Genomic DNA, 220,405 nt, shown 5'->3' with positions numbered 1-220,405 from the left:
ACCCCTGGCCCCTCTCCCAGTGGGAGAGGGGAGGCGAGCGGTTAGCTCTTCGGGGGATCCCTAGAAATTGGAAAAGAAATTGGAAACAAACAGAAGCCGCCTCACTTCTTCGTTAAGCTGGCTTTCGTTGAAGGGTTTGGTCAGGTAGCCAGTTGCTCCCGACCATTTGCCGCGGATGCGAGCTAGCAGGCCATCGCGCGAGGTAACCATTAGGATGGGGAGGGACTTAAACTCTTCCAAGCTGCGCACAATGCGGCAGAGCTCCAGGCCATCGATCCCCGGCATGGCGATGTCCATCAACAGCAGATGAGGCCGATGCTGAAACAACAGAGGGAGCACCTCGGCGGGGTTGCCTGTTGTAATCACTCGATAGTTGGACAAATATTGCCGCAGGATCTCTTGCATGACCACGCTGTCGTCCACCGCCAAGATGGTTATCGGGTTGTGGGGCTTGGTCTGCAGCAGCTCTTGGGGTGTTTGCAGGCTGACCAGCCCTTTTTTGACCCAGGCCGCAAAGAGATTGGCCACCTCCAGACGATCCCGACACAGCTTCTTGGCGATCACCTCTAGCGACTGGCCGTCTTTGGTGAGGGCGTGGAGCTTCTGTCGCTGCTCATCGGTGATGCGATAGCGGTTGACCCGCTCCCAGTTGACCACCGGTATCGCCAGCATCGTGGGAATGGCCACCTTCAAATCTGCCCATCGATCGTGGCGGCGGGCTGCTTCTTGCAACAGAGGCTCCAACTCAAACCCGCCGATGGGGGCCTCTTGGGCGACCCGTTCCTGCACTTCGAAGTAGCAGGCGCCTGACCGCTCAAACAGGTAGCGGTCGAAATCGGTGAGCAGGTTGAGCCACAGGGCATCTTCCAACTCTCCTGGCTTGAGCAAGCCCAACTGCGTGATGGCCTCCAGCAGCTCGGGCAGGGAACGGTTCTTCAGCAAGCGCTCTTGCACCACCGAGATGGCCCGCTGCGACCATTCCAAGTTGAGGCGGGCGATGAAGCGAGATAGGCGTTTCAGCAGGATTTGCGTGTTGAGGGGTTGATCGGCAGAAAAGAGGAGCCTGCCGTAGTAATAAGTCAGTACCCAGGGTTCTGCGACCTCGGCAGGATCCAGCCCTCTGAGGTGAAGGTGCAGGTAGCCAGTAGTAAACCGCCGGCCTTGCTGCCTGAGCAGGGGCGCAAGTTCCTCCGAACCGAATACGAAAGGGGACATGCGGCATTCTCCAGGCCAACTTCTTCAGGCCAATTGCCGGCCTTGTTCTAAGCTGTACCAACGCCTTGAAGGGTCGCCGTTGCAAAGCTGGCTACGGTTCCCAATTGAGAGCTTGCTGTTGCGCCTGCAGCAATTCTCGGATCCCGGCTTGGGCCATCTCCACCATTTGCAACAATTGCGGTCGGCTGAAGCAGCCGGCTTCGGCAGTGCCCTGAATCTCGATAAAGGATCCCTGCTCGTTCATGACAATGTTCATGTCTACCTCGGCTTGGCTGTCTTCCTCATAGCACAAATCTACGAGGACTTCCCCCTGCACAATTCCCACCGAAAGGGCCGCCACTTGCTGCCGCAGCGGCGATCCCTGAGCCGGATCCAGCAACCCCTGTTTGCATAGCCAAGTGACGGCGTCGTGCAGGGCCACATAGCCCCCCGTGATCGCGGCGGTGCGAGTTCCGCCATCGGCCTGCAACACATCGGCATCGAGGGTAATGGTGCGGGATCCCAGCTTCTGGAGATCCAGAGCGGCGCGCAGGCTGCGTCCGATGAGGCGTTGGATCTCGGCAGTACGGCCCGATGGTTTCAACATCTCCCGTGGCTGTCGTTGTGGGGTGGCTCCGGGCAACATGCGGTACTCCGCCGTCAGCCAGCCTTGACCGGTATTCTGCAAAAAAGGGGGAACTTCTTCCGCCACACTGGCGGTGCAGAGGACATGGGTATCGCCAAACTTCACCAACACCGATCCGGGCGCATAGCGGGTGAAGCGGCGCTGGAAGGAAACCGGGCGCAATTGAGCAGCCGTGCGGCCATCGGGGCGTTGCCAGCTCATGGGCAGTTCAAAAAGGGATCCCTCGCATTGTCAACCATGTCTGGGCTCAGGGATTGGAAACTATACAGAGCATGACTCGGCTGCCGGCGAGAAACGGATGCGGACGGAAGCGATAAAAAAATGCACCAGCACAAGCTGGCGCCAGCAGTTTAACTCTCACCGGTCAGGCATCAACCTAGACAAAGGCAGGGATCCGAGAGTCTCCCAGGGCCTCTACCAGCGCCCGCACTTGGGCCACCATGGCCACTTCATCCTGGAGCCGGCTGACAGCTTTGCCCACCCCCACACCTGAGGCACCGGCAGCGATGGCCAGGCGCACCGTTACCGTTGAGAGGCCGGAAGCGCAGATAACAGGCACCGAGACCACACGGCTGATCTCATAGGCGGCGGCCAAGGTGGGGGCAGCCTTCTCGATCAAGCCCAGGGATCCCCCGTGAACCGGCTCGGCACTGGTGCTGCCCTCGGTTTGGATGAGATCGGCCCCCAGATCTTCCAGTTTCTCGGCCAATTCCGCCTGCTGATCCAAAGGCAGCGTGTGGGGAACGGTAACCGACAAAAGCGTGCGCGGCAGCAGAGAGCGGGTTTGGCGAGTGAGCTCCAGGACTTCCGCAGCGGAGAAGATGCGGCCCGAAGGGTAGAAGCTGTCGTAATTGCCGATTTCGGCCATGTCGGCCCCCGCTTGGACGGCGGCAGCCAATCGCTGCGGCTCCACCGCCGACACGCAGATGGGCAGCTCGATCTGGGCGCGCACCTGCTGCACCAATTCGGGACTGGCGGCGATGTCCACCCAAGTGGCTCCTCCCTCCTGGGCGGCACGGGTGACTTTCAGCACCGACTGCAGGTCGAAGTTTTGCAGGCCGCTGATGATCTTGAGGGCACGGCGCCGGGCAAGGGCGTCGAAAAGGGCAGCTTGAGAGGCTGTGGTCATAGGCTCGTTAGCTTGTTGAAACGGGACACAAGAGGAGTGAAAGCAAATCGGCTGGGGCAACCTTTGCTCAGTCTAGAGGGTTTGCTGCCATCCTACAAGGGATCCGCCCTTGGCCGGTCACCCCAATCTTTGCGGGCTATCCCAAGATCTTTCAATACAATAGGGATCCCCTCTTCTGCTCTTGCCATGTACCGCTCTCCTTTCCCCTTCTTGGGCCTGGCTGAGCCGGATCCGGAGCTGGCCCAAGCCATTGTGTTGCCTATCCCCTACGAGGCCACCACCTCCTACGGCAAAGGCACGGCCAAAGGCCCTCAGGCGCTGTTGCAGGCTTCTGCCTATGTAGAGATCTACGACGAGGTGAGAGACTGCCAGCCGGCCCTCCACCCCGACTTTGCCGCAGAGACCTCCCGCTACTGGACGGCGCCGCCAGTGGAGTTCGAGGGGCTGGACGCCCACGAGTTGGCCATGGCCGCAATTCAGCGCCGCGCTGCCGAGTGGGTAAGGCCAGGGCGGTTTCTGCTCTCCATTGGCGGGGAGCACTCCATCACTGGCCCCTTGATTGCCGCCCACCTGCCCCACTACCCAGAACTGCACGTGCTGCAGATCGATGCCCACTGCGACCTGAGAGACAGCTACGAGGGATCCCGCTACTCCCACGCTTCCGCCATGGCCCGCGTGGTGGAACAAGTGGGCGGCCGCCTCACCCAAGTGGGGATCCGCTCCCTCTGCGCCGAAGACCGCCAGGCCATTCGCAAGCACCGCTTGCACACCTTCTTTGCCCACAGCCTGCACGGCAAGCCAGCCCAGGAGTGGATCCCCGAGGTGATCGCCACGCTGGGATCCCAGGTGTACCTGACGGTGGATGTGGACGGGTTGGATCCTGCGGTCGTGCCGGCCACGGGCACCCCCGAACCCGGCGGCTTGGGCTGGTGGGAGACCGTAGAGCTGATCCGGGCCCTGGGGCAGCAGCGGCAAATCGTCGGCGCCGATGTGGTGGAGCTGGCGGTCACCGGGGAACGGGAAACCGATCGCCGCAGCGCCTTCACCGCCGCCAAGCTGGCCTATCAGATCCTGGCAGCGGCCTTGGGCTAGGCTCCAGAAGAACTGGGCTATGGCTGGGTTCCCCCTGTTTCCACCTGGCCGCTGGAGCACCGGCTCCAATCTCGAAGTATCCAGACAAAACGAGGACTGGACTCTCTCTGTCGAGATCTTCTGCTAGCTTCCTAGGTGGCCCTAGCCATGTCTCCGCCTTCTTCCAGCTCCCTTGAAGCGTCGCCGCCCCCCGTTGACGAAGAGCTCATCCACAGCCGCATTCAGGCCATCCGCGCCCGGATCCCAGGCCATGTGGAGATCATGGCGGTGAGCAAAGGCTACAGCGTCAACCACATCCGCGCCGCCTATCGAGCCGGGATCCGCCACTTTGGCGAAAGCCGAGTGCAAGAGGCAGCCGCCAAACAGGCGCAACTGCAGGATCTGACCGATATTGTCTGGCACTTGATCGGGCATTTGCAGACCAATAAGGTAAAGCCGGCCCTCAGACAATTTGCCTGGATTGACAGCGTCGATAGCCTGCGCCTGGCCAAGCTGATCAACCAAAAAGCCTGGGAGCTGCACCTTACCCCCAAGCTCTGCTTGCAGGTGAAATTGGCCCCGGATCCCAATAAATTCGGCTGGCTCATCCCCGATCTGTTGCAAAGCCTGCCGCAACTGAACCAACTGCTGCAGGTGCAAATTGTGGGCCTGATGACCATTTTGCCTTTGGGCTTGAGCTCAGAGGCAGCCCTAGAGCTGTTTCGCAAGCTGGCCGAGCTGGCGGATCACATCCAGCGCAGCGGCTACGAGCATCTGCAGTTGCACACCCTCTCCATGGGCATGTCCGACGATTACCCCCTGGCGGTGGCCGCAGGCTCCAACCTAATCCGGCTGGGGCGCGCTTTGTTTGCCGATGCCGAACGGAAATAGATAGATGGAGTCTCTATGAAGCCGTTAAATTGTGATTAAATTTTGTGTAAAGCCGCGCAACTCCGGAGTTGCCCTGCAGGGCACGCTCTGGGTTGGAGTTCGGCCTGAATCGGGCAAAAACAGGGCAATCCCGCCCAAAATTTACCCTGTCGGGGAAATTTTAGGGAAACTTGTAATCATTTGCGTCACTCCCGTTAACACGTGTTCAAGCTGGACAAGGAGCGCAGTAGACTCTGGCCAAAGCAGTGGCTGGACAAGTGGGATGACATCTTCACTTCTTCTGGGTAAACTCGACTCGTCGGGCCCATGGGTTTTTTAACCTGCCTCGGCAGCTTCTCGAGCAAACCCTGTCTCGGCCTTTTGAAAAACTTTAACTAAAAATAAAGATTGGAGATGCCCTTTGGCTTGACTGGGCTACTCAAGATCCAATCAAGAGCCTGAATCCTGCGCTTGCCGCAAACCATGACCTGTAGTGAGGATGTGGACGATGAATGTCAATGGAATCTGGAGCAGGGTAAGAGATTTTGTGGGCCTGAATGATCCCGTGGACGGCCTGGAAGAGTACCCTGAGATGGAAGGGCAGGATGATTACCAAGTGCTCTACGAGGGACGCCGTTCCCAACCGGCTCCTGAAGAGCAGGAAGCCAGTGCCCTTCCACGCGGACGTCGACAACGGGGAGCGGAAGCCGGGGAAGGGTCTGTCGGTCGAGAAGAGTCGCGGGGCCATCGGCGCAGTCAACATCGGGATCGCTTAGCAGGGGGCAGTATGGGGAGCAACGTAATTGGATTACCGGGCGTCAACCCACCCACCAGCGAAGTGGTGGTGCTGGAGCCGCGCAGCTTTGACGAGATGGCTCAAGTCATCCAGTACCTGCGGGAGCGCAAGACGGTGATCATGAACTTGACCCTGATGGATCCCGCCGAAGCACAGCGCTCGGTGGATTTTGTTGCCGGTGGCACCTACGCCATCGATGGCCACCAGGAGCGCATTGGCGAAAATATTTTTTTGTTCACCCCCAGCACGGTGACGGTCTCCACCCCCAGTAGCCAAGGGGTGCAGCCGCTGCAGCGTCCCTTGCACAGCCCTGCCCCTCTCTGGCCCAGCAGCTATGAACATTTGCAGGCGGTGGGCCAGCACTAGCCGACATGGAGCGACCGCTGCTGAGTGTGATCGGGGGGGGAGCCATGGGATCCGCCCTGCTGCGGCGTTGGGTGACTGCGGGGCTTTATCCTGCAGCTCAGGTGGCTTTGCGGGAGCCCGACCCGGACAAGGCCAAGACCCTACAGCAGGAGCTGGGCATTCGGCTGTTGGCGGATCTATCTCAGGCGGGAGAGTCTGAGATTGTATTTTTGGCCGTCAAGCCCCAGGTTTTCCCGCAGGTGGTGGCTGAGATGGGCCAGCCGTCCGCCGCGCAGTTGGTGATCTCGATTATGGCCGGGATCCCTTTGCAGCAGTTGCAGCAGGCTTTTCCCCAGCAGAGGGTGGTGCGCACCATGCCCAACACGCCGGCGCTGGTGGGAGCAGGGATCACGGCTATCTGCTACGGGCCAGGAGTGACGCCTGAGCAGAAGGAGCAGGTGGAAAGGTTGTTTCGGGCTGTAGGCCAGGTGGTGACGGTGGCCGAAAGCCAAATGGATGCGGTGACGGCCCTGTCGGGATCGGGGCCGGGGTATTTGGCGGTGATCCTGGAAGCGCTGATCGACGGGGGGGTGGGGGTGGGTCTGCCGCGTCCCCTCGCCACCCAACTGGCGATGCAGACCTTGGCGGGCACGGCTGCCCTTTTACAGCACGAGAAGCTCCACCCCGCCCTTCTCAAGGATCAAGTGACCAGCCCAGGGGGAACGACCATCGCCGGGATCCAAGTCCTGGAAGAGGCGGGGGTGCGAGGGGCCTTGATGCGGGCAGTGCGGGCAGCCTACGAGCGCTCCCGCCAGCTACAGGGCTCCTAGGGCCTGCCAGAGCGGGCGGGTGATCCAGTTCCATCCCACCTTGAGCTGGTGCTCCAGGGTAGGTAGACGCACCAGGTAGATGGCTCGTCGGGCCAAATAGCCCAGGGGGCCGCTCAGGGTGAGGCCGCCGAGGGCGGAAAGCACCGCCGTATCCGTCCCCAAGCTGAGCATTTCCCCCAGAGAAAAGTAGCGGAACGGCAGCAGGGGCCGCTCCTGCGTGAGCAAGGCCCACAGGTTCCAAGCGCAATAGCCGGCCTGTTGAAAAGCTGCTTGGGCGGTGGCGGGCACCGGCTGGCCTTCGGCATCCACCACCGCCGCTACGTCTCCCAGGGCAAACACTTCTGGAAAGGGGGGAGTTTGCAGGGTGGGCAAAACCTGCAGCCGTCCCCGCTCACTTTTGGGCAGATCCAAGTTGGCGATCACCGCTGCCGGTCGGGTTCCGACGGTCCACAGCACCGCATCCACAAGATCCGTGGCTATCTCCTGGGCCTCCAGCCGCTGCAATTGTAGGCGGAAGGGGGGGGCGCCGTTCTCGCCCAGAGCCTCGATGCCCAAAACCTTGGTTTGCAACTCCACCTGCACCCGCCGTTGGGCCAACGCCAGTTGGGCCGCCTCCCGGCTGGAAGAAGCAAAGCCCGACAAAATCCGGGATCCCACCTCAATAAGACGGATCCGTCCCCGCGATCCCAGCCGATCTGCCAGCTTGCAGGCCAGTTCCACGCCGCTTGCCCCCGCCCCGGCAATGGCCAGAGTTATCGGCTGAGCCGGATCCCGCTCTTCCAACGTTTTCAGGTGGGCCCGCAGCCGTTGGGCATCGGCCAGGGTGCGAAAGGGAAAAGCGAACTCCGCCGCTCCCGGAACGCTCTGCAAAGGGGTTTCTCCCCCCAGCGCCAGCACCAGCGCGTCGTATTCTAGGCTCTGCCCGTCTTCCAGACCCACTCGGCGGGCTTGAAGGTCAATGGCCTGGACAGAGCCGCGGCGAAATTGCACCGACTCCGAGGGCAGCAGATCTTGGAAGCGGGGAGCCACCTCCCAGTCCTCCATTTCTCCGGTGAGCAGCTCGTACAGCAAAGGAGCAAAGACAAACCGCTCCTGGCGATCGACCAAGGTAATTTGGGGTGGCTCTGACCAGGGTTGCCGGCTCAGTTCCAAAGCTGTGTACAACCCGCCAAAGCCGCCCCCAAGAATGCAAATGCGATTCATGCTCAGATGCTCAGCTTGAGATTACCAAAATTGCGCGACAAGCCCCGACCTAAAAGATAGGCCCTGCCAACGCCAGCGGGCCGACCGGGGATGGCACACCTTATGCTTCATGCTTCGAGCTGACTTGCACTGGCCCGGCTAGACCTCTCCAGCGTAGTCTTTGCTGCCCCAGCCCCGCCAGCCCGGCACTTCCGACAAAGAAGCCCGTCGCTCGTCCAGCCAAGTTTGGAGAATCACTGCCGCCGACTGTTGATCGATCAAACCCTTCTGGGCCTTGGCCGGGATCCCGGCCTCGCGCAGATCCCACTCCGCCTGTACGGTGCTCAGGTATTCGTTGACGGTAATAACGGGAAGATCCACCGCCACCTGCAAAGCGCGCACAAACCGCTGCACCTTGCGGGCCTGGGATCCCACCGAGCCATCTGCCAAAAGGGGGATCCCGACCACCACCACGGTGGCCCGGCGGCGGCGGATCCACTCCTGCACTTGGGCAATGTCTTCGGGCAGGGAACGGCGCCGGATCACCCCCAGGCCGGTAGCCAGCAGCCCCAGCCCGTCGGAGCCGGCCACGCCGATGCGACGGTTGCCCACGTCCAGACCCAGCGCTGAAAAGGGATCCCTTGTGGCAGAATAGTTCAGGTCTGTTGACATCTGTTTATCCCTCTTGCCGACATTGTAACGGCCTGAAACTCCCTGTCTCTAGCCGTGTAGCTCGGCTGAACCTCTATCCTTTTTCGACGACCCTTTTTGGAGCCTTCTCGATGACCAGCGCCACCCTGTCTCTCCCCAAGCACGAAGTTAAAGACCTCAGCCTCAGCTCCTTGGGCAAGCAACGGATCCAATGGGCGGCGCGGGAGATGCCGGTGCTGGCCCAGATCCGGGAGCGCTTTGCCCAAGAAAAACCCCTGGCCGGTCTGCGCCTGGTGGCCTGCTGCCATGTCACCACCGAGACGGCCAATCTGGCCTTGGCCTTGCAGGCAGGGGGAGCCGATAGCGTCCTCATCGCCAGCAACCCCCTCTCCACCCAAGACGATGTGGCCGCCAGCCTGGTGGCCGACTACGGCATCTCGGTCTTTGCCATCAAGGGGGAAGATGTAGAGACCTACCGCCGCCATGTCCAGATCGCCCTGGATCACCGCCCCCATCTCATCATTGACGACGGCGGCGATGTGACGGCGGAGCTGGTTCAGCATCGCCAGGAGCAGGTGTCGGAAATCATCGGCACCACGGAAGAGACTACCACCGGCCTGGTGCGCCTGCGGGCCATGTTCAAGGCGGGGGTGCTCAGCTTCCCGGTGATGACCGTCAACGACGCCGAGACCAAGCACCTGTTCGACAACCGCTACGGCACCGGCCAATCCACCCTGGACGGCATTCTGCGCTGTACCAACATTCTCCTGGCCGGAAAAACAGTGGTGGTGGCCGGCTACGGCTGGTGCGCCAAGGGGGTGGCGATGCGGGCCCGCGGCATGGGATCCCAGGTCATCGTGACCGAGGTCAACCCGGTGCGGGCTCTGGAGGCGGTGATGGATGGCTTTCGGGTTATGCCCATGGCCGAGGCCGCCCCTCTGGGGGATCTGTTCATCACCGTCACCGGCAACAAGCACGTTATCCGCGGCGAGCACTTCGACCGGATGAAAGATGGGGCGATGGTCTGTAACGCCGGCCACTTCGACATCGAGATCGACCTGGTGGCCTTGCAAGAGCGGACGGTTTCCCGGCAGAGCGTGCGCCCCTTTGTGGAAGAATACCGTCTCCAGTCGGGCAAATCGGTGTTCGTGCTGGGGGAGGGCCGGCTGATCAACCTGGCTGCCGCCGAAGGCCACCCCGCCAGCGTCATGGACATGAGCTTTGCCAACCAAGCGCTGGCCTGCGAGTACCTGGTGAAAAACCGTGGCCGGCTGGCGCCAGGGCTGCACCCCATTCCTGCGGAGATCGACGAGGCCATCGCCCGCCTCAAGCTCAAGGCCATGGGGATCCAAATTGACAGCCTTACCCCGGAGCAGATCGAGTACGGCAACACCTGGACGGCAGGAACCTAGAGAAAGCCCCTCACCCCCGCGGTGGAAAACCTGGCCCACCTGCGCCATCTCGCAAGCAGGCAGGTGGGGCGGTAGAGCTCAAGCACCACCGCCCCGGTGCACCTGGGCCCAGACGCGGGTGGGCAGACCCCAGATGTAGATGAAGCCTTCGGCAGCGCGGTGGTCGAACTGATCCCCTTCCCCGTAGGTGGCCAGCTCCGCGTTGTAGAGGGAGTAAGGAGAGCGGCGGCCCACGCAGACAGCCTGGCCCTTGTGCAGGCGCATCCGCACCACGCCGGTAACACTCTTTTGGGTGGTGCAGATGAAGGCGTCCAGGGCCTCCCGCAGCGGCGAATACCAAAGGCCGTTGTAGATCAATTGGCTGTAGGTGGTCTCGATGCCGTACTTGTAGTGGATGACCTCGCGGGTGAGGGTGAGGCTTTCCAGCTCGCGGTGGGCCTGGATCAACACCGTTAGGGCCGGACACTCGTAGATCTCGCGCGACTTGATCCCCACCAGCCGGTTTTCAATCATATCGATGCGACCGACACCGTGGCTGCCGGCTAAGGCGTTGAGCCGCTCGAAGAGGGCTCTGGGGCCAAGGCGCTGCCCGTCCAGCTCCACCGGGATCCCCTCTTCAAAGGCGATCTCCACATAGGCGGGCTCGTCGGGGGTTTGAGAGATAGGCCGGGTGAGGGCGTAGACTTCCTCCGGTGGCTCTTGGTCGGCGTCTTCCAGGATCCCGGCTTCGACGCTGCGGCCCAGGATGTTGAGGTCGATGCTGTAGGGGCTGGACTTTTGCACCGGCATAGGGATCCCGTAGCGCTCGCCGTAGGCAATGGTCTCCTCGCGGGTCATGCCCCACTCGCGGGCCGGGGCCAACACCTTGAGCTTGGGGTTCAAGGCGGCGATGGCCAGGTCGAAGCGCACCTGGTCGTTGCCCTTGCCGGTGCAGCCGTGGGCCACGGCGTCGGCGCCCACCTCTTCTGCCACCTCCACCAACAGCTTGGCGATCAGGGGTCGGGCCAAGGCAGTGGAGAGAGGGTAGCGCTGCTCGTAGAGGGCATTGGCCTGGATGGCGGGGAAGGCGTAGTCGGCAATCAGGATCTGGACGGCCTCCCGCACCAGGGATTGCTCCGCCCCGGCCCTCAGCGCCTTGGCTTGGATGGCCTCCAGCTCCGCCCCCTGACCCAAGTCCACCGCCAGGGTGACTACCGATTCCACTCCCCACTCGTGCTTGAGATAGGGGATGCAGACGGAAGTATCGACGCCGCCCGAATAGGCCAATACCACTTTCTTTGCCCGTCCCATGCTGCTGCGGATCCCTGCTGGAAAAAAGTTGCTAGCCCATTATGCCTTGTTGCTCGGATCTTAGTTACTCGGCCTGACCCTAGAGGCAGCTTTGTCGGCTATTCTCAAAGGGATTTCTCCCGGGCCTTGGATCGCTGTCCAAAAGGTTGCCGGCGCAAATTGGGGTGTGAGGTCAGGTGAGCATGGCCGGCAAGAGGATCCCGGCAGCACAGCAAAGACTCAGGCGCCAACGAGTGCTGGGGTTGGGGATCCTGTCTCTGCTGGGCTTCGTGGCGGGGATGGGGTTCGCCGCCCTCTCCCAGCCGGAAGGGGGATCGCCCGTCGCCGCTCCAGAGCCGGAGCCGCCCCGTTTTACGGCCCACGGCTGGCCGCTGCTGGATCCCTTGCCGCAGCCGGACGAGATCTGGGAGTGCGAGCTGGTGGTGGTGGGCGGATCCCTGGGGGGCGTGGCGGCTGCAGGCCAAGCCATGCGGGGGGGTGTGCAAACCTGTCTCATCGAGCTCACCCCCTGGCTGGGGGGGCAGATCACCTCGCAGGGGGTATCGGCCATCGACGAGTCCCTCCCCATGCGGCAGCGGGGCAATTTTTCCCGCCACTGGCTGGAGTTTAAGGCCCTCATCGAAAGCCAGCCGCTGCATCTGCCCGCCTGGACAGGGATCCCGCCGGGAACCCGCGTGACCAAGATCAACAGTTGCTGGGTAGGGGGGCTGTGTTTTCCGCCCCAGGCGGGTCTGCAGGCGGTGGAAACCTGGCTGCGGCAGGCGGCTCAGTCTGCTCCCCAGAGTCGCTGGGCCACCCAGACCGCTTTTAAGGGGGCCACCTTCAGCGCTGACGGCTCCCGCATCGAGAGCCTCTACGCCGTGCAGCGGCAGCCGCGGGATCCCAATTTTGTGCCGCCAGGGCGGCTGTGGCGGGAATTGGTGAGCTGGTATGGCTGGCAGGAGACGGAAGTGTTTGCCAAGCGGGTGCTGCGGCTGCAGGCGCCACCGGGCCGCAACCTGTTTGTTATCGACGCCACCGACACCGGCGAGCTGGTGGGCTGGGCTGGGATCCCCTACCGGCTGGGCTCAGAAGGGCGAGATCTGACGGGGGAGCCCAATGCCGCCCCGGCCAGCAACCCGGAGTGCACCCAGGCCTTCACTTTTCCTTTCGTGCTGGCCATCCACGACGATGGCGGGCGCTCCCGCGCCGAGCTGGCCCAGTTGCAGCCGGGCTACTCCCGCGCCGAGCACCGCCGCCAGTTCGACCTGGAGGGGTTTCCCACCTTCAGCGGCCAGAGCTTTTTCAACTACCGCCGCATCGTCAGCAAAGGCCGCACGGATCCCTTCCACAGCACACCGGTGCCGGGCGACCTGACGCTGGTGAACTGGAACCGCGGCAACGACTGGGGGATCATGAACCCGCCCCTAATCCTGACAGAAGAGCGGCTGGTGGCCTCAGGGCAGCGCCACAACTGGCTGGGGGGGCTGGACGTCTCCGCCCTCAAAGATGGAGAAAACCACGCCCTGCTCTTTGCCGAGTGGCTGATGGAAACCCAAGCCCGCGCCGGCTATCCCCTCTCGTTGGTGTTTGCCGAGGACTCTTTGCTGGGCACCCGCTCCGGCCTCAGCCTCTACCCCTACATCCGGGAGGGGCGGCGCATCCTGGGGCGAGCTGCCTACGGCCAGGCGGAATTCCAGATGCTGGAGCAAGACATCCGCGTCGGCACCAGCGGGGGACGGGACTTTAGCCCCACCGCTGTAGGGGTGACTCACTACGCCATCGACATGCACGGCTGTCGCTACCGCAACTGGGAGCCTTCCCTGTCGGCCAGCTCGGCGCCCGTCAACGAGTTTTCCGTCCGCCCCATCGTCATCCCCCTAGAGGCCCTGATCCCCCAGAAAGTGGATAACCTGCTCATCGGCGGCAAAGGGATCGCCGTCAGCCACATCGTCAACGCCGCCACCCGCACCCATTACGGCGAGTGGACCATCGGCTCGGCAGCGGGGCTCATCGTAGCCTGGTTGCACAGCCAGGATCCCGGCTTGATCCCGGCCCAGATTGTGCCGCAGGGCAAGATGGCCGACTTGCAGCGCTACCTGGTTGCCCATGGACAGCGGCTGCACTGGTAGGCAGTTGCCGCCGCCCTACCCCTCTGCGCCGGAAGGCAGCGCCTCGGGATCCCCTTTTCCGCCATAGCGCCGCTGCCGCCACCACACCAGTAGAGGGCTGGCGATGAAGATGCTGGAATAGACCCCCAAGCTAAAGCCAATGAGCAGAGCGATGGCAAACCCCTTCAGGGTGGCTCCCCCAAAAATGGCAATGGCCACCAGGGGCAGCATCGTTGTCAGGGTGGTGTTCAAAGAGCGGGCAAAAGTCTGGTTTAGAGATAGGTTCACCACCTCGGCAAAGCTGACCTTGCGGCTGACCAGACGCAGATTTTCCCGGATGCGGTCGTAGATAACCACCGTGTCGTTGACGGAAAAACCAATGATGGTTAGCAGCGCCACCACAAACAGGCTGTCCACCTCCATGCCCACCGTTAGGCCCAAAAGGGCAAACAGACCTGTTGTCAGCACCACATCGTGCAGCAAGGCCACAATGGCAAACACCGCGTAATCCCACTGGAAGCGCAGGGCCAGATACACCACAATGAGCCCAAAAGAGATGAGCACAGCCACGAGGCCGGAACGCAAGAGCAAGCGCCCCACCGTCGGGCCTACCGTCTCCACTAGGTTGCGCTCAAAAGGGCCTACCTGTTGCCGCAGCGTCTCCTCTACCGCTAGGCGCTCCTGCTCAGTCAAAGGGGGCATGCGGATCAAGGCTTCCTGACTGGTCTGGGTGTCCAGTTGGATGATGCTGCTGCCCAGGTTGTGTTCCTGCAGCGCCCGCCGCAGCTCTTCGGTGGTGACAGGCCGCTCAAAACGCAGATCCAGCAAGGTGCCGCCGGCAAAATCCAGCCCCAGCCGCAGCGGTGTCCCTAGAGAGGCCAGAGAAAAGGCCATGCTGACCAGCCCCACCAGCAACACCGCCAGGGAAAGGGTAAACCAAAGCTTGCTGCGCCCGACGATGTCGAAGCGGTAGTCAAGCAACCGCCGGGATCCCACCGCCGGATCGGGGGGGGATAACTCTTGCGCCGTCATGATTGAGCCGCCTCCATGCGAACGCCGTAAAACTCAGGTTTGCGCAGGGCAGGGATCCCCATTGCCGCCAGCAGCAGGGTGCGGGTGCAGGTGATGGCCGTGAAAAAGCTTACCAGAATGCCAATGGCCAAGGTGACGGCAAAGCCTTTCACCAGCCCCATCCCCAGCCAGAAAAGTACGCCACAGACCAAAAGGGTGGTGACGTTGCTGTCGAGGATGCTGCTGAAGGCGCGATTAAACCCTTCCGAGATGGACTTATAGATGGACTTGCCCGCCCGCAGCTCCTCCTTGATGCGCTCGAAGATCAGCACGTTGGCATCCACCGCCATGCCGATGCTGAGGATAAAGCCGGCGATCCCTGGCAGGGTCATGGTCACCCCCAGCAGTTGGAACAGAGCAAACGTACAGAGGGCGTAGATGAGAAGAGCGAGGTCGGCAATGAGCCCCGGCAGGCGGTAGTAGGCCACCATAAAGACAAAAACCAGCACCAGGCCGCCAATGCCGGCATAGAGGCTGCGGCGCACGCTCTCTTCCCCCAACGTGGCCCCGACGGTGCGGTTTTCAATGACGCGAATGGGAACCGGCAGCGCTCCCGCCTTGAGCTTCACCGCCAGATCGGTGGCGGTTTCCACCGTGAAATTGCCCGTGATCACCGCTGTTCCGCCGGTAATGCCGGTGCGGGCAAACTCCGGCCCCACGATGGGGGCGCTGATCAGCACGTCGTCGAGAAAAATGCCAAGCGGACGCCCTGTTCCGGCCAACTCTCGGGTGAGCTGAGTAAACTTTTCTGCCCCTTCTGGCTTGAACTCCAACAGCACTTCCCAGCTCTGGGATCCGCGACGAGGGGCTTGGGGATAGGCGTTGCGCAGCAGATCCCCTGTCAGGCCGACCCGTTCAAACAGGGCGTCGGGATCCTCCCCCGCCGTTATCTCCCCCTGCTCGTTGCGGGGCAGGGCGCTGACTGGCACCAATCCCTTGCGAAACTCCAACTGGGCCGTATCGCCCAAAAGAGCAACAGCCCGATCCGGATCCGCCACCCCCGGCAGTTGCACGAACAGGCGGTCTTGGCCGCTGATCTGCACCAGAGGCTCGGCCACCCCCAGGCCGTTGATCCGCTGCTGGATCACCGCCTCCACCCCCTGCATCACCTCAGAGGTGATCTCGGGTACCTCTTCCGTAGGCAAAGCCTGCAGGGTGAGCTGCGTCCCTCCTTTGAGGTCAAGGCCGAGGCGAACTTCGCGGCTAAAGCCCAGATAGACGAGGGCAGCCACCACTGCCAAGATAAAGATCAGCCCTCGCAGAAAAGCGAGGCGACTGAGCCACAAAGCTGGAGATCTGGCCATACTGCTGAAAGGGTGAGGAATACGGGCGCACTCGATCCGAGGCCCTCAGGATTTCGGCACTTTTTGATCCTATCGCACACGGGATCCCCGGCTGGAGAGGGATGTTCCCCAGCCCCTGAGCCGGGGAGGAGCTCATCATGTCTGTCCTGGCAGTTCAACCCATCTCTACAGGCCTTGACCGAGCTCTCGGCAGGCGCTTTTCCCCGAGGACGGGGCAGAGCTAAGATAGCGGGGAATGTTTCGTTACGCCTTGGCCCATGACCCTTGTCTCTGAGACCGAGCCCTCGCCCCAAGCCACGGTAACCCCTGACTCTGAGCGGGTGCCGGATCCGGAGTTTCCCTACGAGGTCGAGATGACCTTGATGGAGCACTTGGAGGAGCTGCGCAGCCGCCTGTTGGCCAGCGTGATCGCGGTGGCGATCTGCATCATTGCTTGCTTTCTGGTGGTGAACCGCATTGTCGCCCTGCTGGAGGTGCCGGCGCGGGGGGTGACCTTTTTGCAACTGGCGCCGGGGGAGTATTTCTTCGTCTCCATGAAGGTGGCGGCCTATTCGGGGTTGCTGTTGGCCACGCCCTTTTTGCTCTACCAAATTGCCCGCTTCGTCTTGCCGGGGCTGAGCGTGAAGGAGCGCAAGCTGCTGGGGCCGGTGGTGCTGGGATCGAGCCTTCTCTTTGTGGCTGGCTTGGTCTTTGCTTACTATCTCCTCATTCCGGCGGCACTTAACTTTTTCATTCGCTATGGCGAAGGGGTGGTGGATCAGGCCTGGTCCATCGACCGCTACTTTGAGTTTGTGCTGCTGCTGTTGTTCAGCACCGGCTTGGCCTTTCAGGTGCCGATTTTGCAGGCGCTGCTGGGGGGGTTGGGGCTGGTGAGTGCTGAGCAAATGCTCAAGGGCTGGCGTTACGTGGTTCTGGGCTCGGTGGTGGCAGGGGCCATTCTCACCCCTTCCACGGATCCCCTCACCCAGAGCCTCTTGGCCGGGGCGGTGACGTTTCTATACTTGTTTGGCATTCTGCTGGTGAAGATCCTTGGCAAATGACCTGAAGCTGCATGCGCTGATCCTGGCGGCTGGGTTTTCCACGCGGATGGGAGAACCGAAAGCCCTGGTGCCCTGGAAAGATGGGCAAACCCTGCTTTCTTACCAGATTTTTCAGTGGCGACAGGCAGGGTTTCACCCTTGGGTGGTGCTGGGATCCCAGCATCTGGCGGCGGCCCAAGTTCACTTGGCGGGGGCAGAGGTGCTGATCAATCCGGCTCCTGAGCTGGGCAAGACCCACTCTATTCGGGTGGGGGTGGAAGGGATCCCTGCCGATTTTCGCGTGTTGGCCATTTCGGGGGTGGATCAGCCCCGTCCGGCCTGGATCTACCACAGCTTGCTGGAGTACCATCTGCGCCATCGCGCTTGGGCGACGGTGCCGGTGCATCGAGGACGACGAGGACACCCCGCCCTGATCGACGGGCGCTTGCGGGAAGAGTTGCTGTGTCTCCGAGAGGAAACCCTGGGCCTGCGCCGGTTGTTGCAGGATCTGGGTAAACGGGTACAGGAGGTGGAGCTCTATACCCCCGAGATCTTCTTGGAGTGCAACACTCCTGCCGACGTGGAAGCTGCCGCTGGCGGTCGCGACAGCGTTGCCCAGTAGGATATTCTCTTTCTTGTTCGCATGAGAAAAGCCCTTTATCCTGCCAGCACCTACGATCCTGCTTGTCCGGTCGGCAGCTACTGGGACAGCACGATAGAGAATGCCGGTTGGCGGCATCCGGCTCCTTTGCTGGGGCAGGTGGGCGCCGAGGTGGTCATTGTGGGGGGCGGATTGACGGGCCTATCGACGGCTCTGCACCTGGCCCGCGACCACGGCATTTCCGCCTGCCTGTTGGAAGCGGGATCCCTGGGGTGGGGGGCCTCAGGGCGCAACGGCGGCTTTTGCGGGGTGGGGGCGAGCCATCTCACCCATGCCCAGATGGTGCGGCGGGTGGGCCTGGCGGAGACGGAGCGCTACTACCGGGATCAATGGCAGGCGGTGGAGACGGTGCAGGAGCTGGCCGCCGTCGAGGGCTTCTCGCTGGAAGTGCAGGGACAAGGCTGCTACGCGGTGGCCCATCGTCCACAGGCCTGGCCGGAATTGGAGGCCGAATACCAGATCTGTACTCAGGTGGCAGGCTACCCGGCCCAGCTCCTCAGCCCCAAAGAGCTGCGGGAACGGGGCTTTGACAGCCAAGAGAACTATGGTGCTCTCCACATCGGGGTGGGGTTTGGCCTCAACCCCCTTAAGCTCACCCAAGGGCTGGCCCAAGCGGCCCACAGGTGGGGAGCGCAACTGCACAGCGCCAGCCCGGTCATCGCCTGGGAAAAGGTGGGATCCCAGCACCTTTGCCACACGCCAGGGGGAACGGTGCGGGCCCGGCACCTGGTCATCGCCACCAACGGCTACACCCCAGAGACCTTGTACCCCCAACTGGCGGGATCCCTGTTGCCGGTGCTGTCCAACATCCTGGTCACCCGCCCTCTGACGCCTGCGGAGCAAAAAGCGCAGGGGTGGTGGGATCCGACCCCGGTTTACGACACGCGGCGGCTGCTGTTCTATTACCGTCTTCTGCCGGACGGGCGCCTGCTGTTTGGGGGGCGCGGCGGCACCCGCAATACTCCGGCAGAACGACAGCGCCTGCAGGCTTGGATGACTCGGCAGCTCTACCGCCTCTTTCCCACCTGGGAGGGGGTGGAGATCGAGTACGCTTGGAACGGCCTGGTCTGCCTTTCGCGGCAGCTTCACCCCCATATTGGCCCTTCGCCGACGGATCCCAGCTTGTGGTATGGCCTGGCCTACCATGGCAGCGGCGTGGCCACAGCAGTGTGGGCGGGCAAAATGCTGGCCCAGGAGATCGCCGGCAGCCGGCCCCCCATCAGCGCTCTGTTTCGCCAGCCGCCTCGCGTTTTCCCTTTGCCCTGGCTGCGGCTTCACTACCTGCGGCTGGGGTATCTCTGGTGGCAGTTGACGGATGGTTAGCTCCGCCAAGTGTGCGGGGGATCCCTCTGTTCGGTGGAGCAGTCCTGCCTTAGCCTAGTCGTAGTTTGGGCAGAAAAATATCGCTTGTCGTCGCTCCTGAGGTACCCAGTGCTGTTCCCGTCTTGCCGTCGGCCTGCTCCAGATCCCTCTTCTCTTGCAGCCCGCTGTCGCCAACGGCTCTCGCCAGTAGGGCAGCGGCTGGGATTGGCACTGCTGCTTGGCTTGCCCACCATGTTTTGGCCTTGGCCCGGATTTGCCCAGATTGCCGGATCCCTGCTCAGCCCTTTGGTGGCCGCCTGGATCCGCTCCGAGGTGCAGCAGGTGGACAACTTGCAGGTGCAGATCGCCGGTTCCGACGCCCAGATTTTGAACGGCCAGATCCCCCAGGCCCAGGTGTCGGGAGACAACCTTATCTATCAGGGATTCCAGGTCAGCCACCTGCGGCTGCAGGGCCAGGATATTCGCCTCAACGTGGGCGAAGCCATCCAAGGACGCAGCCCGCTGCGGCTGTTGGCCCCTGTGCCGGTGCAGGTGAGCTTGCGCCTCACCGAAGACGATCTTAACCGCACCCTTCAGGCTCCCCTCATCCAGTCTCAACTGGCCCAGGCACAGGTGCAACTGCCCTTTGGAGGTCAAGCGGTGCCCTTCTTGATCCGCCAGCCCCAGGTCACCTTGGAGCAAAATCGGCTGCGCATCCAGGCCCAATTGGTGACTCCCGAGGGGGTGGAGGTGCCGGTTACGGTGCTAACCGGGCTACAGGCCCAGGGCCCCAACCAGTTGCGGCTGGTCAACCCTCTGTGGGTGAGCGAAGGCCAAGAGATCCCCATCCCCGGCCTGGCGGATTTCCCCATTCAGTTGGATCCGGGCGTGCGCATCGACCGCCTGGAGTTGCAGCCCAGCCAAATCCTCTACGAGGGCATGTTGGTCATCTACCCGGAAGCGGCGGCGGTGCCGCAGGGGTAGGGGCCGGCGTTCCCCGCTTTGGCCCGCCTTCAGACGGTGCGGGCGGGCTCTGCTGCGACCAAGGATGTGATCGGGATCAGACCTGGGGAGCGGGCCTTTGCGGCAAGATCCTGCTAGCGGTTAGCGGGAAAACCCTTTGCGGGCCTCACGTAGGAGTGGTGTATTGAGGTGAAGCCATGATCCAGGGATCCCGGAGGCAGCCATCCAACTGCACACTCAAGCCCTTAATCTGCTGGGCGCTGCCGCTGATCTTGTCGGTCGTTTTTTTGGGGAGCTGTGCCGGCGATCCAGTTTCTACGCTGCCTCTGGACGGCACGGCTGCCGGCACCCGCACGGCCACACCCCCAGGGCGAACTTTCGCCGATATTCCGCCCGGTCGGGATCCCCGTCTGAAGCACCTTTGGGCCAGCTTTGTCATCACGTCTGAGCAGTTGCAATCTGCCCGCGAGGCTCCCGTTGCGCTCCATCCGCAGGCTCTCCTTCCCTGCACCGACTGCGAGGGTATTCCATGGCAACCGGGATCCCCACCCCCCACCCCCTCCTCCCGCGCCTTGGGCACCTATCGGCCTGACCAGCTCACCTTCTCCTTCCGCGTTGAGCCCCACGAGACGTCCACCCGCCTCAGCGGCAGCTTGCACCTGGATACTACCACGCCTCTGATTCACCCCGGCGAGGGGGTGCGCCTGGCGATCCAACGGGCTTTCTGGGGAGAAGACGCGCTGGAGCCGCTGCCGCCTCCCCAGGACTTCCACCCTCAGCAGATCAGCCGCGGCTGGTTCCAGGAGCGCAGTTGGATCTTCCCCTTCCCGCTGCCGGCTGCCAACACCACTGCTGCCTTGCGGCTGGATTGGCTTCTAACCTCCCCGATTCCGCCCGATTCTGCTCCCTTTCAACGGGGCAGGCCGCTGCCGCCCCCCACGGGCCGGCTGTATCACGGGGTCGCCTGGTCGGGCATGCCAACTTGGGAGCAGCTCTTGTCCTATCGCCAGGCCATCGGCCAGCCCCCTGCCTGGGCAGCCGTAGAACACCTGTGGGATCCCCGCCAGGACTTTCCGCAGTCGTTGGCCAGTCGCCTGCGGGAGAGCGGCTCTGTTCCCTACCTGCGCCTGCGGCTGGATCCGGCTCAGCTTTCCGCCTTGGCCAGTGGGGAACAGGACGAGACTTTGCGCTCTTGGGCCCGCGCCATCCAGCGCTTTGCCACTCCCATCATCCTGGCCGTCGTTGTGGGAGACGGGGATCCCGAATTGCAACGACGGGCCTACCGACACCTGATGCAAACCCTGCGCTCCGAGGCCAACTTGCTCTGGGTTGTGGAGCTGGAGGGAGAAGATGCCGCAGCCGTGTCCGCCTGGGCTGGGTTCTCTGAGATGGATTGGCTGAGCCTACCGGGGGATCCCGCCACCTTTGAACCGATGTACCGCCGCCTTGTGGCTCTCAACCCGGAAGTGCCTGTGCTGCTCCGCGGGCCGGCCTTGGGCTCAGAAGCCGCTCAACCTCTGCTGGCAGGTCTAGAAGACCAACGCTGGCCCCAGGTAATTGGCTGGAGCTGGGCCCTGGGCGCGGATGGGATCCCGCCTGCAGCAGCCCAGGACTGGCAGCAGCATCTGCAACAGGGGGATGCCAAGATATGGCTGGGGGAAATGCAGGTGCAACCCCCGCCCAGCCCCCTTCCCTCGCCCAAGCCCTAAAAGAGGGCAACCTGTCTGGAAAAATCGCCCGGAAAAGTCGATAATAGGCCAGCCGTTTTACCTTTTCTTCCGCAATTGTGGCCTTGACCCCCTCATCACCCCCCTTGTCTCGCTTTGCCCAGGCCATCCAGGAGGGGGAGTTCCTGCTCACCGCCGAGATCACACCCCCCAAGGGATCCGACACCAGCACCCTGCTGTCTCTGGCCCAGCAGCTCAAAGGTCGGGTGCATGCCATCAACATCACCGACTCCAACCGCGCCATGGCCCGCATGAGCCCCCTGGCCGCCTCGCTGCTGTTGCATCAGGTGGGCGTTGAACCCATCCTGCAGTTGGCCTGTCGGGATCGCAACCGCGTGGCTCTGCAGGGGGATCTGTTGGGGGCCTCGGCGCTCGGCCTGCGCAACGTGTTGGCCCTCACCGGGGATCCCATCCACATCGGCGATTGCCCCGACGCCCGCGCTGTGTTCGACCTGGAATCGGTGCGCCTGCTGCGGCTTATCCAGCGGCTGAACAATGGCCTCGACTGCAACGGCAAGCCCCTCCCCGACGGCGGCACCTGTCTGTTTCCGGGAGCAGCGGTAGAACCCCAATCCGGCAGCTTTTCCGGCCTGGAGCGGCGCTTCCAGCGCAAGCTGGAAAACGGGGCCCAGTTTTTCCAAAGCCAGATGGTGACCGACTTCGAGCAACTGGAGCGCTTTATGGACAAGCTGGGTCGCCCCGCCGGCAAGCCCATCCTGGCCGGCATCTTCCTGCTCAAATCCGCCAAAAATGCCCAATTCATCAACTGCAACCTGCCGGGGGTGCAAATCCCGGACGCCATCATCCAACGGCTGGCCAACGCTCCCCATCCCCTAGAAGAAGGGATCCGCATCGCCGCCGAACAGGTGCGCCAGGCCCGTCAGATCTGCCACGGCGTGCACCTGATGGCCGTCAAAGCCGAACATCTCATCCCGCGTATCCTGGACGAGGCCGGGATCCCCCCTCTGGCTGGCTAGCTCAACACCTGCTCCAGCCCGTAGACCAATCCCTTGAGCTGCAGCACCTTGCGGATCCCCAGGATCACCCCCGGCATAAAAGCCACCCGATCCGTGGTGTCGTGCCTTAAGGTAAGGGTTTGCCCCATGCCGCCGAAGATCACCTCCTGGTGGGCGACTAGCCCCGGCAGGCGCACGCTGTGGATGGGAATGTTGGGGCCGGGGATCCCGCCCCGCGAGCCGGGGAGCAGCTCTTTTTCTTCCACTTCGGGCGGGTTGAAGGCTTTGCCCAGTTGACCCAGCCGTTGGGCCGTCTGCAGGGCCGTGCCGCTGGGGGCATCCGCTTTGCGGTTGTGGTGCAGCTCGACGATCTCAACATGGTCAAAATATTGCGCCGCCTGCAGTGCCATCTGCTGCAACAAAATCATGCCGATGGCAAAGTTGGGCGCGATCAAACAGCCCACCCCCGACTTATCCGCCAGATCCCGCAGCCGCTCCACCTGCTCCGGCGTCAGGCCCGTTGTCCCCACCACCGGGCGCACCCCAAAGGCAATGGCCGAGCGGACATGTTCAAACACCGCCTGCGGATGGGTGAAATCCACCATCACACCGCGGCTGCTCCGCTGCGACAACCTCAGCAACTGCCCCGCTAGGTCATCGGTAATCTCCACCCCCAGGGATCCCAGGCCCAGCACCTCGCCGATGTCCAAGCCCAGTTGCGAGCGGGCTACCGCCCCCGCCAGGGTCATGTCGGGCGTCTGGGCAACAGCTCTCACCACCTCCCGCCCCATCTTGCCCAGTGCCCCCACCACCAAGACCGGGATAGGGGATGGGTTGGCTTCTGGAGTTGCCAACCCCTGATCGACCGGATCAACCGCTGCCGTCACCCCTTGCCACCCTCATCCACGCTCTACAACTGCGAAGACCGGGATCCCCGGAGAGCCATCACAACTTCACCTCAATATCCACCCCCGCCGGCAGATCCAGCTTCATCAAAGCATCGATGGTTTTGGAAGAGGGGGAATAGATGTCGATAATGCGGCGGTGGGTGCGGGTTTCAAAATGTTCCCGCGAATCCTTGTCGGTGTGCGGAGAACGCAACACACAGTAGATGCGGCGCCGGGTAGGCAGAGGGATGGGGCCCACGGGCACAGCATCGGTACGACGGGCCGTGTCCACGATTTTGTCGCAAGAAGTATCCAGCAGCCGATGATCGTAGGCTTTCAGGCGAATGCGGATTTTCTGTTGGGTCAGGGTAGGCATGGCCGGAGAAAGAGAACGGTACAACAAAAAACCGACAGGGATCGAGTTGATCTGGGGCAACCAGCGCTCAATCCCTGCCGGGAAAAGACAACTTACTTCAGGATCTTGGAGACAACACCCGCCCCGACGGTACGACCACCCTCGCGAATGGCAAAGCGCATCCCCTGCTCGATGGCGATGGGCTGGATCAGCTCCACCGTCATCCTGACCCGGTCGCCCGGCATCACCATCTCCGGCTGCGAGCCATCGTCAGCCGTAAAGGAGGAGATGGTACCGGTTACATCGGTGGTGCGTACATAGAACTGGGGACGATAGCCGGCAAAGAACGGCGTGTGGCGACCTCCTTCCTCTTTCTTGAGGACATACACCTCAGACTCGAAGTTGGTGTGCGGGGTAATGCTCTTGGGCTTGGCCAGCACCATGCCGCGCTCCACCTCGTTCTTCTGAATGCCGCGCAGCAGCACACCGACGTTGTCGCCAGCGATCCCTTCATCAAGGGTCTTCTGGAACATCTCTAGACCAGTAACGGTGGTGGAGCGAGTTTCCCGCAGCCCCACCAGTTCCACCGTTTCGCCCACCTTGATGCGGCCCCGCTCGATCCGGCCTGTGGCCACCGTGCCCCGACCGGTGATCGAGAAAACGTCTTCTACGGCCATCAGGAAGGGCTTGTCCACATCCCGCTCCGGCGTGGGAATGTAAGAGTCTACCGCATCCATCAGCTCGTAGATCTTATCCACCCAGGGATCTTCGCCGCGCTGAGTTTTGGGGTTGGCCTGCATCCTTTCCAAAGCCTTGAGGGCGGATCCCCTGATGATGGGGATGTCATCGCCGGGGAAGTCGTATTTGGAGAGAAGCTCCCGCACTTCCAGCTCCACCAGCTCCAGCAGCTCTGGATCGTCCACCATGTCCACCTTGTTGAGGAAGACCACCAAGCTGGGCACCCCCACCTGACGGGCCAACAGGATGTGCTCCCGCGTTTGGGGCATGGGGCCATCAGCCGCAGACACCACCAAGATGGCTCCATCCATCTGGGCTGCACCCGTGATCATGTTTTTCACGTAGTCAGCGTGGCCGGGGCAGTCCACGTGGGCGTAGTGACGCTTCTCCGTCTGGTACTCCACGTGGGCGGTGTTGATGGTGATACCGCGGGCTTTTTCTTCCGGCGCTGCGTCGATCTCGTCATACCGTTTGGCTGTGGCCTGACCCAAAGCAGCCAAGGTGGTGGTGATGGCAGCCGTCAAAGTGGTCTTGCCGTGGTCAACATGGCCGATGGTGCCAACGTTGACATGGGGTTTGGTACGTTCAAACTTAGCGCGTGCCATGAATCGTCACTTCCTTTTTGGTTTCAGTCAGCTACTCATTTCCTTTGTTTTTGGCAATGATGGCTTCGGCGATACTGCGAGGAACTTCCTCGTAGTGGCTGAACTCCATCGTAAAGGTGCCTCGACCCTGGGTTTTGGAGCGGATATCGGTGGCGTAGCCAAACATCTCTGCCAATGGAACTTTGGCATTGACCTTGGTGATGCCGCCTTCCGTATTCATCCCCTCCATCTGGCCGCGGCGGGCGTTGATGTCCCCGATGACGTCCCCCACAAAGGCTTCAGGAACTTCCACCTCGACCTTCATCATCGGCTCCAGAAGGACAGGGCTCGCTCTGCGAGCTGCCTCCTTCAGAGCCATCGAACCGGCGATCTTAAAGGCCATTTCGCTGGAGTCCACCTCATGGTAGGAGCCATCCACCAGGGTGGCGCGGATGTCGATCAGGGGATAGCCTGCCAGCACGCCGGATTCGCAGGCTTCCCGGATCCCTTGCTCAGCCGGCCCGACATATTCTTTGGGCACAACGCCACCCACGATTTTGGAGACAAACTCAAAGCCTGTACCCGGCTCTGCAGGCTCCAGGTCGATAACCACATGGCCATACTGACCCCGGCCACCACTCTGGCGAACAAACTTGCCTTCGACCCGGCTGACCGGCTTGCGAATGGTTTCGCGGTAGGCCACCTGCGGGTTGCCGACATTGGCCTCTACGTTGAACTCCCGCAGCATCCGATCCACCAGGATCTCCAGGTGCAGCTCGCCCATGCCGGAGATGATGGTTTGATTGGTCTCGGGATCCACCGAGACGCGGAAGGTGGGATCCTCTTTGGCCAAGGCCTGGAGGGCCTTGGAGAGCTTATCGATGTCGGCCTTGGTTTTGGGTTCTACAGCCACTGAGATCACTGGCTCTGGGATAAACAGAGACTCCAAGATCACGGGAGCATTTTCGTCGCAGAGGGTGTCTCCGGTGGTGGTGTCCTTCAGGCCCACCACAGCCCCCAGATCGCCTGCCCGCAGCTCATCCACGTCCAAACGTTCATCTGCTTTCAACACCACCAGGCGGGAGATGCGCTCTTTTTTGTTTTTGGTGGAGTTGAGCACATAGGTGCCTTTGGTCAACACTCCCGAATAGACGCGAATGAAGGTCAGATCCCCGTACTTATCGCTCATCAACTTGAAGGCCAGCGCCGAGAAAGGCTCATCGTCGCTGGCCTTGCGCGCCACCTCCGAGCCATCCGGCAGCACCCCCTTGATGGCGGGAATGTCGATGGGAGAAGGGAGGTAATCCACCACCGCGTCCAGCAGCATCTGCACACCCTTGTTCTTGAAGGCAGAGCCGCACAGCATCGGCACAATTTGGCCGCTGATGGTGCCCTTGCGCAGACCAGCCATCAGGTCGGCTTCGCTCAGGTCTTCCTCGGCAAAGTATTTCTCCATCAGGGCTTCGTCGGTCTCGGCCACCGCCTCCACCAGCTTGGCCCGGTATTCCGCCACGAGATCTTTCATCTCCTCCGGAATGGGGGCGGGACGAATGTCCTTGCCGATCTCATCCATGTAGATACGGGCCTGCATGCGCACCAGATCGACGATGCCGCGGAACCCGTCTTCAGCTCCAATGGGCAGTTGGATGGGCACAGCGTTGGCCTTGAGGCGCTCCCGGATCTGGTTGTAAACCTTGAGGAAATTGGCCCCCATGCGATCCATTTTGTTGACAAAGGCAATGCGGGGCACGTTGTAACGATTGGCTTGCCGCCAGACGGTCTCAGACTGAGGTTGCACGCCGCCCACCGAGTCAAAGACGGCGATTACCCCATCCAGCACCCGCATGGAGCGCTCAACCTCGATGGTGAAATCCACGTGCCCAGGCGTGTCGATGATGTTGATGGTGTACTCCGGTGCGCCGAGGAGGGGCTGGGAAGGATTTTCGGGATCCCGCTTGGTCCAACGGGTGGTGATGGCCGCAGCCGTGATGGTGATGCCCCGCTCCCGCTCCTGAGCCATCCAATCGGTTACCGCAGTTCCGTCGTGGACTTCGCCAATTTTGTGCACCAGACCGGAATAGAAAAGGATCCGCTCTGTGGTCGTGGTCTTGCCGGCATCGATATGAGCCGCGATGCCAATGTTTCGGACTCGTTCCAGGGGAACTGTGCGTGCCACGTCAACCTCCCAATCCTCGTCGCCCTGCGATTTGGGCAACCTAAAAAATCCTTTACAATTCTAATCTTTTTTGCCGATTTTGCTCCACTTGCCCGAACTCTGGGTGGACAGAGCAGGGATCCCAGGGACTACCCACCGCCCTGCCAAACGGATTCAGTAGCGGTAGTGGGCAAAGGCCTTGTTGGCCTCGGCCATGCGATGCACTTCCTCCCGCCGCCGAATGGTGCTGCCGGTTTCGTTGGCCGCATCCATGATCTCATTGGCCAGCTTGGCGGCCATGGTGCGGCCGGGACGGGCGCGGGAAAAGGTGACCAACCAGCGCAGCGCCAGGGAAGTTCCTCGTTCTCCCCTCACCTCCACCGGGACTTGATAGGTAGCCCCGCCCACCCGACGCGCCTTGACCTCCACCAGGGGGGTGGCGTTGCGGACAGCATTTTCCAACAGAGGCAGTGGCTCTTGACCGGTGCGCTCCCGCACAATGTCCAGAGCCTCGTAAAGGATCCTGGCAGCCAGGGAGGCCTTGCCCCTCTGCATCAATTTGCGGATCAGCATGGTGACCAAGCGGCTCCCGTATTTGGGATCCGGTGGCACATCACGGCGAGGCGCACGGTTGCGGCGAGACATAAGAGGTGGGTTACCTGTTGCAGAAAGGGTTGGGAAAGGAGGACAAGCGAGATGCCAAAGGCTATTTTTTCTTGCCGGCGGCGGCTGGGGCTTGGCCGGGCTTGGGCCGTTTGGCCCCGTATTTGGAGCGGCCTTGCTTACGGTCTTTTACCCCTGCAGCATCGAGTGTGCCGCGGATAATGTGATAGCGCACGCCGGGCAGGTCTTTGACTCGTCCTCCGCGAATCATGACCACCGAGTGCTCTTGCAGGTTGTGGCCGATGCCGGGAATGTAAGCTGTGACCTCAAAGCCAGAAGTGAGGCGAACGCGAGCTACTTTTCGCAGCGCCGAGTTGGGCTTTTTGGGTGTTGTCGTGTACACTCGGGTGCAAACCCCCCGCCGCTGTGGACAACCCTTCAGGGCAGGGGACTTGGTTTTGCGGACGGCGACGCTGCGCTCCTCGCGGATCAGTTGCTGGATGGTGGGCATGGGCTGGCAAAGAAGGCTACAACTCAAGTTATCCGGCAGTATTGAATCCTAGCAAGGCGGGATCCCAGCGTCAACTTAGGGATCTGCTGCCGGGGCTGTGACTTGAGTCTTTTGACTAGACTGGAGCCATCGGCAGGAGGTGGGGAGAGGGGCAACAGGCGATGGGCTGGCTGGATTGGTGGATTGCGCTTCCCTGTCCGCTCTGCCAGCGCCCGGCCAAGGCTGTGTTTTGTCGAGACTGTCAGCAGCGATTGCAGGCGGAGCGGCTCGACTCTTGGCCAGTTACCACTTCGCCTTGGCCGCTTTATGCTTGGGGGATCCACCGGGGAGCGCTGCGCAGGGCTCTCTATTGCCTGAAATATGAAGGACAGCGGCGCATAGGCGCGGTTTTGGGGGAATGGCTGGGATCCCGCTGGCTCGAAAGCCGGCAACCTTCTTCAGGCTCTCGTAGGGCCTACGGCTCGGACTATACGGTCGTCCCCATCCCTCTGCATGCGGAGCGCCTGCGGCAACGGGGCTACAATCAGGCGGCCCTGATCAGCCAAGCCTTTTGTGAGCGGACGGGTCTAAGACATTTACCTGAAGCTTTGGTGCGGGTGCGGGCCACGGCGGCCCAATATGAGCTCAACCCGCTGCAACGCCAGCAAAATCTGGCAGGCGCCTTTGCCCTCCAGTACGCTCCCGCCACGCCAGTTCTGTTGGTGGATGACATCTACACCACCGGCTCCACCGTTCAAGCGGCGCAGCAGGTCTTGGTTGCCGCTGGGATCCCGGTGGCCGGGGTGATTGTTGTGGCCAAAGCGCAGCCGGCTGCCCACCACCCCACCCTGCCCCAGGAGCTCCGACGGCGTGGCCAGGCCTGACTATTGGGCCTGTTGCGCGGCTGCCTGTCGGGGATCCACGTTGAGGAACACGGTGGCATCCCCCTCGACGCGAATGATGCGCAGAGGTGGCAGTGAGTCCGCCGGGTTTTGGATGCGCTCCTGCAGCTTTTCGTAAAACAGCAGATCCGCCAGTTGCGCGTTTTCCGCTGCCGCCTGTCCCTTTAGCTCGATGGCCCGCTGGTTGGCTGCCGCTAGGATCAACAGCCGCTCGGTTTCTTTTTGTTGAATTTGCGCCCGCACTGCTGCTGTTTGTGCCGTGATCGAGGCCACCTGTTTGCGTTCAATGGAATCTCGCAGGGCTTGTGGAAAATCGGGGTTGCCCAGAAAGAGGCCCTCTACCTGGATCAGGGGCAGGGCTTGGCCATCGCGGTTGACGGTGGGCATCTCTTGGCGGATCAAGTCCAGAGCCCGCTGCTCGATGGCTGTGCGCTGGCTTTTGCGGTAAAAATCTTCGGAATCGAAAGAAGCAGAGATATCGCGGATCTTGGAGCGCACCACCGGCACCACCACTGTCACAAGATAGTTCTCGCCGATGGTGGCGTGCAGCTCGTCCAAAGTGGCAAGGTTGGGCCTGAGGGCAATGGCCACATCGACGGCAAAAGCCTGCCCGTCAGCAGTGTTTACCGTGATGGCATTGCTGATGGCATTGGCCGAGTTGGAGTTGTTGGTAAACTCCCAAACGCGGGTGAGCACGCTGTAGGTGATTGGCGTCTCGATCCCCGGGATCCGGAACATCACTCCCGGCAATTCTACCCGCCCCTTTTGCAACCCCGAAAAGGTATTAAACACCACAGTGGCATGGCCGGGCAAAGTGACATACAGGCAGGCGCGGAGCATCCCCAAAGCTGCCAAGAGGGCAATCCCGCCCAAAGTTAGCCAACCAACTTTACTCTGGTGTGCTTCTTCTGTTGAATACATAGTGGCTGATCCCGTTTTGAGGTCTGAGGGAAGAGCTGGAGCAGATGGGGCCAGGCCCGAAAACTGTTCGCGTCAGCGGGACGGAGTCCTTTTTCTATTAGGTTTTCTATTTGGTTATCAAAGTTTCCAGCCGGGATCCCAGGACGGAGGCTTTCACCACCTCTAGGTACTTGGGATTCTGGGTGAGGGCCTGGGCCTTGGCTCGCAATTGGCCGGCTTCTGCCTCGGCTTGAGCAATGATGCTGCGAGCATCTTGGCGCGCCTGCTCGATCTCAAATTGTTTTTGCGCCAGTTGGTTTTCGGCGATAGTTTTTGCTTCAATAGCGGCTACAAAATCGGGATCGAAATCCACATCCCGCAGCAGAAAGTCCAAAACCTCGACGCCGTATTCCTTCAGCAAAAGGGCCACTCGTTCGCGAATTTGTCCTTGAAGCAGAGGGCGTTCGGTGGAATAGAGAGCTTGGGCGGAAAAGCCGCTGGTCTCATTCAAGATGACCGACCGGACGATGGGGGCAATGCGATCCAAGTAGTTCTCCCCCAGTTGGGTGTAGACCTTGGGGGCATCGAGAATACGAAATTGCAGCGTCGCCTCAGCCGCAATCTGCTGCCCATCCTGAGAGAGGGCCACCAGCCGCGGCGCATAGGCAGTCGGGTCGTTGTCCTTCCAGGTCAGAGCCTGAGTTTTTACGTCGAAGGTAACGGTGCGCGAGACAAAAGGCGGCACCCAATGCAGCCCTGGCTGCAAAGCAGTCGGGCTCACTCCCCCACCCCAGGTAAACAGCACCATATTCTCGCCGTTGCCCACCAAGCGCAGCGGCCTGCCCGCCGCCACCAGGATCAACGCCACTCCCACAAGGGTAGCTTTGGGCAACCAGCGACCCACCCGGCTTTCCCAACCTTCTGCTCGCATCTCTCCATCTCCTGCCAATGCAGCCATTCTCGCGGCTGTGAGAAGGTCGAGCTGAGAAACGGCTGCTATCTTTTAAGCTTTCTGCAGGGATCCCCGTCCTTTTTCTCAGACCCCCAGACGATGTTACTCGGTATCAAAAAGTTTACAAAAGATCACTTCACAATTCGCAAAGACCCAGGATAAGCCGGCAAAAAGGGAAGAAGATTAAAACATAATAAAGATTTGGGTTGCCGTTCATGCTGCCTACTATCGATTACGAGCGGCGAGATATCCAGGTGCCACCCTCCTGCATTGCCGTTGCGGCTCGGGCCTTGATCCGGCAGGGGGTATCCGTCTGCTGGCGGGAAGAAAGTCTATCTGCCCTGATTCGTCTGGGATCCAAAGGAGCTGGCGATCGAGCTGCCATTTTGCTGGTGGAAATGAGCCTCATGGGCCAGCCGGAGGAGCTGAAAAACTGGCTGGAGATGTGCTGGCAACTGCCCGCCTATCGCCGCGAGCCGTTGCGGGTGGGGGGATAGGGGATCCCTGTGGAGGCGCGCTAGCCTCGTTCGGACTCGTCGAAGAGAAACTGCCCGCCGTAGCCGGTGACGATGCGGGTTCCATCTTTGAGGATATGGATTTCCACCTGGTCGCTGGCCCAATTCAGTTGGTTTTCCAAGGCAGGGTTAAAGACATGTACCCGCTGGTTGCGGGAAGAGACCAGCGAGTGGGGGGAGCGAATGGCCTGGGATTGCAGATAGGGCCCGTCCACCAAAATATCCAGCTCCTGCAACAGCTCTTGGGCGCCGGGGGGAGCCTGGGGGGATCGCAACTCTTCCAGCGTGAATCCACTGAAGGCCATCGCCGTTAGCCCTTTCGCCTTCAGGAGCCGCGCCAAGCTGGCCAGGGCAGGAGCCTGCCAGAAGGGCTCTCCTCCCGAGAAGGTCACTCCCTCGTTTCTGGGGTTGCTGAGGATTTGCTCGGCCAAGTCAGCAACCTTGACCAGTTGGTTGACCTCAAACGGCCAAGAAGCGGGGTTGAAGCAGCCTGGGCACTCCCGCAGGCAGCCCTGCACCCAAACCACCGCGCGCCGGCCCGGCCCATTCACTTCCGATTCGTCCACATATCCCATCAGGTTGAGATAACCGGGAGGGATCCGGGCCTGAAAGTCCAGTGCGATCTTTGCCTTGGACATGGGTCACCTGCTGCAAAACGGCTTTGAGACTACTCTTAGCCTAGTGGGAAGCCGAACGCGAAAGCTGCAATCTTATAGTCATTTCAAATTTGGAGATGTCTCCACAGTGCTCCGCGCCGCTGACACCCTCACCCCCGGCCCCTCTCCCTGAGGGAGAGGGGAGTTAGAGCGGCGCGTTCGCGACAGCGTTGCGAAGCAATAACAACGTAGAGAAAAGTTTCATGGCTATTTGAATGACCATACGTCCCGCTATCGGAATCGGCGCCATTTAGCTATTTGTTGTACTTGCTGGCGTCTCATTGTTACTTGAATGTTATCTGAATTGACTACAAGAAAGCGGCAGAGAAGGGATCCCTGCCGCCCGATTTCCTGGGGAGTTGGCAACAGAATCAGTATTGATTAAGTACCGATAATGCCACCGTCATTTTTGGTAATCACCACCACCGCCGAGCGGGGGTAGATGTTGTTGTCATAATTGGGCCAGCGAGAAATGATCTTGCCGGCGGCAAAGTCTTCCTCGCTGGTGCTGGCACCAGGGTGCTGCACGTTGATGAACAGAGTGCGCTGGTCGGGAGTGGTGACCACGCCGGTGATCTCCTGTCCGATCGGCCCGGTCAAGAAGCGGCGAATTTCGCCGGTATCCGGATCGGCAGCCAGCATCTGGTTGTTGCCGAACTGGGCAAAATCTCCCTTGTTGAGGTTGCTCTCGCTACAATCCGTTTGGATCCAGAGGCGACGGCTGGCATCGAACCACAACCCATCGGGAGAGTTGAAGATGTTGTCCGAGCTGAGAGCTTGGCCGGATAAGGTGCGGCTATCTCCTGGCGGGCCGGCCAGGACGAAGATGTCCCACTCAAAGCGGGTAGCTTGGGGCTGGCCATTGGCTTCCTTCCAGCGGATGATGTGGCCCCACTGGTTTTTGGGACGAGGGTTGGCGGCGTTCACCTGGTCTTGTTCCCGCTTGCTGTTGTTGGTTAGGGTGAAGTAGACCATGCGGGTCTTGGGATCCACTGCTCCCCACTCGGGCCGATCCATCTTGGTGGCGCCGACGAAGTCTGCCGCGGTGCGGGTGTTTACCAATACATCCGCCTGGCTGGTGAAACCATTCTCGGGGGTGAAGCCGTTTTGCCCAAACACCAGCGGGATCCACTCCCCTGTGCCGTCTTCGTTGAACTTGGCCACGTACAGGGTGCCGTTGTCCAGCAGGTGGCCGCCTGCCGTCTCCTTGCGGTAGGGCTCGGCAGAGACGTACTTGTAGATGTACTCAAAGCGGGCATCGTCCCCCATGTAGAGCACAATCGGCTGCCCTTCCACCGGCGGCTGGAACACCACGCCCTCATGGGCAAAGCGGCCCAGAGCTGTGCGCTTCTGGGGCTTGCTGCTGGGATCAAAGGGATCGATCTCCACCACCCAGCCAAAGGTGTTGGGCTCGTTGCGGTAGTCCTGGGTGGCATCTGCAGCGGTGGGGGTGGCGTTGAAGCGGATGAACTCGTCGGCCTTGTTGCTAGCCAGCTCCCAGCCGTAGCGGGAGGTCTCGGTGCTCACGCCGTAGCGCTTGTGCTCGCGGGGCAGGTTGGGCTTTTGATCCGGCCCTTTGCTGGTGTTGGTGAAGTAGCCGGCCCAGTTCTCCTCGCAGGTGAGGTAGGTGTTCCAGGGAGTAACCCCGTGGGCGCAGTTGTTTAAGGTGCCCCGTGTCATCGTGCCATCGGGGCTGAACTTGGTCTTGACGAAGTCGGATCCCCGCACCGGGCCCTGGATCTCCATGAGGGTGAGGCCGGTGATGCGGCGGTTGAGGCGATCCCGCACCACAGTCCAGTTACCGTCCGCCTCCCGCTTGATGTGGACAATGCTCACCCCGTGGGCGTTTAGCTCTTTCAGCACTTGATCGGGATCGCGGCTGCCGTCGGGGTTGACTGGGTAGCTCTCGTCGTTAAGCTTTTGACCCTTGGCGGCAGCATGCATAAAGCGCGGCTCCACATACTCGTGGTTGAACACCAACAAGCCCTCGGTGGAACTGCCCTGCCAGGGATCCTTGCCCTCAATGGGGAAGAAGTGCATGCCGTCGTGGTGGCTGCCCACCTGCATCCCCTGCTCGGCGCCGGTGTTCTCCAGCTTGAACTCAGGGTAGGTGCCGGTGATAGGGGTACCCCAGGCCAGCAGCGGTCGAGCCGTGTAGCCTTCCGGTACCACCACTTTGTCCTCTGCGCTCACGGGGATCGCCTTGAAACCCAGCAAGGCACTACCGCTGGCCGCTTTGGCCGATTTACTAGCGTTGTTTAGCGCCGGTAGGCCAAAAAAGGTGGCCACTGCCGCGGCAACTCCCCCCTGCAACACTTGGCGCCGCTGCAGGCGAGTTTCCAGGATGCTGCTAAAGGTGGGGTTGGGCGAATGATTGCACAGAGGCTCGTCCCCATGGCGAAGCCTAGAATCCTGTGGATTATTCATGTTGAGTTCTCCCCTTCTCTTGTCTTGTCGATCTTTTATTCCCTGCGTTCTTCACGCATTGGGACAGGCACCCCAAAGCTAGTACCTAGAAGTTAAGAAGAGACCAAGACCAGGTTAAGCCTCGCCGATGTGAGAAATTTCTTTGGGTTGAGGTAATAGCTTATTAACAATTTGTTGGACTGTAGGGAATTTTGGTTTCTGACGTTTAACTTGTTTAGAATGGCCGGCTAAGCCTAAGGTTCTTGTCGTATCCTAGAGAACAAATACACCCCATCGCGATGGTAGAGAAGCTGAAACGAGGTTTCTTTTTGTAAGGCGGCAAGCAGGGTCTGGGAGAACTCTGGGCTGCTGCGCCACCCCGGATGGCGGCTGTTAAGCAAAACGTAGTCAAAGGGATCCCATTGTGCAGGGGGAGATCCCTTGAAGCGGCTCTCGTCAGTAAAGTAAATAACTTGCCGGTGGGTGAGGTGGGGGCTAATCTCGTGGGTAGTGAGGACGCCCCCTTGGGTGGTGATGTGGGCAAGGGCCTCGCGAGTGGCCTGCCAAGTGTCAAGAGACTGAAGATAGATGGAGCCGAAAAAGGGGTATTTTGCCAGGGCCAGAAAAGCCAGCAAAGACCAGGTTAGCGCTGCTTTTCTGCTTTTTGCAGGGCAAAACCAGAAGGGGACTGCTTTCGCGTTTTCGATAACAGCTAGAAAGAGAAAAGGAACAACAGGTAATGCATACTGATGCACCAGATCCCGATAAGCAGGATTGCTAGAAAGTATATTCAGCCCCAGGGTTGGCAGGGCAGGGATCCAGGGATCCCAGTGGCGCCAGGAGAGGCCCCAAGCCACAGGAATGATTAACAAAAATCCATAGAATAGGGTGTCGAGAGAGAAGACTTTGCCTAAGACTAATGTTGGCTTGAGGACCAAGTTTTGGATAATTTCAGGAACGGAACTGCCCAAATAGCTATAGTGAGAAACGGCTGCCGGCTCGCTGCCACTGAAGTGAGGAATAATCCAAAAAGCGGCCATGCCAAACCAAGCCGACCCTGTCGCTATGGCAAGCCAGCCGGCCACTTGGCAGCGCCTTTCAACTCGTCTGCTTTCAAAGAGCAACAGCCAAGCTCCCAGGGCAACGACATTGAGAGACAACACCGCCTTGCAGCCGAGGATACCGCCTAGGCACAGCAAAAACCCCCACAACTTGCCAGAGCGAATACAGAGTATAGCTGCCAAAAAAAGGGGAACGGCCAACACTTCTGGATGAAAATCAAAAAGGTTGGCGTTGAAGATGGCCGGGTAGAGAAGATAGGCGGCGGCAATTGTTCTCGCCCTGCCAGAATCAATCTCGACCTGGAGCGCCAGATGGTAAACGGCCAGCGCTCCCAGCGTTAGTGCCAGAGCTTGAATGCCGAACAGCCAATATACAGAGGGAACAATGCGATACAAAAGACTGAGAGGATACAAGATAAAAGCTGCGTGATCCCCAAGAATGTGGATCCCGCGAATAGTAGAAAAAGGAAACTCGCCACGGCTGATTAAATAAACAGCTTGGTCGAAAATACCGAGATCATATCCTCCTGACTGAAACAAGTGATGCCGCGCAACACTGCAGCTCAAGAGAATGAAGAAATTACAAAGCGCCATTGCCGTCAGGCACAAAGGTAGAGGACGATCTTTCATAAGAACCAGGGCTCTTGGATCCTGTGGATCTCGGCAAGGCAACTTTACCGTCTTTCTCAGCCTTGCGTCACATCCCAGCGAGTCTGGATTGGGCAGATGAACCGTCTCAAGCCCGGGCCTCTCTCTTTCTTCAGGAGTATGAGAAAGCTTATTGGGGACAACGGTACAGATGAGCTAGGACTGGTTACGACAAGAGGGTGTAATTTGGCCCAAGATGGTAGCACGTCTTGCTCCAGTTGCTTCCGGCAAACTGTTGGTCTCACCCTGCCAGGTTTTATAAGCTAATACCGCAAAAGCAAAGGCTTCTTTGGCTGCAGAAGGGATCCCCACTTGGTCGGAGGTAAGCAGGGTTGTGGCCGGCAGTTGTTCCTGCAACAGTTGCATGAGGACAGGGTTTTGGGTGCCGCCACCGCTGACGATAACTTGCTCTGGGATCGCGGGCAAGAAGTCTCTGTAAGCTTGGGCAATGGAGCGAGCGGTAAACCCCGTTAGCGTGGCAATGCAGTCGTGGGCGGAGGCAAATTGGGGCCAAATTCGTTCCAAGTAAAGGGATCCAAAGTACTCTCGGCCAGTGGTTTTGGGCGGTGCTTTATGAAAGTAGGGATCCCGCATCCATTCTGTAATTTTTTCCCAGTGGATCTGGCCTTGGGTAGCCCATTTTCCGTCGCGATCAAAAGCTTGTTGTCCTTGGCTGGCCCGCATCACCGCCAAATCGATCAACACGTTGCCGGGGCCGGTGTCGAAAGCCAAAGGGGATCCGCCGCTGCTGAGGCTAGGGAGATAGGTAAGGTTGGCTATGCCGCCGATGTTTTGGGCCGCCCGATGGAAGTGGGGATGACTCAGCAACAGCCAATCCACAAAAGCCACCAAAGGTGCGCCCTGGCCCCCCGCTGCCATGTCCCGCGCCCGAAAGTTGCTCACCACAGGGATCCCGGTCAGCTCGGCAATCACCGCCGCTTCACCGATTTGTAAGGTCGAGGCTTCTGGCCCATCGGGGCTGTGCCAAAGGGTTTGGCCGTGGCTGCCGATGAGATCGACCTGTGGGGGGGTGAGGTGGGCCGCTTGGATCCCTTGCAGGGCCGCTTCCGCAAAAGCGCGACCCAAACGAAAGTTTAAAGCGCAGATATGGTCTACCGTGCCGGTTTTGGGATCCGCAGCCCGCAAAATCTCTGCCCGCAGCAGCGGGCAATAGGGGATTGTTTGGAAATGCAACAGCTCCCACCGGAGAGGATCGTTGCCCTCGATGTGGACGATGGCTACATCGATCCCGTCCACAGAAGTGCCCGACATTAAGCCAATGACAATCACCTATCCTGTCGAGGGCTCGGCGCAGAGGCTTGAGAAGGTCTAAAGTTTTGCCCCCTTTTGGCCTTCCCTCTCTAGGATACAGGCAGGGTATCCAGAGCCGCTGCGTGGGGAATTCTGCATGAGTGACGCCATCCGCTACGACCTGCTTTTGGTGGGAGGAAGCTCCTCCAACCTGATCCTGGCCCATCGCCTTTTGGATCTGGCCAAGCTCTCGGGGCTCAAAATCTCCATCGCCATCTTGGAAAAAGCCCGGCAATTTGGCGGGCACATTGTCAGTGGTGCCATCTGCAATCCCCAGGCCATCGCCAGGCTCTTCCCGGATTTTGAGAGCCAAGGATTTCCCCACGAGGGGCGGGTGGAAGTCAGCCATCTGAGCGTACTGGGATCCCAAGAGCGCTGGGATCTGCCGGAAGCAGCAATCCCAAAGGGGTTGCGCAAGCAGGGGCAGTTCATCCTCACCCTTAGCCATGTCATCCGCTGGCTGGCCGAAACCCTACAGGAAAAGGCCAAAGGGATCCCTAACGTTACCCTGGATCTGTTCCCCGGCTTTGCTGCCCACGAGATCCTCTATGAGGGGGAGCGAGTCATTGGGGTGCGGGTGAGCGACTCCGGCCAAGTTTACGAAGATTGCGTCTTTGCCGAGCTCACCTGCTTTGGCGACAAGGGATTTATCTCCAAAGACCTGGTCGAGAAGTTTCACCTGCGCCCTCGGCCGCAACTGTGGTCGGTGGGGGTCAAAGAGCTGTGGCAGATCCCTCGCTCGCTGCAGGGGCAGGTGTGGCACACCTTGGGCTATCCGGTTTTGGATGGCAGCTTCAGCGGCGGCTTTGTCTACGGCCTCAAAGATAACCGCCTGGCCCTGGGCCTGATCATCGGCCTCGACAGCAAAAATCCCAACCTCAACCCGCAGCAGCGCCTGCAGGAGTTCAAAGCCCATCCCTGGATCCAATCCCTGATTGCCGGTGGCAAGTTGCTCAAGTACGGGGCTGCCGTCATTCCTGAGGGGGGCTACTACAGCCTGCCCAGCCGCTTTGGCGTCGAAGGGGCTTTGCTCTTGGGGGATGCCCTGGGGGTGCTGGATGTGGGCAGCCTGGCCGGGGTGGATAATGCGATGGAGACCGGCTACCTGGCGGCGGGCCTCATTCACGACGGCTTTTTAAAAGGGGATCTGCGCATCCAAGAGGCCTACCAAAAAGCCGTGATGGAGAGCTCGGTGGGGCAAGATCTCTACTGCAGCCGCTATTTTCGGGAAGCCTTTTTGGAAAACTCCCGCCTGCTGGAAGCGTACCTGCCCCAGCTCTGCCGCAGCGTCGATGCCGGCCACCCCTGGCTGGGATCCCTGCGCTGGGGCCTGCAGGATCCCGTGCGTCGCGGCGGGGAACTCCTGCGCGCTTACACCCTGCTCAGCGGACGGGTCAGCGCCGGCGAGCCGCCCCCACGGGGGTATGTTGCCCCCCATGCCGCCATCCAAGCGGACTTTGTGGCCCCCACAGGTCTGGATCCTGAAGCATTGACCACGCGATGGGGCTATTTCTCGCGGTCGGATGCCGTCTTTTTTGCCGATCCCCGCTACCCGGAAGGCAACCGCCACATCCTTGAGTTCAGCGCTGACACCTGCCGCCAGTGCATTGCCACCTACGACAAGCTGAACCGCCCTACCCCCTGCGTGGCCGACTGCACCGCAGAAGTCCACCACATCCGCGAACACAATGGGATCCGCTCCCACGCCATGTCGCTGGAAAACTGCATCCAGTGCCGCACCTGCGAGATCGTCTGCCCCCACCTCAACCTACGGGTTAACCCCAGCTACGAGGGATCCGGCCCCGACTTTTATGGGCTCTAGGAAAACGGGGGCAGGGAGCACAGACTCAGCTTTGCTGGCATAGTTAAAGCTAGAGTTGCAGGGAGTGCAGCCGTTGAATTCCGCCCCGCTGATCCCACCCGCCCCCAGCCCTGAGTTGAGCCGCGAGCAATTTTGTGAGCTCTTGCGTGGCCAGCTCAGCTTGGCCCTAAGGGAAAACAACTTGGAACAAGCCAAATCTCTCCTGCTGCCCGTACAAGCGGTGGACATTGCCGAGGTAATCGGGGAGTTGCCGGAGGCGCAGCAGGCTCTGGCCTTTCGCTTGCTGCCCAAGGATCTGGCCATCCGCGTTTACGAACACCTGGACATAGATCTGCAACAGGCGCTGCTGCGCGAGTTCAGGAGCCACGAGATCCAGGACATCTTGGACAAGATGTCGCCGGACGACCGGGCCCGCCTCTTCGACGAGCTGCCGGCCAAGGTGGTTGCCGAACTGCTGCCCCAGCTCAGCCCCCAGGAACGGGAAGCCACGGCCCTGCTGCTGGGCTATGCCCCCAACACCGCGGGGCGGATCATGACCCCGGAGTACATTTCCCTGCGAGAGAACCTGACGGCAGCCGAGGCACTGGAGCGGGTGCGCCTCTTGGCCCGCGAAACCGAGACCATCTACTACCTCTACGTCACCGACCAGGAGCGACACCTGACGGGAACCCTATCCTTGCGGGAGTTGGTGATGGCCGATCCGGCCCAGCGGCTGGAGGAGGTGATGAGCCGGGAGGTGGTGTTTGTCAGCACCCACACCGACCAGGAAGAGGTGGCGCAGGTCATCCAGCGGTACGACCTGTTGGCGGTGCCGGTGGTGGATGCCGAGCGGCGACTGGTGGGGATCGTTACGGTAGATGATGTACTGGACATCGTGGAGCAAGAGGCCACCGAAGACATCTACTCCTTGGGGGGGTTGCAGTCTGGAGAAGATGACTATTTCGACCTCAGTTTTTGGCAGGCAGCCCGCAAGCGGGTGGTGTGGCTGCTGATTTTGCTGCTTACCAACACCTTTACCAGCACGATTATTGCCGGCCAGGAAGAAGTCTTAAGCCAGGTGATCGCCCTGGCGGCTTTTATCCCACTGTTGGTGGATAGCGGCGGCAACGTCGGCTCCCAGTCTTCGACGGTGGTGATTCGCGGCCTGAGCACGGCAGCGGTGCGCCTCAAGGACGGGTTGGGGGTACTGGTCCGGGAAGCAGTGGTGGGAGCCATGCTGGGGATCATGCTCAGCTTGATCACCATCGGCTGGGCCTATGCCCTGCAGCGGGATCTCCTGGTGGCGGTCATCGTTGGGCTAAGCCTATTTGGGATTTCTGTTCTCTCTTCGGTGTCAGGGGCGGGGCTGCCCTTTCTGTTTCGCTCCTTTGGTCTGGATCCGGCCTTGATGGCCGCCCCCTTCATCACCACGATTGTGGACGTGCTGGGGGTGTTGATCTACTTCTACGTTGCCCGTTTAATCCTGGGAATCTAGCCCTAGCCGCCAACCCCTCCAAGCCCTTGCCGAAATTGGGCTAGGTTGGATCTGGTCTTGTTGCGGATCCCTGCCGGTGTCTGCCCATTCTGTGGATGTCCAGGCGGCTCTGCCGGAGATCGTGGCTCGCTTGCAAGCAGCCCTGGGATCCCTGGGGCTGGGACATCTGCAGGTGCAGGCGCGTCTTTCCGGCCAACGTCTGCTGCTGCGCCTGGAGGGGGATCCCCTCCCGGATCCGGAGCGGCTGCTGCAGGGCCTCTTGCCAACCCTGGAACAACTGGCGCTGAGCTACCGGCAGCGACTGGTGGAGCTGTTCGGCTTTCCTCTGGGAGAAGGGATCCCGGAGTGGCACCGCGAGTGGCGCTACCAGCCGCCGCCCAACCCCAACAGCCCGCTGTACCGTGCCCAACGCGGGGATGGAGAAGCCATCCAGTATGTGCTCAACTACCTGCTGCGCCCGCAAGGGCTCCAGGCCCGCGTCCATCTGCACCCCAAGCTGAGCCTCTTACAGGTGAACTTGCAGGCAGCGCAAGTTCCGGATCCGGCCTGGGCCAAGGATTTTGTGCGGCGGGTCTTGACCCGTCTGGAATGGACCTTTGTGCAACGGCTGCGGCTTTCTGGGCAGAAGCTCGGCTCCTTCTTGCCGGCCTGGAGCCAAGAGTTCGATCTCAAACAGCCCGTCTTTTGGCAGGCTCCCCCGGCCAGACTTTCTCCCTTTCCTTCTCCAGCGCCTGACACTGGCGAGCCCTCCCCACCTTCCCCTAACCCTCTAGACTAAAGGGCAGGGCTCAGAGGGGTCGGTCATGCGGGTTGTTTTCTTTGGCACGCCGGAGTTTGCCCTGCCTTCCCTGCAGATCCTGTTGCAGCGGCAGTCTTCCTTTGAAGTAGTGGGCTTGGTCTGCCAGCCGGATCGGCCGCAGGGACGAGGGCAGAAGGTGCTCCCGCCGCCCACCAAGGTCCTTGCCCAAGCCCATGGGATCCCGGTGTGGCAGCCTGTCCGGCTGCGGCGGGATCCAGAGGTGTTGGCGGCGCTAGAGGCGCTGGCTGCCGATGTGTTTGTGGTGGTGGCCTATGGCCAAATCCTGCCGCCGGCGGTGCTGCAAATGCCCAGGTTGGGCTGCGTCAATGTCCACGCCTCCCTTCTGCCGGCTTACCGCGGCGCTGCCCCCATCCAGTGGGCCATTGCCAACGGCGAGACCGAGACCGGCGTCACCACCATGCTCATGGACGAGGGCCTGGATACAGGAGCCATCTTGCTGCAGGCCAAGCTGCCCATTGGGCCAGAGCAGACTGGGCTGGAACTGGCCTCCCAACTGGCCCAACTGGGGGCCGAGCTACTGGTGGAAACCCTGGTGAAACTAGAAAAAGGAGAGATCACCCCCATTCCCCAGGATGACTCGCGGGCCACCTATGCCCCCCTCCTTAAAAAGCAGGACTTCCAGCTCGATTGGCGGCGCCCAGCCCAGGCCTTGCACAACCAAATCCGCGCCTTTTCTCCCGACTGCTTTACCGGCTTGCAGGGGCAGCGGATCAAGATTGTCCGCTCTGCCGCTCCCCAGTTGCATCCGCCGCCCGACCCTCTTCCCCAGGGTAGCCCCGGAGAAGTGGTGGGACTGGCCAAAGGAGAAGGGGTGTATGTGGCTACCGGCGAGGGATCCCTTCTCATCCGGCGGGCCCAACTGCCCGGCAGAAAAGAACAGTCGGCCTGGGACTTGGTCAACGGCGGCCAGCTCAGGGTGGGCATGCGCTTTGAGGCGCTGCCGGATCCCTAGCCCCCCTCTCCCCCTGGGAGAGGGGCTGGGGGTGTTACTCTGGCTGGGGAAACTCCTCCCACAGGCGGGTGTGCTGGCGCAGGCTGAGGAACTGCCCGCCGCCGAGGATGAGGTGATCCAAAACCGGGATCTGCAGCAGTTGCCCCGCCTGCAAGAGTTGCTGCGTCAGGGCAAGATCCTCCGGGCTGGGATCCAAACTGCCGGAGGGGTGGTTGTGGGCCACCAGGATGCGGCTGGCTCCTTGCTTGATGGCGCTGCGGAAGGTTTCCCGCGGGTGAGTGAGAGTTTCCGTGGCGGTTCCCCGGGTTACAATCTGCTGGCCGATAAGGCGGTGTTTGATGTCCAAGTGCAGGACGGCAAAGTGCTCTTGGGTCTCCCACATCAGGTCGCCGCTTAGGGCCATGGCCGCCTGTTCTGGCGATTCAATCACCGTCCGCTCGGGTAGTCGGGCCAAAAACACCCGCCGCCCCAGCTCGATGGCGGCCAACACTGTTGCGGCTTTGGCTGGGCCGATGCCCTCAATTTGCAGCAGCTCCCCGGCTTCCAGCTGGCGCAGTTGGGCCAAGGGATCCCCCTGGGCTTCCAATTTTTTCAAGAGCAACTGGGCCAGGCCAACGGCCGAGAGCTTACCTGCCCCCTGGCCGGTGTTGAGCAAAATGGCCAGCAGCTCCGCGTGGGAGAGGTTTCTTGCCCCTTGGTTAAGCAGCCGCTCGCGCGGGCGATCCTGAAGGGGAAGGTCGCTGATACGCAACACGTACTGGCTCATCTTGCGGCTAGGGGAGAGAAGAGGTTTTTTTCAACAGCCAAAAGGGGCTGCGGCGCTCTACGACCTGCCAAGTTGCTGCTAGCTCAGCTACAAAGGGATCCCAGGTCACCAGATAGTCGGGCACCTGCCAGGCGGCCAGCTCCTCCGGGTTGGCGGCATAGGGCACCCGCAGCGGGCCATAAAAATAGGGTACAAATGACCGCAGCCCATAGAGGCCAACCCTTCCCGAAAGAGCCGGTTCTGGGCCGGCAAACTGGCGGAAAAAGTAGATGGATCCCCCCTGAGTATGCTGCAACACCCTTGGGAAAACCCAGCTCCAGGCCAACTGGGCGCTTAGTCCTGTGGCCAAGAGCAAGATGGCCCATCCTCGAACATTGTGCCGAGCTCTAATCCAGGCCAGTCCCCCCAACGCCAGGAGCACAGCAGGGCCATAGGTGAAGAAGGGCCACTCCACCTCAGCCTGGAGATATCCAAGCGCCAAGCTGCCCGCTAGGCTCTCGAAAAGGTCGGAAAGCGGGATCCCCAAAGCGGTCAATCTCTTCTCGGCCACCGGCAGCAGGACGGGATCCTGGGATCCCAGCCAGGGCAATAGCAGCCACAGGGCTAGCCAAAACAAGCCGCTCAGCAGGATCCAGCCGCCTTCCCAAACGCTGAGTTGAGCCTCTCTTGACCCCAGGCGTTGCAGGCGCAGGGCAGCAAAGTAGGCGCCGATGGGATAAAGCAGCGAGGTGTAGTGGATCAACTTGGTTTGCACCAAGAGCGAAAACAGAGCCAGCACCACCCCGAAGGCCACCAACAGCAGGCGTTCTGCCCGCTGAGTTAAATCCGCCCCTGCCGGGTTACTGTGCCTATGGAGGCTGGCCAAGATCTCGGCCAAGGCCGGAGCCGCCCAGGGAAAACACCCTAGAGCAAAGGCCAGCAGATGAAAATAGACTGGGCCGGGGTGGCCGCTGGGGGTACTCACCAAACCCCACTGGTAGTGCCAAAACGCCGCCAGCCACTGCAGCCCCCGCGCCGCTGCTTCCAGCGCCAGCCAGGCCAGAGGAATAGCCCCCGCCAAGCCGAGGAAGGCCACCATCTCCCCCCACCGCCTTGGCGGATCCCGCTGCCAGAGCTTGTAGAGGGCCCAGATGCCCAGCGGCAACACCAGCCCCACCGGCCCCTTGGCCAACACCGCCAGGCCCAAGGCCAGCGCGCCCAGAGCGCTCCACCCCTGCCCGGAGCGGCCGGCCCGGCAGGCCTCGTCAGCAGCCCAAAGGGATCCCAGCCCCACGCCCATGCCCAAATTCAACAGCGGGTCGATGAGGCCGGTTTTGTAGAAAAACAAAGGCAGGTAGCCCGTCAGGAGCAGGACCCCCCAGAGGCAGCCAAACCCCACCCCGCGCAGCCGCGCTCCCCACGCCACCAAGAGGGCCACCGTGATGCCGCCAACCCAGGCATTGGGCAGCCGCGCCGCCCCTTCGTTGATCCCCAGGGCCGCCATCGCTAGGGCCTGCAGCCAGAAAAACAGGGGCGGCTTCTCGTAGAAGGGCTCGCCGTTGATCTGCAAAGCCAGGGGATCGCCGCTGGCCAGCATCTGCCGCGCCAAGCTGGCGTAAATGAGCTCGTCCCAGTCAAATAGGTAAGGGATCCCCTGGCCCGCCCCCAGCCACAGGAGGGCCAAAAGCCCCATTCCTAGGGATCCCTGGAGGCCGCCAAGAAGCTTAGCCATGGAAGGCTTGCAGGGGCACCACCCGGCCCACACTTGCGGGCGAGCGCAAAAGGCGCAGTAGGTGAGCGGCTAAGGTGGATCCCTCGATCTCGGCGGGCATCTCCACCCCACACCAACGGCTGGAGCTCTCCTGCAGGGCCGCCACCCAATCGGGCGCCAGGGATCCCCGCACCACCCCAATCAGTTGCGGCAGCGGCTCCTGGCGATAGAGCCCGATCCAACGCACGCCCAGCCGAAACGGCCCAGGCCGAAAACGGGGGTTGGGGCTGCCGTCCGCTTCAAACTTGCTCAGCATCAGTTGCAGCGAATGGATCTGGCGGGTATTCAAGGGGGGAGCGGCAACCCGGCGGGCGCGAAAGGTGGGCACCATCTCGGCAAAAGGAACTTGAACAGTCTGCTCCTCCCCTGGGGTGGTGTCGAAAGCATAGCTGTAGGCCGGGCTGTCCCAGCCCCCTTGATCCCGCAGCAGAACCTTGTAGCGCTGTCCATCGCCCCGTAGCCGCAGCTCCAGGCCGGCAAACCCTGAGGCATCCAAGGGCGGCTGCCAATTGCGCGTGCGGGTGGAAACAAAGCCGCCGAAGTTGGCCGTGGAAACCTGGCCCGTAAACAGCAGCTCGCCCTCTCCCCAGAGCAGTTGGCTTTGGCTCACCCCGCCCATCACCACATCGTCCAGGATGCCCCAGAACTGGTTCAACTGGGGATCGGGCCGGCGGAAGTCAAAGAGCATCTGTTCCGTCTGTCCACTGCGGCGTAGCCGCTCCAGGTGAGCCTTGGCCGTCTCTGGCGCTCCCAGCCCTAAGATCACCCTGGCCGTCAGCCAGTCCTGGCTCTGCCCCACCGCTGCTCCCTGCCGGTGCAACGCCTCTGCCAAACCTTCGGGCAGGCCATCGCCCAAAAGAACCACCGGAAGGGAAGTGGCCGGAGTCAGGGAAGGAGGCATACAGTTAACTGCTGGGCTTTGCAACCCATTCTGAACCCAGCGCCAGAAGTCGGCAAAGGGCAACGCCTCGTAGTAGGTCAGCGTGTTCCAAAACCGCCCCAGCTCCCAAGGCATGACTTTACCTCGTCCCTTTGTCCAGATTATCCAAATTATGCAGATCTTTTGCAGAACGCAATTGGCTCACGAGCAGGGCCAATGGCCAGCCGGACTTCCAGCAGCATTCTCAGCCCGGTGAGGTTTTGCAGTGCGCAGACAGAGGGCGGGGCTTCTCGACGGATGAGCTCAAGCCACACAACAAAACTGCCTTGTGGAGTCCAAGCTATTCTGTGTCTAGTGTCGGCGGTGCTCCGCTTTAGTTGCATGATGACCGACCAAACCGGCCCAAGCATGTTTCCGAACCCCTGTTGCCACTCCGTTACTTGGCGGGAGCGCCTGTCTGGACTGGAAGAGCAATTGCGCCCCTTGGCAGAAAAGACAGCTCCCCTGCTGCTGGCAGACTCAGATCCGCTGCAGGTGTGGGCCGCCGTTTTGACCTGTCAAAAACTGGGGATCCCGCTCTTCTTGGGCAATCCCAAGTGGGGAGAACGAGAGTGGGCCCAGGCTGTGGCTGGCCTGGGAGGCGGCTGGCGCTGGCGGCAAGGCCGGCTGGAGGGGGATCCCAGCCCATTGAACCCCTCTCTGCGGGAGGCTGTACCCGGCTCCCATTGGCCGTTGATCGGGATCCCTACCGGCGGCTCCGGCGGCCAGGTGAAATGGGCAATCCACTCTTGGCGTACCCTCAGCGCCTCGGCCAAGGCCCACCAACAGCACTTCGGCGTGGACTGCGTCCATAGCTATTGCCTGCTGCCCCTGCACCACATCAGCGGCCTGATGCAGGCTGTTCGCTCCTGGCTGACCGGTGGGCAGTGGATCGTCTGGGATTGGAAACGGCAACAGCAGGCCGAGGCCTGGGATCCCCCCTTGCCGGGGAGTTTTCTATCGCTGGTACCCACTCAGTTGCAACGGCTGTTGCTCAACCCCCAGCCGGGAGTTGTGGAGAGCCTGCGCCAATTTCGCGCCATTTTGGTCGGTGGTGGCCCCACCTGGCCCAGCTTGCGGCAACAGGCCCGACAACTGCACCTGCCCCTTGCCCTCACCTACGGCATGACCGAAACGGCTTCCCAAGTCTGTACGCTTCTGCCGGAGGCTTTTTGGCAAGGAAACGACAGCCTGGGCCGGCCCCTGCCCCACGCCACGCTCCAGATCCGCAGTGAACAAGGGGATCCCTTGCCCAGCGATGCCGTGGGATTCATCCACATCCGGGCCAAGTCGCTGGCACTGGGCCATTACCCCCAGGCCGCCCTTCGCGTCAGCGGTGCGGAGCACTTTGGTTTGCGCCAATGGCATCAGCAAGGCTTCACCCCCGGCGATTGGGGCTATCTGGACTCGCAGGGCCACCTCTTTTGGTTGGGTCGCGCCGACGACCTGATCCTGACTGGCGGAGAAAAAGTGATGGCTGCCGAGGTGGAAGGAGAGGTTCGGGCCAGCGGCTGGGTGGACGATGTGTGGGTGCTGGGTCTGCCCGATGCCGAATGGGGGCAGCAGGTGGTGGCGGTGGTCGTCCCCAAAACCGGGCTCCCGGCGATCCCCCAAGAGCTGGAGATGCGCCTCAAGCAACACCTGAGCCGCCAACTGAGTCCCTTCAAGCATCCGAAGCGCTGGCTGTGGTGCACCGGGATCCCGCGCAATCTCCAGGGCAAGGTGAACCGCCAACAGCTCCGGCAGTGGGCCGCCCAGCAGTTGGGGATCTCGCCCCAGGTAAGCTAGCGGGATCCCAGACGAGCCAAGTCTCGCCGGATTTCAAAGGTCAATTCCCGGTTGTGGGGCTCCATAGCCAAAGCCTTTCTCAGGTAAGCTTCCGCCTGCTGGTGGCGACCCTCGTAGATCAAGTGGTTGCCGAAGCGCTGGTAGGCCAAAGCCAAGAGGTGGATGGCCTCGCCGGAGTTGGGAAACCGTTTCAACAGCGCCTCTGCCAGAGCCACTGCCGTGGGCAACTTACGCTCGCGCCAGGCTGCCTTGACGCGGGCAATCCCTTCTTTGAGCAATTCCGGATCGAGGTGCTCTGCCGATGAAGAGCCGGCGGTGCGGATGACCACCCGCCTCTGGCCGGCGGCAGGAGGAGATTGACGCTGGGCATCGTAGCGCCGCCGCTGCTCGGGGTCGCTCAGCACTTGGTAGGCCTGATAGATTTGCTGGAACCGCTCTCGAGATCCCTCCCCTGCCACATCGGGGTGAAACTGCCGCGCCAACCGGCGAAAGGCTTGCTTGATATCTTCGATGTCCGCTTCCGGCGATAGGTTGAGAATCGCGTAGTAGTCCATGAGCGGTGGCAGAAGGAAGGGAATTGAGAGTGGCAGAACCTGGGCCAAAAGTCAGCTCCGACCCCTGATTATGCCGATGATCATGCCATGCCAAGCCGGGCTAAACCAAGGGATCCTCTCGGCGCTCATGCGATCTCATGGAAAGTTGTTCTCCTAGCTGGGGCTTGATGCTGTAATGCCACTTTGACTGAGCACGCAGAGGTCTCTCTTCCTGTAGCTACCTCAAGGGTAGGGATCCGGTGTTAGACTTTGCCCAAGTTATTTGGAAACCCCATTCCCAATCGGTTTCTTTGACTTCTATCGATCGACTATGAGTGAAGCCCTTCATCAAGCTCTTGCAGATCAAGATCAAGAGCAATTATTATCCCATTTGCAGCAAGGGGAAGATGTGAATGCTGTCGATGCTCAAGGACTGACCTTGCTTCATAAAGCAACACTGCTTGGCAATTTGGAACTGCTGGATTTGCTCTTGGCCCATGGTGCTTCTCCCAATGCCTTGGATCCCACAGGTGTCACCCCGCTCCATTTGGCCGCCGCCAGCGGTCGGGTCAAGCTGGTGGAGCGTCTTTTGAGGGCAGGCAGCGACATCAACCTTCCAGATGGCTATGGATATACCCCTCTCCATCGGGCTGCCTTAACCGATCAGGCAGAGGTGATCGGTCTGCTCATCCAAAAAGGAGCCAATACCTCTGGCGTTCTCCATTGGGCCACGACCACCGGACGAAAAAGCATCCTGGCCCGCCTGTTATCCAAAGGAGCGCCGGTGGATGCCGCCGATGCAACCGGTCGAACTCCTCTGCACGAGGCTGCTACCCAAGGGCAACTGGGCATTGCTCGCTTTCTGCTCTTGTATGGGGCCAATGTCAATGCGCGCAACCGATTTGGGGCAACACCGATGCACTGGGCTGCTTGGGAGGGGCATGTGGCAATCCTGGAACTTTTGCTGGAAAATGGGGCCGAATTGAACCCTCGCAATGAAGATGGGCATACTCCTTTGGCCTATGCCCAAAAACGCCAACACAGCTTGGCTGTCCAATGGTTACAAGACCGAGGTGCAACCCTTTAGTATCAAGTTTGCTATTGCCGCCGACCCAAGCGCTCCGCGTCGCTGCCCTCACCCCCAGCCCCTCTCCCTGAGGGACATCCCTCACCCCCAGCCCCTCTCCCTGAGGGACATCCCTCACCCCCAGCCCCTCTCCCTGAGGGAGAGGGGAGTTAGAGCGGCGCGTTCGCGACAGCGTTGCCTAGCAATAGCGATGTAGAGAAACGTTGTGTTGCTACTTGAAGTGACTATAGAGGTTGAAAGTGAGAGTAATTTCTACAGAAAAAAGGAGAGAGGCTGTTAGGTTTTCCTCCCTCCGATCTCTTCGTCGCGGTTAGCGTTAACGCCAGCTAGATTTTAACCGATTCTTCCCGCACGATTCAACTTTTTTCTCGATTTTTTCTCGAATTTCTCTTTGACTCAACACATTTTTTTAAACAGCAACACAAGGTTTAGGACAGACAGTTTGCCCCAAAAAGTTAGCCCTTCCCCTTAGCTTGCAACGGGTTTACAAAGACAACTGGCGCAGCGACTTTTGTATGTATTAGGTCTTGTCTTCCGGCCCTCAGCCGCTGTTATTGCCGCACACCGCCACCTCCGCAGCTCGACCCACTCCAGCAGAAACTATCCCCTCATTAACTAGGACTGACTCTCATTAACCCAGAAGCTCGGCTAAAGCCGAAGAAGAGAGAAAGGGATCCCTGCCAAAGGCAGGATGGCCAGTTCCGCCGGCGCGGGATCCCTGTCACATCCAAGACAAGAGAGGAAGACTGATGGATAGAACTCCACCACTCAACTGAGTAACAGCATAACTCTATTGAGACTAAATTGCAATACATAGCCGACAAAGTAGGAATAATTTGCATCAAGCCACGGGAGTCGGACAGAGGGGGCGGGGGCAATTGACAAAGATTGGCCGTTAAGTCTTCTCAGGAGGGCGGGCTTGCAGGCACAGGACAGCAACAGGTTCAAGTGTGGGGTAGTTTACTCTTGGTCCAACGGGGATCTAGCGACGATAGCCGAGTGGCCTGGAGCGAACCTGACGGCGTTTTTTGCGCCAGCGTTTCCAGTTGGAGACCATCCAATCGCTGAGGCTGTGGTTGGCCGATCCCAGCTCCAACCCCATCCCAATCCAAAACAGGATCTCGGCGTGAACTTGCAGCCATTGCCAGAGATCGCTGCGCCACACCCAAGGCTGCCACATCCACCAGCCCAACCGGGATCCCAGCCAAGCCACCGGCAGGCCAACTCCGCCGGCCCATAGGCTCAAGTACAGCACCCGCAGGGCGGTGCCCACGATGGGCCCATGCGACCAGAAGGAGCGATGCCGCATCCACTTGCGGTAGGGCAGCCAAATCCAGCGCAAGAACAGCCAGCGTTGGTACTGTCGAGAACAGGTGTCCAGATCTCCAGAAAACATCAGGCCACTGAACAGATAGGCGGATCCCACAGCCAGAGCAACGGTGGTGCTATTCCCCAACAAACCGGCGGCCAAGGTGATGCCGGGGGCCGTCCAGAGGGTGATGCGATCGTGGGTGGATCCCAGCGGCATAAGGCCAGAGCAACGGTACCCGACTGGCGCTCAGTCTACCCGCCAGCGGAGGAAAAAGCCTGACCTAGCTTCAGCTAGAAACCGCAGGAGGCCCGCCCTGTAGGGTCAGGGTCGGGAGGAATGCAGACGACGTATAGTTGCAACATGACCCAAGTCCTGACTATCTCCTGCAAGCTCAAGGTGTCTGCTTCGCAAGCCGTGAAGCTAGAGGCAACCTTGTCGGCTTTGCGGAGCGCTTAAGCCCAGTCCGTACCGCTGAGCGGTCGGAGTCGGGTAGTTTACAGGCGCCGCTGATCTTGAAAAACTCAAGCCTGCTGAGCGACAGGGATCCCTCGATTCAGGCGATCCAACACCTGCAACTGCCGGTGGAGCATTTCCACCCGCGGCAAGTGGATCCCGGCTTGTCGGGCATAGCGCAGTGGGTTGCCGAAGATTGCCTGCAGTTCCAGAGGACGTTTGCGCTCGTAGTCGATCTTCATGCTGGTGCGGTAGGGAGCCATCTTCTCGGTGTTGGTGAGCATTTCTGGGATCAGGGAATCGGGAAGCAGGCGATCACAGGCCGCCGCTCCCTGGATCACCTCCTGCATCAGCGTTTCCGCCAAAGCACGAGCCTCAGGGTCGCGGATCATCTGCTGCGTGTCGGCGTTGAACACCACCGAGAGGCCGTTGAAGGGAATGTTCCAGACCAACTTTTGCCAGCGGGCCAACATCAGATCCGGAGAGAGGGTGGTGGGGATCCCTGCCCGTTGAAAATCGGCTTGAACTTGTTGAAGACGGGGCGTGATCCCTTGGGGGGCATAGTTAGGGCCGTATTCTGCCAGCAGCACCGACCCATAGTCCAGATGATGAATGTGGCCGGGGCCAACCTTGTTGGAGCTGATGAAACACAGGCCCCCCATGACTCGTTCAGGGCCGACGCACTCGGCAACCTCCGGCTCCGCCCCCAGCCCATTTTGCAGCACGATCACCACGCCATTCTCGGCCAACACGGGCGGGAGCAACTGCGGCAGCAGGTGATTTTGGGTGGCTTTCAAAGCCACGATCACCCCTTCGCAAGGGGGCATGTCCTCTACTGCTGCGTAGGCATTCACCTGCGGCAAATGAAAATCCCCCCAGCAGGACTGCACCCACAAGCCGTTTTGGCGAACATAGTCATAGTCGCTGTGCAGCAGAAAATGCACCGCAAAGCCTGCCTGTTGCAATTTCGCCCCATAAAATCCCCCCAGGGCGCCCGTGCCCAAAACAGCGTAACGGCGGGTCTCCGGCAACCAAGACATAGCGGTGAGTTGCGGCAGATCATCCCCAAAATACCCCAAGCACCAGCTTAGGGATCGCTCTTTGCTGTTTGGTCTATCAACAACACCCGCTCTTCTGCATCGGTTTCCCGCAGATGAACCCTCACCCTTTGCTCAGGTTCCGTGGGAAGCTGGTAACCGCAGTAATCCGGTTGGATGGGGAACTGGCGGTGACCACGGTCGATCAGCACGGCCAAGCGCACCCGTTCCGGTCGCCCAAAGTGATGCAGGGCTTCCAGAGCCGCGCGGACGGTGCGACCGCGAAAGATAACATCGTCCACCAGCACCACCTCCTGGCCAGTCAGATCCCGGGGCATCTCGCTGCGATCGGGGGTGCGCAGCCCGCCGGCGCCCAGGTCGTCTCGGAAAAAGGTAATGTCCAGCTCCCCGACCTGGGGCGGGATCCCCAGTCGAGCGGCAATCCGATCCCGCAGGCGGTAGGCCAAGGGGACTCCGCGAGTGCGAATGCCGATCAGAGTGAGCTTCTGGGGGTGGGGGTGATCCCTGGCGATCGCTGCTGCCAGGCTCTCGATCAGCCCGGCCACCTGCTGCGCATCAAAGACTTCGATCGTAGACATGGATCCCGGTCGCTCCCTCACCGATCGCAGATCTGGTCTGTAGAAGGCTCTGACGCGAAGCAACCCAGTCTTTGAGTTCGCGCAAAGCGTAGTGATACCCGCCTCTGCATGTTGCAAGCCACTCCAGCAGTTGGGCTTGCTGTGTGGCATCTGGGCAGATTCGGTAGGTGTAGTGCATGGTCAATATGGGGTCGTTTTACCACAACCGGAGTGGGGTGGTAAATGCTTGCTTCGGGGGCATTGAAAGCAAGCAGCGAGACTCCATGTATCCCGGCGCTGTAGCTTGCTTCCCGCAGGGTTGCTACGCATACAGCGCGGGACTTATGTTCTCGCGCTCTTGGCAGTTAAGATCAAGGGCTAGGCCGCAGCAGAGGAGCTGTCCATGCAAGTGGAGTTTCGCGAGTGCGATCCGGGAAATCTCTGGATCTGGTTTGAGTTTGCCGAGCCGCCGGTCGAAGCTGAGCTGGAGTACCTCAACGAGGTGCTGGAATCGTGGTATGTGCTGGGCAAGTTGGGAGGATTCAACGCCGAGCGCCTGGTGGCCCAAGAGGCGGAGGTGGATCTGAGCTATTTGGAGTACCCCAGCGACTCGGATCCTCTGCCCTCTCTAATGCACAACATGGGATCCCTAGAGGAAAAGGACAACTGGGCCCGCTGCTGGTTTGATCTGGGCACTGCCGATGCCTTGGCGCTGGACGTGTTGATCAACGCCTTGCGCACCCTTAGCCTCGAGTACATCCACCTCAGCCGCGTCATTATCGGCGGGCAAAACGAGGACTGGCCGACAGCGGATCCCGAGGAGGCGGATGACTACGATTTAAACGGCTATGTGCGGGATCATGTGGGGGAAGCAGGAGAGCTGGAATAGCCTCTACTCCAGGTAGCCCAGCTCTTGCATCTGCCGTACCAAGTCTGCATCGCTTTCCACATTTACCTTGCGAGGAGCCGTGCTGGGCCGGCGCGACTCTGCCCAGTCCAGCCACTGCCTCAAGGCTTGCCGCAGGCGGGTCAGCCAAGTTTGGGGGGAAAGGGAAGGGCTACCAGGCTCAGAAGGGATCCCGGCCAAGAGCAGATCCCGCAGTTCCGCCGGATCCTGCTCCAGGTTGTAGAGGCTGGGGCGATCTCCGGTTTGGATCAGCTTGGTCACCCCTTCGTAGAGGGCTCGGCGGGTGTCGTAACAGGCGCGCGCCTGCAGCAGGCTGTCGTTGCGGTTTTCCATGGCCCGCAGGAGAAGGTGGGGCGGGAAGGCCTCGCTGAGCACCACCCCCTGCTCCGGATCCTCACCGGCCAGGGTGCGGGTCAGGCTGAGGCGGGCGATCTCGCGGCGAAGCTTGAGGCTGATACGGGGGGCGCCGTTGGCTAGAGAAAGGCTGGGGCGGAAGCCGGCAGCTTCCAAGAGAGTATGAAAGAGGCGGCGGGTGGAAACGGGGGTGGCCACGCGCTTTCCTGCCGGAAAATAGCCGGGGTAATGTAGGATCAGGGGGACGCGGATTAGCTCTTCGTAAACCACAAAAGCATGGCCGACGAAGTCGTGCTCCCCCAAGCCTTCGCCGTGATCCGCGACGATAGCCACCAGAGTGTTCTGCTCCAGGCCGGTGTGGCGCAGGGTGGCGAAGACGGATCCCAGCAGGTGATCCTGGTAGGCCACCTCGGCATCGTAGATGTCCCTGAGCACCTGCGCTTGCAGGGGAGAAAGCGGCTGCGGCAGGGGCGCCATCCAGCGGTAGGGCTGGGCGTTGTACTGGCGCAAAAAGTCGCGCGCCTCGCGGTTGGTCTTGAAGTAGGGGGCGTATTTCTGCACAAAGGGCTCCGGCGGCCAGTAGGGCAGGTGGGGCTCCATTAGGTTGACGAAGCAAAAGAAAGGCGGTGCTCCGGCAGGGCGGCGGGCTATCTGCTGCAGGTAGCGGTTCAGGTCGGCGATGGAGGCAGCCGTGTTGCCCTTAAAGTTCATCAGGCGGGTCCAGAGGGAGGCAAACCAGGGGTGCAGCGCCAACTGAAAAAGGGTGTCGGAGCGGGCAAAGGCATTTTGCACCGGGTAGGAGAGACGGCGCCAAAACTGGGTGTAGGCGGCCAGCCAGCGGTTGAGGGGAGCCGGCAGAGGGTTGCCTTCGGGAGGGCGGGTGGGCAGGGCCCCGCCGTAGTTGTAGAAGGTGTCGAAGCCCCGCCGCAGGCCGTTTTTCAGGATCCCGACCAGGGGGTTGTTGCAAAAGCCCACGGTGGTGTAGCCGCCCAGCTTCAACAGCTCCGCCAGAGTGGGTAGAGCAGGGCTCAGCTCCAGGTCTGCCTGAACGGTTTGGTGGGTGCTGGGGTATTCCCCCGTAAACAGGGAGGCGTGGGAGGGGATCGTCCACTGGGCGGGGGCGATGGCCCGCTCGAAGAGGGTGGACTCAGCGGCCAGCCGATCCAGGTTGGGGCTGGTGGGCACTTGGCGGGCCCGCTCTTCCTCTGACCAGTAGCAGGAAAGGCGATCCGCCCGCTGGGTATCCAGCACGATCAACAGAATGTTGGGGCGTTCCCCCCAGGCGGTCTCTGCCATTGCTGAACTCCTCACCACAACCCACCCAACACGGTTCTTAAACTATCTTGACATGCTCTTGTTGGCCCTTTGTCGCCGGCTCCTAGGGCAAAGTGAGCCGGGTTTGGCTGTTGCCTTGGATCCGGGCGGTGTTGGCCTGCCAATCCAGGATCCCTTGGTCACCGCTCACAGTCAGGGCTTGTCCAGGTTGGCGGTAGCGCACATTGCCCAGGGCTTGCAGTTGGGTGGAGCCGATGCGCCAGCGGATCTCTTGGGCTTCCAGCTCTTGGCCGGTCTGCAGGGATCCCGTTCCGCCAACGGGAACGGCTTTGGCTTTCACGTTGCCCAGCAGGCGCAGCTCGGTCAGGGGCAGCGGGGCCCGCAATTGCTCGCCGCTGAGGCGCACCCTTTGCTGGGGGGCATCCACCTCGACTGCTCCCAACGCCTGCACCTCGCCGGCACCAAAGTTCCAGAGCAAGCGGCTGGCGGTCAGCTCCAGCTCCGGATCGCGATACTTGGCCCGCACCGGTTGGCTTGGATCCCAATTCTCCAGTTGCATCTGGGCCTGGCCAAAGTCGATGCGCAAACGATCCCCCCACAGGGATCCCTGGCCGTCCAACAGCTCCACCTGTACCTGGCCCTCGGCTTCGAGGAGGCGCTGTTCCGGCAGCCACTGCAGCCGCTCTGCCTGCAGGTGCAGGTTATCCCGCTCCGATTCCACCGCCACTTGGCCCGTCAATTCCAGCCGCCGCTCGTCTGGGTACACAGATCCTCGCTCGGCACGGGTGCGGATGGCGCGGTTGTCTGCGTCGAAAAACTCTCCCTCGATAGACTGCAAATGGGCGGATCCCAACTGTACGGGAGTGGAGCCGTTTTCTGGGGGGGACTCGTATTCGGCCAGGCGCGCCCGCAAGCGCCAGAGCAGGCCACCGTCAGGTTTGGCCTGGGTGAGAGTGATGTTTTCGTAGATTAACTGGGGGGTGGAGATAGGCTCGCGCGGGACACCCGGATCCCTGCTTGGAGGTGGCTCCGGCCCACCACAGGCAGCGCTCAGCAGGGCCAAAACCACTAGCCAACCTGGGATCCGGGAAGAGTTGGGCTGCATGGATCTCTCTTGCGCGCTTTCTCCTACCCTAGCTCTACCCTGCCGCTGGGCCGGATGGGATCCCGCTTTAACAAACCCGTGGCATCATCAGGGCAGGGTATTGCGGGGGCAAGGGTGGCCCAACTGTTGCAGCTTTTTATCTACGGCCTCGTCCTGGGCAGCATCTACGCCCTGGGGGCGATCGGGGTGTCGCTGACGTTCGGCATTTTGCGTTTTGCCAACTTTGCCCACGGGGATCTGATGACCTTGGGGGCCTATTTTGCTCTAACGTTTGTCGGGTTGGGTTGGCCGATTGGGGTGAGCTGGATCCCGGCGGCCTTGGCGACGGCACTTTGCGCGGTGGGGATCGACCAACTGATCTATCGCCGCCTGCGCCGGGAAGCACCGGTGATTTTGCTCATTTCTTCTTTTGGCACGGCCCTGATCTTGCGCAGCTTGGTGCAGATCGTTTGGGGGCCCAACAACCAGGTGTACCGCAGCGGCATTCAGTTGCCCTGGCAGTTGGGGGGGCTGCGCATCAAGCCGGATTGGGTGGTGATTCTGGTGGGAACGGCCTTGCTGGTGGTGGCTCTGCACCTGTTTTTGCAGCGCACGCGGGTGGGCAAAGCGATGCGGGCCATGGCCGACAATTTTGACTTGGCCAAGGTGACCGGCATTGAGACGGAGCGGATCATCCTCTGGACTTGGGCCATCGGCGCCGCCTTGGCCTGTGTGGCGGGCATCTTCCTGGGCCTGGATACGCGGCTGCACCCCACCATGGGCTGGCGGCTGTTGTTGCCCGTTTTTGCGGCAGCCATTCTCGGCGGCATTGGCCGTCCCTATGGAGCCATTGCTGGGGGGCTGGTAATTGGCCTGGCGGAGGAGTTCTCGACTTTAGCGATCAATCCGGCTTACAAAACAGGGGTAGCCTTCGCCATTTTGGTGCTGATGCTGATCTTCCGGCCCACAGGGCTATTGGGGGGGCGGGCCTGATGTTGAGCTACGCCATCTTCTTTTTGGTTTTGGTGGGGATCTACGGCGTGCTGGTGCTGGGCCTCAATATCCAGTGGGGCTATGCCGGCATGTTCAACATCGGCGTGGGGGCCTTTTTTGCTGTGGGGGCCTACGCCAGCGCCATAGCCACGACGCCGCCCACCCCTGAACATCTGGGCGGGTTCAATCTGCCGTTCTGGGTGGGCTTTGCCATAGCAGTAGCCGCCGCCGGTGCGATCGCCTTCTTGATTGGCTTGATCACCCTGAAGCTGCGCTCCGACTATTTGGCTATTGCCACCATCGGCATTGCCGAGATCATCAGCCAAATCCTGAGGAACGAGGGCTGGCTGACCAACGGGGTGCGCGGCATCACCCGCATTCCGCGCCCCTTTCGCGGCTGGATCCCAGGGCAGGATACACTGCTCTACTTGGGCTTGGTGCTGCTGGTCTTGGCGGTGGTTTACTGGCTGAGTGAGCGGGCCTATCGCTCCCCCTGGGGACGGGTGCTGCGGGCCATCCGCGAGGATGAGCCGGCAACCCTGGCCGCCGGCAAAGATGTCCTCCAGTTTCGCCTGCAGGCGTTTGTGCTGGGATCCATGCTGATGGGGCTGGCGGGGGCGCTCTATGCCCACTTTGTCAATTTCATCAGCCCGGAAGCCTTCCAGCCGGAGTTTGCCACCTTTATCGTCTGGGTGATGTTGATCGCGGGGGGCAGCGGCAACAATCGCGGCGCCCTGCTGGGGGTGCTGGCCATTTGGGGGGTGTGGTCGGGCAGCGAGTGGTTGACCAACCGTCTGCCGCCCCAGTGGGCCACCCGGGCCGGTCCCTTGCGCATTTTGTTGATCGGGATCCTGCTGCAGGTAATTCTGCTTACCCGCTCCCAAGGGCTGTTGCCAGAACGCCCGCCCAAGCCTGTTTTGGACACTTCCGCCTCCTCCAAGCAGAACCCAGCAGGATAGGATTGGGTCGGCTCCAGCCGTTGTTGACGCTTTGAGACAACCCAGATCTCGGCCACCATGACTCCGCGCTCCAAGGAAACGGACTCCTCCTTGTCGCCCCGCAACCCCGATGCGACAGGTTGCCCCCCCAATGCTGGCCAGCCAGGGATCCCGACTGCGCCCATCCAGGAGGGCTATGCCTTGCCGGAGCACTACTTCAACCGGGAGCTGAGCTGGATTGAGTTCAACGCCCGGGTTTTGCACGAGGCCCTGGACGAGCGCACCCCCCTCTTGGAGCGGCTGAAGTTCCTCGCTATTTTCGAAAGCAACCTGGACGAGTTCTTTATGGTGCGGGTGGCGGTGATTCGCCGTCAGTTGGAAACAGGCGTGCTGCTGCCGACCCCCGATGGCCTCACGCCGCAGCAGCAGTTGCGGCAGATTTCCCAGCACCTGCGCCCCCTGATTCAAAAGGTACACGAGTGTTTTCGGCAGGAATTGGTGCCTAAGCTGGCGGAACAAGGCATTCACATCCGCGATTTTTCTGAGCTGGCCGAGCCGGAGCGGCAGGAGCTGCGGGAGTATTTCGACCAACGGTTGTTTCCCGTGCTCACTCCCTTGGCGGTGGATCCGGGCCATCCTTTCCCCTACATCTCCAACCTCAGCCTCAGCTTGGCGGTGGTGGTGCGGGATCCGGAAACCGGCAGGGAACACTTTGCCCGCATCAAGGTGCCCAGCACCCTGCCTCGCTTTGTGCCGCTGCGGGACGGGGTAAGCTTTGTGCCGCTGGAGCAGGTGATTGCCCACCATCTGGAAGCGCTGTTCGTGGGCATGGAAGTGCTGGAGTACTACCCCTTCCGCATCACCCGCGGTGCCGATCTGGAAATCCAAGAGGACGAAGCCGACGATCTGCTCGCGGCCATTCAAGAAGAGCTGCGCAAGCGCCGCTTCGGCTCGGTGGTGCGCATGGAGATTGCCAAGTCCATGCCGTCTGCCATTCGACAGCGGCTCTGCGAAGAGCTGCGCCTCGACAGCGACTCCGTGTACGAGGTGGATGGCCTTTTGAGCATGGGGGGGGTGATGGCTTTTCTCAGCCTGGATCGACCCGATTTAAAAGATCCTCCCTGGGGGCCCGTCACGCCGCCTCGCCTGCGTACCGCTTCGGTGAGCGACGAGCCGGTGGATATCTTCTCCGTCATCCGGGAAGGGGATCTGCTGGTGCATCACCCCTACGACTCCTTTGCTGCCAGTGTGGAACGGTTTCTGGAGGAGGCGGCCAACGATCCGCAGGTGCTCACCATTAAGCAAACCCTCTACCGCACCTCTGGCGATTCGTCGGTGGTGGGATCCCTCATCCAGGCTGCCGAAAACGGCAAGCAGGTGGCCGCTCTGGTGGAGCTGAAGGCCCGTTTCGACGAAGAAAACAACATCCTCTGGGCCAAGAAGCTGGAAAAAGCCGGGGTGCACGTGGCCTATGGCCTGCCAGGGCTGAAGATCCACTGCAAGTTGGCCCTGGTGGTGCGGGAAGAGGGGGGATCCCTGCGGCGCTATGTCCACATCGGCACCGGCAACTACAACCCCAAGACCGCCCGTATCTACACCGATCTGGGCCTGTTCACCTGCAACGAGACCCTCTGCAACGATGTAACCGAGTTGTTTAACCTGCTAACCGGCTACTCGCGGCAGCGGCACTTCCGCAAGCTGCTGGTGGCCCCCCGTACCTTGCGCCAGGGCATGGAAGCCTTGATCCGGCGAGAGATGCGCCATGCCCAGGCAGGACGCCAAGGGCGCATCATCGTCAAGGTCAACTCCCTCACCGACCCACGCATGATCCAAGTGCTCTACGAGGCTAGCCAGGCAGGGGTGGAGATTGATCTCATTGTGCGAGGCATGTGCTGCCTAAAACCAGGGATCCCGGGCCTGAGCGAGCGCATCCGCGTTATCAGCATCATCGGGCGCTTTTTGGAGCACTCCCGCATCTTCTACTTCTACAACGACGGCCAGGAAGAGTACTTCATCGGCAGCGCCGACTACATGACCCGCAACCTGGATCGCCGCGTCGAGGTGGTGACCCCTGTAGAGGATCCCCTGTTGCAGCAAGAGCTGAAGGCGATCTTGGAGATTTGTCTGACGGATAACCGGCAGGCCTGGGAGCTGCGCCCCGATGGCACCTATGTGCAGCGGCAGCCTAGGCCGGGAGAGCCGGTGCGCTCCACCCACCAACGCCTGATGGAGCGAGCCGCCAGCCGCCTTTAGCCCTCACCCCCGTCCCTGAGTTGGCTCAGGAGCGAGGGGTTTCGGCGGCTTCAGCCTCTTGATCCCCCAGCGCAATTACCTTCTCAGTGGCCTGCAACGAAGACTCCAGGCTCTCCAACTTTTGTCGGCTGGAGCGGTTCAGCCCCGCCTCAATACCGTTCGCCAAGAGCTGATCCAAAGAGAACCAGCCGCCGCCATTCACCGCAAAGGCCAAGAAGATGGCCGCGTAGATAGCCGATAGCTCCAGATAAGGAACGCTGAAGCCGGCCACCTTGATGTGGTGGAACATGGCCACCGCCATCGTGGCGAACAAACCCAACGCCGCCGCGCGGGTCAACAAACCCACTGCCACCAGCGGAGCTGCGATCAGTTCAGTATAGGCAGCTACATAAGCAAAAAAGATCGGGAAAGGCAACCCGATCACTTCTACATAAGCCGTTGCAAACCCCTCGATATCAGCCAGTTTGTCGAGGCCGTTGTGAATCATGAATAGCCCTGCCACCACCCGCAAGACGGTCCACGCCACTTGAGACCAGCGCGGGGCTACGCTGTCGTGACGCAAAACTGAGACGAACAGCACGGGAAAGCGCTGAGTGAGTGCCATAAGATGAAACCTGCAATGCAAAGATGCTAACTATTGTAACGATTCTAAATTTCTGTAACAAGGCCAGGGCGGGATCCCCCGCCTTGGAATGCAGAGGCCGGATCCTCGGCCATCGGGTTGGGGGGGGCGCGGCAACAGAGGGGATCCCTGTGCCCGTCTGGACAAAGCTCGCCAGAGCAGTTCTCGAGTGCCTATCCTTAGGGGTGTTGGTGCAATTCTTTTGGCAAAAGTCCCGTGTCTTTGGGTCTCTCTAACAACTAGGTTCGTTTCTTCAGGCGGGCCATGATGCGCATTTCTATTCAGCCGGAGAGCGGGATCCCTGGCTCTGTCCAGCTCTTCAACTTACTCTGTTTTGGCATTGCCTGCGGGCAATTTCCTCCCGGCTATCGCCTGCCCAGCACCCGTCAATTGGCCATGCAAACGGGCCTGCACCGCAACACCATCCACAAGGTTTACCACCAACTGGAGGCCATGGGTCTGGTGGAAACGCGCGCTGGATCTGGCATTTACGTCAGCGGCTCCGCCCGCCAGGCGGTTAACCGCTCTTGTAGTCTGGGCGAAAACCTGGATCGATCCCAACAAGCCCTGCAGCAGGTGCGCCAGGGCATCGATCAGCTTCAGCAACAGGGCTTTTCTCTGGAGCAGGTGCGGGATCTGCTGCTGGCGGAGATCGACTGGCGGTTGCGCTGCAGTGCCCAAGTGCTGGTGTGCGTGCCCAATCGGGATCTGGGCACAGGACAACTGATGGCCCAACAAATCCAACAGACTTTGGGCATCCGGGTGCAGTTGGTGCCCCTAGAGGATCTGGCCGCCGTGCTGGATCAAATCCATTCCGGCACTGTGGTGACGCTCCACTATTTTCTCAGCGCCGTCGAGGCCATTGCCCAGCCGCGGGGGGCCCGTGTTCTCCCGGTGGAGGTATCTGACTACGCCCGCGAAATTGCCCTGATTCGCCAATTGCCTCCCCACGCCTGTCTAGGGCTGGTGAGCATCAGCACCGCCCTCCTGGAAGTTGCCGAGGTGATTGTCCACAGCCTGCGGGGAGACCTGCTGGTGCTGACGGCGGTGATTTCCGATGCCGAGCGGGTGGGATCCCTGATCCGCCGCGCCCACACCCTCATCTGCGACGAGGCCAGCTACCCCACCCTGCGCGCCCTAGTGCGCCAAGCCCGACCCGACCTGATCCGCACGCCCCACCTGGTCTGCGCCGCCCCCCACATCGGAGAAGCAGCCATGGCCGAGCTGCGACGGGAATTGGGCCAGATCCCGTGAGGAGCAAGGGCGAGAAAACTCCTTAAGTCTTGTTGCAGGCAGGCCATTTCGCGGATGACGGGCTGTGCAATGGTGTGCTTAAGTGGAAATACGGTAAAAGCCACCCTAATCTGATCCATCGCTAATCAGTCTTTACACGTATGGTGATCCTCGACTACGCCGCCGCCGATCGCGACCATGTGGCGGTGACACGGGAAGGTTTCTGGGAAGCCATCCGCTTCCAGGGCCATTTTTACGTCTTTAACCGCAGCTTTTCTCGGCTGCAGGACGCCATCGACAGTTGCCGCTACGACATGGATCGCGGCTCCCTGATCAGCATTGTGGTGGTGCGATCCCAGAGCTACGAGGTGTGGTCGCAGGTGGGATCCGACATTCCCGTCTTGCCAAAGCCCCTCTTGAGCCCCACGGCCAGGGACTCTGTCTTGCCAGCGCGCCTGGCTCCATCTTTGCCCAAACGTCCTTCCTGGTCGTTCTGGCCTTGGGGATGCAAGGCTTATGGGGTCGAGGACGAACCGGCTGCACCGCGGCCCCTGTTCCACCACACCGCCCGGCCCTACAACGCTCTACAGGCTTAAGCCGGAATGGGTCGCGTTTTCTAGAGAACAGGATGGCTGCACGTGCAAATTGAGATCCGGCTCTTCCACCAGCAAGGGCACCCGCTCGGCCACTTCCAGGCCAAATCCTTTCAAGCCGCTGATGTGGCGAGAGGTGTTGCTGATCAAGCGCATTTGGCGCACCCCCACATCGCGTAGGATCTGGGCGCCAATGCCGTAATCCCGCAGATCCATCGCTGCCGGCGGCGTGGTTTCAGCTAGCCCCAGATCCTGCAGGGCATAGGACTGAATTTGCTGGATGAGGCTAAGCTCCTGCTCTTGCCGGCGCAGGTACACCAGCACCCCCTTGCCCTGGTGGTCGATCATCTTCAGGGCGGCGGTCAATTGGCGGCGGCAGTCGCAGCGCAGGGATCCCAGCGCATCCCCCAGGGGGCATTCCACATGCACGCGCACCAGGACGGGCTCGGCGGCAAATTGGGTCGGATCCCCCTTCACCAGCGCCAGGTGCTCCACCTGGTTGAGGCTGTCGCGGTAGCCGTAGACCTGAAACCGGCCAAACTCCGTCGGCAAGGTGGCAGTAGCCCCCCGATGCACCAGCCGTTCGGTGCGCAAGCGGTACTCGATCAGATGGGCGATGGTGATGATCTTCAAATTATGCTGGTGGGCGAACTCGACCAACTGGGGCAGGCGGGCCATCGAGCCATCCGGGTTTTGGATCTCGCAGATCACCCCTGCCGGGTACAGCCCGGCCAGCAGCGCCAGATCCACCGCCGCTTCTGTGTGGCCGGCCCGTTTGAGCACCCCGCCTTCCCGCGCCCGCAGCGGAAAGACATGCCCAGGGCGACGCAGATCTTCCGGTCGCGTATGGGGGTGGATGGCCGCCTGGATGGTGCGGGAGCGATCGGCGGCGGAAATGCCCGTCGAAACCCCTAACTCTGGCCCGGCGTCGATGCTGACGGTAAAGGCAGTCTGGTTGCTGTCGGTGTTTTGCCCCACCATCAGCGGGATCTTCAGCTCGTCCAGACGGGATCCCTGCATGGCTAGACAAATGAGGCCGCGCCCGTGGGTGGCCATGAAGTTGATCACCTCTGGCGTGGCAAACTGGGCAGCACAGATCAGATCCCCTTCGTTTTCCCGATTTTCGTCATCGACCACGATGACCATGCGGCCACACTTGAGGTCTTCCAGGGCTTCGGGGATGGAGTGAAAGATGGTTTCTGTCTCTGCCGGCAAAGTGGCACTCATGGAAAAAGGGACGCAAAAGGGAGATATTGGGCACAGCCGGCTCTGGGCAGCGGAGCCATCATATCCTGGACCAGGGATCCGGAAGTTGTCTCAGTACTTGGGAATCGAGGGATCGTAAGCCTCAGCCCAGGCGAGGATGCCACCGCGTAGATTTTTCCCCGCGATCCCAGCAGTTTGTAGGATCTTCAAGGCCTTAGCCGAGCGCACTCCACTCTTGCAGTGGACGATCAGCTCCGAGCCATTGAGCAGCTTGCGCACCTGCTCCACCCCATCGCCATTTTCGATTTGCGGCAACGGGATCAGGTGGGCGCCAGGGATCCGACCGATCTCCCACTCGTTGGGGTTGCGCACGTCGATCAACACAAAATCTTTGCCGGCATCCATCCGCGCCTTCAGCTCGGCCACACTGATCTCCGGGATCTCCGCTTGGCTGGCTTGCGCTTGCGGGATTCCGCAGAACTGCTCGTAGTCGATAAGTTGAGTGATGGGCGGGGTGGCGGGGTTTTTGCGCAGCTTTAGCTCGCGGAAGCTCATTTTTAGAGCATCGTAGAGCAGCAGCCGCCCGCTCAGGGTCGTGCCGATGCCCAACAGGATCTTCACAGTCTCCGTAGCTTGAATGAGGCCGATGATGCCGGGCAGGATCCCCAGCACTCCCCCCTCGGCACAGGAGGGAACCAGCCCCGGTGGGGGTGGCTCGGGGTAGAGATCGCGGTAGTTGGGCCCATCCTCGTAGTTGAAGACCGTCGCCTGCCCTTCAAAGCGGAAGATCGAGCCGTAGACATTGGGCTTGCCCGTCAGCACACAGGCATCGTTGACCAGGTAGCGGGTGGGGAAATTATCGGTACCGTCCACGATCACGTCGTAGTTGGCAAACAGCTCCAGGGCGTTGTGGGCCTTCAGAGCGGTGTTGTAAACGTCCACCTGGCAATAGGGGTTGATCTCCAGGATGCGGTTCTTGGCCGATTCCACCTTGGGCTTGCCCACCCAGGAAGTGCCGTGGATCACCTGCCGCTGCAGGTTCGACACGTCCACCACATCGAAATCGACGATGCCGATCCGCCCCACGCCGGCTGCCGCCAAGTACAGCAACAGGGGTGAGCCGAGGCCGCCTGTGCCGATGCAGAGCACCTTGCCCGCTTTCAGCCGCTTTTGTCCTTCCAGGCCCACCTCCGGCAGGATCAAATGGCGAGAAAACCGCTCCATCTCCTCGCGGGAGAGGCTGACTTGGCTGGTGTCCAGGTTCAGCATGGTCAAAGCCCTCCGGCAATAGCAGGAACAATGCTGATGACGGCTTGTTCTCCCACGGGGGTGTTGTCGCCTTGGGTCAAAGTGCGCACGTCCTCGTCATTGAGGTAAACGTTGACGAAATTGCGCAGCTTGCCGTCCTCGGTGTAGAGGTGGCGCTTCAGTTCGCCGTAGCGGGCGATGAGGTTGCGCATCACTTCGCCGACGTTGCTGCCCTCGATCTCAACAGCTTCCAGGTTGTCGGTGTAGGGGCGCAGGGGGGCGGGGATTAAGATTTTGGTTGCCATGGGAGTTCAGGGAAGGATTCTAGCGATCTCTGGTTCATTTTTGAGGTTCCGAGCCGATCTGGCGAACCTACCTGCTTGCAGTTATGTCACCTCTCCAGTTCAGACTACCGCTTTTCCGGCACCACTCACTCTCTCCACACCGGCTTGTCCAACCGGGATCGCAACGGAACTCAGCCCCAGATCTCACCTCAAGCTAGAAGATCAGGGCCACCGACGCCCGGCCCTAGCCGGCCAAAACTGGCAGCGCGGCAAGGGCCGCATCTTCCAAAATTTGCATCGGCTCCCGCTGGGGTTGCTCCTGCTCATCCAAAACCCAACTGACCACCTCTTCTGCTTTGCCCTCGCGCACACTGACGATCACACAGGAAAAGCCCCAAGGAAAGGCGTGCTGCCGATCGAACTCCGAGGGAATAGCCGCATGGTTGGGGTGAGAGTGATAGGTGCCCAGGATCCCCAACCCTCTGCGCACAGCATGGTCGTTGGCCCGCTTGAAAACTGCCGGCTCGATCAAGAAGCGGCGGCGGCTGGATTCTCCGTCTGCTAAGGGGTTTTCAGCTTGATCCCAGGTGTTGGCCGCCGGCCACAGCTCGTGGACGATCTTGTCCGATCCTTTGAGCTCGCCAATTAAAATGCCGCAGCCCTCGTAGGGAAAGGCCTGCTCGCCCTGCTGGCGGATGGCGCGAAGGTGCTCTGCCGAGAGGTGAAGGGCCATGAATCTCGCTTTTGTCGATGGAGTTACCGTTCTTTTATTGTGGCACAAATTGGCCGGGGATCCCTCAACTTGGCTACAGCGGGGTCCTCGACTCGACGCAGCTTGGGGGAGCGCGGCCCGATGGTGCCGACGCCAGCGGTCGGATCCCTCTAATGGAGCGACTCTAGAGTTGGAGCGGGTTTTGGAGCCGCGGCATAGTGGGGGCAGCCCTGGCACGGCCCCCGTGGATTGACGGCGCAGCGCAACCAAGCCGAGTGGGCGCTGAAAACACAGGTGGGATCCCCCAGAGGGGGGCCCAACTCCCCAGCTCGTTGACGGCGCAGCAGCACCACTTGTCGTCGCCAGTCCTGCAAAAATCGGCTGTAGGCGCGTTCTCGCCAGCGACGCTTGGCCGCATTTTCGAGGATATGGGCGGTGAGGTTATCCAACATGAAACGGTCACCCAGAGCAGAGGCCAACAAGCTGGGAATTGTGTTGGAGCGGCTCAGAACCTCAGGATGGCACACCCTGGCGAGGAAAACCCAAACATTGCCAATTCTCGTTGAGATAAGTTTAAATTTGTAGCGTTCCTTCCGAGGGCGCTGGCTGCTGGTGGCGGGCCTGGGCCTGTTGTAGGGCTTCCCGTACTACGGCAAAGCCCGTTCCTCCGGCGCTGCGCCGCGCCGCCACCACCTGGCGGGGATCGATGGCCGCCGCAATGTCCTCCTCAAAAGCCGGGTGGAAAGTTTTCCAGCGCTCCAAGGGCAGATCCTTTAGCAGGATCCCCTCTGCCAAACAAATGCGCACGATCTGGCCCACCAGGTCATGGGCAGCGCGAAAGGGGATCCCTTTGCGCACCAAGTAGTCGGCCACATCGGTGGCGTTGGAGAAATCCTCCTGCACAGCAGCGGCCATGCGCTCAGGCTGAAATTGGATCCCTTCCCGCAGCAGGATGGTCATCGCCTCCAGGCAGGCTTTTAAGGTCTCGACCGTATCGAATAGCCCCTCTTTGTCTTCTTGGAGATCTTTGTTGTAGGCCAGCGGCAGCCCCTTCAAGGTGACCAGCAAAGCTTGGAGATGGCCAAACACCCGCCCCGCCTTGCCGCGCACCAATTCCGGCACATCGGGGTTTTTCTTCTGGGGCATGAGGCTGGAGCCGGTGGCACAGGCATCGGTGAGGACGACAAAGCCGAACTCCTGCGAGGCCCAGAGGACAAGCTCTTCCGAGAGGCGACTGAGGTGAACCAAAATCAAGCTGGCGGCGGTGTGAAACTCCACCAGGTAGTCGCGGTCGCTGACGGCATCCAAGCTGTTGGCGCTGATGCGCTCAAATCCCAGCAGATGGGCAGTGAGCTGCCGATCGATGGGCAGGGAAGTGCCGGCCAAGGCCCCGGAGCCGAGGGGACAGACATTCACCTCTTCCCGCACCCGCCCCAGCCGTTGCCAGTCTCGCCAGAGCATTTCTTCATAGGCCAAAAGGTGGTGGGCCAGGCTGATCGGCTGAGCCCGTTGCAGATGGGTGTAGCCGGGCAGGATCGTCTCCAGATGCTGCTCGGCCAAGTCCAGCAAGACTCCCCGCAGCTCCCAGAGGGCCTGCCGCAGGTGATCGATGTGATCCCGCAGATAGAGGCGCAGATCGGTAGCCACTTGGTCGTTGCGGGAGCGCCCCGTGTGCAGTTTTTTGCCCACCTCCCCCACCAAGGCCACCAAACGGCGCTCGACGGCATAGTGGACATCCTCGGCCTCTGGATCGGGACGGAAGGTGCCGGCAGCCGCTTCCTGTTGGATCTGCTCCAGCCCCTGCCGGATCTGGTCGGCCTCTGGCCGGGTCAGAATGCCGCAAGCGGCCAACATCTGCACATGAGCCAGGGATCCGGCCACATCGTAGGGCAAAAGGCGGATGTCGAAGCCGATGCTGGCGTTGAAGCGGGCGATGGCAGGATGCAGGGATCCCTCAAAGCGCTGGCTCCAGGGGCGTGGGGTAACCGTCGCTGTCGGCTCAGAACTGGGAGAATGGGGAGAAGGATTGACCACCGCTGCAGTTGTGGAAAAAATACAAAAATCAAGAACCGACGGCTAAAACCCCGCCGCCTCAGGCCAACTGGATCCGGCCAGAGCAACTAGTGGGAGCTGGTGATGCTCTTGAGCATATAGCCCACCACGATCCCTATCAAAAGCGCCCAAATTTGGCCCGACTCCACAAAGCCATTCCAACCCTTGCGGATATCGCCCAGTACATCCTGCCGGAACACCTGCCCGACCATCATTTTTGTCTGGAAAGCAGCAGGAGCCGGCAAGTAAACCGAAGTGGTTTCAGACCCAGAGGAAGAGAAGTTCATGGCTATGCCTAAGGTGTAGATAACCGGGAAGCAGGGGAGCCAGCCCTGTACTAGCTAGAGCGTACCCTGAGTTCGAACTTTTTTAGCTATTTTGGCTCAGAGTCGGGCAACACCTTCAACACCACCAGTGTGGTATCGTCCACAGGCTCAGGCCGCAGGGAAATCTCATCTTGCAATAGCAGCTCTGGATCGTCCGGCGGCAACAGGGTCAGAGGAGGGGATCCCTGGCGACCTCGGAAAGCATCCATCTGCTCAAACAAGCTCTCCAAGATGTCTTCGGGGGAGTCGTAGCGACAGGCAGCATGCTGGATGGCATCCATGAGCCCAGAGGTTTCCAAGCGCTCCCCGCGGCTGTTGGCAGCCTCGGTGTAGCCGTCGGTGTAGTACACCACCACATCTCCGGGTTGCAGTTGCACGCAGCTTTCCGAGTAGTGGCTGTTTTCCTCCAAGCCGATCAGCGCCCCTTCTGTGTCCAGGGGTTGAATCTCGCGGGTGCGGGCCTGCCACCACAGGGTAGGGTTGTGGGCCGCGTTGCTAAAGCAAAGGCGATGGGAGTGGGGATCGTACTCTGAATAAAACAGGCTGATGAAGCGATTGGAGTGCTCCAGGTCGCTGTACATGGCCCGGTTCAGATGTTGCAGAACGCGGGCTGGGGAATGACGGTTGAGAGCTTCTGCCCGCACCATGGCTCGGGTCATGCTCATCAACAGGCCGGCGGGCACCCCTTTGCCCATCACATCCCCAATGACGATGGCCAGCTTTTCAGATGAGGGTGGAGAGGCAGCCGGATCTGATTTTTCTGGAATCTTGATGAAATCGTAGTAGTCGCCTCCCACTTTGCTGGCCACACGGCAACGAGCTGCCAGGCGAATGCCTTTGACTTGCGGGTACTCCTGCGGTAGCAATTGAGCCTGGATGTAAGAGCCGATCTCCATTTCTTTTTCTAGGGCCACTTTGCGGCGCAAGGCTGCCGTCAAGCGGTCGTTTTCGATGGCCACGCCTGCCTGATCGGCGACCAGGCGCAACAGTTGTTGGCGGCGTTCATCCCAGTGGTAGCCGGGCTGACGGCTGAAGACGTACAAGCGACCCTGGACAGAGTTGCGGATCAACAAGGGCGTGCCGAAGAGGCGCACATCCGGCCCTAAGCTCTGGCGAAACCGCTCGTCCAACAGGTGTTCGAGGGCAGGGATTTTGACGGACAGGGATCCCTCCGTCTTGAGCATGGGCTCCTGAGCCGAGAGGGTTTGGGCAATCTGCTCCATCTCAGCCCGAATCTGTTCGCGGTGGTGGAGATCCGAGCAATGCAGTTGATCCAACTGAATGGTGCCGTTGGGGTTGAACAAAACCAGGGCTCCGCCTTCGGCATCGGTCAGTTGGCTGGCCACAAAAGCCGTCAGCTCCAGGATCTGATTCAAGTTGTTAAAGGAGCGGAGGGCAAAGGCTAACCACGCCAGCAAATACTGCATCCGATACTGGTCTCTCCCCACTTTTGCCACCCGATCCGGCATTGCAGGGGCAGGCACAATGGCAGGCTTGACCTCCGGCAGCTCCACCTCATCAGACGTAACGCCAACCGGATCCGGGCTGGCCTGAGCTGAGCGTAAGTCGCCCGAGTTCTCCAGGGAGGGAACTGGAGGATTGGGGGGCAAATCCTGGCCAAGCAAAGGCTCCGACCACGAGGAGCCGGATAGCTGTGCCGAAACGGCCTTTTGGGGGCTGTGAGCATCCATCGGGAAGGCTGGCGTTAATCCCTTGGAAACGTAACGAAACAGCTTAGCAAAAATATCACAAGCTCTACACAAAAGTTCTGCCTCGCTTTCGACTTCCTCCTTTAGGCCCGGCGATGCTGACGGGATCCCTGGCACAGCTCCCGGTAGAGCTGTTCCACCCGACTGATGTTGTGGCTGAGGGTATAGCGTTCCAGCACCCGCCGGCGGGCCTTCATCCCCAGCAGTTGGGTAAACTCCCGTTGATCCCGCAGCAAAGGCAGCAGGGTTTGCAGCTCCGCCGTCACCCGTGTCGGATCCAACAGGATCCCGGCTCCATCCGCCAAAACCTCGCCATCGGCGCCCACATCGGTGGCCACCGCCGCCAGCCCGCAGGCCATCGCCTCCAGCAAGGACAAAGAGAGCCCCTCGATCAAAGAGGGCAAAACAAACACATCGGCCCCGCGCAAGATCTCGATGCGCTGCTGCTCGTCGGCAATATACCCCAGCCAGTGGATCCCATGTTGAAGGGTATAGAAGGGCTTGAGGGTGTTGAGCAACGGCCCATCCCCCACAATCAGCAGACCGCACTTCTCCCCCATCTGGGAGTGTTTCCAAGCCTTGAGCAGGGCTTCCAGGTTTTTCTCCGGCGAGACCCGCCCCAGATAGACAAAGATCCGCTCCAGTCCCAACCGCTGTTTGAGGGTTGAAGGCCCAGGCGAATACTTGTCCACATCCACGCCATTGGGAATGACCACCACCTGCTGGGGACGCACCCCCAGTTTGACCAAGATCTCCCGTTGCGTCTCTGAGAAGACAATGGTGCGGTGATAATTGGCCAGACAAGGGGCGTAGAGTTGATAGGCCAAGTATTGGGTGCGGGAGGCGATGTTGCGCCGCCGCCGGTCGAAGGCCGGGTGAAAAGTGGCCACCAGCGGCTGGTTAAGCTCCGCACAGATCTCCGGCAGCACGAAGTCAATGGGAGAAATCGTCAAGGAGGCATGTACCAGATCCGGCTGCAGTTCCCTGAGGGCCTGGGTGAGCACCCGCTTGGCGTTGGGGGCCGGGATCGTGTAGATTTGCGACTTATACAGACAGGGGAGGGAAACGTCGCGGCGATCCAGCTCTGCCCGCCAGCCTTCACCTCCACGAGAGCCGAGATCCCAAGTGGGCGGTTGGCCGTCGTTGGTGAAGTGAAAAAAGCTCACTTGATGTCCCCGATCCAACAGGCCGTTGGTCACCTCACGGCTGTAGGTGACATTGCCACAGAAAGGTGTTTTCTTGCCTATCCAGGCGATGTGCATGGGCGGATCCCCGCAAAGGCAAAGCGCTGAACTGCAAGGAGGGTCTCGACTTTTGAGCCTCTACAAGAGTAGCAGAGTTAGCTGCTGCCTTGGCCCCAGCTTTGAGAGGGTTTCACCGGCCTTCTCTGCCCAATAGGCTCCAGGTGTACAGCCCCGCCAGAGCGGCCAGAGCAGACAGGCCTAAAAACATCCCGGAAAGGCCAAAGTAGGTTTCCGCCAACCCCGTCAAGACCAGAGGCAAACTGAGGGCGATATTGGCCACATTGTTCTGGAGCCCAAAAATCTTGCCTCGCAGATGATCTGGCGTTTCCTCCTGGATCAAGGTTTGCATCGGCACCGCCACCAAAGCCCCGCCACAGCCTAACAGAGCAATCCAGCCCAAGCTGAGCAACAACCAGTGGGTCGTCCAAGATAGGGCTGCCAGAGACCCACAGAGCAGCAGGGATCCCAGCCCGCTCCAGGCGCGGCAGCTCACCCGGCGGCCCGCATGCCCCACCCAAAAGGCGCCGATCCCCATGCCCAGGCCGGCAGCGGCCAACAACACCCCAAACTGATCCGGCTTCAGCTCCGGCATCACTTCGGCCATGCGCACCGCCAAAACGGCCAGTGCCGCAAACAGCGAGTAGAGCACCACCACCTGCAGCAGAGCAGCCCGGATCAGGGGCATCTGGCCGACATATTGCAAGCCCAACTGGAGATCTTCCCAAAGGTGGGGGGCTTCCCAAGGCCGGGGCTCCAGCTTCTCGTGGGGTTGTAGCAGCAACAGCAGGGATCCGGCCAAGAGGTAGGCTCCCCCCACCAACAGCTCCGGCCCCACCTCCCAGCCCGGCAACCAATGGCGCACCCAATGATCCGCCAGGGTTAACAGCGGTTCCCCCACAGCAAAGCCAACAATCAGCGAAGCCATCATCGTGGTGGTGTAGAGGGAATTGGCCGCCAGCAGCTCTCGCTTCGGCAGGATCAAGGGCAAAATCGCCTGTTCAGCAGGAGCAAAAAACTGGGTCAGGGTCGAGACGGCAAGGCTCACCAGCAACAGCCCGACAAACCCCAAGGGGATCCCCGGCCAAAGGTCGCGCCCGGCGGTGAGCCAGAGCAGCAGCGGCAACAGCAACACCAGGATCCCGCGCGCCAGGTTGGAGAGCACCAACACCCCTTTTTTTAGCCAGCGATCCACAAATACCCCTGCCAGGCTGCCCAGTAGCATCGCCGGCAGCGTAAAAGCCAGCATGATGGCCGAGACCCAACCGCTAATAGAGGCTCCTTCTGGCTGAAACTTGCGGGCAATCAACCCAATCAGCAGCACCAACAACACTTTGTCCGCCAACTGCGAACACACCTGCCCCGTCCACAGCAGCAGAAAATTGCGTCGGCGCAGCACAGCAACAAAGTTTCTCAGGCCCGGCTCAGATAAACCTTGATTTTCCTCTTCTTTTTGGGGATCCTCGGGAAGTGGATCTGGTGAGGGATCCCCAGAGGAGCACTCCGGCGAGCTCAGGGTGGGGCTTGCTGTCGGCTCAGGCAAGAGAGCTTCTGACTTCAGCACCCAAGTTGGCGCTGATGCAGGCTGGAAATCCCGAAGGCAGGAGTTGGGGTGGCAGACCTCTGCCCCTCCTTCCGGCCTGTTCCATTGTTGCTCCAAAGTCATAAAGTCATAGTGCTCCGCGGCTGACCTGCCCATTTCCCCGACGTCGGCCCCACAACGGAGGATCCCGTCAGCCAAGAAGGGCAGGTATGGGGTGCCCCGATCTTATCCTGGCCTGCCCTCCCCTCAACCCATTCAAATCTTAGGAATCGGCAGGCTTACCCTTTGTCGGCAGATAAGGAGCGCAAGGGATCCGGGATCGACTCGCTAGGAGCCACGAAGCTGCCCATTTCTACAAAAGTCAGGCGCACCTTCAGCCAGCGAATGAAATCCTCGTTGGTTGAGACCACTGCCCCCAGTGGGCCGCTCAGCTTGTCCCGCAAAGGCTTCAACGGTGGGGCTTCCATAAAAGCCGGCTGCGGCACCCAGAAGAAATCGACAGGGCGGCGGCGCTCCTCGTAGTGTCGGCGACGCTCCTCCAGCACCTCTTCCAGGGGCTCAGAACGTAAGAAAGACAGGCTGGCAACGACAAAGTGATAGGTCATCGGCTCGACAACAGACATAAAGTTGCTATGAAGCTGCTAACGATAGAGGCTAGGGCCGGACATCCACGGCTAAGAGGGACCCTTCCCTGCAGGCCCTCTCCCTCAGAAATGGGCAGATTTAAGCAGATGCGGGGCCGGATCGCGGGAGCTACAGAGGAGCCGACAGTCTTCCAACTGCCGCAGGACGGGCAGCCGCGCCATCACTTCTTCAGGCGGCATGGCGTGTTCGGAAGCCTGTTTGAGGGTGGGCAGAGCCTGGGCTGCCCATTCCCGAGCCCAGGTAGTGGACTCAACTGTTTCCTTCTGCTCCAACAGCTCTTGGCAAAGGGCGATTGAGCGCTCCAGGTCACCACTACCCTGATAGGCCATGACCAGAGCCACACGAGCCAAAGCGCAGTCTTCCGGATTTGCCCTAGAGCCATTGCGCTCTTGCTTCTCTTGGATTGAGCAGCAGTAGCAGAACGACTCGAGAAGATTGATCGCCTCCAGGTAGCGCTCCTGCTTGAGAGCAGTGATGCCGGCGCGGAGGGATCCATGGGGGTGGGACATGAGCCTAAGCGGAAGAAAAGAGTTTAGACGGACTTGCGCCCAAGGGTTATCCAGTTAACAACCCGTCTTCTTATCCAAGGTTTCGTGTCTAAAACTACTATACACCCTCTGGACAAGTGACCGCCGATTTACCAGCTAGCGCCGTAGGGCCCCACCTTGCAAGGCGGGGATTAGAAGCTGATATCTTGCCTGCTGGGATGGCCTTGTGCCGTCCCTCCCTGGAGGGGCACGGGTGGTCAACCGCCTTAAAAACCCAAGCTAGCTACAGGCGGCGGGTTCCCCTAGAAGGGTGCTCAACTTTTGCGGGCCAAGGTGTAGGCGCTGACGTAGTGGGTTTCTCGGCGCAACACTTCACAGCCCGCCTGCTGCAGGCGCGCCCCCAGATCGTCGCGGATGTAGTCCCGGTAGTAGGGTTCGTGGAAGGTTTGCGCAAAAGCTTCCATCGTCTCCTCCAGCTCCGGCGAGTCCAGCAGTTGCACCGAGTCGCAAATGACGATCACGCCCCCCGGCTTCACCACGCGGCTCATCTCGTTGATGACATTTTGGCGGGCTGGGCCGGGCAGCTCGTGGAAGAGAAACACGCTGACAACCGCATCAAAGGTGGCGTCGGCGTAGGGCATGGCCTCGGCGTTGGCGCGGATGAGCTGCGGCAGCTCCCCCGGCAGCTCTTGCAACAGCCGGTTGGCCTTGCGCAGGTAGGCAGGGGAAAGATCCAAACCATACAGCGCGGCTTTGGGCAGGGATCCCCGCAGCAGGCGCAGCGTGCGCCCGGTGCCACAAGCTACATCGAGAATGTGGGGAGCCGACAGGGCGGGATCGAGAGCATCTTTGAGCAGGCGGATCACCCGCCGCCGCATCGCATCTGCCGTGCCACCAAACAGCAGTTCCACCTGCAGGTCGTAGAGCTCAGCCGAGCTGTCGCTCAGGTAGCCGTTGGTTTGGTAATGAAAATTTTGCAGGTAGTATTTTGGATAGCCTTCTGTGGAGATGTCCTGAGAAAACTCTTGGTAGCGCTTGCTGTGTACCCGCTGAGTGATCTGCGGCAGATCCAGCCATACCTGCGGGTAGTAGCGGGCAAAGTCCAGCCAGGGGTTGTCGAAAAGAAGCGCGTGAGGGTAATAACCTGCCTCGGCATCTTGCCAATCGACCTGGAGCAGCCGTTCGTAACGAGCCCGCAACTCTTGCAAAGTAGCTGCGCTGAGCTTCACTCGCTCCCGCGGCGGCAGGGTTTTCCCGGAGGAGAAGCTCTGCAGATCCCTAAGTACCGAGAGCATCAGCTCCGAAGCCTGGGTGGAGAGAGCCTTATGGGCAAAGCCAAAGAGATTTTTACCCCACTGAAAAGTGCGGTAGGCAGCTTCTCCGACTGGAGACGGGATCGGCAGCGACAGCTCGGAGCTCAACTGTAGGCTCATAACCCTGCAAGGTGCGAATGCTTAATGTTTGTTTACGTTAGATTATAGCAAGGCAGCGATGGGAAACCGGCAAGTTCTGGGCCTTGGGAGAGTCGGCGAAGTTGGAGCTGTAGATCGCCAATCACACCCCACTTCCCTAAGAGGGAGAGTACTCTATTGGTGTCCCCGGAAGGACGTCCCCGATGCCCCATGCACTGGAGGAAGGGGCTGAGCAGGTCGAGCAGATGGGAACAGAAAAGGGAGTGCCCCGAGCATGACAGCCAAGACGGTGTTGGTCATTGACGATAGCATCATGATCCGCAAGATGGTGGCCAGCATCTTGGCTGACCAGTTTCAGGTGCTGGAGGCCAAAGATGGCCTAGCGGGCTTGGAGGCTGCCAAAAAACATCACCCCGACCTGATCTTGCTGGATTTTGTCATGCCCAAGATGGACGGCTATGACACATTGCAGGCCATCCGGCAGGAAGAGAGCCTGAAGAATACCCCCGTCATCATCATGTCGGGGATGAAAGAGCAGGTAACAGCCCGCATCCCTGAGCCTTTTGTCGATTTTGACTTCATTGAAAAGCCGTTTGAGGCGGAAGCCCTTCTGGCTCGCATTCAAAAGGCCCTGCAAGTGACCCCGGCGGCTGCGCTGGAGCCCGGATCGGAAACCAACACTCAATTGCTCTTGAACAAGCTCACCGCCATCGAGACGCTGCTCATCCAAGGTACGGAAAACCTCATCCAGCGGGAGGTGGTGACGCGGCTTGCCAGCCTCAACCAGCGCCTGGAGCGTCAGGAATCTTATAGCGCTAACCTGGAAGAGCAGATCCGTAAACTTGCCAGCGAAGTGGAACGGCACAGTCAGGGCCTGGCCCTGATTGTCAAAGAACTACGGCAGATCCGCAAACTTCTAGGGGGATCCTGATGTCTGAGCGCGCCTATCGGCACCTGGATGCGGTGACGGCCCTGTTCGTGGCCGTGCTGCTGATTTCCAACATCGCCTCCACTAAGATCGTGCTTTTGGGGCCGTTTACCTTCGATGGCGGCACCATCCTCTTTCCCCTCAGCTACATTTTCGGCGACATTCTCACGGAGGTCTACGGCTATGCCCGCTCGCGGCGGGTGATCTGGCTGGGGTTTTTCTCGGCGGCCCTGATGTCGGCGACCTTCATGATCGTGGGATCCCTGCCGGCAGCCCCCGACTGGCCCTATCAGGAAGCCTACAACCAGATCCTCGGCCTCACCCCCCGTATTGTGCTGGCCAGCCTGATTGCCTACTGGAGCGGCAGCTTCGCCAATGCCTACGTGCTGGCGCGCCTGAAGGTGTGGACGCGGGGACGCTGGCTGTGGACGCGCACCATCGGCTCCACCCTGGTGGGCCAAGCGGTGGACACGGGCCTGTTTATTCTCATCGCTTTCTGGGGGGTGTTTCCCGGTCTCGTGAGCCTCATCGTCTCCAACTACGTGTTCAAGTGTGCCGTTGAGGCAGTCTGTACGCCTCTGACCTACGCCATCACCGGCTGGCTGAAGCAGCAAGAACAGGAAGACTACTTTGACGTGGCAACCGACTTCAACCCTTTCCGAATGCAGTCTGTATCTAGATAGTTCATCCATCCAGCGGCTGCCCCGACGGATCTGGCCTTGAGAGGGATCCCAGTTTTGGTATAGTCAGAGCGTTATCTATCTTATCTACCCTGCCGCCGGTGCGCAGCGAGCCGGATCAGGTTGGGCAGACCGGTGTTGTCGGGAGCTTTTATCCAAGACAAGACTTTTGTGAGGGATCCAGACCATGATGCTCATTTTCCAAATTGCTTTGTTGGTGTTGGTGCTGTACAGCTTGCTGCTGGTGGTGGCGGTGCCGGTGCTCTACAGCTCGGCCAGCGACTGGAGCCGGGCCAAGAATGTGATTTTGGTGGGATCCCTGCTCTGGGTGCTGATGGTGATCGGGGTGGGGGTACTCAGTTTCTTTAAGTGATCCTCCCAGCAGGATCCTTCGACGCCCATCCCCCAGGCTCCTGGACGTTCCAGAGCATCAGGGTTGCGACTGTGAGGTTCTGGTGGTGGGGAAAAACTGCGCATCTCCGCACCCGAGTGGGCCCTGGGCGCTCTCGGTAGAAGGGATCCCGCCCCTTACAATGGATAGCAATTCAATCTCATGGCCTTGCTGCTCGCTCGGCCGGCGGCAAGGTGCGCCTGTGCCGAAGTCTTTTGGGAGGTTTGGGTGTTGAGAGCAGTGAAGCGTTCGTGGGGCCTCCGCTTGGCCCGGCTGGGGACGAGGCTGATTTTGGCAGGCTTGTTGGTAGGGGCGCTATCCCCTTTGGCAAAGGCACAGTCGGGCTTTGTCATCACCGGCAGCGAGGGGGTGCCTGTCCTCAGCTATCGGCTGGATTTTCGCGGCATTCGCGGTCGGCTGGATCGCTATCGCCTGAAGATCCCACCGCAGGATGTGGCGGTGGCGGAGGTGCAGATTAGCGCGGATAGGAACTTTGATGCCGTCATCGATCCCCAGAATGTGCGCCTAGAGGTGGAGGGCAAGTCGGTGGAGCTGGCGGAAGTGTACTGGAACGAGGAGTTTCGCTCTTTGGAGGTGGTGGCCCGTCAACCCATTGCCGCCGGCCAGGAGATCCGCTTGGTGCTCTCCAATGTGCGCAACCCTTCCGCTGCCGGCATCTACCGGGTAGAGGCGCGGGTACGGGGAACAGAGCCCAACCCGCTCTTCCGCAAGGTGGGCAACTGGCTCATCACCATCGACGATCCGGAGCGGCTCACGTTCTGATGGCCGCTGCATCTGGTTTCAACAACCCCAAGGGATCCCCATCTCCCCTCTCCCTGAGGGAGAGGGGCTGGGGGTGGTCGCGTGAGCGGCGCGGAGCGCTTGGGCCTCAGGGAGAGGGGCTGGGGGTGAGGGGATCTCCCCTCCAGACGGTAGCCTGGCATACAGGGAGAGGTTGTCTTTGGTGCTAGCCGACACCTGGTATCCCAACTGGTGGCAGGCCCTGCTCTTGGGCATGGTGCAGGGGATCACTGAATTTCTGCCCATCAGCAGCACGGCGCACCTGCGGGTGGTTCCGGCTTTGCTGGGCTGGCCAGATGCAGGCGCTTCCTTTGCGGCGGTAATCCAGTTGGGCAGCTTGGGGGCGGTGTTGATCTACTTTGCCTCTGATCTGCGCCAGGTGCTCCTTGGCTCCTGGAAGGCTTGGCAGGAGCGAGATTTCCAGCAGGAGTCTTGGCGGCTGCTCATAGGGATCCTGGTGGGGACGTTGCCGATTGTGGTTGCCGGATGGGCCGTCAAGGCCATTTGGGGATCCCCACCCCGCCAGTTGGGGGTAATTGCTGCTGCCGCCATTGGCTTGGCGCTGGCTTTGGGCTGGGCGGAACGGGTGGGGAAACGCCGGCGAGATCTGCACAGCCTGGGCATTGGGGATGGGCTCTGGGTGGGGCTGGCCCAGGCTTTGGCGTTGATTCCAGGGGTCTCCCGCTCCGGTGTGACGCTGACGGCGGCTCTGTTGCTGGATTTGCAGCGCTCGGCTGCCGCCCGCTACTCCTTTTTGCTGGGGATCCCGGCCCTCTTTTTGGCGGGGGTGGCGGAGTTCATCTCCGAGTTTAAGGCAGAGGCGCTGCTGTCGCAGGGGTTGGGGACGCTCTCGGCCTTTGTTTTCTCCTACGGGTCCATCGATTGGCTCATTCGATTTTTGCAGCGCAGCAGCACCTGGCTGTTTATCGCCTACCGGATTGGGTTTGGCCTGTTCATTTTCCTGGGACTGGCCCTGGGGTTCTTGCAACCTTAAGCCGACTTAGCGCCTTGGGCAGGTACTCCCCTAGGTGGGCCGGATCCACCCCTGTTAGACCCCGCTCCCCCGCCAACTGGATAGCGGCTTGGGCATGCCACCACACTCCGGCACAGGCACAACTGAGCAGCTCCGCGATCCCCATCGACTGACCCAGTTGGGCCCTTCTGCGCGCCACCAGGCCGCCGATTAAGCCAGTTAGGACATCGCCGCTGCCACCGCGGGCCAAAGCCGGTGTGCTCTCCGGGTTGACCCAGCATTCCCCCCTAGGAGAGGCGATGACCGTCCGTGCTCCCTTTAAAACCACCACCGCTCCACTCTGGGCTGCTGCTCTCTGGGCTGCCTCCATGCGATCCGCAAGCGGGATCCCTGGAAAAAGCCGGCGAAATTCCCCCAGGTGGGGGGTGAGGATGGCTTGGATCCCGTTTTCTTGCAAGCGCTCCACCCCCATCTCCGCCAGGGCATTGAGGCCATCGGCGTCGATAACCCAAGGGATCCCGGCCCAATCCTGCAGCAAGCTCTCCAGCAGTCGCCGGCGGGCTTCTCCTAGGCCGGGCCCCACCGCCACCGCCTGGAAAGGTTTTTCACCCAGCGGCGGCAGAGCCGGGATCCCTTCCCAGGGGTGAACCAAGGCTTCCGGCAAAGTGCTGTGGATGAGCCCCTTCAATTCCGCCGGCACCGCCAGGGTTACCATGCCCACGCCACTGGCGCGGGATCCCAGCCCGGCCAACACTGCCGCCCCGGCATAGGCCGCCGACCCTGCGACCACTAGCAGGGATCCCTGGCGATATTTGTGGGTATCCAAAGGCGGGTCAGGGGGAAAATGCGGCCAAGGGTTCAGCAACAACTGGGGAGCCGCCTCTGCCGGGCAGACCCAAGGGGGGATGCCAAAATCAAGGCGATGCAGCCGTCCCACCCAGGGCAGAGCCGCCTCCTGCCACAGGCCCCGTTTCCAGAGGCCGAGGGCATAGGTGTGGCTGGCGCGGATGCAGCAGCCCCAGATCTCGCCCGTCTGGTCGTTGAGGCCAGAAGGCAAGTCCAGGCTGAGGATGGGAATGCCGCTGCCGTTGGCCCACTCCACCGCCCCCGCCCAGGGATCCCCCAGGGGCCGGTTTAGGCCAATGCCAAAGAGGGCGTCGATGAGCAAGTCGCAGTCGGCCAACGCCTCCACCCGCTCCACAAACTCCGCCCCTAGAGCCCTGAGGTAGCGGGCGTGGTCGGCGGTTAGGGGTTTGAGATCCGGCTTCCCCAGCCAAACCTTTACCCCCTTTTGGGCTAGCCGCAGCTCTCGCCCAACCACCAAGCCGTCGCCGCCATTGTGCCCCGTGCCGCAGAGGATGCCGATGCGCTGCGCCTGGGGAAAATCCTGCCGCAACCGGGCAAAAACGGCCAGCCCCACCTTCTCCATGAGGGCGGCCACGGGCATGCCGGCAGCGAAGATCTCCTCCTCGAGGCGCCGCATCTGCGCCGAGCTGACCAGGGCGGTGGCCGGGTCAAGGGAGTTGAGGACGCTGCGCTGCTGAGGCAAAGAGGGCTCTGTCATGGCGGTCATGGCTGAGGGGGGCTTATGGAGCTCAGCTCGATCACATTCCCGTCGGGATCCCGAACAAACACAGCCGCCCGCCCGGAAGCGCTGGGCTGCACCTCGTAGCCTGCCTGCAGCAAGCGGGCCTTCACCGCCTCCAGATCTTCCACTCCCAGCGCCACGTGGGGATGGCGCCCCCACTTCGCCTTGCTGCCACGACTGGCTTGCTGCCCTTGGTCAAGCGGCTCCTCAGTGACAATCAAATGAATCTGCGAAGACCCCACCTGGTACCAAGCGCCGGGAAAGTTAAAGGGAAACCGTTCTGCCTTGGGGATCCCGAGCACGGTTCCGTAGAAATGCTCAGCCCTGGCCAGATCGCTAACCCAAAGGGCGGTGTGCAGGTGCTGATAGGTGCTCATGACGTTGCTTGGGCGCAAGTTCCTGAAGCTGTCGAGAGAAAGTGTAAGGATTTTCTCCAAAAGACCTGTTCCGCCTGTGCGCTAAGGTGGAACTAGGGCAGCGGCGACGAGAATATCCTCTATCTTGCTTCTTGCCTAGGGGTTGGTCTATGGGATCCCGCACCAAGTTTTTCGGCACCGTCTTGGCCATGCTGGCCGTCAACAGCATCTACATGCAATTGCAGCAGCTTGCCCTGCGGCTGGAAGAAGAGGTAAAACCGGCTCCCTCAGAGCAGGCTGCTCCAGAGTCCCAGAGCAACGCTCAGCCGCCGCATCCCTGGGGTCATCTGGCCCAAGTTTTCCGGCATTGGGTCGAGGCCAGTCCCCTGTAACCCTAGTCTCCGAGCCAAGAGGCAGTTTGCAAAGGGGATCAAACCCCGTACCATAGAGGAGCAGGCTCCCCTTTCTTGCGGTTCACAGTTTGGATACTCACCATGACTCAGCCGTCAGCAGCCTCTGGGCAAAAGCCGATTGTTGTCGCCCCTTCGATTCTTTCGGCGGATTTTAGCCGCTTGGGGGAAGAAGTGCGGGCGGTGGACGAGGCGGGGGCCGACTGGATCCACGTGGACGTCATGGATGGCCGCTTTGTGCCCAATATTACCATCGGCCCGCTGGTGGTGGAAGCGCTGCGCCCGGTTACGGCCAAGCCTCTGGACGTCCACCTGATGATTGTGGAGCCGGAAAAGTATGTGGCCGACTTTGCCAAGGCGGGGGCCGACATCATCTCCGTTCATGCCGAGTCCAGCTCTACCATTCACCTGCACCGCACCCTCAGCCAAATCAAGGATCTGGGCAAACAGGCAGGTGTGGTGCTCAACCCCGCTAGCCCCCTGGAGCTCATCCAGTACGTGCTGGATTTGGTGGATCTGGTCTTGATCATGAGCGTCAACCCCGGCTTTGGCGGCCAGAGCTTCATTCCGGCGGTGGTGCCCAAGATTCGCCAACTGCGGGCCCTGTGCGACGAGCGCGGTCTGGATCCCTGGATTGAAGTAGATGGCGGCCTCAAGGCCAGCAACGCCTGGCAGGTCATCGAGGCGGGGGCCAACGCCATTGTGGCCGGCTCGGCAGTGTTCAAGGCCAAAGACTATGCGGAGGCTATTCGCGCTATCCGCAACAGCCGTCGCCCGGAGCTGGTAACGGTTTGATTTGAGCTTATCGATTGGGGAAACCCATGCTCTTGAGCCCCTCTTAGGCCAAGGCACAAAAGAGAGGGAAGAAGACCTAGCGCCCCTCAATCTTGGCCCATTGCGAATGGCCACAGCTCAGCGGCAGGGATCCCTTCTGGTGGAAGAACGGGCTCGAAATTCTAGCGCAGAGCGGCGGTCTTCTTCTGGGCAGCCGCAGGGGCTGCACCATCCTCTACGGCAGTCTGGCTGAGGCAATGCGGAGGGGCAGAGGGGGGAACGATTGGCTGAGGCGAGGTAGGGCTGAAAAAAACTTGGCAAAAGGGCAGGCGGCTGTTGCGCTGAATGTCAGCAAGGTAAGGAGAAGGGATGGTGCCCCAGTAGGCGCCCAGCACCTGCCGGTCGGGATCCTCCGGCAGCACCTGGTAGTGCAACATCAAGCGGTTATCGGGGAACCAAGCGCGAACAAGCCTTTGCAGTTGCCTCAAATTGAAGCCCGGCTCTTCCGGGTTATGAATCAGGTGCATCCCCGCCAAGCGTCCGCCGACAAAATAGGCTTGCACATAAAACCCGCGGGCGTAGAGGGGGGGCTCTGAGGGATCCCGCGATGAAGGGGCATCCGGCAGGTAGAGGGCCTCACCGCCTGGGCGCAGTTGCCAGCGGCTCCAGCGGGGATCCTCGCGGTCGCTAGCAATGGTCTCCCAATTGTTGGCGCGGGCGTAGCTCAAGAAGCGCTCCTCCACCATGCCCAAATAGAGCATTTCCATTTGTAGGGGCAGTCGGGCCCGCGTTTGCAATAGGGGCAGAGTGCGCACTTCTCCTTGCTTGAGCACCAAAACTTCCGCCAAGGCAGGGCGCGGTTCCCACGCCAGCAGCGCCGCCAGGATACCGGCTCCGAGGGCTCTGCCAAGGCCGGCCAGCCCTCGCCGTGCCGAGGCCCGCAGCAACAAGAGAAGGAGTTTGACAGGGGGCAGCTCAAATCGAGGCTGCGCCCCGCCCAACACGGCAACGGAAGCAGAGACGTAAGATGAGATCACGGGGAAATTCGAAGAGCCGGGAAGACAATAGAGGCTATGGATGTCCTATTTTATCCACAGCGCTAGGGTTCTTTGAAAATTTTAATCTGCTGCCCTGGGTGAACTTTCTTGCCGACAGCGGATGGATCAAAACCGGTCTCCAAATGGGCGCGACTGCCGAGAACCTCCCTCCTCGACCGCAGGGCCGGGGCTCGTCGTCATTGCTGGCCCCACCGCCACCGGCAAGTCGCGCCAGGCGCTGCTGCTGGCCCAACGGCTGGGATCCCCGCTGTTAAACGCCGACTCTCGCCAGGTGTACCGGGAGTTCGACATCGGCACCGCCAAGCCCACTCCCGCCGAGCGGGCCCTTTGGCCCCACGAGTTGATTGACTTTGTGGATCCCCGCCACACCTACACCGTGGCCGAGTTCCAACGAGCGGCCCAAGCCCGCATTGCCGAGGCCCATCGGCAGGGACAGACTCCCATTCTGGTGGGGGGGACGGGGCTTTACATCCAATCCATCACTGCAGGGCTGGAGATCCCGGCAGTTCCCCCTCAGCCCCAGTTGCGCGCTCAATTGGAAACTTGGCCGCCCGAGATCCGCTACGCCTGGCTGCAGCAGTTGGATCCCGTGGCCGCTCGGCAGATCCACTCTCATGATGAAGTGCGCACCCTGCGGGCCTTGGAAATTATTTACACCACCGGGAAACCGGCCTCTTGCCTACGGCAGGCCCATCCTCCCCACTACCCCATCTTGATCTTGGGGCTGCGCTGCTCGATGCCCCGTCTGGAACAACGTATTGCCCGGCGCACGGCGGAGATGATGGAGAGGGGGTGGATCGAAGAGGTAAAAACTCTGCGGGAGCGCTATGGGCCGGACTTGCCCCTCTTGCAAACTTTGGGCTATGCGGAGATCGGCGCTTACCTAGAAGGGCGGATCCCAGAGGCGGAGCTGCAGCCTTTGATTGTGCGGCGCACCCGCCAGTTTGCCAAGCGGCAGATGACCTGGTTTCGGGCCATGCCAGGGATCCAGTGGCTGGACTGCGAGGCCGAGGATCTGCCCGAGCAGATCTGGGAGCGGGTTAAAGCCTGGATGGCAGCTCAGACCACTGCTGAAACCACTCCCGCCGCCGCTGAGCATCGGCTTTCCGATCGGTGAGGATCTCCAACACTCGCACCCCTTGGGCGGGCAAGGGATCCAAGGCTTGGGCCAGCTCTTCCCAAGTCTCTAGCCGCCGGTGGGGAATGCCATGGGCCTGGCAGAGGAGGGCAAAATCCACCGCCTGGGGAGTGGCGAAGTAGGGCTCAAAGGGTGGGCCCGCCTCAGCAATGGGCAGCAGCTCGAAAATCCCACCCCCCCGGTTGTTGATGAGGAGGATAGTCAGGGATCCCTGCAGGTAAGGGCTAAGCCGCAGGCCGCCGCAGTCGTGCAAAAAGGCCAGATCCCCGGTCAGCAGCACTGTTGGCCGATGGCGGTGGGCCACCCCGAAGGCGGTCGAGAGAATGCCGTCAATGCCGTTGGTGCCGCGGTTGAAGTAGGGCCGGATGCGGCGGTCGTTGGGCGGCCAAAACCACTCCACATCCCGCACCGGCGTGCTGTTGGCAATCACCAGGGGCGTCTCCGGCGGCAGGTGGTGGGCCAGCCACCAGGCGATCTTGCCCTCAAACCACTCCGGCAGGTCAGCCATGGTCTGGTCTAGGGTGGCGCGGATTTGCGCTTCGGCTGTCAGCCAGCCCTGCAGAAAAGCTGTTCGGGGGGCTGGAGTTTTGAATGTTGCTTCCGGGATCCCGGCGGCCAGCTCTTCCACAGCAAAGGGCAAATGGGTGGTGGGGTTGTGCAGAGGATCCCCGTTCTCGGGCCGGGGATCGAGCAGCCAGGTGCGGGGGCGAGCTTTGGCCAGGGTTTGCCGCAGCGCTTTGCTGGTGGGCAGGGATCCCAGTTGGATGACTTGTTCCGGCCAGAGCTGGGGGCCATCCCGCTGCAGGAGGAGGTCATAGGTGGTGACGAGATGGGGGTTGAGGGAAGCGTAGTTGCGCAGAGGGGAGAGTCCCTCCGCCAACACCGGCCAGCCCAGGGCCAGCGCCAAGCGGGCCACCGCTTCTGCATAACGCTGGGGATCCGCCGGTTGGGCCGGCCCCGCCAAGATCACCCCCCGCTCACAGCCGCGCCACTCCTGCCAAAAGGAAGCTGTTGACGCGAACGCAGAACCGGCAGCCAGGCCAGATGGGGGGATAACCCCGCGGAAAAAGGTCTTCTCAAACTCCGGATCTTCCTGCAAATGAACCAGGGGCGCAGTGCTGCCATCGGCAACGGGAGCTAGGGGATCTCGCAAGGGCACATTCAAATGCACAGGGCCGGGAAAGGGGTAAAGCGTGCGCTCCCAGGCGTGAACCAGGGCTTGGCGGAGATAGGCCAGGGCTTCTGGCTCCGCGCTGGGCAGGGCCAATTCCGCTTGCCAGTTGGGGTAGTGACCGTAGAGCTTCACCTGGTCGATAGTCTGCCCGGCGCGGCAGTGGCGCAGCTCTGGGGGCCGATCCGCCGTCAGGATCAACAGGGAAAACCCACTTTCGGCTGCCTCAAGGAGAGCCGGGAAAAAATGGGCGCCGGCGCTGCCGGAAGTACACACCAGAGGGATGGGCTGCCGAGTTCGCTGGGCCAAGCCGAGGGCAAAAAAGGCCGCCGACCGCTCATCCAGCACCGGAATGGCCTCGATCTCCGGATGCTGCGCCAGGGCATAGGTGAGGGGGGCAGAGCGGGATCCCGGGCACACCACCGCCAGGCGACAGCCCAGCCGGCTCAGGGTCTCGGCCAACAGGGATCCCCAGAGGGCGTTGAGGTTGCGCCAATCCAGCCGCCTTGGCGAGACAAAGTTTTCACCGGTCACAGCGGAGTCAACGTGTTGAGATCAAATCGGGATCCCGGCGGCAAAAAGTGAAGGCGGGCATTGTGCAGCCGAAAATACTCGTCCGCTGCCGCCTCCTGAACGGTCGAGTACAGTTGCGTCCCGTCCACAATCGTCACCGTGCCCAAGCCGATTACCTCCATCACATTGTTGGCCTGGATCACCACCGCCGTATTCTCATCGATGCCGATGCCCAGGCACTGGGGGTAGTGGGCCACCGCTGTAACCAACCGCACCAGGCGATTGCGCTGATGGAAGTGCTGATCGATGATGACGCGAGGCAAAAGGCCCAGGCCCGTCTTCACCGTTACAATTGCCGGCGTGGGAGGTTCCCCGCTGTAGCCGCGGGAGATCATCTGCTGTCCCAAGGCAGAAGCTCCGGCGCTGGTTCCGGCAATCACCGTCTGTCCTCGCTGCCACTGCTGCCGAATGGCCTCCATCAACTCGCTGTGGGCCAGCACCTCCGCCAGCCGCTCCTGATCCCCACCCGTGAAGTAGATGCCGGTGGAGGAGCGGATTTTCTCGACGTTATCGGGATCCCTCGCCTCCATCGGGTTGCGGATATCCAGCACCTGCAGGCTGGCCGCCCCCATCTGCTGAAAAATATTGGCGTAGACCTCCCCCAGCACCGCCGGGATCCCAGAAGCCGCAGGCACGATGGTGATGTGGGCCGACCTTCCCCCCGCTCGGCGGAAGAACTCCCAAAGGATGTGGCATTCCTTTTCCTTGTCCTCTGCTCCCCCAACGGCAATGAGGTCGGAACGGGCGATGCTGGGATCCCTCACGGTAGGGTAGGGTTGGGCAGCGTGGGTCGGGGTGGAAGGAACTCCGTTCCACCCCAGCTCACGGTGGGCAGCAGAGACATCAGGCAAATGGGGCATGGAGCGCGAGAAAGATTAAAATGGACACATTTCACTTTCACTATGCTACGGCTTGAGATTCGGTTTGGCGCAGCCCCATTCCAGATTTCACGGCGGAGCTAGGAGTGGGTTAGGGGTCGCGAAAGGGGGAATAATGTTCATAAGAACACCCCTCGTTTCGTCCTTCGGTTACCCAGCGGGAGCATCCATGGCCAGAAAACCTGACGGATACCTTGTCCACATCATGCTGGAAGGTGGACAAACCATGCAAGTGCGGGTCAAAGAGGCCAGAGAATACACAGAGTTGATCAACAACCTGATGGTGGGCGGCGAAGAGTTCATCACCTTGCCCAAGCAGATGGACAATGAGTACATGATTGTGCGTCCGCAGCGGGTCTCGGGCGTGTCGGTGGAGGCGATCTACGCTTCCAGCGTCGGCATCGACCTATAGAGCTCAAGGTCAGGGATCCCTTGAGGGTCGTCGGCCTAAGTTGCAACACAAAGCCCCCACCACCGGGGGCAGGGGCTGCCAGAGAACTAGACCCCGCAGGATCTAGAACTTCCCTACCGACAGGTTAGATCTGCGGGGGCAGGATCACCTTGTCGATGACGTGGATGACGCCGTTGACGGCCTCGATATCCGCGGTCACCACGTTGGCATCGTTGACCTTGACTCCATCAGCCAAAGAGATCTCCACAGGGGATCCCTCGACCGTGACCACTTCCCCAGCTTTCAGATCGTTGGAGAGAACTTTGCCGGGCACCACATGGTAGGTGAGAATCTGGGTCAATTGCTCACGGTTTTCCGGCAAGAGCAACTTCTCCAAAGTGCCTTCCGGCAGCGCTGCAAAGGCCTCGTCGGTGGGAGCAAAAACGGTGAAGGGGCCTTCCCCAGCCAGTACCTCCACCAAGTCGGCAGCCTCCAAGGCTTGGATCAACGTGGTGAAAGAGCCGGCCTCAGCCGCAACATCCACAATGGTTTTGCCGGTAGCAGCAGCGGTTTTCACGCTTTCAGAAGTTGCGCCGTAGCTGCCGGCAATGACCGCAGGGGCTGCAACCAACGTGGTGGCCGAGACAACAGCTAAGGAAAGAGCGAAGAGATTGCGAATCATGCAATGTAACCCTCCGTGAAGAGTAGGTTTACATTTATCTATGACGGGCGGGATGGAGCTGGAGTTCCTCAAAATTGAAAAAAGTCCCCAAAAAAGATATTTCCACTGCCCCAAAATACTTTTTTTACAGGGGCTGCAAGGCTAATCTCCGCTGAGGTTAGATTTGCAACAATCATCGCGGGATGGTGGTGAGCAATCCAAAACAAGCTAAAAAAAGATCCCTTGAGGCTGAGGGATCCGTTACGTTTACTTACATTTATTGTTTTGTTTGTTCAAGTTAGCGATCCATTGGCAGCGCAAAAGCCGACGCCCTCGACGTGTCGGGCGAAGGGATCAACGAGCTGGTGATCTCGTAACGATCTCGGCCGTCGTGCCTACTCTTCTTCTGCCTCGAAGTCTTCGCTGTAGTCGTCCCCGATCAAGTCGTCGATGTCGTCGATGTCTTCTTCCAAAACAGCCCCAGAGACTTCAATAGGCTGCTCGATCAACCGGCCTTGCTGGCGCAACCAATCGAGAATGGAAAGGCTACTAGGGGAGGGCACCACTGTTGGCGGTTGATTGCGGGGTTCTTCGCGTAGAGAGGGATTGAAGTACATGCCGTACGCAGAAGGGGTAGTTATCGACAAAGAGAAAGCCGCCTGGGCTGATCCCAGCCCAACAGAGAGATGCAGGCTTGCCATCAGCTGTCTTTTAGCTTAGCCTACCGCTGCCAGGCTTGCAAAAAGCGGTGCAGCACCTGCTCCAGCTCAACGGCTCGTGCCGCCTTGAACAGCAACCGATCCCCGGCTTGCACCTGATCTAGCAAAACTTGCAGCACTGCCGCTGCATCCCTACAGCGTTCTGCCTGGGCTGCCGGTTTTTGGTCGAGCAGCGGCTGCATTTCTCCTTCCGGATCCAGGAGCAAAACCCAATCCAACCCCAAAGGGGCAGCCGCTCGTCCCACCTCTGCATAGAGCTGAGGTGCATGCTCTCCCAGTTCCCGCATGGGGCCGAGAACGGCCCAGCGTCGTCTCCCTGGGGTTTGGGCCAATAGGTGCAGAGCCGCTATCATCGCTTCCGGCGAGGCATTGTAGGTTTCATCCCAGATTTCCACATCTCCTGCCAGCTTGAGATGGCGATTGCGCCCCTCCAGAGGCGTGGGCAAGGCGATGGGTTCTCGGAGCGGCTCCCAATCCAGCCCCAAGCTGCGCACAGTCGCCAGCACCCCCATCCAGTTGAGGGCGTGGTGTCTTCCGGGCAGGGGCACCGGCAGGGTCAGGCCCGCCACGGTTACCGTTTGGGCTTGGGGATCCCATTCTCCTCGCAGGTCTCCTCGCTCCAGGCCATAGGTGAGGGTTGGTCCCGACCCCAGGCCGGCGGCGGTGGACAACAGCAAGGGATCTTCTCCGTTGAGCAGGGCCACTCCCTGCCCCAGCTCCTGTAGCAGCTCGCACTTGGCGGCGGCAATGGCGGCGCGGGATCCCAGCCTGCCGATGTGGGCGGTGCCGATGTGGGTAATCAAGGCGTGGGTGGGCCGGGCCATCTGCGCCAGGCGGCGAATTTCCCCAGGGCCGCGCATGGCCATTTCCAGAACCGCAAACTGATGTTCCGGCTGCAGCCGCAGCAGCGTTTGCGCCACGCCAATGTCGTTGTTGTGGTTAGCCTCGCTTTTGAGAACGCTGCCGTAGCGGGATAGGGCAGCCGCCAGCATTTCCTTGGTGGTGGTTTTGCCGGCTGAGCCGGTGATGGCCACCACCGGGATGGAGAATTGCTCCCGCCAGCCCCTGGCAAGGCGCTGATAGGCCCTCAGCGTGTCTGAAACCTGAAAATGAGGGCCTGAGGTCGGACGCTGGCTGATGACGGCAACAGCTCCCTTGCTCAGGGCTTGCGGAATAAAATCGTGTCCGTCGAAGCGTTCCCCCCGCAGCGCCACAAAAACGGATCCCGGCTGCAACTGGCGGCTGTCGGTGCAGAGGGCCTGAACCGGCAACCCCAACAGATGGGGATCTCCCCGGAGAGGGGTTTGCAGCAGATCGGCTACAGCTTGTAAGGTCAGCATCGGGCATTCTTCATAATCATTTCAAGTCATTGAGACAGTTCCCAAGCGCTCCCTCACCCCCGGCCCCTCTCCCAGCGGGAGCGCTCCCTCACCCCCGACCCCTCTCCCAGCGGGAGCGCTCCCTCACCCCCAGCCCCTCTCCCAGCGGGAGCGCTCCCTCACCCCCAGCCCCTCTCCCAGCGGGAGAGGGGAGTTAACGAACCGTTTCATGGCGATTGGACATGATGCCAATACGCAACTGGGTACGGGATCAGCTTGGTTGCAGCGTCTCAATTCCCTCAGGAAGGGCGATGATCGCCTCTTGGGCCATGCCGATGAACAGGCCATGCTCCACCACCCCCACCGTCCCCTTGAGTTGATCGGCGATCTTGGCGGGATCGGCGATGGGGCCGAATTGGCAATCGAGGATGTAGTGCTGTTCATCCGTCAGGTAGGGATCCCCTTGGGCATTCAACCGCAAAGTGGCCGCACAGCCAATAGCCTCTACCCGCGCCAAGGTGGTTTTCCAGCCAAAGCGCACCACCTCCACGGGCACCGGGAAGCGAGTGCCCAGATGCGTCACCTTCTTAGAGGCATCGGCGATGATGATCAGCTCGGCGGCGCTGGCCTCTACCAGTTTTTCCCGCAGCAGAGCCCCCCCCGCTCCTTTGATCAAGTTCAGGGATCCCACTTCAATTTCGTCGGCTCCATCGATGGCCAGATCCAGGCGGGGCTGCTCCTCCAGGGTGGCCAGCGGGATCCCCAGGGAGCGGGCTTGTTCTGCTGTGCGCTCCGAGGTGGGCACACCGATGAACTGCAGCCCCTCCTTTTGCATCCGCTCCGCCAGGGCGCTCACCGCAAAAGCAGCCGTGGATCCTGTGCCCAGCCCCACCACCATCCCTGACTGCACCTTTTGAGCCGCCGCTTGGGCTGCTGCCTGTTTCAGCTCATCTGCACTGGCCATCTCGCCTTTCCGGAGTCCAACCGAATTATTCTACCGCCCGCTCCAGCTAAAGCCCTGCGGCGCTGCCACCACCTGGCCAAAGAGATCGTAGGGCTCGGCGCGAGTAATCTGCACCGGCACCAGGGATCCCAGGGATCCCGGCCCGCGCACGTACACCACCCCGTCCACCTCAGGGGCAAAGCGGGGGGAACGGCCAATCCACTCGCCGGTGCGGGGGTTTTCCTGCTCCAGGAGCACAGGCACCACCTGCCCCACCTGCTCGCGGTTGCGGCGGAAGGCGATCCCCTGTTGCAGTTGCATCAGGCGGGCGCGGCGCTCTTCCTTAAGGGGCTCCGGCACTTGCTGGGGAAGGTGGTAGGCGGGTGTGCCTTCTTCAGGAGAAAAGGTAAACACCCCCACATGGTCAAATTGGTGGCGCTGCACAAAGTCCAACAGATGCTGTAAGTGCTCCTCCGTCTCGCCGGGAAAGCCGACAATAAAGCTGGTGCGCAGCACGGCGTTGGGCAGCGCCTGGCGCAGCCGCTCGATTACCCGGTCGTTGACCTGGCCCTGCCAGGGGCGGTTCATGGCTTTGAGGATCTGCGGGTGGCTGTGCTGCAGCGGCAGATCCAGATAGGGCAGGAAATTGGGCGTCTCTTGAATGGCCTCCACCACTGCCGGGGTAATGCCGGTGGGGTAGGCATAGAGCATGCGGATCCAGGGGATGGGGATCCGGCCCAGGGCGCGGATGAGCCCGGCCAGCCGCGGCTCCCCGTAGAGGTCGATCCCGTAGTTGGTGGTGATCTGGGAAATGAGAATCAACTCCTGCACCCCTTCTGCGGCCAGTTGCTCCGCCTCCCGCAGAATGGACTCGATGGGGCGGGAGCGTTGCTTGCCCCGCAGGTGGGGGATGATGCAAAAAGAGCAGCGGTAATCACATCCTTCGGCCACCCGCAGGTAGGCCACCGGCGCATGGGTGGTGCGATAGCGGGGGACGGTCTCGTCGGCAATGTAGTCCAAGCTGGAGGTGACGGCGTTGACCCGCTCCCCTCGCTCCGCCCGCTCGATCACCTGCACGATCTGGTGGTAATCGCCGGTGCCGACGATGGCCACCGCCTCCGGGATCTCCCGCAGCAGCTCCTCTTGGAAGTGCTGGGCCAAGCAGCCGGCGATGAGGATCTTTTTGCCCTGTACCGCCAGCTCCATCAGGGTGCTGACCGACTCCCGCCGCGCCGCCTCGATGAAGCTGCAGGTGTTGACGATGACGTAGTCGGCGCTGTCTTCGTCGCCTTCCACCCGGTAGCCCGCCTGGGCCAGCAGGCCCAGCATGTGCTCGGTGTCCACCCGGTTTTTCTCACAGCCCAGGTGCACAACGGCAACTGCCGGCGCTTTCTTTGGGGGAGCGGCAGGGCTGCGAGAGGGCGTAGGCAAAGCGGTCTCCAACCGGTTCATAGCCACAGGAGAGGCCGAGAGAATGGCGACAGCAGAAATGAAAGTTTTCTTATTCTAGTTTAGGTTTCGCTTCTGAACTCCTCTGCCAACCAGCTCAATCGGGCTACCCCCCAAGTTGAACCCACACCAAGCCAAGAGCCACAGCCACTGCCAGACCGCTGGCCGCCCAACTGCAGGGATCCCCGCCAGCCGCTGTCGGAACCAAGGGCGCCCGCCCGTAGCCCCGCAGGCGCAGCGCCTGATAGACGCGCTCGGAGCGCTCATAGCTGCGCACCAGGAGAGTAGCCACCCCAGCAGCCAGGAAGGGCAGGTCTTGGCGCAAGGCCGGGCCCGGACGCCACAGGGATCCCCGCGGCTGCCAGCCCCTCAGCCAAGCTGCCCGCTGCATCTGCTGCCACTGGGCGCTTATCTCCTGCAGGTAGCGCTGCGTCAGCCAGGCCAACTCCAAGAGCAGGTCGGGGATCCCCAGCGCCCGCAAAGCCGCCAACAGTTCCAGCAGGGGGGTGGTCTCCAAAAGCAGCGTCGCCAGCGCCAACAAAGCCAGGCTGCGCCCAACGACATAGAGCGCCTTCTCCAGCCCCTCCCACCGCAGAGCCAGGGATCCCCACTGCCAGAGGATGGTGTTCCCCATAACTAACGGTAGGAGAGCGACGAGAGCTATTAGCAAAGCGCCTGGGGCGGCCAGCCGTTTCAGTCCTCGGCTGAGCGGCACTCCCGACAACGCCCAGAGAAGAGCCAGCAGCGCCCAGGCCAGGGGCAGCAAGGCCAAGCGCTGCACCTGGGCAAAAGCTGCCATCAGGGCTCCCAGGCCCACCAGCTTGGGCAAAGGCCGCCAGCGGTGAAGCCAAGAGGGGGAGGGAGGGAGGGGAGCGGGTGGAGAGAACTGCGTTCCCCTGAGATCCTGGGAGATGACGGCCTCGGCCCTATCTTTTGGCATCTTCTCCCAGCAGCTCCGGCTGCACCCGCTGCAAAAACCGCACCACCCAACAGGTAAACAGCCCCTCCACCGCCGCCAAAGGGAGGTGGGCCATCACCAAGCTGCCCAAGGCCAAGCGCTCTGCTTGGGTGGAGACCGTCCCCTCGCCCAGGAGAGCAGCCATCACCACCCCGTAGAAGAGCAGCGCCGCCAGCCCCACCCCCGCCGCCCCCGCCCAGAAGGCTGCCAACCCGTCTCCCAGCCGCCGTCGGCCCATTCGAAAGATCCCCCCTGCCAAGAGCGCCGGGATCCCCATAATGGCGGCGTTAATCCCCAGGGTGGTTAGCCCCCCGTGGCCAAAAGCCACCGCCTGAAAAAACAGGCCCACCACAATCGCCGGGTAGGCCAAGGCCCCCAGCATCACGCCCAGCAAGCCATTGAGCAGCAGGTGCAGGCTGGCCGGGGGAAAAGGCAGGTGAATGGAGGAGGCGACAAAAAAGGCGGCGGTCAGCAGCGCCGCTTTGGGCAGTTGGCGGCGGGGATCCTTTTCCAACCGCTGGAGGAGGTGTAGGCTCCAACCCGTAAGCAGGGCAGTGATGCCATAGCCCCCCAGCCAAAGCGGTGCTGGCAGAAGGCCCTCGCTGATGTGCATGGCTAGTCCTGGCTCAAAGCGGCAACACCCCCTGAGGAGTCGGGGAGTTCTGGGCCTTGGGAGGGACGGGGCCGGGAGAAGAACAGGGCCGTACCCAAGCACCCCCAGATGACACAGGCAGCCATAACCCCCCGCTGCACAGGGCCAAAGGAGGAGCCGTTGGGGATCCCTTCTGCCTGCATAGCCGCTTCGCCCACCGGCACGTTCACCACCCCGCCGTGGCCGGCCTGGCGAATGCGCACCTGCCACAGTCCCTTGAGCTCAGGATCCGGCTGCAGCAGAAATCGCCCCTGCTCATCCGTTTGCCCTTCCTGCCAAGGGGTGGTGGGATCGGTGGGCGCAAACACCGTGACGCGGGCAGAACGCATCGGCTCGCCGGAATCGTAGCGGGCTTGGATCTCGAAAGTGGGGACGGCCCGCCAAGAGGCCTCCACCCCATGCCCCCAAGCCGGAGCAGACAAGAGCAGGCCGCAGGCCAGCCAGCTCAGTTGCCAGTAAGCGTAGAAAGGGAGGCGATTTGGCCAGACTGAGTTCATGGGTCGGCAAAAGTAGAGGACAATCTCTCGACTGCAAAAGCCACCCAGGCTCGAGGGCAAAGACCTAAGGTCAAGATCCCGTCCCACCAAGACGGTCAGAGGACGCGCGGCAGTGGCCCTCCCCCACGTGGCCCAAGTTCTGCAGGATCTCCAAGAGGGTTTCGGACGCCGTCCCACTTTCCTGCAGGTCGTCCCAGACCAGAGGGTCGGATCCCCCCTTTAGCCGCTGCTCCAGGGAGAGGGGATCCAGCTTCACCAGCGGGGCAAACCCCAGCGCCGCCCGGTTGAGGTCATCTTCCGGCGGTAGGCTGCCATCCCCAAACAGGTGGTCAAAGTGGAAAGTCACTTCCAGATCCGCCACCTGGCCCGCCTGGACAAAGCCCTTGCGCGCTTCCCCCACATACTCGCCGCAGACGAAGGCCAGCTCAGGGCTGAACTTGAGCACAAAGGGGATCCCCTCTCCCTCCCCTTTTGCTGGCCGGGCTGTGCCCTCGATCCAGAGGGAGTAGCCCTTGGCCGGCCCCTCCGCTGCCGGCACCAGCCGCCAAGCCAAGGCGTTGTAGTGCCCAGGGGGAGCTTCCAGGGATCCCAGCAGAACCCGTTCTGCCCCCGCCGCTGGCACCAAATCCACCGTGAGGGGGCCTGTCAGGTTGACTAAGGCCTTGGCCTGGAGCTCCCCTTTCCCTTCAAAAGGGGGATCCGTCTGGTAGGCCGTGATGTCGGCCAGCGTCACGTACACATGCTCAAACTGCAGCGCCCAGCCGTCTTTGGAGACCAACCCCTCCCGCACGAACGCTTCGCCGTTGGCCCACAGCTCCAGCGTGCCTTTGGCCGAGGCAGAGATCGCCTGCGGCTCCCTAGCTGGCCCCGACTCGACAGGCGGACGACAAGCTGTCATGCCGGCTCCCAGCCCCAGGGCCACCAGAGCCAGCCCTCTGGCCAAGGGATCCCTGGAGGAAATGACCCACGACGGAGAGAGGAGTTGCTTCACCTGGAGTTCGGCCAGCGCTACTGACCTAGCCAAACACAAACTTTCGGGGCACCACAATCCCCCGCTGGGGCATCTTGCTACTCCTGCGCCAGGTTCCCGGCCCGCACCCAGCCCTCTTGCCCGTTCTCGCGGCGGATACGCTGCCAACCGCCATCTTCGCTCAGGCCCAACACCGTCACCACCTCATTCAGGGGCAGGCCGCCCATGTAGGCCCCTTCCCGGTCGGGAGTGGCTCGCAGCGCCAAACCCATCGGCTCGATCACCCGCCCCCGCTCACCGGGGGAAACGCTTGTTGCTCCAGGAGAGTGGGTGGACTCAGGCCTGGGTTGAGTCAACTGAACTGTCGATGGTGAAACGGTAGAGACAGCAGATGCCGAGGCTGCCGCCCCTTCCACAGGGCCCAAATTGCCCGCCCGCACCCAGCCCTCTTGACCGTTCAACTCCCGCCGCACCCGTTGCCAACGACCATCGGCGCTATACTCCAACACCGTCACCGTTTCCCCCACCACAATCCCGCCCTGGTAGGCTCCATCGGCGGAGGGCCGGCTGCGGATCGCCAGGCCAATCGGCTCAATCACCCGTCCGCGGCTGCCGGGGGGAAATCCTTCAGGGTCAAGGGTGCCTGCAGCAGGGGCAGACAGGGGAGGGGGAAAGCTGGTTGGGCTCGGCAAGGGATCCGGGCGGATCGCCCGCTGAAATTGGGGTGGGGGCGGGGGGGCCAACATCGGAGCGACCATCTGCCACAACTGCCAACCCAAGGCGGCCAGAGCCCCAACCGAGACGCTCGCCACCACCAAGGTGCCCAAGGGAAAATGGTCAGAAGCAGGAGAAGAACGGCCTCGCATTGGGTAGTTAGCCATCCAAAGTACCTCCCTGCAAAGCTGCAGACAAGAACCGCAAAACCCATTGGGATCCCTGTCAGCAACCGGGGATCTACGAGATTCAGAGCACTCGCATCCCAATCTATAACATCTTCAAAGATGCCGACTTTTGCTTCTGACCTTGGCTTGAACAGAATCGCGTCAACCCCCCGCCTCTATAGCCAGGGGAAGCAGAGCAGACACCCTTGTGGGTGGGCGACCCCCCATTTGACCAAGATGAGCATAGAGACTCCCCCCGTCTGGCGATTCTCCCTGCCGCCGGCACACTACGCCAACGATGGGGATGAGCCAGAAAACCAACCTTGTCTTGCAAGGCTTTACTGCACTGCCGTTATCGCGGCAACATAGCGACTATGCCCAATCTCAACCACAGCGATGACTCCCCTCGAAGAAGCGGCGGAAGCGGCGGCCAAGCTGTTGCTGTTTCGAGAAATCTGCGCCCATCCCCTAGCCCTGGGCTGGCAGGAGCTGATCCAGCAGTTGATGGCCGGGGATCCCCTGCCTTGCTGGGCGGCCTACGGGCGCTGGTTTGAGCTTTTGGCCCAGCAAAACCTGAGCTGGCGGGAGTGGCTGATCCAGGAGATCCGCTGGGCGGACAACCCCTTTGCCCGCGCGGCGCTGCGAGGTGGGGAGATCCCGACACCCCTTTTGCAAGCAGCACGGCACGATCTCCGCTGCTTACAGATCCTGGCCGAGAGCCAGGAGCTCATCGAAGAGCAGATGCAGGCGCTGGGCCTGGGGATCCCTTGGCCGGATGGGGACAGTGACTGCGCCGGCTGGGATCCGCGCTCTTTTGCCGATTGGGGCCTGAGCCTGGAGGCGTTGATCGCCCACTACCGCCAAAGAGGGGTAGGAATCTGTGCTCGCTATTGGGCGTTTCGCTGGGGGCCGGCAGGGCTAGAAGGGATCCCGGCTCCCGACCTGCCCGATTGGGATGAGATTTACGGCTACGAACGGCAGAAGCAGCAGTTGGCCGCCAACACCGAAGCGCTGCTGCGGGGGGATCTGGCTTTGCATGTCTTGCTCTACGGGGCGCGGGGCACCGGCAAGTCTTCGTTGGTGAAGGCCTTGTTGCGCCGCTACGGCCCTCAGGGGCTGCGCCTTCTGGAGCTGAGACGAACTGACTTGATGCAATTGTCGGAGATCTTGGCGGAGCTGAGGAAACAGGGGCTGCCCTTTGTGCTGTTTGTGGACGATCTCTCCTTCGAGGCCGACGAAACCGAGTTCAAGCAGCTCAAGGTGCTCCTGGAGGGGGATCTCGTCGCGCCGCCGCCCAACGTCCGCCTCTATGCCACCAGCAACCGCCGCCATTTGGTCCGCGAGTTTTTCGCCGACCGCCCCAACCCCCAAGATCAAGAAGTCCACGCCTGGGATACGGTGCAGGAAAAGCTGTCGCTGCAGGATCGCTTTGGCCTCACCCTCACCTTCCCTCCGTTCACTCAAGACGATTACTTGGCAACTGTAGAACACTTGGCGCAGCGGCTGGGTTTCGCTCAATCTTTGGCGGCCCTGCGTCGCCGGGCCCTGATCTGGGCGCAGCAGCAAAACGGCTTTTCCGGTCGCACCGCCCGTCAGTTTTTGGATGCCGTTCGGGCAGGGCTGGCAAAAGGGAACGAATGAATCGCTGGCCGCGTTGCGGGAAGTTTATTCTTCGGGGAAGGGATTGGCCAGCTTGTCTACCGTAAAGTAACGATGAAACTTATCCGTCACCCGCAACCAGGGGGAGCGGCTGCCTTCTTTGCGGTAGCGGGTTATAAAGCCTTTCTCCACCAGCTCTGCCACATGCTGATAGGCGCCCTGACCGCGCAACTCTACCAACTCGGCTTGGGAGAGGGGCCCCCGCAGGATGATGGTCGCCAAGGTACGGGCAGCGCCCACCCCGATTTCGGGGGGCAAGAGCTGGTTGGCCAGCTCCAAAAACGGCTCTCGCAACTGCAGGGCAAACCCCTCCCCCACCTGCAATACTTCCAGGGCAGAGTCGCGGTGAGCATAGTCTTCCATCAACTCCAGCAGCGCATCATAGGCCTCATCGCGGCTGCAGCGGGCCAACTGAGCCAGCGCCGATAGGGCCAACGGCTGCCCCTTCAGGTAGAGGATTGCCTCAATCTGGTTTTTCAGGGCTAAGAGACGCCCCCCCTCCACCTCTGATCCGGGATCCAAAACCAACTTGGAACGACGCGAGGCCATAGCGACAAGGGATCCGCCTACTTGTCCCGTAGCATAGCAGCAGTTGCAGGCTGAGGGATCCCTGCTGGGGCGGCCTGGGCCAAGGCGAGCGTTGCTATGCTAAACCATGCCATGGCCTGCTTTCCCGCCCATCGCGCTACTCGGTGCGGAGTACAATTGCACAACCTGAAGCCAATTGCGTAGCATAAATAGGGTTTGGGGATCCCAGAGAATTGGAGAGGTGTCCGAGCGGTTTAAGGAAGCAGTCTTGAAAACTGCCGTGGTTCACGCCACCGTGGGTTCGAATCCCACCCTCTCCGTTGCTTTATTGAGTAACCCACAATGCTGTCCGGCGGCCCCTACCACGCCCCTACTCCCTTGGGCCAGCCTAAGGTAATCTGGCGACGTCAGTCTTCTGCGTCCAGAATGCGGGGCACTTTGAAGAACACATCCGCCCGGTCGGGAGCGTTGGCCAGGATCCCTTCGACATCCGGATAGGGCTCGACTTCATCGGGGCGGGTGGGCAGCTCCATGTCCAGGGCATGGAAGGTGGGCTCCACCCCTTCCGTATTCAGCTCTTTCAGTTGTTCCACGTAGGCCAAGATGTCTGCCAGTTGCTCGGTGAACTGGATCTCTTCCTCCTCGGTTAGCTCCAGACGAGCCAAGTGAGCGACATGTTGTACCCCTTCCCGTTTCAGCATCCTTCCCTCCGGCGCGCAGATCATTAACTTAGCTTAAGGTAGCTGAGAGCAACCGTTCGCGTTGGTGGTACAGAGTCCTTTGGCAGGCAGACTCAATACAACTCGAGGTTGGCGCGCCCGGTGGTTTTCAGCCAGTTTTGGGCCTCGATGTAGTTGTTGGGGGCAATGCGAATGGCGCGGATCCAGTATTGAGCGGCCTCGTCAAACAGGGCCTCTGCCGTTTCTTCATCTCCGGCCTGCAGGCTCTGCTCGCCTTTATGATGCAGCAACACAGCGATGTTGTTCAGGGCAGAACAAAGTCGTGGGTTCAACTCCAGAGCTTGGTGGTAGTACTCCAGGGCCTTGTCCAGTTCGCCGTTGCTTTGGTAGATCAGGCCCATGTTGTAGAGGATGTAGCTACGATCCTCTTCGCCTTGCTCCAGGGTGAGGGCTTCTCGGTAGTTTTCCAGAGCCTCGGCGTATTCCCCTTCGCTCTGAGCGGCCATGCCATCCCGGTAGTAGGCAAAAGCTTTCTTTTGCTCAGAACTCACCCCCGGCAGCAGTTTCAGGATCAGATCGGCCATGACGGTAAAGGTTTTGTCGATGAAGTTGTCGTTCTTCATGCTGCGCGGCATGGCTGACCCCTTTTAGAACTTGGGACTAAAGATTTCTCTCTTGCGTTGTATCACGTCCAAGGCGGGATCCGAAACACAGCCCCGTTGGTTTCACAAACGAGCCCCTGGTCTGTCAAGGCGGTATCGAGGGGCGCTTGCTCAGGCGCACAGGATGCCACTGCAGGGTTTCGCCGGGGGAAACCTCGACTTCACAGGCGGTGTCGATCAGCCGCTGCGCCTGCGCTTGGGGGGTGGGGTAGCGGGCCAGATCTGCATCCACCAGGTGGGGGTGCTCTTGCAACAGCCGCACGAGGAACTCCTGCAATTCCTCAGGGCTGAGAAATTGCTCCGGCAAGCCCGGGATCAGCAGCACATAGTGGTTGGCGGCACGCAACAGTTCGGGTTCCGAGTCTGACATGGTGTTGGGCTGGGCGTCTTCTATCCATCATGAACCAACGGGTTGCGCCTCTCTTGGTATCCTGATAAAGACTTTCCTTGCTCTTGTCTTGTTGGCATTTGAGATCTGCTTTTCCTATGGCTAAGCCGCGCACCCTCTCTGGCATTCAGCCCTCTGGCGAGTTGCACCTGGGCAATTACTTGGGGGCGATTAAAAATTGGGTGGCCGAGCAGGAGCACTACGAGAACTTTTTTTGCATTGTGGATCAACATGCCATCACCGTCCCTCAGGATCCCAAGCTGTTGAGGGAGCGCACCCGCTCGCTGTTTGCCCTTTATTTGGCCTGTGGCCTCAGCCTGGAGCATTGTGTGCTGTTCGTGCAGTCCCACGTGCCTGCCCATACGGAGCTGGCCTGGCTGTTCAACACCATCACCCCCATGAACTGGGCGGAGCGCATGATCCAATACAAGGAGAAAAAAGAAAAACAGGGAGAGGAGACCAGCGTTGGCTTGTTCAGCTACCCGATTTTGCAGGCGGCGGATATTTTGCTCTACCAGCCCAAGTATGTGCCGGTGGGGGAGGATCAGCGGCAGCATATTGAGCTGTGTCGGGATATTGCCCGCCGCTTTAACGACCGCTTTGGCGAGGTGTTTGTGATCCCAGAGGCCCTGATTCGCCCACAGGGGGCGCGGATCATGAGCTTGACCGATGGCACGCGCAAGATGTCCAAGTCGGATCCCTCGGATCTCAGCCGCATTCATCTCTTGGATGACCCGGATACCATCCGCAAGAAGATCCAAAAATGCAAGACCGACCCCATTCGGGGCATTGTCTTTGACGATCCGGCTCGTCCTGAAGCCCACAATTTGCTGACGATCTACATGCTCACCTCTGGAAAAAGCAAGGAGGCGGTGGCAGCTGAGTGTGCCGAGATGGGGTGGGGACAGTTCAAGCCTCTCCTCGCAGACAGCATCATCGCTGCCCTAGAGCCCATTCAGCAGCGCTACCGGGATCTCTGCAACAACCCCGACTATCTGCTGGCGCTGATCCGGGAAAATGCTGCCAAGGCTCGCGCTGTTGCCGAGCCAACGCTGCAAAGGGTGCGAGAGGCAATGGGGTTCCTACCCCCCTAAGGGATCCCTGCTAGTCGCGGTTGCCATCGCGGATCTCGACGGTGCTGAACTCCAGGCCCAGCTCCGAGAGGATCCCTGGCCAGGCCAAGCGCAGGCGCTCCTGCCATTCTTGCCGGTGGTTGATCAAATACACGCAGACCAGGGTGATACCCACTCCCAACCACTGCAGCCGCGTCAGCGATTCCCCCAAGAAGGTGCTGCCGAACAGCAGGGCGAAGATGGGGGTGAGAAAGGTCAGGGAGCTGAATTCGGTGAGGTTCTCCTGGGAGGCGAAATAGAAGAAGAGGGCATAGGCCACAGCGCTTCCCATCACCGAAGCGTAGAGCAGGCCCAGCCAGTGGGCACCGCTCAGGTGCTGCCATTGCTCGCTTTCTGTTAGCGCCGAGAGCAGGATCAAGGGCAGGCTGCCCAACACCATGTGCCAGCCCGTCGCCAACACCGGATCCGCCACCTCCGCCACCTTGGGCATCATCACGGTGCCGATGGCCATCGACAGGGATGCCAGCAACATCCAGACGACGCCAGCCCCCAACTGCAGGGATCCCCCGCCAGATAAGCCGATCAGGCCGATGCCGACCACCCCTATCCCCAAGCTCAGCCAGCCCAGCGCTCCCATCCGCTCGCGGTAAAACCAGGTGGCCATCAGAGCCACCGCCAGCGGCTGCGAGTCGATCAGCACGGATCCCAGCCCGGCGCCGGTCTCTCTCAACCCTTGCGCCAAAAATCCCTGAAAACAGGTGCCGTCCACCAGGGCAAAGGCCAAGACCCACAGCCACCCCCGCCGCCCCTGCGGATGCCAGGGTTGAGACACCCCGGCGGCCCGTCCCTGCCAAAGCCGAAAGGCCAAAACCAGGATCCCAGCCGGCAAGAGCCGCAGAATGGCGATAAAGAGAGGGGTGGTCTCAGAGAGGGCATCCCGCATCGCCACCATCGCCGAACCCCACAGGAAAAAGGGGGCAATCATCAACAGGCGTTGCCAGATAGGCTGAGAAAGCAGGTAAGACTGAGCCATGGGTGCTTCAAACTCGCAGACGGAAGTTAACCCCATGTTAAGCGCTGCGGCAGTTCGGTTACAAATCTTAATTATTGGTTGATGCAAGTTGATGCCTGGCATGGGATCCCTGGAGGGCTTTCTCAACCTGGATAAACCAGCAGGGCTTACCTCCCACGACTGTGTGGCGGTGGTGCGGCGGGTCTTGCGCACCCGCAGGGTGGGGCATGGCGGCACTTTGGATCCGGCGGCGACGGGGGTTTTGCCCATTGCCGTGGGGCGGGCGACGCGCTTTTTGGCCTTTCTGCCGGGGGATAAGGTCTATCGGGCCACCTTCCGCTTCGGGCAGCGCAGCGACACCGACGATGCCGAGGGGCAGATCCAGGTGGGATCCCCTTGTCCGGAGCTGAGCTGCGAGCAGGTGGCGGCCTGTTTGCGGGAGTTTGTCGGCGAGATTGAGCAGGTGCCGCCCCTTTACAGCGCCATCAAGCGGCAGGGGAAAAAGCTCTACGAGCTGGCGCGGGCCGGGGTAGAGGTCTCAGAACTGGGGCTGGAGCCGCGGAGAGTAGTGATTCGGCACCTGCGGATCCTGGGCTGGCGCCCCGGCAACTTCCCGGAAGTGGATCTGGAGATTGCCTGTGGCCCCGGCACCTACATCCGCGCCCTCGCCCGCGACGTGGGGGAGAAATTGGGTTGCGGAGGCTTGATGAGCCGCCTGCGACGGCTGCAAAGTGGCCCCTTTCGCGTCCAGGAGAGCCTGCCCCTGGAGCAATGGCAGGGATCCGCCGATCCCGCCGCTGCCCTGCTGCCGATTGAGTGGGGATTTCGCGATTGGGACTCAGTATCCCTATCTCCGGCTGAGGCCCAGCGCTGGCGGCAAGGTCAGGCCATTCCCCTGGATCCTGCTCAGGCCGGTGCTGAGACCTTGCGGGTCATGAGCAGAGAGGGGGAATTTTTGGGCTTGGGGCACAGCCAAGCAGGTCAGCTCAGGCCGCTGCGGGTGTTGCCGCCGGATCCCTAGTTGCAGAAACATTACATTTTCGTAACAACATTGGCCATTGTCTCGGCGGGAAAGAACCCCCTGCATGCTAAACTTCTGGGGGCAAGTGGGGAGCTCGGAGCGCTGCCGTTGTTGGGCTCCGGCTCGATTTTCCAAGGGTGGCCTTTGGACGTTGCCGACAAAATCTCTTCTCAATCTTTTCTCACTTTTGCATCTCAAGCTACTTTTACATAGAGTTACAGGAACGGAGTTGAGAATATGCGGGATGCCGTAACCACACTGATCAAAACCTACGACCTGGCGGGCCGCTACTTGGACCGGAATGCGATGGATGCGCTCAAAGCTTTTTACGATTCAGGGCTGCGGCGCATCAAGGCAGTGCAGGTGATTAATCTCAACTCGGTGGACATTGTCAAGACGGCTGCCGCAGCTATGTTTGCCCAGGTGCCGGATCTGATCCGTCCGGGCGGCAACGCCTACACCACCCGCCGCTACGCCACCTGTTTGCGGGATATGGACTACTTCCTGCGCTACGCTTCTTATGCGCTGGTGGCTGCCGACAACAGCGTCTTGGATGAGCGAGTCTTGGCCGGCTTGCGGGAAACTTACAACTCCCTCGGCGTGCCCATCGCCCCGACGGTGATTGGGATCCAAAACATGAAAACCCGCACCCTGGAGCTGCTCGGCTCCGGCGAAGACTACAGCTTTGTGGCCGAGCCTTTCGATTACATGAGCAGCAAACTAAGCGAAACCGATATCTAGCCTACTCGTCGGCGTAGGGATTGGCCGGCACCGGTATTGGCTCCACCTGCTCGGCGACGATCACCAACTGAGATTGGCCATCCCGCCGCTCTACGGCCATGCGTCCCTCCAGACGCAGCCAACTATCGGCAGTTAACTGTTCTGCCTCTGGCCAGCGCACCGGCAAGCCCACAGGGTAGGCATCGGCAGCACAGCAACTGACCAAAAAGCGAGCGATAACAAAGTGGTCGGGCCGCGGGTCGGGAACGACGAACCCCTGTACCCGCACCGGCTGCCCTGTGTAGGTGTAGGGATCCGGGTAGACATCCAAGGTGCGTACCCAATCCAGCAGAGTGCGCTGACGCGGGTCGAGCTTGGGACGAAAAGCCTGCGGCTGGCTACGAGATACCCCCAGGTAGGGAGATACCCCTCGGTTGAGGGCAGTTTGGCTGGAGAGCGGTCGCGGCTCGACCCAAAACCCCAGCAGTGCCGTCAGGATCAGCAGTCCTGCGCCCAGCTGCGGTCCCAACAGCGAGGCGTGGGCTTCAGAAGAGGCGACTTTCGCTCCTTGCCAACGGCCAATCCCCAAGCCCAGCAGGCATAGCCCGGCCAACAAAGCCACATTCACGTAGCCGGGATTGATCAACATCAGCAGGGTACCCCGCCAGCGGTAAACGATCAGCAGGATCCCGAGCAACATCAACCCGGACGCCTCCCAGTAGGCTATATGGCCCCACGCCAACAGTTTCCTGGGCCAAGACATAATCTTGGTTTTGATACGCACTCCCTCTGGGTTTTGTTTTTCCCGAATAGGACTAGAACTGCTTTTGGGCATGGTTACAGCTTTTTCACACCACTCCGAACCCAAGTTTAGCAATCCTCGCGCAATTTTCCACTACCTGTGTGGCGAGAATGGGCAAGGTCTTTACTGCGATTTCGCGGTCACAGGTATTGAGGTTCACCCAAATAGAGCTCAGCAAAAAACTTCGTTTAGCCCACGTTCCTGATCGGCAACTTTACAAAAAGCACCGTGATTACCCTGTCTATTGCTGGACGGTTTGCCTGTGGTGGATCGTAAGCCCTAGCAAGCTACAGCTTTTTCCAGCGTTATCTAATAAGCCAATGTAGATCTATCTCTTGTGTCGTGAAGATCCGGATTGGCTACAGAACTTCCGTGAAGTCAGAAAAAACTGTACGGCTGTGGGGAGTATGTCAAAGCTGTCGGGATCCCATCGTCAATTCAACGAATTCAGTCACAAATAACCTCATATTGATGAGAGTATTGATGAGAGGCTTTAGCGTGTAGGCATGGTTGCAAGCGGATGCCTGAAACTGGGGAGTTGCCCTCATTTGCTCTACAGTGAGATAGACACAACCGAGATAGCACAACCAAATGTTGCCGAGGGTACCCATCTGGCTGCGGGGAGTGAGCTATGCCATCTATGGCTTTCTCTACCTGCCGATTGTGCTGATTGCCGTCTATTCTTTTAACCGCGCCCGCTTTGGCCTGGCGTGGACGGGTTTTACCTTCGATTGGTACTTGGCTCTCTTTCGCAATGCCGCGATCTGGCAGGCCACGCAAAATACCCTTGTCTTGGCTGGAGTCAGCACTCTGGTGAGCACGGTGCTGGGATCCCTCTTGGGCTACGGGCTGTACCGCTACCGTTTCCCCGGCCAAAGGATTGTGCAGGGGTTGCTGCTGTTGCCGGTAACTGTCCCTGATATTGTGATGGCGATTACGCTGCTGCTGTTTTACCAGTTTGTGCGCGCCTACACCGGCTGGTTTGAGCTGGGCTTGGGGACGATGATCCTGGCCCACATCACCTTTCAGATTGCCTTTGTGGCCATCGTGGTGCGCAGCCGCCTGCAGCTTTTGGATCCCGCTTTGGAGGAAGCCGCCTACGACCTTTACGCCAACACCTGGCAGAAGCTGCGCTATGTAACCTTGCCCCTGGCCAGGCCGGGGATCCTGGCCGCGGCGCTGCTGGCCTTTACCCTCTCCATCGATGACTTTGTCATCTCCTTTTTCACCAGCGGGCCGGAAAGCCAGACCCTGCCCATCCTCATCTACAGCACGGCGCGGCGGGGGGTGACGCCGGAGATCAACGCCCTCTCCACCGTGATCATCCTGGCTACCTTGGTCGTGGTGATGGGGTTTCCCCTGCTCAGCCGCTCCCGCTAGCCCCCCTCTCCCTCAGGGAGAGGGGCTGGGGGTGAGGGTGGATCCCTCAGGGAGAGAGGCCGTGGGTGAGGATCTCAGGGAGAGGGGCTGGGGGTGAGGGATCAAGTATTGAAATAGCGGGCCGCCGGGTGGTAGGCGACGATGGCAGTGGTGGACTGTTCCGGATCCAACTGGTCGCTGTCGTCCATGGTCAGGCCGATGCGCTCGGCCCGGAGCAGCTCCAACAAAACCCGCTGATCGGCGATGTTGGGGCAGGCAGGATAGCCGAAGCTGTAGCGGGAGCCGCGGTAGCCCTGGTGCAGGATCTGGCGGATGTCAGGGCTGTCCTCGCCGCCAAAGCCCAGCTCCCGTCGGATGCGGGCGTGGCACCACTCTGCTAAGGCTTCTGCCAGGGTGACGGCCAGGCCGTGGAAGTAGAGGTAGTCGGTGTACTGGCCTTCGGCAAACAGGCGCTGGGCGTAGGCCGTGGCCTCTGGCCCCACTGTAACTGCCTGCATGGGGAAAACGTCCACCAGGCCGGTGGAGCGATCGGCGAAGAAGTCGGCAATGCAGAGGCGCTGGCCGGTTTTTTGGCGGGGGAAGGTGAAGCGGGCCAGCTCCCGCACCTGGGGAGAAAGCTGGGGGCGCTCGACGGTGGGCAGTTGGAAGTAGGTGGTGGAGCCGGGCTCTAGAGCAAACAGCTCGGGGAAGCTGGCCGGGTCGAAGAGGATTAACGTATTCCCTTCCGCCTGCGCTGGGAAGTAGCCGTAGACCACCTGCGGGTGCAGCAGGTCTTCGCTCAGGATCCGCTCCTTCCAACGCTCGATCACCGGCTCCACCTGGGTGGCGAGAAACTGGGCAAACTCCTCCGCCGACTGGTCGCGCGGCTTGCGGATCTGCCACTGGCCGGCCACCAGGGCCTGCTTGTCGATATAGAAGAAGACTTCCGGCCAGGGGATCTGATCTGAGGCGAGAACTTTGGATCCCCAGAAGGGGGGGATGGGCCGCTCGGTATCCAGGGCAACCGCCTCGGAACGACGGGTGTCTGCCCCGCCGTCGCCAGCCGAGACCGCAAGGGCAGGAGCAGCGCCCACGGTCACCTCTGGAGCCGGCAAGGTGGGATCCGCTGGATCCGCAGCAGCCTCCTTCTGGCCGTTGACTCGCTGCTCCAAGTCATCCAGAAAACCCAGCCGGTCATCCCAGCGCCCGGCAGCCTTGGCCTGCATCAGCCGATCCATAAAGTGCAGGTCGGTAAAGGCGTCGCGGCCATAGATGACTTGGCCCTTGTAGGTCTGGCGGCAGTCTTCTTCCACAAAGCGGCGGGTAAGGGCCGCCCCCCCTAGGATCACAGGCACGGCGATGCCCCGCTCGTTAAACACCTCCAGATTTTCTTTCATAAACGCAGTGGATTTCACCAACAGGCCGCTCATGGCAATGCAGTCGGGTTTGTACTTTTCATAAGCCTCGATGATGTTTTCCACCGGCTGCTTGATGCCCAAATTGATGACCTTGTAGCCGTTGTTGGTGAGGATGATGTCCACCAGGTTTTTGCCGATGTCGTGGACATCCCCCTTGACGGTGGCGATCAAGAAGGTGCCCTTGCACACCTCCCCGCCCACCTTTTCCATGAAGGGCTCTAGGTATTTCACCGCCGCCTTCATGGTTTCTGCCGACTGCAGCACAAAAGGCAGTTGCATTTTGCCGGCGCCAAAAAGCTCCCCCACCTCCTTCATGCCGTCCAGCAAAAAGGTATTGATGATCTCCAGGGGGGAGTATTTCTGCAGCGCCTCCGCCAGGGTCTCCTCCAGGCCGATGCGCTCCCCATCGATGATGTGCCGCCGCAGCCGCTCCTCCAGCGGCAGCTTGGCCAGGGATCCCGCCGCCCGCAGCTCCTGGCTGGAAACCCCTGCAAACAGCTCCGTCAGCCGCGCCAGGGGATCGTAGGTGCAGATGCCCTCAGCGTTAAACTGCCGCCGATCCCAGATCAGATCCCGGCACACCTGCTGCTGCTCCTCCGGGATCTTGCTTAGGGGCAGGATTTTGGCGGCGCTGACGATGGCGGCATCCAGCCCGGCCTGGCGGCACTCGTGCAAAAACACCGAGTTCAAGACCACGCGGGCTGCCGGCGAAAGTCCAAAGGAGATGTTGGAGATGCCCAAGAGGATGTGGGTATCGGGGAAAGCCTGGCGGATGCGGCGGATCCCTTCCAGGGTGGCCGCTCCGTTGGCGCGGTCTTCCTCAATGCCGGTGGAGATGGGCAAAGCCAAGGGGTCAAAGAAAATCTCGTAGGGCGGGATCCCGTACTCAACTGCCTGGCGATAGGCCCGCTCGGCAATCTGGAACTTCTTCTCGGCGGTGCGGGCCATGCCCTCCTCGTCGATGGTGCCGATGACCACCCCCGCGCCGTAGGTCTTGGCCAGCTCCAGCACCTTGAGGAAGCGCTCTTCCCCATCCTCGTAATTGGTGGAGTTGAGCAGGCACTTGCCCCCGGCCACCTTGAGGCCAGCCTCCATCTTCTGCCAGTCGGTGGAATCCAGCATCAGGGGAAGCGGGATCTGGGTCACCAGCCGCGAGACCAGCTCCCGCATATCCCGCACCCCATCCCGGCCCACGTAGTCCACGTTCACGTCGAGGATGTGGGATCCCTCCCGCACCTGCTCCCGCGCCAGGGCCACCAGGCCGTCCCAATCTTCAGCGTTGAGCAGCTCCCGCATCTTCTTGGAGCCGCTGGCATTGAGCCGCTCGCCGATGATTAAAAACGAGTTGTCCTGGAGGTAGGGCTGGGGCGAGTAGATCGAGGCGGCAGCCTGGATGCGCTCGACGGCGCGGCGTTTGGGCCGCAACCCCTGGACGGCTGCCACCAAGGCGGCGATGTGCTCCGGGCGGGTGCCGCAGCAGCCCCCCACCACCGCCACCCCCAGATCCCGCACAAAGTGTTCCAGGTGGAAGCGCAACTGCTCCGGCGTCAGCTTGTAGTGGGCCTTGCCGCCGATGTTTTCCGGCAGACCGGCGTTGGGGATGCAGGAGATGGGGAAGGGGGAATGGCGGGAGAGGTAGCGGATGTGCTCGGCCATCTTGTCCGGCCCGGTGGCGCAGTTGAGGCCCAGCACATCGATGGGGTAGGGCTCCAGGACGGCCAGCGCCGCCCCGATCTCCGTGCCCACCAGCATCGTCCCCTGCACCTCAAAGGTCAGGGACACCACCACCGGCAGGCGGATCCCCCGCCGGGCCAACTCCTGCTGCACGGCCACCAAGGCCGCCTTGGTCTGCAGAATGTCCTGACAGGTCTCGATAATGAGGAGATCCGCCCCGCCGTCGAGGAGCCCCCGCACCTGCTCCTCATAGGCAGCCCGCATCTGGTCAAAGCCGATGTGCCCCAGGGTGGGCAGCTTGGTGGTGGGGCCGATGGAGCCGGCCACAAAACGAGGCTTTTCCGGCGTTGAGAACTCGGCTGCCACCCGCTTGGCCAGCCGCGCCGCCGCCACGTTTAGCTCGTAGGCTTTTTCCGGGATCCCGTACTCGGCCAAGACAATCGAGGTGGCGCCAAAGGTATTGGTCTCGATGACGTCGGCCCCCACCTCTAGAAAACCCCGGTGAACCTGCGCCACCGCCTCCGGCTTGCTCAGCACCAGGATCTCGTTGCAGCCTTCCAGCTCCGGCCCACCAAAATCGGCTGCCGTCAGGTTCTGGGCTTGCAGAGAGGATCCCATTGCCCCGTCGAAGACGATCACACGTTCCTGGAGATGCTGTAGGAAGGGATGGGTCATAGGCGGTGCGGCGCAGGCAGGGATCAAGTTGGATCTAAAGAAAGTCTGATTTAAGGTAGCATTGAGCCTTTCGCTTGGACTAGACCGAGGCCAGGGATCCGACTTTGGTTATTGAGGTGGATTTAACATTTTCTTTGCCTGCCCCGTTGCTGTTTCCCCAAGGTCGGGCTAATTTAGGGAAGACGTTTTGGTGAGAACGGCTACAGTTGCCTGCAAGTGCTCCCTTTGAGGCCATTTGCTGCCTGCTGTAGAGGGATCTTCTTCTCCTAGGTTGGAGTGGTTGAGGTGCTGAATGTCCTGTCCCCCTGGTGAAGTGCCTCGCCTGCCGTCGCAAGATTGGCGAAGAAAAAGATCCGCCTTTCGCAACTGCGAGAGGCTCCGTCCATCAAGATGAGTCTTGCGCCAGTTCAGTTAAGCCCCATGAGCGATATCTGCTTCCAGATTGACCGGAGCAATCGCCTATTAGAAGCGGGCAAGCCAGGTTTTGGTTTGCCGGTCTAACTCTCTCACTCTGGCGCTGTGGGAGGCGGCAGAGCTGCAACTGGCTCTCCTCCTTTTGGCGTCTAGCCTCCTCTAGTCACCTTCTGTTGTCTGTGATCAGGATCACGAGGAACTCAGCATGGCTCAAGCAAAGGAATTGGTGCAGTCTGGTCAAACAGCGCTTCTCGAACCGGATCTGGAAAATCCATCTTCCAGCGCTCTGGAGTTGGAGAGTGGGACGGACACGCTCGAGAGCGAACTGGATACCGGTGACACTGATGCTTTTGATGAGGATGAGGACGAAGAAGAGGTAGCAGACGAGGATGGCGAGACTGTCGCCGTCGGCGCCAAGGGTCGTTCGAAGCGCAAAGCGGCCAGTAAGAAAAAGCCCTACACCGATGACTCCATCCGGGTCTATTTACAGGAAATCGGGCGCATCCGGCTGCTGCGGGCCGATGAGGAAATCGAGCTGGCCCGCAAAATTGCCGATCTGCTGGAGCTAGAGCGCGCTCGCGAGGCCGTTTTTCAGCGCATGGGCCTCTGGTCGGATCCAGAGGAGGTGCCCGACACCCTCTGGGCAGAGGAAGTCAAAATGTCCCTGCCGGAATTTCGGCGGCGGTTGCATCGGGGGCGGCGGGCCAAAGAAAAGATGGTGCAATCCAACCTGCGCTTGGTGGTGTCCATCGCCAAAAAATACATGAACCGGGGCTTGTCGTTTCAGGATCTTATCCAAGAGGGATCCCTGGGCCTGATCCGGGCAGCAGAAAAGTTTGACCACGAGAAGGGCTACAAGTTTTCCACCTATGCCACCTGGTGGATCCGCCAGGCCATCACCCGCGCCATTGCCGACCAATCCCGCACCATTCGCCTGCCCGTCCACCTCTACGAGACGATCTCCCGCATCAAAAAGGTGACCAAGTTGCTTTCTCAGGAGCTGGGCCGCAAGCCCACCGAAGAGGAGATCGCCACCCGCATGGAGATCACCATCGAAAAGTTGCGCTTTATCGCCAAGTCGGCCCAGCTCCCCATTTCTTTAGAAACGCCCATCGGCAAGGAAGAGGATTCGCGCCTGGGCGACTTTATCGAGTCCGACGGGGAGACGCCGGAGGATCGGGTGGCCAAAGTCTTGCTCAGAGAAGATCTGGAGAGCGTTTTGGAAACCCTCACCCCCCGCGAACGGGATGTGCTGAAGCTGCGCTACGGCCTGGATGACGGCCGCATGAAAACCTTGGAAGAAATCGGCCAGATCTTTAATGTAACCCGCGAGCGGATCCGGCAGATCGAGGCTAAGGCTCTGCGCAAGCTGCGCCACCCCAATCGCAACAGTGTGTTGAAAGAGTACATCCGCTAGGATCCGGTCTTAGGATGGACTCAGTTGCCGCTGCCAACCGACGTATGGAGCCTCTTCAGCATGAACCCCCATGAGACGCCGGATCCCAACTCCTCTGCAAAGGCCGACGGGGAGGGCAGGGATCTGCCTCCGGCCAGGCTGGAGTACCACGTGGAGGAGTTTAAGATCAGCGGGGACGAGCTGTTGGCCAAGATCCGCGAGCTGATCGAAGAGGCCAATGTTCGCCGCATCTTGATCAAAAATGCCGAAGGGCAGACGTTGATCGAGATCCCTCTGGGCGTAGGAGTGGCCGCAGGGGTGTTGGGGGCGGCTCTGTTTCCGGTGTTGGCGGCTGTGGGAGCGATCGGAGCTCTGGTGGCCAAGCTGACCATTGTTGTGGAGCGAACCATTCGCGATGATTCCTAGCCCGCCAAGCTTGTTCCAGCGGCTGATGCCCGCCTCAAGGCCGAGCCGGTGAGGCGTTTGTGGGCAGCTTTGACTTTCTACACCGCCTTGCCTTTGGGGCGGGCGGGTGGGCTATCGTTTGAGGGCATCGCCGCCTGGCTGCCGGTGGTAGGCCTGCTGCTGGGCGGGATCCTCTCCCTGGCGGCGCTTCTGCTGCAGATGTTCCCAAATGCGGTGCGAGCGGCTTTGCTGGTGGCTCTGTGGGCTCTGTTGACCGGTGGGCTGCACCTAGACGGGGTGGCCGATACGGCTGATGGCCTGGCGATCAACGTCCACAAACATCCTCAGGCAGGGGATCCGCAACCGTCGGCCCGGCACCTGGAGGGATCCCGCCGCCTGCAGGTGATGAGCGACAGCCACACCGGGGCCTATGGGGTGCTGGCCTTGCTGCTGCTGCTGCTGCTGAAATTTGCCGCTCTGAGCAGCCTTCAGGTCTGGCCTCTCTTGCTGCTGGTGCCGGCTTGGGGGCGTTGGGGCCAGTTGCTCGCCATCGCCCTTTACCCCTATCTGCGCCGGCAGGGATCCGCCCGCTTCCTCAAAGACTCCACTGCTCTGCCGGGATCCCTGTGGCCGGGCACGCTGCTGTTGCTGGCCATCACTGGGGGGTTGGGCTGGGCCGGGCTCCTGGCTTGGCAGCCTTTGCTGCTTTGGACGCTGGGATCTGCCCTGGGAGCCCTGGCCGTGGGCTATTGGATCTACCGCCAGTTGGGAGGGCACACGGGGGACACCTACGGAGCTACGGTGGAATGGTCAGAAGCGATAGCCTTGTTGTGGGGATCCCTGCTCGAGCCATCATGAACCTTCTGGCCGCCCTGAAAACCTCCTTCCAGATCACCCTCGCTCCCCTATCCATCGACCGTGTCCACCAAGAGGCATCCCATCCGGGCAATGGGGCAGTGGTGGTGATGAGCGGCTCTGTTCGCGATAACAACCTCAAGCACAACGCCCCCATCTGGGAAAAAGAACACTGGAGGGATGGCAGCAGCGCCTGGGTGAGCATGGGCGCTTGCCAACTCTCTGCGAGAGGATGTTAAGCCCCTCTACAGCAGGCCCACGTGCTCGGCCAAGCCCAACTGCTGACGGGCCGTTTGGCAGTCTTGCTGAATTTGCTGCACCAAATCCGCCACTGCCGGAAACCTCCGCTCTGGGCGAATAAAGCCCTGCAGCGCCACTTGCACCTCTTGCCCGTAGAGATCCCCTGTCCAATCCAGCAGATGTACCTCGACGGTGTGCTGTAGCCCGGCAAACGTGGGGCGGTGACCGATGTTCATCACCCCAGGCAGGGCTGCCGCCGCCGCAGGCACATCCACCCAAACGCTGTACACCCCATCGCGGGGCAAAAACTTCTCCGGGGGCAGGCGCAGATTGGCGGTGGGAAAGCCCAGTTGTCGGCCCCGCTGATCCCCTCGCACCACCTCTCCCATCAGCCGATAGGGGCGACCCAAGAGCGCTGCGGCGGTGGACACCTCCCCGGTCGCCAAGGCAGCGCGAATGCGGGAGCTGCTCACCCGTTCCCCGTTCAGTTGTGCCTCTGGGATCACCTCCACCGGAATGCAGCGCTCGGATCCCCAGGCTTGGAGGGTTTGGGCGTTGCCGGCACGACGGTGGCCAAAGCAGAAATCCCAGCCGACGCTGAGATGGCGAGCGCGCAAGCCCTGTTCCAGTACTGTTTGGATAAACTCTTGGGGCGGCTGGCGGGCAAATGCAGGGGTGAAGGGGAGCAACACCACCTGCTCAAAACCCATCTGCGCCAACAGAGCCAGCTTTTCGGCAGGGGGAGTGAGCAACAGTTGCCGGCGCCCTGTCAGCACTTCTTGGGGATGGGGATGAAAGGTGAGGACGGTGCGCACCCCCTGGAGAGAGTCTCGAATCGGCTGCAGCACCTTCTGATGGCCCAGATGCAGGCCATCGAAGTTGCCGATGGCCACAGCGGTGGGTCGCAAGGTTTGAGCCAAATCAGAAGTTACATGCACAGTTTGGGATCCCGAACAACAGCCAACCCCCTCTACTCCAATGGCCAAAGCAGGGCCACCAGCCCGCTTAAGCCCACCACACCCCACAGGCTGCGTCGCAGGCGCTGCAACACAGGGTCGATCTGATAGCTGACGATCAGCCGATGCTGAGCCAGTTCCTCTTCCGATTTGGCATACATCGCCCCATCGTACCAGCCACTTTCTTCATAGGGGATCCGGGCCTGCAGCAAGCGCCGCCGCACATAGGCCCATCCCAAATAAAGATGGAGCAACACCAGGCCGAGCAAAGCATTGGCCCCCAGCACAGACCCAGAGACGAAGTGGCCCCAGTCCCCGGCAAAGCTGCTCCAAACCAGCGGGGAAACCGCCAGCACGACCGCTCCCCAAACAGCGCCGATTCGCCGGAGATAAGGAATCCACCCCAAAGCGGGCCAGGAGAAAGGAAAAGACTCCCTTAGCTCGGCATACTGCCGCAGCGGCTGTTGCTCAGCAGGAATGGGATGGGCAGGATCCAGCATACACCTTAATGTATCTACACAAAATGATATCGGTCGGGTCAGCTCCCCGCCAAGCCCATTCTCAGAGCCCGCCCCGATAACCGAAGGCGAGCGGGGTATCGTATTGAGTAGTGTGGTCGCGTCTACAATCCCTCTTGCCATGAGCTTCACGAGCGAATCTGCCGCCGCACCCTATGTCGTCCTGAGAGAGCCGGACGGCAGCCAGAGGAAGTACATTCTCTCCGGAGCGACCGCTTGGACGCTGGGCCGCGATGAAGACAACGCCATCGTCCTAACCGATCCCAGCGTTTCGCGCCAACATGCCCTGCTGCAATACCTCGACCACAACAGCATCTATCTCATCGATCTGGGCAGCCGCAACGGCTCCTTCGTCAACAATCGCCGCGTCAGCATTCCCACCCTGCTGCAAGATGGAGATCACCTCACCCTTGGACAATCCCAGCTCGAGTTTCACAGCGGATCCCTGGCCAGCTCAGAACCCAGTTCTGCGGCCAAACCGTCGGACACTCTGGTTCTGCAAACCCGCTGGCTGATCTCGGTGGCTGTGGTGGATGTGCGCGGTTACGGACAACTGACCCAACAACTGGACGAGCGCCTGCTGTCGCAGGTGATGGGCGATTGGTTCCGGCGGGGCGGAGATATCATTCAGCAGTACGGCGGCACGGTCGATAAATACATTGGCGATGCGATCATGGCCGTTTGGTTCCACGCGCCCCAAGCCAACCCAGCTCCCCTGGAAACCGCAGCGCCGGGAATGGATCTCGACGTCAAGTCGGTTTTGCAGGCCATGACGAAGCTGTTTCAAATGACCGAGCACCTGAACGGCGAGTTTCCCCTGCCTTCTCCCATCCGGCTGGGGGCAGGTGTCAACACCGGCTCGGCGATCGTGCGCCAGGTGGGCAACAACACTCGCCAGGAGTACACGGCCTTGGGAGATACAGTGAATTTGGCCTTTCGCATCGAGAGTGCCACCCGCACCCTCAACACCGACTTGGCCATCAGCCACGACACCTATATCTGCTTGGCCAAACAACTGGGGCAGGCAGCCACCTGCTTCTCGCAGCAGGCCGTAGAGCTGAAGGGGTATGCCCACCCTCATCAGGTGTACTACTGCGATGTGGGGTCTTTGCAAGCCGTTCTCGGCACCTAGACCCCGCCTCCCGATACCCGTGGGATCCCGCCGTTCCTCCAGAACCTTCTGCTGCTCCTTTACAGGTGGTCACTTTTCGGTCACCTTGGAGTTTCGCCGTCCGGTGAACGGGATCCCGCGCTTGGGTCGCCAAAGCCAGATGTGGTGTAGGTTCCCCGATATCGGCGGAAGATTGTCTCTGCCGGCGGTAACTTGCTCAGGGGGAAAGGCGGCGCAGAAGCTGGGGATCCACCTCGCCCACATAGGTATTCAACCCGATAGCCGTGGCGATCAAAGCCCCATCCACCTCCACCCGCCGGTATTGGGCGATGGCCTCTGCCAGGGGCACATCCACCACCCGCCGGTTTTGCCAGGCCACCATGCGGTCGTACTTGCCCTGGGCGATCAGGTCCACAGCCGCCACCCCAAAGGCTGCTCCCAGCAGGCGATCCAGCGGCGAAGGGGTGCCTCCCCGCTGCAGATGGCCCAAAACCATCACCCGCGTCTCGATGCCGGTGCGCAGGGCGATCTCGTTGCCAATATAATGGCCAATGCCACCGTAGAGAGACTGCCCCAGGCTGTTGGTGTAGGTTATGGGCTCGCCTGACTCGGTGGGAACGGCCTCCGCCACCACCACAATGCTGAAATTGTTGCCCCGCTCTTTGCGGTCGAGGATCCTTTTGCAGACATTCTCCAGCTTGTAGGGGATCTCCGGGATCAAGATCACATGCGCCCCCCCGGCAATGCCGGCGCTGATGGCAATGTGACCGGCATCCCGCCCCATCACCTCCATGACCATAACCCGGCTGTGGCTGATGGCCGTGTAGGTGAGCTGATCCAGGGCCTCCACAGCCACGCTCAGAGCCGTATTGAACCCCACCGAATACTCGGTGGCGCCAACATCGTTGTCGATGGTCTTAGGGATCCCGACGAAGTTCCAATCCCCCTGCAGAGCCAATTGCCGGAGAATGGCCAGGCTGCCATCCCCGCCCACCCCGATCAAAGCATCCAAGCCCAGCCGGTGGTAGCCGGTGATCACCTCTGCCGAGCGATCCACCAAGCTGCCGTCGGGCATGGGATAGGCGAAGGGGTTGCCCTTGTTGACAGTGCCCAGGATGGTGCCACCATAGCGCAAAATGCCGGAAACCCGCTTGACATCCAGCAGCTCCGCCTCCACCGGTCGGGCCATCAGTCCTGCCGTCGCATCTTTGATGCCGTAAACATCCATGTCGTAGTCGCGGGCCCGCCGCACCACCGCTCGAATCACAGCGTTGAGACCGCCGCAATCGCCGCCGCTGGTGAGGATCCCGATTCGCTTACGTTTGGGCATAGGTCTCTGGCTGAAAAAGGGCGAACATCCTAAACATCGATTGCAGAGAAAAAGGAGAGGTTGAGGGATCCCTACAACCCAGCAAGATCAGGTTAGCCTGCCTTGCCGGCGCAGTTTGTCTTGGGCGATAAGCCCAGACGTTAAGTATCCTTCACAAAAACAATTAAGAAACATTGCCGCACAAACCCGCAATTTGGGCAAGCTGCGATATCTCCGAGGATAGATCTTTCCGAAAAAACTTGGGGCAACGATCGACTCAAAAAATGAAATCATTTGTTAAGCAGGGATGATCAAAACCCACTCAACCCGATGATAAAGATGAGCATAGAGATAGGGTCTCAAGTCTCGTTTGGGAGAAGTATTATGACTCAAACCATTGCTCAGTGTGCTCTGCAAGGGGCCGCGGAGTTGCTCAGCCGCTACCAGCGGGGAGAGCGCCATTTTCCCCAATCCTGCTTAGAGTACGCTTTTTTGAGGGGGGCAGATCTGCGGCACGCCGATCTCCAGGGATCCGATTTGCATGGGGCCAACCTGCGCTATGCCAACCTGCGCGGCAGCAATCTGGCCAATGCCGATCTGCGCTGTGCCGATCTGCGCTATGCCGACCTGGAGGGAGCCCGTTTGGAAGGAGCCAACTTGAGTGGCTCCCAGTACAACCACAGCACCTGCTTTCCGGCAGGGTTTGACCCGGCGGCGGCAGGGATGCAACTGCTTGAATTTTAGTTGGCAATTCGGCTGCCCAAGCCTCAGGGCAGGGGAAAGCGCTCCCGCAGATCTTGAACCACCGGCGCCGGCACGAGATGGTCGATGGGGCCGCCCAGCTTGGCGACCTCCTTGACCAGGCTGCTGCTGACGAAGCTGTGTTCGCTGGCGGTGGCGAGGAAGAGGGTTTCCAGTTCGGGGGCCAGCAGCTTGTTGGTGTGGGCCATTTGCAGCTCCACATCGAAGTCCGACAGGACGCGCAAGCCACGCACAACGACTTTTGCCCCCCGTTGACGGGCATAGGCCACCGTCAAGCCGGAAAAGGTATCGACCTCAACGTTTTTCAGATGGGCAGTGGAAAGGCTAATCTGGGCCTGCCGCTGCTCGGGGCTGAAGAGGGGGGTTTTGTTGGGGTTTTTTAAGACGGCGACGATCACCTTGGAAAAAAGACGGCTGGCCCGCTCGATGATATCGAGATGCCCAAGGGTAATGGGATCGAAGCTACCGGGATAGAGAGCGATCATGGCCAAGCTGGAGTCGTGCTATTCTTCACCCTACCTGGTCGCGGGCCCAAGCCAAATAGGTGGCGCTCACTTGGCTGGCTGGGATGGCCAGAATCTCCGGCTCTTCATAGGGATGTAGCTCCCGCAGCCGTTGTTCGAGCCGAGGATAGGCGGTCGCGGGCAATTTGAACAGGAGGAGGAACTCAGCATCGGTCTGCAGGGATCCCTGCCAGCGATAGTAGGACGTAATTCCGGGCAAGATCTGGGCACAGGCCACGTGACGTTCGGCCACCAAGGTGTGGGCCAAGCGGTGGGCTTCGGCCTCGGATCCCACCGTGGTCATCACAACCAAGAGGCTATTGGGTGCATCTGTGTTGTCCATTCAGGTGCTCCTAGAGCAGGGATGTGCCTTTGGCAAAATAGGGCCGCTTCTGGTGCCAGCGCCAGGCTGTTTGAATGATCTCGGCCAAGTCGCTGTAGAGAGGTTTCCAGTTGAGATCCCGCAGGATGGCACCGGCATCGCCCACCAGGCAGGGGGGATCCCCCGGTCGGCGTGCTCCCATTTGCACCGGGATCTGTTGTCCGGTCACGGCTTCGGCGGCGGCGATGACCTCCCTGACGGAAAAGCCTTGGCCATTGCCCAGGTTATAGGCTGCTTGCACGGGCCGGCCAGAGGCCAGCGCCTCTGCTGCCAATACGTGGGCTTGAGCCAGGTCGGCGACATGGATGTAGTCTCGAATACAGGTGCCATCAGGGGTCTCGTAGTCATCTCCGAAAACGGTGATGTGGGGACGTTGGCCGGCGGCGGCATCCAGCACCAAAGGGATCAGGTGGGTTTCCGGGTCATGGGCTTCACCGATTTCGCCGTCGGGATCGGCGCCGGCGGCGTTGAAGTAGCGCAGGCTGATGGACTGGATCCCGTGGGCAGCCCGAAAATCCCGCAAGATCTGCTCCACCATCAGCTTGCTCTGGCCGTAGGGGTTGATGGGACGTTGCGGATGACTTTCAGGGATGGGGAGCCGCTCTGGCACCCCGTAAGTGGCGCAGGTGCTGGAGAACACAATGTACGGGATCCCGTGATCTCGCATGGCCTCCAACAAACTCAGGGATCCGGCCACATTGTTGCGGTAGTACTTGCCGGGATCCTTGACCGACTCACCCACATAGGCATAGGCGGCAAAGTGGATCACCCCTTCCGGTCGATAGCGTCGGATCACCTGATCCAGTCGCTCGCGGTCGGCAATGTCGCCGATTTCCAACGGCCCCCAGCGAACCGCCCAGGGGTGCCCGTAAATCAAGTTGTCGTAAGCAATGGGGAGATGGCCAGCAGCCGCCAGAGCTTTGCAGGTGTGGCTGCCGATGTATCCTGCCCCGCCCGTAACCAAAAGCCGCATAGGCAGACGTCAGAGCAAAAGGTTGTTAAAGGTTGCCGAGGGGATCCCTATCAAGCGCCAAAAGCCTCCTTAGCGGCGTACATCACCTCCACGCTGATCTCAGCCAAGCCCCGCTCGCGGGCAAATTTTTCGGTGTTGCGCTTCACCTTGCCCCGCACAAAGCCGGGCACCTTGTTCAGCTCCGCCTGGGCCTCCCGCGTCCAGATGAGATCGGAATCGGCGCTCAGGCTCTTGTGGATCACTTCTTTGGTGTCGTGGCCGCCGAAGACCTCCAGCAGATGATCCTCCATGCCCAGCGTAAAGGAGTTGTAGATTAAGTCCACAACTTGGTTGGCGCCCTCGTAGCCCAAAAAGGGCTTGTAGCCGATGGGAAAATCCTGCACGTGGATGGGCGCGGAGATCACCCCACAGGGGATCCGCAGCCGTTTGCCCACATGCCGCTCCATCTGGGTGCCGAAGATAGCAGCAGGCTCCGCCTGGGCAATGGCATCGGCCACACGGGTGTGATCCTCCGTCAGCAGAACCTGATCGCAATACCCGCCCACCTCCGCCTGAAACCACTCGCCATCGTAGGTGCAATAGCTGCCCGCCCAGACCACGTGGATCCCCATCTCGCGGGCCAGGATCTTGGTGATCGCTGCCGCATGGGTGCAATCCCCAAAAACCACTGCCTTTTTGCCGGTCAGGTTTTGGCAATCGATGGAGCGGGAGAACCAGGCCGCCTGGGAAACATGTAGGGTCTGCTCCTGGATGTAGGGCTCGTAGTCCACCGGGATCCCTTGCTCGTTGAGAACCTGCTGGATTTGGCGGATGAAGCGGGCTGTTTCCACCACTCCCATGGGGGTGATCTCCACGTAGGGCGTGCCAAACTGCTCCTGCAAGTAGCGAGCTGTCATCGGCCCCAGTTCGCGGTAGGGCACCACGTTGAACCAGGCCCGCCCCAGATGCTTGAGATCGTGGACGCTGGCCCCCTGCGGGATCACCAAGTTAAGGTCGATACCCAGATCCCGCAGCAGCTTTTTCAACTCCCGCAGATCGTGGGCGTGGTGAAAGCCCAGGCTGGAGATGCCGAGGATGTTGCAGGAAGGACGTTCCGTCTTCTGGGCTAAGCCGTCCAATTCGCCGCTTTTGCGGGCTTTGTTGATGTAGAACTCCACAATCTGCTGCAGGGTGCGATCGGCGGCCTGCAACTCGTTGACCCGGTAGTGGTTGACATCGGCCAGCAGCACGTCGCAGCGGCTGGCCAACTGCGCCTGCCGCACAAAGTGATGCAGATCCTCCTGCAAAATGCTGGAGGTGCAGGTGGGGGTGACGACAATCAAATCCGGCTGCTCCTCGCCATCTTTACGGACGATGTTGCGAATCACCTTCTCGTCCGATCCCCGCGCCAACACCTGCCGGTCAACGACGCTGGTGGTTACCGGGGTAAAGTCCCGCTCCCGCTCCAACATGGAACGCATCACGTTGAAATAGTCGTCCCCCAGGGGAGCATGCATGATGCTGTGGACATTTTTGAAGGAACTGGCCACCCGCAGCGTGCCGATGTGGGCGGGGCCAGCATACATCCAATAGGCCAATTTCATAAGCAGCCTCTGAAGAAAGACCGAGGTAACAAAAAGGAGATCCCCATCCCCTGCCCGCTTCTCACTCGCTGGGAACCTCTCCTGGAATTGTAGAGTGCCCAGCAGCCGGGATCCCTTGCTCGTTATCTCCTGTAACTCTCGACAACAACATCTTGAGAAAATATTGATCATAAAGAAAAACAATGCTTCAAGGTAACTTTTGGTGCGGGGATCCCTCTACCATAGGCCCAAGCTCTGTTCCATCCTGGAAATAGGGACAACAGCCTTGAGCTGGATCCCCAAGCCCTGGCAGCTCGCCAGCCAAGGCGGTCAATTCTGTAGTTTTTGTTGCAGGTTAACTTTTGAATACAAAATGTGTACCTCTACAAACTTGAGCAGAGATTTTGTGTTACCCAGGCAAGTTTCTGGCCGCCGAAGGCAGACTGAGTCTGGAGAGAAACGCCTTCCTGTTTCCCTAGATACAAACCCGGGCAGGAGAGCATGACTGCTGCAGAGAGCGAACACCCTTGAGGTGTTGAGGTGAAAGCTTATGGGCTCTACCACGATTTCTTGGCAACGTGCGCGCAAAGCTTCAGAGGAGCAAACGGATTCCATGACTTCCACGTACTTCAAGCCTGCGGCTCACCTGCGCGACTGGCTGCAGGCGCCCTTGCAACCAATTCGAGCGGCAATTGACAGCATTGAAGTTGGGGATCCCCGGCTGGCCCACTTTTTGTGTCGGTGGATCCCGGCTCGCTGTCCTTTCGAGCGAGATGTGGTGCTGTTTGGCCACAAAATAATGCACATTCCACCGATGTGCAAGCTCAACCCCTTCTACGATCAGGTGGTAGGGCTGCGCTTCCGGGCTTTGTCGTTCTTGGCAGAACAGGGAGAAGACATCAGCCGCTATCTCTAGATTGGCTCTTGGTTTAGATGATACTTCACAGATATTCACGGGACATAGATTGCTTCTTTTTCTATCAATGGATGGAGTTCGGGGCGCAGAGCCTTGTCGGTGAAAAGGTCTAAGGAGCATCCAAGTTTATCTTCCAAGTAGAAGAGCAGACTCAAGTAATGCTTGGAGTCGGCTTTACCCATAAATTCAACTAGGATATCGATGTCGCTGCCGGCTTGATCCTCGCCACGAGCGGTTGAGCCAAAGAGGGCCAGTCGCCGCACGCCAAACTGCTCTTAAATCTCGGCAAATTGCTCGCCGAGCAATTGTAATACTTGTTGTTTCCTCATGGTTGGGCAGATTGGATCACTCACTTGTCAACTCTCTAAGGGGGAACGCAGGTTGGCCGCTTGTTTCGATCTTCCAGGCTCACACAGGTAGGTGTTTATTCTAGCTATCTTTAGGAGTCACGGAGTCCGGTTCAAGGGATCCCTGGCCGTCCAAAAGCCGTTGAAAAACTATGGCCACTTCAACCTAGGTTAAGACAGTCTCCAAGCGGTTCTCGCCACTACCCAAGCACTCGGCGCCGCTGCCCTCACCCCCGGCCCCTCTCCCACCCTCACCCCCGGCCCCTCTCCCAAAGGGAGAGGGGAGTTGGGGAGAGCGCTCTGCGCGCATTCGCGACAGTGTTGCGTAGCAATAACGATGTAACATAACAAACCGTAGTCTGGCTGGGGCGGATCCCGTCAAAAGCGAGTCTCGAACTCGATGGCAATGGCGTTGTTGCCCTCGAGGTCGGTGCTGGCGCGGGTGAGGGTTTGTTCGTTGAGGCGGTAGCGGGCGCTGTAGCGGGTGGGCTGAAAGGGATCCGTCAGGTTGCGCTGCACCGAGAGGGAAGTGGCGGGCCCCAGATCGCGGGCCACTTCCAGGGCCAGGCCCACCGAGGAACGTCTGGGGGCACGGGTATCGACCTGGGGGACGGGGCTGAGGCGAACCTCATCCAAGCCGAGGGTGTCCCGCAGCGTCTCCACCACATCGTTGAGTAGGGCTGTTCCCGCCAGTCCGGCCACCCCGGCTTCTGGATTGAGTTGGGCCAAAGCTGTTCCCCCCAACAGGGCGACAATCTCTTCTGGGGAGCGGCTGGGACTGCTAGAAAGCGTCAAAACCCCGTTGCGGGGATCCGCAGCCGCAAGCTGGCTGGCCCGTCCGTTGACAGTGGCCAAGATCTCGATGCTCTGCTGGGATCCCGGTAGGGTGCGGTTGGTCTCAAAAGGAGAGAGCTCCTGGGGAAAGCGATACACCTCGAAGGCTTGGGTCACCAGGCGCAGGTTTAAAAAAGGATCGAAGGGGTTGTCTAGGTCAAAGGTGGCGGTGTTGGGGCGGGAGCGATCCAGGCGAAAGTTGGCAATGGGCAGGCTGACGCGGCCTCGCTCCAGGGCAATGGTGCCCGCCGGACGTAGATCTTGGGGAGTGCCAAACAGGCGCAAGCTGCCGCTGGCGTTGAACTCAAATAGGTTGGGGCGCTGCACGCGGATCCCAGGTCCCAAGACCAGCTCTAGACCGTTCAGCCGCGGCTGCCAAAAGGGATCTACCTGAGTCGCGTCTGTAGGAGCTGCCGCTTGGCGCGGGCTGACATCGACGATTCCATCGGAGATCTCTAGGTGTCCCTCCATCAGAGGCCGCAGCAGCAGGCCGCCCACCGTCACCTCTCCTTCCAGGCGGCCTGTGTAGAGGTTGGGCAGGTTGAGCTGGATCCCTTGCAGTTGCAGCGTTAAGGGTGGCGCGGTCTCGTCCCTCTGCAGGGCGCCGCGGGAGTTGACGGGCAAAAAGCCGTTGGCCAACAGGGATCCGCCCCCCAACTGGCCCCGCAGCTCCCGCACCTCCAATTGGTTGAGGTTAAAGACAATTTGGCCGGTCAGGTCGGTGATGGGCTCCGGCAGGGCGGCCAGTTTGAGGATCCCGGAGCCGAGGCTGAGGTTCCCCTGCAGGCTGGGCTCTCGCAAGGTGCCGCGGATGGCCAGCTCCAGTTGGCTTTGGCCGCCCTCCCAGCGCACCTGGTCGGTGAAGAGGTTGACCAAGCGCAGGCCGCCATTCTCGGCTTGCAGGCTGAGGTCGATCTGATCCGAGGCGGCCCGCACCTTCGCAAAGGGCAGGGTGTAGGGCACCAGGCCAGAGAGGCGGATCGGCTCGTCGCCGTTGGCCAGCAGGGCGCCTTCCAAGCGCAGTTGTCCCTGGTGGTAGTCAAATTGTCCCCCCACCTCCTGCAGCGGCACCTGGTTGATCTGGGCGTTCACCACCGTCAGGGAACCGCGGGCAAGGGGATCCCGCAGGTTGCCTGCCAGCTCCACATCCAGGTTGAGATCCCCTTGGAGTTCCAGCCCATCCGGCAGGAAGCGATCCAGCAAAGCCAGAGGAAACCCTTGAATTTGCAGGGATCCCGACTGTTCCTCCAGGCCCAACTTGCCGGTGAAAAGGGCTTGGCGTTCCCCACTGCGCAACAGCAGCGGCTGCAACACCACCGCCCCCTCGACCAGGCTGCCGCTGGCGGTGAGGCTTTCAACACCAAACTCCTCCGCTTGCCAATTCTGGCCCTCCAGGTGAAAGCTGACGCTGGGCCGGTTGAGGTTGCCGACGAGGCTGACGCTAGCCTGAAATTCCCCCCGCAAGCTGGTGGGCGGCGGGATGCGGGGATCCATGCGGCTGGCCAGGGCCTCCAGGTGGGCAGCCAGGATCTGGGCGTAGTATTCTAGCTGCTCCCAGAGGGGATGGTTGGGCAGACCAACCGGATCCGTCCGCAGCACCGCGGCAGGGCCCAAAGGTGGCAGCCGAAAACCGCGGCTGGTGATATCGCTCCACTTCCGCCACTTGAAAGTAGAAATGATATCTTCCAGGCGACCCCGGCGGGTGCTGATCTGCAGGTCGATTTGGGGAACGGGAGCCGCCGAGGTGGGATCCAGAGAGGTCGCCGGCAGCTCCAAAGTACCGCTGGCGGTGTAGAGGCTCTGGAACAGCTCCAGTTGGGCTTGGGCAAGGGTCAGACGAGCGGGGCGAGAGTCGTCTCCAGGGTGGTAAGCGAAATCCACTGCAAGGCCCTGCGCCTCGAGATTGCCCAGTCGCAGCCCCTCGACCGCAGCTTGACCTTGAGCAGCGCCACTGGCCAGGTCAAGCGCCACCTCCCCATCGAGGGTTCCCTGCAAGCCGGCCCATGCCCCAGCAGCCACCCCCCCCAGCCAAGCTAGCGGCAAGCGGTTCGCCACCACCTGCAGCTCATCTTGCTGTCGTTGGCCGCGCACTTCCGCCTCGCCCCGCCGCAGCTCGAACTGCAAGGGCCGAAACTGGGGATCCAACTGCAGCGCCAGCCGCTCCCGTGCCCCCGCTAGCTCCACCGTCGTCCCCTGGCTAGACCAGCTAAAGGGCCCAGCCAAGTCGGCAAAGGCTACCTCCCCCACCTGCAAGCCGCGCAACTGGGCCTCCCCCGTCACCTGTAACTCCTCCAGGGAGCCGCGGAGCTGCCCGGATCCCTGCAGCACTCCTGCCACCCTCGGCGGCAGGCCGGGTACTTCTGCCAGGGGGATCCCGTCAGCGGCAAAGTTCAGATCCAGGGATCCCACCTGCAGCGTCTGCGGGTCTACGGGGATCCGTCCCTCTAGCCTGGCCAAGCGGGTGGTGCCGGCCAAGATCTCTGCCTGCTGGATACGCAGGTCAGATCCTTCCCAAGCTAGCTGGCCGCGGATGCCGTCAACCCATGGCCATCCCCTCTCTCCCAAAGGCTGGGACAGGGCTAGCGACCCTTGCGCTCGCAACGCCGCCAGGAAACCCACCTCCGCCGCCTCCGCCGTGTTCATCTGCGCCATCAGCTCCCCGGAGAGGGATCCCGGCCACTGGGGGTTAAAAAAGGCCAGCGGCAGATCCTGGGGAGCCAGCCGCGCCTGGAGTTGCCCTGCCGCCCACCTTCCCGCCACCTGGGCCCGGCCCCCGCCCAGCTCCAACACGGCCTGCGGCACCTCCACCGCCCAGCCCCCCGCCTCGGGCAAGATCTGAAGCTGTCCTCTGCCGGCAATCTCTCCCCCTTGGGTTTCCCAGGTGGCCTCCACCTGGGGCCGGGATCCCGTCAGCGCCACCTGTACCTGAGCACTTACCGGCCCCGCCCAGGGCAGCTCGCCCCGCCGCGGCAGGTTGAGGTCGTAGAGGGCCAGCACCTGCTCCACGTCGGCCCCGCTGACCTGCAAATTGAACTGGCCCGCCAAGCCGGCAGCCCATTGCAGTTGTCCGGATCCCTGGATGCGTCCGCCGGCGGCCTTCAGGTCAATTTCCTCAAAGGCCAAGGTCTGGTCGGCCCAGCGGAAGCCAAAAGCATATTCCGGCACCGCCAGGCGATCCACCTGCCCCGGCGAGATCCCTTGCAACTGCCCTTGGATCTGCGGCCCCTTGAGCGGCCCAGTAACCGCCAGGGATCCCGCCACCACCCCTGCCGCCGCCACCGGCAGCTCAAAGTTGAAAGTCTCCTGGATTTGCTGCCAACTGGCTGGAGCCATGACAGCTTGCAGATTGAACCCCTCGTTGTCGCCGAAGGCAATGGAGCCGTTGAGATCCCCGAAAGAGAGCTGGCCAAAGCGACCGCTCACCCCCTGCAGATCCAGCTCCTCTAGGGTAAAGCGAACAGAGCCCTTCACCTCTTCAAAAGGATGCGGCAACCTCTCCAACCCCAGCCGCGCCTGCTGAACCTGGGCTTGCCCCGTCAACTCCCAAGGGCGTTCTCCGCCCCAGAGGACTTGCAGATCCAGACTGGCCTCCCCTTCCACCTCGGTCAAGGGCGCCGCCGGCAAGACGCTGGGCAGCAGCTCCAAAGGCAGACGCTGGGCGGCCAGCGTCACCGCGCCAGAAGCCTGGGCGAAATCCGCCACCCCCCTAAGCTGCAAGGGATACCCTCCTTCCCTCTGCAGAGGACGCAGCCGCGCCGAGAGCTGGAAACTGGCCCGATCCCCTCCCCCCGGCGGAGCACTCAGCCACACCTGCACCTGGCCCTGCAGATGGTCAAACTGGCGCCGCTCCCCCACCAAAGGGATGGCCGTCAGGGATCCCTCCTGCAAACGGACGTTCAGCCCCTGCAAGGGCAGGGATCCCTCCCCTTCTGGAAGTTGAAACTGCACATCTGCCCAGCCGCGATCCAGCGTTTCCATCAGCAGCAACTGGGGCCGGTTCAGGGTAATGTTGAGCACCCACTCGCCTGTTTGTAGCCAGGTCCAAAAGTCGGGGCTGAGGTCGATAGAGCCGATGCTGGCCAAATGTTCGATGTGGCTTTCTCCCAGCCTCACCTGCCAAGGGGCCACAAACCTTACCTCCCCCAATTCCACCCGCCGGCGCATCGCCTGCGAGAGGGTTTCTTCTACCTGGGGCAGCACCTGATTTTGAAGATACGCCCCGATTCCCCAGGCGGCGCCCAAGGCAGCAGCCGTCAAGCCCAAACCCAGCCCCCCCCCCACCCCAATCCAGGTCTTGGAGGAGAGGGGAAATCGTTGCTCTTTCTCGCGCTGATCTTCGCCCAACACCCACCCTCAGGGATCCGAACCACCCCAGTTGAGAAGCCCTGTTTGGCCCGCAGGCCGGCCTCCTCTGAAATAGGGGAAGCTGCCCCCATCCTACCCAAGGACTCCCGGCCTGCCACGAGGGGACAGAGAGAAGGGATCCCTGCCCCCAGCCGCAATCCCCTGCCCGCGGAAAAATACCGTCTCGCCCGCAGGGATGCTAAGCTATCTCCACGCCCGAGATCGGGCCTCCATCTTCTGTCGAGATAGACAAAAGGAGAAAAGCCATTCCGGAACCTCTGTCTCTGACGGTCAGCTTGCGCGGCAGCCACGAAGCGCTGCAAAACTGCCAGGTCTTTTACCTGACGGGCCTTCTGGATGCCTTTTCTGAGCCGGTCTTTGTTAAGGTGGTCACCAAATACTTAGAAGAGGGATCCCCCAACCTTATCCTGGATTTGACGGGGATCGACTTCATCGATAGCTCTGGCGTCGGTGCCCTGGTGCAATTGGCCAAGCTGGCACAGGGCCGTGGAGGTATCTTTCAGGTGGTGAGCAACCCCCGCGTCACCCAAACCGTGAAACTGGTGCGGCTAGAAAAGTTTTTGTCCTTGCGCAACTCTCTGCAGGAAGCCTTGGATCGCCTGAGGGAGGAAGGCACGGGCAATCCAGAAACCACCTGATACATGGGCCTGGGAACTTTTTGGGGGATCAGTGCTGGAGCCGGGGATCCCGAGTGGCTGACCCTCAAAGCAGCCCGCATCCTCGGCGCCGTCCGCTGGGTGGCCTGCCCTCAGAACGCCATCGGCCAGCCGGGTTTAGCCTATCAAATCGTGCGCCCCTGGCTGCGACCGGAACAAACCCTATTGCCGTTGCATCTGCCCTTTGTTACCCAAGTTGAGCTTCTGCAGGCGGCCTGGCAAGCGGCTGCCGAGCAACTGGCCCCGCTTCTAGAACGGGGTGAGGATGTGGCCTTTGTGTGTGAAGGGGATGTGGGCCTCTACAGCACCTTTGCCTACCTGGCCCAGGCCCTGCAGCAGCGGATCCCTGACTTGCCCATCCAGGCCGTACCGGGGGTGTGCTCTCCCCTGGCTGCCGCCGCCGCCCTCGGATCCCCTTTGGCGCTCGGCTCCGAGAAATTGGCGATTTTGCCTGCTCTCTTTGCCCTGGCGGAGCTGGAGGCGGCCTGCGCCTGGGCGGACGTGGTCGTGCTGATGAAAGTGGCCCCCGTCTATCCTCAGGTTTGGCAGTGGCTGGCGGCAAGAGGCTGGCTGCAGCAGGCCAGCTTGGTGGTTTGGGCCGGTTGGCCGCAGCAAGTTCTCTTCCCCACCCTGGAAGGATTGGCCGACTATCGCCCCCCCTACTTTTCCCTGCTGATCCTGCGTTGTGAACCTCGGAATTAGTTTAACTTTTCTTTTATAACTTAAGGCCCGGATAGAGCCGGCTTGTTTCCCTAGAAGAAGGGGAGAGATTGGGCTGGTCAGAGGCCAAGCAGCCCCAATCCAGAAGGCAGGGATCCCTCTATTGAGCTACATCAAAAAGAGATGAAAAGACCAAGTTAAAGGAATGATCCAGCCCGTTAAGAATGGTTGCTGCCCTTGGAAGCGAGATCGATTACAGGTTAGATTATGGGTGTGGTGATTCAGGCGAGGAGGATAATATCTCATCCCCATCAAACGCGAGACACCGCTTCTCGATTCAATCAAATCCAAAAGGCTCCGTCAGTCAACAGTTTGATCTCAACTTCCGATCCGTTGCTGCGGCAGGCTTTTCTGAGAAGTGGATGTCTCGCCAAGCAGAGCACCTGGTACCTACGACAGGTTTTCCTCGAAGTAGAACATGGGAGTTAAAGCAGATAGCTGTTGGGTTTGCTGTAGAGGCCACGAGGGAAGCAGGGAAGTACTCTTCCGGAAGCAAGTTTCTCAAGTGGTTTTGCCAGATCGAGAAGCTCAGCCGGCTATTTTGAGTCTCCACGCATGAGCGAGTGCAAGTAGGAAAATCGGTGATCGGGTTCAGGTGCTCTCAACCTGCAGGCTCTGGCAAGGTGAAGCCAATGCTTAGTGGGACAAGGGCTGCGGGCTTTAGCAATTCTTCGAGGTTCTCTCAGTTCATAGTTCCACTCTCGCTTTCAGGAGGTTGCTATGTTTGCTTTTCTGTCAAAGATTGCTAGAGCAGTTATCCGCATATTTGCTCCTGACAAATCCGATCTGGTGGAAGTGGGTTACCAGCCCATTACGGATGATGTCTATCGCATCAATGGCTCAGCCTGCCACGCTAGCGATCTGGAGATCTGATCGTAAGCCTCAGATTTGATTTGGGTTTTGGAGCACCCACGGGCATTGGCTCAAAAATCTTCGTTTCCAGAGTGTTGTTTGCTAACCAATTTGTTGAATCCATTTTTTGGAGTGCTCGGATCGGTTACGTGTTAGGACAGGACAACTGAATAAGCCTGGGTCAATCTGCGCTGCAGTTGGTCTGCGGCGGGAGAGGGTGGTTCTCCTCTCTGGGGTCAAGTTCTACCAGTTCAGTGGCGGCTCTGTTTAGAGGGCCGCCGCTTGTTATGGTTTGCAAGTTGTCTGGCAAAATAATAGGGATGCCCACGGTTGATGCGTGTTGCCTTCCCTTGTGGTTTATCCGGCTACGTCGGGTGATCTGGATTCCTTAGCCGAGGTTCTCGCGCAGGCTTTTCACCCCCCACTGGGTCTGCAGCGCTGGATCTACCCGATTCGCAAGCTAGGGATCCGCGAAGATTTGCGCCTCAAGCTGGCGGCCAGGGATCCCTGCTATTGCTGCCTGGCGGCGGCGGTGGGGGCCAAGGTGGTGGGAACTGCCGAGATCTCTCTGCGGCGCATGGCCCATGGCAAGTATCCCTATCTTTCCAACTTGGCGGTGCTGCCCGCTTGGCGGCGGCGCGGGATCGCCCGGCAGCTTTTGCTGAGCGCCGAAGGGGTGGTGCAGGGCTGGGGCTATCGCCAGTTGCATCTGCACGTGGTGGCGGACAATCTGCCCGCTCGACAACTCTATGCCCAACTGCGCTACACTCCCGTCCAGCGCACCTCTCAACTTTGGCAGTGGTTGGGGATCCCGCCCCAGCTTTTGCTCTGCAAGTGGCTGACGTAAAGTTATGTAAACTGGAAGGGGGGAGCTAGAGAGGTGTTGCCGTGATTGTCAAAAAAGTGGTGGGTAGGATTGGGCGCTGGCTGGGCCTGGCAGGGTTGTTTGCGGCTTTGCTGGTGAGCGTTGTGGGTGTTCAGTCTGCCCTGGCCCAGTGGGGCACCACTCCCCTGCCGGAGATCGGGGCGCCGGCCCCAGAGTTTGAGCTGCCGGATCAGTTGGGCCAGGTGCGGCGGCTGGCGGATTTTCGCGGCGAGTGGGTGGTGCTCTACTTCTATCCCCGCGACTTCACTTCCGGCTGCACGATCGAGGCCCGCCGCTTTCAGCAGGATCTGCCCAAGTTTCGGGCTCTGGGGGCGCAGATTGTGGGCGTAAGCGCCGACTCGGTGGACTCCCACCGGCGGTTTTGCACGGCAGAGGGGCTGCAATTTCCTTTGCTTTCCGATCCTGAGGGCACCGTTAGCCGCGCCTACGGCTCCTGGATGGGGGAGATGGCTCTGCGCAACACTTTTTTGATCGATCCTGACGGGATCCTGCGGGCCATCGACCCAATTGTCAATCCCTCTCGGCACAGCGCCGAGGTCTTGGCCCAGTTGCAAGAGCTGGCCCGGGCCGGCTAGTCCTGCGGGCCAAAGGTCTGCTCGAACTCTTGCAGCAGCTCGTCGATCTCCTCGAGGGCCTGGTTGACATCGATGCGCAAGCTGCCCAGGTCTGGCTTTTCCAAAAGCTTGACCAAAGCTGGCCGGCGCTCGCGAATGCGCTTGATGCGCTCTTTTAAGGCGGCAATTTCGGCTGCGTCCATGGCTACAGAGATTGTTTCAACTCCTCCAGCCTATCGCTTTCCCACCCGGATCGTCGCTCACCGCGGGGATCACAGCCACGTTGAGGAAAATACCCTGGCCGCTTTTACGGCGGCCATCGAAGGCGGGGCCGACGGGATCGAGCTGGATGTGCGCCGCAGCGGCGACGGGATCCCGCTGGTTTTTCACGATGCCGAGCTGGAGGGCCAGCCGTTGGCGGCGCTCACGTGGGCTGAGATCCGCGCCCGCAAGCCCTCGATTCCCAGCTTGGAAGAAGCGCTGCTCCACGTCAGGGGCAGGATTGCCCTCGATATCGAGCTGAAAGAGGCGGGCTATGAAGAACAGATCCTCGCCCTTATCGGCAAGCTCTTGACCCCTGCAGAGTGTGTGATCACTTCCTTTTTGCCCCAGGTGGTGCAACGGGTGAAAACTCTTCTGGGACGCTCGCACCTTGAAGGGGCCGCCCCCCAGGTTGGCCTGTTGGTGGAAGCGCCGCCGAGGGAAGAGCAGGGATCCCCCTTGGCCTATTGCCGCGAGCTGGGGGCCGACTTTCTCGCTCCCCACTACGCTTGGCTGGACTTGCCGTTTTTGGCAGCGGCAGCCCGGGCCGGGATCCCGCTCTACGTCTGGACGGTGAACGATCCGGAGATCATGGCCTTCTGTTTGCGCCCGCCTGGGGAGGATCCCGTGGTTCAGGGGCTGATCACCGACCGCCCCCAGTTGGCGCTGCAAATTCGCGCCCAGCTCTGGGCCGCCTCCTGAGGATCCCCTGCCCTAGACCATGGGCACAAATTGCACCGGGAAAGCGCCCTTTTGCACCACCCCTTCCGGGGTTTTGTGGAGGATCAGCAAGGATTGGGATCCCTGGCTTTCGCCCACCGGCACTACCAACCGGCCCCCCACCGCCAGTTGATCCAGGAGCAGCATCGGCAGGGTTGGGGGGGCTGCTGTGACCACGATGGCGTCGTAGGGAGCGTGTTCCGGCCAACCTTGATAGCCATCTCCCTGGCGCACCTCCACGTTGCGGTAGCCCAAGGCAGCAAGGGTTTGCTGGGCACGGGCGGCCAAGGGGGACAAACGCTCCAGACTATATACCTGTCGGGCCAGCTCGGCCAAAATAGCCGCCTGGTAGCCGGATCCGGTGCCGATCTCCAGCACCACCGACTCAGGGGTGAGGCGGGCCGCCTCGGTCATAAAGGCAACGATGTAAGGCTGAGAGATCGTCTGGCCGTAGCCAATGGGCAGCGGGCAATCCCTGTAGGCGCGATCCTGCAGCTCCGGAGGAACGAAAAGATGGCGCGGCACCTTGCGCATTGCTTCCAGCACCCGCGGATCGCGGATCCCCCGCTGCAAGATTTGCTCCCTCACCATCCGTTCCCGTTGGGCAGCAAAAGGACAAGCCTGCCTCTCCCCACCGCCAGCAGCAGGCTCAGGAGCCCCCAACTCGGCAGCCCGGATCCCTGGGTCGGCAGTCCTCCTAAAAAAAGATGAGAACAGTCTGACCATTGGCCTACACCCTCCCAAGATGATGGGCCGCGGGGATTTTGCTCGAATGCTGCGCCGCAATTGCACAAGATCGCGGATCCCTGAAGGCTTCCACCTCGATCCTGGCCCACTTTCCCAAGGACTTCCAGCTTTCATCAAGAGATTGTTGCCAAGCCTGCTGCCGCAAAGTCTCTCGACAACCCGGAAAGCTGAACCCCTAAGGGTTGGGGAGGGCCAAAATTGTAAAGTTTTGTGCGCGATCCGTCGGGACGAGCGATTGCTGGCCTTTCTTTGCCCGCTCTAGTCTTTAAGAGAAAACCAGAAGCTCTTGCCGGAATTGACACAAAAATGCGGCACAATACTCTTAAAACAGCAAATTTCCCGACTTGCGCTCATCCGCCAGAACAATGTTAATATCTGTGTCGGGAAGTCTCCGTACTCCCTCGCGAACGCACCTTGAAAACCTTATGGATTCAAGCTTTTCCGGGGGTAGGGTTGATCCCTACCTTTTCCCCGCAAGGGGACGGAAACGACAAGTGCCATCACCTTTTCCTGGACTGGAGATGAACGGTTGATCCCTACCTTTTCCCCGCAAGGGGACGGAAACGGCAGGGTGAAGCCTAGCCAGCGGCGCCGCTTGACGTGTTGATCCCTACCTTTTCCCCGCAAGGGGACGGAAACGGCGTGAGCACGCCATCGATGTTAATGGTGACTACAGTGTTGATCCCTACCTTTTCCCCGCAAGGGGACGGAAACAGAGCCGAGTACTTCTCGCTCGGCGGCTCTTCTTTCTCTGGGTTGATCCCTACCTTTTCCCCGCAAGGGGACGGAAACACCGGCAACTGGTTAAAGTCGCCGACGAAGACAAAGCGAACGTTGATCCCTACCTTTTCCCCGCAAGGGGACGGAAACTTATCCTTACGGACGTTCCCCCCGCGACAGGAGATGGCGTTGATCCCTACCTTTTCCCCGCAAGGGGACGGAAACGTCAAACGCTTGGCGCATCTCCCAGACCCCGGCTTCGAAGTTGATCCCTACCTTTTCCCCGCAAGGGGACGGAAACAGGATCTGGCAAGACCACGGCCCTGGGACGGACGGCGTTGATCCCTACCTTTTCCCCGCAAGGGGACGGAAACTACAGAACCACCCATTTGTCAGCTACTTTCGCTAAGGGTTGATCCCTACCTTTTCCCCGCAAGGGGACGGAAACGCAGGTGATCCGCCCAGGGGTACTGGCTCAGCGGGACGTGTTGATCCCTACCTTTTCCCCGCAAGGGGACGGAAACCCCAGCGCCGCCGTTTGACGTTGAGCCTGGGCAGGTAGAGGGGTTGATCCCTACCTTTTCCCCGCAAGGGGACGGAAACCTCTTGGGTCTCGTCGAATCTGACGTACCCATTAACAATTGGTTGATCCCTACCTTTTCCCCGCAAGGGGACGGAAACCACAGGTCGTAGAGCTGGTCGAAATTGGTGTCTTCTACGGGTTGATCCCTACCTTTTCCCCGCAAGGGGACGGAAACGTCGGGGGATCCGTCAACAGAGATCCCCATCTTGCTCAGGTTGATCCCTACCTTTTCCCCGCAAGGGGACGGAAACTCTACTAGCCTGCGTATGGGTGAAGGGGTTGCCCCAGGGCGGTTGATCCCTACCTTTTCCCCGCAAGGGGACGGAAACGTCAAAATAAAACCAACTCGGGATAGAAACCCCGAGTTGTTGATCCCTACCTTTTCCCCGCAAGGGGACGGAAACCGGCGGTGGAGTCCGCCTTCGGGGGTAACGTTCCCAAGCGTTGATCCCTACCTTTTCCCCGCAAGGGGACGGAAACGCCGAGATCACTTCCTTGAGGCTTCGCGCTTCTGCTTTCGCGTTGATCCCTACCTTTTCCCCGCAAGGGGACGGAAACACCAGGGCAGGATCTCGTGGTACCGGTCGGGCAGCGTCGTGTCGTTGATCCCTACCTTTTCCCCGCAAGGGGACGGAAACTTGTCTAGGTAGCAATAAATCACTAAAACCCGCTTGATTGTTGATCCCTACCTTTTCCCCGCAAGGGGACGGAAACGCAATTCGGGAGCCAGTAGCTCCCGTCGCTTAGGAGCATTAGTTGATCCCTACCTTTTCCCCGCAAGGGGACGGAAACCGCAACACCTCAAGGACACGCCCCCGCTCCAGGTGGGCCTGGTTGATCCCTACCTTTTCCCCGCAAGGGGACGGAAACTCGAACTGAACCCTGGTTGCATAATCTTCTTCAATCGTTGATCCCTACCTTTTCCCCGCAAGGGGACGGAAACTTGGATAACGAGTTCACGCTTCTGAGGTAGCAATACAGTATCCGGTTGATCCCTACCTTTTCCCCGCAAGGGGACGGAGTTGGACTTGGTGACAGATTAGGAACTGTCCTGGGGGTGTCTGGGGAAAAAGCCCAAGTTCACTAGACTGTAAATGTGATTTAGGGTACAGATTTATGACGACTGTCTCCGCTGCTGCTACCCCCGCTAGCACGACGCTGCTCAACATCTGGCAAGTGTTGGCCGAAAAGTTTGCCGATCACACTGCCCTCAGGGATCCCCATGCCCAGCCAGTCTTTGAGATTTCTTATGGTCAGCTCTTTCGCCGCATTCAGACCTTGGCTGCCGGTTTGCAAGCTTTGGGCATTCGCCCCGGGGATCGGGTGGCCATTTTTGCCGATAATTCCCCCCGCTGGCTGATGGCGGATCTGGCCACGCTGTTTACGGGAGCGGTCAATGTGCCCCGCAGCGCCGTGGCGGATCCGGCTGAGCTGGGCTACATTTTGCGCCACTCCGGCAGCACGGCTTTGATTGCCCAGGATGTGAAGACCCTGAGGCGGGTGCAGCCGGTTGTGCAGGAGCTGGGCCTGGAGCGGCTGCTGCTGCTGTCCGATGAAGAAGAGCCGGGGGTATTGAACTTTTCTCAGTGGCTGCAGAAAGGGCGGGAAGGCCGCTACGAGCCGCCGCGGCTGGAGCGATCCCAGTTGGCCACCATCATCTACACCTCTGGCACCTCTGGTCGCCCCAAGGGGGTGATGCTCAGCCACGGCAACCTGATGCACCAGGTGGAGAACTTGAGTGTGGTTGTACAGCCCCGGCCAGGGGATAAGGTGCTGACCATTCTGCCCACTTGGCATTCTTATGAGCGGGCCTGCGAGTATTTTCTCCTCAGCCAGGCCTGTACGCTGGTCTATACCAACCCTCGCTTTATCAAGCAGGATTTGCAACAGGAGCAGCCCCACTATCTGGTGGCAGTGCCCCGCATCTGGGAGACGGTTTACGAAGGGATCCAGAGACAATTAAAGGAAAAAAGCCCCCTCATGCAGCGGCTGATCCGCACCTTGATGGCGGCCAGCGAAGGCTACGTGCTCGCCGGGCGGATAGCCGGCAACCGGTCGATTTTGCACTACGGCGTCAGCCCTTGGGTGCGAGTGGGGGCCCGCCTGCAACAGGGGCTGCTCTGGCCTGTGCACCGCCTGGCCGATGCGCTCATCTACCGCAAGGTGCGGCAGGCTTTAGGCCCCAATTTTCAACAGGCCATCAGCGGCGGCGGATCCCTGCCCGCCTATCTGGACCTGTTTTACGAGGTGGTGGGCATTTCCATCCTCAACGGCTACGGCCTTACCGAAACCTCGCCAGTGCTGTGCGCGCGCCGTCCCGACAACAATGTGCGCGGCACGGCTGGCCCCCCCTTGCCAGGCACGGAGTTTCGCATTGTGGATCCGGAAACCCGGCAGCCGCTGCCCCCCCGTGCGAAGGGGCTGATCCTGGCGCGGGGGCCGCAGGTGATGATGGGCTACTACAACAATCCAGAGGCGACCGCCCAGGTGCTCAGCCCCGACGGCTGGTTTGAAACAGGGGATCTGGGCTGGCTCACCCCCGACGGGCAACTGGTGATCACCGGCAGGGCCAAGGACGTGATCGTGCTGCTTAACGGAGAGAACGTCGAGCCCCAGCCGCTGGAAGATGCCTGCCTGCAATCCCCTTACATCAGCCAAATGGTAATTGTCGGCCAGGACCAAAAGAAACTGGCCGCCCTCATCTACCCCAACCTGGACGCCCTCAAGGCTTGGGCCGCCGGGCAAGGGATCCCGGCTGCTGAGGCCGAGCTGCTGGCCCACCCGCAGGTGCGCGCGTTGATCTTGCGGGAGGTGCAAACCCGCATCCAGGAACGTCCCGGCTACCGGCCCCACGAGCAAATTGCCGACTTCCGCTTTTTGCCAGAGCCCCTGAGCGTGGAAAATGGCCTCCTGACCCAGACGCTGAAGATCAAGCGCAACCCGGTAGCCGAGCGCTATGCCCACCTCATCCAGGAGATGTATCCGACAGGGAGCTAAGTTTGGGATCCCCGTTGTTGCTCCAGGTGGCGCCGGAAGGTCTCCGGGGGAATGGCCCCCCGGTAGGCCCCACAGTAGTAGAGGGTGAGCACCGCCTTGTAGGCCCAATCGGTCGGCACCACGTCTGGGAAGGGGCTGGGCAGGGTGTCTGCTTGGTTGGCGGCGCAGGCCTGCAAGATCTGCTCCGTGGTGAGCTGTTCGGCCAGATCGGGGGGCAGCTCCCGCAGGTTGGGCTGGGCCAAAGCCGCTCCAGATAGGCTCAAACTGGAGAGAGCTGCGCCCACAAGAGCTTGGGTGAGGAGGTCTTGCACTTGCATTGGAAATGATCGACGAGGAGAAATCGGTCGGGTAAGTCCCTTCTCTAGGGTAGTACGGATGCAAAGAGCGTTTGGATCTGGATAGAAGTCTCAGCCGCTCTGTTCCCAGATTAAGATGCAAAAAAACCCGGAAGCAAAAGGAGACGGCGGGATCCCCGAACGGCCAATCCTCTCCTTGCGGGGTTGATGAAGTGTTGAGAACAGGTCGAGGCCAATGAGCTCATCCAAAGGGCCAAGTTTTGACAGCCTGGATCCGCCGGATCCCAAGCTAATCGATGCCTGTGTGCACTGCGGGTTTTGTCTGACCACCTGCCCCAGCTACCGCGTCCTCGGCAAGGAGACAGACTCGCCGCGGGGGCGCATCTATCAGATGGACGCCCTCAATCAGGGGCAGATTTCCCTTTCGGTGGCCACGGTTTCCCATTTCGATACCTGCCTGGGCTGTTTGGCCTGTGTTACCGCCTGCCCCTCAGGGGTGCGCTACGACCGGCTGATTGCCGCCACCCGCCCGCAAATCGAGCGCAACTACCCACGCGGTCTTTGGGATCGCCTGTACCGCCAATTTATCTTCTTCCTCTTCCCCTACCCGGAGCGGCTGCGGCCTCTGCTTTGGCCGCTTTGGCTCTATCAGAAGATGGGGATCGGCGCCTGGATCCGCCAAGGGCTGGAAAAAGTCTCCCCGCGACTGGCAGCTATGGAATCGCTCATGCCCCCTCTGGAGGTGGAGCAACTGCTGCCCAAGCGCTACCCGGAGCAGATCCCGGCGGTGGGCGAGCGCCGCTTTCGCGTGGGGCTGATCCTCGGCTGCGTGCAGCGCCTGTTTACCCCGCAGGTGAACGAGGCCAGCATTCGCGTCTTGACCCACAACGGCTGTGAGGTGGTGATCCCGCCTGCCCAGGGCTGTTGTGCGGCCTTGCCCCACCACCAAGGGCAACTGCAGCAGGCAGAAACCCTAGCCCGCCAGATGGTGGATGCTTTTGCCGGCTACGAACTGGATGCCATTTTGGTGACTGCCTCCGGCTGCGGCCACACCCTCAAGGAGTACGGCCACCTTTTGGCCAAGGATCCCGACTACCACGAGAAAGCGGCCCAGTTTGCGGCCAAAGTCAAGGATATCCAGGAGTTTCTCGCTCAGGTGGGGCTGACTGCTCCCCTGTACCCCCTGCAGCCGGATCCCTTGGTGCTGGCCTACCAAGATGCCTGCCACATGCTGCACGGGCAACGCCTCAGCCAAGAGCCGCGGCAACTGCTACGCCAGATTCCGGGGCTGGAGCTGCGGGATCCCGTCGATGCCGCCCTCTGCTGTGGCAGCTCCGGCGTCTACAACCTGCTGCAACCCCAGATAGCAGATGAGCTGGGATCCCAGAAGGTGGCCAACCTCCTCAACACTGGTGCCCAGGGGATCGTCTCCGCCAACATCGGCTGCCGCCTGCAAATCCAGAAGCACCTGCAGGGCAAAGCCGGGATCCCCATTTATCACCCGATGGAACTCCTGGATCGCGCCCTGCAACCGGCGGCAACTCCTTAACCCCCCTCTCCCTCTGGGAGAGGGGCCGGGGGTGAGGGATGGGAGAGGGGCCGGGGGTGAGGGCTATTCCAGCAACAGGCGCAAGTCCAGGTGGGGCCGCCACCGCTCCGCCAGCCGCTCCAGCAATTGCTCCCGCTGCTGAGCATAGTGGCCTTCCAGCTCCGGCAAGGGATCCCAGCCTTTTTGGCGGCGCAACTCGTTTAGCCAGTGTCGCCGCCAGCGGTGATTGTCGAAGAGGCCGTGCAGATAGCTGCCCCAAATCCGGCCCGTGGGATCCCGCCAGCCCAGGTTCTCTTGGTCGAAGATCGGCAGGCAGCCAGCGGGATCCGCCTGGGTGGATCCCTGGTGGATTTCGTACCCCTGGACGGGAGCAGGAGCGGGCCAGCAGCTTTGTGTCTGCACCTGCCGGGTAACTTTGGTGGGGTGCAAAACAGTGGTCAGAGGGAGAAAGCCCAGCCCTGGGTAGGTGCCGGCAACTCCCTCTAGGCCATCGGGATCGGCGAGGGTTTCCCCCAACATCTGCAGTCCGCCGCAGATGCCGACGATGTGGCCGGAATAGTGGCGCAGTTGGTCGGCCAGGCCGGTCTTTTGCAATGCCAACAGATCCTTGAGGGTGGTTTTGCTGCCGGGCAGGATGACGACATCGGGGGATCCCAGGCTTTGGCCGGGGTGAATCCAGCGCAGATGGACGCTGGGCTCGGCCAGCAAGGGGTCGAAATCGGAGAAATTGGCCACCTGGGGCAGGCGAACCACGGCGATTTCCAGGGAGTCTTCCCGCCTGGGACGGCGATTTTCCCAGAGTTGGGGGCCGGCCTCGATGCCCAGCGAATCTTCCTGGGGCAGCACCCAATCCAGCCAGGGCAGAACCCCAACCACCGGGATCCCGGTGTAGCTCTCCAGCCAATCCAGGCCGGGCTGCAGCAGCTCCCGCGAGCCGCGAAACTTGTTGATAACAATGCCGCGGATCAGGGCTCGTTCTTCCGGTTCCAGCAGTTGCAGCGTGCCCACCACATGGGCCAGCGCCCCACCCCGGTCGATGTCCGCCACCAGCCAAGTGGGGGATCCCAAATGCAAGGCGACCCGCATATTTGCCAAATCCCGATGCTTGAGGTTCACCTCCGCCGGGCTGCCTGCCCCCTCGCAAACGATCCAGTCGTACTGCTGTTGTAAGCGGGCCAGGGCTTCTTTGACCGCTTGCCAGGCCGGCGCAAACCAGCGTTCGTAATACTCGCCGGCGCGGCAGGTGCCCACCGCCACTCCATTCAAGACGATCTGGGAAGTCAGGTTGCCCTGGGGCTTCAACAGGATCGGGTTCATCTCCACCGCAGGCGGGATCCCGGCGGCCCAGGCTTGCAGAGCCTGCGCGTAGGCGATCTCTTTGCCCTCGGCGGTGACATAGGCGTTGAGGGACATATTCTGAGCTTTGAAAGGGGCAACCCTTTTTCCTGCTTTCTTGAGAAGGCGACAGAGGGCCGTTACCAAAAGGGTTTTGCCCACATGGGAAGAAGTTCCCACCACCATCAAGGCTCGACCTGAACGGCTCACCCCGGATCCCTCACCCTTGGTTGCAAGCTGTCGCCATTCTCTCCACCGACCGTCGCGCCCAGACAGGGCATCCGTCGGCAAAAGCGACTCCCCAGTTCCCCCGATCAAAACGCTTGCAGTGTAGATTCGCGGCTGCGGGCCTACAACAGATCCCAGCAACCTGCGCCTCTGCACTTGCCAGACTTTGAGCTGGGGCAGATGGATTCGAACCACCGAATGGCGGGACCAAAACCCGCTGCCTTACCGCTTGGCGATGCCCCAATTCACATTGCTTAACCAGCTTAACTAATGTAGCGATGCAGGCTCAGGTCTGTCAACGGTTGCGCTGGCCTCCTGTATCGTGGGGAAGCGGCAGCTCTTCGCCAAGGCCGGAGCCAGCGTCAAAGGGGTTCAGAGAGAGAATGCGAGCCACCTCGAAGAAATAGGCACGGATCTCCGGCCCAAAGTAGATGACATCCCCACTCTTCAGGTAGTGGGTAGCCACCCGCGTGCCGTTGACAAACACCCCATTGGTACTGGCCTGCCCCTTGCGGTTGCCGTCGATCAGGCAGTAGGTAAACCCTGTCCGGCTGGACTGGGTGGACACCCGCACCAGGTAAGCATGGCGACGCGAGACAAACCGGTTGACGATCTGAATGGCGTTGGAGGGATCCCGGCCAACCGTGTAGATGTTCTCCCGCAGGATGTAGCTGCAGGGCCGCACAGGATGGCAAACGGACAGGGTAAACTCCGGGTGAGACAACGGCTGCTCAGGGACTTGGTCGAACAGATCCAGCGGCAGGTCAAAGCCTTGGCTGGAAAGAGAACTCCCCCCGCCCACCTCTGTGATGGAGGTCAAAAACTCGTCGTAGCTCTGTGGCAACAGCGTTTCCTCCTCGACGCTCAACCGCATGCCCGGCAGCCTAGCTCTTCAAGTCTAAGCCCTTAAACCTTAGAGTTCCTCAAAACCCTACCCTTTCCAAAAAACTCGGCCTCGGCAGGCTGTCGGAAAACCCACAAGCCTTGATGTACCCTACTATACGCCACAGGCGGCTTTGGAGATACTCCGTTTCCCAAAGAAAATTAGGTTTGGGTTCAAGTCAAAGCTACTCGTGTTTTAACGGATCCCTTGGGAGCCACAGCCTTGGCCGCGGGCGGGCTATTCTGGGTAGCAGGTTTGTAGCCTTGAGGTGTGGGTGTGACGGAGGCCCTGTTGCGTCGGTTGGATGTGGCCACAGAGGCGGCTCTGGAGGCAGGGGCTTTGCTGCGCAGTTACGTGGGGGGCAACCTTGCCATTGAGGAGAAACGCCCGGGCGACCTGGTGACGACAGCGGATCGCGCTTCCGAGGAGCTGATCATAAAAATCTTGAGGCGGCACTTCCCCGAAGACGTGATCTTGACGGAAGAATCCGGCCAGCAGGGATCCCCGCAGGGCACCTACGCCTGGATGATCGATCCCCTCGATGGCACCACCAACTTTGCCCACGGCTATCCCTTTGCTGCCGTTTCTATTGGTCTGCTGGAGGGGCGGGAGCCGGTGCTAGGAGTGGTCTGCGACATCTTTCGCGGGGATCTCTTTCGCGCCGTGCAGGGGATGGGAGCCACCCGCAACCGCCAGCCCATCCGCGTCTCCTCTACTACCGAACTCTCCCGCAGCCTCTTGGTAACCGGCTTTGCCTATGACCGGCGCGAAACCCCGGACAACAACTACGCTGAGTTCTGCCACTTCACCCACCTCACCCAGGGAGTGCGCCGGGGCGGATCGGCTGCCCTGGACTTGGCCTACGTGGCCACCGGCCAGTTGGACGGCTATTGGGAGCGAGGTCTCTCCCCCTGGGACATTGCCGCCGGGATTGTCTTGGTGCGAGAGGCCGGCGGCAAGGTCACTGCCTACGATGGCAGCCCGGTGGATGTGTACAGTGGCCGCCTGCTGGCCAGCAACGGCTGGTTACACGCTGCTCTTCAGGAAGAACTGGCCCAGGTCAGCCCCCTGCCGGTCTCCTTCCCCATGCGGCGGCCTCGAGAGCGAAACGGCCAAAGATAAAGATGAGGTAAAGTTCAGGCAAAAATTGGGTAAGCTTTACGCACAGGCCCTTATGGCTCCTTCCCAAGGTCAGAGAGATAGCTTGGCCGGGAAAACACTCCGGCGTTGTTGTTGGGCGGCAGGGTTTGGCCTGGCGCTTCTCTTGGGGATCCCGGCCTACCCTCAGCCTGCCCAAAAACCGGCCCTGCCCGCTCCTGCCGGCGAGCGAGCCCAGCCCCCCGATTCCCGTTGGGCCGAAATTCAGGCGCGGGGGCGCATCCGGGTTGGCCTGGATCCCAGCCTGGGCCCGGCTTACCTCTACACCGACCTAGAGCGGCAAACCTACGCCGGCTTTGAGTGGGATATCCTCGAGGCGCTTGCCCAGACGCTGCAGGTGCAGGTGGAGCCCGTCTACGTGGCTTGGAGTCAGCAGTTGGCGGCTTTGCAAGCGGATGAGGTGGATCTCATCTGGGGGGCGCGGGAAGCTTTGGGCTTGGATCCACAGCAATTTCTCGCCACCCGACCCTACTACCTCAGCCCCCAGCGCTTGGTGGTACGGGATCCGGGGCCAGGGGAAACTCCCATTGAGGCGCTGTCGCAATTATTTGGCCGCAAAGTGGGCATTGTAGTGAACAGTACGGGAGCAGCTCTGTTGGAGGCGTACAACGAGAGGCGGGGCAACGCCATTCGTCTTTTTGCCACCAGCAACCCGGAGCGCCTGTTTGCTCAGCTCCAGGCCGGCCAGTTGGATGCCGTACTCGTCGATCAGCCCGTTGCCGCCCTGAGCCTGCGCCAGGCAGGATCCCGGCTGCGCCTGGCGGGGCCGCCTCTGTTCCCGATTCCTCTGGTGGGCGTGGTATCCTCGCAGCATCCTTCTCTGAAGGAAGCCGTGGATGGGGCAATCGCAATCCTGACCGAGAACGGAACTTTGCAACGCATCTTGGAGAAGTGGCAACTATGGGATCCAACTCTGATGTCCCCCGCCTCAGCCGAGGACTAGCCCGCTACGAGACGGACCATTTCGCCATCTTGGGCGTACCCCTCACCGCCGACTCCAAGGGGATCCGGCGCGGCTACTTGCAGGCGGCCAAGGCCCTGCACCCGGATCGCTTTGTCGGGGATCCGGAAGGGGCAGAGCGGGCCAACGTCCTCTTTGCCAAGCTGGTCAGCCCGGCCAACGAAGTGCTGACCAAGGAGCGGGAACGGTCAGAATACGAGACTGTGCTCAAGCTGCGCGTTCAACGCCTGCTGGAGTCGCCGCCCCCCGATCTGTGGCCCACTGGAGAAGCCGTCAAAGACCTGGCCGAGCGCTCTGATTGGCAGGAAGAATACGTCCGGCGAGTGGAGAAGCTGGCCAAAGAGCAATACAGCTCTATGACCACGCTGCTGGAGAAAACCGAGCAACTGAGCGAGCTGAACCTGGCCTACCTGCTGCTCAAAGCCGGCTACAAAGGGATCCCCGCCCCTGCCGCCAGAACCACCACCCTGACTGGGATCCCAACCCCTTCCCCCAGCCGCACCACCTTGGGTGGGATCCCGGCCAGCTCCCCCGTTCCGTCTCCTACTGCCCCGCCCACCCCGCCCCCAACTCCGCAACTCAGCCCCGCTGAGACTCGCTTCCTGCAGGCGCTGGACATGATCGAGCGCAAGCAATACCGGGATGCGGTGCAGTATCTGAACTTCGCCATCAGCGCCCAGCCCAACGTGGCCCGCTACTATCTGCACCGGGGTATCGCCCACCTCAAGCAGGGCAACGCCGGCATGGCCAAGGCCGACTTCCTGCAGGCCAGCCGCCTTGAGCCGGCCAACGCCGAGTTGATGGCGGAGGTGCGCCGCTGGTTGCAGCAGGTCACCACCCAGCAGCCGGTTCCCGTCCCTGCCGCCAGCCGCCAGACGTCCCAAGCCCAGAAAATCGTGCCACCGCCGCGCAAAGAAGACAACGGCGGCTTCTGGAGCCGCCTCTTTGGCAAGAAAAAGTAGGCCAAACTCCGCTCAGGAAGCGCCCCCCAGCACCAGCAGCGTGACCAGGGATCCCGTATTCCAGAGGCTGTGCAGCAGGATGGGGGCCAACAGGTTGCGGCTGTGGCTGTACACCACCCCCAGCACCACCCCCAGCATGGTCAGCGGCAGCAGATCGGAAAGGTTGAGGTGGGCAAGGGCAAAGGTGAAGGCGCTGAGCAAGATGGCAGCCCCCATCGGCAAGTAGCGGCTCAGCGTAGGCAGCCAAAAGCCCCGGAACAGCACCTCCTCAAAAACGGGGGCACAGACAGACACCACGGCCAAAAACAGCAAGCGCGCCCCCCAGCCGTGGCTGTCCAGCAGCAGCGGCAAGATGGGGTTCCCACCCCCTGCTTGGGGCAGCAGCAACTGCGACAGCGCCGCTGCCAGCACCACCAAAGGTAGGGCCACCCAGTAGCCGCATAGGCCCCAGAGCGGCCAAGGGCCCCACAGCCGCACCTGCAACGCCTTCTGCCAACCGGGATAGATCCGAAGAAGCCGGTACAACAGCGCCGCCCCCAGCAGAGCGCCGGCGTTGTAGGTGAGAAACAAGGCCACCGCCTGATGCCAAGGGCTGAGCTGTTGTGCCCCCAAGCCGAGCAGAACCATGTAAAGGCGAGGCACCAAGGTATTGAGGAGAATGAACCCCAAAAACCAACCGGTCAGCACCGCCTGCGCTCCGATCCCCGGCCAAGGCACCTCCCACGGCGGGCCGAGGAGCGGACGTTGGCGCCAGAAGCTCCAGCCCAGCCAACCCAACAGGAGGATTAGCCCCAGCAGCGCCCCCAGCATCGGGATCCCGCCCACCACTGCCAGCCGGAACAGAGCTGCCAAGGCCAATTTTTCCTGCTCCTGGTTGAGGGCATTGAGGCTGTCGCTGCGCTGTTGCAGCCGGTAGAGCTGCTGCAGGGCCACTGCCTCAAACCAGCCGTCCAGGTGGTTGCGGATCTGCACCTCGGCCTCCGGCAAGATGCGCCGTGGCGTTCCCCACAGCCCTTGCAAGAGCCGCGCCACCCCTTTTTGGCGGGATTCCAGCTCCAAGGGACGTTCTGGATCGATCACCTGCTGCCACTGCTGCTGGGCTGCCTCCAGATCCTCCTGGTAGGCGGAGAGCAGGCCCAGGCGCAGCCGCAGGGCGTCCAGCTCCGCCTGCAGCTCCTGGACAGAAGCCAGCAGAACGGGATCCACTTCTTCTGGAGTTGAGGCCGGCCCCACCGCATCCGAGAGGCTGGCCAATTCGGATCTGCCCGCCTCCGAGGGAGTCGCCCTTTCCAGCCGTGCCATCCGTTTGAGGCGCTGCAGGCGTTCGGCGTAGTTGTCGGCCACCTGCCGGTAGCGATTGTGGGCCAGCTCGAAAACGTTCTGCCCCAGCAAAGCCCGCGCCAGATCCTGATAGCGGGGATCGTCGAGGGTGCGGGCAGCCTGCAGGGCGAGATGGGTTTGCAACAGATCCAACCGCGTTTGGGGCGGCGGCTGAAACCAACTGCTGGAAAGCGAAAGCCCGACAATCAAAAGGGCCAATAGGCTCAGCAGGTTGAGGATCCCACGGCGAACAGAAAGCCAATGGGGATCGACCGAGGCCGTGGCGTCAGAGGGAGACATGACAGCAACAGAGGCAACTCCAGCGGGTTATATCCTAGCTTCTATTGGCTTCGGCAGGATGAAGGGGTCAGCGGCGCTCTAGCCAATAACGGTAGATGGGCAGCCCCAACTGCAGACACTGCCACTCCCGCTCGGTAGGAATACCGAAGGGGTTGTCATCGATGGGCCCCTGGCAGGGATCCCAAAACTGCGGATGGTCTAAAAATCGAGCTGCCATTTCCTCGGCCACTTCCCGCACGTCCGACTGCAGGAAGACGGGGCTGCCCGGTTGCAGCAGCAGGGCCAGATCCGCCACCAGTTGCGGTTGGACGATCCGCCGTTTGTGATGGCGCTTTTTAAACCAGGGATCCGGAAATTGGATGGTGACTCGGCTGAGATCCCCCGGGGCAAATAGATGCCGCAGCGAGACGTTGATGTTGGCAAAGAGGAAATGGACGTTATCCAGCCCCAGCTCGTCCCGCCAAGCATTGGCCCGCTCCACCAGCGGCTGTCGAATCTCCACGCCCAAAAAGTTCCAGTCGGGCTGCTCCTGGGCGATGCGCAGCAAAAAGCGTCCGCTCCCGCTGCCGATATCCAAATGAAAGGGTTGCCCCAGCCGCCGGTACACCCGTTCCCAGTGGGGCGGGGGGGTGGGCTGTTGGTATTGCGCCTGTAGGGGGTTGACGTGTTGCCGCAGCCGCTGGCCAAGACCTTTCTGCAGCGGGATCCCTGCCCAAGCGGGGGAGTCCTTCTCAGGTTGGGTTACCTGCTGTGCCCGTTGCACGTCTGTTTCCATAGACCACCTCCTGCCGCTAGCTTCAGCCCTCCCCCCAAGGGATCCCAAAAGATCCCCCAGTTGGGATGGAAAGGTAGAGGAGCTCTAGGCTACCACCGGATGCTGTCGATGACTTGCCGCAGGATCTGGGCCGAGCGGTGCAGTTGCTGTTGCTCGCTCTCGGTGAGGGACATGGCCAGCGTGCGCTCCACCCCCTGCCGACCGACCACTCTCGGCAAACTGAGGCAGACCTCCGGCAGACCATACTCCCCCTGGGTGAGGCTGCTCACGGTTAAAACGCGCCGCTGATCCCGTACCAGGGCCTGGACAATTTGCGTCACCCCCAGACCAATGGCATAGCTGGTGGCCCCTTTGCGGCGGATGATCTCATAGGCGGCATTGCGCACCTGCTCGAAAATATCCCCCAACTGGGCGGGATCCCACTCCGGCGAGAGCTGGCCAATCGGCGTGCCGGCAATGTTCACCTTGCTCCAGACGGCCACCTCGCTATCTCCGTGTTCGCCGATAATGTAGGCGTGCAGGCTGCGCGGATCCACCCCCAGCCGCCGGGCCAAAAGATAGCGGAAGCGGGCCGTATCCAACACCGTGCCCGATCCCAGCACCTGCCCCGCCGGCAGCCCCGACACCTTCAGGGAAACATAGGTCATGATATCGACGGGGTTGCTCACCACCAGGAAAATGGCGCTGGGGCAATGCTCCATCAGGGCCGGGATCAGGCTTTTGAAAATCTCAACGTTGCGGTGAACCAGATCCAAACGGGTTTCGCCAGGCCGCTGCTTGGCTCCCGCCGTCACAATCACGACGTCTGAGCCGGCGCAATCGGCCAGCTCTCCCGCCCAGATCCGCGTCGGCTCCACAAAAGGGATCCCGTGCACCAGATCCATCACTTCCCCTTCCAGCTTGGCGCGGTCGATGTCGTGAAGAACCAGCTCATCGAGGGTGTTCTGGATCACCATCGAGTAGGCACAGGCCATGCCCACCTGCCCGGCGCCGATGATGGATCCCTTCAAAAGGCGGCGAGAAGTCAGCCCACTGGCTTGCTGCTCAAAGGGTTGCTTGGGTTGGCGCTCAGAAACGGTCATGGCTTCAGCCGCTACGCTTCCCTTCCCAGCTTAAGCCTGGCCAAGCGGAGAGCAAAATAGCATTGGGTAGTCCTCAACTCCGTTGCTGGGTTAGCCGTTGCCAAAGCTCCAGAGGAATGCGCTCGTGAGGACACTTCAGGGACCGAATCTGAGCCAGATCTTCCGGCAAGTAGTGCAAAGCCACCCGCGCCGTTGCATCGAGGAGACTGCGCCGCCGCTGGGGATGTTGCTCGGCTTCTCCCAAAAACACATCCAGCCAGCCATCCTGCTCCTGGTAGCGCATCCGCAAAGCAGAGAGAGAAGGCAGGGACTCTTGGCGGTAGAGCTGGAAGCCCTGCTCAGGGCTCCACCCCAGCCACCACTGGGGCGCCAGTTGCCCCAACTGCCGACACCACACGCCCGCCTGCACCTGTTGCCATGTCATGCTTGCCACTCCGCGACCCGTTCTCCTGAGAAGGCTTAACTGCAAATCTTTAGCAATTGCCATTTGGGTAAGCACTTTACCAGACCTTCCCAGCTTGATGCAACTCTTTATCAAAGAAAACCCCTACCATGCCCCTAATTTATTGAAAGTAGTTGCAATAGAGATATCCTGTAGCTGAGTTAAGTGGTGGAGTTATATCCCTCAGTCTGACTCTCTATCTCTCTATGTTGTGGAAACAGCGGGGATCCCGCGGCGGCAGGATGTGGGTCATCTGCGTCTTCTCCGGGCCTGGTTGAGGTTCTTTGCTAATGCAAGTAATTCTAACTAGCAAGAGTATGGCTGATCGTGTTGATGCCCGGTTATGCTCCCAGCACCTACTGGCCGGCTTCCATGTAACAGCGGTCAAAGAAAATGGCCGCAGCGGCTTTCAACTCGACCGGCCAGTTTCAAGGATCCCGGCAGCAGTGGGCAACAGTATCCTGTAAGCTGGTTGAGTCAGAGGCCCTTCTGGTTTGGGATTGGTGCATCCGGGTCGTAGCTATCGCCGTCTCATCCCTTTTATCCGGCCCCATCTGTGGATGTTGTTGTTGGGGCTGACCTGCACTCTTGGCTTTGTCCTGACCATGCCCGCGCTTGCCTACTTGATCGAGTGGGTGGCCCGCTCCATCGGCGCCGGGGATCTGGGGCAATTGCGGACGCTGGCCCTGATTGGAGTGGTGTTTTTCTTGGTGCGTGGCGCCTTCCAGTACGGCCAAGACACCCTGATGGCGAGGGCTTCCCTGCAAATGGTGTTGGAATTGCGCCAACAGATCTATGCCCATTTGCAAGCGCTGGATGTGGATTATTTTTCCGGCAGCCGCACCGGCGATCTGGTCTATCGCCTGACAGGGGATCTGGATCGGGTGGGAGAGGTGGTGCAACGCTTTTTCCACCGTTTCATCCCCAGCGTGCTCACCATCTTGGCGGTGGTGGCCTACCTGTTTTATCTCAACGGCATTCTCACCTTGACCACCCTGCTGATCGCCCCCCTGATGGCCGCTTTGATCAGTTGGTTTGGGGATCGCCTCTTGTTTCGCTCCCGCCTCAACCAAGAGAAGATGTCGGATTTGGCCGCCCTCTTGACAGAAGTGTTTGCCGGCATCAGTCTCACTCGCGCCTTTGCGGCCGAGGACTACGAAATTCGCCGCTTCAGTGCCATTGCCGAAAGCAACCGCCTGGCCCGGTTTCAGACCGAGCAGGTGAAAGCCATCCAAGACCCGGTGGTGGGTTTCCTGTACGCCATGAGCGTGTTGGGGGTGTTTTGGGTGGGCGGCTGGCAAATTAGCCAGGGCAACCTGACCGGCAGCCAGTTTCTCGGCTTTATTGCCGGTGTTGCCATGTTGATCGACCCCATTGTGCACATCACCAACAACTACAGCGAGCTGAAACAGGGTGAGGCTTCGGTGGAGCGGATTTTCGAGCTGCTGAACACTCGCTCGCAGATCCGGGAGCTGCCCGGCGCTCGGCCTATGCCCCCCATTCAGGGCTGGGTGGAGTTCGAGCAAGTTTCCTTTGCCTACAAACCGGATCAGCCGGTGCTCAAGGAAATCAGCTTTCAGGTGTCTCCCGGCGAGATCGTGGCCTTGGTGGGATCCTCCGGTGCCGGCAAATCCACCCTGGTGAGCTTGATTCCCCGCTTTTACGATCCGCAGCAGGGCTGCATCCGCATCGACGGCATCGACATCCGCACCGTCACCCTCAAGAGCCTGCGCCGCCAGATTGGCATTGTGCCGCAGGAGATCACCCTGTTTTCGGGAACCATTGCCAGCAACATCGCCTACGGACAAGAGCAGTTTGACCTGGAAGCGGTACGCCAGGCGGCCCAGGTGGCCAACATCGACACCTTTATCGAGAGCTTACCCGATGGCTACGCCACCCGCGTGGGAGAACGCGGGGTCACCCTTTCCGGCGGACAACGGCAACGGCTGGCCATTGCCCGCGCCGTGTTGCTCAACCCCAAGATCTTGATCCTGGACGAGGCCACCTCTGCTTTGGACAACGAGTCGGAAGCGTTGGTGCAGGAGGCGCTGCAACGGCTGATGCAACGCTGCACCGTTTTTGTTATCGCCCACCGCCTCTCGACAGTGCGCACCGCCCACCGCATTTTTGTCTTGGAGCAAGGGCAACTGCTGGAGCAAGGAAATCACCGCGAGCTGCTGGGCAAAGGGGGGCGCTACGCCCAGTTTCACCTGCGCCAGTTTCAGTAGGCTTCAGAGCCGCCACTCCTGCCGGAAAGGCCGATAGAACTCCGAATCCTGAGGCGCACCCCCCGCGATCCCGCAGATGGCCGAGGCAAATTGCACCGCCCGCTGCAGCAACACCTCCTCTGGCCATCCCCGCAGCAGGCCCAGGATGGCCACGGCACTGAAGCCATCTCCAGCGCCCACCGTATCCACCATCTGAGGTACGGAAACCGGGTCGGCCTGATAAACCTGGGCGGGGGTGATCAGGAGCGCACCTGCGGCCCCTAGAGTCAAAAATAGACCTTTCAGGTTCAACTGCGCCCGCAGGATCTGCCCTTGCTCCCGCACCTCTTTGGCAGGGATCCCTTCTAGCCGCGCCACCTGCTCCAGCTCCGCCTGGTTTAGCTTCAGCCAATCGCAGGTGCGCAGCATCTCCCGGATGGGATCCGGCTGCCACCAGGGATCCCGCAGGTTGAGATCCAAAAACACCGGACAGCGAAGGGCGGGGATCGTCTCCTGAAAGTGGCGATGGGCCGCTTCCCGTCGCGCCGCCAAGCTGCCCCGATAGAGCAGGCTGGGCTGGAGAACCCCGATATCCAACTGAATGTAGTCGTAGGCTTGGTCGGGCAAGATGGCAAAGCTTGGGATCCCCTCTGCATCCAGCGTGACTTGGACTTGGCCGGTGGGGTGAATCGGATCCCGTTGCAAACCTTCCAGGCGCAGCCCCTGCCGCCGCAGCGCCGCCAACAACTTTTCTGCCGCTTCGTCTTGGCCGATGCGGCTAAGCAAGAGGGGATCGGATCCTAGCCCCTTGAGGTTCCAAGCCACGTTCAAAGCCGCACCGCCCAGCACCACCTGGCTGGGGAAGCAGTCGAAAAGCACCTCCCCCAAAATGAGAGGCAAGCCCTGGGGCACATCGGGGGGATCCATCATCGGCACTTAGGAAGCAGCCGCTCCCTGCAGCTCCAGGATTTGCTGGTAGGTGTTGCTGCGGAACCAACGCTCGATTTCTCTGGCCCGCAGGACCGGCAGCGGATGGGTGCGCCCCACCGTTTGCATCTGCTTCAGCTCCATCTGCCACAGATCCCCGTCCAGCTCGTCGTAAGCGCGGGCCTGCTCCAAAAAGGCGTCCACATTCAGCTTAGAGGCCAATTGCGGGGATCCACCGCACAACTTCATCAACACCGAGATCACCGTCTTGGCGTCTTGGGTGACCAACAGCGCCGCCCGGTCACAGGTAAACTCGGCGCACCGCAGCCAGTGCATCAGTTGCTCCTGCAACGCCTGATAAAACAGCCCGCCGAAGGGGAGCAAGCTGGTGGAGAGCATGAGGATGTTGGCCATCGTCAAGTAGACGCCGTGATTACATTTCAAATGGCCCAATTCATGGGCGATCACGGCTTGAATTTCCGGCGGCTCCAACAGATCCAGCAGAGAGCTGTGCAAAACGATAAAAGGCTTTTTCCCCTGCATGGCAAAGGTATAGGCATTGGGCGTGGGGTTCTGCCGCACATAGAGCTGGGGCACGTCCAGATCCAAGATGCGACAGGCCTGCACCAAAAGCTGGTGAATCTCCGGCAGCTGATGCTCGTTAATTTGAATACTGGAAGCGATGTTATCCAGATAAAAGACCTGTCCTGCTGTTGAGCCGAGCCAGTTTTGAATCAGCAGGCCCAGCCCCGGCACCTGCTGCAGAGAGCGGGTTGCCTGCAGATCCACAGGATGGCGAAACTGGTCGGCCCGCAGGCCCAGCAGAATGCGAGGTTCTTGTTGAATGGATGACATAGACAAGATGGGGAGAAAAAGGCTTCAAAAGCAGGCGGGCGGCTGGAGCTTGGGGATCCCTGCTGTCGGCCGTCAAGGGATGGAGACCAAGAGAGCTGGGCATGTCCGGGCTGACCTGCAACTGAGGGCTGTGAACCCCCTCCAACTGTTGCCTCGGCAGACTCCGCCCTTCCCTACATGGTTTCTTGATTTTAGCCGCTACTCTGGAAACATCTCTTCTCTCGACCCTAGTCCGTTTGCAAGCTAGACCCCTTTGTCGTCGTTCTAAGGTCATCATGCGGATCCCGACTTCCACCTATCGCATTCAGTTTCATGCTGGGTTTGACTTCGAGGCAGCACGGCAAATGGTTCCCTACCTGAAGTTGCTGGGCATCAGCGACTTGTATGCCTCTCCCATCTTCCAAGCCCGCAGCGGTAGCACCCACGGCTACGACGTGGTGGATCCGAGGCAGATTAACCAGGAACTGGGGGGAAGTGAAAAGTTTGAGCTCTTGTGGGAAACCCTCAATCAGCAGGGAATCGGCTGGATCCAAGACATCGTGCCCAACCACATGGCCTATGACGGCCAAAACCAAATGTTGATGGATGTTCTAGAAAGTGGGCCCAACTCAGACTTTATCGATTACTTTGATGTCAACTGGAACCACTCCTATCTGGGTATTAAAGGCAGGATCTTGGCACCCTTTTTGGGAGATTTCTACGATAAATGTTTGGAGTCTGGTCAAATTCAGCTTCGTTACGATGCCGATGGCCTCAGCATCAACTACTATAACCTGAGATTTCCTCTGAATATCGATACCTATGCCGATGTTTTTACCTACAACTTAGGTAAATTGCGGCGGAAGTTAGGGCGAAGCCACCCCGACTACATCAAGTTACTCGGGATCCTCTTCAGCCTGAGATTTATACCCAGCAAGGAAGATCTCCTAGAACGCACCGATCAAATTAACTTTGCTAAGCACTCCCTTTGGGAGCTTTACACGTCTAGCCAATCTATTCAAAACTTCTTTGACGAGAACATTGCCATCTTTAACGGCAAGCCGGGGGATCCCTCAAGCTTTGACTTGTTGGACGACCTTTTGGCGCGGCAGAATTTCCGCCTTTCCTTCTGGAAAGTGGGCGCCGAGGAAATCAACTACCGTCGCTTCTTCACCATTAACGAGCTGATCTCGCTGCGGATGGAGGATCGCGAGGTCTTTCGCAAAACACATCAGCTTATCCTTAAGCTGGCAGAACAAGAGCGCTTTACAGGCTTACGTATCGACCACATCGACGGCCTGTTTAACCCGGAAGAATATCTCCATCGCCTGCGGGAACGCTGCCCAGATCTCTACATCGTGGTAGAGAAAATCCTAGAAGCCGATGAGAAACTGCCTCAGCAATGGCCGATTCAAGGCACAACAGGATACGACTTTTTAGCCAAGCTCAATGGTCTTTTTTGCCAGGAAGAAAATGCAGAGGCTTTTGACTCTCTTTATCAAGACTTTACGAACCTACGACATTCCCCAGAACAGGTGATTGAAGACAAAAAACGTTTGATCATCGAGCGCAACCTGGCAGGTGATATGGATAATCTTGCTTTTTTGCTCAAGCAGATCACCAGCCATCACCGCTACGCTAACGACTTTACCCTCTACAGCTTGCGCCGAGCCCTGGTGGAAGTTTTGGTGTGCTTCCCGGTTTATCGAGTTTACATCCACCAAGGGATCCTCAGCCCAGAAGGTCAGCAGGTTATCCGTAAAGCTGTAGAGAAAGCCAAGGAGAACCTGCCCATCTTGGTAAACGAACTAAATTTTCTGCAGCGTTTTCTCTGCCTGGAGTCTCTCGACAATTTGTCAGAGCAAGAGAGAAACGAGCAGATCTACTTTGCCATGCGCCTGCAACAGTTGGCCGGCCCTCTCATGGCCAAAGGGGTAGAGGATACGGCCTTCTATGTTTATAACCGGCTACTATCCTTAAACGAAGTGGGCGGGGATCCCTGCCGTTTTGGCTTTTCTCTGCAGGAGTTTCACCGCTTTAACCAAGAACGAGCAGCCGAGTGGCCTTTTTCGATGAATGCTTCCTCTACCCACGATACCAAACGCGGCGAAGATGTACGAGCCCGCCTGAATGTGCTGTCTGAAATCCCTGCTGAATGGAAAAAACACATCAACCTTTGGCATGAGCTGAACCTCGGTTACAAGGTCCGCAGCAATCAAGCCAAGCGCTCGGAACTGCCAGATCGCAACGATGAGTATCTGCTCTACCAGACTTTGCTCGGCTCTTATCCCTTCCAAGCGGAAGAGGTGCCCCAGTTCGTGCAGCGGGTTAAGGACTATGCCATCAAAGCTGTGCGGGAAGCCAAAGTTCACACCGCTTGGCTTCGCCCCGATACCGAGTATGAAGAAGCCACCCTCGCTTTTATCGATCAGATCCTACAGACTTCAAGCCCCTTTTTGGAGTCCTTCTTGCCTTTCCAACGCAAAATTGCCCACTTTGGCATCTTGAATTCCCTCTCGCAAACGCTGATCAAGCTCACCAGCCCTGGGATCCCGGATATTTACCAAGGTACCGAGCTATGGGATCTAAGTATGGTGGATCCCGACAATCGTCGGCCTGTAGATTTTTCTCGTCGCCTCGCCTACTTAGAAGAAATTCAACGGCGAGTCAAACAGGATCCTCTACAGCTTGTCGAAGATCTGCTGTCCCACCGCCGCGACGGACGCATTAAGCTGTTTCTCATTCATCTTGTGCTCAGGGCCCGTCAGGAACAGCCGCAGTTGTTTCTTGGCGGAAATTACATTCCCCTGCAGGTGAGCGGATCCCATGCTGCCCACGTGGTGGCTTTTGCCCGCCAGCACGAGAAGCAGGTTTTGATTACGGTGTCACCCCGCTTTTTGACCTCGTTGATCGACGAGACGCAGGATCCCCTGGGAGAAGCCGTTTGGAAAGATACTGAAATTCATCTGCCCCGCTGGAAGCGGCTGGAGTGGGTGAACGGGCTGACCCAAGAAGGGATCCCTGCCGGCGAAACCTTGCCGGTGGGCATCCTCCTCAAGTCTTTTCCGGTGGCCCTGCTGTGGGGGCAGAAGAACCTACTGAGCAATTGAGGCCGGGGTCAGGGCCTGAAAGTTGGCGATGCGGGCAAACTCCCGCGGATCGAGGCTGGCCCCGCCCACCAGCACTCCGTCGATCTGGGGTTGGGCCATCAGCTCGTCGATGTTGCCGGCTTTGACCGAGCCGCCATACAGGAGGGGCAGTTGGTCGGCGCCCAGGTGCTGGCGGATCAAGCCGATGACCCGATTGGCCTCTGCGGCTGCACAGGTGTCGCCGGTGCCGATGGCCCAGATCGGCTCGTAGGCAATCACCAGGTTCTCCAGATCGATCCCTGCCAAGGCGCGATCCAACTGCCCTAGGATCCAAGACTCGATCAAGCCCTGCCGTCGCTGCTCCTGGCTTTCGCCCACGCACAAGATGGGGGTGAGGCCATGCCGCTGCGCCGCTGCCAAGCGCCGATTCACGGTTTCATCTGTCTCGCCGAAGTATTGCCGCCGTTCACTGTGGCCGACGATCACGTAGCGCACCCCCAATTCCGCCAGCATGGGGCCGGAGATCTCCCCGGTAAACGCCCCCTGATCCTCCCAATGCAGGTTTTGTGCTCCCACGGCGATGCCGGATCCCCGCGTTTGCTCTGCCACCACGGACAGGTCTGTGAAGGGCACACACAGGATGATCTGCCGTTGTGAAGCCGCTCCTAAGGACGACGCTTGCAGAGCCGGAGCAAACTCCCGCAGAAACTGGCGGGCCTCAGCCTGGGTTTTGTACATCTTCCAGTTGCCGGCGATGAGGATGGGACGCAAGGTGGATCCTCCCTAAAAGACGCTCAGAAGACAACTAAAGAAGGGGATCCCAAAGCAGAAACCCAAATGGATAGGCAGGGATCCCAGCTTTTGTTTTTTCGTATGTCACAGTTTATCAGCAAGCGGCTCCAGAATACGGCGATGGGATCCGGGCCCCGGTTAACCCTCCTGGGCCGTCTCTTGTTCCAGGCTGGCAGCGATGGCCGCCAGGCAGTCTTCCCAGGCGGCTCCCTGCTCCAGAGATTGGACGGCGACGGCATAGGTCTGGGGGTGGGCCTGCAACAGCGCTCGTCCCTGGCGCAAGAAGCGGTTGATTTGGACCTTCATTTTGGCTGGAGAGGTCAAGGGCTGCGCTGCCAACAGCGTTGCCAACTGCTGCCGATCCTCTGTATCGCCCGTAATTTGGCTGTAGTGCAACGATTCTGCGGCTGCCCCCGCCATCCAGAACGTGCCGTAGCGCTCCACCTCTGCCCAAGGGATCCTTCCCTGAGCCTGCCAAGTGTGCATCGGGGCCCGATCCAACTCCACCCCGCCGTAGCCAGGCATCCCCCGTCGAAAGGCTTGCCAGGGACTAAGCACATAGCCCAACAACGGGATCCCGAGCAGATGGGCCACCAAAATGTGCCCCGCTTCGTGGCGGATGACCCGCTGCCGGTAGGCCGGCGAAGCCCAATCCAGCAGCCCGCCCAGCAACCCTGAAATCCGCCCCCCAAAGGCCACTTGCTCGACGATGACCAGCCCCACCAGTCCTACCAGGGGCATGGCAACCCGCGGCCCCAGCACCGCCGACAAAACCAAAGCTGCCACCACCCAAGCAGCGCGAGTAACTCCAGCTTCTGACATCGGCTAGCTACCCCCTTAACCAACCAGCTGAAGGGAGGATCCCATAACAGCTTACGCGCCAAAACCCAACAGGAAAGCCGGGCTTTCACAACCCGACAATCTGGGTGTTTTCAAAGGTGGCGAGAATTGCATCCAGATCTTTGCTCTGCAGTGAGTAGGTGGCAGTGGCATCGCTGCCAAACTGGATCTCGTCCCCATCCTCAAGATCCCGAAATTCCACCCGTTGCCCACCCACGTAAAGGCCATTGGTGCTAGGATTGCCCTGAATGTCGCCGTCGATAATTTGGTAGGTGAACCCGTCGGGAGAAGAAGGAGATTCGGTTTTAACCAAAATAGCGTGGTAGCGAGAGGCGTACTGCGAGTCAATGCGAATACTGTTGCGCGGATCCCGGCCCAATGAGTAGAGCTCGGCTGTCAACCAGTAGGCCTTTGGCCCCTGTCGATCTTTGACAATTAGCACATGATTGAGGGCCGGTCGGCGAGGGGGCGTGGTCATAAAGCCACCCACTTGCACAACACTGAGGGCAGTATACCCAAAACATAACATACGGAATCCCCCAGTTGGATCCCTATATCCACCGGATGAGTCTCACTGGGATGGGCAGGATTGGCCCATCACCCTGAGCAGCGAGTAGATTTTTGTAACAACTCCTCTCATAATGGGATTAACGATGCACATGGATCTCTGACCATGAATGGCTCGCAACCGGATCCCGGTGTCCAACCCCGTCCTCCCCAGACACCGAGGCTGATTGAGCTACCGGAAGATGAAACCGATGCGCAGCTTGGCGATCCCCTGCGCATGCAGCGCTACGAATGCCGTTCCTGTGGCTACGTTTACGAGCCGGCCAAGGGGGATCAACTCAATCGGATCCCGGCGGGTGTGCCGTTTGAGGAATTGCCCGCCGATTGGAAATGTCCGGTGTGCCGAGCCGACCAGCGCTTCTTCCAAGCAGTGGGAGCCAAAGGCAAGCCTTCGGGTTTTCAAGAGAACTTGCGCTACGGCCTGGGGGTGAACGTGATGACCCCTGCCCAAAAGAACCTGCTCATTTTCTTGGGATTGGCGCTGGGGTTTTTATTTTTGATGAGTTTTTATTTCGTCGAGTGATGGCCAAGATGTTGAAGCTCTTGAGACTGGCGCTGTTGGCTGCTTGCTCCCTGCTGCTGATGGCGGCGCGGATGCCGAATATGCAGGTGGTGCCCTGGCAGCAGGTGGAGGTGCCTACCCAAAACATTCTGCTGGACATCGCCTTCACCGGCACCACCCCTACACACGGCTGGCTGGTGGGAGACAAGGCGACACTGCTGGAATCCCACGATGGCGGTTTGCACTGGCAGGTGCGGGAGCTGTCGAGCTTGGAGCCAGAAGCCTACCTTGCCTCGATCAGCTTTGCCGGGGCAGAAGGCTGGGTGGCCGGGCAGCCGAAGATCCTCCTTCACACCCTGAACGAGGGATCCGACTGGACTTCCATTCGCCTCAACACCCAACTGCCGGGTGAGCCGATCTTAATCCAGGCTTTGGGCCCTGGGGCTGCCGAGATGGTGACCAATGTGGGCGCCATCTACCGCACGGAAGATGGCGGGCAGACCTGGCGCGCTCAGGTGGAGGAGCCGATTGGGGCCATCAAAAACATCGCCCGCGGCCCTGGGGGAGAATACCTGGCGGTGTCGTCGCGGGGCAGCTTTTATTTTCTCTACACGCCAGAAAGCCGCGCCTGGAAGCCTTATCCGCGGGAGAGCTCCCGCCGCATTCAAAACATGGGTTTTGGCCCCAACGGCAGCGCCTGGAAACTGAACCAAGGGGCAGAGATTGCCTTCACGGAGGACTTCACCTCTGGCGAGTGGGCGTCGCCGCTGCGTCCGGGTCGGGCCCTCAGCTTTGGCTATTTGAATGCGGCCTATCAAAACGACCACGACCTGTGGGTGGTGGGGGGTGGCGCCACCCTGATCCACAGCCCCGACGGTGGCAAAACCTGGGAGCAGGCTAAGCAAGTCAGCGATATCCCCGCCAATTTCTACAGCATCGAGTTTTTCGGCCCCGACCGAGGGTTTATCTTGGGGCAACGGGGCACCCTCTTGCGCTATGTCAGCTCCAACAACTCCTGACGATCTCAGGGATCCCTAGCCGGTACGCGGGTGGATACACGCGCCAGGGCCACAGTTTCGCTTCCGCGGCTGCTGGTTGCTGCCAGCGGTACTGGCGGGCACGTTTTTCCGGCTTTGGCCATTGCCGAGCAGTTGCCCGATTGGCAGATCGAATGGCTGGGGGTGCCGGATCGGATGGAAGGGAAGCTGGTGCAGGAGCGCTACCCTTTGCACCGGGTTGCCATGTCTGGCTGGCAGGGATCCCCTCTCCACAAGCTGCGAGCCTTGGCTCAACTGGCGCGGGCGACCCTGCAGGTACGCCAACTCCTCAAGTCGGGACGGTTTGATATCGTCCTGACCACCGGTGGCTACATCGCCGCCCCGACCATCTTGGCCGCCCGTTCGCTGCGGGTGCCGGTGTTGCTGCACGAGTCCAACCGCATCCCCGGCAAAGTCACCCGTTGGCTGGGAAGATTTTGCCACGTGGTGGCGCTGGGCATGGCGGAGGCGGCAGAGCATTTGCCGGGGGTGGCCGCCCAAGTGGTGGGCACGCCGGTGCGGGCCGAGTTCTATCGGCCCCAGCCCCTGCCCGCCGATCTCCCCATCCCCGACGGGGATCCGCTGATCGTGGTGATAGGGGGGAGCCAAGGGGCACGGGGCCTCAACCGCATGGTGGCCGCCTGTGCCGAAGCTTGGTTGGAGGCGGGGGCTTGGATTGTGCATCTGACGGGCGGCAGCGAGGCCGGGATCCCCATCCATCCCCGCTACCGGCCCTTTCCTTTCCGCACCGATGTGGCTGCCCTGCTGCAGCGGGCAACGTTTGCCATCAGCCGGGCCGGAGCCATGAGCCTGGCGGAGTTGTGGGCCACCGCCACTCCGGCCATTTTGATCCCCTATCCTTTTGCCGCCGAGGATCATCAGTATCAGAATGCCCTAGCCTTTGTGGGGCGCGGTGGGGGTGTGGTCATGCGAGAATCCGAAGAGCATGTGGACTTGCTGCGGCAAACGGTGTTGACCTGGTTGGCTCAGCCGCAGGTGGTTGCCCAAATGGCTGCCCACTTGCAAGCCACAGCTCCCCCCAATGCCAGCAAGGCCGTAGCCCACCTGTTGCAGGAGATCTGCCAAAGTTCTGCCCGTTAACTCCCCCAGAGGGCCAGCCGTGGTACAGCCGAGAGTGGATGGTCTTTCCCAATGTCCGCCTGAGCCCGCCGTTTGCGCTCCTCGGACGGAGCCGTCAACCCCGCTGCCAGAGCTCCGGCTCGCCGACAGGACGGAATCGCTGTTGATGCAGCTAGAGCAGTGCTTCGGGATCCCTCAGCGCCCCCACACCCCCGACGGCCTTCCCCTCTATCCCGATCTCCTGGACGAGTTGGTGGGCACGGTTCTCTCCCAAAACACCACCGATTACAACAGCAGCCGTGCCTTCCGCGCCCTCAAAGCTGCCTTTCCCACCTGGGAGGCCGTCTTGGCTGCCGACCTGGCGGAGCTGGCCCAGGTGATCCGGCCCGGCGGCTTAGCCCACCTCAAGGCAGCCCGCATTCAGGAGATCCTGGCCGCCATTGGCGAGCGACGGGGATCCCTCAGTCTTGACTTTCTAAGAGACCTGGACGACGCCGGCGCCCTCGACTTTCTGCTCTCCCTAAAAGGGGTAGGGCTGAAGACCGCCACCTGTGTGTTGTTGTTCGGGCTAGGTCGGGATCTCTGCCCGGTAGATACCCACGTGCATCGAGTGGCCAACCGTCTGGGCTTGGTGCGGGCCAAACATCCCGACGACACCTTTGCTCAGCTTTCCCCGCAGATCCCCAAGGGCAAAGCCTACTCCCTGCATGTCAACTTCATCCGGCTGGGCAAGCGCATCTGCAAAGCGCGTATGCCCGAGTGTAGCCGCTGCCCGCTGCGTCGCACCTGCCCCTCTGCCCCCTTGCGGCAACGTTGATCCCCGCAGCAGAGTTCTACGCAGAGGGGATCCCCTCTTGTCCGTTGCCCTGGGCTGGAGGAACTTCCGGCTCCAGGACTTGCCGCACAGATTCGATCTCTTGGGAGAGCAACACCCGATCCCGATCCAAGAGGCCGACCACATGCTCCGGATCCTCCCGCGAGACCACCGGCAACTGGCGCAAATCGTATTCGTACATCGGCTCGGCAGCCACTGCCACCGCCTCATCGGGAAAGGTGGTGAGCACCGCCGATTGGCTGACCTGCTCTACTGTCAGCTCGGCCAATTCCCCAGCTTCCCTGTGAGCCAAAGCGCGCTCGAGGTCTTCCAGGGTGAGAATGCCTCGCAGCCGCTCCTGGCCATCCACCACCAAGGCGCTATGGCACTTTTGTTGCAGCAAACGCTCCAGGGCCTCCCGCAGGGGCGTATCCTGCTGCAACAGCAGAGAAGGGGGTACCATCACCTCTTGCACCGTCAGGCCCTTGTTGGGCTCCTGGCCGCGACGGGCGGAAGGGTAGATGGCCGGTGAGTGCAACTGCTCCGCCAGCCAAATGCTCAAACCCACCGCCGCCATCACCGGCAGCGCGATGTGGTAGTCCCGCGTCATCTCAAACAGCAGCAAAATGGCCGTCAGCGGAGCCCGCACACTGGCCGCCAACACCGCCGCCATGCCCACCATGGCGTAAGCGACAGGGGGAGAGAGGGCGATGGCGGGCAACACCTGTCCCAACACCTGGCCGTAGGCTGCCCCCAGCACCGCCCCCAGGAACAAAGCCGGCGCAAAGGTTCCCCCCACAAAGCCGCTGGCCAGGCTCAAAGCGCTCAGCAACAGCTTGCCCAGCAAAAGCAGGCCCAGATGGCCAAGGGAAAAGGGCACAGCCTGCAAGATCGACTCAACGGTTTCATAGCCCACCCCCAACGCCAACGGGATCCCCAAGCCCGCCCAGCCCAGGATCGCCCCCCCCAAAATGGGCTTGCTCCAAGCCGGCCAAGCGGCCAGGGGGCCACTGCCGAACAGGTGCTTGCCCCACTCCAGGGTGTAGCTGAAGGCCAGAGAAACCAGGCTGGCCAAAAAGCCCAAGCCAAGATAGAGGGGCACCTCCAGCAGGCTGTGGATCTCGTAGTCCGGCAAGACAAAAGCCGGCTGCGTAATGGTGGGCAAGAGAAAAGCCGGCTGCGCCCCCAACCCCACCTGGGCGACCAGGGCCGACACCACTGCCGCCAACACCACCACACTGACGGCAGAAGTGGTGAACGTGCGGGCCAAAGCCAGCTCCAGCGCCAAAAACACTCCGGCAATCGGCGCATTAAACCCCGCCGCCAGCCCCGCCGCCGCCCCCGCCGCCAGCAACAGTTGCACCCGCTCCCGCGAGAGGCGCAGGTTTTGCCCCAGCAGGGATCCCAACAAAGCGCCACTTTCCACACTGGGCGCTTCCGGGCCCAGGGAAGCCCCCGCGCCCAACGAGATGGCAGCCGCCAGGAGCTTGAGCGGGATCCACCAGGGCTGAGGCGCCAAAGGACGAACGGAGCTCACCAGACTGGAGAGGCTCGAGTTGGGGAAGGGCACGACTGCTCCCAAAGCGCCGATCAGCAGACCTCCCAGCACCGGCGCCAAAGCCAGAGACCAGGATCCCGGCAGCCACAGGCCATGGTGTTCTGCGGCTCTGCCGATGCCATCGACAAAGACGTCTTGCAGCAGATAGCGACACCAGCCGATCAGATAGCGAAACCCGACCACCAACAGCCCCGTGCCTAGCCCCACTGCCGCCGCCAGCAGCAGAAGAAGGTTCTCAGAAGAGAGGCGCAGGCGGAGAGCGAGGGCGCTGCTCATGATCGGCTCAAGGGCTTGGGGAAGGCAGGGTCAAGATCTCTACGCCAGTTTCGGTGACGGCAACCGTATGTTCGAATTGCGCCGAAAGCTTGCCGTCCAAAGTAACAGCCGTCCACTTGTCGGGGAGCACCTTCACCTCCCAAGTGCCCTCGTTGATCATCGGCTCGATGGTGAACACCATGCCGGGGCGGAGCTTCTCCCCTTTCCCTCGTTCGCCGTAGTGGGGGATCTGGGGGGCCGTGTGAAACTGCCGTCCCACCCCATGCCCGACAAAATCCCGCACCACGCTGTAGCCCTGGGATTCGGCATATTCTTGAATGGCAGCGCCAATGTCGCCGACCCTCCCCCCCGGCTTGACGGCGGCAATGCCCCGCCGCAGACATTCTTCGGTTACCTCCACCAAGCGCCGCGCCCGCTCAGAAGGCTGTCCGACAAAGAACGTTTTGGAGGTATCGCCGTGGTAGCCATCCAAAACCGGCGTCACATCGATGTTGATGATGTCGCCTTCTCGCAAAACCTGCTTGGGGCTGGGAATGCCGTGGCAGACCACGTGGTTGACGCTGGTGCAGATGGACTTGGGAAAGCCGTGGTAGCCCAGAGGGGCGCTTCTGGCCCCATGGGCCCGTGTCCAGCGCTCCGCCTCGTCGTTGAGCTCTTGAGTGGTAATCCCCGGCCGCACCAGCGGCTCTAGGTGCTTGAGCAGATCTGCCGCCAGGCGACAAGCCCGCCGCATCTTCTCCAGTTCCCGCGCCGAGAGCAACACAATGGGCTGGGGAGCTTGCGCGAGCTGGCTCATGCCCGTCTGCAAAGCGGATCCCAACTGCTCTCCCCATCGCTGAGAGCGACGGCTGAGATCTGTTAACAACGCTCGCATGTCTTCCATGATCAGACCTTAGATTAGACTTAATCTGTGAAAATTGTTCGCGTCAGCGGCGTGTAGCACCTCGAACCTCTGCCCCCGTCCAGGATGGGTTTGAGTTGAGGTACTCACTCACAGATTCTCTGCCGCCGACGAATCCGCTGCACCAACCACAGCCCCAGAAAATAGCTGACGAGAGCTCCCCAAAAGCCGACAAACGTACAACCGACAAACAGCGTGCCCGACACCTCCAGGCCCCACTGCATCCAGTTTCGCCAAGTGGCCGCCACCAGCTCTGTGGTGGGAAGGACAGTCCGGGATCCCAGCAGCCATTCTCCCACCCGATAGTTAAAGGCATAGATGGGCACATAGGTGAGGGGATTGCTCACCCAGGTTCCTGCTGCCGCTACTAACTTATTGCCTCGAAATGGAATGGCCAGCACCAGAGCAGCCAGGGTTTGAAAGCCAAAAATCGGGAAGCAGCCGGCAAAAACCCCTACCGCCAAGCCGCGGGCAATTTCCTTGGGCGACGATTGCAGCCGCAACAGCCGCAGGTAAAGATAGCGCAGCCAACGCTTCCAGGCAGAACCCCGGCGGGCCGAGGTCGGCCCCAGTTGAGATCCAGAGTAGGAGCGGGAATAAAGCCCAGGGGATCCCGACGAAGGTTCAGAGAAAGAGGGCAGCCTCAACCAAAAGAGGGGGCTCATGGTGGCAAAAAGGGCAACGGAGGGAAGGTGTTAACTCCTGTAAATCCAGTGTATCTTTCCTGCCGTCGGCAAATCCAGGTCGGCAGCAACAGGATGAGGCTGGAGGATCCATTGAAGGGCGCTAGCTGAGCTTGTCCACCAAGGCCAGCACGAAGTGAAGACTCAAGTAGGAAACCAGCGCCACCAAAAACAGGAACAGGGCAATGCTCAGCCCAGATCGCAGGGCGACCCATTCTCTCTTGGGGTCAGGCTTTTCGGGGGGAGTTGTCATCAGAGCAAGTAGAGCAGGATAAACAACACAATCCAAACTCCGTCCACAAAGTGCCAGTAGATCTCAGCAGCCTCGACGCCAAAGTAGTGTTGGGCGCTGTAGTGGCCCGGCTTCAGGGATCGCCAGAGCACCGCCAAAATAAACAGCAACCCCGCCGCCACGTGCAGCCCGTGGAACCCCGTCAAGACATAGAAGGTACTGGCAAACAAGTTGGTGGTGAGGCCAAACTCCAGGTGGCTGTACTCGTAGAGCTGCCCGGCCAGGAAGATGGCCCCCATCAGGGCAGTGAGGGCAAACCACAGCCGCAATCCCTTGACGTTATTGGCCTGGATGGCAGGCTTGGCCTGGTGGATAACCAAACTGCTGGAGAGGAGGATTGCCGTGTTGATCCCAGGCAAGAGCAATTCCCGCTCCGGCGTCCCTTCCGGTGGCCAAACCGGGGCCGTGAGGCGGTAGGCCAAATAGGCCATGAACAGGCCCAAGAATAGACAGCCTTCCGCTACCAGGAACATCAGCAGACCAAAAACGCGATGATCTGGGTGCTCGGCATGAGCGGCATGGGCCTGAGTGTGGCCGACCATCAAGGCATCAGAAGCGAGGGATCCTTGCATATTCCTGTCCACTTAAAATCAATTCTCGCCAAATTCCAGAGACTTCTTGAAACTGTAGGGGCAGCCCAGCCAAGATCAAGACGGGAATACCCGACGAGCAGAGGATGGATACCCAGCGGGCAAGTCTCCTGCTAAGAAGAAGTAGGCTCCGCCTCAGCCAGCGCCAGCTCCCGCAAGCTCTGCAACTGGGCGGCCAAGTAATCCAAAGTCTCCTTGCTGTGCAGGCCGTAGTCGTAGGGGCCAGTTAGCAGGATGGGATCCCCGTAGAAGTTGTGGGCAGGCGGTGGGGAAGAAGTTGTCCACTCCAGAGTTAGAGCCTGCCAGGGGTTGTCTCCGGCCTTGGGCCCAGCTACCCAAGAGTAGATGGCGTTCACCAAGAAGGGCAGCGTGGAGATGGCCAGAATGAAAGCCCCCACCGAGCTAATCCAGTTGAGGTCGGCAAATTGCGGGTCGTACTGAGCCACGCGGCGGGGCATGCCCATTAGACCCAGCTTGTGCATCGGCAAAAAGCACATGTTGAAGCCGACAAAGGTCAGCGCAAAATGCACCCGTCCCCAGAACTCGTTCAGCAGCCGGCCGGTCATCTTGGGGAACCAGTGGTAGAGGCCGGCATAGATGCCAAACACGCTGCCGCCAAACAACACGTAGTGCAGGTGGGCCACCACAAAGTAGGTGTCGTGGACGTGGATATCCAACGGCACCGAAGCAAGGATGATCCCGCTCAAGCCGCCGATGACGAACATGGAGATAAAGCCCATGCCAAACAACATGGCTGACCGGAAGTGGATCTTGCCGCCCCAGAGAGTGGCCAGCCAGCTAAACACCTTGATCCCGGTGGGAACGGCAATGGCCATGGTGGCGATCATGAAGAACACCCGCATCCAGTCGGGGGTACCGCTGGTAAACATGTGGTGAACCCAGACAATCAAGCCCAAAAAGCAGATGGCCAAGCTGGAGTAGGCAATGGCTTTGTAGGCAAAGATGGGCTTGCGGGCATGCACCGGCAAGATCTCCGAGATCATGCCGAACACCGGCAGAACCATGATGTACACCGCCGGGTGGGAGTAAAACCAGAACATGTGCTGGTACACCACCGGATCCCCGCCGCCGCTGGGGTTGAAGAAGGCCGTGCCCGCCAACAGGTCAAAGCTAAGCAGGATCAGCGCCCCAGCCAGAACCGGCGTCGCGATGAGAGTGATGATGGAAGCAGCCAGCATCGCCCAGCAAAACAGAGGCATATCCTCCATCTTCATGCCGGGCATGCGCATCTTGAGGATGGTGGTAATAAAGTTCACGGCCCCCAGAATGGAAGAGGTTCCGCCTAACAAAATGCTCAGGATCCAGAGTTCTTCTCCCACTTTGCCACTGATGAGGCTCAGCGGCGGATACGAGGTCCAACCCGCTGCCGGGGCCTCGAGGAAGAGGCTAGCCAGCAGCAAAAGGCCGCTGGGTGGAATTAGCCAAAAGGCGACGGCGTTTAGCCTAGGAAAAGCCATGTCCCGCGCCCCGATCATCAGCGGCACCAGGTAGTTGCCAAAGCCCCCCATCAAAGCCGGGACAATCCACAAAAAGATCATGATTGTGGCGTGCAAGGTAAAGGCGCCGTTGTAGCGCTCAAAACCGAGAAAGTCGGCTTCGGGGGTGGCCAGCTCGGCCCGCACGGCTGTAGCCAGCGCTCCCCCCACCAAGTAGAAGGAAAAGGTGGTCACCAAATACTGGATCCCGATCACCTTGTGGTCGGTGGAGAAGGTAAAAAAGCGCCACCAAGGCTCGGCGGCAGGCTCCAGGCTGGCTTTGGGGGCGGCGGCAAAGGTGGGATTGTCCTGTAGCTGGGTCATGGCAAAAGGCTCCTACTGGCGTCACCAGAACGTCCGTCAAGGGGAAAGGGATCTCTCTAGCCCGCTGAGGGAAGGGATCCCGTTTGCGTCAGCGAGAGGGAGTCCTTGGGCAGTTGGAGTAGATCAGCAGGCGAGAGGCCCAAACGCTGCTGGTGAACTTGGACAAAGGCAGATTGTGGGTGAGGGTGGCGCTCAGCCAAGGCCAGGGCGCCGGTTCCGCCCCGAGCAGCCACAATTTGCTCCTGCTGCCAGCGCTCGAACTCTTCCGGCGTCTCCACAATCAGTTGCCCAGCCATCACCCCATGGTAGGGGCCGCATAGCTCGGCACAGATGATGGGATAGGTTCCTAGCTGCGTGGGCACAAACTCTAGGTGAGTCTCTCGGCCAGGGATCAGATCCTGCTTGAGGCGAAATTGCGGCACCCAAAAGGCGTGGTTGACATCCATAGCCGTCATGTTCAAGCGCACCCGCTTGTTAAGAGGCAGGTGCAGCTCGCCGGCCACCAAACCCGACTCCGGATAGGTGAACATCCAGGCATATTGCATGCCCTGAACTTGAACCACCAGCTCTGGCCGGCCTGTTTCTTTTCCGGGCAGCACTGCAGGGGTGTAAGCATAGCCCGGATCCCCGGCTTCTGCCTCGTAGGCAGACCCCATCGCCATGGCCGCGTGGACGTGGCCGCCAACATCGGCGCCCCCATACACCGCCTGATAGACATCGAGACTGGCCAGGCCCAACCAGAGGATGATCACCGCCGGCACCGCCGTCCACACGATCTCCAGCAGCACGTTGCCGTGGTTGGGATCCCCATCTCCTCGATCGCCCCGCCGCTTACGGTAGCGGATAATGCAGTAGAGGAGTACCCCTTGCACCACCAAGAAGATCCCGGTGGCGATGGTGATCGTGCTGTTGAAGAGGCTATCGAACAAGGGAGCTGAGTCGGCTGCTGATTCGGGAAGCAGATGGTGGTTCTGGCCGTACCAGAGGCTGGCCAGGGTCAGCAGAACTCCGATACCCACCAAAAGGATGTTGCTCAGGGCACTCACGACTGCTTTTCCCCACTGCAAGAGATGCTTACTCCAGCAGATTGCCCAATAGGGCCTGCCGGATTGAACTTGGCTTTTTATACCTCTCAGATGCTAGCTCACAGGAATCGGAGAGGATGGCTCAGGCTTATGGATCTCTTCAGGATCTTCCAGGGATCGGCAGTTTCGGCAGACCTGCGCAGGGGCCGTACTACACGACTCTGGTGGAGAGGCATCTCTCCGAACAGAGGTTCTCGTTGCCCGTAGCCTGAGGTAGCGTGGGATAACCCCGCCAGTTGGGGGGTTAGAGAGATTCTGCACCGTTGTTTCGCCAATGTCTTTTCCCCATTCATCGGCGACCTTTCTATCTGGCTTAGGGGATCCCCTGCCGATCCAAACCCCATCGACCGTCTCGGAGTTGGCCGGCATCCTCAAGGAGTGCCAGGGGCGGAAGGTGCTGCCGCTGGGGCAGGGGAGCAAGTGGAGCTGGGCCCAGGTTGCCGAGCCGGTGGATCTGGCTCTCAGCACCTCTGGCTTACGCCGGCTTATCGACCATGCGGCTGCCGATCTCACCGTCACGGTGGAAGCCGGTATGACCCTGGCAGAACTGCAACCCATCTTGGCAGAGCGGGGGCAATGGTGGCCGGTGGATCCCCTCTATCCAGATCGGGCCACCCTAGGGGGCATCATCGCCACCGCCGATACAGGTTCTCTGCGCTGGCGCTACGGTGGGATCCGCGACTTGCTGCTGGGCATAACCTGGGTGCGGGCGGATGGGGAGGTGGCCAAAGCAGGCGGGCGGGTTGTCAAGAATGTTGCCGGCTACGACCTGATGAAGCTGTTCACCGGATCCCTGGGCAGTTTGGGGATTCTGACCCAGGTAACCCTGCGGCTTTATCCTTTGCCAGCAGCCCAGTCTGCGTTGCTGGCTACGGGATCCCTGCCGGAGTTGGAGGTCTTGTGTCGGCAGGCGCTGACCGGCCCGGTTAACCCTGTGGGGGTGGATCTCTGGCTGAGGGCAGGGGGAGCTCAGGCCTGGCTCAGCTTTCATGGCTCGCAGCGAGCGGTTGCCCAACAGATGACCCAAATGCGGCGGCTGGCCCCCGCAGGGCTAACTTTGCAGGAAGTGAGTCCCAGCTCTCTGCCCCTGCCTCAACCCGGCTCAGAGGCGGTGCTGGCCAAGTTTGGGTGCCTGCCCAACCAGAGCCTGGCCACATTGGAGCAGTTTCAAGCTCTGTTTCCCGAGGCGCAGGTGCAACTGCACCGCGGCTGTGGGCTGGGACGGGCTTGGCTGGTTCAGCCAGAAGTGGGATCCCTGCTGCAACTGCAGCGCCACCTCAAGTCTGTGGGCGGATTTCTCCTGCTTCTGGAAGCCCCACCGGCCCTGAAGCGGGCTCTTCCCCCCGACTTTGGCCCAGCCACCAGCTTGATGCGCAGGCTGAAGCAGCAATTCGACCCCACCGGCACCTTTAGCCCCAGTTGGATATGAAGGCCACCGCTTCTTCCCCGGCATCCTGCTGGCCAAACGGCTGGTTCCGGTGCATGATAGATCTATAAGAACTTGAAACATTTCTTAATATCACTTCTCAGGATCTCAGCGTCAAAGCCAAAAAAGAGGTCAGCATGAGCATTGAGTGGCAACGGATACTCCGCATTGGGGTGATTTTTTGCATTGGGTTGTTGATTGGGGTCGGCGGAGGATCCCTGACCTGGGCGCAACCGGCCCTGCCGGTGGTGCCGATGGAGCTGCCTCAGCCGCCTCTGCCGGTTTTGGACTTAGCGGATCAGTTGACCAGCAGCCAAGAAGCCCAACTGGCGCAGCACCTGAACAAGCTAGAGCAAGACACCGGTTGGAAGCTGCGGGTGCTGACTCAGTTTGACCAAACGCCGGGCCGGCAAGTGAAAGAGTATTGGGGCCTGAATGAGCGCAGCGTTTTGATGGTGGCGGATCCCAGGGGCGGCAACTTGCTGGCGTTTAATGTGGGGGATGCCGTGCGAGAGATCTTGCCGCGCACCTTTTGGATTGAGCTGCAATCTCGCTTTGGCAACCAATTCTACGTGCGGGAGCACGGTACTCAGCGCGCCATCCTGGAGACCGTCGACGTCTTGGATCGCTGTTTTCACCAGGGGGGCTGCCGGGTGGTGCCCGGCCTGCCTCAAGAGCAGTGGATCCTGACGTTGGTGACCTCGATTTTGGGAGGGATCGTGTTCGGATTTGCCGGCAAGCCCCGCCATGCGGAGGAGCTGTTTAACTGGCGCTGGGCTTTGCTCATTTCTCCTCTGTGGTTCATTTTGTTTGGGGCTTTCGGTATTGGCCCGGTGGTCACGCGCACCCAGGACTGGATCCCCTTGCTGCGCAATGTCTTGGGGTTTCTGGCAGGGGCCTTGGTGATCTACCTAGCTCCCATTGCTCGCCCGGCAGTGGATCAGCAATAGCCGACTCTTGACAGACTCCCAGCATCGAGGATCAGCGGTTTTCCAACGGCACTTATAAAGCTTACGGCCCGCTTGTGCGAGCAGTCTGGTCGGCCATTCCGCTGGCGCTCCTCGGACGAAGTCCTTGCAGCGGTGCTTATAACTCCCCTCTCCCTCTGGGAGAGGGGCTGGGGGTGAGGGCTGCTCCCTCTGGGAGAGGGGCTGGGGGTGAGGGCTGGGAGAGGGGCTGGGGGTGAGGGCAGCGACGCGGAGCGCTTGGGCTGGCGGCAAAGTATCTTAATCTTGTTGGAAACGACTATATCTCCCCGTCCGAGCCTGCCACTTGGGGGGCAAGGCTGGAAAATGCTAGAATCGACAAGCCTAAACTGCTGGTGTAGCTCAGTTGGTAGAGCACTCGACTTGTAATCGAGCGGTCGTCAGTTCGAGTCTGACCATCAGCTTTCTTGGCCGCTGTAGGGCTTGACTCTGCCATGTCTGTCCTCTCGCTGAAGCGGAACTCAGCTTCTACACTGGTGGTTAGATGGCTGCAGCGGGATCCCTGCTTGGTTGGGCCTATCCACTCAGCCGCTTGGGTTGTTCTCCTGAATTCTTGCTTGGATGTCTATGTCCGGTCTCCCAGCCGCCACGATTCGTCGATTGCAAAAGTTGCCCCAGGTGCCCTCGGTGTGGGAAGGGGATCGCCACACCCTCTTGGGATTGCCGCCCCTGGGATCGCAAACGGAAGGGGAGTGCATCCTGTGGGTGGATGGCATCCAGGGAGTGGTACGGGCCATGGAAGTGGTGCCCGCTGGCTCGGGTGTTGAGCCGATGGTGCGAACCTTGATCATGGCTATGGAGCAGCCCCATGCTGCTTCGCCCGCTCGTCCCCAAAAGATCGTCGTGCGGGATCGAGAGGTGCAGTTTTTCTTGCGCGGCATTCTGCACGAGCTGGACATCAAGGTGGAATGCCAGCCGGCATTGCCCTTGATCGACGAGATCCTGCAGAGCTTTCAAGAGGCCAACGGGCGGATCCCTCCCCCGCTGCCAGAAAACTATGCTGAGCTGCTGGCCGGCAGAGCCCTCACCCTCTGGCGAGATGCTCCCTGGAATTACCTAGAGGATCACCAAATCTTAGCGCTCGACCTCAACCACTGGGATATCCAAACCCTTTACGTCTCGGTGATGGGGCGATTGGGCATGGAGTATGGGGTGCTTTTTTATCGCTCGCTGCCTTCCCTCAAACAGTTTCGCCAGGATGCGGGGCAGCCGGATACTCCCGAAGAGATGGAAGAGGCCTTCCTCAGGCAAGATTGTCTCTATCTCACCTTTCAAGCTCGCCATCCTGAGCTCAACGAACTGCCAGACCTGGACTTGGCAGAGTTGGATCCCGATGAAATTGAGCCGAACTTCGGCACCATTCACCCTCTGGAAGGCTTGCGCGTGACTTTGCAGGAGGATGAGGCGGCGGTCTTGGCGGTGGCCCTGGAAGCCTTGCATCGCTTCTTCAAGCAGTACCACCGCAGGCTGGAAGAGGACTTTCAACCCTATCAGGGTCGGTACCGCATTCCCAACCCCCAGGCGGAAGGGGAAACCCTCTCGGTGCAAGTGCGCACCTTGCCAGACTTGGCTGCAGAGCTTCTGGAGCTGGAAGGAGACGAAGAGGAGGAGGAGCACACCCAAACCCTGCTGCGGGATGATTTGGTGCCTGAGGGTGCCCAACTGGGCCTGGGGGTGTTGCCGTGGACAACGGTGGAAATGCTGCGTCGCACGGGGCAGTGGCATCCACTCCCGCAAAGCAAGCTGGTGCAAAGGGGAGAAGGGCTGCCGGTGGTGATCGTGCGCACTTCCCGCTCCAAAGCGAAGCAGTTGATCGAGAATTTGCGTGGAGAAGGCGGGCCCCAGGGCGTTTGTTTCAACACAGGGGTAGATCCCTTCGATGGCGATCGCTACGACCTGGAAATTGTGCAAACGGGCAATCGCGACCTGCACCTGTTCGGGGAGTTTCCCGAAGATGATCCCGTTCACTCCATGGCCCGCAAGCGCTGGGAACGGTGGTGCCGGGCGACGGGTGGCTATTGCGGCTTGGTGGTGGCGATGGGGGTGAATTCTGTGACTCCAGAGCTGCAAGTGCGCCACATTCTGGCCCTATTTGAGATGCAGGCGCTCAACCCGACGGGATTGGGGCTGGGGCCGATGGTGCGCATCGGCCGGCAGTTGCATTTGCCTTGACTGGCCAGAGGTTGTTCAAATTAAGGATCCCAACAGGCTGGAAGCTGCTCAAAAGAGGCAAGATAATGCAGCTAAGGGATCCCAAGACAACAGAGGCACTGCAGATGACTCCTGTTGAGCGTGCCCGCTGGCTGAAAGCGCAGACGTTGTTTCAAAGCCTGACGTCGGAGAGCTTGTATCCTCTGGCAGAGCAAATGCAAGATCATCCCTTTGGCCAGGGAGAGGTTTTGGCAGAGGCGGGAACCCTGCCGGATGGGATCCAGATTTTGCTGGAGGGACGCTGGGAAGAGCGGGATCCCCATTCCGGGGAGGTTCTCAACCTGCTGCCTGGCGCGGTGGCTCATCTGGGGGAAGTCCTGGCGGAGCAGCCCCTGCGGCGGGATCTGGTGGCCGTTTCCGCCGGGATCCGGGGTTGGATCCCGGCTGCGGTGGTGCGCCGTTGGCTGGCAGAGCACTCGGGGCAATTGGCCGAGGCGCTGGCCCAGGCTCAAGATCGCCTCAGCTATGAGCAGGAGCGGCAAGTGGCTTTGCGCCCCTACTTGGTGCCGAAGGTGGAGCGGGGGATCGTCGGCTCCAGCCGCTACGCGGTGCGCCTGCGGCAGCAGATCAAAGAGGCAGCCCAGAGCGGCAAGCCGGTGTTGATCTTCGGGGAGCCGGGCCTGGAAAAAGACAACGTCGCCGCCCTGATCCATTTTGGATCCCCGCGGCGGCGCCAGCCCATGATCAAGGTGGATTGCAGCGCCCTGCAGGCCAGTGGGGCGGATCTGTTCGGGCGGACGGGGGGCAAGCCGGGGTTGCTGGAGTGGCTGGGAGAGGGCACGCTGCTGTTGAACAACCTGCACGAGCTGCCCGCCGAGCTGATGCCCAAGTTGCTGCGCCTGCTGGAGACGGGATCCTACACCCCTGTGCAGCGGGGGGAAGGGGAGCCGGGAGAGGAGCGCCCCTGTCGCTGTCGTCTGCTGATGGTGTCAGAACGGCCCATCCCCGCCCTTGACCCTTGGGCGATGGCCATCAAAGTGCCGCCGCTGCGGGTGCGCAAGGCCGATATCAAAGCCATGGCCGACTATTTTCTCAGCCTCTACAGCCGCCGGCGCGGGATCCCCAAGCCCAAGCTCTCGCCGGAGGCGCTGCGCCGCTTGCAGAGCTACGACTTTCCCGGCAACTCGCGGGAGCTGCGCAGCCTGGTCGAGCGGGCGGCAGTGCAGGCCGCGGGGGCGAGCGTGCTGGGGGAAGAGGTGTTTTGGGCTTCCCAGCCTCGGGGCAAGCGGTTTCGCCTCAACCTGCTCAACGTCTATCCCCGCTTGCGTCGCCTGCTGCGCAGCCCTTGGTGGCCGGATCGCCTCAACTACGGCCTGGTGTTGCCCCTCTATACCCTGGTGGTGTTTCTCCTCTTTTGGGGGCCTCAGGATCGGGCCCACAATGTGGGGTTGAATCTTTTCTGGGCCTGGTGGTGGCCGCTGGTGCTGCTGGTGTTTCCCTTCTTGGGACGGGTGTGGTGTGCCGTCTGTCCTTTCATGATCTATGGGGAGTTGATCCAGAGGCTGTCGTTATGGCTTTGGCCGCGGCAGTTGCAGAAATGGCCGCGACAGCCGGCGGAGCGCTGGGGCGGCTGGGTGCTGTTTGCCGGGTTTGCGTTGATTTTCCTGTGGGAGGAGATCTGGGATCTGCCCAATACGGCTTACCTGTCGGGGTGGCTGCTGCTGCTGATTACTGGTGGAGCGGTGGCCTGCTCACTGGTGTTTGAGCGGCGGTTTTGGTGCCGCTACCTCTGCCCGATTGGGGGCATGAACGGCCTCTACGCCAAGCTCTCGATGACGGAGCTGCGGGCGCAGCAGGGCACCTGTTCGGCAGAATGCACCACCTACCAGTGCTACAAAGGAGGGCCCGAGAAGGGGGAAGGCATGGCGACGGGAGGCTGTCCCCTCTACTCCCATCCGGCGCAACTGCAAGACAACAAAGATTGCGTCCTTTGTATGACTTGCCTCAAAGCCTGTCCCCATCGCTCGGTGGAGTTCAACCTGCGCCCACCTGGGATCGAGCTGTGGACTACCCATACGCCGCGCGCTGCCGAAATTGCTTTGCTGCTGTTGTTGCTGGGAGGCATCTACCTACACTGTCTGCCGCGGTTGGCAGAACAGATGGCCCAATGGGGTCTGAGCTGGGATCTACGGCAGTTTTGGCCCCATCTGGGGGCCGCTTTGCTGGCTTTGGGGTTTCCCAGCTTGGTGCCTTTGGCAGCTTGGGGATTGGCTTGGTTGTGGCATCGGCTGGGCCGGGGGGCGCGACCCCGACCCTTTGCGGAGATGATCTACGGCTATCTGCCCTTGGTTTTGGGGGGAACGTTGGCTTTCTACTGGCCCCTGTTTTTAACGGAGGCGGGGCAGGTGCTGCCGGTAACCTGGGCAACTTTTTCCCAGACGGGATCTGCTCTTCCCGTGCTGTGGCAGGCGCACCCGGCGGTAGTTCAGTTTCTCCAGGGATCCACGCTGATCCTGGCAGTGCTTCTCTCTTGGGCCCTCACGGGCAAAATTGCCCGCCAGAGCTTGCAGTGGCCCTACCATCTGGGCGCTCTGGGGTTGGGGGTGAGCTTGTGGCAGGTGCTGGGGATTTGATAGTCGAGATCCCAGACCTCGGGCTGTGGAAATCCTGTGGGATCATGAAGAAGTCTCCTACTCTAGGAAAGGGGCCACTTTCTCCATGCCTTCTCCTTTTTCTGTCCCCTCTTACCCGGTTCACATCCACGACCGCCAACGGGACACCCACTATCTGATCCAGGTACCGGCGAATCAATACATCTTGGCCAGTGCCGAGGCCCAAGGGATCCAACTGCCCTTTGCTTGCCGCAACGGCGCCTGTACCACCTGCGCGGTGCGAGTGCGTCGGGGATCTCTGTACCAGCCGGAGGCGATGGGCCTCTCGCGCGAGCTGAAGGAGCAGGGGTATGGGCTGCTGTGTGTGGGCTATGCCCGTTCGGAGCTCTGGGTGGAAACCCAAGATGAAGATGAGGTGTATGAGCTGCAATTTGGGCGCTACTTCGGCCAGGGACGGGTCAGGCCGGGGATCCCCCTTGAGGATGAATGATGTTTTTTTCTGCACCGGTTGTGTCTCAAGAGTTGCCGCCGCATCCCTTGCCCTCTCGGCCGCGGGGCTGGCTGCTGGGGGCGGCGGCGCTGCTCCCGGTGAATTTGGCCCCCAGCTTGCTGTTGGCTTTGGTGGGGACAATCCAGGGCTATACCTGCTGCGGTAAAAGGATCCTTCGCGATCCTCTATTTGGGCTGGCAGCTCTCCTGAGCTTGGCTGCGGTGGGCGTGGCCTTTGTGGGTGAGGATTGGCGGCTGAGCCTGCCGGGGATGTTCAACTACTGGCCTTTTTTGTTGATGCTGCCGGCCTTTGCAGCGGTGCTGGCCGATTGTGGTTCTCCTGGGGGCCGTCGTCGTTTGGCCCAGGTGCTGGTTCTGGGCAGCGGGCTGATGCTGCTTCTGGGCTGGGGAGAGGTGCTGTGGGGGTGGCAGGGGCATCTCGTTTTGGGGCCGCTTTGGATCACGGGGGTGGCCGGAGGCGAGCGACCGGCGGCAGCTTTTACCTCTCCCAATATCTTGGCCATTTACTTGGTGATCCATCTCTGCTTGGCGGCGGGGCTGGGGTGGGAAGGGGTGGGACGATCCTGGCTGGGAAGAGCAGGGCTGGGGGCGATGCTGGGGCTGGGATCCCTGCTGCTGCTGCTGACGGCCTCTCGCAACGGCTGGGGAGTGGGGGGGCTGGCGCTGGTGATAGGGTTGGCGCTGCGGCGCTGTTGGTGGGGAATCGGGCTCTTGAGCGGCTTGGGGTTGGCCAGCTTGGCCGCCGCTTGGGATTGGCCGGGCTGGCGGGCCGTTGTGCCCCGATTGATTTGGAGCCGTCTGGCAGACACCTTCGATCCTCAAGCCCTCTATTTTAGTTCCACCGCCAACCGCTTGGATGCCTGGCATTTTGCCCTGCAGATGGCACGGGAGCGACCCTTGACCGGCTGGGGCTGGCAGAGCTTTGCCGCTCTTTACAATGCTCAGGATCCGCCGGAGCTGCTGGGCCACTGCCACAATTTGTACCTACATCTGGCGGCTGAGGGCGGGATCCCGCTGCTGCTGGGCCATCTGATCCTGTGGGGCTGGATTTTGGCGCGGGGGTGGCAAGCCTGGCGGCGCTCTCAAGAAAGTGTCCTGTTGGGGATGCTGCTGGCTTTGACAGCGTTTTTTGTCTCAGGGCTTTTGGATGTGGTGATGTTGGATGGCCGCGTGCACCTGTTGATAACGTTGCTCTTGGGGGCCGTTTGGGGAGCCGGCCTTGAGCAGCAAGACGACCCCGTCGCCGGCAAAGAGCAAGCCCAGAGGAGCCACTACTGAATGCTGCCGTGGAATATCCCTTGGCCGGCAATGAGTCCAGAATCCATCACGCCGACGGTTTGCAACGCGGAAGCCAGCTACAGTCAAGGGGGAGTTTAGGGGATCTTTGCGGTGAACCTGTACCGAGATGTGGTGTGGCCTTTGCTTTTTTCTGGACTGAGAGCCGATCCAGAAACGGTCAAGGTGGGGCTGTTGCGTGCCCTCCATTGGATCGACACTACCCAGGCCACCGGGATCCTGTCGGCTCTGGAGCGACTGTTTTGCTACCGGGATCCCCGGCTCTCGGTGTCACTATGGGGCCTCACCTTTCCCAATCCCCTTGGCTTGGCTGCGGGCTTTGACAAAGATGGCCTGGCTCTGGCCGTCTGGCCCAGCTTGGGATTTGGCTTTGTGGAGGTGGGCACCGTCACTCCTGGGCCGCAGCCGGGCAACCCCAAACCGCGCCTGTTTCAACTGCCCCAAGATCGTGCCGCTCTCAATCGTATGGGCTTTAACAACCAGGGGGCAGCGGCTCTGGCTGAACGGTTGCGCCGGTTGCGTCGGCGTCCTATTCCCATCGGGATTAACCTGGGCAAAGCCAAAATCACCCCCCTAGAAGAAGCGGCTGCCGATTACCTGGCCAGCTTCCGGCTACTCCAGGAGCTGGGGGACTACTTCGTGGTCAACGTCAGTTCCCCCAACACCCCAGGCCTGCGATCCCTGCAGGCTGCTGAGCAACTGGAGCCCATCCTGTCTGCCTTACAGCAGGAAAATCAGGGGCGAAAACCTCTTTTGGTGAAGATCTCCCCCGACTTGGACTGGCCTGAAATCGACAGCCTCCTGGAACTGGCCCAAACCTATGCACTGGCCGGGATTGTGGCCACCAACACCACGCTGCGCCGCGACAACCTGAAAACCCGTTTTCTACCTGGCCACGGCATCTCAGAACCCAGGCCAATTCTGGCAGAAGCCGGCGGGATCAGCGGTGCCCCCCTGCGGGAGCGTTCCACCCAAGTCATTCGCTACATCCACCGCTCCACCCAAGGAAAATTGCCCATCATCGGAGTGGGGGGCATCTTCACCTTGGCCGATGCTGTGGAGAAGCTGGAAGCCGGAGCCAGCCTGCTGCAAGTCTATACCGGCTGGGTTTACGAAGGGCCGGGTATGGTGCCACAACTGCTCCGAGGCCTGGCCAGCTCTTCTCCGCCCCGCCCTGATGTTACACTTCCCTCGCAGAATACCGCCATGGGTCAGATCCAGGCGTAAGATCGTTAGGGATCCCTGAGGAAGCTCGCCGGTGAACCTGCTGCAACACCTGTTCAAGACCCCCCATCCAGTTATTGGGGTGGTTCATCTGTTGCCGCTGCCCACCTCCCCCCGTTGGGGAGGGGACTTGGAGTGGGTGATCGCTCAGGCAGAACAGGCTGCCACGGCCTTGGCGGCAGGCGGGGTGGACGGGATCCTCGTCGAGAACTTTTACGATGCCCCTTTTGCCAAGGAGCGGGTAGACGCGGCGGTGGTGAGCGCCATGACCGTGGTTGTCCAGCGGATCAAAATGCTGGTCTCCCTGCCCATCGGGATCAACGTCTTGCGCAACGATGGCTACAGTGCTCTGGCCATCGCCGCCAGCGTGGGAGCGCAGTTTATCCGGGTGAATGTGCTCTGCGGGGCGATGATAACCGACCAAGGCATTATTGAGGGGAATGCCCACCGCCTGCTGCGCTATCGCCGCGAGTTGGGGGCCGACATCAAGATTTTCGCCGATGTGCTGGTGAAACACGCTCAGCCCCTGAGTCCCATCCGTCTGGATGCAGCCATCGCCGACACGGTGGAGCGCGGCCTGGCCGATGCCATCATTCTCTCCGGCTGGGCCACCGGCAAGCCACCCCTTCTGGAGGAGCTGGAGCTGGCCCGCCAGGTTGCCCCTCAGGTACCCCTGTTGATTGGCTCAGGGGCCACCGCCGAAAACATCGGCACCCTCATCCGCCATGCGGATGGCGTGATTGTGGCCAGTTCTCTGAAACGGCCGGCCCGTTCCGCCGGCATGCCGGTGCGCTGTGCGGATCCCTTTCCCCTCATTGACCCCATCCGGGTGCGGCAGTTTGTGGAAGCATTGCACCTTGGCCTGGGCGAACAGCCCGCCAATCCGGCTTGCCTGGCCACTCCCAGCTCTAGCTGCAGCTAGACCTCAGGGATAGAATTGGCATTACTTCGTCGTATCAGGGTTTCTCCTCATGTTGTCGGCTGAACTCGAAGGCTGGCAGCCTTCCCCCAGCTTGGTTTCCGCTCCCGTTGGTGGGACGGAGCCCTTGCCCTTGGAGGAAGTTTCGTGGAGCCAGGTGCCGGCTCAGGTTCCCTGCATTTGGGTCATCGACGATGACCCGGTGAACGGTCGTTACATCGGCGAAGTCCTCAAAAGCTCCAACTACCGGGTGGAAAGCTGGGAAAGCGGCCAGTTGGCCTGGGAGCACCTGCAGACCCTGGATGAAAGCAAATGGCCGGATTTGATCATCTGCGACTGGGTCATGCCGGGTTTGTCTGGAGTAGAGCTCTGTCGCCGTCTGAAGCACTCCGCTGCCGGCCAGTTTGTCTACTTCCTTTTGCTCACCGCCCGCTCCGAAGTTGAGGATCGGGTGCAGGGGCTGGATGCAGGGGCGGACGAGTTTATCGTTAAGCCGGTCGAGGCTGAGGAGCTGCGGGCCCGGGTACGGGCGGGGCTGCGCCTGCAGCGGCTCACCCGAGCTTTGGCCCAGGCCAACCGGCAACTGCGGGCCCGCAACGAGCTGTTGGAGTCTCTGTCTTTGACGGATCCCTTGACCGGAGCCTTGAACCGCCGCGCTCTCGACCAGGCGTTGCCCCATTTGCTCAAGCAGGTGGGGCCCCGTGGGCAAGCCCGCTATCGCTATCTCTGCCTGCTGATGATGGATGTGGATTACTTCAAGCAGGTCAACGACACCTACGGCCACTTCATCGGCGACTGCGTGTTGCAGGCCCTTGTTGGGCGGCTGCACAATCAACTGCGTCCCTCCAGCCTGCTCTACCGCTACGGCGGCGAAGAATTTGTCTGCGTCACCCCTGGGCTCAACCCCGCCCACTGCCACCGCTACGCCGAGTCTCTGCGCCGGGCCATCGCCAGCCGGCCAATTGACGTTTCGCCCAAACGCAGCCTGCCTGTCACCATTAGCATTGGCGGGATCGTTATCAGCGAAGATGACCCCTTAGATCCAGAAGCTGCACTCCAACGAGCGGACGAGGCCCTCTACCAGGCCAAGCAAGCCGGGCGAAACTGTGTACGCCTCTTCCTGCCATCGCTACTGGAGAACTACTGTCCTCCGCCGGGCTCGAGAGGGTAGCCGGAAGCTGCCGCCAAGGCTTCCAGCGAGCGCAGCCCCACGTAGGTGCGGCCGTTGATGATCCAGGTGGGATAGCTGGTGATCCCTGCTTCTGTGCATGCCTGGGCTTGGGGCGTACCGGGACCGTTGGGGGAGCACTCCACGTAGGGCACTTGGGCAAAGGCCGACCCAAACAGCTCTTTCTGCTCCTGACAATGGGGGCACCAGTAGGCCCCGTACATGGTGCCGCCGATCTGCCGCAGGTGGGCCGCCAACCCTGCCGCCAGGGGGCTGGGGGGAGGAACTTGGTTGGCATACACCCCAATGGTGGTCACCAAGGTGAGAAAGCTCACGAGAATGTAGCTGAAGGCCAGCTTGCCCCCATCCAGCCAGCGGTGGCCCAGCAGGGTTACCGCCCACAGGCTGGCCACCAAGACTATGGCGGTGGTGCAATACAGACAAAATTGCCGCAGCACCCCCACCATCAGGTAGAGCATGTACATTTCAAAGGCGGTCATGGCGGAAACCAGACCAAACAGGGCCGGCCAGCGCCACCGCTTCACCAGCGGGATCTCATCCGGCAGCACCGCCAGCGCCAAGACCCCCAAAAAGCCCAGCAGGCCAACTGTTGCCGTCGGGATCCCCAAAAACTCTGCCCAACGGCTGGAGAGCACCAGGTCGCACCCCCCATCCCCTGTGCAGAAAGCGGCAGGCTGATCGGTCAGCTTGGTGTAGGTGAGGTAGGCCGTCAACAGGGATCCCAGGCTGGCCAAGATCGCCAAGATCAGACGGGCATGGCGCTGCAGCCAGGTCTCTTCTTGGGCTTTGAGTTTGAGATAAGAGGCCATGGGGGGGTCAGCAGTTGGACATCCCCGATTATAGTGGGGCGGAGCGGGTCTCGTCCCTGGGCTCCGAGGCAGAAGCGCTGCTCGAGCGCCGCACTTGGGCGGCAAACCTATCCCCCAGCGGCTCCAGCTCCCAAATAGATCCCATCTTGGAGTCGGAGATGGGCCGGTCGCAGATCCCCCAGCGGCGACGAAAGTAACGGGCCAGATCTTTTTCGGCCAGAGCCAGATACACTGGCCGGCCATGAGGGCAGGTGTGGGGATTGGCGGTGCGCTGCCAGGCCTCCAGCAACTGTTGCATCTGCTCCAGGGTCAGAGGGATCCCGTTGCGCAGGGCGCCGCGACAGGCCACCGCCACTTGAGCTGATTCGAGGTCAGCACAGCGGCTCAATTCTCGCAGGGATCCCTGAATCTCCTTGGGGTCTTCCGACCACAGGGCCAGAGGCACGCGGCGCACCAGATAGGTGTTGGGGCCAAAGGGCTCCAGCTCCAGACCCAATTGCTCCATTGCTTGGGAGGATAATCCCTCCAGCATGACCGGCGTCTCCAGCTCCACCGGCTGCCAATGCTGTTGGATGTACTCGTAGCGCACCCGCTCGTGGGCCAGGTGCTGCTCCACCAGCCACAGCCCCTGAGGGTGTTCCGCCAAAATGTAAATCCGGTGCAGTTGGGCCAGGGCCTTCAGAGGCGGCAGGGAGCAACCGGCAGCGGGGAGAGCCGGACTTTGCAGGGAGGAAACCCTGTAGATCGACTTGGCCTCGCTGGCGCGGATGAGATGCACAGAGCGGCGGCTGGCTTGCCCGGATCCCGATTGCAGAAGAGCGTGTAGGTGTTGGCGCAACTGCTCCTGTCGGATCTCCGGATCCCGTAGATAGAGCTCACTCTTGGCAGGATGGCGATTCCAGTCCACCTGCTCAGGTGGCAGGCGCAGATGTACCACCACTAGAGGATGGCGGTGGCGGGGCAAGGCGTGCTGAAAGACTGACTGGATCACCCGTTGCCAGTCTGGCATCTGCACAAATCGCCCGTTGACGGCCAGGCGGATCCAATCGGGGCGGGGGCGATGCAGACGATCCGGTAGGCCCAGCACCACTTCCCAATCGCTATCCCCCTCCTGGATCCGCTGATAGCGCAGATCCGAAAGATCCAACTGCGGCAACACCTGCAGCAGCAGATCTTGCAGAGATGTTCCCGGCCAGAGGCTGAGCAGCAGTTGTCCCTCCCGATGCACCTGCCAACTGACCCAAGGATGGGCCAAAGCCGCATTCTGCACCAGGGTTAGAAGCGGGGCAATAGGGGGCACACCTCGACGGCGCAGAGGCCAGTCGGCAAACAAATCCGCCACCGTCACCACCGTTCCCAAGGCAGTGGCCGCCGGCTGCTGGTGGGCCAGCTCCCCCTGTCGGTTGTAGGCGGCCAGCCAGCCGTGGGCATCGTCAGCATGGCGGGTCTGAATGGTCAAGGATCCCAAGCGGGCCAGGCTGTGCAGCGCTTCCCCACGAAATCCCAGGCTGCAACCGTCCAACTTGCTGGTGGTGTGGCGGCGAGCCACCTGCTCCAGCTCCGAACCTGGGATCCCTTGCCCATTATCGGCCACCCGCACCTGCCAGCGACTGGGCCAAATCTCCACCTGAATGCGGGTGGCCTGAGCATCGAGGGCATTTTCCAGCAATTCCCGCAGAGCAGCCCCCAGCGAGTCGATCACCTCTCCCGCCGCCATTTGGGCGATCCGCTCTGGGTTCAGGGGCTGGATTTTGGACATGGAGTGAGTTGAGAAAGCAGACCCTCTTCCTGCCAGCCTGTCGCCGAAAGGCCAACAGCGTCGAGCTTTAGCTTAGCTCTCTCTCTGTTGCCGGTGGACAGCGCCTTGCTAATAATTTTCATTAACTTCAAGGGCCCTCTCAGGCAAAGGGAAGGATTGGTGTTCCGCCCCCCTACCCGTTGGCAACCGCCAAGAGCTCCGAGAAAAAGAGATGGGATTTTGCTGAGTGGGTGGACAGTTAAAGGAAACCTTAAAATCCCAAGCCCAGTCATCAGCCTCTACTAGGATTTAAATAATAAAATTTCTCATTAAGGAGGAGATTATGGCAGCACAGCAAGCTCCGGCCCAAGAGCTGTTTAGAGAGGCCTTTGAGAATCGCTACACCTGGGATGAGGACTTTCCTGGCTACCGAGCTGAGATAGCCTACTTTCCCAAAGAAGGTGACAGCAGCCTCTCCTTCTCAGGAGTTGTGAGTATTGACTGCAACATGAAGATTGATGTTGCCGGCGTCGAGGACGAGGAGATCCGCCAGAAAATAAGGGAACAGATGTGGGAAATCATGGTGCATCGCGTTCGTCATTCCTTCGACGAAGAACACGGTGGCCACACCTTTGTCTATGGAGAGCCACAAAATTCAGACATCACTGAAGTTCTTGTTTCGGGCTTATCTTCTACCGATAGGTACTGGGTTCAGGGCAAGCACATTCAAAGGGTGCATCGCCATCTTGCCAATCGGACAATTACAGTCTCAGTTCAAGAGTTTTACGATACAGGTGAGGGCTACCTACCCACTCACTACACTGCTGAGTATTGTAGCCCAGGAACCGAAGAAAAAACTCAAGCAAAGATGATCTATGAAGATCGTTATCAAAAAATAGGTCGGTATTGGATTCTAGTTGAGAGAAGAATTTGGGAAGAGCAGGATGGCAAAAAAAGTGCATCGCCTCAGCTTTTCCTCTTCTCAAATATTCGATTTTTCGAATAGCTGGGAAAATAAGTTTTCTCTTTGCGGCTGTGAGCATCTCTTATAATAGAAGGTGATGAGGTGCTCACAGCCAAGCTCAAAACAGATGGCCACAGGGTATCTTTTTTAGAGTTATCTATGACTAAGCTGGACTTAAAAAATGTACCTGGACACCAAGTACTGGCTGCGGCAGGTAAAAAGGCACTTCGACCGGGGGGCTTTGGCGCCACCGAACGGCTCTTCAAGTTTGCCGAGTTCCGTCGAGGAGAAACAGTGCTAGAGCTTGCTTCGGGCCTTGGCTACACAGCCATTAGATTGGCAAAACGCTATGGCGTGTATGTTACCGGCATTGAGAAAAATCCAGATAACATTGCTCGTGCTCGCGCTAATGTTTCTGCAGCAGGGCTAGCTGGCCAAGTTGAGATCCTCGAGGGCGATATCTTTCACCTAGATCAAGTTGATAAGAAATTTGACTATGTCTTGGCGGAAGCTATTTTAACAATGCAGTCCGATGCAGGAAAATCTAAAATTTTGTCCGAGATTTACAATTGCCTCAAGCCAGGGGGTAAGTTTCTCAGCCACGAGCTGCGGGTTAAGGGATCCAACGCTGACATCATCCGCAAGGAGTTATCCTCCGTAATTCGTGTCAATGCCAATCCTTTATCTACTGACGGCTGGCTTTCAACTGTTCAGCAAGCAAATCTTACGGTTGTCGACTACGACACCGGCCCCTTAACTTTGCTCAATCCTGTTGCCATTGCTACAGAGGAAGGATTGCCGACGCTCTTGACTATAATTTGGAATGTACTTACACGTCCTGTAATCCGCCAGCGGATCTCAGCTATGAGGCAAATCTTTAGCCGATATCGAAATAACCTGGGCTACATGGTACTGGTTGCTGAGAAGGAGGCTCAATGATGTCCCTCGTCTCCCCTGAGTCACCTTTTTTGCAGCTCAAAGATCACATTGCCTATTCGGCAGGAGGAATCCGTAGCAAGATCATCTGGAAAACTGAAATCTGCCAATATACTCTTTTCTGTATGGCAGGGAGTACAAGTATTTCCGAGCATACCTCCACAAGGGACGCCACTCTCCACGTCATTGAAGGAACCGGGGTCTTAACCCTTGCAGGAGAAAAGATCTCTCTATCTCCGGGCGTATTTGTCCTAATTCCGGCAAATGTTCCCCATGAGTTAAAAGCCACTGCCGATCTTGCTTTTGTTCTGACCTTATCAAAGGCAAGTTAAGAACGCCGCCTTTTACTCAGCCAGCCGGTTAACATCGCTAAAGCAAACATTCCCAGCAGAGCAAAGCCCAGCAGCCACCTTCCCTGCTCCAGGATCCCTGCCCCTAGAGCTACTACTGGGGGTGTAGAGATGGCAATGCCCAAAGCTAGCGCGAGAAGAAAGTTCTGCCATTTCATTTGGGTTAGGCCGGCAGCGTAGGCGACAAAGTCGAATAGGCCCGTCATTAAAAACCCGGCCGTAAGGAAAATATTGTTTTCCAGATAGTTGGCTGAAAGGGCATCGACTTTATACATCCATTGTCGCCCAACCATTCGCTGTACTAGGCCTCTACCAAACTTTCTGGCCAGGTAAAAGTTAAGTGTACAAGAGGTAAAATCGGCAATTGCAATGTAAAGGATTCCTGCCCCAAATCCAAAGAGTGCTCCTGCCAGGATGGAGTAAACAGTGCTAGGTATGGCAGGAATAATAATACTCAAGGAGCGTAATCCGATCAGAGCAAGGGGTGCCCATGGGCCTAGTTTTGCTATAAATTCTCGAGTTGTGTCTGGATCTAAGCGACGGGCCAGCAAGATAGCAGCTACCAGGACAACAAGCAACAACAGCAGTGAGAGGATATCCTTCCTTTTCCTAGAATTGGTTCTGCTGCTGGAGGGTAGCTTTTCTGAGGAGGTAGGAGACGATCCTGCTGACTCGCCAAAGGCAGTGCCGGGGGGATAGTAGAGCTCATTCCTCAAAATCCAGCCTGTTTTTTGCTGTAAGTAGGCATGCGTGCTCAGTCCCAGGTGCCTTGCTTCTTCGGCCACGGTTTTATAGTCTAGGCCCAGTAGCTTGCAAAGCTCTCTTTGTCGAATACCTGAAGGTGGCTGCATAGGGCAAAGGAACACCAAGGGTTTCTACTTTCTCTGCCAGATACTTGAGGTTTTCAAGGAGCGCTTGAAACAGGTATGATTTCCATAGGCCTTGTTTTGCTAGTGTAGAAGGTGTTGCATGTTTTGATCTTTAGAGGTTGACAATGATCTTGTGTATTGGCGATGTTCTCAGTTTAGCAGAATTGCAACAAACCTTGGCCATTATATCCGATGCTGAATTTGTAGATGGTGCCCTGACGGCTGGCTGGAATGCCAGGCTTGTCAAAAATAATAGGCAGATTCCCAAGGGATCCCTCCAGCACCAGAAGATTCAGGAGATTGTCTTTGCAGCTCTAGAGCGCAATTTGCTGTTTCAGATGGCTGCTCGGCCCAAGCTCATTCATTCTATTTTGATTAGCCGCTACGAAGCGGGCATGTCTTACGGCACTCATACCGACGATGCGCTTATGGTTGATCAGCGTCAGCTTATGCGTACAGATATTTCCTTTACCCTATTTCTGAGTGCCCCCGAAGACTATGACGGTGGTGCGCTAAAAATTGAGAGTAGCGAAGGAGAACGAGCCTACAAGCTGCCGGCGGGCGCCTTGATTCTCTATCCTGCTTCGACCTTGCACCAAGTTGAGCCTGTAACCCGCGGGATCCGCTATGCTGTCGTCAGTTGGGTTCAAAGCCTAATTAGGGATCCGCAAGAACGCGAGATCCTCTTTGATTTAGAGACTGTGCGGCTGCAGATGTTTCAGGAATCGGGCAAGACACGCCACTTTGATTTGGTCTCCAAAGTTTACGCGAACCTGCTGCGGAAATGGGCGGAGCTCTAGAGGGATCGAAGAAAATAGAGCAGGGCTTCTCTGTCTTCAGCAGCCATATTTTTAAAGATCTCGCGGGAGCGTTCAGCTTCTCCCCCATGCCAGAGAATGGCCTCCTCGAGGCTGAGAGCGCGGCCATCGTGCAAATAGCCGGAGTAGGGCAGAACTGTCTGCGACAAGCCGATGCCCCACAAAGGGGGGGTGCGCCATTCTCGGCCCGTAGCCTCAAAGTCAGGGCGGCCATCTGCCAGTCCTTCGCCCATGTCATGCAACAGCAAATCGGTGTAGGGGTGGATGACTTGGTTGGCCAGGGCAGCGATCTCATGAATGCCGGTGTGCAGCTCTGGTCGGTGACACTTGGCGCATTGGGCTTGGACGAAGAGCTTTTCACCTCGCTGAACTTGGGGATCCTGCCAAAGGACGCGGCCAGGCACAGCCAGGGTTTGCACGTAAACGGTTGTCGCTTGGAGAGTGTCCTCGTCGATATCTTGGCTGCCATCGGCGGCCGGAAAAAGAGGATTCGTGACACCCATGTCGTTGGCGTAGGCGGCCGCAGTTTGTTGCCTGAGGTTGGGGGTATTGGCTTTCCAACCAAACCGTCCCAGCACCAGACGCTGCTGCTCTTGATCCCAAACAGAGTTGGGGCGGCCAGAGATGCCATCCCCATCAGTGTCGTCGGGATCGGCTGCTTCTAGGATTGCAGACTCGGGAACTGCTTCCAGTAGGCCCGCTCCAAACACCGGCTGGGGGATCCGCAGGGAGATGAGGACAGGCTCAATCGGCGATCCCTCCAGAGTCAACAGCTTCACAACAGGAGAACGAAGCCTGTAGGCGGTTCCGTCGGCGTACTGTCCGGTCTGCTCTACCCAGTGCAACTCCACCTTGGCCTCTGGCCGATAGCCTCGAACGGCCTTTTCTTGAATCTGCGTGCCGATGCCGGGCACAGGGGGAGTGTTGCCATAAGGAGCCATGGCCTCCCATCCAAAAGGCCGGGGATCCCCACTTCTATCCAGGGATCCAACCTGGCTCACCCTAACCACCCGCTGTCCTTTCTCGGGTAGACCGCGGCCGTTTTTGACATGACAACCGGCGCAGGAGTTGTTGTTGAACAGAGGTCCAAGGCCGGGGTTAACAGGCGCTGGAGCCGCTACAAAGTTGGCCTCAAAGGCAATGTCCCCCAGGGCATGCAGCCTGGCCCAGCGGGGATCCAAATTGGGGGCCGGCTGCTCGTAGGCTGTTGAGGTGCGGTTCCAAAGGGTTGTTTCGCCACCCGCTCGCGGGGGCAATGGCTGGGATCCATCTAGGCCGGCGGAAAAAGCCAGAAAGCTCGCTGCCCAAAGAGAGGCCAATCCCAGCATGAACATCTGGAGAAGACGACGCATAGGCTATCAAAATAGCGGCAACTCAACTCTTTTCGGACTTTCTTACTGCTGCAGAAGCGGCACAACTTCCTGAGCAAAGTTATCGAAAGCGTCTTCAATTTTTTCCATAGCGGCGGTAATAGATCCACGGGCATTGGCATCGCAAAGGCTTTTTTCGATAGGGTCAGGGATCCCCTGGAGAGCCGCCGCTGCTGCTTGTAACTCCGACTGAATTTGACTATCCAAATTGGGGTTGATGTCCCGGACAAATTGGCTGAGGCCGCGACCTTTTCTATCCCTAAATCCACCCAAGTAAGCATATTGGACGCTGCGCAGGTTGGCCTGAAACTCCGGCAGCGAATGGTGGGCAAAGCGGCTTTCCAAGAGAAAGGGATTTTGCCGGGCGAAGGCTTCGCCAATTTTGACCTTGCCCAGCTCGTCCAACATGCTGAGAATACCTTGGGCTATTTCTTCAGCAGCAGCTTGCAGCGTCAGGTAGCTCTTGCTGCCCTCCCCGGCTTTCACCCATTCTTCGCGAAAAGCAGGCAGCCCTTGCACGCCCTCTGTCCAGCTCTTGAGTAGCTTTTCCGCCGTATCCGCCAAAACCGGGCCAAGGGCAGCCAAGTACTCCCGATCCCGCTCGGTAAAGTCTTGCAAGGACTTATTGTTATCCACGCCAAAGAGCAGGAAGGCCACGGCATGAAATCCCTTTTGCCCGCTTTCCAACTCGGCCACGGTCTCTGGAGTGAGGGGATCGCCGCTGTTGAGAACTTCCAGCACCTCCACCTCGTTCAGGGGCCATTCGTCCAAATCCGCATCTAGCCCCAAGGAGGCCGCCGGCCCGAAGGCAAAAGCCTCGCTCTCCTCCCACGTTAGACGGGCAACAGACCAAGCCTGGCGAGCCGCTTGCAAAGTCTGGGAATTGGGATCTTGCACGAAGGCCTGGATGGCTTGAGACAGGGCCTGGGTATCGGCGGCCAACTGCTCATAGGCAGGGATCACCACCTGATCGGCAAAGTCGATCAAAATCTGCCGATCCTGAAACCGCTGCTCAGGAGAGAGCACAACGGCTGGCCGGCCAGAGCCCGCTCCTTCTTCTCCCCCTTCCCCACCCTCGCCGCCGCCATCCACCGGGATGGGCCGACACTCTGGGTTCATTTGAGCCGCCTGCTGGGGCGAGGCCTGGCTCAGGGCCGGTGGATCCTTTTGGCTTTCCCCGCAAGCAGCCCCGCTAACCAGAACATAAAGCCCTATCCCCGTCCACAGCTTCAGATATCTCGACATCTCCTCTGGGCTCCTTACCCCTCGGCTTGGCCAACTTTGGCTTGATTGTAACCTAGCTATTGAGACTCAATCTTAAGAAAAGAGAGATTTTTATCACCGGTTGCCACGGGATCCCTCGCTTAGGCCCAACCCTTCAGGGACAACTGCCGCGCACAAAAGCTGTGGAAGGCGAAGTTAACCTGGATTTTAACAAAATTTAACCCCAGGTATATTGATATCTTCTCTCAAGAAGCCTAGAGTGAGTCACAGCTTGCTATTGAGACTTACTCTCAATAGTTGGTTGTGTGTCTCGAAAGGATGTGTCCGTGCGGCCAGAGGCGGGCCTGGGGCAAAGTCTCTGGCCTTTTCCCAAGCAATCTTGTTTAGAAACGCAAGAGGAGCGGAGATGACAGCGACGATACCGAAGCAAGAAGGGGGATCTAGCTCGCAACAACAGATCCCCTGGTGGGCGGGCAACGCCCGTTTGACCGTTCTTTCTGGCCGGCTGCTGGGGGCGCATGTGGCCCATGCCGGGCTGATCGTTCTCTGGGCAGGGGCGATGACCCTGATCGAGTTGGCTAAGTTTGACCCCAGCCGACCGATGTATGAGCAGGGGCTCATTCTCTTGCCCCACCTGGCCAGCTTGGGGCTGGGGGTGGGATCCGGCGGGGAAGTTTTGGATACGGATATCTACTTTGCGGTGGGAGCGATCCACCTCATCAGCTCTGCCTTTTTGGGGTTTGGGGGCATTTTTCATGCCCTGCGCGGGCCGGCGGTGCTGGATCCCAAAGCTTTTCCCCTGTTTAGCTACGACTGGCAAGACAAAGACAAAATGACCACCATCCTAGGGATCCACCTAGTGCTGCTGGGCCTGGGAGCCTGGCTTTTGGTGCTCAAGGCAATGGTGTTTGGCGGGTTGTTCGACCCGGTGGCGGGAGAAGTGCGCCTAGTGGCTCCCAACTGGAACCCCTTTGGCCACCTGCTGGGCACGGAAGGTCGCCATTGGATAGCCGGGGTGGACACTTTGGAAGACGTGGTGGGCGGCCACCTCTGGCTGGGCCTGCTCCTGGTGGCAGGTGGGATTTGGCATATCGTGACCAAGCCTTTTGCCTGGGCAGAACGGATTTTTGTCTGGTCTGGGGAAGCTTATCTTTCCTACAGCTTGGGAGCTTTGGCCTTGATGGGGTTTATTGCCGCCTATTGGGTTGCCGTCAATCCCGTCGTCTATCCCGAAGTTTTCTATGGGCCGCTGCTGCGGGTGGGCTTGGATCGCTATCCCTTTTTTGAGCAAGGGGGGGCTCTCACATCTAGGGTTTGGCTGGCCAATGCCCACTTTTGGCTGGCCTTTTTCTTCCTTCAGGGTCACCTTTTCCATGCCCTAAAAGCACGAGGATTCAATTTCCGTACTGGCAGAGTAGAGCTTGCTGCGCAGCAGGTCTAACGACAATCTGGCCATCTAATTTTGGGCTTTGCACTTGCAGTTTCGAGGTAGGAGCAATGGCAAAAATAGGTCTATTTTTCGGCACTCAAACCGGAAATACCGAAAGAGCTGCTGAGATGATTCAAAAAGAGCTGGGCGAAGACAAGGTGGATTTGATCGACATTGCCGAAGCCAGTATTGAGGACTTTGAGAAGTACGACTACTTAATTATCGGCTGTCCAACCTGGAACATTGGGGAGCTGCAGGCCGATTGGGATGGGTTTTTTCCCAATTTGGATGAAATCGATTTTTCCGGTAAGACGGTGGCCTACTTTGGAGTTGGGGATCAGTTAGGCTATCCCGACAACTTTCAAGATGCCATGGGGATCCTGGCCCAAAAAATCGCCGAGCGTGGCGGCAAAAACGTCGGCTCCTGGCCCACAGAGGGCTACGAGTTCAATGAGTCCAAGGGAGTGGTTAACGGCGAGTTTGTCGGCCTTGCCCTGGATGAAGACAATCAGCCGGAGCTGACGGAAAAACGAATTAAAGAGTGGACGGCCAAACTCAAAACACTCTTCAATCTGTAATCTCAAACCCGGCTTCTTAACTTGTTGTGGATACTGTGGGAGTTTGTCATGACTGGCGCAGTTCTATCTTCATCACCTACCTCTGCCGAGGGATCCCCTCAGGTCAGTTGGTTGGCAGGCAATGCTCGCTTGGTGAATCTGTCCGGAAAGCTGCTGGGGGCCCACGTGGCCCATGCGGGGTTGATCATGCTGTGGGCCGGCGGCATGACCCTGTTTGAGGTGGCCCACTGGGATCCGGCTCAGCCCATGGGCAGCCAAGGGCTGATCTTGCTGCCCCATTTGGCCACGTTGGGTATCGGCGTTAATGCAGAGGGGGTGGCCACGGATCCCTATCCCTTTTTTGTGGTGGGCGTTCTGCACCTGATTGCCTCGGCGGTGCTGGGGGCAGGAGGGATCTTCCATGCCCTTTTGGGGCCGGAGGTGCTGCCCAAAGGAGAAACCTTGGCCCAGTTTTTCGGCTACGACTGGGAAGACGACGACAAGATGACCACCATCCTGGGGATCCACCTGCTGCTGTTGGGGCTGGGGGCTTGGTTGCTGGTGGCCAAAGCGCTCTTCTGGGGAGGGCTGTACGATGCTCACCTGGGCCGCGTACGGGTGGTAACGGATCCCACCCTCAATCCGCTGCGGATCTTCGCCTACCTGACGCCGCTGATGGGCCAGCAGGGCATGGCTGCTGTGGATAACCTAGAAGATCTGGTGGGAGGGCACATCTACGTTGGCCTGCTTTGCGTCTTGGGGGGATGGTGGCACATAGCCACACGGCCCTTTGCCTGGGCCAAGCAGATCCTGATCTACTCGGGCGAAGCCTACCTCTCCTACAGCCTGGGGGCCCTGGCCTACATGGGCATCTTGGCGGCCTATTTTGTCAGCGTCAACGAGATTGCCTATCCGGTGGCTTTCTACGGGCCGCTGGGGCTGGCTGCCGACGAGATGGGTGTGGTGAGCAGCCGCACCTGGTTGGCCACAGCCCACTTTGTCTTGGGGATCCTGTTTTTGGCAGGGCACATCTGGCATGCCATCCGGGCGCGGGCGGCAGCCAACGGCTTTGACTTCCAGCGCGGGGGCTGGGTGCGAGCCACAGATCCGCAGGTGGGCAACTTGGAGACGCCGGTAAACCAGGGGGATCTCACCCTGCTGCTGCTGCAAAACCTGCCCATCTACCGGGAGGGCTTGTCGCCCTTTCTGCGTGGCTTGGAGATTGGCATGGCCCATGGGTACTTTCTGGTGGGGCCGTTTTACAAGCTAAGTCCGCTGCGGGATTCGGAGCAGGCCCTGACAGCAGGGACGCTGGCGACCATCGGCCTGGTGCTGATCCTGACGGTTTGTCTCTCCGTTTACGGACGGGTGTCCTTTCCGCGCTCGCGGCTGGTGGCGGTGGTCAATACCCCCTACGGCGAGGTGGCCTATCCGACGCCAGGGGTGCAACTGATGGCGGAATCGCAGGGATCCCCTCAGCCGGTGCGCCTGCCGGCAAGCTCGGAGGACTTGCCCGAAAACTTGCGCACCCGCGCCGGTTGGAGCCAGTTGGCCGGAGGGTTTCTGGTGGGCGGTGTTGGCGGTGCCCTGTTTGCCTACATGCTCTTGAGCAGCGGCGATGTGGTAGCCCAGATTTTGCCGGGGCTGTAAAGCAGGGTTGAGGCTTCTCAAAGCAGGGGAGGGGAGATCCTCATCCCCTCCTCTCTGTCCCGATCTGCCCGGTTTGGATAGTTCTGCCGATTTCTAGAACTCTTGTTTGTGAAGCTTTTGTCAGCCACCGGCTTCAATCTTTCGACAGTCGAAATGGGACGGCCAAAATGAGTTTAGGTTCCGCTTCCGCGCTCTCTTTTGAGGCACTTTATTTGGGTGTTTCTCCCAGTCTCAAGCTTTTCGACCGGCCTTTGCTGGGATCCCTGGGAAAATGTTTCCGTGTGGCCTACTGGGAGTATCACCAAACCCAGGATGAGCCCTGTAGTTTAGAGACAGTCGTGACGCTACTATACGAATACCTGAAGGCTTGGGATCGACCGGTGCACCTCATCGGCCATGGCTTGAGCGGGGTGGTCGCCTATCTTTTCGCGTGCCACTATCCCCAACGGGTACGGTCTCTGACCCTGCTGGCAGTGTCCGATCAGCCTGCCGCTACCTGGCACGCCCATTTCTACCTGCAACGAAAAATGTTTTTCTGTAGCCGAGAACAGCTCCTGGTGCGTATAGCCCAGAGCCTTCTGCCCACTTCAGAACAGTGGCGAGCGCGCTCACTCTCCTATGCTCTGGCTAAAGACTTAGATACTTCCCCCATACCTCACTCCCTATTTCAGGTGATAGCGATTCCAGCTCGGAAAGTTTCGGTGCCGATGTTGGTTTGCGCCAGCAAGGATGACCCCATTGTGGATCCTGCTGCGCTCGAGAAGTGGAAAAACCACTTAAAGCCGGGGGATCAAATGTGGCTTTGCCCTGGAGGGCGACACTTTTTTCACTATTCTTTTCCAAGTTTGGTCAATCTGAAAATCATGGATTTTTGGCAGGAACTGCGCAAACTTCAGCCCAGCATGGCCTAAGGCGGCTGGATCTTCGCGGGATGATGGACATGGCCGCTCATTCAAACACTGGAGGAGCTCCGTTTGCCGCCCAGGTCGAGCCCCTCACAACAGAAAAACGGGCAGGGGTGGAAGGAGGCCATTGAGCTGCCGGTAAAATTGATAGAATGAGGCCGGCCCCCCGACTTGGATAGGGAATGGGCTTGACTGTGGGATCCGCGACTATGTTCGACAAACTGCTCTTTCCCATCGACAACTCGCGTGAGACCAGCCACGCCTTGCCCTTAGTGGCAGACATAGCGCAGCGCTACAAAAGTCAGGTGTACCTGCTCTCGGTTCTGGATGCTGCGGAGCTGGACGCGGAGCGGGCAGAACAAGCCCGGCAGAACATCCAGAACCTGCTCAAACAGACGGAGCTGGGCCTACAGCAAATTGGCATCAGCAGCGTCAAGAGCGAGTATCGCGAGGGAAAAGTGCCCTTTGTGATCTGCGATGTGGCAGACGAGCTGGAGATCAGCCTGATCGTGATGGGATCCCGTGGCCTCAGCTTGTCTGCGGAGGGGCGGAACAACTCCGTCAGCCACCGGGTGATCGACCTCGCCCCTTGCCCGGTGCTGGTGGTGCCCTGAGGGGCAAGGATCCCGGCAAGTGTTATCCTGGAGAGTACTTCAAGGGGGGCTCTTGCCCAGTCTAAATGTTGCCTTGTGTAACAGCAAGGCTATTATTCTTTGGCTTATCTGAGAGTTTGCAGTACAACGAAGAGCGAGATGCAGCTTTGTCCGACTTTGTGGGCGGTCTGCAGGATCAGATCCCGGTATGCGCACATCTGTATTGACTTCAGAAAGTGTCGCCGGAAGAAGCTGTGAGCCTCATTGTTAGCAACAGCCGGTCAGTTCCCTTCCGAGAATCGTCATGGAAAGTCGTGGTTATAACAAGTCCTCGCAGAAAAGCTTTGAGGTGATGCGGCACTTCGCAGAAACCTACGCCAAACGCACTGACACTTTTTTCTGCTCCGATCCTTCGATTACGACCGCGGTGATCGAGGGCTTGGCTCTACACAAAGAGCAATTGGGCGCCCCGCTATGTCCCTGTCGTTTTTATGAAGACAAAGAGGCAGAAGCAAAAGCCGGCTATTGGAATTGTCCCTGTGTACCCATGCGGGAGCGAAAAGAATGCCACTGTATGCTCTTTTTAACCCCAGACAACCCCTTTGCCGGCACCAGCCAAACCCTAGAGGAGGTGCCCCTAGAGTACCAGGCCAAATAGTTGGCAATGGGTCTGTCTCTGGGTTGAGCGACAAAGACCGGTATAATCGGGAAATAGTTGGGTAGTCGATAGTCGCAGGAGGAGGAAACTCTTTTTATGACTCCCTCACTTGCTAACTTTCTCTGGAGCTTGGTGTACGGCGCAGTGGTGCTAGGGCTTCTCTTCGGCGCCATCGTCTTCGTCAGCCAAAGAGATAGGGTGCGTCGTCGCTGAGTCTCCTGCTTGCCAGGGCTTGTCTGCGGATCGCTCACAACCCCTTATGATCAAAAGCTGATCTGGCGACATCCTGGGAGCGTTGACCCACCCTCTGCACTACTGGCGGCAAAAAAACCGCTACTACCACGAGGATCTAGAGCGGCTGCACCGCTTCTTCGTTCCTCCAGGACTGCGCATTCTCGAAATCGGCTCCGGCACCGGATCCCTGCTCAACGCTTTGCAGCCCGGTTTTGGCGTGGGGATCGACTGGGACGCGGAGATCGTTGCCCAAGCTCAGTTTCAGTTTCCCCATCTCCACTTCCGGGTGCAGGATGCCCACCGGCTAGACGAAAGGGATCCGGTCTTGGCGGGGCCTTTTGATGTTATTTTGCTCGTCAATACCCTGGGCTACCTGGCCGATATTCAGCAGGTTCTCCAGCAGTTGCGCCGTTTTTGTACGCCGCGTACCCGGCTGATCCTCTCCCACCACAACCCCCTCTGGGAGCCGCTGCTGGGCCTGGCGACTGTCCTCAAGCAGCGCATGCCTCTGCCGGCAGCCAACTGGCTCTCGGCTGGTGATGTGGCCAATCTGCTGCACCTGGCGGGGTACGAGGTCATTCAGCAGGGCAAGCGGCTGTTGCTGCCGCGGCGGATCCCATTGCTCTCGACGTTGATCAACCACTTCATTGCCCCCTTGCCTGGGATCAACGCCCTCTGCCTGACCGAATATACGATTGCCCGCCTCCAGCCCGATCCCGCCTGGGATCCCCCCCCTGAGGAGCAACCTTCTTGCACGGTGGTGATCCCGGCCCGCAACGAGGCGGGCAACATCCGCCGCTGTGTGGAGCAGTTGCCCGAGATGGGATCCCGAACTGAGATCATTTTTGTGGAGGGGCATTCCAGCGACGACACTTGGGCCGAGATCCAGCGGGTTCAGGCCGAATACCAGGGGATCCGCACTATCCAAGCTCTCCAGCAAGAGGGCAAGGGCAAGGGAGATGCAGTGCGCAAGGGGTTTGCCGCAGCCAGTGGCGATGTACTGATCATTCTCGACGCCGACTTGACCGTCCAGGCGGAAGACCTCCCCAAGTTTTTCCGGGCGGTGGCCTCTGGGCGGTGCGACTTTGCCAACGGCTGCCGCCTGGTCTATCCCCTGAAACCAGAAGCAATGCCGCGCCTTAACCAGTGGGCCAATCGTTTTTTTGCCGCTCTCCTCTCCCACATTCTCGGCATCCGCATCAAAGATTCCCTCTGCGGCACCAAGGCCCTGTGGCGAGAGGACTATTGGCAGATTGTCAAGCTGCGGCAAGAGTGGGGGGATTTTGACCCGTTTGGGGATTTCGACCTGTTGCTGGGGGCGGCCAAGCGCACCCTCAAGATCCTGGACATCCCCGTGCGCTATTTTCCCAGAACCTATGGCCGCTCCAACATCCAACACGTGCGGGATGGGCTGCGGCTGCTGCAGATCTGCGCTTTTGCCCTCAAGCGCTTCAAGGGATCCTGAGGCAACGCCAATGGCCCTCAAGTTTCCAGAAGGTGGGTCACCCCGCCCCCCTGGAGATTGTTACAATAGTTGGCTATCAATGAACTGGGTGGATCGGCCCCACAAAGAAGCACCGCAGGAAAGAAGCAATGGGGGAATCCATATTGAGCAGAATTGGGCACTGGATCTCGAATACTCCCCTACGTTCCCTTGATCGAGCTTATGATGCTGCCCTGCGCATTAAAGCCATCGAAGACCGCTACTTTCAGGGAGAGCCCATCGGCAACAACGGAACCCACGGCCAAAACACCAGCCGCTACTTTCAGATCCAATTGCGCCAGGAATTGCGCCAGATCGATCTTAGTTTAGCGGAGTTCAGGGCCAGCAGCGTCTTTTCTCGCCTGCCGGATCCCGCGCAAAATGGCAGTGGCCCTCGCTTCTCTGCCGATAAAGATCCCGGCAAAGATCCAAGCGCTCAAAAAGATCCCGCTGCCGAGGTCGGCTCTTCCGAGAACAAGGACCAAGATGCTGCAAATGGCCGGCAAAGTCCGGATCCCTCGATTTTGGAAAAGCTGGAGTTTATCGATCAGGTGACCTCGCGATACAAGCGCCCTGCCGCCCCACCCAAGCTTCCCCACCAGCCTGAACCACTGATCTCAACCCGTCCCCCTGCTTCTGAAGAGCCTGCCAAGCCGAGTCCTGTTAAGACCAACGCCGACAGCAGCGCTGCTCCGGCTGCCTCTAAAGCCGCCATCTTGCCCCGCTCTATTCTGCGCACGGCCAACCAGATCCGCCGTGAGCTGAGTTCGCAAGCAGAAGAGGAGCTGATCGAGGAGTACCGTGAGTCTCGCACGCGCACGCTGGTCTCAGTTCGGTTTTTGTTGTTGTTGGCCATTTTGCCGCTGCTTGTCCAGATTTTCTCGAAACAATTCCTGTTCGGACCGTTGGTGGATCGCCTGCAGCCGCAGGAACCCACCCTCGTAGCCCTAAGCTACGAATTTCAAGAGAAAGCTCTCTCCGAGTTTGAGTTTTTCAAGGAAAAAATAGAGTTTGAGCAGGCTTTACACCACCAATCTTCAGAGCCCAACCTAGAATCAGAAGACCAACTGTCCAGGAAGGCCGAGGAGTTGCTGCAAAAATACGGTCGCAAGAATTTGGAAGGCCTGAAGAACGTCTTTGCCGACTTGCTATCGCTGGCGGTATTTGGTTGGCTGATCTTTATCGGGCGCGAAGAAATTGAGGTTCTTAAGTCTTTTTTGGATCGCCTGATCTATGGCCTCAGTGACAGTGCTAAGGCTTTCATTATTATTCTTTTTACCGATGTCTTTGTGGGTTATCACTCACCCCACGGTTGGGAGGTGCTTCTGGGTAGCTTAGCTGCCCACCTGGGCCTGCCCGAAAACCGCAATTTCATCTACGGCTTTATTGCCACTTTTCCCGTTTTTCTGGATACGCTCTTTAAGTACTGGATCTTCCGTTACTTGAACCGCGTATCGCCGTCGGCGGTGGCCACCTACCATGCCATGAACGATTGAGGGTTCGCAGTTGCCTTCATTGGAGAATCTGGGCCGCTGCCCTCACCCCCAGCCCCTCTCCCAGAGGTGCCCAAGCGCTCCGCGCCGCTCACGCGACCACCCCCGGCCCCTCTCCCAGAGGGAGTTGCCCTCACCCCCAGCCCCTCTCCCAGAGGGAGAGGGGAGCTGGGGATCGGCCTAACGAGTCGTTTCGTTGCCGTTGGAAACAGCCCTAATTTGAGTTCTCTGAGTTAGCTGCGCAGGCGCAAGGACTGGCGATGGCAAAACCCGCAGACAAACCAACGCTCCAGTTCGGCGGCAGGGGTAGGGCAGCCACAGGTGGGGCAAGGGAGTAGGTTTTGCTGGGTCTGCCGTTGTTTGACCACTCTCGCCCAGCGCTCGAAAGCCACTTTCGGATCCGAGATGGGCTGTTTGGGGGGAGCGTTGCGGCAAGATCCAGGGCGTTGTCCATCTTGGGCAGCGAGGCGGGGGGGGCCATAAAACTTGCTGGTCAACTCCGCATCAGGGTGGGGAGCGACCGGGTTGGATCCCTCGTGCCAAGCGCCGGGGCTAAAGCGAATGTCGCTGAGGGGGGGATGCAGGCGGCTGTTGAGTTTTCTGAGAATGAGTTGGCGTTGTAAGGTTAAGTTTTGCGCCCAGGACGGGGTAGAGGTGGCTACCTGCAGCACCTGGCGGCGCACGTTGAGGGGATGGGTTTGCGCTGCTACCGCCTCTCCCACCACTTCCGGCCAAAGCTGCCTTAGGAGCTGCATTTGCTTCAGTTCAGCCCAACACGGATGGCTGCCAAAGCTACCCAGTGCCTCATCTAACCGTCGCAGCATGGTGTCGATAGGGATAGCTCAGGAAACGCCGTTTTGGTCTTCCAGCGATTTTGCCGCTTCGCTGAGGGCGGACTGGATGGAAGCGGCATCGGGCAGGGAACGGGAGCCGCCATTGAGGCTGACAAGTCCCTCCAGGCTGCGAATGTGAATATCCTGCTGCGGGAAAGGAATGCGGATCCCACGCCGCCGAAACTCCGCTTCGATGGCGAAGTTCAGCTCGCTGATCAAGACAAATTGATCCTGGGGACGGTTGATCCACACCAGCAGCTCAAAGTTGAGGGAAGAGGGGCCAAAAGACTTGAGCCAGACTTGGGGGGCGGGGCTGCTCAACACCCGAGCATTTTCTTTGGCAGCGCTGAGCAGAGCTTCGGTAACCAGGGCCGTATCGGAGCCATAGGCCACGCCGACGGGAATGTGAATGCGACAGCGGGGATCCCGGTAGCTCCAGTTCACCACCTTTGACTCGGTGAAGCGGGAGTTGGGCACAATCACAAAGATGCGATCCAAAGTGCGCAGGACGGTGGCCCGCGGGCCGATGCGCTCCACGGTGCCGAGCAGGTTGTCCACTTCCACCAGATCCCCGATTTGGATGGGGCGCTCCAGCAAAATAGCGATGTAGCTGATGTAGTTGTTGGAGAGGTTTTGCAGGCCAAAGCCGATCCCCAAACCCACCGCCCCGGCAATCACCGCCAGGGATCCCAGATTCAGGCCGCTGAAGGGCAAGACCAAGAGGATCCCGAACAGCGTGAGGATGTACTTGAAGATGGCCGTTGTAGACTCCTGGGTGCCCAGATCCAGTCCCAGCCGGCTCAGAAACCGCTGCTTAAAGCCAACGCTGACGTAGTGGGCAACGGTGAAGACCAAAACGGCCAGCACAAAGAAGACCAGTAAGCTGGCAATGGAGACGCTGGAATTGGGCAGCGGTTGGGTGAGGACGCCCAACGCCGTGGCCACCACCCGCCCCAAGCCCAGGTAAAAAGCGCGCTGAAACGGTCGCAGGGCGGGTATGAAGCTGATGCCGCGATCCAGGGAGATGCCGGCAATGAGAATTGCCCCCACGCCTCGCAGGAGCACTCCCCCAATGTCGATCCAGGTTCCCCAGGCCGGGCCGGCCTGGAGCTCCAGCCACCTCTGCAGGCGAACTAGGCTGCGGTCGAACAGCCGCCAGAGAAAGAACCCCAGCGCCAATGTGGCCAGACCGGCCAGGATGGTGAACACCAGCACGCGCGGATCCTGCGCCCGCTGCAGATCCAGCCGATCCTGCCGGTACTCGGCAATGGCTTGTTCCAGCCGTCGCGCCCAAGTGTTGGCCACCAGGCGCACGTCGTTGAGGCCCACCTGGCCCAGCGGCACCCTGCGCTCGGCGGCGGCATCGGCATAGGTGACGGTAAACAGATACCGCTGGGTGGCCTCAAAGCGGCCCCTTTCTCCCAGACGTAAGATGTATTGCCCGTTGGCATCCTGGTCCACCCGCACCTCCGGCTGCGGCAACTGGCCCTCCGCCAGAAAGCGCTCAATGATCGCCCGCACGTTGTCGGCCCGCACATCGCTGGGGTACTCTGCCGTCTGCAGGCGAAACACCGGGATGTTCCCCACCAAGACTTCTGTGCCCTCTTGGCCGGTAAAGGGGATCCCAGTTGGGCTAGGGGTCGGGGAGGGGGATCCCTCAGGAGTTGGCACTTCGGCAGGGGTGGGGCCGGTCTGGAAAAAGCCGGGATCCCGAAATTCAAGGGCCTGAGCCACCGGGATCCCAGCAGCCTTGGAGACCGGAGCAGGCAGGAGCCAGAGGCCGATCCCAGCTATCAGCCCCATCGCCAGGGCCGCTCCCTTCAGCAGGACAGAGTCTCGAATGGCTCGTTGGACACGAACGCCCATTGTCTCGGGGATCCCTAGGATGCTGCTGTAAGCCTATGGTGGCACAAGCAAATCCCGATTTTGGCCAACCCAAGTGAGGACTTTAAGTGCTCTGATGGTGGCCCAAAAGGCGTTGGCGCAGCTTTTTAATTTGGTCTCGCAGTTGCGCAGCTTCTTCAAATTCCAGGTTTTTGGCGGCTGCTTTCATCTTGAGTTCCAGTTGGCCGATCAGCTCCGGGATCTCCGACAGAGGGATCTCGTCTGTAGCTTGAAAGGCCTTTTCCAGATCTTGGTCGCTGAGTTTGCGGGAGATGGCCAAAAAAGACAAGATGGCGTTGCTGTTTTTCTTGACAATGGGCTTAGGGGTGATGTTGTGTTGGCGGTTGTATTGCAGTTGAATTTCGCGGCGGCGCTGGGTTTCGGCGATGGCCCGGGCCATGCTGCCGGTCAGGGTATCGGCGTACATCACCACCGTGCCACGGACATTGCGCGCTGCTCGCCCGATCATCTGAATCAGGGATCGCTCCGCCCGCAAAAATCCCTCTTTATCCGCATCCAAAATGGCCACCAAGGAGACTTCCGGCAAGTCTAACCCTTCCCGCAACAGATTAACCCCCACCAGTACGTCAAAGGCTCCTTCGCGAAAATCTTGCAAAATTTCAATTCGCTCAATTGAGCTAATCTCGGAATGCAAATAGCGAACCCGGATCCCGCGTTCCTGAAGGTATTCGGTGAGATCTTCGGCCATGCGTTTGGTGAGAGTGGTCACGATCACCCGTTCGGCAGGCCCCCGCTGGGAGCGCTCCAATCGCAGATAAATTTCTGCCAGCAAATCGTCCACTTGCCCAGCCGTGGGGCGCACATGCACTTCAGGATCCACCACCCCCGTGGGCCGGATGACTTGCTCCACAACCCGACCGCTGCCCGGCAGATAAAACTTTATGGCCTTGCCATCTTCCACCAGGGTTTGAAATTGGGCTCCGCTCTGCTCCAGTTCCCAGTTGCCGGGCGTGGCGGAAACGAAGATGCACTGGTGGACTTTGGCCCAAAACTCCTCGGCTTTGAGGGGGCGATTGTCGAGGGCACTGGGCAGGCGAAAGCCGTGATCCACCAGCACCTGTTTGCGGGCACGGTCGCCGTTGTACATGCCGCGAATTTGGGGCACGGTAACGTGGGATTCGTCCACCACCAGGAGCCAATCGTTGGCCTTGAAATAATCCACCAAACAGGCAGGCGGCTCCCCTTCTTTGCGCCCCGTCAAGTGCCGGGAGTAGTTTTCGATGCCGTTGCAATAGCCCACCTCCCGCAGCATCTCCAGGTCGTAGCGGGTGCGCTGTTCTAGCCGTTGGGCTTCCAATAGCTTGCCCTCTTTGCGGAAAAGGGCCAGTTGCTTCTCCAGCTCCTGCTCAATGTCGAGGATTGCCCGCTCCAATTGTTCTTCTGGTGTCACAAAGTGGCGAGCCGGGTAAACTCTGAGGGCGCTGAGGCTGGTCAAAATCTCACCTGTAACCGGATCAATCAGGCGAATGGCCTCGATCTCATCGCCAAAAAATTCAATGCGGATCACCCGATCTTCATACGCCGGCACAATTTCCAGCACATCGCCTTTGACGCGAAATCGTCCCCGTGCCAGCTCCAAATCGTTGCGCTCGTACTGGATGCCGGCCAGCTCCCGCAAGATCTCCCGTTGGTTGATCTCCTGGCCGACTTTGAGAGGGATGGAGGCCTTCAGGTATTCCTCCGGCATGCCCAAGCCGTAGATGCAGCTTACAGAAGCGACGACAATAACATCTCGCCGTTCAAATAAAGAGCGGGTGGCGGAGTGCCGCAACATGTCGATCTCATCGTTGATGGAAGAAGATTTGGCGATGTAAGTATCGGTGCTGGGCACATAGGCTTCCGGTTGATAATAGTCATAATAGCTAATAAAATATTCGACGGCGTTGTAAGGAAAAAGCTCCCTGAGCTCGTTGCACAGTTGCGCCGCCAGCGTTTTGTTATGGGCCATCACCAAGGTGGGCCTGCCGACCTGCTGGATGGTGTGGGCAACGGTAAACGTTTTACCGGTTCCGGTGGCCCCCAGCAGGGTTTGAAAGCGATGGCCCTCTGAAATTGACTTCACCAAGCCGGCAATCGCCTTGGGTTGATCCCCCATGGGTTGATAAGGAGAAACCAGTTGAAACGCTGACATAAGTTTAATTTTCTGATGATCCTGAGCCGAAAGTTCCAAGTCGAATCTAAATCTAGGGAATACTGCGCTCCAAATCCGCAGATTTCAGCGCAGCTATACAGATCGATAAGATCCGGTCTACTTCGTCGGGATAGGGGTAAGTATAGGGATCCAGGTAGATACCTTTGTTTGGTCTATCCAGCAGGGCGAATTGCCACAGCTCCCCAGAGGTGATGGCTCCCGTAAGGACAGCTTGGCCGTCGCCGAGCCACTGATCCAGGGCAATCATCTCTACAGATAATTGGGTTAAGCCTTGAGTAAGGTCGGCTTTTTTGGCCTCGACAACCAGCAAAGAGCGGTCTGTATAGAGATAGTAGTCCAGGGTACCTTTAAGCTTCTCGCTGACTTGAATTGCATATTCGATCCGCATTTGCGCTTGGGTATACTGTACTACCTTCAGTAAAAGTGGGGCAATCAGGATTTCTCGACGAGCTGCTTCACTTTTTAAGCTAATGTAGGGTAAAAGCTGCTCTAGGCTGAGTCTCAAGTCTGCGCCATTGGGCAGTCGTTCCAGAGTTGGCCAGGTAATCTTTCGTCGTGTAAAGGTATAGCCAAACTCGGCCAACACATCTTCCGGTTCAAAGGGAAGATCAAAATAGCTGCTGAAGGTGTAAGCCTGATCCGGCTTCAGCACAGGCACTTTTGGCATAGGGATCCGGGAACGTGCAGTTTCTCGGCTGGGTTCACTCTAGCATTGAGCTGAGGGAAAGAGGCTCAACCCCGCGCCTCGCCACCGATAGAATCCAAGAGGACAAAACCCAGAACCGGCGAAGACAGATCCCTCTCACCTGAACAGCCGCTGCTATGCCCTCCTCCTATTTCTCCTGGGATCCGGGATCCCTGACCGAAAGCCCCAACCTGGCCACAGCCGAGATTGACCGCCTCAGCACCTTGGAACTGGTGAGACGGATCAACGCCGAAGATCGGCGGGTGCCGGCAGCGGTGGCTGACCAAGCAGAGCCGATCGCCCAAGCCATCGATGCCATTGCCGAGCGGATGGGGCGTGGCGGGCGGCTGATCTATATTGGGGCGGGAACTTCGGGGCGCCTGGGAGTATTGGATGCGGCTGAATGCCCGCCCACCTTCGGCACTGCCCCCACACAGGTGGTGGCTTTGATCGCCGGGGGGGAAAGGGCTCTGACCCAGGCGGTAGAGGGCGCAGAGGACGACGCCGAAGCCGCTGCCCGCGCTCTGGAGAGTCTCCATCTCCAAGCTCAAGATAGTGTTGTGGGAATTGCCGCCAGCGGTCGTACCCCCTATGTGCTGGGTGGGATCCAAGCCGCCAGAAGCATTGGGGCGCTCACGATTGGCCTGGCCTGCAACCGTCCTTCCCCCCTGACCGAGCAGGTGGAGATTGCCATCGCCCCTTTGGTGGGGCCGGAGGTGATCCTCGGATCCACCCGCATGAAAGCCGGCACAGCCCAAAAGCTGGTGTTGAACACCCTCTCCACCGGAGTGATGATCCGCCTGGGCAAGACCTATGGCAACCTAATGGTAGATCTGCAGGCCGGCAACGCCAAGCTCAAACAGCGGGCGGAGCGAATTGTAGCCCTGGCTTGCGATCTGGATCCCACCACGGCTGCCCAAGTGCTGCAGACTTGTGATGGAGAAGTCAAAACGGCGATCCTTGTGACCTTGATGGGGTGCTCTGTTCAGGAGGCCCGTCGGCAATTGCAGCAGGCCCAGGGCAGCATTCGCCAGGTGCTCGATTCCGCTCGGGCGCGGCAGCGGTGACCACAGCTTGGTTGCTTGTCCATGAGCGTTTACGGCTACCTCTACACACCTGCCCACGCCCCCTTGCCGGAGCAGGAGTTGGCCTGGCTGAAGGCACAAGGAGCCGATCCCATCCTGCACGATTGGGGATCCCGAACTTATCTGGAGGAGCTGTTGCAGGACATCGCCGCCGGATCGGTGCAGCAGGTGCTGCTGCTGCGCCTGGCGGATCTGGGGGAGCGGGCGGAGGAAGTCCACCAACGGCTGTTGCAGATCCAACAGGCGGGGATCCAACTGAGCCTGGCGACCCAATCCGGCTTGCACACCCCCAGCGAGGCTGCCGACTGGATCCCGCTGCTGGCCGAGATCCCCCATCAATTGCAAAGCCGCCGCCTCTGCCACAGCCAAGCCCGCAACCGTCTGGCGGGCAAACCTCCCCCCGGCCCGGCTCCCTTTGGCTATCGCCGCGAGGGGGAGCGCTATGTGCTGGAGCGCCGCCAGGCCCCTGTTGTTCAGGATTTTTTCCAGCACTTTCTTCTCTACGGATCCCTGCGCCAAGCGGTGCGCTTTTTGGAAGAAAAACACCACAAGCGCATTTCGGTGGCCACGGGGCGCAACTGGCTGCTCAACCCGGTCTATCGCGGGGATCTGGCCTATGCCGACGGCACCGTTCTGCGCGATACCCACCCCGCCCTCCTCAGCCGCACGGAAGCGGCCCAGATCGATCGCTGGCTCAAACGCAACCAAAGGATCCCACGCCGCAGCGCCAGCGCCCCCCGCGCCCTGGCCGGCCTAGTCCATTGCCGTACCTGTGGCAGCCTTCTGCGCATCGTGCAAACCACCCCCGGCAAGGCCAAGAGGAACGGCTCCTCCTACCTCTACCTGCGTTGCCAAACCTGTCGCTACAGCCTCCACTACGCCCAAGTCCTGCAGGAGGTGATCCGCCAGGTCTGCGAGCAGCTCCCCCACCGTGCCCAAAACCTGGATCGGCAGGCCCTGGACCAAACCCGCCAACAGCTCCAAGCCCAGATCCAGGCCAACAGCGAGCGGCTGCGGCAACTGGAGGAGCTGCAGCAATCTGGACTGATGGATGAGCCCTCCCTGGCCCAGCGCTGCTACCAACTGCGGGCGGAAACGGCCCGTTTGGCCCAAAAGCTGGAACAGCTCCCTCCTGCCAACTTCCTCCAGATCGCCCAAACTCTCTCCATCCTGCCCTTCTGGCAAGACCTCAGCGAGAGCGAGCGCCGCGCCTACCTGCGGGAATTCCTGCGCAGGGTTGAGGTGGATTCTACAGGGGCCGTGCAGATTGCCTTTGCCTTCGATCCCTGAGATCCCTTTTGAAGTTGGGGATTCCGCGTCTCCTCTGGCCATTGAGACCATTCTTGAGACTCTCCCTCAAAGCGGGAAAAGGGATCCCGCCGGCAGTCTCCAGCGAGTTGACGGGAGCAGCGCTTGTCAAAGCCAGGGAGAGATGAATGATTTGTTTTTGATCTGCTTTTACGAAAAAACAAAAAACAAAAGCTGGAAAAAAGCCAAAAATCGGCTCGAAGAATCTTTTGGGCGAGGATTTGTCCGTCTGGCGATTTAAGAAATTGCTTTAACTTGTTTTAGGCTTGCCTTAATTCTTCTCAACACTTCTCAGGGAGTGGGTTAGCTGCCGATAATGGCCCTTGTCAGGCTTGTGGAGGAACGTGCTGTGAAGTTGGCAGTTTACGGGAAGGGTGGGATCGGCAAGTCCACCACCAGTTGCAACCTCTCGGTGGCCTTGGCCCGGCGGGGCAAGAAGGTGTTGCAAATTGGCTGTGACCCCAAGCACGACAGCACCTTCACCCTGACTGGTTTTCTCATCCCCACGATCATCGATACCCTGGAAGCCAAGGGCTACCACTACGAAGACATCTACCCCGAGGATGTGATCTACCGCGGCTACGGCGGCGTAGATTGCGTCGAGGCGGGAGGGCCGCCGGCAGGGGCCGGCTGTGGCGGCTATGTGGTGGGAGAAACCGTCAAACTCCTGAAGGAGCTGAACGCCTTTGACGAGTACGACGTCATCCTCTTCGACGTGCTGGGGGACGTGGTGTGCGGCGGCTTTGCTGCCCCCCTCAACTACGCCGACTACTGTGTGATCGTTACTGACAACGGCTTTGACGCCCTGTTTGCCGCCAATCGCATTGCCGCCTCGGTGCGAGAAAAAGCCAAAACCCGCAAGCTGCGCCTGGCCGGCCTAATCGGCAACCGCACCAGCAAGCGGGATCTCATCGACCAATACGTCTCGGCAGTGCCCATGCCTGTGCTCGAGGTGCTGCCACTGGTCGAGGACATTCGCATTTCGCGGGTCAAGGGCAAAACCCTCTTCGAGATGGCAGAGACGGATCCCAGCCTGGAGCCCGTCTGCCAGTACTACCTGAACATCGCCGACGAGCTGCTGGCCCGCCCGGAAGGGATCGTGCCCCGGCCTGCTGAGGATCGGGAGCTGTTTGCCCTGCTGTCGGACTTTTACAACGCCCCGGCACGGGAGCCGGCGCTGGTGTAAGGGATCCCAAACCTGCCAGCTTGCCGGTGTGTCTAAAAGTGAAGCAATTGTTTCGGAAAACCGTCGCAAACCTTATCAATTCGTTGTCTGGCCCGCTTTCCGCCCCAAGATGGATTGTGCAGGAGATCCATCTTGAGGACATGGCAGAGGAGTTGGATATGCAAGCACAAGTGCAACCCACCGTGGTGATTACTGGAGCCTCTTCGGGCGTTGGCCTGTACGCAGCTTTGGCTTTGGCCAAGCGGGGCTGGCACGTGGTGATGGCCTGTCGGGATCTGGACAAAGGCCAGCGGATGGCTCAGCAGGTGGGGATCCCCAGCTACACCCTGATGCCGATCGATCTGGCCAGCTTGGCCAGTGTGCGGCAATTTGTCGAACAATTTCGCCAGTCGGGCCGCTCTCTGGATGCCCTGGTGTGCAACGCCGCCATCTACATGCCCTTGCTTAAGCAGCCCTTGCGCAGCCCGGAGGGCTATGAGCTGACCATGGCCACCAACCATCTGGGGCACTTCCTGCTCTGCCACCTGATGCTGGAGGATCTGAAGCGCTCCACCTATCCGGATCGGCGGCTGGTGATCCTGGGCACGGTTACCCACAACCCCAAGGAGCTGGGGGGCAAGATCCCACCCCAACCCCACCTGGGGGATCTGCGGGGCTTTGCCCAGGGCTTCAAGGAACCGATCAGCATGGCCGATGGCGGCAAGTTCGATCCCGTCAAAGCCTACAAAGACAGCAAAGTTTGCAACATCCTCACCATGCGGGAGCTGCACCGCCGCTTCCACGAGAGCACCGGCATCACGTTTCTCTCCCTCTACCCGGGCTGTGTGGCGGAAACAGCCCTCTTCCGCCATCACTATCCCCTCTTCCAAAAGCTGTTCCCCTGGTTTCAGAAAAACATCACCGGCGGCTACGTCTCCCAAGAGCTGGCCGGCGAGCGGGTGGCCCAGGTGGTGGCGGATCCGGAGTTTCGCCAGTCGGGATTCTACTGGAGCTGGGGCAACCGGCAACGGAAAAATGCCAAGCCCTTTAACCAAGAAGTCTCGGACGAGGCGGGGGATGCGGCCAAGGCCAAGCTGCTCTGGGATCTGAGCGAGAAATTGGTGGGCGTGCCCCAATTGGTCGCCCCCTAGCTTGACAAACCCTTTTCTAGGAGCCGACGATGACTGCTGCTGTGGATGCTTCCAATACCCTCCACTTTCAATGCGAGACCGGCAACTACCACACCTTCTGCCCGATTAGTTGCGTGGCTTGGCTCTACCCCAAAATTGAAGACAGCTTCTTTTTGGTGATCGGCACCAAAACCTGTGGCTACTTTTTGCAAAATGCCATGGGGGTGATGATCTTTGCCGAGCCGCGCTATGCCATGGCCGAGCTGGAAGAGGGGGACATCAGCGCCAAGCTCAACGACTACGAGGAGCTGAAGCGGCTGTGCCTGCAAATCCAGCGGGATCGCAATCCCAGCGTCATCGTCTGGATCGGCACCTGCACCACCGAGATCATCAAGATGGATCTGGAGGGCCTAGCCCAGAAGCTGGAAGGGGAGATCGGGATCCCGATTGTGGTGGCGCGGGCCAATGGCCTCGACTACGCCTTTACCCAGGGGGAAGACACGGTTTTGGCCTCTATGGCCCAGCGCTGCCCGGAGCAGGTGCAGGAAGAAGAGCGGGAGACGCGGGGTGGCCTGCAGGCTCTTTTCTACGGGCTGCGCCCCGGCAAAAAGAAAGAGGAAGAAGGCTTCCCCAAACATCCCCCCTTGGTGATCTTCGGCTCCGTGCCGGATCCGGTGGTAACCCAACTCACCCTGGAGCTGAAAAAGTACGGGATCCGCGTCTCCGGCTGGCTGCCGGCCAAGCGCTACGAGGAGCTGCCGGCCATCGAGCCGGGCACCTATGTGGTGGGGGTAAATCCTTTCCTCAGCCGCACCGCCACCACGCTGGTGCGCCGCAAAAAGGCCAAGCTCATCACCGCTCCTTTTCCCATCGGGCCGGATGGCACCCGCGCCTGGATCGAGGCCATCGCCGGCGAGCTGGGGATCCCGACTCAAGGCCTGGCAGAGCGGGAAGGGGAAGTGTGGCGTCACCCCCAGGTTCAGGAGTACCTGGGCCTGCTGCGGGGCAAGAGCGTCTTCTTCATGGGGGATAACCTGCTGGAGATCTCCCTGGCCCGCTTCCTGGTGCGCTGCGGTATGACGGTGCAGGAAATCGGGATCCCTTACCTCGACAAGCGCTACCAGGCCGCCGAGCTGGCCCTCCTGGAGCGCACCTGCGAGGAGATGGGGGTGCCCAAGCCCACCATTGTCGAGAAGCCGGATAACTACAACCAACTGCAGCGCATCAAAGCCCTGCAGCCGGATCTGGTAATCACGGGCATGGCCCACGCCAACCCCCTCGAAGCCCGCGGCGTCACCACCAAGTGGTCGGTGGAGTTTACCTTTGCCCAGATCCACGGCTTCGGCAACACCCAGGCGCTGCTGGAGCTGGTCACCCGCCCACTGCGGCGCAACGCCGCCCTCAAAGGCTTGGGCTGGGAACAGTTGGTGGGGGAAAAAGCCCTGAGCTAACTTTCTGGCTCCTCGTTGTCGAAGAGCAGGCCATCCAGGTGATCCGGCAGTTGCTGCCGGTCGATCCAGACCATGCCGGCCAAAATTGCCTCGGCCTCATTGTGGAAGTAGCCGTAGGCTGGGGCGGCAAACTCCACCGAGCCATCCTGACGTAGCCGCTGACAGCAAAAAATGAACCCCTTGTCGGTGGTTTGGGTGGTGATGCGCCAGTTGCGGTGGATGTGCTCGGCCATGATCCCAGTGCAGATCACCCTCACCCCCAACCCCTCTCCCAAGGGGAGAGGGGAGAAGAAACCCTAGAGCGTGCGCAGCACCTCTCGCGCCGCCTCGAGGGTTCTCTCCACATCGGCTTCGGTGTGGGCCAAGGAAGTGAAGCCGGCCTCGAATTGCGAGGGCGCCAGATACACCCCCCGCTCCAGCATGCCGCGGTGGAAGCGGGCAAACTTTTGCAAGTCCGAGCGCTTGGCCTCCTCGTAGTTGCGCACTGGGCCAGCCGTGAAGAAGAAGCCGAACATGCCGGGCAAATGGCCCCCACACATCTCGTGCCCGGTCTCTTGCGCAATCTGCAGCAGCCCCGTCGCCAGCTTCTCGGTAATCCGCTCCAGATACTCATAGGTACCGGGGCGACGCAAAATATCGAGGGTGTGGATCCCGGCCGTCATGGCCAGCGGGTTGCCGGAGAGGGTGCCCGCCTGGTACATCGGCCCCGCCGGCGCCACCATTTCCATAATCTCCCGCCGACCGCCGTAGGCCCCCACCGGCAGGCCGCCGCCGATTACCTTGCCCAGGGTGGTTAAATCGGGGATGACACCAAACTTGGCCTGCACACCGCCGTAGCTGATGCGAAAGCCGGTCATCACCTCGTCAAACACCAGCAGGGCGCCATACTTCTGCGTCAGCTCCCGCAAACCCTCCAAAAAGCCCGGCTGCGGCGGAATGAAGCCGGCATTGCCCACCACCGGCTCTAGGATCACGCCCGCAATGGAGTCGGGATGCTGCTCAAACAGAGCCTTGACTGCCTCTAGATCGTTGTAGGGGGCGGTCAGCGTGGCACTGGTAGCGGCCTTAGGTACCCCCGGCGAATCCGGCAGGCCCAGCGTGGCCACCCCTGAGCCGGCCTTGACCAAAAACATGTCCGCATGGCCGTGGTAGCAGCCCTCGAACTTGATCACCTTTTCCCGCCCCGTGTAGGCCCGCATCAGGCGCAGCGCCGCCATGCAAGCTTCGGTGCCGGAGTTAACAAAGCGCACCATCTCCACGCTGGGCACCGCCTCGATCACCCGCTCGGCCAGCTCGTTTTCCAAAACGCAAGGGGCGCCAAAGCTGGTGCCTTTCTCCAAAGCTCGGTGCAGAGCCTCGATCACCTCGGGATGGGCGTGGCCGACAATCGCCGGCCCCCAACTGCCGATGTAGTCGATGTACTGGTTGCCGTCCACATCCCAGGCGTAGGCTCCTGAGACGCGGTCAAACACGACGGGATCCCCGCCCACCGACTTGAAGGCGCGCACCGGGGAACTGACCCCGCCGGGCATGAGCCCTTTTGCTCGGGCAAAAATCTGTTGGGAGCGGGTGATGTTAAACGAGGTGGGATGGAGAGTGCCGGTCATAAACAGGAGCTATTCAACGCATTACCAAGGCTAGCAGGCAGAGGAGCTTGCTGGTGAGCCCTCCTCATAAACTACAAACCCATCCCTGCCAGCGTGTCGATCACTTGCTCCAGGATCAGGGTGAGGTTGGGATGCGAGGTCTCGAACAGGCCCAGCGCCTCCCCAATGCGATCTCTACGCCCTTGATTTTGCTTGCTCTCACTCGGGGATCCCAGCTCGGCCAGCACCGCTTCCACCTCTTGGCGAATGGTGGCGATGTGCTGTCGCTGCTTTTCATCCAAGCCAGGGGTTTTTTGCAGCTCAACATCCAGGTCGTGCAGCAGTTGTCGCAGTTTCGATGCAGCCATTCTCAAAAAGACCTTATCAATTCACTCAATCAATAAATCGAGTTTTGACCACGCTGACTCGATCATACAGGAGCGGAGATCGCTCTTTTGGAAGCGGCTGAGGCGGCAAAGGTTAACTTTTGCAGCCGGGGATCCCAGCCTTGGAGCAACTCCCATACGATGGGCAATAGCCTTGCTGTCTATCCCTATGTCTGAGCTGGCATTGGCCCTGCTGGGGGCAGTGGTTGCCGTTGCCCTGTTCCTGGGAATTTTTGTCTGGGAACAAAGACGCAGCCAGGAGCTGCTGCAGCGGTGGGCGGCAAAGCATGGCTACTCCATTCTGAGCCAGGAGGCGCGGTATTGGCGGCTGGGGCCTTTTTCCGGCAGCACTTCCAAGTATCAACGCGTGTTTTATGTGCGGATACGCAATCCGGGGGGGCAAGAACGCAGCGGCTGGGTGAGGTTAGGGAACTGGTGGCTGGGGCTTTTGTCAGATCAGCTAGAGGAACGGTGGGAGTAGGCTGGGGTTAACGACTGAAAGGGGGAAGCAATGGACAGGCTCAAGGGGTGGAAAAGGCTGAAGGGGGTGGCCTGGCTGGGCGTGGTACTGGCGCTGGCACTGTTGGGTTGGAACGCAATCGCTGGAGGCGGGGCAATGGCCAGTCCCGGTGAGGGATCCCGAACCTTGACGGTAACCGGCCAGGGATCTGTTGCGGTGGAAACCTCCATTGCGGTAATCCGGCTGGGGGTGGTGCTCCAAGGGGAGACAGCCCAAGCGGTCCAGCAGCAGGTGGCCGAGCGCTCGGAGCGGCTGGTGAACCGCCTCAAAGAGCTGCAGGTGAGCGCCCTGCAGACCACCGGCATTTCCCTCTATCCCCAATACGACTACCAGCAGAGCCCACCCCGCCTGACCGGGGTACAGGGGCAAAACAGCCTGCAATTTGAAGTACCCATAGCCCGAGCCGGACAGGTGCTGGATGAAGCCGTGGCCGCCGGAGCTACCCAGGTGGAATCGGTCAGCTTCCGAGCGGATGAGGCCACCTTGCTGCAGGCGCGCAGCCGTGCCCTGACCCAGGCCGTGGAAGATGCCCAACGTCAAGCCAGCGATGTGTTGAGGGCCTTGAACCTGAGCATTCGTTCTGTGGAGGGCATCCAAATTCACAGCGAGGGCTCCATCGCGCCGCCAGTTCCTTTGGCTGCTCAAGCAGACTATGCCCGCCTAGAAGCAGCTTCCACACCGGTGGAAGGAGGACAACAAGCCGTGCGCGCCCAAGTCACGCTCGAGATTCGTTTCTAGGTTCCTGGGGTGGCCATGAAGTCACGGCGAACCCTGCCTTCCCTCTCCCTGGGGCAGAGGAGGATTCCCCCTGGGGGCGTGAGGAGCAGTAGCGGGGAACGCCCAGAAGCATCTTCCTCGCGTTTAGAATGACTGCGAAACTTCAAAAATCTCAAAAAAATAACCCGGCAAAGTTAGGTAGTGGCTGCCAATCCCTACGTCTAGAATAATGATGGAAAACATGGAAAACACGGGAAAGTTTGCTTTCCCGGATTTCCTTGTCATCTGGCTTTGGCTTACCCGTGGATCCCAATTTGGAGAACGCTGCTGCCACTGGTACGTCTGAAGGCCCTCAGGCGGGCTTGGGCGCTAGCAAAGGCGGAGCCAGCAGCTTGCGGGCCCATGTGCTGATCGTGGATGACAGTTACATGGTGGCAGAGATGTTGTCCAACTTTTTGGGTAAGCAGGGCTGTAGTATTTCTTATGCTTTGGATGGCTTGTCTGCCCTGGAGCAAATCCGCCGCCGGATCCCAGATCTCATCATCGCCGACTGGGTCATGCCCAATCTAAATGGCCTGGATCTATGCCGGCAGCTACGGCAATCACCCGAATATGCTTGGGTGTACTACATCCTCATGACCGCCCGCGAGGGCAACGACAACATGGAGCGGGCGTTAGAAGCCGGAGCCGATGAGTTCCTCTCCAAGCCCTTTCAGGCGGCAGAGCTGCTGACGCGGGTGCGGGCAGGGCTGCGCATTGTGGAGAGCCGCCGCCAGCAATATCTGCTCCAGACTGGACAAAAACAAGTCTCATCTCCTTCTGGCTCGGTTGCTTTGGGCAATCGGCAGGATTTGGTTACTCGCTTGCCGTTGCGGGTGGCCCAAGCCCGTGCCCAATCAGATCCCCTCAGTTTGTTTGTGCTGCGCTTGGCCAACCTCAGTGCTCTGGGGCAAGGCCTAGAGGCCGGCGGTCGGGCTGCTCTTCTCAAGCTGTTTACGGATCGCTTGGCCCACAACTTGCGAGAGGGGGATGACCTCTTTTGCTACGACGAGGGGCAGTTTATTGTGGTGCTGCCGGGGAGCACTCTGGCTGCTGCCCAGATTGCCGCCGAGCGCTGCTGCCAGCGGTTGATCCAGGATCCCTTTGTGGTGAATGGGCGAGCGCTGCCGGTGCAGCTTCAATTTGGGGCGGCCACCCTCACAGATAAGGACGATCCCAAGGGGGTGGCCCTGGTGCGACGGGCTGCCCAAGCCCTGCGAGACAGCAAAAATGTCCACACTTCGGTGGTGACTGCACCCCATCCCATCCCGGTTTCCGATTGCAGTAGCGGGACGGCGTCCTCAGAGCTGCTGAAGCGTTTGCAACATCTAGAAAAAGAGAATGCCGAGCTACGCCAAGAGCTGGAAACTCGCCTCAGGCAGCTCGAGGAGTTGCGGCAACACAACCAGGATCTCAGCCAAGGGGTGCGGGAGCCTAGGGCTGAGCGGTTTGAAGCTGGATCCCGCTCTCAGCAGCCCTTGGGGATCCGCCGGCGGAAACCGCGGCGGCGTCTGAAGCGTCAACTGGGCCGCGGAGGATGGCGACTGCGCCGGTAAGTCCGATCCCCAGAATCCGGCGGTGGGTTGGCCGCAGCAGAATAGGCAGGTGGGAGGTGGGAAGAACAGCCATGTTCAATTCTAGTCGGAGCCAATCCGCCATCTGGAAGCCAGCAAGAAGGTGGTTTCTCAACAACATCGAGCTGATCCTGACGGCGGTGGGGATAGGCGTAATCCTACTCAGCGGCTGGGTGGCCAGCCGCAGCGCTCTTTCCGCGGCGACGGCAACGGCGGTCAGCGCCACCGTGGTGGGAGTTATCCACGGCATCCTGTTCTGGCTGTTGCGGCGGCGGCAACGCCGGGTGCGGCAGGAGGCGATCGGGCAAATTCGGGAAATGCTGGAGGATCTGGGCAAAAACCGGTTGCAAACCATCAAGATGAGCCTGTACCTGGTGCAGGTGCGCCAGCCAGATCAAGAAGAGCGCACCCGCCAAAGCTTTGACCGCGTCTACCAGATCCTGGGCGAGATGAGCAATTTAATCGACCACATTTCGGAAGAATCCCTGGCCAGTTGGCGGCAGCGCTACCGGCAAACTTTAGATCGGGTGGAGTCGGAGTCTAACTAGTCGGAGCTACAGGGCAGGGATCCCTTAGGAGCTGGGGTGGACAGGCGGATTTCGGGAAGTACGCAATTGCTGGGCCTGATCGGGGATCCGGTGGCCCACAGCCTATCCCCGGCGATGCACAACGCTGCCTTGGCGGCCATGGGAGAAGACTACTGCTACGTGCCCTTTCCGGTGGCGGCAGAGCGCCTGGCAGTGGCGGTGGCCGGGCTGGCGGCCATCGGGGTGCGGGGGTTTAACGTCACCATTCCCCACAAGCAGGCGATTCTGCCTTTGCTCAGCCAGGTGGAAGCGCGGGCGGCAAAGGTGGGAGCAGTAAACACGGTCTACGCCTTGCCGGAGGGAGGCTGGGGCGGCACCAACACCGATATCGACGGCTTTGTTCAGCCTTTGCTGGGCCTGGAAAAGGGGATCCCGACCCTGATCCTGGGCTGTGGCGGGGCGGCGCGGGCGGCCATCCAGGGCTGTTTGGAGTTGGAGTTGGGGCCAGTACGGGTGGCCGGGCGATCCCCTGAGAAGTTACGGGCTTTGCAACAGACCTGGCCCCAGGTGGAAACGCTGAGCTGGGCCGAGCTGGAGCGCCACTTGCCCAAGACTTCCCTTGTGGTCAACACCACCCCCGTGGGCATGTACAAGCCGGGATCCCCTGCTGAGCTGTCTCCCCTCAGCCGGGAGCAACTGCGCCTTCTGCCCGCCGGCGCCGTTGTCTACGATCTCATCTATGTACCGGATCCCACTCCCCTGCTGCGTATGGCCGCAGCGTTAGGCCACACCCCCATCAGTGGCCTGGAGATGCTGATCCACCAGGGGGCCAAGGCCCTCTCCCTCTGGCTGGGGGGCAAGCCTGTGCCGGTGGAGGTGATGCGGCAGGCGGCCCGGCAGCAGTTGGCCCAGATTGAGGCGGATAGGGCAAGGGATCCCAAGCTCTAGCTCTCCTCTCAAAGTTGAGCGCAATTGGCTGGGGGCGGGAACAATTGCCTCGGGCCTGCCGATCTCTAGGGGGAGATAGGGCTACAGCAATCCTCGGTGGGGTTAAGGGTGTTGAGGTTGCCAAGGCAGCAGCGGAAATGGCTTGCAGGTGTGCTCGGCGCACTGATGTGGCTGGGATCCGGAATTGCCGCCCAGGCCCAATTCCCGAGGTTTGGCCATTCCCTTTTTCCTGACTCCGATCCCAGGTTTCAGGGCAGCGGGGAACAGACAGGATCCCTGTCTGCTCTTCAGCTCGATGCCTTCTGCCGGCAACCCCCTGAGGAAGTGGCGCGCAAGGCTCAACTGCGCCAGCGGGCCACCCAATCAGAGGCCGCTTGGGCCGAATACACCCAAGTCTTAGCCGAACATCGCGCTGCCTTGATTGCCTGCCGCAGCCGCCGTTGGCCGCAGATTCAGGCCATTTGGGTGCGCTTGCATCCCTGTGATGCCAATCCAGGCGTACTGGATCAGGTGTTTGACCAGGTGGTGAACCTGGGCTACAACCGCGTTTTTATCGAGACGTTTTACGATGGCCGCTCCATTCTGCCCGATGGGGCGGGCGGGATCTGGCCCAGCCTGCAGCCCAATGCCGATTTGTTGGATCTGGCTCTCAAGGCGGCGCGACGGCGGGGGTTATCGGCCTATGCCTGGGTGTTTTCCCTCAATTTCGGCTACAGCTACGGGCTTCTCCCAGATCGCCAGGCAGTCTTGGCCCGCAACGGCCGTGGCCTCACCACCGTCTTGGATCCAGCGACAGCCCTTGCAGAAGATTTGGGCAGCCCGGATGAGGTGTTTGTGGATCCCTTTCATCCTCTGGCGCGACGGGATTTTGCCGAGCTGATCCGCCGCATCCTGCAGCGGCAGCCGGATGGGATCCTCTTCGACTACATTCGCTATCCCCGCGGCTCTGGGGGATCCAGCCTGGCAGCCACCGTCCAGGATCTGTGGATCCATGGGGAGGCAGCCCGGCAAGCCTACCTGGATTTGGCAGAAAACCCGGCGGGCCGAGCCTTGCTGGAGCGTTACCTCAGCCAGGGCTATATTACTGTGGCAGATGTTCTCCATCTGGATGCCACCTATGCCGAAGAGCCCCGCTGGCGCCAGCCAGGGGATCCCAAGCCCAGCGCAAGCAGGGAGCGGCCGCTTTCTCCAGAACTAGGGGACGGGATGGCCCAAAGCAAAGCAGGCGAGAATTGGCATTCCACCCATGCCGATTCAGAAGGTGATTCAGGGAATAGGGATTTAGAGAATTTGGCGGCTCCCCGTCCAAAAGCAGCGCCGCCGGATCCCACCCCTACCCCTAGCGCCGCTCTCCGACAGGAGCGCTGGCAAGAGCAGCTCTGGCAGCTCAGCGTTGAGTTTGCCCGCTATGGGATCCTCGATTACCTGCGGCAAGCTGCCCAACCGGCCCAAAGCCTTGGGATCCCGACCGGGGCCGTCTTTTTCCCCGAGGGCAACCAGGCGGTGGGAGAAGGGTTCGACGCCCGTCTCCAGCCTTGGGATCGTTTTGATCCAAACATGGAGTGGCACCCGATGGCCTATGCCAAGTGCGAGGATGGCTCCTGTGTGGTGCAGCAGGTGGGGCAAATCCTGGCTGTGGCCTCTCCCCAAACCTTTGTCTGCCCGGCCATCGCCGGCCTATGGGGACAAGCGCAGCGAAAACGCCCCAGCTTGGAAATCCAGATGGGATCCCTGGCCCGCCGCTTTCCGCAGTTGCCTTGTGTGAGCCACTTTGCCCTCTCTTGGATCGAGCCGGAGCTGGAGCGCAGCCGTCGCACCTGTCAATTCTGATGCTCACCCCACACCCGCAAGTTGGGAATTCTGAAATTATGAACCCCGAACAATTCGATCTGATTAACCGCTTGTTTCAACTCACGTTTCAAATCGGGGATCGCTTGGGATGTGAGTCTTCTGACCCCGCTCAACTACTCCTGACCGACCGGCCCGGCCTAGAAGCAAGCCACCTATATTTCCCGTCCGATTACGTTTACGAGGATCTGGATCCCGAAGTGTGGGCCAATTATGTGGCTGAGGTGCCAGCTTTATCGCAGATGGCTGACCTTTTGCAATCCTATCCCCTCACCCGTGGCATTTATCGCCAAGACGAGGTTTCGTGGTGGATTTGCGCTTTTTGGATGGCCCAAGAGGGATTGGGAACCAACGTGCTCTTGCGCGCCCACAGAGTCGAAACTTAGGCAGTTGATCCCCAAGTTCCCTTTCGTATTGGGATGGGGATCGGTGTTACATGAACTACCCCACCGCGCAGGCGGGTGGGGTTTCCCCATCCGCTTTACGGCGAGATTTTTGTCTCTTCCTCTGCCC

206 protein-coding genes, 3 tRNA genes, 1 pseudogene and 1 CRISPR repeat array are annotated in these 220,405 nt (G+C 60.3%); of the genes and pseudogenes, 101 read left to right on the top strand and 109 right to left on the bottom strand.

Going from position 1 to position 220,405, the window contains the following annotated elements; all coding sequences use genetic code 11:
- Positions 1 to 60: 60 nt before the first annotated feature.
- The 3 genes from NW862_RS01050 to NW862_RS01040 form a co-directional block, all read right to left on the bottom strand.
- The gene (locus NW862_RS01050; protein WP_414348402.1) at positions 61 to 1,215 is read right to left on the bottom strand and encodes a response regulator; all 1,155 of its coding nucleotides are present in this window, start codon (positions 1,213 to 1,215) and stop codon (positions 61 to 63) included.
- Between the two features lie 91 nt (positions 1,216 to 1,306).
- Entirely contained in the window at positions 1,307 to 2,041 is a 735-nt protein-coding gene (rph, locus tag NW862_RS01045) for a ribonuclease PH (protein ID WP_414333437.1), read from the bottom strand.
- Between the two features lie 175 nt (positions 2,042 to 2,216).
- Positions 2,217 to 2,969 (bottom strand): DUF561 domain-containing protein, encoded by a 753-nt coding sequence (locus tag NW862_RS01040; protein WP_414333439.1) that lies wholly within the window; start codon positions 2,967 to 2,969, stop codon positions 2,217 to 2,219.
- A 186-nt stretch (positions 2,970 to 3,155) separates the two neighbouring features.
- On the opposite strand from NW862_RS01040, the gene speB reads away from it, so the two are divergent.
- The 4 genes from speB (at position 3,156) to proC (ending at position 6,881) form a co-directional block, all read left to right on the top strand.
- Positions 3,156 to 4,061 (top strand): agmatinase, encoded by a 906-nt coding sequence (speB, locus tag NW862_RS01035; RefSeq protein WP_414333441.1) that lies wholly within the window; start codon positions 3,156 to 3,158, stop codon positions 4,059 to 4,061.
- A 147-nt stretch (positions 4,062 to 4,208) separates the two neighbouring features.
- Positions 4,209 to 4,931, top strand: coding sequence for a YggS family pyridoxal phosphate-dependent enzyme (locus NW862_RS01030; RefSeq protein ID WP_414333442.1), 723 nt, complete (start codon positions 4,209 to 4,211; stop codon positions 4,929 to 4,931).
- Between the two features lie 571 nt (positions 4,932 to 5,502).
- The gene (locus tag NW862_RS01025; protein ID WP_414333495.1) at positions 5,503 to 6,072 is read left to right on the top strand and encodes a cell division protein SepF; all 570 of its coding nucleotides are present in this window, start codon (positions 5,503 to 5,505) and stop codon (positions 6,070 to 6,072) included.
- A gap of 5 nt (positions 6,073 to 6,077) precedes the next feature.
- Positions 6,078 to 6,881, top strand: coding sequence for a pyrroline-5-carboxylate reductase (proC, locus tag NW862_RS01020; RefSeq protein WP_414426843.1), 804 nt, complete (start codon positions 6,078 to 6,080; stop codon positions 6,879 to 6,881).
- On the opposite strand, the gene NW862_RS01015 is transcribed toward proC, so the two are convergent.
- Positions 6,867 to 8,084 carry an NAD(P)/FAD-dependent oxidoreductase gene (locus NW862_RS01015; protein ID WP_414426842.1) on the bottom strand — a complete coding sequence of 406 codons (1,218 nt, stop codon included), beginning with the start codon at positions 8,082 to 8,084 and terminating at the stop codon, positions 6,867 to 6,869. The two genes, proC and NW862_RS01015, sit on opposite strands and share 15 nt — an antisense overlap.
- A 138-nt stretch (positions 8,085 to 8,222) precedes the next feature.
- Entirely contained in the window at positions 8,223 to 8,735 is a 513-nt protein-coding gene (gene ruvX, locus NW862_RS01010) for a Holliday junction resolvase RuvX (RefSeq protein ID WP_414333448.1), read from the bottom strand.
- 110 nt (positions 8,736 to 8,845) lie between these two features.
- On the opposite strand from ruvX, the gene ahcY reads away from it, so the two are divergent.
- On the top strand, positions 8,846 to 10,126 hold the full coding sequence (gene ahcY / locus NW862_RS01005) for an adenosylhomocysteinase (RefSeq protein WP_414333450.1): 1,281 nt from the start codon (positions 8,846 to 8,848) through the stop codon (positions 10,124 to 10,126).
- Positions 10,127 to 10,204: 78 nt separating this feature from the next.
- On the opposite strand, the gene NW862_RS01000 is transcribed toward ahcY, so the two are convergent.
- Complete coding sequence (locus NW862_RS01000) at positions 10,205 to 11,416, bottom strand: argininosuccinate synthase (RefSeq protein WP_414333452.1); 1,212 nt, start codon at positions 11,414 to 11,416, stop codon at positions 10,205 to 10,207.
- A 182-nt stretch (positions 11,417 to 11,598) separates the two neighbouring features.
- Here NW862_RS01000 and NW862_RS00995 point away from each other — a divergent pair, with 182 nt between their 5' ends.
- Positions 11,599 to 13,527, top strand: a complete 1,929-nt coding sequence (locus NW862_RS00995; protein ID WP_414333454.1) for an FAD-dependent oxidoreductase — start codon at positions 11,599 to 11,601, stop codon at positions 13,525 to 13,527.
- A gap of 15 nt (positions 13,528 to 13,542) precedes the next feature.
- Here the strand turns inward: NW862_RS00995 and secF are convergent, their stop codons facing one another.
- Positions 13,543 to 14,538: a protein translocase subunit SecF gene (secF, locus tag NW862_RS00990; RefSeq protein WP_414333455.1), complete on the bottom strand. Its 996-nt coding sequence runs from the start codon at positions 14,536 to 14,538 to the stop codon at positions 13,543 to 13,545.
- Positions 14,535 to 15,881 (bottom strand): protein translocase subunit SecD, encoded by a 1,347-nt coding sequence (gene secD, locus NW862_RS00985; protein ID WP_414348413.1) that lies wholly within the window; start codon positions 15,879 to 15,881, stop codon positions 14,535 to 14,537. The genes secF and secD overlap by 4 nt, the downstream gene beginning before the upstream one ends.
- Positions 15,882 to 16,138: 257 nt before the next feature.
- Between secD and tatC the strand changes: the two genes are divergently transcribed.
- The 6 genes from tatC to NW862_RS00955 all read left to right on the top strand — a co-directional run bounded on the left by tatC (position 16,139) and on the right by NW862_RS00955 (position 22,530).
- A complete protein-coding gene (gene tatC, locus NW862_RS00980) occupies positions 16,139 to 16,921 on the top strand; it encodes a twin-arginine translocase subunit TatC (protein ID WP_414333459.1) in 783 nt (260 codons plus the stop codon).
- The gene (locus tag NW862_RS00975; protein ID WP_414348415.1) at positions 16,911 to 17,522 is read left to right on the top strand and encodes a nucleotidyltransferase family protein; all 612 of its coding nucleotides are present in this window, start codon (positions 16,911 to 16,913) and stop codon (positions 17,520 to 17,522) included. The genes tatC and NW862_RS00975 overlap by 11 nt, the downstream gene beginning before the upstream one ends.
- 21 nt (positions 17,523 to 17,543) lie before the next feature.
- Complete coding sequence (locus NW862_RS00970) at positions 17,544 to 18,884, top strand: NAD(P)/FAD-dependent oxidoreductase (protein WP_414333463.1); 1,341 nt, start codon at positions 17,544 to 17,546, stop codon at positions 18,882 to 18,884.
- 231 nt (positions 18,885 to 19,115) lie between these two features.
- Complete coding sequence (locus NW862_RS00965) at positions 19,116 to 19,847, top strand: DUF2993 domain-containing protein (RefSeq protein WP_414426841.1); 732 nt, start codon at positions 19,116 to 19,118, stop codon at positions 19,845 to 19,847.
- 251 nt (positions 19,848 to 20,098) lie between these two features.
- Positions 20,099 to 21,535: a hypothetical protein gene (locus NW862_RS00960; protein WP_414426840.1), complete on the top strand. Its 1,437-nt coding sequence runs from the start codon at positions 20,099 to 20,101 to the stop codon at positions 21,533 to 21,535.
- Positions 21,536 to 21,612: 77 nt separating this feature from the next.
- The gene (locus NW862_RS00955) at positions 21,613 to 22,530 is read left to right on the top strand and encodes a methylenetetrahydrofolate reductase (RefSeq protein ID WP_414333468.1); all 918 of its coding nucleotides are present in this window, start codon (positions 21,613 to 21,615) and stop codon (positions 22,528 to 22,530) included.
- Here the strand turns inward: NW862_RS00955 and dapB are convergent.
- The 6 genes from dapB to rpsL form a co-directional block, all read right to left on the bottom strand.
- Entirely contained in the window at positions 22,527 to 23,363 is an 837-nt protein-coding gene (gene dapB / locus NW862_RS00950; RefSeq protein WP_414333497.1) for a 4-hydroxy-tetrahydrodipicolinate reductase, read from the bottom strand. The genes NW862_RS00955 and dapB overlap by 4 nt on opposite strands.
- A gap of 91 nt (positions 23,364 to 23,454) precedes the next feature.
- Entirely contained in the window at positions 23,455 to 23,772 is a 318-nt protein-coding gene (rpsJ, locus tag NW862_RS00945; protein WP_414328725.1) for a 30S ribosomal protein S10, read from the bottom strand.
- 92 nt (positions 23,773 to 23,864) lie between these two features.
- Positions 23,865 to 25,094 (bottom strand): elongation factor Tu, encoded by a 1,230-nt coding sequence (gene tuf, locus NW862_RS00940; RefSeq protein ID WP_414333470.1) that lies wholly within the window; start codon positions 25,092 to 25,094, stop codon positions 23,865 to 23,867.
- 31 nt (positions 25,095 to 25,125) lie between these two features.
- Positions 25,126 to 27,249 carry an elongation factor G gene (gene fusA, locus NW862_RS00935; RefSeq protein ID WP_414333472.1) on the bottom strand — a complete coding sequence of 708 codons (2,124 nt, stop codon included), beginning with the start codon at positions 27,247 to 27,249 and terminating at the stop codon, positions 25,126 to 25,128.
- Positions 27,250 to 27,402: 153 nt separating this feature from the next.
- Positions 27,403 to 27,873: a 30S ribosomal protein S7 gene (rpsG, locus tag NW862_RS00930; RefSeq protein WP_414333474.1), complete on the bottom strand. Its 471-nt coding sequence runs from the start codon at positions 27,871 to 27,873 to the stop codon at positions 27,403 to 27,405.
- Between the two features lie 61 nt (positions 27,874 to 27,934).
- Positions 27,935 to 28,342 carry a 30S ribosomal protein S12 gene (gene rpsL, locus NW862_RS00925; protein ID WP_414333476.1) on the bottom strand — a complete coding sequence of 136 codons (408 nt, stop codon included), beginning with the start codon at positions 28,340 to 28,342 and terminating at the stop codon, positions 27,935 to 27,937.
- Between the two features lie 161 nt (positions 28,343 to 28,503).
- On the opposite strand from rpsL, the gene NW862_RS00920 reads away from it, so the two are divergent.
- Positions 28,504 to 29,205, top strand: coding sequence for a ComF family protein (locus tag NW862_RS00920; protein WP_414333478.1), 702 nt, complete (start codon positions 28,504 to 28,506; stop codon positions 29,203 to 29,205).
- On the opposite strand, the gene NW862_RS00915 is transcribed toward NW862_RS00920, so the two are convergent.
- Positions 29,206 to 30,144: a prohibitin family protein gene (locus NW862_RS00915; protein WP_414426839.1), complete on the bottom strand. Its 939-nt coding sequence runs from the start codon at positions 30,142 to 30,144 to the stop codon at positions 29,206 to 29,208.
- Positions 30,145 to 30,250: 106 nt separating this feature from the next.
- Positions 30,251 to 31,054, bottom strand: coding sequence for a prohibitin family protein (locus NW862_RS00910; RefSeq protein ID WP_414333482.1), 804 nt, complete (start codon positions 31,052 to 31,054; stop codon positions 30,251 to 30,253).
- Positions 31,055 to 31,290: 236 nt separating this feature from the next.
- Between NW862_RS00910 and NW862_RS00905 the strand changes: the two genes are divergently transcribed.
- Positions 31,291 to 31,572, top strand: a complete 282-nt coding sequence (locus tag NW862_RS00905; RefSeq protein WP_414333483.1) for a hypothetical protein — start codon at positions 31,291 to 31,293, stop codon at positions 31,570 to 31,572.
- Positions 31,573 to 31,592: 20 nt separating this feature from the next.
- On the opposite strand, the gene NW862_RS00900 is transcribed toward NW862_RS00905, so the two are convergent.
- From NW862_RS00900 to NW862_RS00885, 4 genes are all read right to left on the bottom strand, one after another.
- On the bottom strand, positions 31,593 to 32,228 hold the full coding sequence (locus tag NW862_RS00900; RefSeq protein WP_414333485.1) for a 4Fe-4S single cluster domain-containing protein: 636 nt from the start codon (positions 32,226 to 32,228) through the stop codon (positions 31,593 to 31,595).
- 399 nt (positions 32,229 to 32,627) lie between these two features.
- The gene (locus tag NW862_RS00895; protein WP_414333487.1) at positions 32,628 to 34,673 is read right to left on the bottom strand and encodes a PhoX family protein; all 2,046 of its coding nucleotides are present in this window, start codon (positions 34,671 to 34,673) and stop codon (positions 32,628 to 32,630) included.
- A gap of 233 nt (positions 34,674 to 34,906) precedes the next feature.
- Positions 34,907 to 36,343 (bottom strand): DUF2079 domain-containing protein, encoded by a 1,437-nt coding sequence (locus tag NW862_RS00890; protein WP_414426838.1) that lies wholly within the window; start codon positions 36,341 to 36,343, stop codon positions 34,907 to 34,909.
- Positions 36,344 to 36,517: 174 nt separating this feature from the next.
- On the bottom strand, positions 36,518 to 37,651 hold the full coding sequence (locus NW862_RS00885) for an anhydro-N-acetylmuramic acid kinase (RefSeq protein WP_414333491.1): 1,134 nt from the start codon (positions 37,649 to 37,651) through the stop codon (positions 36,518 to 36,520).
- 118 nt (positions 37,652 to 37,769) lie between these two features.
- Here NW862_RS00885 and NW862_RS00880 point away from each other — a divergent pair, with 118 nt between their 5' ends.
- From NW862_RS00880 to fmt, 4 genes are all read left to right on the top strand, one after another.
- Positions 37,770 to 39,494, top strand: a complete 1,725-nt coding sequence (locus NW862_RS00880; RefSeq protein ID WP_414426837.1) for an electron transfer flavoprotein — start codon at positions 37,770 to 37,772, stop codon at positions 39,492 to 39,494.
- 73 nt (positions 39,495 to 39,567) lie between these two features.
- Entirely contained in the window at positions 39,568 to 40,968 is a 1,401-nt protein-coding gene (gene mgtE, locus NW862_RS00875) for a magnesium transporter (protein ID WP_414335532.1), read from the top strand.
- Positions 40,969 to 41,044: 76 nt separating this feature from the next.
- Positions 41,045 to 41,746, top strand: coding sequence for a hypothetical protein (locus NW862_RS00870; RefSeq protein WP_414426836.1), 702 nt, complete (start codon positions 41,045 to 41,047; stop codon positions 41,744 to 41,746).
- A gap of 25 nt (positions 41,747 to 41,771) precedes the next feature.
- Positions 41,772 to 42,740, top strand: coding sequence for a methionyl-tRNA formyltransferase (gene fmt, locus NW862_RS00865; RefSeq protein ID WP_414426835.1), 969 nt, complete (start codon positions 41,772 to 41,774; stop codon positions 42,738 to 42,740).
- Between the two features lie 34 nt (positions 42,741 to 42,774).
- On the opposite strand, the gene radC is transcribed toward fmt, so the two are convergent.
- From radC to NW862_RS00850, 3 genes are read right to left on the bottom strand one after another with little or no spacing between them, the layout of a single operon-like run.
- On the bottom strand, positions 42,775 to 43,506 hold the full coding sequence (gene radC / locus NW862_RS00860; RefSeq protein ID WP_414335526.1) for a RadC family protein: 732 nt from the start codon (positions 43,504 to 43,506) through the stop codon (positions 42,775 to 42,777).
- 7 nt (positions 43,507 to 43,513) lie between these two features.
- Positions 43,514 to 45,217, bottom strand: coding sequence for an ArnT family glycosyltransferase (locus NW862_RS00855; protein ID WP_414426834.1), 1,704 nt, complete (start codon positions 45,215 to 45,217; stop codon positions 43,514 to 43,516).
- Complete coding sequence (locus NW862_RS00850) at positions 45,210 to 46,271, bottom strand: CIA30 family protein (protein ID WP_414426833.1); 1,062 nt, start codon at positions 46,269 to 46,271, stop codon at positions 45,210 to 45,212. Before NW862_RS00850 ends, NW862_RS00855 begins: the two co-directional genes overlap by 8 nt.
- A 273-nt stretch (positions 46,272 to 46,544) precedes the next feature.
- On the opposite strand from NW862_RS00850, the gene NW862_RS00845 reads away from it, so the two are divergent.
- The gene (locus NW862_RS00845; RefSeq protein WP_414335520.1) at positions 46,545 to 47,963 is read left to right on the top strand and encodes a 2-succinylbenzoate--CoA ligase; all 1,419 of its coding nucleotides are present in this window, start codon (positions 46,545 to 46,547) and stop codon (positions 47,961 to 47,963) included.
- Here NW862_RS00845 and NW862_RS00840 read toward each other — a convergent pair.
- Positions 47,960 to 48,517, bottom strand: a complete 558-nt coding sequence (locus NW862_RS00840) for a DnaJ domain-containing protein (protein ID WP_414335518.1) — start codon at positions 48,515 to 48,517, stop codon at positions 47,960 to 47,962. The genes NW862_RS00845 and NW862_RS00840 overlap by 4 nt on opposite strands.
- 310 nt (positions 48,518 to 48,827) lie before the next feature.
- Here NW862_RS00840 and NW862_RS00835 point away from each other — a divergent pair, with 310 nt between their 5' ends.
- Positions 48,828 to 49,583 carry an ankyrin repeat domain-containing protein gene (locus NW862_RS00835; RefSeq protein ID WP_414335516.1) on the top strand — a complete coding sequence of 252 codons (756 nt, stop codon included), beginning with the start codon at positions 48,828 to 48,830 and terminating at the stop codon, positions 49,581 to 49,583.
- Positions 49,584 to 50,565: 982 nt separating this feature from the next.
- On the opposite strand, the gene NW862_RS00830 is transcribed toward NW862_RS00835, so the two are convergent.
- The 4 genes from NW862_RS00830 to NW862_RS00815 form a co-directional block, all read right to left on the bottom strand.
- A complete protein-coding gene (locus NW862_RS00830) occupies positions 50,566 to 51,111 on the bottom strand; it encodes a metal-binding protein (RefSeq protein ID WP_414336194.1) in 546 nt (181 codons plus the stop codon).
- Positions 51,112 to 51,416: 305 nt separating this feature from the next.
- The gene (locus NW862_RS00825; protein ID WP_414334019.1) at positions 51,417 to 52,388 is read right to left on the bottom strand and encodes a putative 2-dehydropantoate 2-reductase; all 972 of its coding nucleotides are present in this window, start codon (positions 52,386 to 52,388) and stop codon (positions 51,417 to 51,419) included.
- A 47-nt stretch (positions 52,389 to 52,435) separates the two neighbouring features.
- Entirely contained in the window at positions 52,436 to 52,984 is a 549-nt protein-coding gene (gene pyrR, locus NW862_RS00820; protein WP_414334020.1) for a bifunctional pyr operon transcriptional regulator/uracil phosphoribosyltransferase PyrR, read from the bottom strand.
- The gene (locus tag NW862_RS00815; RefSeq protein WP_414334022.1) at positions 52,962 to 53,162 is read right to left on the bottom strand and encodes a helix-turn-helix domain-containing protein; all 201 of its coding nucleotides are present in this window, start codon (positions 53,160 to 53,162) and stop codon (positions 52,962 to 52,964) included. Before NW862_RS00815 ends, pyrR begins: the two co-directional genes overlap by 23 nt.
- Before the next feature lie 204 nt (positions 53,163 to 53,366).
- On the opposite strand from NW862_RS00815, the gene NW862_RS00810 reads away from it, so the two are divergent.
- On the top strand, positions 53,367 to 53,852 hold the full coding sequence (locus tag NW862_RS00810; RefSeq protein ID WP_414334024.1) for a DUF3531 family protein: 486 nt from the start codon (positions 53,367 to 53,369) through the stop codon (positions 53,850 to 53,852).
- Between the two features lie 3 nt (positions 53,853 to 53,855).
- Here the strand turns inward: NW862_RS00810 and NW862_RS00805 are convergent, their stop codons facing one another.
- Positions 53,856 to 55,520 carry a sulfatase gene (locus NW862_RS00805; protein ID WP_414334026.1) on the bottom strand — a complete coding sequence of 555 codons (1,665 nt, stop codon included), beginning with the start codon at positions 55,518 to 55,520 and terminating at the stop codon, positions 53,856 to 53,858.
- 82 nt (positions 55,521 to 55,602) lie between these two features.
- A complete protein-coding gene (gene lptC, locus NW862_RS00800; RefSeq protein WP_414368542.1) occupies positions 55,603 to 56,604 on the bottom strand; it encodes an LPS export ABC transporter periplasmic protein LptC in 1,002 nt (333 codons plus the stop codon).
- Positions 56,605 to 56,613: 9 nt separating this feature from the next.
- Between lptC and NW862_RS00795 the strand changes: the two genes are divergently transcribed.
- The 3 genes from NW862_RS00795 to NW862_RS00785 are packed head-to-tail and all read left to right on the top strand — an operon-like array spanning position 56,614 to position 60,767.
- Positions 56,614 to 57,576 carry a branched-chain amino acid ABC transporter permease gene (locus NW862_RS00795; RefSeq protein ID WP_414347092.1) on the top strand — a complete coding sequence of 321 codons (963 nt, stop codon included), beginning with the start codon at positions 56,614 to 56,616 and terminating at the stop codon, positions 57,574 to 57,576.
- Entirely contained in the window at positions 57,576 to 58,535 is a 960-nt protein-coding gene (locus tag NW862_RS00790) for a branched-chain amino acid ABC transporter permease (RefSeq protein WP_414334031.1), read from the top strand. Before NW862_RS00795 ends, NW862_RS00790 begins: the two co-directional genes overlap by 1 nt.
- Positions 58,536 to 58,592: 57 nt before the next feature.
- Entirely contained in the window at positions 58,593 to 60,767 is a 2,175-nt protein-coding gene (locus tag NW862_RS00785) for an RNA degradosome polyphosphate kinase (RefSeq protein WP_414334033.1), read from the top strand.
- Positions 60,768 to 60,792: 25 nt separating this feature from the next.
- Here NW862_RS00785 and NW862_RS00780 read toward each other — a convergent pair whose 3' ends face one another.
- Entirely contained in the window at positions 60,793 to 61,371 is a 579-nt protein-coding gene (locus NW862_RS00780) for a DoxX family protein (protein WP_414334035.1), read from the bottom strand.
- 282 nt (positions 61,372 to 61,653) lie between these two features.
- On the opposite strand from NW862_RS00780, the gene NW862_RS00775 reads away from it, so the two are divergent.
- Together NW862_RS00775 and NW862_RS00770 are read left to right on the top strand one after the other, a co-directional pair.
- Positions 61,654 to 62,643, top strand: coding sequence for a GntR family transcriptional regulator (locus tag NW862_RS00775; RefSeq protein WP_414334036.1), 990 nt, complete (start codon positions 61,654 to 61,656; stop codon positions 62,641 to 62,643).
- A gap of 140 nt (positions 62,644 to 62,783) precedes the next feature.
- Positions 62,784 to 63,218 carry a hypothetical protein gene (locus NW862_RS00770; protein ID WP_414334038.1) on the top strand — a complete coding sequence of 145 codons (435 nt, stop codon included), beginning with the start codon at positions 62,784 to 62,786 and terminating at the stop codon, positions 63,216 to 63,218.
- 42 nt (positions 63,219 to 63,260) lie between these two features.
- Here the strand turns inward: NW862_RS00770 and ribB are convergent.
- From ribB to NW862_RS00705, 13 genes and pseudogenes are all read right to left on the bottom strand, one after another.
- Positions 63,261 to 64,409 (bottom strand): annotated as a pseudogene (gene ribB, locus NW862_RS00765) (3,4-dihydroxy-2-butanone-4-phosphate synthase); the annotation flags it as partial.
- Between the two features lie 123 nt (positions 64,410 to 64,532).
- The gene (gene moeB / locus NW862_RS00760) at positions 64,533 to 65,690 is read right to left on the bottom strand and encodes a molybdopterin-synthase adenylyltransferase MoeB (protein WP_414334040.1); all 1,158 of its coding nucleotides are present in this window, start codon (positions 65,688 to 65,690) and stop codon (positions 64,533 to 64,535) included.
- A gap of 2 nt (positions 65,691 to 65,692) precedes the next feature.
- Entirely contained in the window at positions 65,693 to 65,974 is a 282-nt protein-coding gene (locus NW862_RS00755) for a MoaD/ThiS family protein (protein ID WP_414334041.1), read from the bottom strand.
- Positions 65,975 to 66,197: 223 nt separating this feature from the next.
- A complete protein-coding gene (locus NW862_RS00750) occupies positions 66,198 to 66,686 on the bottom strand; it encodes a M67 family metallopeptidase (RefSeq protein WP_414334043.1) in 489 nt (162 codons plus the stop codon).
- Positions 66,687 to 66,835: 149 nt separating this feature from the next.
- The gene (locus tag NW862_RS00745; protein WP_414334045.1) at positions 66,836 to 67,117 is read right to left on the bottom strand and encodes a DUF6464 family protein; all 282 of its coding nucleotides are present in this window, start codon (positions 67,115 to 67,117) and stop codon (positions 66,836 to 66,838) included.
- Between the two features lie 121 nt (positions 67,118 to 67,238).
- Entirely contained in the window at positions 67,239 to 68,699 is a 1,461-nt protein-coding gene (gene argH / locus NW862_RS00740; protein ID WP_414348947.1) for an argininosuccinate lyase, read from the bottom strand.
- Positions 68,700 to 68,785: 86 nt separating this feature from the next.
- A complete protein-coding gene (locus NW862_RS00735) occupies positions 68,786 to 69,004 on the bottom strand; it encodes a hypothetical protein (RefSeq protein ID WP_414334049.1) in 219 nt (72 codons plus the stop codon).
- An 86-nt stretch (positions 69,005 to 69,090) separates the two neighbouring features.
- Positions 69,091 to 70,734, bottom strand: a complete 1,644-nt coding sequence (locus tag NW862_RS00730) for a PP2C family protein-serine/threonine phosphatase (RefSeq protein ID WP_414426832.1) — start codon at positions 70,732 to 70,734, stop codon at positions 69,091 to 69,093.
- A 101-nt stretch (positions 70,735 to 70,835) separates the two neighbouring features.
- Positions 70,836 to 72,014 carry a glycosyltransferase family 4 protein gene (locus tag NW862_RS00725; RefSeq protein ID WP_414348945.1) on the bottom strand — a complete coding sequence of 393 codons (1,179 nt, stop codon included), beginning with the start codon at positions 72,012 to 72,014 and terminating at the stop codon, positions 70,836 to 70,838.
- A gap of 112 nt (positions 72,015 to 72,126) precedes the next feature.
- Positions 72,127 to 73,692: an MFS transporter gene (locus tag NW862_RS00720; protein WP_414426831.1), complete on the bottom strand. Its 1,566-nt coding sequence runs from the start codon at positions 73,690 to 73,692 to the stop codon at positions 72,127 to 72,129.
- Positions 73,693 to 73,814: 122 nt separating this feature from the next.
- Positions 73,815 to 74,159, bottom strand: coding sequence for an MgPME-cyclase complex family protein (locus NW862_RS00715; RefSeq protein ID WP_414334055.1), 345 nt, complete (start codon positions 74,157 to 74,159; stop codon positions 73,815 to 73,817).
- An 84-nt stretch (positions 74,160 to 74,243) separates the two neighbouring features.
- Complete coding sequence (locus tag NW862_RS00710) at positions 74,244 to 74,690, bottom strand: hypothetical protein (protein ID WP_414334056.1); 447 nt, start codon at positions 74,688 to 74,690, stop codon at positions 74,244 to 74,246.
- A 293-nt stretch (positions 74,691 to 74,983) separates the two neighbouring features.
- On the bottom strand, positions 74,984 to 76,102 hold the full coding sequence (locus NW862_RS00705; RefSeq protein ID WP_414334057.1) for a class I SAM-dependent methyltransferase: 1,119 nt from the start codon (positions 76,100 to 76,102) through the stop codon (positions 74,984 to 74,986).
- Between the two features lie 253 nt (positions 76,103 to 76,355).
- Between NW862_RS00705 and NW862_RS00700 the strand changes: the two genes are divergently transcribed.
- The 5 genes from NW862_RS00700 to NW862_RS00680 all read left to right on the top strand — a co-directional run bounded on the left by NW862_RS00700 (position 76,356) and on the right by NW862_RS00680 (position 79,875).
- Positions 76,356 to 77,012, top strand: a complete 657-nt coding sequence (locus NW862_RS00700) for a response regulator (protein ID WP_414348943.1) — start codon at positions 76,356 to 76,358, stop codon at positions 77,010 to 77,012.
- Positions 77,012 to 77,692, top strand: a complete 681-nt coding sequence (locus NW862_RS00695) for a queuosine precursor transporter (protein ID WP_414334059.1) — start codon at positions 77,012 to 77,014, stop codon at positions 77,690 to 77,692. Before NW862_RS00700 ends, NW862_RS00695 begins: the two co-directional genes overlap by 1 nt.
- A 184-nt stretch (positions 77,693 to 77,876) precedes the next feature.
- The gene (gene psbZ, locus NW862_RS00690) at positions 77,877 to 78,062 is read left to right on the top strand and encodes a photosystem II reaction center protein PsbZ (RefSeq protein WP_414334060.1); all 186 of its coding nucleotides are present in this window, start codon (positions 77,877 to 77,879) and stop codon (positions 78,060 to 78,062) included.
- Positions 78,063 to 78,242: 180 nt separating this feature from the next.
- Complete coding sequence (locus NW862_RS00685) at positions 78,243 to 78,863, top strand: DUF2808 domain-containing protein (RefSeq protein WP_414348942.1); 621 nt, start codon at positions 78,243 to 78,245, stop codon at positions 78,861 to 78,863.
- 178 nt (positions 78,864 to 79,041) lie between these two features.
- Positions 79,042 to 79,875, top strand: a complete 834-nt coding sequence (locus NW862_RS00680) for an undecaprenyl-diphosphate phosphatase (RefSeq protein WP_414332799.1) — start codon at positions 79,042 to 79,044, stop codon at positions 79,873 to 79,875.
- Here the strand turns inward: NW862_RS00680 and NW862_RS00675 are convergent.
- Both NW862_RS00675 and NW862_RS00670 read right to left on the bottom strand, forming a co-directional pair.
- Positions 79,835 to 81,418 (bottom strand): NAD(P)H-hydrate dehydratase, encoded by a 1,584-nt coding sequence (locus NW862_RS00675; protein ID WP_414426830.1) that lies wholly within the window; start codon positions 81,416 to 81,418, stop codon positions 79,835 to 79,837. The two genes, NW862_RS00680 and NW862_RS00675, sit on opposite strands and share 41 nt — an antisense overlap.
- Positions 81,419 to 81,423: 5 nt before the next feature.
- Positions 81,424 to 81,819, bottom strand: a complete 396-nt coding sequence (locus tag NW862_RS00670; protein WP_414348853.1) for a VOC family protein — start codon at positions 81,817 to 81,819, stop codon at positions 81,424 to 81,426.
- Positions 81,820 to 81,968: 149 nt separating this feature from the next.
- On the opposite strand from NW862_RS00670, the gene NW862_RS00665 reads away from it, so the two are divergent.
- Entirely contained in the window at positions 81,969 to 82,190 is a 222-nt protein-coding gene (locus tag NW862_RS00665) for a hypothetical protein (RefSeq protein ID WP_414332711.1), read from the top strand.
- Between the two features lie 102 nt (positions 82,191 to 82,292).
- Positions 82,293 to 83,003 carry a ribulose-phosphate 3-epimerase gene (gene rpe / locus NW862_RS00660; RefSeq protein ID WP_414332712.1) on the top strand — a complete coding sequence of 237 codons (711 nt, stop codon included), beginning with the start codon at positions 82,293 to 82,295 and terminating at the stop codon, positions 83,001 to 83,003.
- 161 nt (positions 83,004 to 83,164) lie between these two features.
- On the opposite strand, the gene NW862_RS00655 is transcribed toward rpe, so the two are convergent.
- A complete protein-coding gene (locus NW862_RS00655) occupies positions 83,165 to 84,019 on the bottom strand; it encodes a hypothetical protein (RefSeq protein WP_414348850.1) in 855 nt (284 codons plus the stop codon).
- 121 nt (positions 84,020 to 84,140) lie between these two features.
- Here NW862_RS00655 and miaA point away from each other — a divergent pair, with 121 nt between their 5' ends.
- Positions 84,141 to 85,157, top strand: a complete 1,017-nt coding sequence (gene miaA, locus NW862_RS00650; RefSeq protein WP_414426829.1) for a tRNA (adenosine(37)-N6)-dimethylallyltransferase MiaA — start codon at positions 84,141 to 84,143, stop codon at positions 85,155 to 85,157.
- Here the strand turns inward: miaA and menD are convergent.
- Both menD and NW862_RS00640 read right to left on the bottom strand, forming a co-directional pair.
- A complete protein-coding gene (gene menD / locus NW862_RS00645; RefSeq protein WP_414426828.1) occupies positions 85,081 to 86,883 on the bottom strand; it encodes a 2-succinyl-5-enolpyruvyl-6-hydroxy-3-cyclohexene-1-carboxylic-acid synthase in 1,803 nt (600 codons plus the stop codon). The genes miaA and menD overlap by 77 nt on opposite strands.
- Entirely contained in the window at positions 86,880 to 87,782 is a 903-nt protein-coding gene (locus tag NW862_RS00640) for a cyanophycinase (protein WP_414367994.1), read from the bottom strand. Before NW862_RS00640 ends, menD begins: the two co-directional genes overlap by 4 nt.
- A 187-nt stretch (positions 87,783 to 87,969) precedes the next feature.
- On the opposite strand from NW862_RS00640, the gene NW862_RS00635 reads away from it, so the two are divergent.
- Complete coding sequence (locus NW862_RS00635) at positions 87,970 to 88,212, top strand: hypothetical protein (protein WP_011433628.1); 243 nt, start codon at positions 87,970 to 87,972, stop codon at positions 88,210 to 88,212.
- A 124-nt stretch (positions 88,213 to 88,336) separates the two neighbouring features.
- On the opposite strand, the gene NW862_RS00630 is transcribed toward NW862_RS00635, so the two are convergent.
- The 10 genes from NW862_RS00630 to NW862_RS00585 all read right to left on the bottom strand — a co-directional run bounded on the left by NW862_RS00630 (position 88,337) and on the right by NW862_RS00585 (position 97,240).
- A complete protein-coding gene (locus NW862_RS00630; protein WP_414332721.1) occupies positions 88,337 to 88,873 on the bottom strand; it encodes a fasciclin domain-containing protein in 537 nt (178 codons plus the stop codon).
- A gap of 374 nt (positions 88,874 to 89,247) precedes the next feature.
- Positions 89,248 to 89,553 (bottom strand): DUF3134 family protein, encoded by a 306-nt coding sequence (locus tag NW862_RS00625; RefSeq protein ID WP_414332723.1) that lies wholly within the window; start codon positions 89,551 to 89,553, stop codon positions 89,248 to 89,250.
- A gap of 20 nt (positions 89,554 to 89,573) precedes the next feature.
- Entirely contained in the window at positions 89,574 to 90,911 is a 1,338-nt protein-coding gene (locus NW862_RS00620) for a UDP-N-acetylmuramoyl-tripeptide--D-alanyl-D-alanine ligase (RefSeq protein ID WP_414332724.1), read from the bottom strand.
- Positions 90,912 to 91,161: 250 nt separating this feature from the next.
- Positions 91,162 to 91,854 carry a ribose-5-phosphate isomerase RpiA gene (gene rpiA / locus NW862_RS00615; RefSeq protein WP_414332726.1) on the bottom strand — a complete coding sequence of 231 codons (693 nt, stop codon included), beginning with the start codon at positions 91,852 to 91,854 and terminating at the stop codon, positions 91,162 to 91,164.
- A gap of 30 nt (positions 91,855 to 91,884) precedes the next feature.
- Positions 91,885 to 93,264 (bottom strand): 30S ribosomal protein S12 methylthiotransferase RimO, encoded by a 1,380-nt coding sequence (rimO, locus tag NW862_RS00610; protein WP_414348846.1) that lies wholly within the window; start codon positions 93,262 to 93,264, stop codon positions 91,885 to 91,887.
- Positions 93,265 to 93,388: 124 nt separating this feature from the next.
- Entirely contained in the window at positions 93,389 to 94,222 is an 834-nt protein-coding gene (gene cbiQ, locus NW862_RS00605; RefSeq protein WP_414348845.1) for a cobalt ECF transporter T component CbiQ, read from the bottom strand.
- The gene (gene cbiM, locus NW862_RS00600) at positions 94,209 to 94,853 is read right to left on the bottom strand and encodes a cobalt transporter CbiM (RefSeq protein ID WP_414332731.1); all 645 of its coding nucleotides are present in this window, start codon (positions 94,851 to 94,853) and stop codon (positions 94,209 to 94,211) included. Before cbiM ends, cbiQ begins: the two co-directional genes overlap by 14 nt.
- Positions 94,854 to 94,855: 2 nt before the next feature.
- A complete protein-coding gene (locus tag NW862_RS00595; RefSeq protein ID WP_414332733.1) occupies positions 94,856 to 95,389 on the bottom strand; it encodes a hypothetical protein in 534 nt (177 codons plus the stop codon).
- A gap of 70 nt (positions 95,390 to 95,459) precedes the next feature.
- Positions 95,460 to 96,413, bottom strand: coding sequence for a hypothetical protein (locus tag NW862_RS00590; protein ID WP_414332734.1), 954 nt, complete (start codon positions 96,411 to 96,413; stop codon positions 95,460 to 95,462).
- Between the two features lie 44 nt (positions 96,414 to 96,457).
- A complete protein-coding gene (locus tag NW862_RS00585) occupies positions 96,458 to 97,240 on the bottom strand; it encodes an SH3 domain-containing protein (RefSeq protein ID WP_414332736.1) in 783 nt (260 codons plus the stop codon).
- A gap of 396 nt (positions 97,241 to 97,636) precedes the next feature.
- Here NW862_RS00585 and NW862_RS00580 point away from each other — a divergent pair, with 396 nt between their 5' ends.
- A complete protein-coding gene (locus NW862_RS00580) occupies positions 97,637 to 98,881 on the top strand; it encodes an ATP-binding protein (RefSeq protein WP_414332738.1) in 1,245 nt (414 codons plus the stop codon).
- Positions 98,882 to 98,905: 24 nt separating this feature from the next.
- Here the strand turns inward: NW862_RS00580 and scpB are convergent, their stop codons facing one another.
- Positions 98,906 to 99,448, bottom strand: coding sequence for an SMC-Scp complex subunit ScpB (scpB, locus tag NW862_RS00575; protein WP_414332740.1), 543 nt, complete (start codon positions 99,446 to 99,448; stop codon positions 98,906 to 98,908).
- Between the two features lie 214 nt (positions 99,449 to 99,662).
- On the opposite strand from scpB, the gene NW862_RS00570 reads away from it, so the two are divergent.
- Positions 99,663 to 99,747 (top strand) — tRNA-Ser (locus NW862_RS00570).
- Between the two features lie 87 nt (positions 99,748 to 99,834).
- Here NW862_RS00570 and gatC read toward each other — a convergent pair.
- From gatC to NW862_RS00555, 3 genes are all read right to left on the bottom strand, one after another.
- Positions 99,835 to 100,128, bottom strand: a complete 294-nt coding sequence (gene gatC, locus NW862_RS00565) for an Asp-tRNA(Asn)/Glu-tRNA(Gln) amidotransferase subunit GatC (protein WP_414332742.1) — start codon at positions 100,126 to 100,128, stop codon at positions 99,835 to 99,837.
- 92 nt (positions 100,129 to 100,220) lie between these two features.
- Positions 100,221 to 100,742, bottom strand: coding sequence for a photosystem I assembly protein Ycf3 (locus NW862_RS00560; protein ID WP_414332744.1), 522 nt, complete (start codon positions 100,740 to 100,742; stop codon positions 100,221 to 100,223).
- A 112-nt stretch (positions 100,743 to 100,854) separates the two neighbouring features.
- Entirely contained in the window at positions 100,855 to 101,139 is a 285-nt protein-coding gene (locus NW862_RS00555; protein WP_414332746.1) for a chlororespiratory reduction protein 7, read from the bottom strand.
- 116 nt (positions 101,140 to 101,255) lie between these two features.
- Here NW862_RS00555 and trpS point away from each other — a divergent pair, with 116 nt between their 5' ends.
- Entirely contained in the window at positions 101,256 to 102,251 is a 996-nt protein-coding gene (gene trpS, locus NW862_RS00550) for a tryptophan--tRNA ligase (RefSeq protein WP_414332748.1), read from the top strand.
- A gap of 10 nt (positions 102,252 to 102,261) precedes the next feature.
- Here the strand turns inward: trpS and NW862_RS00545 are convergent, their stop codons facing one another.
- Positions 102,262 to 103,263 carry a DMT family transporter gene (locus tag NW862_RS00545; RefSeq protein ID WP_414332750.1) on the bottom strand — a complete coding sequence of 334 codons (1,002 nt, stop codon included), beginning with the start codon at positions 103,261 to 103,263 and terminating at the stop codon, positions 102,262 to 102,264.
- A gap of 100 nt (positions 103,264 to 103,363) precedes the next feature.
- Here NW862_RS00545 and truB point away from each other — a divergent pair, with 100 nt between their 5' ends.
- Positions 103,364 to 104,263 carry a tRNA pseudouridine(55) synthase TruB gene (gene truB, locus NW862_RS00540; RefSeq protein WP_414332801.1) on the top strand — a complete coding sequence of 300 codons (900 nt, stop codon included), beginning with the start codon at positions 103,364 to 103,366 and terminating at the stop codon, positions 104,261 to 104,263.
- 237 nt (positions 104,264 to 104,500) lie between these two features.
- Positions 104,501 to 105,004, top strand: a complete 504-nt coding sequence (apcB, locus tag NW862_RS00535; protein WP_414332752.1) for an allophycocyanin subunit beta — start codon at positions 104,501 to 104,503, stop codon at positions 105,002 to 105,004.
- Position 105,005: 1 nt separating this feature from the next.
- Here the strand turns inward: apcB and NW862_RS00530 are convergent, their stop codons facing one another.
- Positions 105,006 to 105,683, bottom strand: coding sequence for a TIGR03943 family putative permease subunit (locus NW862_RS00530; protein ID WP_414332754.1), 678 nt, complete (start codon positions 105,681 to 105,683; stop codon positions 105,006 to 105,008).
- Positions 105,684 to 106,376: 693 nt separating this feature from the next.
- Here NW862_RS00530 and NW862_RS00525 point away from each other — a divergent pair.
- A complete protein-coding gene (locus NW862_RS00525; protein WP_414332756.1) occupies positions 106,377 to 107,165 on the top strand; it encodes an ABC transporter permease in 789 nt (262 codons plus the stop codon).
- Between the two features lie 101 nt (positions 107,166 to 107,266).
- Here the strand turns inward: NW862_RS00525 and metH are convergent, their stop codons facing one another.
- Positions 107,267 to 110,911, bottom strand: a complete 3,645-nt coding sequence (metH, locus tag NW862_RS00520; RefSeq protein WP_414426827.1) for a methionine synthase — start codon at positions 110,909 to 110,911, stop codon at positions 107,267 to 107,269.
- Between the two features lie 619 nt (positions 110,912 to 111,530).
- Between metH and rpoD the strand changes: the two genes are divergently transcribed.
- Genes rpoD through NW862_RS00500 form a run of 4 tightly spaced genes read left to right on the top strand, consistent with a single transcriptional unit; the run spans position 111,531 to position 114,220 of the window.
- The gene (gene rpoD / locus NW862_RS00515; protein ID WP_414332759.1) at positions 111,531 to 112,742 is read left to right on the top strand and encodes an RNA polymerase sigma factor RpoD; all 1,212 of its coding nucleotides are present in this window, start codon (positions 111,531 to 111,533) and stop codon (positions 112,740 to 112,742) included.
- Between the two features lie 60 nt (positions 112,743 to 112,802).
- Complete coding sequence (locus tag NW862_RS00510) at positions 112,803 to 113,147, top strand: DUF4342 domain-containing protein (RefSeq protein WP_414332761.1); 345 nt, start codon at positions 112,803 to 112,805, stop codon at positions 113,145 to 113,147.
- 48 nt (positions 113,148 to 113,195) lie between these two features.
- Positions 113,196 to 113,984 (top strand): adenosylcobinamide-GDP ribazoletransferase, encoded by a 789-nt coding sequence (gene cobS / locus NW862_RS00505; RefSeq protein WP_414332763.1) that lies wholly within the window; start codon positions 113,196 to 113,198, stop codon positions 113,982 to 113,984.
- The gene (locus tag NW862_RS00500) at positions 113,981 to 114,220 is read left to right on the top strand and encodes a hypothetical protein (RefSeq protein ID WP_414332764.1); all 240 of its coding nucleotides are present in this window, start codon (positions 113,981 to 113,983) and stop codon (positions 114,218 to 114,220) included. The genes cobS and NW862_RS00500 overlap by 4 nt, the downstream gene beginning before the upstream one ends.
- A gap of 6 nt (positions 114,221 to 114,226) precedes the next feature.
- On the opposite strand, the gene NW862_RS00495 is transcribed toward NW862_RS00500, so the two are convergent.
- Together NW862_RS00495 and NW862_RS00490 are read right to left on the bottom strand one after the other, a co-directional pair.
- The gene (locus NW862_RS00495; RefSeq protein ID WP_414332766.1) at positions 114,227 to 115,159 is read right to left on the bottom strand and encodes a bifunctional riboflavin kinase/FAD synthetase; all 933 of its coding nucleotides are present in this window, start codon (positions 115,157 to 115,159) and stop codon (positions 114,227 to 114,229) included.
- 32 nt (positions 115,160 to 115,191) lie between these two features.
- Positions 115,192 to 115,677, bottom strand: a complete 486-nt coding sequence (locus NW862_RS00490; protein ID WP_414332768.1) for a CGLD27 family protein — start codon at positions 115,675 to 115,677, stop codon at positions 115,192 to 115,194.
- 139 nt (positions 115,678 to 115,816) lie between these two features.
- Here NW862_RS00490 and NW862_RS00485 point away from each other — a divergent pair, with 139 nt between their 5' ends.
- The gene (locus tag NW862_RS00485) at positions 115,817 to 116,827 is read left to right on the top strand and encodes an FHA domain-containing protein (protein ID WP_414332770.1); all 1,011 of its coding nucleotides are present in this window, start codon (positions 115,817 to 115,819) and stop codon (positions 116,825 to 116,827) included.
- A gap of 196 nt (positions 116,828 to 117,023) precedes the next feature.
- On the opposite strand, the gene NW862_RS00480 is transcribed toward NW862_RS00485, so the two are convergent.
- Complete coding sequence (locus NW862_RS00480; RefSeq protein WP_414347998.1) at positions 117,024 to 118,136, bottom strand: ATP-dependent 6-phosphofructokinase; 1,113 nt, start codon at positions 118,134 to 118,136, stop codon at positions 117,024 to 117,026.
- Positions 118,137 to 118,499: 363 nt separating this feature from the next.
- Between NW862_RS00480 and NW862_RS00475 the strand changes: the two genes are divergently transcribed.
- Positions 118,500 to 118,859: a pentapeptide repeat-containing protein gene (locus NW862_RS00475; protein WP_414332774.1), complete on the top strand. Its 360-nt coding sequence runs from the start codon at positions 118,500 to 118,502 to the stop codon at positions 118,857 to 118,859.
- Positions 118,860 to 118,882: 23 nt separating this feature from the next.
- Here the strand turns inward: NW862_RS00475 and coaD are convergent, their stop codons facing one another.
- Genes coaD through bchB form a run of 4 tightly spaced genes read right to left on the bottom strand, consistent with a single transcriptional unit; the run spans position 118,883 to position 122,318 of the window.
- On the bottom strand, positions 118,883 to 119,362 hold the full coding sequence (coaD, locus tag NW862_RS00470; RefSeq protein ID WP_414332776.1) for a pantetheine-phosphate adenylyltransferase: 480 nt from the start codon (positions 119,360 to 119,362) through the stop codon (positions 118,883 to 118,885).
- Between the two features lie 25 nt (positions 119,363 to 119,387).
- A complete protein-coding gene (cutA, locus tag NW862_RS00465) occupies positions 119,388 to 119,723 on the bottom strand; it encodes a divalent-cation tolerance protein CutA (RefSeq protein ID WP_414332778.1) in 336 nt (111 codons plus the stop codon).
- 10 nt (positions 119,724 to 119,733) lie between these two features.
- Positions 119,734 to 120,735: a UDP-glucose 4-epimerase GalE gene (galE, locus tag NW862_RS00460; protein WP_414332779.1), complete on the bottom strand. Its 1,002-nt coding sequence runs from the start codon at positions 120,733 to 120,735 to the stop codon at positions 119,734 to 119,736.
- Positions 120,736 to 120,785: 50 nt separating this feature from the next.
- Positions 120,786 to 122,318: a ferredoxin:protochlorophyllide reductase (ATP-dependent) subunit B gene (bchB, locus tag NW862_RS00455; protein ID WP_414337585.1), complete on the bottom strand. Its 1,533-nt coding sequence runs from the start codon at positions 122,316 to 122,318 to the stop codon at positions 120,786 to 120,788.
- Positions 122,319 to 122,910: 592 nt separating this feature from the next.
- On the opposite strand from bchB, the gene NW862_RS00450 reads away from it, so the two are divergent.
- Positions 122,911 to 123,213, top strand: coding sequence for a Mo-dependent nitrogenase C-terminal domain-containing protein (locus tag NW862_RS00450; RefSeq protein ID WP_414385997.1), 303 nt, complete (start codon positions 122,911 to 122,913; stop codon positions 123,211 to 123,213).
- 35 nt (positions 123,214 to 123,248) lie between these two features.
- Here the strand turns inward: NW862_RS00450 and NW862_RS00445 are convergent, their stop codons facing one another.
- Positions 123,249 to 123,476, bottom strand: a complete 228-nt coding sequence (locus NW862_RS00445; RefSeq protein ID WP_414347993.1) for a nucleotidyltransferase family protein — start codon at positions 123,474 to 123,476, stop codon at positions 123,249 to 123,251.
- A 462-nt stretch (positions 123,477 to 123,938) separates the two neighbouring features.
- The gene (locus NW862_RS00440; protein ID WP_414426826.1) at positions 123,939 to 128,738 is read right to left on the bottom strand and encodes a translocation/assembly module TamB domain-containing protein; all 4,800 of its coding nucleotides are present in this window, start codon (positions 128,736 to 128,738) and stop codon (positions 123,939 to 123,941) included.
- Positions 128,739 to 129,034: 296 nt separating this feature from the next.
- Here NW862_RS00440 and NW862_RS00435 point away from each other — a divergent pair, with 296 nt between their 5' ends.
- The 5 genes from NW862_RS00435 to NW862_RS00415 all read left to right on the top strand — a co-directional run bounded on the left by NW862_RS00435 (position 129,035) and on the right by NW862_RS00415 (position 132,448).
- Positions 129,035 to 129,397 (top strand): STAS domain-containing protein, encoded by a 363-nt coding sequence (locus NW862_RS00435; RefSeq protein WP_414368918.1) that lies wholly within the window; start codon positions 129,035 to 129,037, stop codon positions 129,395 to 129,397.
- A gap of 3 nt (positions 129,398 to 129,400) precedes the next feature.
- Positions 129,401 to 130,117 (top strand): precorrin-2 C(20)-methyltransferase, encoded by a 717-nt coding sequence (locus NW862_RS00430; protein WP_414332789.1) that lies wholly within the window; start codon positions 129,401 to 129,403, stop codon positions 130,115 to 130,117.
- 738 nt (positions 130,118 to 130,855) lie between these two features.
- Complete coding sequence (locus tag NW862_RS00425) at positions 130,856 to 131,008, top strand: hypothetical protein (protein WP_414332791.1); 153 nt, start codon at positions 130,856 to 130,858, stop codon at positions 131,006 to 131,008.
- 316 nt (positions 131,009 to 131,324) lie between these two features.
- The gene (locus NW862_RS00420; protein ID WP_414332792.1) at positions 131,325 to 131,834 is read left to right on the top strand and encodes an N-acetyltransferase family protein; all 510 of its coding nucleotides are present in this window, start codon (positions 131,325 to 131,327) and stop codon (positions 131,832 to 131,834) included.
- Positions 131,835 to 131,878: 44 nt separating this feature from the next.
- A complete protein-coding gene (locus NW862_RS00415; RefSeq protein ID WP_414332803.1) occupies positions 131,879 to 132,448 on the top strand; it encodes a peroxiredoxin in 570 nt (189 codons plus the stop codon).
- On the opposite strand, the gene NW862_RS00410 is transcribed toward NW862_RS00415, so the two are convergent.
- Positions 132,445 to 132,630: a hypothetical protein gene (locus NW862_RS00410; RefSeq protein ID WP_414332794.1), complete on the bottom strand. Its 186-nt coding sequence runs from the start codon at positions 132,628 to 132,630 to the stop codon at positions 132,445 to 132,447. The two genes, NW862_RS00415 and NW862_RS00410, sit on opposite strands and share 4 nt — an antisense overlap.
- Between NW862_RS00410 and NW862_RS00405 the strand changes: the two genes are divergently transcribed.
- Entirely contained in the window at positions 132,629 to 133,390 is a 762-nt protein-coding gene (locus NW862_RS00405) for a glycerophosphodiester phosphodiesterase (RefSeq protein ID WP_414347132.1), read from the top strand. The genes NW862_RS00410 and NW862_RS00405 overlap by 2 nt on opposite strands.
- A 12-nt stretch (positions 133,391 to 133,402) precedes the next feature.
- Here NW862_RS00405 and NW862_RS00400 read toward each other — a convergent pair whose 3' ends face one another.
- Complete coding sequence (locus NW862_RS00400) at positions 133,403 to 134,134, bottom strand: protein-L-isoaspartate(D-aspartate) O-methyltransferase (RefSeq protein WP_414332798.1); 732 nt, start codon at positions 134,132 to 134,134, stop codon at positions 133,403 to 133,405.
- A gap of 473 nt (positions 134,135 to 134,607) precedes the next feature.
- A CRISPR array of direct repeats spans positions 134,608 to 136,482; the repeat unit is 37 nt; unit sequence GTTGATCCCTACCTTTTCCCCGCAAGGGGACGGAAAC.
- A 92-nt stretch (positions 136,483 to 136,574) separates the two neighbouring features.
- On the opposite strand from NW862_RS00400, the gene NW862_RS00395 reads away from it, so the two are divergent.
- The gene (locus NW862_RS00395) at positions 136,575 to 138,455 is read left to right on the top strand and encodes an AMP-dependent synthetase/ligase (RefSeq protein ID WP_414426825.1); all 1,881 of its coding nucleotides are present in this window, start codon (positions 136,575 to 136,577) and stop codon (positions 138,453 to 138,455) included.
- Here NW862_RS00395 and NW862_RS00390 read toward each other — a convergent pair.
- Positions 138,452 to 138,772, bottom strand: coding sequence for a hypothetical protein (locus tag NW862_RS00390; protein WP_414336065.1), 321 nt, complete (start codon positions 138,770 to 138,772; stop codon positions 138,452 to 138,454). The genes NW862_RS00395 and NW862_RS00390 overlap by 4 nt on opposite strands.
- Before the next feature lie 214 nt (positions 138,773 to 138,986).
- Here NW862_RS00390 and NW862_RS00385 point away from each other — a divergent pair, with 214 nt between their 5' ends.
- A complete protein-coding gene (locus tag NW862_RS00385) occupies positions 138,987 to 140,300 on the top strand; it encodes a (Fe-S)-binding protein (RefSeq protein WP_414368560.1) in 1,314 nt (437 codons plus the stop codon).
- A gap of 63 nt (positions 140,301 to 140,363) precedes the next feature.
- Here NW862_RS00385 and NW862_RS00380 read toward each other — a convergent pair whose 3' ends face one another.
- From NW862_RS00380 to NW862_RS00370, 3 genes are all read right to left on the bottom strand, one after another.
- Positions 140,364 to 141,821, bottom strand: a complete 1,458-nt coding sequence (locus NW862_RS00380; protein ID WP_414333762.1) for a cobyric acid synthase — start codon at positions 141,819 to 141,821, stop codon at positions 140,364 to 140,366.
- A gap of 213 nt (positions 141,822 to 142,034) precedes the next feature.
- Positions 142,035 to 142,106, bottom strand: a tRNA-Gln gene (locus NW862_RS00375).
- A 52-nt stretch (positions 142,107 to 142,158) separates the two neighbouring features.
- Positions 142,159 to 142,737 carry an FHA domain-containing protein gene (locus NW862_RS00370; RefSeq protein ID WP_414333756.1) on the bottom strand — a complete coding sequence of 193 codons (579 nt, stop codon included), beginning with the start codon at positions 142,735 to 142,737 and terminating at the stop codon, positions 142,159 to 142,161.
- Positions 142,738 to 143,016: 279 nt separating this feature from the next.
- On the opposite strand from NW862_RS00370, the gene NW862_RS00365 reads away from it, so the two are divergent.
- The 3 genes from NW862_RS00365 to NW862_RS00355 all read left to right on the top strand — a co-directional run bounded on the left by NW862_RS00365 (position 143,017) and on the right by NW862_RS00355 (position 145,827).
- Complete coding sequence (locus NW862_RS00365; protein ID WP_414333754.1) at positions 143,017 to 143,868, top strand: inositol monophosphatase family protein; 852 nt, start codon at positions 143,017 to 143,019, stop codon at positions 143,866 to 143,868.
- Between the two features lie 82 nt (positions 143,869 to 143,950).
- Positions 143,951 to 144,847, top strand: coding sequence for an ABC transporter substrate-binding protein (locus NW862_RS00360; protein WP_414347345.1), 897 nt, complete (start codon positions 143,951 to 143,953; stop codon positions 144,845 to 144,847).
- Positions 144,805 to 145,827: a J domain-containing protein gene (locus tag NW862_RS00355; RefSeq protein ID WP_414333752.1), complete on the top strand. Its 1,023-nt coding sequence runs from the start codon at positions 144,805 to 144,807 to the stop codon at positions 145,825 to 145,827. The genes NW862_RS00360 and NW862_RS00355 overlap by 43 nt, the downstream gene beginning before the upstream one ends.
- 12 nt (positions 145,828 to 145,839) lie before the next feature.
- On the opposite strand, the gene NW862_RS00350 is transcribed toward NW862_RS00355, so the two are convergent.
- From NW862_RS00350 to NW862_RS00335, 4 genes are all read right to left on the bottom strand, one after another.
- A complete protein-coding gene (locus NW862_RS00350) occupies positions 145,840 to 147,447 on the bottom strand; it encodes a type II CAAX prenyl endopeptidase Rce1 family protein (protein ID WP_414347351.1) in 1,608 nt (535 codons plus the stop codon).
- Positions 147,448 to 147,514: 67 nt separating this feature from the next.
- On the bottom strand, positions 147,515 to 148,222 hold the full coding sequence (trmB, locus tag NW862_RS00345; protein ID WP_414333748.1) for a tRNA (guanosine(46)-N7)-methyltransferase TrmB: 708 nt from the start codon (positions 148,220 to 148,222) through the stop codon (positions 147,515 to 147,517).
- 89 nt (positions 148,223 to 148,311) lie between these two features.
- Complete coding sequence (locus NW862_RS00340) at positions 148,312 to 149,232, bottom strand: L-lactate dehydrogenase (protein WP_414333761.1); 921 nt, start codon at positions 149,230 to 149,232, stop codon at positions 148,312 to 148,314.
- Positions 149,233 to 149,377: 145 nt separating this feature from the next.
- Positions 149,378 to 149,728 carry a hypothetical protein gene (locus NW862_RS00335; RefSeq protein ID WP_414333746.1) on the bottom strand — a complete coding sequence of 117 codons (351 nt, stop codon included), beginning with the start codon at positions 149,726 to 149,728 and terminating at the stop codon, positions 149,378 to 149,380.
- Between the two features lie 335 nt (positions 149,729 to 150,063).
- Between NW862_RS00335 and NW862_RS00330 the strand changes: the two genes are divergently transcribed.
- On the top strand, positions 150,064 to 150,213 hold the full coding sequence (locus NW862_RS00330; RefSeq protein WP_414347990.1) for a hypothetical protein: 150 nt from the start codon (positions 150,064 to 150,066) through the stop codon (positions 150,211 to 150,213).
- Positions 150,214 to 150,249: 36 nt separating this feature from the next.
- On the top strand, positions 150,250 to 151,974 hold the full coding sequence (locus NW862_RS00325; protein ID WP_414333744.1) for an ABC transporter ATP-binding protein: 1,725 nt from the start codon (positions 150,250 to 150,252) through the stop codon (positions 151,972 to 151,974).
- 3 nt (positions 151,975 to 151,977) lie between these two features.
- On the opposite strand, the gene NW862_RS00320 is transcribed toward NW862_RS00325, so the two are convergent.
- Positions 151,978 to 152,883 carry a carbohydrate kinase family protein gene (locus tag NW862_RS00320; RefSeq protein ID WP_414333742.1) on the bottom strand — a complete coding sequence of 302 codons (906 nt, stop codon included), beginning with the start codon at positions 152,881 to 152,883 and terminating at the stop codon, positions 151,978 to 151,980.
- A 6-nt stretch (positions 152,884 to 152,889) separates the two neighbouring features.
- Positions 152,890 to 153,735, bottom strand: a complete 846-nt coding sequence (locus NW862_RS00315; RefSeq protein ID WP_414333740.1) for a M48 family metallopeptidase — start codon at positions 153,733 to 153,735, stop codon at positions 152,890 to 152,892.
- Positions 153,736 to 154,010: 275 nt separating this feature from the next.
- Between NW862_RS00315 and treY the strand changes: the two genes are divergently transcribed.
- The gene (gene treY / locus NW862_RS00310; RefSeq protein ID WP_414333738.1) at positions 154,011 to 156,824 is read left to right on the top strand and encodes a malto-oligosyltrehalose synthase; all 2,814 of its coding nucleotides are present in this window, start codon (positions 154,011 to 154,013) and stop codon (positions 156,822 to 156,824) included.
- On the opposite strand, the gene tpiA is transcribed toward treY, so the two are convergent.
- The 3 genes from tpiA to NW862_RS00295 all read right to left on the bottom strand — a co-directional run bounded on the left by tpiA (position 156,810) and on the right by NW862_RS00295 (position 158,913).
- Positions 156,810 to 157,574: a triose-phosphate isomerase gene (gene tpiA / locus NW862_RS00305; protein WP_414333737.1), complete on the bottom strand. Its 765-nt coding sequence runs from the start codon at positions 157,572 to 157,574 to the stop codon at positions 156,810 to 156,812. The two genes, treY and tpiA, sit on opposite strands and share 15 nt — an antisense overlap.
- 159 nt (positions 157,575 to 157,733) lie before the next feature.
- Positions 157,734 to 158,417 carry a hypothetical protein gene (locus NW862_RS00300; protein WP_414333735.1) on the bottom strand — a complete coding sequence of 228 codons (684 nt, stop codon included), beginning with the start codon at positions 158,415 to 158,417 and terminating at the stop codon, positions 157,734 to 157,736.
- Between the two features lie 85 nt (positions 158,418 to 158,502).
- Positions 158,503 to 158,913, bottom strand: a complete 411-nt coding sequence (locus NW862_RS00295) for an FHA domain-containing protein (protein ID WP_414333734.1) — start codon at positions 158,911 to 158,913, stop codon at positions 158,503 to 158,505.
- 195 nt (positions 158,914 to 159,108) lie between these two features.
- Between NW862_RS00295 and NW862_RS00290 the strand changes: the two genes are divergently transcribed.
- The 4 genes from NW862_RS00290 (at position 159,109) to NW862_RS00275 (ending at position 162,438) form a co-directional block, all read left to right on the top strand.
- Positions 159,109 to 159,525 carry a rubredoxin gene (locus NW862_RS00290; protein ID WP_414333732.1) on the top strand — a complete coding sequence of 139 codons (417 nt, stop codon included), beginning with the start codon at positions 159,109 to 159,111 and terminating at the stop codon, positions 159,523 to 159,525.
- 8 nt (positions 159,526 to 159,533) lie between these two features.
- Positions 159,534 to 160,523, top strand: a complete 990-nt coding sequence (locus NW862_RS00285; protein ID WP_414333730.1) for a photosynthesis system II assembly factor Ycf48 — start codon at positions 159,534 to 159,536, stop codon at positions 160,521 to 160,523.
- Positions 160,524 to 160,553: 30 nt separating this feature from the next.
- Complete coding sequence (gene murG / locus NW862_RS00280) at positions 160,554 to 161,642, top strand: undecaprenyldiphospho-muramoylpentapeptide beta-N-acetylglucosaminyltransferase (protein WP_414333729.1); 1,089 nt, start codon at positions 160,554 to 160,556, stop codon at positions 161,640 to 161,642.
- 145 nt (positions 161,643 to 161,787) lie between these two features.
- Positions 161,788 to 162,438, top strand: a complete 651-nt coding sequence (locus NW862_RS00275) for an endonuclease III domain-containing protein (protein WP_414333727.1) — start codon at positions 161,788 to 161,790, stop codon at positions 162,436 to 162,438.
- 16 nt (positions 162,439 to 162,454) lie between these two features.
- On the opposite strand, the gene NW862_RS00270 is transcribed toward NW862_RS00275, so the two are convergent.
- The 7 genes from NW862_RS00270 to NW862_RS00240 form a co-directional block, all read right to left on the bottom strand.
- Positions 162,455 to 164,269 carry a chloride channel protein gene (locus tag NW862_RS00270; RefSeq protein ID WP_414349036.1) on the bottom strand — a complete coding sequence of 605 codons (1,815 nt, stop codon included), beginning with the start codon at positions 164,267 to 164,269 and terminating at the stop codon, positions 162,455 to 162,457.
- A gap of 7 nt (positions 164,270 to 164,276) precedes the next feature.
- Positions 164,277 to 165,065, bottom strand: a complete 789-nt coding sequence (gene map, locus NW862_RS00265) for a type I methionyl aminopeptidase (protein ID WP_414333759.1) — start codon at positions 165,063 to 165,065, stop codon at positions 164,277 to 164,279.
- A 191-nt stretch (positions 165,066 to 165,256) separates the two neighbouring features.
- Positions 165,257 to 165,817 (bottom strand): DUF2062 domain-containing protein, encoded by a 561-nt coding sequence (locus NW862_RS00260; protein WP_414426824.1) that lies wholly within the window; start codon positions 165,815 to 165,817, stop codon positions 165,257 to 165,259.
- A 139-nt stretch (positions 165,818 to 165,956) separates the two neighbouring features.
- Positions 165,957 to 166,106, bottom strand: coding sequence for a hypothetical protein (locus tag NW862_RS00255; RefSeq protein ID WP_414333721.1), 150 nt, complete (start codon positions 166,104 to 166,106; stop codon positions 165,957 to 165,959).
- A complete protein-coding gene (locus NW862_RS00250; protein ID WP_414349034.1) occupies positions 166,106 to 166,717 on the bottom strand; it encodes a cytochrome c oxidase subunit 3 in 612 nt (203 codons plus the stop codon). The genes NW862_RS00255 and NW862_RS00250 overlap by 1 nt, the downstream gene beginning before the upstream one ends.
- A 131-nt stretch (positions 166,718 to 166,848) precedes the next feature.
- Positions 166,849 to 168,555, bottom strand: a complete 1,707-nt coding sequence (ctaD, locus tag NW862_RS00245; RefSeq protein WP_414333717.1) for a cytochrome c oxidase subunit I — start codon at positions 168,553 to 168,555, stop codon at positions 166,849 to 166,851.
- A gap of 56 nt (positions 168,556 to 168,611) precedes the next feature.
- Positions 168,612 to 169,601: a cytochrome c oxidase subunit II gene (locus NW862_RS00240; protein WP_414333715.1), complete on the bottom strand. Its 990-nt coding sequence runs from the start codon at positions 169,599 to 169,601 to the stop codon at positions 168,612 to 168,614.
- A 313-nt stretch (positions 169,602 to 169,914) separates the two neighbouring features.
- On the opposite strand from NW862_RS00240, the gene NW862_RS00235 reads away from it, so the two are divergent.
- The 10 genes from NW862_RS00235 (at position 169,915) to NW862_RS00190 (ending at position 181,935) form a co-directional block, all read left to right on the top strand.
- Positions 169,915 to 171,069, top strand: a complete 1,155-nt coding sequence (locus NW862_RS00235) for an FAD-binding oxidoreductase (RefSeq protein ID WP_414333714.1) — start codon at positions 169,915 to 169,917, stop codon at positions 171,067 to 171,069.
- Between the two features lie 251 nt (positions 171,070 to 171,320).
- Positions 171,321 to 172,016, top strand: coding sequence for a TPM domain-containing protein (locus NW862_RS00230; protein WP_414333758.1), 696 nt, complete (start codon positions 171,321 to 171,323; stop codon positions 172,014 to 172,016).
- A 367-nt stretch (positions 172,017 to 172,383) separates the two neighbouring features.
- A tRNA-Thr gene (locus tag NW862_RS00225) sits at positions 172,384 to 172,456 on the top strand.
- Between the two features lie 163 nt (positions 172,457 to 172,619).
- Positions 172,620 to 174,224: a DUF6930 domain-containing protein gene (locus tag NW862_RS00220; RefSeq protein ID WP_414335308.1), complete on the top strand. Its 1,605-nt coding sequence runs from the start codon at positions 172,620 to 172,622 to the stop codon at positions 174,222 to 174,224.
- 104 nt (positions 174,225 to 174,328) lie between these two features.
- Positions 174,329 to 176,836, top strand: a complete 2,508-nt coding sequence (locus NW862_RS00215) for a sigma 54-interacting transcriptional regulator (protein ID WP_414335310.1) — start codon at positions 174,329 to 174,331, stop codon at positions 176,834 to 176,836.
- Positions 176,837 to 176,921: 85 nt separating this feature from the next.
- Entirely contained in the window at positions 176,922 to 177,305 is a 384-nt protein-coding gene (locus NW862_RS00210; protein WP_414335312.1) for a 2Fe-2S iron-sulfur cluster-binding protein, read from the top strand.
- Positions 177,305 to 178,603 (top strand): O-antigen ligase family protein, encoded by a 1,299-nt coding sequence (locus tag NW862_RS00205; RefSeq protein WP_414426823.1) that lies wholly within the window; start codon positions 177,305 to 177,307, stop codon positions 178,601 to 178,603. The genes NW862_RS00210 and NW862_RS00205 overlap by 1 nt, the downstream gene beginning before the upstream one ends.
- Positions 178,604 to 178,714: 111 nt before the next feature.
- Entirely contained in the window at positions 178,715 to 179,848 is a 1,134-nt protein-coding gene (locus NW862_RS00200) for a quinone-dependent dihydroorotate dehydrogenase (protein WP_414335316.1), read from the top strand.
- Between the two features lie 31 nt (positions 179,849 to 179,879).
- The gene (gene btpA / locus NW862_RS00195) at positions 179,880 to 180,767 is read left to right on the top strand and encodes a photosystem I biogenesis protein BtpA (protein ID WP_414335318.1); all 888 of its coding nucleotides are present in this window, start codon (positions 179,880 to 179,882) and stop codon (positions 180,765 to 180,767) included.
- Positions 180,768 to 180,816: 49 nt separating this feature from the next.
- Entirely contained in the window at positions 180,817 to 181,935 is a 1,119-nt protein-coding gene (locus tag NW862_RS00190) for a diguanylate cyclase (RefSeq protein WP_414349193.1), read from the top strand.
- Here the strand turns inward: NW862_RS00190 and NW862_RS00185 are convergent.
- Positions 181,905 to 182,762: a vitamin K epoxide reductase family protein gene (locus tag NW862_RS00185; protein WP_414335321.1), complete on the bottom strand. Its 858-nt coding sequence runs from the start codon at positions 182,760 to 182,762 to the stop codon at positions 181,905 to 181,907. The two genes, NW862_RS00190 and NW862_RS00185, sit on opposite strands and share 31 nt — an antisense overlap.
- A gap of 28 nt (positions 182,763 to 182,790) precedes the next feature.
- The gene (mutL, locus tag NW862_RS00180; protein ID WP_414426822.1) at positions 182,791 to 184,521 is read right to left on the bottom strand and encodes a DNA mismatch repair endonuclease MutL; all 1,731 of its coding nucleotides are present in this window, start codon (positions 184,519 to 184,521) and stop codon (positions 182,791 to 182,793) included.
- Positions 184,522 to 184,843: 322 nt separating this feature from the next.
- On the opposite strand from mutL, the gene NW862_RS00175 reads away from it, so the two are divergent.
- The 3 genes from NW862_RS00175 (at position 184,844) to NW862_RS00165 (ending at position 186,732) form a co-directional block, all read left to right on the top strand.
- Complete coding sequence (locus NW862_RS00175; protein WP_414336167.1) at positions 184,844 to 185,506, top strand: DUF3386 domain-containing protein; 663 nt, start codon at positions 184,844 to 184,846, stop codon at positions 185,504 to 185,506.
- A gap of 117 nt (positions 185,507 to 185,623) precedes the next feature.
- The gene (locus NW862_RS00170) at positions 185,624 to 186,403 is read left to right on the top strand and encodes an SAM-dependent methyltransferase (protein WP_414336166.1); all 780 of its coding nucleotides are present in this window, start codon (positions 185,624 to 185,626) and stop codon (positions 186,401 to 186,403) included.
- Positions 186,403 to 186,732, top strand: coding sequence for a cupin domain-containing protein (locus NW862_RS00165; protein ID WP_414426821.1), 330 nt, complete (start codon positions 186,403 to 186,405; stop codon positions 186,730 to 186,732). Before NW862_RS00170 ends, NW862_RS00165 begins: the two co-directional genes overlap by 1 nt.
- Here NW862_RS00165 and NW862_RS00160 read toward each other — a convergent pair.
- The gene (locus tag NW862_RS00160; protein ID WP_414426820.1) at positions 186,729 to 187,331 is read right to left on the bottom strand and encodes a TVP38/TMEM64 family protein; all 603 of its coding nucleotides are present in this window, start codon (positions 187,329 to 187,331) and stop codon (positions 186,729 to 186,731) included. The genes NW862_RS00165 and NW862_RS00160 overlap by 4 nt on opposite strands.
- Positions 187,332 to 187,744: 413 nt before the next feature.
- Between NW862_RS00160 and NW862_RS00155 the strand changes: the two genes are divergently transcribed.
- Complete coding sequence (locus NW862_RS00155; protein ID WP_414333710.1) at positions 187,745 to 188,419, top strand: Fe2+-dependent dioxygenase; 675 nt, start codon at positions 187,745 to 187,747, stop codon at positions 188,417 to 188,419.
- Here NW862_RS00155 and NW862_RS00150 read toward each other — a convergent pair.
- Both NW862_RS00150 and NW862_RS00145 read right to left on the bottom strand, forming a co-directional pair.
- A complete protein-coding gene (locus tag NW862_RS00150; RefSeq protein ID WP_414368045.1) occupies positions 188,416 to 189,789 on the bottom strand; it encodes a di-heme oxidoredictase family protein in 1,374 nt (457 codons plus the stop codon). The genes NW862_RS00155 and NW862_RS00150 overlap by 4 nt on opposite strands.
- 42 nt (positions 189,790 to 189,831) lie before the next feature.
- Positions 189,832 to 191,052 carry an imelysin family protein gene (locus NW862_RS00145; protein WP_414333707.1) on the bottom strand — a complete coding sequence of 407 codons (1,221 nt, stop codon included), beginning with the start codon at positions 191,050 to 191,052 and terminating at the stop codon, positions 189,832 to 189,834.
- A 385-nt stretch (positions 191,053 to 191,437) separates the two neighbouring features.
- On the opposite strand from NW862_RS00145, the gene NW862_RS00140 reads away from it, so the two are divergent.
- The 9 genes from NW862_RS00140 (at position 191,438) to pxcA (ending at position 200,036) form a co-directional block, all read left to right on the top strand.
- Complete coding sequence (locus NW862_RS00140) at positions 191,438 to 192,472, top strand: chlorophyll a/b binding light-harvesting protein (protein ID WP_414333705.1); 1,035 nt, start codon at positions 191,438 to 191,440, stop codon at positions 192,470 to 192,472.
- Between the two features lie 56 nt (positions 192,473 to 192,528).
- Positions 192,529 to 193,038, top strand: coding sequence for a flavodoxin FldA (gene fldA, locus NW862_RS00135; protein ID WP_414333703.1), 510 nt, complete (start codon positions 192,529 to 192,531; stop codon positions 193,036 to 193,038).
- Between the two features lie 48 nt (positions 193,039 to 193,086).
- On the top strand, positions 193,087 to 194,667 hold the full coding sequence (locus tag NW862_RS00130; RefSeq protein ID WP_414426819.1) for a chlorophyll a/b binding light-harvesting protein: 1,581 nt from the start codon (positions 193,087 to 193,089) through the stop codon (positions 194,665 to 194,667).
- Between the two features lie 212 nt (positions 194,668 to 194,879).
- Positions 194,880 to 195,578, top strand: a complete 699-nt coding sequence (locus NW862_RS00125; protein ID WP_414333699.1) for an alpha/beta fold hydrolase — start codon at positions 194,880 to 194,882, stop codon at positions 195,576 to 195,578.
- A 203-nt stretch (positions 195,579 to 195,781) separates the two neighbouring features.
- Entirely contained in the window at positions 195,782 to 196,186 is a 405-nt protein-coding gene (locus NW862_RS00120; protein WP_414333698.1) for a universal stress protein, read from the top strand.
- Between the two features lie 283 nt (positions 196,187 to 196,469).
- Positions 196,470 to 196,823, top strand: a complete 354-nt coding sequence (locus NW862_RS00115) for a ferredoxin-thioredoxin reductase catalytic domain-containing protein (RefSeq protein ID WP_414333696.1) — start codon at positions 196,470 to 196,472, stop codon at positions 196,821 to 196,823.
- Positions 196,824 to 196,919: 96 nt separating this feature from the next.
- Positions 196,920 to 197,036: a photosystem II reaction center X protein gene (locus tag NW862_RS00110; RefSeq protein ID WP_011431389.1), complete on the top strand. Its 117-nt coding sequence runs from the start codon at positions 196,920 to 196,922 to the stop codon at positions 197,034 to 197,036.
- A gap of 82 nt (positions 197,037 to 197,118) precedes the next feature.
- On the top strand, positions 197,119 to 198,522 hold the full coding sequence (locus NW862_RS00105) for a glycosyltransferase (protein ID WP_414333694.1): 1,404 nt from the start codon (positions 197,119 to 197,121) through the stop codon (positions 198,520 to 198,522).
- Between the two features lie 128 nt (positions 198,523 to 198,650).
- Positions 198,651 to 200,036, top strand: coding sequence for a proton extrusion protein PcxA (gene pxcA, locus NW862_RS00100; RefSeq protein ID WP_414333693.1), 1,386 nt, complete (start codon positions 198,651 to 198,653; stop codon positions 200,034 to 200,036).
- Between the two features lie 230 nt (positions 200,037 to 200,266).
- Here pxcA and NW862_RS00095 read toward each other — a convergent pair whose 3' ends face one another.
- From NW862_RS00095 to NW862_RS00080, 4 genes are all read right to left on the bottom strand, one after another.
- Complete coding sequence (locus NW862_RS00095; RefSeq protein ID WP_414426818.1) at positions 200,267 to 200,788, bottom strand: DciA family protein; 522 nt, start codon at positions 200,786 to 200,788, stop codon at positions 200,267 to 200,269.
- A gap of 87 nt (positions 200,789 to 200,875) precedes the next feature.
- Positions 200,876 to 202,732, bottom strand: a complete 1,857-nt coding sequence (locus NW862_RS00090; RefSeq protein ID WP_414333690.1) for a mechanosensitive ion channel family protein — start codon at positions 202,730 to 202,732, stop codon at positions 200,876 to 200,878.
- 82 nt (positions 202,733 to 202,814) lie between these two features.
- Complete coding sequence (gene uvrB / locus NW862_RS00085) at positions 202,815 to 204,902, bottom strand: excinuclease ABC subunit UvrB (protein WP_414333689.1); 2,088 nt, start codon at positions 204,900 to 204,902, stop codon at positions 202,815 to 202,817.
- 52 nt (positions 204,903 to 204,954) lie between these two features.
- On the bottom strand, positions 204,955 to 205,590 hold the full coding sequence (locus NW862_RS00080) for a hypothetical protein (protein ID WP_414333687.1): 636 nt from the start codon (positions 205,588 to 205,590) through the stop codon (positions 204,955 to 204,957).
- Between the two features lie 155 nt (positions 205,591 to 205,745).
- Between NW862_RS00080 and murQ the strand changes: the two genes are divergently transcribed.
- The 5 genes from murQ (at position 205,746) to NW862_RS00055 (ending at position 211,747) form a co-directional block, all read left to right on the top strand.
- Positions 205,746 to 206,675 carry an N-acetylmuramic acid 6-phosphate etherase gene (gene murQ / locus NW862_RS00075; protein ID WP_414333685.1) on the top strand — a complete coding sequence of 310 codons (930 nt, stop codon included), beginning with the start codon at positions 205,746 to 205,748 and terminating at the stop codon, positions 206,673 to 206,675.
- Positions 206,676 to 206,696: 21 nt separating this feature from the next.
- On the top strand, positions 206,697 to 207,983 hold the full coding sequence (locus NW862_RS00070) for a recombinase family protein (RefSeq protein WP_414333683.1): 1,287 nt from the start codon (positions 206,697 to 206,699) through the stop codon (positions 207,981 to 207,983).
- A gap of 367 nt (positions 207,984 to 208,350) precedes the next feature.
- Positions 208,351 to 209,187 carry a ferredoxin:protochlorophyllide reductase (ATP-dependent) iron-sulfur ATP-binding protein gene (gene bchL / locus NW862_RS00065; RefSeq protein ID WP_414333681.1) on the top strand — a complete coding sequence of 279 codons (837 nt, stop codon included), beginning with the start codon at positions 208,351 to 208,353 and terminating at the stop codon, positions 209,185 to 209,187.
- A gap of 158 nt (positions 209,188 to 209,345) precedes the next feature.
- Positions 209,346 to 210,317 (top strand): protochlorophyllide reductase, encoded by a 972-nt coding sequence (locus NW862_RS00060; protein ID WP_414337484.1) that lies wholly within the window; start codon positions 209,346 to 209,348, stop codon positions 210,315 to 210,317.
- A 29-nt stretch (positions 210,318 to 210,346) separates the two neighbouring features.
- Positions 210,347 to 211,747: a ferredoxin:protochlorophyllide reductase (ATP-dependent) subunit N gene (locus NW862_RS00055; RefSeq protein WP_414333679.1), complete on the top strand. Its 1,401-nt coding sequence runs from the start codon at positions 210,347 to 210,349 to the stop codon at positions 211,745 to 211,747.
- Here the strand turns inward: NW862_RS00055 and NW862_RS00050 are convergent.
- The 3 genes from NW862_RS00050 to NW862_RS00040 form a co-directional block, all read right to left on the bottom strand.
- Positions 211,744 to 211,980 carry a hypothetical protein gene (locus NW862_RS00050; protein ID WP_414333678.1) on the bottom strand — a complete coding sequence of 79 codons (237 nt, stop codon included), beginning with the start codon at positions 211,978 to 211,980 and terminating at the stop codon, positions 211,744 to 211,746. The two genes, NW862_RS00055 and NW862_RS00050, sit on opposite strands and share 4 nt — an antisense overlap.
- Before the next feature lie 63 nt (positions 211,981 to 212,043).
- On the bottom strand, positions 212,044 to 213,354 hold the full coding sequence (gene hemL / locus NW862_RS00045; RefSeq protein ID WP_414333676.1) for a glutamate-1-semialdehyde 2,1-aminomutase: 1,311 nt from the start codon (positions 213,352 to 213,354) through the stop codon (positions 212,044 to 212,046).
- Between the two features lie 71 nt (positions 213,355 to 213,425).
- On the bottom strand, positions 213,426 to 213,701 hold the full coding sequence (locus tag NW862_RS00040) for a DUF4404 family protein (RefSeq protein ID WP_414333675.1): 276 nt from the start codon (positions 213,699 to 213,701) through the stop codon (positions 213,426 to 213,428).
- Positions 213,702 to 213,888: 187 nt separating this feature from the next.
- Here NW862_RS00040 and NW862_RS00035 point away from each other — a divergent pair, with 187 nt between their 5' ends.
- The 7 genes from NW862_RS00035 (at position 213,889) to NW862_RS00005 (ending at position 220,278) form a co-directional block, all read left to right on the top strand.
- Positions 213,889 to 214,200 (top strand): hypothetical protein, encoded by a 312-nt coding sequence (locus tag NW862_RS00035; protein ID WP_414333673.1) that lies wholly within the window; start codon positions 213,889 to 213,891, stop codon positions 214,198 to 214,200.
- Positions 214,201 to 214,335: 135 nt separating this feature from the next.
- The gene (locus tag NW862_RS00030) at positions 214,336 to 214,977 is read left to right on the top strand and encodes an SIMPL domain-containing protein (protein WP_414333671.1); all 642 of its coding nucleotides are present in this window, start codon (positions 214,336 to 214,338) and stop codon (positions 214,975 to 214,977) included.
- Positions 214,978 to 215,318: 341 nt separating this feature from the next.
- Positions 215,319 to 216,551 carry a response regulator gene (locus tag NW862_RS00025; protein ID WP_414333669.1) on the top strand — a complete coding sequence of 411 codons (1,233 nt, stop codon included), beginning with the start codon at positions 215,319 to 215,321 and terminating at the stop codon, positions 216,549 to 216,551.
- A gap of 71 nt (positions 216,552 to 216,622) precedes the next feature.
- Positions 216,623 to 217,117 carry a hypothetical protein gene (locus NW862_RS00020; RefSeq protein WP_414348767.1) on the top strand — a complete coding sequence of 165 codons (495 nt, stop codon included), beginning with the start codon at positions 216,623 to 216,625 and terminating at the stop codon, positions 217,115 to 217,117.
- 36 nt (positions 217,118 to 217,153) lie between these two features.
- Positions 217,154 to 218,044 (top strand): shikimate dehydrogenase, encoded by an 891-nt coding sequence (locus NW862_RS00015; RefSeq protein ID WP_414426817.1) that lies wholly within the window; start codon positions 217,154 to 217,156, stop codon positions 218,042 to 218,044.
- Positions 218,045 to 218,194: 150 nt separating this feature from the next.
- Entirely contained in the window at positions 218,195 to 219,874 is a 1,680-nt protein-coding gene (locus NW862_RS00010) for a hypothetical protein (protein ID WP_414426816.1), read from the top strand.
- Between the two features lie 38 nt (positions 219,875 to 219,912).
- On the top strand, positions 219,913 to 220,278 hold the full coding sequence (locus NW862_RS00005) for a hypothetical protein (protein WP_414333663.1): 366 nt from the start codon (positions 219,913 to 219,915) through the stop codon (positions 220,276 to 220,278).
- The last annotated feature ends 127 nt before the right edge of the window (positions 220,279 to 220,405 follow it).

Origin of the sequence: Synechococcus sp. H55.8 (assembly GCF_047462375.1) — a bacterium.
GTDB lineage: Bacteria > Cyanobacteriota > Cyanobacteriia > Thermostichales > Thermostichaceae > Thermostichus.
Note: the sequence above shows the minus strand (reverse complement) of the source record. Positions and strands in the feature narration are given on the sequence as shown.

Excerpts from the sequence above, each read along its gene's own strand:
- NW862_RS00405 (WP_414347132.1), top strand. The coding sequence starts at position 132,629 with ATGGCTACAGAGATTGTTTCAACTCCTCCAGCCTATCGCTTTCCCACC.
- NW862_RS00425 (WP_414332791.1), top strand. The coding sequence starts at position 130,856 with ATGTTTGCTTTTCTGTCAAAGATTGCTAGAGCAGTTATCCGCATATTT.
- NW862_RS00480 (WP_414347998.1), bottom strand. The coding sequence starts at position 118,136 with ATGCCCAAACGTAAGCGAATCGGGATCCTCACCAGCGGCGGCGATTGC.
- NW862_RS00555 (WP_414332746.1), bottom strand. The coding sequence starts at position 101,139 with ATGTCAGACTCGGAACCCGAACTGTTGCGTGCCGCCAACCACTATGTG.
- NW862_RS00715 (WP_414334055.1), bottom strand. The coding sequence starts at position 74,159 with ATGTCTGTTGTCGAGCCGATGACCTATCACTTTGTCGTTGCCAGCCTG.
- coaD (WP_414332776.1), bottom strand. The coding sequence starts at position 119,362 with ATGATCGCTCTCTATCCCGGTAGCTTCGATCCCATTACCCTTGGGCAT.
- cbiM (WP_414332731.1), bottom strand. The coding sequence starts at position 94,853 with ATGCACATCAGCGAGGGCCTTCTGCCAGCACCGCTTTGGCTGGGGGGC.
- NW862_RS00095 (WP_414426818.1), bottom strand. The coding sequence starts at position 200,788 with ATGCAGCTCCTAAGGCAGCTTTGGCCGGAAGTGGTGGGAGAGGCGGTA.
- NW862_RS00170 (WP_414336166.1), top strand. The coding sequence starts at position 185,624 with ATGACTAAGCTGGACTTAAAAAATGTACCTGGACACCAAGTACTGGCT.
- bchB (WP_414337585.1), bottom strand. The coding sequence starts at position 122,318 with ATGAAATTGGCCTATTGGATGTATGCTGGCCCCGCCCACATCGGCACG.
- NW862_RS00500 (WP_414332764.1), top strand. The coding sequence starts at position 113,981 with ATGAACCTTCTGGCCGCCCTGAAAACCTCCTTCCAGATCACCCTCGCT.
- NW862_RS00035 (WP_414333673.1), top strand. The coding sequence starts at position 213,889 with ATGTCTGAGCTGGCATTGGCCCTGCTGGGGGCAGTGGTTGCCGTTGCC.
- NW862_RS00220 (WP_414335308.1), top strand. The coding sequence starts at position 172,620 with ATGTCCGGTCTCCCAGCCGCCACGATTCGTCGATTGCAAAAGTTGCCC.
- NW862_RS00850 (WP_414426833.1), bottom strand. The coding sequence starts at position 46,271 with ATGCCTTGGGAGCTGGGGCGGTTTTGGAACACGCTGACCTACTACGAG.
- rpsL (WP_414333476.1), bottom strand. The coding sequence starts at position 28,342 with ATGCCCACCATCCAGCAACTGATCCGCGAGGAGCGCAGCGTCGCCGTC.
- NW862_RS00485 (WP_414332770.1), top strand. The coding sequence starts at position 115,817 with ATGAGCTTCACGAGCGAATCTGCCGCCGCACCCTATGTCGTCCTGAGA.
- NW862_RS00710 (WP_414334056.1), bottom strand. The coding sequence starts at position 74,690 with ATGTCCCACCCCCATGGATCCCTCCGCGCCGGCATCACTGCTCTCAAG.
- fmt (WP_414426835.1), top strand. The coding sequence starts at position 41,772 with ATGCGGGTTGTTTTCTTTGGCACGCCGGAGTTTGCCCTGCCTTCCCTG.
- NW862_RS00665 (WP_414332711.1), top strand. The coding sequence starts at position 81,969 with ATGGGATCCCGCACCAAGTTTTTCGGCACCGTCTTGGCCATGCTGGCC.
- NW862_RS00670 (WP_414348853.1), bottom strand. The coding sequence starts at position 81,819 with ATGAGCACCTATCAGCACCTGCACACCGCCCTTTGGGTTAGCGATCTG.
- NW862_RS00395 (WP_414426825.1), top strand. The coding sequence starts at position 136,575 with ATGACGACTGTCTCCGCTGCTGCTACCCCCGCTAGCACGACGCTGCTC.
- NW862_RS00750 (WP_414334043.1), bottom strand. The coding sequence starts at position 66,686 with ATGGCCCTTCACCTCTCGGCAGAGCACCTTCGCGCCATCCGCCAGCAG.
- NW862_RS00230 (WP_414333758.1), top strand. The coding sequence starts at position 171,321 with ATGGAGCTGCCTCAGCCGCCTCTGCCGGTTTTGGACTTAGCGGATCAG.
- psbZ (WP_414334060.1), top strand. The coding sequence starts at position 77,877 with ATGATGCTCATTTTCCAAATTGCTTTGTTGGTGTTGGTGCTGTACAGC.
- NW862_RS00920 (WP_414333478.1), top strand. The coding sequence starts at position 28,504 with ATGGGCTGGCTGGATTGGTGGATTGCGCTTCCCTGTCCGCTCTGCCAG.
- NW862_RS00385 (WP_414368560.1), top strand. The coding sequence starts at position 138,987 with ATGAGCTCATCCAAAGGGCCAAGTTTTGACAGCCTGGATCCGCCGGAT.
- NW862_RS00285 (WP_414333730.1), top strand. The coding sequence starts at position 159,534 with ATGTTGAAGCTCTTGAGACTGGCGCTGTTGGCTGCTTGCTCCCTGCTG.
- NW862_RS00840 (WP_414335518.1), bottom strand. The coding sequence starts at position 48,517 with ATGGACTACTACGCGATTCTCAACCTATCGCCGGAAGCGGACATCGAA.
- NW862_RS00770 (WP_414334038.1), top strand. The coding sequence starts at position 62,784 with ATGGTGATCCTCGACTACGCCGCCGCCGATCGCGACCATGTGGCGGTG.
- tatC (WP_414333459.1), top strand. The coding sequence starts at position 16,139 with ATGACCCTTGTCTCTGAGACCGAGCCCTCGCCCCAAGCCACGGTAACC.
- rpiA (WP_414332726.1), bottom strand. The coding sequence starts at position 91,854 with ATGGCCAGTGCAGATGAGCTGAAACAGGCAGCAGCCCAAGCGGCGGCT.
- NW862_RS00905 (WP_414333483.1), top strand. The coding sequence starts at position 31,291 with ATGCTGCCTACTATCGATTACGAGCGGCGAGATATCCAGGTGCCACCC.
- NW862_RS00275 (WP_414333727.1), top strand. The coding sequence starts at position 161,788 with ATGCAGCTAGAGCAGTGCTTCGGGATCCCTCAGCGCCCCCACACCCCC.
- metH (WP_414426827.1), bottom strand. The coding sequence starts at position 110,911 with ATGACCCATCCCTTCCTACAGCATCTCCAGGAACGTGTGATCGTCTTC.
- NW862_RS00705 (WP_414334057.1), bottom strand. The coding sequence starts at position 76,102 with ATGAGCCTACAGTTGAGCTCCGAGCTGTCGCTGCCGATCCCGTCTCCA.
- NW862_RS00370 (WP_414333756.1), bottom strand. The coding sequence starts at position 142,737 with ATGCGGTTGAGCGTCGAGGAGGAAACGCTGTTGCCACAGAGCTACGAC.
- NW862_RS00640 (WP_414367994.1), bottom strand. The coding sequence starts at position 87,782 with ATGCCCCATTTGCCTGATGTCTCTGCTGCCCACCGTGAGCTGGGGTGG.
- NW862_RS00250 (WP_414349034.1), bottom strand. The coding sequence starts at position 166,717 with ATGCAAGGATCCCTCGCTTCTGATGCCTTGATGGTCGGCCACACTCAG.
- NW862_RS00450 (WP_414385997.1), top strand. The coding sequence starts at position 122,911 with ATGACTTCCACGTACTTCAAGCCTGCGGCTCACCTGCGCGACTGGCTG.
- NW862_RS01025 (WP_414333495.1), top strand. The coding sequence starts at position 5,503 with ATGGAAGGGCAGGATGATTACCAAGTGCTCTACGAGGGACGCCGTTCC.
- NW862_RS00055 (WP_414333679.1), top strand. The coding sequence starts at position 210,347 with ATGACTGCTGCTGTGGATGCTTCCAATACCCTCCACTTTCAATGCGAG.
- NW862_RS01000 (WP_414333452.1), bottom strand. The coding sequence starts at position 11,416 with ATGGGACGGGCAAAGAAAGTGGTATTGGCCTATTCGGGCGGCGTCGAT.
- map (WP_414333759.1), bottom strand. The coding sequence starts at position 165,065 with ATGAGCCAGCTCGCGCAAGCTCCCCAGCCCATTGTGTTGCTCTCGGCG.
- NW862_RS00255 (WP_414333721.1), bottom strand. The coding sequence starts at position 166,106 with ATGACAACTCCCCCCGAAAAGCCTGACCCCAAGAGAGAATGGGTCGCC.
- secF (WP_414333455.1), bottom strand. The coding sequence starts at position 14,538 with ATGACGGCGCAAGAGTTATCCCCCCCCGATCCGGCGGTGGGATCCCGG.
- NW862_RS00825 (WP_414334019.1), bottom strand. The coding sequence starts at position 52,388 with ATGTCTTGGTTGCCGGAGACCCGCCGTTACGCTGTTTTGGGCACGGGC.
- NW862_RS00030 (WP_414333671.1), top strand. The coding sequence starts at position 214,336 with ATGGCCAGTCCCGGTGAGGGATCCCGAACCTTGACGGTAACCGGCCAG.
- NW862_RS01030 (WP_414333442.1), top strand. The coding sequence starts at position 4,209 with ATGTCTCCGCCTTCTTCCAGCTCCCTTGAAGCGTCGCCGCCCCCCGTT.
- NW862_RS00635 (WP_011433628.1), top strand. The coding sequence starts at position 87,970 with ATGGCCAGAAAACCTGACGGATACCTTGTCCACATCATGCTGGAAGGT.
- NW862_RS00845 (WP_414335520.1), top strand. The coding sequence starts at position 46,545 with ATGTTTCCGAACCCCTGTTGCCACTCCGTTACTTGGCGGGAGCGCCTG.
- NW862_RS00830 (WP_414336194.1), bottom strand. The coding sequence starts at position 51,111 with ATGCCGCTGGGATCCACCCACGATCGCATCACCCTCTGGACGGCCCCC.
- NW862_RS00880 (WP_414426837.1), top strand. The coding sequence starts at position 37,770 with ATGAGTGACGCCATCCGCTACGACCTGCTTTTGGTGGGAGGAAGCTCC.
- NW862_RS00780 (WP_414334035.1), bottom strand. The coding sequence starts at position 61,371 with ATGGCACTCACTCAGCGCTTTCCCGTGCTGTTCGTCTCAGTTTTGCGT.
- NW862_RS00130 (WP_414426819.1), top strand. The coding sequence starts at position 193,087 with ATGACTGGCGCAGTTCTATCTTCATCACCTACCTCTGCCGAGGGATCC.
- NW862_RS00790 (WP_414334031.1), top strand. The coding sequence starts at position 57,576 with ATGTTGAGCTACGCCATCTTCTTTTTGGTTTTGGTGGGGATCTACGGC.
- proC (WP_414426843.1), top strand. The coding sequence starts at position 6,078 with ATGGAGCGACCGCTGCTGAGTGTGATCGGGGGGGGAGCCATGGGATCC.
- scpB (WP_414332740.1), bottom strand. The coding sequence starts at position 99,448 with ATGGCCTCGCGTCGTTCCAAGTTGGTTTTGGATCCCGGATCAGAGGTG.
- NW862_RS00835 (WP_414335516.1), top strand. The coding sequence starts at position 48,828 with ATGAGTGAAGCCCTTCATCAAGCTCTTGCAGATCAAGATCAAGAGCAA.
- NW862_RS00805 (WP_414334026.1), bottom strand. The coding sequence starts at position 55,520 with ATGGCAGAGACCGCCTGGGGGGAACGCCCCAACATTCTGTTGATCGTG.
- NW862_RS00855 (WP_414426834.1), bottom strand. The coding sequence starts at position 45,217 with ATGGCTAAGCTTCTTGGCGGCCTCCAGGGATCCCTAGGAATGGGGCTT.
- trpS (WP_414332748.1), top strand. The coding sequence starts at position 101,256 with ATGGCTAAGCCGCGCACCCTCTCTGGCATTCAGCCCTCTGGCGAGTTG.
- moeB (WP_414334040.1), bottom strand. The coding sequence starts at position 65,690 with ATGCTGAACCTGGACACCAGCCAAGTCAGCCTCTCCCGCGAGGAGATG.
- rpe (WP_414332712.1), top strand. The coding sequence starts at position 82,293 with ATGACTCAGCCGTCAGCAGCCTCTGGGCAAAAGCCGATTGTTGTCGCC.
- NW862_RS00205 (WP_414426823.1), top strand. The coding sequence starts at position 177,305 with ATGTTTTTTTCTGCACCGGTTGTGTCTCAAGAGTTGCCGCCGCATCCC.
- NW862_RS01050 (WP_414348402.1), bottom strand. The coding sequence starts at position 1,215 with ATGTCCCCTTTCGTATTCGGTTCGGAGGAACTTGCGCCCCTGCTCAGG.
- NW862_RS00545 (WP_414332750.1), bottom strand. The coding sequence starts at position 103,263 with ATGGCTCAGTCTTACCTGCTTTCTCAGCCTATCTGGCAACGCCTGTTG.
- NW862_RS00145 (WP_414333707.1), bottom strand. The coding sequence starts at position 191,052 with ATGTCGAGATATCTGAAGCTGTGGACGGGGATAGGGCTTTATGTTCTG.
- NW862_RS00050 (WP_414333678.1), bottom strand. The coding sequence starts at position 211,980 with ATGGCCGAGCACATCCACCGCAACTGGCGCATCACCACCCAAACCACC.
- pxcA (WP_414333693.1), top strand. The coding sequence starts at position 198,651 with ATGGGGGAATCCATATTGAGCAGAATTGGGCACTGGATCTCGAATACT.
- ctaD (WP_414333717.1), bottom strand. The coding sequence starts at position 168,555 with ATGACCCAGCTACAGGACAATCCCACCTTTGCCGCCGCCCCCAAAGCC.
- rph (WP_414333437.1), bottom strand. The coding sequence starts at position 2,041 with ATGAGCTGGCAACGCCCCGATGGCCGCACGGCTGCTCAATTGCGCCCG.
- rpsJ (WP_414328725.1), bottom strand. The coding sequence starts at position 23,772 with ATGCCTACCCTGACCCAACAGAAAATCCGCATTCGCCTGAAAGCCTAC.
- tuf (WP_414333470.1), bottom strand. The coding sequence starts at position 25,094 with ATGGCACGCGCTAAGTTTGAACGTACCAAACCCCATGTCAACGTTGGC.
- NW862_RS00910 (WP_414333482.1), bottom strand. The coding sequence starts at position 31,054 with ATGCGAGCAGAAGGTTGGGAAAGCCGGGTGGGTCGCTGGTTGCCCAAA.
- NW862_RS00695 (WP_414334059.1), top strand. The coding sequence starts at position 77,012 with ATGTCTGAGCGCGCCTATCGGCACCTGGATGCGGTGACGGCCCTGTTC.
- NW862_RS00090 (WP_414333690.1), bottom strand. The coding sequence starts at position 202,732 with ATGGGCGTTCGTGTCCAACGAGCCATTCGAGACTCTGTCCTGCTGAAG.
- NW862_RS00620 (WP_414332724.1), bottom strand. The coding sequence starts at position 90,911 with ATGCTGACCTTACAAGCTGTAGCCGATCTGCTGCAAACCCCTCTCCGG.
- NW862_RS00270 (WP_414349036.1), bottom strand. The coding sequence starts at position 164,269 with ATGAGCAGCGCCCTCGCTCTCCGCCTGCGCCTCTCTTCTGAGAACCTT.
- lptC (WP_414368542.1), bottom strand. The coding sequence starts at position 56,604 with ATGCAGCCCAACTCTTCCCGGATCCCAGGTTGGCTAGTGGTTTTGGCC.
- trmB (WP_414333748.1), bottom strand. The coding sequence starts at position 148,222 with ATGGAAACAGACGTGCAACGGGCACAGCAGGTAACCCAACCTGAGAAG.
- NW862_RS00400 (WP_414332798.1), bottom strand. The coding sequence starts at position 134,134 with ATGGTCAGACTGTTCTCATCTTTTTTTAGGAGGACTGCCGACCCAGGG.
- NW862_RS00150 (WP_414368045.1), bottom strand. The coding sequence starts at position 189,789 with ATGCGTCGTCTTCTCCAGATGTTCATGCTGGGATTGGCCTCTCTTTGG.
- NW862_RS00295 (WP_414333734.1), bottom strand. The coding sequence starts at position 158,913 with ATGACCACGCCCCCTCGCCGACCGGCCCTCAATCATGTGCTAATTGTC.
- NW862_RS00595 (WP_414332733.1), bottom strand. The coding sequence starts at position 95,389 with ATGAACTCAGTCTGGCCAAATCGCCTCCCTTTCTACGCTTACTGGCAA.
- NW862_RS00785 (WP_414334033.1), top strand. The coding sequence starts at position 58,593 with ATGACTCCGCGCTCCAAGGAAACGGACTCCTCCTTGTCGCCCCGCAAC.
- NW862_RS00070 (WP_414333683.1), top strand. The coding sequence starts at position 206,697 with ATGAGCGTTTACGGCTACCTCTACACACCTGCCCACGCCCCCTTGCCG.
- NW862_RS00725 (WP_414348945.1), bottom strand. The coding sequence starts at position 72,014 with ATGCACATCGCCTGGATAGGCAAGAAAACACCTTTCTGTGGCAATGTC.
- rpoD (WP_414332759.1), top strand. The coding sequence starts at position 111,531 with ATGGCTCAAGCAAAGGAATTGGTGCAGTCTGGTCAAACAGCGCTTCTC.
- NW862_RS00210 (WP_414335312.1), top strand. The coding sequence starts at position 176,922 with ATGCCTTCTCCTTTTTCTGTCCCCTCTTACCCGGTTCACATCCACGAC.
- NW862_RS00020 (WP_414348767.1), top strand. The coding sequence starts at position 216,623 with ATGTTCAATTCTAGTCGGAGCCAATCCGCCATCTGGAAGCCAGCAAGA.
- NW862_RS00155 (WP_414333710.1), top strand. The coding sequence starts at position 187,745 with ATGATCTTGTGTATTGGCGATGTTCTCAGTTTAGCAGAATTGCAACAA.
- NW862_RS00355 (WP_414333752.1), top strand. The coding sequence starts at position 144,805 with ATGGGATCCAACTCTGATGTCCCCCGCCTCAGCCGAGGACTAGCCCGC.
- uvrB (WP_414333689.1), bottom strand. The coding sequence starts at position 204,902 with ATGTCAGCGTTTCAACTGGTTTCTCCTTATCAACCCATGGGGGATCAA.
- pyrR (WP_414334020.1), bottom strand. The coding sequence starts at position 52,984 with ATGTCTACGATCGAAGTCTTTGATGCGCAGCAGGTGGCCGGGCTGATC.
- NW862_RS00300 (WP_414333735.1), bottom strand. The coding sequence starts at position 158,417 with ATGTCAGAAGCTGGAGTTACTCGCGCTGCTTGGGTGGTGGCAGCTTTG.
- NW862_RS00890 (WP_414426838.1), bottom strand. The coding sequence starts at position 36,343 with ATGAAAGATCGTCCTCTACCTTTGTGCCTGACGGCAATGGCGCTTTGT.
- NW862_RS00510 (WP_414332761.1), top strand. The coding sequence starts at position 112,803 with ATGAACCCCCATGAGACGCCGGATCCCAACTCCTCTGCAAAGGCCGAC.
- NW862_RS00815 (WP_414334022.1), bottom strand. The coding sequence starts at position 53,162 with ATGCACTACACCTACCGAATCTGCCCAGATGCCACACAGCAAGCCCAA.
- NW862_RS01040 (WP_414333439.1), bottom strand. The coding sequence starts at position 2,969 with ATGACCACAGCCTCTCAAGCTGCCCTTTTCGACGCCCTTGCCCGGCGC.
- galE (WP_414332779.1), bottom strand. The coding sequence starts at position 120,735 with ATGCGGCTTTTGGTTACGGGCGGGGCAGGATACATCGGCAGCCACACC.
- NW862_RS00315 (WP_414333740.1), bottom strand. The coding sequence starts at position 153,735 with ATGTCATCCATTCAACAAGAACCTCGCATTCTGCTGGGCCTGCGGGCC.
- NW862_RS00005 (WP_414333663.1), top strand. The coding sequence starts at position 219,913 with ATGAACCCCGAACAATTCGATCTGATTAACCGCTTGTTTCAACTCACG.
- NW862_RS00120 (WP_414333698.1), top strand. The coding sequence starts at position 195,782 with ATGTTCGACAAACTGCTCTTTCCCATCGACAACTCGCGTGAGACCAGC.
- NW862_RS00810 (WP_414334024.1), top strand. The coding sequence starts at position 53,367 with ATGCAAGTGGAGTTTCGCGAGTGCGATCCGGGAAATCTCTGGATCTGG.
- NW862_RS00235 (WP_414333714.1), top strand. The coding sequence starts at position 169,915 with ATGTCTTTTCCCCATTCATCGGCGACCTTTCTATCTGGCTTAGGGGAT.
- NW862_RS00730 (WP_414426832.1), bottom strand. The coding sequence starts at position 70,734 with ATGGATGCTCACAGCCCCCAAAAGGCCGTTTCGGCACAGCTATCCGGC.
- NW862_RS00475 (WP_414332774.1), top strand. The coding sequence starts at position 118,500 with ATGACTCAAACCATTGCTCAGTGTGCTCTGCAAGGGGCCGCGGAGTTG.
- NW862_RS00720 (WP_414426831.1), bottom strand. The coding sequence starts at position 73,692 with ATGGGCAGGTCAGCCGCGGAGCACTATGACTTTATGACTTTGGAGCAA.
- NW862_RS00335 (WP_414333746.1), bottom strand. The coding sequence starts at position 149,728 with ATGACATGGCAACAGGTGCAGGCGGGCGTGTGGTGTCGGCAGTTGGGG.
- NW862_RS00190 (WP_414349193.1), top strand. The coding sequence starts at position 180,817 with ATGTTGTCGGCTGAACTCGAAGGCTGGCAGCCTTCCCCCAGCTTGGTT.
- NW862_RS00745 (WP_414334045.1), bottom strand. The coding sequence starts at position 67,117 with ATGTTGGATAACCTCACCGCCCATATCCTCGAAAATGCGGCCAAGCGT.
- NW862_RS00040 (WP_414333675.1), bottom strand. The coding sequence starts at position 213,701 with ATGGCTGCATCGAAACTGCGACAACTGCTGCACGACCTGGATGTTGAG.
- treY (WP_414333738.1), top strand. The coding sequence starts at position 154,011 with ATGCGGATCCCGACTTCCACCTATCGCATTCAGTTTCATGCTGGGTTT.
- NW862_RS00755 (WP_414334041.1), bottom strand. The coding sequence starts at position 65,974 with ATGGCAACCAAAATCTTAATCCCCGCCCCCCTGCGCCCCTACACCGAC.
- NW862_RS01015 (WP_414426842.1), bottom strand. The coding sequence starts at position 8,084 with ATGAATCGCATTTGCATTCTTGGGGGCGGCTTTGGCGGGTTGTACACA.
- NW862_RS00290 (WP_414333732.1), top strand. The coding sequence starts at position 159,109 with ATGAATGGCTCGCAACCGGATCCCGGTGTCCAACCCCGTCCTCCCCAG.
- NW862_RS00675 (WP_414426830.1), bottom strand. The coding sequence starts at position 81,418 with ATGACAGAGCCCTCTTTGCCTCAGCAGCGCAGCGTCCTCAACTCCCTT.
- ahcY (WP_414333450.1), top strand. The coding sequence starts at position 8,846 with ATGACCAGCGCCACCCTGTCTCTCCCCAAGCACGAAGTTAAAGACCTC.
- NW862_RS00735 (WP_414334049.1), bottom strand. The coding sequence starts at position 69,004 with ATGAACTTCTCTTCCTCTGGGTCTGAAACCACTTCGGTTTACTTGCCG.
- NW862_RS00165 (WP_414426821.1), top strand. The coding sequence starts at position 186,403 with ATGTCCCTCGTCTCCCCTGAGTCACCTTTTTTGCAGCTCAAAGATCAC.
- rpsG (WP_414333474.1), bottom strand. The coding sequence starts at position 27,873 with ATGTCTCGCCGCAACCGTGCGCCTCGCCGTGATGTGCCACCGGATCCC.
- NW862_RS00430 (WP_414332789.1), top strand. The coding sequence starts at position 129,401 with ATGGGCCTGGGAACTTTTTGGGGGATCAGTGCTGGAGCCGGGGATCCC.
- NW862_RS00900 (WP_414333485.1), bottom strand. The coding sequence starts at position 32,228 with ATGTCCAAGGCAAAGATCGCACTGGACTTTCAGGCCCGGATCCCTCCC.
- NW862_RS00525 (WP_414332756.1), top strand. The coding sequence starts at position 106,377 with ATGTTGCCGAGGGTACCCATCTGGCTGCGGGGAGTGAGCTATGCCATC.
- NW862_RS00775 (WP_414334036.1), top strand. The coding sequence starts at position 61,654 with ATGATGCGCATTTCTATTCAGCCGGAGAGCGGGATCCCTGGCTCTGTC.
- NW862_RS00895 (WP_414333487.1), bottom strand. The coding sequence starts at position 34,673 with ATGAATAATCCACAGGATTCTAGGCTTCGCCATGGGGACGAGCCTCTG.
- NW862_RS00350 (WP_414347351.1), bottom strand. The coding sequence starts at position 147,447 with ATGTCTCCCTCTGACGCCACGGCCTCGGTCGATCCCCATTGGCTTTCT.
- NW862_RS00080 (WP_414333687.1), bottom strand. The coding sequence starts at position 205,590 with ATGCCAAAAGTGCCTGTGCTGAAGCCGGATCAGGCTTACACCTTCAGC.
- speB (WP_414333441.1), top strand. The coding sequence starts at position 3,156 with ATGTACCGCTCTCCTTTCCCCTTCTTGGGCCTGGCTGAGCCGGATCCG.
- NW862_RS00330 (WP_414347990.1), top strand. The coding sequence starts at position 150,064 with ATGGCTGATCGTGTTGATGCCCGGTTATGCTCCCAGCACCTACTGGCC.
- secD (WP_414348413.1), bottom strand. The coding sequence starts at position 15,881 with ATGGCCAGATCTCCAGCTTTGTGGCTCAGTCGCCTCGCTTTTCTGCGA.
- mutL (WP_414426822.1), bottom strand. The coding sequence starts at position 184,521 with ATGTCCAAAATCCAGCCCCTGAACCCAGAGCGGATCGCCCAAATGGCG.
- NW862_RS00530 (WP_414332754.1), bottom strand. The coding sequence starts at position 105,683 with ATGTTGCTCGGGATCCTGCTGATCGTTTACCGCTGGCGGGGTACCCTG.
- radC (WP_414335526.1), bottom strand. The coding sequence starts at position 43,506 with ATGAGCCAGTACGTGTTGCGTATCAGCGACCTTCCCCTTCAGGATCGC.
- NW862_RS00115 (WP_414333696.1), top strand. The coding sequence starts at position 196,470 with ATGGAAAGTCGTGGTTATAACAAGTCCTCGCAGAAAAGCTTTGAGGTG.
- NW862_RS00580 (WP_414332738.1), top strand. The coding sequence starts at position 97,637 with ATGACTCCCCTCGAAGAAGCGGCGGAAGCGGCGGCCAAGCTGTTGCTG.
- NW862_RS00390 (WP_414336065.1), bottom strand. The coding sequence starts at position 138,772 with ATGCAAGTGCAAGACCTCCTCACCCAAGCTCTTGTGGGCGCAGCTCTC.
- NW862_RS00060 (WP_414337484.1), top strand. The coding sequence starts at position 209,346 with ATGCAAGCACAAGTGCAACCCACCGTGGTGATTACTGGAGCCTCTTCG.
- cbiQ (WP_414348845.1), bottom strand. The coding sequence starts at position 94,222 with ATGCCAAAAGATAGGGCCGAGGCCGTCATCTCCCAGGATCTCAGGGGA.
- gatC (WP_414332742.1), bottom strand. The coding sequence starts at position 100,128 with ATGCTGAAACGGGAAGGGGTACAACATGTCGCTCACTTGGCTCGTCTG.
- NW862_RS00700 (WP_414348943.1), top strand. The coding sequence starts at position 76,356 with ATGACAGCCAAGACGGTGTTGGTCATTGACGATAGCATCATGATCCGC.
- NW862_RS00185 (WP_414335321.1), bottom strand. The coding sequence starts at position 182,762 with ATGGCCTCTTATCTCAAACTCAAAGCCCAAGAAGAGACCTGGCTGCAG.
- NW862_RS00970 (WP_414333463.1), top strand. The coding sequence starts at position 17,544 with ATGAGAAAAGCCCTTTATCCTGCCAGCACCTACGATCCTGCTTGTCCG.
- NW862_RS00215 (WP_414335310.1), top strand. The coding sequence starts at position 174,329 with ATGACTCCTGTTGAGCGTGCCCGCTGGCTGAAAGCGCAGACGTTGTTT.
- NW862_RS00410 (WP_414332794.1), bottom strand. The coding sequence starts at position 132,630 with ATGGACGCAGCCGAAATTGCCGCCTTAAAAGAGCGCATCAAGCGCATT.
- NW862_RS00915 (WP_414426839.1), bottom strand. The coding sequence starts at position 30,144 with ATGTATTCAACAGAAGAAGCACACCAGAGTAAAGTTGGTTGGCTAACT.
- NW862_RS00175 (WP_414336167.1), top strand. The coding sequence starts at position 184,844 with ATGGCAGCACAGCAAGCTCCGGCCCAAGAGCTGTTTAGAGAGGCCTTT.
- fldA (WP_414333703.1), top strand. The coding sequence starts at position 192,529 with ATGGCAAAAATAGGTCTATTTTTCGGCACTCAAACCGGAAATACCGAA.
- truB (WP_414332801.1), top strand. The coding sequence starts at position 103,364 with ATGGGATCCCTGGAGGGCTTTCTCAACCTGGATAAACCAGCAGGGCTT.
- NW862_RS00685 (WP_414348942.1), top strand. The coding sequence starts at position 78,243 with ATGGCCTTGCTGCTCGCTCGGCCGGCGGCAAGGTGCGCCTGTGCCGAA.
- NW862_RS00560 (WP_414332744.1), bottom strand. The coding sequence starts at position 100,742 with ATGCCGCGCAGCATGAAGAACGACAACTTCATCGACAAAACCTTTACC.
- apcB (WP_414332752.1), top strand. The coding sequence starts at position 104,501 with ATGCGGGATGCCGTAACCACACTGATCAAAACCTACGACCTGGCGGGC.
- NW862_RS00320 (WP_414333742.1), bottom strand. The coding sequence starts at position 152,883 with ATGATGGATCCCCCCGATGTGCCCCAGGGCTTGCCTCTCATTTTGGGG.
- NW862_RS00380 (WP_414333762.1), bottom strand. The coding sequence starts at position 141,821 with ATGGTGGTGGGAACTTCTTCCCATGTGGGCAAAACCCTTTTGGTAACG.
- ruvX (WP_414333448.1), bottom strand. The coding sequence starts at position 8,735 with ATGTCAACAGACCTGAACTATTCTGCCACAAGGGATCCCTTTTCAGCG.
- murQ (WP_414333685.1), top strand. The coding sequence starts at position 205,746 with ATGCCCTCCTCCTATTTCTCCTGGGATCCGGGATCCCTGACCGAAAGC.
- NW862_RS00630 (WP_414332721.1), bottom strand. The coding sequence starts at position 88,873 with ATGATTCGCAATCTCTTCGCTCTTTCCTTAGCTGTTGTCTCGGCCACC.
- NW862_RS00965 (WP_414426841.1), top strand. The coding sequence starts at position 19,116 with ATGTTTTGGCCTTGGCCCGGATTTGCCCAGATTGCCGGATCCCTGCTC.
- NW862_RS00995 (WP_414333454.1), top strand. The coding sequence starts at position 11,599 with ATGGCCGGCAAGAGGATCCCGGCAGCACAGCAAAGACTCAGGCGCCAA.
- NW862_RS00625 (WP_414332723.1), bottom strand. The coding sequence starts at position 89,553 with ATGGCAAGCCTGCATCTCTCTGTTGGGCTGGGATCAGCCCAGGCGGCT.
- NW862_RS00585 (WP_414332736.1), bottom strand. The coding sequence starts at position 97,240 with ATGGCTAACTACCCAATGCGAGGCCGTTCTTCTCCTGCTTCTGACCAT.
- hemL (WP_414333676.1), bottom strand. The coding sequence starts at position 213,354 with ATGACCGGCACTCTCCATCCCACCTCGTTTAACATCACCCGCTCCCAA.
- NW862_RS00140 (WP_414333705.1), top strand. The coding sequence starts at position 191,438 with ATGACAGCGACGATACCGAAGCAAGAAGGGGGATCTAGCTCGCAACAA.
- cutA (WP_414332778.1), bottom strand. The coding sequence starts at position 119,723 with ATGGACAACACAGATGCACCCAATAGCCTCTTGGTTGTGATGACCACG.
- NW862_RS00490 (WP_414332768.1), bottom strand. The coding sequence starts at position 115,677 with ATGCTGGATCCTGCCCATCCCATTCCTGCTGAGCAACAGCCGCTGCGG.
- NW862_RS00110 (WP_011431389.1), top strand. The coding sequence starts at position 196,920 with ATGACTCCCTCACTTGCTAACTTTCTCTGGAGCTTGGTGTACGGCGCA.
- miaA (WP_414426829.1), top strand. The coding sequence starts at position 84,141 with ATGGATCAAAACCGGTCTCCAAATGGGCGCGACTGCCGAGAACCTCCC.